Origin of the sequence: Brevibacterium permense, from assembly GCF_013280495.1 — a bacterium.
Taxonomy (GTDB): Bacteria; Actinomycetota; Actinomycetes; order Actinomycetales; family Brevibacteriaceae; genus Brevibacterium; species Brevibacterium permense.
On sequence record NZ_JABSSX010000001.1, the window covers coordinates 228,468 to 459,153 of the forward strand.

209 protein-coding genes, 3 pseudogenes and 1 riboswitch (2 of these 213 only partly in view) are annotated in these 230,686 nt (G+C 64.2%); of the genes and pseudogenes, 129 read left to right on the plus strand and 83 right to left on the minus strand.

Annotated elements, in window-relative coordinates; all coding sequences use genetic code 11:
- The 3 genes from galU to HK353_RS01120 all read left to right on the plus strand — a co-directional run.
- Nucleotides 1–767, plus strand: partial view of a UTP--glucose-1-phosphate uridylyltransferase GalU gene (gene galU / locus HK353_RS01110; RefSeq protein WP_173151440.1) — the 3' portion only. 136 nt of this gene lie to the left of the window's left edge; the window shows 767 of its 903 coding nt (coding positions 137–903); its start codon lies off the left edge, out of view; the stop codon is at nt 765–767.
- Nucleotides 768–850: 83 nt separating this feature from the next.
- The gene (locus HK353_RS01115; protein ID WP_173151442.1) at nt 851–1,447 is read left to right on the plus strand and encodes a GNAT family N-acetyltransferase; all 597 of its coding nucleotides are present in this window, start codon (nt 851–853) and stop codon (nt 1,445–1,447) included.
- A gap of 116 nt (nt 1,448–1,563) precedes the next feature.
- Nucleotides 1,564–3,750 carry a hypothetical protein gene (locus tag HK353_RS01120; protein WP_173151443.1) on the plus strand — a complete coding sequence of 729 codons (2,187 nt, stop codon included), beginning with the start codon at nt 1,564–1,566 and terminating at the stop codon, nt 3,748–3,750.
- Between the two features lie 189 nt (nt 3,751–3,939).
- On the opposite strand, the gene HK353_RS01125 is transcribed toward HK353_RS01120, so the two are convergent.
- Entirely contained in the window at nt 3,940–4,449 is a 510-nt protein-coding gene (locus tag HK353_RS01125; RefSeq protein ID WP_173151444.1) for a putative immunity protein, read from the minus strand.
- A 255-nt stretch (nt 4,450–4,704) separates the two neighbouring features.
- Here HK353_RS01125 and shiA point away from each other — a divergent pair, with 255 nt between their 5' ends.
- Nucleotides 4,705–6,030: a shikimate transporter gene (gene shiA, locus HK353_RS01130; protein WP_173151445.1), complete on the plus strand. Its 1,326-nt coding sequence runs from the start codon at nt 4,705–4,707 to the stop codon at nt 6,028–6,030.
- Nucleotides 6,031–6,165: 135 nt separating this feature from the next.
- On the opposite strand, the gene HK353_RS01135 is transcribed toward shiA, so the two are convergent.
- Entirely contained in the window at nt 6,166–6,492 is a 327-nt protein-coding gene (locus tag HK353_RS01135; protein ID WP_173151446.1) for a GNAT family N-acetyltransferase, read from the minus strand.
- Nucleotides 6,493–6,645: 153 nt separating this feature from the next.
- On the opposite strand from HK353_RS01135, the gene HK353_RS01140 reads away from it, so the two are divergent.
- Entirely contained in the window at nt 6,646–7,233 is a 588-nt protein-coding gene (locus HK353_RS01140; RefSeq protein ID WP_173151447.1) for a GNAT family N-acetyltransferase, read from the plus strand.
- 183 nt (nt 7,234–7,416) lie between these two features.
- On the opposite strand, the gene HK353_RS01145 is transcribed toward HK353_RS01140, so the two are convergent.
- Both HK353_RS01145 and HK353_RS01150 read right to left on the minus strand, forming a co-directional pair.
- On the minus strand, nt 7,417–8,790 hold the full coding sequence (locus tag HK353_RS01145; RefSeq protein WP_173151448.1) for an SLC13 family permease: 1,374 nt from the start codon (nt 8,788–8,790) through the stop codon (nt 7,417–7,419).
- A gap of 209 nt (nt 8,791–8,999) precedes the next feature.
- The gene (locus HK353_RS01150) at nt 9,000–10,118 is read right to left on the minus strand and encodes a YeiH family protein (protein ID WP_173151449.1); all 1,119 of its coding nucleotides are present in this window, start codon (nt 10,116–10,118) and stop codon (nt 9,000–9,002) included.
- Between the two features lie 86 nt (nt 10,119–10,204).
- On the opposite strand from HK353_RS01150, the gene HK353_RS01155 reads away from it, so the two are divergent.
- The 5 genes from HK353_RS01155 to HK353_RS01175 all read left to right on the plus strand — a co-directional run bounded on the left by HK353_RS01155 (nt 10,205) and on the right by HK353_RS01175 (nt 15,622).
- On the plus strand, nt 10,205–11,122 hold the full coding sequence (locus HK353_RS01155) for a LysR family transcriptional regulator (RefSeq protein ID WP_173151450.1): 918 nt from the start codon (nt 10,205–10,207) through the stop codon (nt 11,120–11,122).
- A gap of 176 nt (nt 11,123–11,298) precedes the next feature.
- Nucleotides 11,299–12,558 (plus strand): trans-sulfuration enzyme family protein, encoded by a 1,260-nt coding sequence (locus HK353_RS01160; RefSeq protein WP_173151452.1) that lies wholly within the window; start codon nt 11,299–11,301, stop codon nt 12,556–12,558.
- The gene (locus HK353_RS01165; RefSeq protein WP_173151453.1) at nt 12,558–12,764 is read left to right on the plus strand and encodes a GNAT family N-acetyltransferase; all 207 of its coding nucleotides are present in this window, start codon (nt 12,558–12,560) and stop codon (nt 12,762–12,764) included. The genes HK353_RS01160 and HK353_RS01165 overlap by 1 nt, the downstream gene beginning before the upstream one ends.
- Nucleotides 12,765–13,021: 257 nt before the next feature.
- Nucleotides 13,022–13,783 carry an enoyl-CoA hydratase-related protein gene (locus tag HK353_RS01170; RefSeq protein ID WP_173151455.1) on the plus strand — a complete coding sequence of 254 codons (762 nt, stop codon included), beginning with the start codon at nt 13,022–13,024 and terminating at the stop codon, nt 13,781–13,783.
- Between the two features lie 207 nt (nt 13,784–13,990).
- On the plus strand, nt 13,991–15,622 hold the full coding sequence (locus HK353_RS01175) for a long-chain-fatty-acid--CoA ligase (RefSeq protein ID WP_173151458.1): 1,632 nt from the start codon (nt 13,991–13,993) through the stop codon (nt 15,620–15,622).
- Between the two features lie 49 nt (nt 15,623–15,671).
- Here the strand turns inward: HK353_RS01175 and HK353_RS01180 are convergent, their stop codons facing one another.
- Both HK353_RS01180 and HK353_RS01185 read right to left on the minus strand, forming a co-directional pair.
- A complete protein-coding gene (locus HK353_RS01180) occupies nt 15,672–17,006 on the minus strand; it encodes a chromate transporter (RefSeq protein WP_173151460.1) in 1,335 nt (444 codons plus the stop codon).
- 129 nt (nt 17,007–17,135) lie between these two features.
- Nucleotides 17,136–17,999, minus strand: coding sequence for a hypothetical protein (locus HK353_RS01185; RefSeq protein ID WP_173151462.1), 864 nt, complete (start codon nt 17,997–17,999; stop codon nt 17,136–17,138).
- A gap of 164 nt (nt 18,000–18,163) precedes the next feature.
- On the opposite strand from HK353_RS01185, the gene HK353_RS01190 reads away from it, so the two are divergent.
- Nucleotides 18,164–19,084, plus strand: coding sequence for a 3-hydroxyacyl-CoA dehydrogenase NAD-binding domain-containing protein (locus tag HK353_RS01190; protein ID WP_173151464.1), 921 nt, complete (start codon nt 18,164–18,166; stop codon nt 19,082–19,084).
- Nucleotides 19,085–19,181: 97 nt separating this feature from the next.
- Here HK353_RS01190 and HK353_RS01195 read toward each other — a convergent pair whose 3' ends face one another.
- Nucleotides 19,182–19,535: a nuclear transport factor 2 family protein gene (locus HK353_RS01195; protein ID WP_173151466.1), complete on the minus strand. Its 354-nt coding sequence runs from the start codon at nt 19,533–19,535 to the stop codon at nt 19,182–19,184.
- 172 nt (nt 19,536–19,707) lie between these two features.
- On the opposite strand from HK353_RS01195, the gene aztD reads away from it, so the two are divergent.
- The 4 genes from aztD to betT all read left to right on the plus strand — a co-directional run bounded on the left by aztD (nt 19,708) and on the right by betT (nt 26,440).
- Entirely contained in the window at nt 19,708–20,973 is a 1,266-nt protein-coding gene (aztD, locus tag HK353_RS01200; protein WP_173151467.1) for a zinc metallochaperone AztD, read from the plus strand.
- 243 nt (nt 20,974–21,216) lie between these two features.
- Nucleotides 21,217–22,596 carry an NAD-dependent succinate-semialdehyde dehydrogenase gene (locus HK353_RS01205; RefSeq protein WP_173151470.1) on the plus strand — a complete coding sequence of 460 codons (1,380 nt, stop codon included), beginning with the start codon at nt 21,217–21,219 and terminating at the stop codon, nt 22,594–22,596.
- Nucleotides 22,597–22,747: 151 nt separating this feature from the next.
- Nucleotides 22,748–24,127 (plus strand): short-chain fatty acid transporter, encoded by a 1,380-nt coding sequence (locus HK353_RS01210; protein WP_173151472.1) that lies wholly within the window; start codon nt 22,748–22,750, stop codon nt 24,125–24,127.
- Between the two features lie 231 nt (nt 24,128–24,358).
- A complete protein-coding gene (betT, locus tag HK353_RS01215; protein WP_173151474.1) occupies nt 24,359–26,440 on the plus strand; it encodes a choline BCCT transporter BetT in 2,082 nt (693 codons plus the stop codon).
- Between the two features lie 143 nt (nt 26,441–26,583).
- Here betT and HK353_RS01220 read toward each other — a convergent pair whose 3' ends face one another.
- A complete protein-coding gene (locus tag HK353_RS01220) occupies nt 26,584–27,543 on the minus strand; it encodes an aspartate dehydrogenase domain-containing protein (protein WP_173151476.1) in 960 nt (319 codons plus the stop codon).
- A gap of 115 nt (nt 27,544–27,658) precedes the next feature.
- On the opposite strand from HK353_RS01220, the gene HK353_RS01225 reads away from it, so the two are divergent.
- Together HK353_RS01225 and HK353_RS01230 are read left to right on the plus strand one after the other, a co-directional pair.
- Complete coding sequence (locus HK353_RS01225) at nt 27,659–28,279, plus strand: DNA-3-methyladenine glycosylase I (protein ID WP_173151478.1); 621 nt, start codon at nt 27,659–27,661, stop codon at nt 28,277–28,279.
- Nucleotides 28,276–28,758, plus strand: a complete 483-nt coding sequence (locus HK353_RS01230; RefSeq protein ID WP_173151480.1) for an NUDIX hydrolase — start codon at nt 28,276–28,278, stop codon at nt 28,756–28,758. The genes HK353_RS01225 and HK353_RS01230 overlap by 4 nt, the downstream gene beginning before the upstream one ends.
- On the opposite strand, the gene HK353_RS01235 is transcribed toward HK353_RS01230, so the two are convergent.
- Nucleotides 28,727–29,278, minus strand: a complete 552-nt coding sequence (locus tag HK353_RS01235; RefSeq protein ID WP_173151482.1) for a hypothetical protein — start codon at nt 29,276–29,278, stop codon at nt 28,727–28,729. The genes HK353_RS01230 and HK353_RS01235 overlap by 32 nt on opposite strands.
- A 110-nt stretch (nt 29,279–29,388) precedes the next feature.
- Between HK353_RS01235 and HK353_RS01240 the strand changes: the two genes are divergently transcribed.
- Nucleotides 29,389–30,621: an MFS transporter gene (locus HK353_RS01240; protein ID WP_173151484.1), complete on the plus strand. Its 1,233-nt coding sequence runs from the start codon at nt 29,389–29,391 to the stop codon at nt 30,619–30,621.
- A 67-nt stretch (nt 30,622–30,688) separates the two neighbouring features.
- Here the strand turns inward: HK353_RS01240 and HK353_RS01245 are convergent, their stop codons facing one another.
- The 6 genes from HK353_RS01245 to HK353_RS01270 all read right to left on the minus strand — a co-directional run bounded on the left by HK353_RS01245 (nt 30,689) and on the right by HK353_RS01270 (nt 37,429).
- Nucleotides 30,689–32,140, minus strand: coding sequence for an MDR family MFS transporter (locus HK353_RS01245; protein ID WP_173151486.1), 1,452 nt, complete (start codon nt 32,138–32,140; stop codon nt 30,689–30,691).
- 294 nt (nt 32,141–32,434) lie between these two features.
- On the minus strand, nt 32,435–33,445 hold the full coding sequence (locus HK353_RS01250) for an aldo/keto reductase family protein (RefSeq protein ID WP_173151488.1): 1,011 nt from the start codon (nt 33,443–33,445) through the stop codon (nt 32,435–32,437).
- A 220-nt stretch (nt 33,446–33,665) separates the two neighbouring features.
- Nucleotides 33,666–34,328: a GntR family transcriptional regulator gene (locus HK353_RS01255; protein WP_173151490.1), complete on the minus strand. Its 663-nt coding sequence runs from the start codon at nt 34,326–34,328 to the stop codon at nt 33,666–33,668.
- Complete coding sequence (locus tag HK353_RS01260; RefSeq protein WP_173151492.1) at nt 34,325–35,731, minus strand: MFS transporter; 1,407 nt, start codon at nt 35,729–35,731, stop codon at nt 34,325–34,327. Before HK353_RS01260 ends, HK353_RS01255 begins: the two co-directional genes overlap by 4 nt.
- A 97-nt stretch (nt 35,732–35,828) precedes the next feature.
- Entirely contained in the window at nt 35,829–36,485 is a 657-nt protein-coding gene (locus HK353_RS01265) for an NAD(P)-dependent oxidoreductase (protein ID WP_173151494.1), read from the minus strand.
- Complete coding sequence (locus HK353_RS01270; RefSeq protein WP_173151496.1) at nt 36,482–37,429, minus strand: EamA family transporter; 948 nt, start codon at nt 37,427–37,429, stop codon at nt 36,482–36,484. Before HK353_RS01270 ends, HK353_RS01265 begins: the two co-directional genes overlap by 4 nt.
- Nucleotides 37,430–37,508: 79 nt before the next feature.
- On the opposite strand from HK353_RS01270, the gene HK353_RS01275 reads away from it, so the two are divergent.
- From HK353_RS01275 to HK353_RS01290, 4 genes are read left to right on the plus strand one after another with little or no spacing between them, the layout of a single operon-like run.
- On the plus strand, nt 37,509–38,390 hold the full coding sequence (locus tag HK353_RS01275; RefSeq protein WP_173151498.1) for a LysR substrate-binding domain-containing protein: 882 nt from the start codon (nt 37,509–37,511) through the stop codon (nt 38,388–38,390).
- A gap of 28 nt (nt 38,391–38,418) precedes the next feature.
- Complete coding sequence (locus HK353_RS01280; protein ID WP_342589771.1) at nt 38,419–38,895, plus strand: enoyl-CoA hydratase-related protein; 477 nt, start codon at nt 38,419–38,421, stop codon at nt 38,893–38,895.
- A gap of 28 nt (nt 38,896–38,923) precedes the next feature.
- Nucleotides 38,924–39,730, plus strand: coding sequence for a thioesterase family protein (locus HK353_RS01285; protein ID WP_342589772.1), 807 nt, complete (start codon nt 38,924–38,926; stop codon nt 39,728–39,730).
- Nucleotides 39,731–39,742: 12 nt separating this feature from the next.
- On the plus strand, nt 39,743–40,543 hold the full coding sequence (locus HK353_RS01290; RefSeq protein WP_173151500.1) for a sulfite exporter TauE/SafE family protein: 801 nt from the start codon (nt 39,743–39,745) through the stop codon (nt 40,541–40,543).
- A 216-nt stretch (nt 40,544–40,759) separates the two neighbouring features.
- On the opposite strand, the gene HK353_RS01295 is transcribed toward HK353_RS01290, so the two are convergent.
- The gene (locus HK353_RS01295) at nt 40,760–41,476 is read right to left on the minus strand and encodes a hypothetical protein (protein ID WP_173151502.1); all 717 of its coding nucleotides are present in this window, start codon (nt 41,474–41,476) and stop codon (nt 40,760–40,762) included.
- A gap of 274 nt (nt 41,477–41,750) precedes the next feature.
- Here HK353_RS01295 and HK353_RS01300 point away from each other — a divergent pair, with 274 nt between their 5' ends.
- The 4 genes from HK353_RS01300 to HK353_RS01315 all read left to right on the plus strand — a co-directional run bounded on the left by HK353_RS01300 (nt 41,751) and on the right by HK353_RS01315 (nt 45,267).
- A complete protein-coding gene (locus tag HK353_RS01300; RefSeq protein WP_425350528.1) occupies nt 41,751–42,836 on the plus strand; it encodes a GmrSD restriction endonuclease domain-containing protein in 1,086 nt (361 codons plus the stop codon).
- 185 nt (nt 42,837–43,021) lie between these two features.
- On the plus strand, nt 43,022–44,623 hold the full coding sequence (locus HK353_RS01305; protein ID WP_173151506.1) for an AMP-binding protein: 1,602 nt from the start codon (nt 43,022–43,024) through the stop codon (nt 44,621–44,623).
- Between the two features lie 39 nt (nt 44,624–44,662).
- The gene (locus tag HK353_RS17515) at nt 44,663–44,986 is read left to right on the plus strand and encodes a type II toxin-antitoxin system RelE/ParE family toxin (protein ID WP_173151508.1); all 324 of its coding nucleotides are present in this window, start codon (nt 44,663–44,665) and stop codon (nt 44,984–44,986) included.
- On the plus strand, nt 44,983–45,267 hold the full coding sequence (locus HK353_RS01315) for a helix-turn-helix domain-containing protein (protein WP_173151510.1): 285 nt from the start codon (nt 44,983–44,985) through the stop codon (nt 45,265–45,267). Before HK353_RS17515 ends, HK353_RS01315 begins: the two co-directional genes overlap by 4 nt.
- Before the next feature lie 84 nt (nt 45,268–45,351).
- On the opposite strand, the gene HK353_RS01320 is transcribed toward HK353_RS01315, so the two are convergent.
- Together HK353_RS01320 and HK353_RS01325 are read right to left on the minus strand one after the other, a co-directional pair.
- Entirely contained in the window at nt 45,352–45,891 is a 540-nt protein-coding gene (locus HK353_RS01320; protein WP_173151511.1) for a PaaI family thioesterase, read from the minus strand.
- A gap of 1 nt (nt 45,892) precedes the next feature.
- The gene (locus HK353_RS01325; protein WP_342589773.1) at nt 45,893–46,330 is read right to left on the minus strand and encodes a PaaI family thioesterase; all 438 of its coding nucleotides are present in this window, start codon (nt 46,328–46,330) and stop codon (nt 45,893–45,895) included.
- A 75-nt stretch (nt 46,331–46,405) separates the two neighbouring features.
- Here HK353_RS01325 and HK353_RS01330 point away from each other — a divergent pair, with 75 nt between their 5' ends.
- Nucleotides 46,406–46,873 (plus strand): winged helix-turn-helix transcriptional regulator, encoded by a 468-nt coding sequence (locus tag HK353_RS01330; protein ID WP_173151513.1) that lies wholly within the window; start codon nt 46,406–46,408, stop codon nt 46,871–46,873.
- A gap of 44 nt (nt 46,874–46,917) precedes the next feature.
- On the opposite strand, the gene HK353_RS01335 is transcribed toward HK353_RS01330, so the two are convergent.
- The 5 genes from HK353_RS01335 to HK353_RS01355 all read right to left on the minus strand — a co-directional run bounded on the left by HK353_RS01335 (nt 46,918) and on the right by HK353_RS01355 (nt 51,291).
- Nucleotides 46,918–48,147, minus strand: a complete 1,230-nt coding sequence (locus HK353_RS01335) for a calcium:cation antiporter (protein ID WP_173151515.1) — start codon at nt 48,145–48,147, stop codon at nt 46,918–46,920.
- Between the two features lie 165 nt (nt 48,148–48,312).
- Nucleotides 48,313–48,879, minus strand: coding sequence for an NADPH-dependent FMN reductase (locus HK353_RS01340; protein ID WP_173151517.1), 567 nt, complete (start codon nt 48,877–48,879; stop codon nt 48,313–48,315).
- Nucleotides 48,876–50,123 (minus strand): LLM class flavin-dependent oxidoreductase, encoded by a 1,248-nt coding sequence (locus HK353_RS01345; protein ID WP_245395701.1) that lies wholly within the window; start codon nt 50,121–50,123, stop codon nt 48,876–48,878. The genes HK353_RS01340 and HK353_RS01345 overlap by 4 nt, the downstream gene beginning before the upstream one ends.
- Before the next feature lie 62 nt (nt 50,124–50,185).
- A complete protein-coding gene (locus tag HK353_RS01350) occupies nt 50,186–50,632 on the minus strand; it encodes a MarR family transcriptional regulator (RefSeq protein ID WP_173151519.1) in 447 nt (148 codons plus the stop codon).
- 179 nt (nt 50,633–50,811) lie between these two features.
- Nucleotides 50,812–51,291 carry a DoxX family membrane protein gene (locus HK353_RS01355; protein ID WP_173151521.1) on the minus strand — a complete coding sequence of 160 codons (480 nt, stop codon included), beginning with the start codon at nt 51,289–51,291 and terminating at the stop codon, nt 50,812–50,814.
- A gap of 300 nt (nt 51,292–51,591) precedes the next feature.
- Between HK353_RS01355 and HK353_RS01360 the strand changes: the two genes are divergently transcribed.
- The 9 genes from HK353_RS01360 to HK353_RS01400 all read left to right on the plus strand — a co-directional run bounded on the left by HK353_RS01360 (nt 51,592) and on the right by HK353_RS01400 (nt 60,065).
- Nucleotides 51,592–52,125 (plus strand): molybdopterin-binding protein, encoded by a 534-nt coding sequence (locus HK353_RS01360; RefSeq protein WP_173151523.1) that lies wholly within the window; start codon nt 51,592–51,594, stop codon nt 52,123–52,125.
- A 15-nt stretch (nt 52,126–52,140) separates the two neighbouring features.
- Nucleotides 52,141–53,022: a formate dehydrogenase accessory sulfurtransferase FdhD gene (fdhD, locus tag HK353_RS01365; RefSeq protein WP_173151525.1), complete on the plus strand. Its 882-nt coding sequence runs from the start codon at nt 52,141–52,143 to the stop codon at nt 53,020–53,022.
- 97 nt (nt 53,023–53,119) lie between these two features.
- On the plus strand, nt 53,120–54,415 hold the full coding sequence (locus HK353_RS01370; protein WP_173151527.1) for an MFS transporter: 1,296 nt from the start codon (nt 53,120–53,122) through the stop codon (nt 54,413–54,415).
- Nucleotides 54,416–54,496: 81 nt separating this feature from the next.
- Nucleotides 54,497–54,856, plus strand: coding sequence for a hypothetical protein (locus HK353_RS01375; RefSeq protein ID WP_173151529.1), 360 nt, complete (start codon nt 54,497–54,499; stop codon nt 54,854–54,856).
- Nucleotides 54,857–55,035: 179 nt separating this feature from the next.
- Nucleotides 55,036–55,323, plus strand: coding sequence for a general stress protein (locus HK353_RS01380; protein ID WP_483416330.1), 288 nt, complete (start codon nt 55,036–55,038; stop codon nt 55,321–55,323).
- A gap of 120 nt (nt 55,324–55,443) precedes the next feature.
- Nucleotides 55,444–56,817 carry an aldehyde dehydrogenase family protein gene (locus tag HK353_RS01385; RefSeq protein WP_173151533.1) on the plus strand — a complete coding sequence of 458 codons (1,374 nt, stop codon included), beginning with the start codon at nt 55,444–55,446 and terminating at the stop codon, nt 56,815–56,817.
- A gap of 42 nt (nt 56,818–56,859) precedes the next feature.
- Entirely contained in the window at nt 56,860–57,660 is an 801-nt protein-coding gene (locus HK353_RS01390) for an SDR family NAD(P)-dependent oxidoreductase (RefSeq protein WP_173151535.1), read from the plus strand.
- 60 nt (nt 57,661–57,720) lie between these two features.
- Complete coding sequence (locus tag HK353_RS01395) at nt 57,721–57,882, plus strand: hypothetical protein (RefSeq protein WP_173151537.1); 162 nt, start codon at nt 57,721–57,723, stop codon at nt 57,880–57,882.
- Between the two features lie 341 nt (nt 57,883–58,223).
- Nucleotides 58,224–60,065, plus strand: coding sequence for an MFS transporter (locus HK353_RS01400; protein WP_173151539.1), 1,842 nt, complete (start codon nt 58,224–58,226; stop codon nt 60,063–60,065).
- On the opposite strand, the gene HK353_RS01405 is transcribed toward HK353_RS01400, so the two are convergent.
- The gene (locus HK353_RS01405) at nt 60,060–60,368 is read right to left on the minus strand and encodes a hypothetical protein (protein ID WP_173151541.1); all 309 of its coding nucleotides are present in this window, start codon (nt 60,366–60,368) and stop codon (nt 60,060–60,062) included. The two genes, HK353_RS01400 and HK353_RS01405, sit on opposite strands and share 6 nt — an antisense overlap.
- A gap of 322 nt (nt 60,369–60,690) precedes the next feature.
- On the opposite strand from HK353_RS01405, the gene HK353_RS01410 reads away from it, so the two are divergent.
- Entirely contained in the window at nt 60,691–61,776 is a 1,086-nt protein-coding gene (locus tag HK353_RS01410; RefSeq protein ID WP_173151543.1) for a carboxylate-amine ligase, read from the plus strand.
- Here the strand turns inward: HK353_RS01410 and HK353_RS01415 are convergent.
- Nucleotides 61,713–62,849 carry a hypothetical protein gene (locus HK353_RS01415; protein ID WP_173151545.1) on the minus strand — a complete coding sequence of 379 codons (1,137 nt, stop codon included), beginning with the start codon at nt 62,847–62,849 and terminating at the stop codon, nt 61,713–61,715. The genes HK353_RS01410 and HK353_RS01415 overlap by 64 nt on opposite strands.
- 312 nt (nt 62,850–63,161) lie before the next feature.
- Here HK353_RS01415 and HK353_RS01420 point away from each other — a divergent pair, with 312 nt between their 5' ends.
- Both HK353_RS01420 and crtI read left to right on the plus strand, forming a co-directional pair.
- Nucleotides 63,162–64,097 (plus strand): phytoene/squalene synthase family protein, encoded by a 936-nt coding sequence (locus tag HK353_RS01420; RefSeq protein ID WP_173151547.1) that lies wholly within the window; start codon nt 63,162–63,164, stop codon nt 64,095–64,097.
- Entirely contained in the window at nt 64,094–65,752 is a 1,659-nt protein-coding gene (crtI, locus tag HK353_RS01425; protein ID WP_173151549.1) for a phytoene desaturase family protein, read from the plus strand. Before HK353_RS01420 ends, crtI begins: the two co-directional genes overlap by 4 nt.
- Nucleotides 65,753–65,780: 28 nt before the next feature.
- Here the strand turns inward: crtI and HK353_RS01430 are convergent, their stop codons facing one another.
- From HK353_RS01430 to HK353_RS01450, 5 genes are read right to left on the minus strand one after another with little or no spacing between them, the layout of a single operon-like run.
- Nucleotides 65,781–67,454: an FAD-dependent oxidoreductase gene (locus HK353_RS01430; RefSeq protein ID WP_173151551.1), complete on the minus strand. Its 1,674-nt coding sequence runs from the start codon at nt 67,452–67,454 to the stop codon at nt 65,781–65,783.
- A complete protein-coding gene (locus HK353_RS01435; protein ID WP_173151553.1) occupies nt 67,451–67,795 on the minus strand; it encodes a lycopene cyclase domain-containing protein in 345 nt (114 codons plus the stop codon). The genes HK353_RS01430 and HK353_RS01435 overlap by 4 nt, the downstream gene beginning before the upstream one ends.
- Nucleotides 67,792–68,223, minus strand: a complete 432-nt coding sequence (locus HK353_RS01440) for a lycopene cyclase domain-containing protein (protein WP_173151555.1) — start codon at nt 68,221–68,223, stop codon at nt 67,792–67,794. The genes HK353_RS01435 and HK353_RS01440 overlap by 4 nt, the downstream gene beginning before the upstream one ends.
- Nucleotides 68,220–69,470 carry a cytochrome P450 gene (locus tag HK353_RS01445; protein WP_173151557.1) on the minus strand — a complete coding sequence of 417 codons (1,251 nt, stop codon included), beginning with the start codon at nt 69,468–69,470 and terminating at the stop codon, nt 68,220–68,222. The genes HK353_RS01440 and HK353_RS01445 overlap by 4 nt, the downstream gene beginning before the upstream one ends.
- Complete coding sequence (locus tag HK353_RS01450) at nt 69,467–70,507, minus strand: polyprenyl synthetase family protein (protein ID WP_173151559.1); 1,041 nt, start codon at nt 70,505–70,507, stop codon at nt 69,467–69,469. Before HK353_RS01450 ends, HK353_RS01445 begins: the two co-directional genes overlap by 4 nt.
- Before the next feature lie 53 nt (nt 70,508–70,560).
- Between HK353_RS01450 and HK353_RS01455 the strand changes: the two genes are divergently transcribed.
- Entirely contained in the window at nt 70,561–71,136 is a 576-nt protein-coding gene (locus HK353_RS01455) for a MarR family transcriptional regulator (protein ID WP_173151561.1), read from the plus strand.
- 134 nt (nt 71,137–71,270) lie between these two features.
- On the opposite strand, the gene HK353_RS01460 is transcribed toward HK353_RS01455, so the two are convergent.
- The 3 genes from HK353_RS01460 to ku all read right to left on the minus strand — a co-directional run bounded on the left by HK353_RS01460 (nt 71,271) and on the right by ku (nt 73,735).
- Complete coding sequence (locus HK353_RS01460; protein ID WP_173152081.1) at nt 71,271–72,164, minus strand: SDR family oxidoreductase; 894 nt, start codon at nt 72,162–72,164, stop codon at nt 71,271–71,273.
- A gap of 142 nt (nt 72,165–72,306) precedes the next feature.
- Nucleotides 72,307–72,723: a ChaB family protein gene (locus HK353_RS01465; RefSeq protein ID WP_173151563.1), complete on the minus strand. Its 417-nt coding sequence runs from the start codon at nt 72,721–72,723 to the stop codon at nt 72,307–72,309.
- Nucleotides 72,724–72,844: 121 nt separating this feature from the next.
- Nucleotides 72,845–73,735, minus strand: coding sequence for a non-homologous end joining protein Ku (ku, locus tag HK353_RS01470; RefSeq protein ID WP_173151565.1), 891 nt, complete (start codon nt 73,733–73,735; stop codon nt 72,845–72,847).
- 262 nt (nt 73,736–73,997) lie between these two features.
- Between ku and HK353_RS01475 the strand changes: the two genes are divergently transcribed.
- The 3 genes from HK353_RS01475 to HK353_RS01485 all read left to right on the plus strand — a co-directional run bounded on the left by HK353_RS01475 (nt 73,998) and on the right by HK353_RS01485 (nt 76,682).
- Entirely contained in the window at nt 73,998–74,141 is a 144-nt protein-coding gene (locus HK353_RS01475) for a GPGG-motif small membrane protein (protein ID WP_173151567.1), read from the plus strand.
- A gap of 37 nt (nt 74,142–74,178) precedes the next feature.
- On the plus strand, nt 74,179–75,435 hold the full coding sequence (locus tag HK353_RS01480) for a phospholipase D-like domain-containing protein (RefSeq protein ID WP_173151569.1): 1,257 nt from the start codon (nt 74,179–74,181) through the stop codon (nt 75,433–75,435).
- A gap of 107 nt (nt 75,436–75,542) precedes the next feature.
- Nucleotides 75,543–76,682, plus strand: coding sequence for an XdhC family protein (locus HK353_RS01485; protein WP_173151571.1), 1,140 nt, complete (start codon nt 75,543–75,545; stop codon nt 76,680–76,682).
- A gap of 164 nt (nt 76,683–76,846) precedes the next feature.
- On the opposite strand, the gene HK353_RS01490 is transcribed toward HK353_RS01485, so the two are convergent.
- Nucleotides 76,847–77,125 (minus strand): DUF3263 domain-containing protein, encoded by a 279-nt coding sequence (locus tag HK353_RS01490; protein WP_173151573.1) that lies wholly within the window; start codon nt 77,123–77,125, stop codon nt 76,847–76,849.
- Between the two features lie 178 nt (nt 77,126–77,303).
- Here HK353_RS01490 and HK353_RS01495 point away from each other — a divergent pair, with 178 nt between their 5' ends.
- From HK353_RS01495 to HK353_RS01510, 4 genes are all read left to right on the plus strand, one after another.
- Nucleotides 77,304–78,392: a hypothetical protein gene (locus HK353_RS01495; RefSeq protein ID WP_245395702.1), complete on the plus strand. Its 1,089-nt coding sequence runs from the start codon at nt 77,304–77,306 to the stop codon at nt 78,390–78,392.
- 180 nt (nt 78,393–78,572) lie between these two features.
- Nucleotides 78,573–79,631: a hypothetical protein gene (locus tag HK353_RS01500; protein ID WP_173151575.1), complete on the plus strand. Its 1,059-nt coding sequence runs from the start codon at nt 78,573–78,575 to the stop codon at nt 79,629–79,631.
- A complete protein-coding gene (locus tag HK353_RS01505) occupies nt 79,603–81,033 on the plus strand; it encodes a PIG-L family deacetylase (RefSeq protein ID WP_342589774.1) in 1,431 nt (476 codons plus the stop codon). The genes HK353_RS01500 and HK353_RS01505 overlap by 29 nt, the downstream gene beginning before the upstream one ends.
- Entirely contained in the window at nt 81,030–81,740 is a 711-nt protein-coding gene (locus tag HK353_RS01510; RefSeq protein ID WP_173151577.1) for a glycosyltransferase, read from the plus strand. The genes HK353_RS01505 and HK353_RS01510 overlap by 4 nt, the downstream gene beginning before the upstream one ends.
- 63 nt (nt 81,741–81,803) lie before the next feature.
- Here the strand turns inward: HK353_RS01510 and HK353_RS01515 are convergent, their stop codons facing one another.
- From HK353_RS01515 to HK353_RS01530, 4 genes are read right to left on the minus strand one after another with little or no spacing between them, the layout of a single operon-like run.
- Nucleotides 81,804–82,463: an NTP transferase domain-containing protein gene (locus HK353_RS01515; protein ID WP_173151579.1), complete on the minus strand. Its 660-nt coding sequence runs from the start codon at nt 82,461–82,463 to the stop codon at nt 81,804–81,806.
- The gene (locus HK353_RS01520; RefSeq protein WP_173151581.1) at nt 82,460–84,535 is read right to left on the minus strand and encodes a xanthine dehydrogenase family protein molybdopterin-binding subunit; all 2,076 of its coding nucleotides are present in this window, start codon (nt 84,533–84,535) and stop codon (nt 82,460–82,462) included. The genes HK353_RS01515 and HK353_RS01520 overlap by 4 nt, the downstream gene beginning before the upstream one ends.
- Nucleotides 84,528–85,562 carry an FAD binding domain-containing protein gene (locus tag HK353_RS01525; RefSeq protein WP_173151583.1) on the minus strand — a complete coding sequence of 345 codons (1,035 nt, stop codon included), beginning with the start codon at nt 85,560–85,562 and terminating at the stop codon, nt 84,528–84,530. The genes HK353_RS01520 and HK353_RS01525 overlap by 8 nt, the downstream gene beginning before the upstream one ends.
- Nucleotides 85,559–86,071, minus strand: a complete 513-nt coding sequence (locus HK353_RS01530) for a (2Fe-2S)-binding protein (RefSeq protein WP_173151585.1) — start codon at nt 86,069–86,071, stop codon at nt 85,559–85,561. The genes HK353_RS01525 and HK353_RS01530 overlap by 4 nt, the downstream gene beginning before the upstream one ends.
- Before the next feature lie 181 nt (nt 86,072–86,252).
- Here HK353_RS01530 and HK353_RS01535 point away from each other — a divergent pair, with 181 nt between their 5' ends.
- Nucleotides 86,253–88,811: an ATP-dependent DNA ligase gene (locus HK353_RS01535; RefSeq protein WP_173151587.1), complete on the plus strand. Its 2,559-nt coding sequence runs from the start codon at nt 86,253–86,255 to the stop codon at nt 88,809–88,811.
- Nucleotides 88,812–89,050: 239 nt separating this feature from the next.
- Here HK353_RS01535 and HK353_RS01540 read toward each other — a convergent pair whose 3' ends face one another.
- The 4 genes from HK353_RS01540 to HK353_RS01555 form a co-directional block, all read right to left on the minus strand.
- Complete coding sequence (locus HK353_RS01540; protein ID WP_173151589.1) at nt 89,051–89,560, minus strand: flavin reductase family protein; 510 nt, start codon at nt 89,558–89,560, stop codon at nt 89,051–89,053.
- Nucleotides 89,557–90,318 carry a pyrimidine reductase family protein gene (locus HK353_RS01545; RefSeq protein WP_173151591.1) on the minus strand — a complete coding sequence of 254 codons (762 nt, stop codon included), beginning with the start codon at nt 90,316–90,318 and terminating at the stop codon, nt 89,557–89,559. The genes HK353_RS01540 and HK353_RS01545 overlap by 4 nt, the downstream gene beginning before the upstream one ends.
- 91 nt (nt 90,319–90,409) lie before the next feature.
- Complete coding sequence (locus HK353_RS01550) at nt 90,410–91,285, minus strand: glycerophosphodiester phosphodiesterase family protein (protein ID WP_173151593.1); 876 nt, start codon at nt 91,283–91,285, stop codon at nt 90,410–90,412.
- A gap of 162 nt (nt 91,286–91,447) precedes the next feature.
- Complete coding sequence (locus tag HK353_RS01555; protein WP_173151595.1) at nt 91,448–92,053, minus strand: HdeD family acid-resistance protein; 606 nt, start codon at nt 92,051–92,053, stop codon at nt 91,448–91,450.
- A 148-nt stretch (nt 92,054–92,201) separates the two neighbouring features.
- Between HK353_RS01555 and HK353_RS17365 the strand changes: the two genes are divergently transcribed.
- Entirely contained in the window at nt 92,202–94,064 is a 1,863-nt protein-coding gene (locus HK353_RS17365) for a glycosyltransferase (protein ID WP_173151597.1), read from the plus strand.
- Here the strand turns inward: HK353_RS17365 and HK353_RS01565 are convergent.
- On the minus strand, nt 94,048–95,178 hold the full coding sequence (locus HK353_RS01565; protein WP_173151599.1) for a magnesium and cobalt transport protein CorA: 1,131 nt from the start codon (nt 95,176–95,178) through the stop codon (nt 94,048–94,050). The genes HK353_RS17365 and HK353_RS01565 overlap by 17 nt on opposite strands.
- 233 nt (nt 95,179–95,411) lie before the next feature.
- Here HK353_RS01565 and HK353_RS01570 point away from each other — a divergent pair, with 233 nt between their 5' ends.
- From HK353_RS01570 to HK353_RS01625, 12 genes are all read left to right on the plus strand, one after another.
- The gene (locus HK353_RS01570; RefSeq protein ID WP_173151601.1) at nt 95,412–96,665 is read left to right on the plus strand and encodes a dicarboxylate/amino acid:cation symporter; all 1,254 of its coding nucleotides are present in this window, start codon (nt 95,412–95,414) and stop codon (nt 96,663–96,665) included.
- Nucleotides 96,666–96,739: 74 nt separating this feature from the next.
- A complete protein-coding gene (locus tag HK353_RS01575; RefSeq protein WP_241241461.1) occupies nt 96,740–96,898 on the plus strand; it encodes an aldo/keto reductase in 159 nt (52 codons plus the stop codon).
- 13 nt (nt 96,899–96,911) lie between these two features.
- On the plus strand, nt 96,912–97,136 hold the full coding sequence (locus HK353_RS01580) for a DUF2795 domain-containing protein (protein WP_127364806.1): 225 nt from the start codon (nt 96,912–96,914) through the stop codon (nt 97,134–97,136).
- A gap of 60 nt (nt 97,137–97,196) precedes the next feature.
- A complete protein-coding gene (locus HK353_RS01585) occupies nt 97,197–97,580 on the plus strand; it encodes a DUF2267 domain-containing protein (RefSeq protein WP_173151603.1) in 384 nt (127 codons plus the stop codon).
- Between the two features lie 149 nt (nt 97,581–97,729).
- Entirely contained in the window at nt 97,730–97,933 is a 204-nt protein-coding gene (locus HK353_RS01590) for a hypothetical protein (RefSeq protein ID WP_173151605.1), read from the plus strand.
- Between the two features lie 150 nt (nt 97,934–98,083).
- The gene (locus HK353_RS01595) at nt 98,084–99,352 is read left to right on the plus strand and encodes a CDP-glycerol glycerophosphotransferase family protein (RefSeq protein ID WP_173151607.1); all 1,269 of its coding nucleotides are present in this window, start codon (nt 98,084–98,086) and stop codon (nt 99,350–99,352) included.
- 103 nt (nt 99,353–99,455) lie between these two features.
- Nucleotides 99,456–99,845 (plus strand): glycerol-3-phosphate cytidylyltransferase, encoded by a 390-nt coding sequence (tagD, locus tag HK353_RS01600; RefSeq protein ID WP_173151609.1) that lies wholly within the window; start codon nt 99,456–99,458, stop codon nt 99,843–99,845.
- Between the two features lie 65 nt (nt 99,846–99,910).
- Complete coding sequence (locus tag HK353_RS01605) at nt 99,911–100,741, plus strand: CDP-alcohol phosphatidyltransferase family protein (protein WP_342589775.1); 831 nt, start codon at nt 99,911–99,913, stop codon at nt 100,739–100,741.
- Nucleotides 100,738–101,661 (plus strand): glycosyltransferase family 2 protein, encoded by a 924-nt coding sequence (locus tag HK353_RS01610; protein ID WP_173152089.1) that lies wholly within the window; start codon nt 100,738–100,740, stop codon nt 101,659–101,661. The genes HK353_RS01605 and HK353_RS01610 overlap by 4 nt, the downstream gene beginning before the upstream one ends.
- Nucleotides 101,662–101,766: 105 nt before the next feature.
- Nucleotides 101,767–103,887, plus strand: a complete 2,121-nt coding sequence (locus HK353_RS01615; RefSeq protein WP_173151613.1) for an acyltransferase family protein — start codon at nt 101,767–101,769, stop codon at nt 103,885–103,887.
- Between the two features lie 115 nt (nt 103,888–104,002).
- Nucleotides 104,003–106,654, plus strand: a complete 2,652-nt coding sequence (locus HK353_RS01620) for a glycosyltransferase family protein (protein ID WP_173151615.1) — start codon at nt 104,003–104,005, stop codon at nt 106,652–106,654.
- 43 nt (nt 106,655–106,697) lie between these two features.
- Nucleotides 106,698–108,581, plus strand: coding sequence for a glycosyltransferase (locus HK353_RS01625; protein ID WP_173151617.1), 1,884 nt, complete (start codon nt 106,698–106,700; stop codon nt 108,579–108,581).
- A 76-nt stretch (nt 108,582–108,657) separates the two neighbouring features.
- Here HK353_RS01625 and HK353_RS01630 read toward each other — a convergent pair whose 3' ends face one another.
- The 5 genes from HK353_RS01630 to HK353_RS01650 all read right to left on the minus strand — a co-directional run bounded on the left by HK353_RS01630 (nt 108,658) and on the right by HK353_RS01650 (nt 115,440).
- Entirely contained in the window at nt 108,658–109,935 is a 1,278-nt protein-coding gene (locus HK353_RS01630) for a CDP-glycerol glycerophosphotransferase family protein (RefSeq protein WP_245395703.1), read from the minus strand.
- 661 nt (nt 109,936–110,596) lie between these two features.
- Complete coding sequence (locus HK353_RS01635) at nt 110,597–111,976, minus strand: polysaccharide pyruvyl transferase family protein (RefSeq protein WP_173151619.1); 1,380 nt, start codon at nt 111,974–111,976, stop codon at nt 110,597–110,599.
- A gap of 8 nt (nt 111,977–111,984) precedes the next feature.
- Nucleotides 111,985–113,046: an NAD-dependent epimerase/dehydratase family protein gene (locus tag HK353_RS01640; protein ID WP_342589776.1), complete on the minus strand. Its 1,062-nt coding sequence runs from the start codon at nt 113,044–113,046 to the stop codon at nt 111,985–111,987.
- Nucleotides 113,036–113,758, minus strand: coding sequence for an IspD/TarI family cytidylyltransferase (locus HK353_RS01645; RefSeq protein WP_101595632.1), 723 nt, complete (start codon nt 113,756–113,758; stop codon nt 113,036–113,038). Before HK353_RS01645 ends, HK353_RS01640 begins: the two co-directional genes overlap by 11 nt.
- A complete protein-coding gene (locus tag HK353_RS01650) occupies nt 113,740–115,440 on the minus strand; it encodes a CDP-glycerol glycerophosphotransferase family protein (RefSeq protein WP_173151621.1) in 1,701 nt (566 codons plus the stop codon). Before HK353_RS01650 ends, HK353_RS01645 begins: the two co-directional genes overlap by 19 nt.
- 238 nt (nt 115,441–115,678) lie before the next feature.
- Between HK353_RS01650 and rfbA the strand changes: the two genes are divergently transcribed.
- From rfbA to HK353_RS17520, 5 genes and pseudogenes are all read left to right on the plus strand, one after another.
- Entirely contained in the window at nt 115,679–116,542 is an 864-nt protein-coding gene (gene rfbA / locus HK353_RS01655) for a glucose-1-phosphate thymidylyltransferase RfbA (RefSeq protein WP_173151623.1), read from the plus strand.
- A 97-nt stretch (nt 116,543–116,639) separates the two neighbouring features.
- Nucleotides 116,640–117,641: a dTDP-glucose 4,6-dehydratase gene (rfbB, locus tag HK353_RS01660; RefSeq protein WP_173151625.1), complete on the plus strand. Its 1,002-nt coding sequence runs from the start codon at nt 116,640–116,642 to the stop codon at nt 117,639–117,641.
- Between the two features lie 62 nt (nt 117,642–117,703).
- Nucleotides 117,704–119,059, plus strand: a complete 1,356-nt coding sequence (locus HK353_RS01665; protein WP_245395745.1) for a sugar nucleotide-binding protein — start codon at nt 117,704–117,706, stop codon at nt 119,057–119,059.
- A gap of 29 nt (nt 119,060–119,088) precedes the next feature.
- Nucleotides 119,089–120,975 carry a glycosyltransferase gene (locus tag HK353_RS01670; RefSeq protein ID WP_173151629.1) on the plus strand — a complete coding sequence of 629 codons (1,887 nt, stop codon included), beginning with the start codon at nt 119,089–119,091 and terminating at the stop codon, nt 120,973–120,975.
- Nucleotides 120,976–121,239: 264 nt separating this feature from the next.
- Nucleotides 121,240–121,677, plus strand: a pseudogene (locus HK353_RS17520) (IS1634 family transposase); the annotation flags it as partial.
- Nucleotides 121,678–121,755: 78 nt separating this feature from the next.
- Here HK353_RS17520 and HK353_RS01680 read toward each other — a convergent pair.
- A pseudogene (locus HK353_RS01680) lies at nt 121,756–123,096 on the minus strand (ISL3 family transposase).
- A 708-nt stretch (nt 123,097–123,804) separates the two neighbouring features.
- Here HK353_RS01680 and HK353_RS01685 point away from each other — a divergent pair.
- Genes HK353_RS01685 through HK353_RS01705 form a run of 5 tightly spaced genes read left to right on the plus strand, consistent with a single transcriptional unit; the run spans nt 123,805 to nt 130,060 of the window.
- The gene (locus HK353_RS01685; RefSeq protein WP_342589778.1) at nt 123,805–124,839 is read left to right on the plus strand and encodes a TetR/AcrR family transcriptional regulator; all 1,035 of its coding nucleotides are present in this window, start codon (nt 123,805–123,807) and stop codon (nt 124,837–124,839) included.
- An 11-nt stretch (nt 124,840–124,850) separates the two neighbouring features.
- Nucleotides 124,851–126,398 (plus strand): ABC transporter substrate-binding protein, encoded by a 1,548-nt coding sequence (locus tag HK353_RS01690; protein ID WP_173151633.1) that lies wholly within the window; start codon nt 124,851–124,853, stop codon nt 126,396–126,398.
- Between the two features lies 1 nt (nt 126,399).
- Nucleotides 126,400–127,353: an ABC transporter permease gene (locus HK353_RS01695; protein WP_173151635.1), complete on the plus strand. Its 954-nt coding sequence runs from the start codon at nt 126,400–126,402 to the stop codon at nt 127,351–127,353.
- On the plus strand, nt 127,350–128,267 hold the full coding sequence (locus HK353_RS01700; protein WP_173151636.1) for an ABC transporter permease: 918 nt from the start codon (nt 127,350–127,352) through the stop codon (nt 128,265–128,267). The genes HK353_RS01695 and HK353_RS01700 overlap by 4 nt, the downstream gene beginning before the upstream one ends.
- The gene (locus HK353_RS01705; protein WP_173151638.1) at nt 128,267–130,060 is read left to right on the plus strand and encodes an ABC transporter ATP-binding protein; all 1,794 of its coding nucleotides are present in this window, start codon (nt 128,267–128,269) and stop codon (nt 130,058–130,060) included. Before HK353_RS01700 ends, HK353_RS01705 begins: the two co-directional genes overlap by 1 nt.
- A gap of 114 nt (nt 130,061–130,174) precedes the next feature.
- On the opposite strand, the gene HK353_RS01710 is transcribed toward HK353_RS01705, so the two are convergent.
- Nucleotides 130,175–130,387, minus strand: coding sequence for a hypothetical protein (locus tag HK353_RS01710; protein ID WP_173151640.1), 213 nt, complete (start codon nt 130,385–130,387; stop codon nt 130,175–130,177).
- Nucleotides 130,388–130,554: 167 nt separating this feature from the next.
- Between HK353_RS01710 and HK353_RS01715 the strand changes: the two genes are divergently transcribed.
- Nucleotides 130,555–130,728, plus strand: a complete 174-nt coding sequence (locus tag HK353_RS01715; RefSeq protein ID WP_173151642.1) for a hypothetical protein — start codon at nt 130,555–130,557, stop codon at nt 130,726–130,728.
- A gap of 107 nt (nt 130,729–130,835) precedes the next feature.
- On the opposite strand, the gene HK353_RS01720 is transcribed toward HK353_RS01715, so the two are convergent.
- A complete protein-coding gene (locus HK353_RS01720; RefSeq protein WP_217278163.1) occupies nt 130,836–131,801 on the minus strand; it encodes an NADP-dependent oxidoreductase in 966 nt (321 codons plus the stop codon).
- A 183-nt stretch (nt 131,802–131,984) separates the two neighbouring features.
- Between HK353_RS01720 and HK353_RS01725 the strand changes: the two genes are divergently transcribed.
- Together HK353_RS01725 and HK353_RS01730 are read left to right on the plus strand one after the other, a co-directional pair.
- Nucleotides 131,985–133,025, plus strand: coding sequence for a baeRF2 domain-containing protein (locus tag HK353_RS01725; RefSeq protein ID WP_173151644.1), 1,041 nt, complete (start codon nt 131,985–131,987; stop codon nt 133,023–133,025).
- Between the two features lie 94 nt (nt 133,026–133,119).
- Nucleotides 133,120–134,664, plus strand: a complete 1,545-nt coding sequence (locus tag HK353_RS01730; protein ID WP_173151646.1) for an SDR family oxidoreductase — start codon at nt 133,120–133,122, stop codon at nt 134,662–134,664.
- Between the two features lie 22 nt (nt 134,665–134,686).
- Here the strand turns inward: HK353_RS01730 and HK353_RS01735 are convergent, their stop codons facing one another.
- The 4 genes from HK353_RS01735 to HK353_RS01750 all read right to left on the minus strand — a co-directional run bounded on the left by HK353_RS01735 (nt 134,687) and on the right by HK353_RS01750 (nt 139,984).
- Nucleotides 134,687–135,553, minus strand: coding sequence for a Rossmann-fold NAD(P)-binding domain-containing protein (locus tag HK353_RS01735; protein ID WP_173151648.1), 867 nt, complete (start codon nt 135,551–135,553; stop codon nt 134,687–134,689).
- Nucleotides 135,550–137,016 (minus strand): cryptochrome/photolyase family protein, encoded by a 1,467-nt coding sequence (locus HK353_RS01740; RefSeq protein WP_173151650.1) that lies wholly within the window; start codon nt 137,014–137,016, stop codon nt 135,550–135,552. The genes HK353_RS01735 and HK353_RS01740 overlap by 4 nt, the downstream gene beginning before the upstream one ends.
- A gap of 87 nt (nt 137,017–137,103) precedes the next feature.
- Nucleotides 137,104–138,804: a DEAD/DEAH box helicase gene (locus tag HK353_RS01745; RefSeq protein WP_173151652.1), complete on the minus strand. Its 1,701-nt coding sequence runs from the start codon at nt 138,802–138,804 to the stop codon at nt 137,104–137,106.
- A gap of 130 nt (nt 138,805–138,934) precedes the next feature.
- Nucleotides 138,935–139,984, minus strand: coding sequence for a phosphatase PAP2 family protein (locus HK353_RS01750; protein ID WP_173151654.1), 1,050 nt, complete (start codon nt 139,982–139,984; stop codon nt 138,935–138,937).
- Nucleotides 139,985–140,161: 177 nt separating this feature from the next.
- On the opposite strand from HK353_RS01750, the gene HK353_RS01755 reads away from it, so the two are divergent.
- Both HK353_RS01755 and HK353_RS01760 read left to right on the plus strand, forming a co-directional pair.
- Entirely contained in the window at nt 140,162–141,247 is a 1,086-nt protein-coding gene (locus HK353_RS01755) for an AI-2E family transporter (RefSeq protein ID WP_173151656.1), read from the plus strand.
- 26 nt (nt 141,248–141,273) lie between these two features.
- The gene (locus HK353_RS01760; protein WP_173151658.1) at nt 141,274–142,224 is read left to right on the plus strand and encodes a YihY/virulence factor BrkB family protein; all 951 of its coding nucleotides are present in this window, start codon (nt 141,274–141,276) and stop codon (nt 142,222–142,224) included.
- A gap of 46 nt (nt 142,225–142,270) precedes the next feature.
- Here the strand turns inward: HK353_RS01760 and HK353_RS01765 are convergent, their stop codons facing one another.
- Nucleotides 142,271–143,344: an alpha/beta hydrolase fold domain-containing protein gene (locus tag HK353_RS01765; protein ID WP_245395705.1), complete on the minus strand. Its 1,074-nt coding sequence runs from the start codon at nt 143,342–143,344 to the stop codon at nt 142,271–142,273.
- 205 nt (nt 143,345–143,549) lie between these two features.
- Here HK353_RS01765 and HK353_RS01770 point away from each other — a divergent pair, with 205 nt between their 5' ends.
- The 3 genes from HK353_RS01770 to HK353_RS01780 all read left to right on the plus strand — a co-directional run bounded on the left by HK353_RS01770 (nt 143,550) and on the right by HK353_RS01780 (nt 145,450).
- Nucleotides 143,550–144,020, plus strand: a complete 471-nt coding sequence (locus HK353_RS01770) for a hypothetical protein (RefSeq protein WP_173151660.1) — start codon at nt 143,550–143,552, stop codon at nt 144,018–144,020.
- 55 nt (nt 144,021–144,075) lie between these two features.
- Nucleotides 144,076–144,462, plus strand: coding sequence for a hypothetical protein (locus HK353_RS01775; protein ID WP_173151662.1), 387 nt, complete (start codon nt 144,076–144,078; stop codon nt 144,460–144,462).
- A gap of 208 nt (nt 144,463–144,670) precedes the next feature.
- The gene (locus tag HK353_RS01780; RefSeq protein ID WP_342589779.1) at nt 144,671–145,450 is read left to right on the plus strand and encodes a peptidyl-tRNA hydrolase; all 780 of its coding nucleotides are present in this window, start codon (nt 144,671–144,673) and stop codon (nt 145,448–145,450) included.
- An 89-nt stretch (nt 145,451–145,539) separates the two neighbouring features.
- Here HK353_RS01780 and HK353_RS01785 read toward each other — a convergent pair whose 3' ends face one another.
- Nucleotides 145,540–145,719: a hypothetical protein gene (locus tag HK353_RS01785; protein ID WP_173151664.1), complete on the minus strand. Its 180-nt coding sequence runs from the start codon at nt 145,717–145,719 to the stop codon at nt 145,540–145,542.
- Nucleotides 145,720–145,885: 166 nt separating this feature from the next.
- Here HK353_RS01785 and HK353_RS01790 point away from each other — a divergent pair, with 166 nt between their 5' ends.
- Nucleotides 145,886–147,415 carry a deoxyguanosinetriphosphate triphosphohydrolase family protein gene (locus HK353_RS01790; protein ID WP_173151666.1) on the plus strand — a complete coding sequence of 510 codons (1,530 nt, stop codon included), beginning with the start codon at nt 145,886–145,888 and terminating at the stop codon, nt 147,413–147,415.
- 206 nt (nt 147,416–147,621) lie between these two features.
- Here HK353_RS01790 and HK353_RS01795 read toward each other — a convergent pair whose 3' ends face one another.
- Nucleotides 147,622–148,146 carry a Dps family protein gene (locus HK353_RS01795; RefSeq protein WP_173151668.1) on the minus strand — a complete coding sequence of 175 codons (525 nt, stop codon included), beginning with the start codon at nt 148,144–148,146 and terminating at the stop codon, nt 147,622–147,624.
- A 230-nt stretch (nt 148,147–148,376) separates the two neighbouring features.
- On the opposite strand from HK353_RS01795, the gene galE reads away from it, so the two are divergent.
- Both galE and HK353_RS01805 read left to right on the plus strand, forming a co-directional pair.
- Nucleotides 148,377–149,369: a UDP-glucose 4-epimerase GalE gene (gene galE / locus HK353_RS01800; protein ID WP_173151670.1), complete on the plus strand. Its 993-nt coding sequence runs from the start codon at nt 148,377–148,379 to the stop codon at nt 149,367–149,369.
- Nucleotides 149,369–150,256, plus strand: coding sequence for a DUF3626 domain-containing protein (locus HK353_RS01805; protein WP_217278164.1), 888 nt, complete (start codon nt 149,369–149,371; stop codon nt 150,254–150,256). The genes galE and HK353_RS01805 overlap by 1 nt, the downstream gene beginning before the upstream one ends.
- A 9-nt stretch (nt 150,257–150,265) precedes the next feature.
- Here HK353_RS01805 and HK353_RS01810 read toward each other — a convergent pair whose 3' ends face one another.
- A complete protein-coding gene (locus HK353_RS01810; RefSeq protein WP_173151674.1) occupies nt 150,266–150,910 on the minus strand; it encodes a YdhK family protein in 645 nt (214 codons plus the stop codon).
- A 285-nt stretch (nt 150,911–151,195) separates the two neighbouring features.
- On the opposite strand from HK353_RS01810, the gene HK353_RS01815 reads away from it, so the two are divergent.
- Entirely contained in the window at nt 151,196–151,690 is a 495-nt protein-coding gene (locus tag HK353_RS01815) for a CueP family metal-binding protein (RefSeq protein WP_342589780.1), read from the plus strand.
- 51 nt (nt 151,691–151,741) lie between these two features.
- Nucleotides 151,742–152,887: an FAD-dependent oxidoreductase gene (locus tag HK353_RS01820; protein ID WP_173151678.1), complete on the plus strand. Its 1,146-nt coding sequence runs from the start codon at nt 151,742–151,744 to the stop codon at nt 152,885–152,887.
- A 45-nt stretch (nt 152,888–152,932) separates the two neighbouring features.
- Here HK353_RS01820 and HK353_RS17370 read toward each other — a convergent pair whose 3' ends face one another.
- The 3 genes and pseudogenes from HK353_RS17370 to HK353_RS01830 all read right to left on the minus strand — a co-directional run bounded on the left by HK353_RS17370 (nt 152,933) and on the right by HK353_RS01830 (nt 154,509).
- Nucleotides 152,933–153,112 (minus strand): hypothetical protein, encoded by a 180-nt coding sequence (locus HK353_RS17370; protein WP_342589791.1) that lies wholly within the window; start codon nt 153,110–153,112, stop codon nt 152,933–152,935.
- Between the two features lie 217 nt (nt 153,113–153,329).
- A pseudogene (locus HK353_RS17375) lies at nt 153,330–153,683 on the minus strand (methyltransferase domain-containing protein); the annotation flags it as partial.
- A gap of 25 nt (nt 153,684–153,708) precedes the next feature.
- Complete coding sequence (locus HK353_RS01830) at nt 153,709–154,509, minus strand: alpha/beta fold hydrolase (RefSeq protein WP_173151680.1); 801 nt, start codon at nt 154,507–154,509, stop codon at nt 153,709–153,711.
- Between the two features lie 54 nt (nt 154,510–154,563).
- On the opposite strand from HK353_RS01830, the gene HK353_RS17525 reads away from it, so the two are divergent.
- Both HK353_RS17525 and HK353_RS01840 read left to right on the plus strand, forming a co-directional pair.
- The gene (locus HK353_RS17525; protein ID WP_173151682.1) at nt 154,564–154,926 is read left to right on the plus strand and encodes a MerR family transcriptional regulator; all 363 of its coding nucleotides are present in this window, start codon (nt 154,564–154,566) and stop codon (nt 154,924–154,926) included.
- A gap of 135 nt (nt 154,927–155,061) precedes the next feature.
- On the plus strand, nt 155,062–156,831 hold the full coding sequence (locus tag HK353_RS01840; RefSeq protein WP_173151684.1) for a formate--tetrahydrofolate ligase: 1,770 nt from the start codon (nt 155,062–155,064) through the stop codon (nt 156,829–156,831).
- An 89-nt stretch (nt 156,832–156,920) separates the two neighbouring features.
- On the opposite strand, the gene HK353_RS01845 is transcribed toward HK353_RS01840, so the two are convergent.
- The 5 genes from HK353_RS01845 to HK353_RS01865 all read right to left on the minus strand — a co-directional run bounded on the left by HK353_RS01845 (nt 156,921) and on the right by HK353_RS01865 (nt 161,241).
- Nucleotides 156,921–157,484, minus strand: a complete 564-nt coding sequence (locus HK353_RS01845; protein ID WP_173151686.1) for an antibiotic biosynthesis monooxygenase — start codon at nt 157,482–157,484, stop codon at nt 156,921–156,923.
- 62 nt (nt 157,485–157,546) lie between these two features.
- Nucleotides 157,547–158,347, minus strand: coding sequence for an NAD(P)-binding domain-containing protein (locus HK353_RS01850; protein WP_173151688.1), 801 nt, complete (start codon nt 158,345–158,347; stop codon nt 157,547–157,549).
- A 253-nt stretch (nt 158,348–158,600) separates the two neighbouring features.
- On the minus strand, nt 158,601–159,437 hold the full coding sequence (locus HK353_RS01855) for a MetQ/NlpA family ABC transporter substrate-binding protein (protein ID WP_173151690.1): 837 nt from the start codon (nt 159,435–159,437) through the stop codon (nt 158,601–158,603).
- A 161-nt stretch (nt 159,438–159,598) separates the two neighbouring features.
- Complete coding sequence (locus tag HK353_RS01860; protein ID WP_173151692.1) at nt 159,599–160,273, minus strand: methionine ABC transporter permease; 675 nt, start codon at nt 160,271–160,273, stop codon at nt 159,599–159,601.
- Complete coding sequence (locus tag HK353_RS01865) at nt 160,273–161,241, minus strand: ATP-binding cassette domain-containing protein (protein WP_173151694.1); 969 nt, start codon at nt 161,239–161,241, stop codon at nt 160,273–160,275. Before HK353_RS01865 ends, HK353_RS01860 begins: the two co-directional genes overlap by 1 nt.
- Nucleotides 161,242–161,571: 330 nt before the next feature.
- On the opposite strand from HK353_RS01865, the gene HK353_RS01870 reads away from it, so the two are divergent.
- From HK353_RS01870 to HK353_RS01880, 3 genes are read left to right on the plus strand one after another with little or no spacing between them, the layout of a single operon-like run.
- Entirely contained in the window at nt 161,572–162,642 is a 1,071-nt protein-coding gene (locus HK353_RS01870) for a glycosyltransferase (RefSeq protein WP_173151696.1), read from the plus strand.
- A complete protein-coding gene (locus HK353_RS01875) occupies nt 162,639–164,162 on the plus strand; it encodes a hypothetical protein (protein WP_173151698.1) in 1,524 nt (507 codons plus the stop codon). Before HK353_RS01870 ends, HK353_RS01875 begins: the two co-directional genes overlap by 4 nt.
- Before the next feature lie 13 nt (nt 164,163–164,175).
- Nucleotides 164,176–164,688: a GtrA family protein gene (locus tag HK353_RS01880; RefSeq protein WP_173151700.1), complete on the plus strand. Its 513-nt coding sequence runs from the start codon at nt 164,176–164,178 to the stop codon at nt 164,686–164,688.
- A gap of 277 nt (nt 164,689–164,965) precedes the next feature.
- Here the strand turns inward: HK353_RS01880 and HK353_RS01885 are convergent, their stop codons facing one another.
- The 7 genes from HK353_RS01885 to HK353_RS01915 form a co-directional block, all read right to left on the minus strand.
- Nucleotides 164,966–166,408: a DUF6716 putative glycosyltransferase gene (locus tag HK353_RS01885; protein ID WP_245395706.1), complete on the minus strand. Its 1,443-nt coding sequence runs from the start codon at nt 166,406–166,408 to the stop codon at nt 164,966–164,968.
- Entirely contained in the window at nt 166,395–167,396 is a 1,002-nt protein-coding gene (locus HK353_RS01890) for a polysialyltransferase family glycosyltransferase (protein ID WP_173151702.1), read from the minus strand. The genes HK353_RS01885 and HK353_RS01890 overlap by 14 nt, the downstream gene beginning before the upstream one ends.
- Nucleotides 167,393–168,853: a polysialyltransferase family glycosyltransferase gene (locus HK353_RS01895; protein WP_173151704.1), complete on the minus strand. Its 1,461-nt coding sequence runs from the start codon at nt 168,851–168,853 to the stop codon at nt 167,393–167,395. Before HK353_RS01895 ends, HK353_RS01890 begins: the two co-directional genes overlap by 4 nt.
- Complete coding sequence (locus tag HK353_RS01900; protein WP_173151706.1) at nt 168,850–169,845, minus strand: glycosyltransferase; 996 nt, start codon at nt 169,843–169,845, stop codon at nt 168,850–168,852. The genes HK353_RS01895 and HK353_RS01900 overlap by 4 nt, the downstream gene beginning before the upstream one ends.
- A gap of 114 nt (nt 169,846–169,959) precedes the next feature.
- Entirely contained in the window at nt 169,960–170,847 is an 888-nt protein-coding gene (locus HK353_RS01905; RefSeq protein ID WP_173151708.1) for an N-acetylneuraminate synthase family protein, read from the minus strand.
- Nucleotides 170,844–172,304: an acylneuraminate cytidylyltransferase gene (locus tag HK353_RS01910; RefSeq protein WP_245395707.1), complete on the minus strand. Its 1,461-nt coding sequence runs from the start codon at nt 172,302–172,304 to the stop codon at nt 170,844–170,846. Before HK353_RS01910 ends, HK353_RS01905 begins: the two co-directional genes overlap by 4 nt.
- 516 nt (nt 172,305–172,820) lie before the next feature.
- Entirely contained in the window at nt 172,821–174,854 is a 2,034-nt protein-coding gene (locus HK353_RS01915; protein WP_245395708.1) for a dolichyl-phosphate-mannose--protein mannosyltransferase, read from the minus strand.
- A 211-nt stretch (nt 174,855–175,065) separates the two neighbouring features.
- Here HK353_RS01915 and HK353_RS01925 point away from each other — a divergent pair, with 211 nt between their 5' ends.
- From HK353_RS01925 to HK353_RS01990, 14 genes are all read left to right on the plus strand, one after another.
- On the plus strand, nt 175,066–175,794 hold the full coding sequence (locus tag HK353_RS01925; RefSeq protein ID WP_342589781.1) for a DUF4190 domain-containing protein: 729 nt from the start codon (nt 175,066–175,068) through the stop codon (nt 175,792–175,794).
- 323 nt (nt 175,795–176,117) lie between these two features.
- Nucleotides 176,118–176,573 carry a DUF4190 domain-containing protein gene (locus HK353_RS01930; RefSeq protein ID WP_173151712.1) on the plus strand — a complete coding sequence of 152 codons (456 nt, stop codon included), beginning with the start codon at nt 176,118–176,120 and terminating at the stop codon, nt 176,571–176,573.
- A gap of 142 nt (nt 176,574–176,715) precedes the next feature.
- On the plus strand, nt 176,716–177,147 hold the full coding sequence (locus HK353_RS01935; RefSeq protein WP_173151714.1) for a DUF4190 domain-containing protein: 432 nt from the start codon (nt 176,716–176,718) through the stop codon (nt 177,145–177,147).
- A 164-nt stretch (nt 177,148–177,311) separates the two neighbouring features.
- Entirely contained in the window at nt 177,312–178,184 is an 873-nt protein-coding gene (rsmI, locus tag HK353_RS01940; protein ID WP_173152107.1) for a 16S rRNA (cytidine(1402)-2'-O)-methyltransferase, read from the plus strand.
- A 298-nt stretch (nt 178,185–178,482) separates the two neighbouring features.
- Nucleotides 178,483–179,547 (plus strand): hypothetical protein, encoded by a 1,065-nt coding sequence (locus HK353_RS01945; protein WP_173151716.1) that lies wholly within the window; start codon nt 178,483–178,485, stop codon nt 179,545–179,547.
- A gap of 164 nt (nt 179,548–179,711) precedes the next feature.
- Nucleotides 179,712–181,427 (plus strand): methionine--tRNA ligase, encoded by a 1,716-nt coding sequence (gene metG, locus HK353_RS01950; protein ID WP_173151718.1) that lies wholly within the window; start codon nt 179,712–179,714, stop codon nt 181,425–181,427.
- Nucleotides 181,427–182,437 carry a TatD family hydrolase gene (locus tag HK353_RS01955; RefSeq protein WP_173151720.1) on the plus strand — a complete coding sequence of 337 codons (1,011 nt, stop codon included), beginning with the start codon at nt 181,427–181,429 and terminating at the stop codon, nt 182,435–182,437. Before metG ends, HK353_RS01955 begins: the two co-directional genes overlap by 1 nt.
- A gap of 218 nt (nt 182,438–182,655) precedes the next feature.
- Complete coding sequence (locus HK353_RS01960) at nt 182,656–183,897, plus strand: ubiquitin-like domain-containing protein (RefSeq protein ID WP_173151724.1); 1,242 nt, start codon at nt 182,656–182,658, stop codon at nt 183,895–183,897.
- Nucleotides 183,898–184,287: 390 nt separating this feature from the next.
- The gene (gene groES / locus HK353_RS01965) at nt 184,288–184,581 is read left to right on the plus strand and encodes a co-chaperone GroES (protein ID WP_039209993.1); all 294 of its coding nucleotides are present in this window, start codon (nt 184,288–184,290) and stop codon (nt 184,579–184,581) included.
- Nucleotides 184,582–184,617: 36 nt separating this feature from the next.
- Nucleotides 184,618–186,210 (plus strand): chaperonin GroEL, encoded by a 1,593-nt coding sequence (groL, locus tag HK353_RS01970; protein ID WP_173151726.1) that lies wholly within the window; start codon nt 184,618–184,620, stop codon nt 186,208–186,210.
- A gap of 284 nt (nt 186,211–186,494) precedes the next feature.
- Nucleotides 186,495–188,099, plus strand: a complete 1,605-nt coding sequence (locus HK353_RS01975; RefSeq protein ID WP_173151728.1) for a polysaccharide pyruvyl transferase family protein — start codon at nt 186,495–186,497, stop codon at nt 188,097–188,099.
- 372 nt (nt 188,100–188,471) lie between these two features.
- Nucleotides 188,472–188,663 (plus strand): hypothetical protein, encoded by a 192-nt coding sequence (locus tag HK353_RS16890; protein ID WP_245395709.1) that lies wholly within the window; start codon nt 188,472–188,474, stop codon nt 188,661–188,663.
- Nucleotides 188,664–188,834: 171 nt separating this feature from the next.
- The gene (locus tag HK353_RS01985) at nt 188,835–189,611 is read left to right on the plus strand and encodes an ABC transporter ATP-binding protein (protein ID WP_173151730.1); all 777 of its coding nucleotides are present in this window, start codon (nt 188,835–188,837) and stop codon (nt 189,609–189,611) included.
- Nucleotides 189,608–191,029, plus strand: coding sequence for an FtsX-like permease family protein (locus HK353_RS01990; protein ID WP_173151732.1), 1,422 nt, complete (start codon nt 189,608–189,610; stop codon nt 191,027–191,029). Before HK353_RS01985 ends, HK353_RS01990 begins: the two co-directional genes overlap by 4 nt.
- A 70-nt stretch (nt 191,030–191,099) precedes the next feature.
- Here the strand turns inward: HK353_RS01990 and HK353_RS01995 are convergent, their stop codons facing one another.
- On the minus strand, nt 191,100–192,617 hold the full coding sequence (locus HK353_RS01995; RefSeq protein ID WP_173151734.1) for a class I adenylate-forming enzyme family protein: 1,518 nt from the start codon (nt 192,615–192,617) through the stop codon (nt 191,100–191,102).
- A gap of 92 nt (nt 192,618–192,709) precedes the next feature.
- Here HK353_RS01995 and HK353_RS02000 point away from each other — a divergent pair, with 92 nt between their 5' ends.
- Entirely contained in the window at nt 192,710–193,312 is a 603-nt protein-coding gene (locus HK353_RS02000; RefSeq protein ID WP_173151736.1) for a TetR family transcriptional regulator, read from the plus strand.
- Complete coding sequence (locus tag HK353_RS02005) at nt 193,309–195,030, plus strand: acyl-CoA dehydrogenase family protein (protein ID WP_173151738.1); 1,722 nt, start codon at nt 193,309–193,311, stop codon at nt 195,028–195,030. The genes HK353_RS02000 and HK353_RS02005 overlap by 4 nt, the downstream gene beginning before the upstream one ends.
- A gap of 147 nt (nt 195,031–195,177) precedes the next feature.
- Here the strand turns inward: HK353_RS02005 and HK353_RS02010 are convergent, their stop codons facing one another.
- Nucleotides 195,178–195,630 (minus strand): hypothetical protein, encoded by a 453-nt coding sequence (locus HK353_RS02010; RefSeq protein WP_173151740.1) that lies wholly within the window; start codon nt 195,628–195,630, stop codon nt 195,178–195,180.
- Nucleotides 195,631–195,814: 184 nt separating this feature from the next.
- On the opposite strand from HK353_RS02010, the gene HK353_RS02015 reads away from it, so the two are divergent.
- The 16 genes from HK353_RS02015 (at nt 195,815) to HK353_RS02090 (ending at nt 214,890) form a co-directional block, all read left to right on the plus strand.
- A complete protein-coding gene (locus HK353_RS02015) occupies nt 195,815–196,900 on the plus strand; it encodes a pseudouridine synthase (RefSeq protein WP_173151741.1) in 1,086 nt (361 codons plus the stop codon).
- Nucleotides 196,901–196,909: 9 nt separating this feature from the next.
- Complete coding sequence (locus HK353_RS02020) at nt 196,910–197,572, plus strand: GntR family transcriptional regulator (protein ID WP_025776861.1); 663 nt, start codon at nt 196,910–196,912, stop codon at nt 197,570–197,572.
- Between the two features lie 125 nt (nt 197,573–197,697).
- Nucleotides 197,698–199,224 (plus strand): IMP dehydrogenase, encoded by a 1,527-nt coding sequence (guaB, locus tag HK353_RS02025; RefSeq protein ID WP_173151744.1) that lies wholly within the window; start codon nt 197,698–197,700, stop codon nt 199,222–199,224.
- 500 nt (nt 199,225–199,724) lie between these two features.
- Complete coding sequence (locus HK353_RS02030) at nt 199,725–201,338, plus strand: pyridoxal phosphate-dependent decarboxylase family protein (protein ID WP_342589782.1); 1,614 nt, start codon at nt 199,725–199,727, stop codon at nt 201,336–201,338.
- Entirely contained in the window at nt 201,335–202,822 is a 1,488-nt protein-coding gene (locus HK353_RS02035) for a lysine N(6)-hydroxylase/L-ornithine N(5)-oxygenase family protein (RefSeq protein ID WP_173151746.1), read from the plus strand. Before HK353_RS02030 ends, HK353_RS02035 begins: the two co-directional genes overlap by 4 nt.
- The gene (locus HK353_RS02040) at nt 202,819–205,482 is read left to right on the plus strand and encodes a GNAT family N-acetyltransferase (RefSeq protein ID WP_173151748.1); all 2,664 of its coding nucleotides are present in this window, start codon (nt 202,819–202,821) and stop codon (nt 205,480–205,482) included. Before HK353_RS02035 ends, HK353_RS02040 begins: the two co-directional genes overlap by 4 nt.
- 379 nt (nt 205,483–205,861) lie before the next feature.
- On the plus strand, nt 205,862–206,278 hold the full coding sequence (locus tag HK353_RS02045; protein WP_173151750.1) for a hypothetical protein: 417 nt from the start codon (nt 205,862–205,864) through the stop codon (nt 206,276–206,278).
- A gap of 25 nt (nt 206,279–206,303) precedes the next feature.
- Entirely contained in the window at nt 206,304–206,627 is a 324-nt protein-coding gene (locus HK353_RS02050; protein ID WP_245395710.1) for a TfoX/Sxy family protein, read from the plus strand.
- A gap of 93 nt (nt 206,628–206,720) precedes the next feature.
- A complete protein-coding gene (locus tag HK353_RS02055; RefSeq protein ID WP_173151754.1) occupies nt 206,721–207,818 on the plus strand; it encodes a LacI family DNA-binding transcriptional regulator in 1,098 nt (365 codons plus the stop codon).
- A gap of 93 nt (nt 207,819–207,911) precedes the next feature.
- A complete protein-coding gene (locus HK353_RS02060) occupies nt 207,912–209,006 on the plus strand; it encodes a substrate-binding domain-containing protein (RefSeq protein ID WP_173151756.1) in 1,095 nt (364 codons plus the stop codon).
- Nucleotides 209,007–209,104: 98 nt separating this feature from the next.
- Nucleotides 209,105–209,929, plus strand: coding sequence for an ATP-binding cassette domain-containing protein (locus HK353_RS02065; RefSeq protein WP_173151758.1), 825 nt, complete (start codon nt 209,105–209,107; stop codon nt 209,927–209,929).
- Entirely contained in the window at nt 209,926–211,137 is a 1,212-nt protein-coding gene (locus tag HK353_RS02070) for a sugar ABC transporter permease (protein ID WP_173151760.1), read from the plus strand. The genes HK353_RS02065 and HK353_RS02070 overlap by 4 nt, the downstream gene beginning before the upstream one ends.
- Before the next feature lie 151 nt (nt 211,138–211,288).
- A riboswitch (TPP riboswitch) is annotated at nt 211,289–211,422 on the plus strand.
- Nucleotides 211,410–212,333 carry a hydroxyethylthiazole kinase gene (gene thiM / locus HK353_RS02075; RefSeq protein WP_173151762.1) on the plus strand — a complete coding sequence of 308 codons (924 nt, stop codon included), beginning with the start codon at nt 211,410–211,412 and terminating at the stop codon, nt 212,331–212,333. It overlaps the preceding riboswitch by 13 nt.
- A complete protein-coding gene (gene thiE / locus HK353_RS02080) occupies nt 212,330–213,088 on the plus strand; it encodes a thiamine phosphate synthase (protein WP_173151764.1) in 759 nt (252 codons plus the stop codon). Before thiM ends, thiE begins: the two co-directional genes overlap by 4 nt.
- Nucleotides 213,085–214,014, plus strand: coding sequence for a bifunctional hydroxymethylpyrimidine kinase/phosphomethylpyrimidine kinase (gene thiD / locus HK353_RS02085; protein WP_173151766.1), 930 nt, complete (start codon nt 213,085–213,087; stop codon nt 214,012–214,014). Before thiE ends, thiD begins: the two co-directional genes overlap by 4 nt.
- Nucleotides 214,015–214,149: 135 nt before the next feature.
- Nucleotides 214,150–214,890 carry a TenA family protein gene (locus HK353_RS02090; protein WP_173151768.1) on the plus strand — a complete coding sequence of 247 codons (741 nt, stop codon included), beginning with the start codon at nt 214,150–214,152 and terminating at the stop codon, nt 214,888–214,890.
- Between the two features lie 145 nt (nt 214,891–215,035).
- Here the strand turns inward: HK353_RS02090 and HK353_RS02095 are convergent, their stop codons facing one another.
- From HK353_RS02095 to nadA, 6 genes are all read right to left on the minus strand, one after another.
- Nucleotides 215,036–215,560, minus strand: a complete 525-nt coding sequence (locus HK353_RS02095; RefSeq protein WP_173151770.1) for a DUF1648 domain-containing protein — start codon at nt 215,558–215,560, stop codon at nt 215,036–215,038.
- A gap of 106 nt (nt 215,561–215,666) precedes the next feature.
- Entirely contained in the window at nt 215,667–215,882 is a 216-nt protein-coding gene (locus HK353_RS02100) for a hypothetical protein (protein ID WP_025776844.1), read from the minus strand.
- Nucleotides 215,883–216,033: 151 nt separating this feature from the next.
- On the minus strand, nt 216,034–217,251 hold the full coding sequence (locus HK353_RS02105; RefSeq protein ID WP_173151772.1) for a cysteine desulfurase family protein: 1,218 nt from the start codon (nt 217,249–217,251) through the stop codon (nt 216,034–216,036).
- A 1-nt stretch (nt 217,252) separates the two neighbouring features.
- Nucleotides 217,253–218,104: a carboxylating nicotinate-nucleotide diphosphorylase gene (gene nadC, locus HK353_RS02110; protein WP_173151773.1), complete on the minus strand. Its 852-nt coding sequence runs from the start codon at nt 218,102–218,104 to the stop codon at nt 217,253–217,255.
- Nucleotides 218,098–219,741 carry an L-aspartate oxidase gene (nadB, locus tag HK353_RS02115; RefSeq protein WP_173151775.1) on the minus strand — a complete coding sequence of 548 codons (1,644 nt, stop codon included), beginning with the start codon at nt 219,739–219,741 and terminating at the stop codon, nt 218,098–218,100. Before nadB ends, nadC begins: the two co-directional genes overlap by 7 nt.
- Nucleotides 219,741–221,024, minus strand: a complete 1,284-nt coding sequence (nadA, locus tag HK353_RS02120) for a quinolinate synthase NadA (RefSeq protein ID WP_173151777.1) — start codon at nt 221,022–221,024, stop codon at nt 219,741–219,743. The genes nadB and nadA overlap by 1 nt, the downstream gene beginning before the upstream one ends.
- Before the next feature lie 330 nt (nt 221,025–221,354).
- On the opposite strand from nadA, the gene panB reads away from it, so the two are divergent.
- From panB to HK353_RS02135, 3 genes are all read left to right on the plus strand, one after another.
- Nucleotides 221,355–222,341: a 3-methyl-2-oxobutanoate hydroxymethyltransferase gene (panB, locus tag HK353_RS02125; RefSeq protein WP_245395711.1), complete on the plus strand. Its 987-nt coding sequence runs from the start codon at nt 221,355–221,357 to the stop codon at nt 222,339–222,341.
- Nucleotides 222,341–223,240 (plus strand): pantoate--beta-alanine ligase, encoded by a 900-nt coding sequence (panC, locus tag HK353_RS02130; protein WP_173151779.1) that lies wholly within the window; start codon nt 222,341–222,343, stop codon nt 223,238–223,240. Before panB ends, panC begins: the two co-directional genes overlap by 1 nt.
- A 211-nt stretch (nt 223,241–223,451) precedes the next feature.
- Entirely contained in the window at nt 223,452–224,870 is a 1,419-nt protein-coding gene (locus HK353_RS02135) for a mechanosensitive ion channel (protein ID WP_173151781.1), read from the plus strand.
- A gap of 91 nt (nt 224,871–224,961) precedes the next feature.
- Here the strand turns inward: HK353_RS02135 and HK353_RS02140 are convergent, their stop codons facing one another.
- Nucleotides 224,962–225,735, minus strand: a complete 774-nt coding sequence (locus HK353_RS02140) for a LysE family transporter (RefSeq protein WP_173151783.1) — start codon at nt 225,733–225,735, stop codon at nt 224,962–224,964.
- A gap of 179 nt (nt 225,736–225,914) precedes the next feature.
- Here HK353_RS02140 and HK353_RS02145 point away from each other — a divergent pair, with 179 nt between their 5' ends.
- The 5 genes from HK353_RS02145 to guaA form a co-directional block, all read left to right on the plus strand.
- A complete protein-coding gene (locus HK353_RS02145; RefSeq protein ID WP_173151785.1) occupies nt 225,915–226,820 on the plus strand; it encodes a LysR family transcriptional regulator in 906 nt (301 codons plus the stop codon).
- A gap of 135 nt (nt 226,821–226,955) precedes the next feature.
- Nucleotides 226,956–228,089, plus strand: coding sequence for a GuaB3 family IMP dehydrogenase-related protein (locus tag HK353_RS02150; RefSeq protein WP_173151787.1), 1,134 nt, complete (start codon nt 226,956–226,958; stop codon nt 228,087–228,089).
- 10 nt (nt 228,090–228,099) lie between these two features.
- Nucleotides 228,100–229,122, plus strand: a complete 1,023-nt coding sequence (locus HK353_RS02155; protein WP_236853141.1) for an SURF1 family protein — start codon at nt 228,100–228,102, stop codon at nt 229,120–229,122.
- A 2-nt stretch (nt 229,123–229,124) separates the two neighbouring features.
- A complete protein-coding gene (locus tag HK353_RS02160) occupies nt 229,125–229,562 on the plus strand; it encodes a DUF3817 domain-containing protein (protein WP_062862137.1) in 438 nt (145 codons plus the stop codon).
- Between the two features lie 169 nt (nt 229,563–229,731).
- Nucleotides 229,732–230,686: the 5' portion of a glutamine-hydrolyzing GMP synthase gene (guaA, locus tag HK353_RS02165; RefSeq protein WP_173151789.1), read on the plus strand. 629 nt of this gene lie beyond the right edge of the window; the window shows 955 of its 1,584 coding nt (coding positions 1–955); it begins with the start codon at nt 229,732–229,734; the stop codon falls past the right edge of the window.

A 230,686-nucleotide genomic window follows, 5' to 3' on the forward strand; every position in this document is an offset into this window, starting at 1 on the left:
TCATCGAGGAAGCCGTCGATGCCGGTCTGCAGGACGTTCTCATGATCACCGGTCGGAATAAGCGGCCGCTGGAGGATCATTTCGACCGGGTCGACGGGCTCGAGGCAGCACTTGCTCAGAAGGGCGATGACAAGAAGCTCGCCGCGGTGCGCCATCCCTCGGAACTCGCTGATATCCACTATGTGCGCCAGGGCGACCCCAAGGGACTCGGCCATGCCGTGCTCAAGGGACGTCAGCATGTGGGCAATGAGCCGTTCGCGGTCCTGCTCGGTGATGACCTCATCGATGAGCGCAGCCCGATCCTGCCGAAGATGATCGAGGTCGCGGAGAAGACCGGCGGCAGTGTCGTCGCCCTCATGGAGGTTCCGCCCGAGGCGATTCACCTCTACGGCTGTGCCGCCGTCGAGTCCACTGCTGACGACGAGGTCGTCAAGGTCACCGACCTCGTCGAGAAGCCCGCCACCGAGGATGCTCCGTCGAATCTCGCCATCATCGGCCGCTACGTGCTGGCGCCGGAGATCTTCGATGTCCTCGAGACGACGAAGCCGGGACGCGGCAACGAGATCCAGCTCACCGATGCACTGCAGGAGCTCGCCGGAGACGACGAGGGCCACGGCGTCTACGGAGTCGTGTTCAAGGGCGCCCGCTACGACACGGGAGACAAGCTCGACTACCTCAAGGCCGTTGTGCAGATCGCGTGCGACCGGGAGGACCTCGGCGGCGATCTCAAAGCGTGGCTGCGCGAGTTCGTGCCGACGCTGGACTGAACGCCGACACGGCTCCGAGCCGACCGTCCTGGTCCAGCCCATCCGGGCAGACCGACCTTGATCCCGAGAGCGAGGGCAGCCGCGTGTGGCCTGTCATCCTGACTGATCGACAGTCCGATATCGTGCTGCGACCGCTGCGCCGCCGCGACGAAGAGGCCTGGCGAGAGGTCCGCCGATTCAACCGCGACTGGCTGCGCCCGTGGGACGCGACCCTGCCTGAGTCGGGCCAGGAGCTGCCGGGGTTCCGCACGATGGTGCGGATGCAGGACAAACAGGCCAAACGCGGGCAGACCGTGCCGTTCGCCATCGAGGTCGACGGGAACTTCCGCGGACAGATCACCGTATCGGGACTGAGCTGGAGTTCGATCCTGTCCGGGCAGATCGGTTACTGGATCGACTCGCGCGTGGCCGGGCGCGGAATCACCCCGGTCGCCGTGGCGATGGCCGCCGACCACTGCTTCTTCGCCCTCGGACTCCACCGCATCGAGATCAACATCCGCCCGGAGAACACCGCGAGCCTTCGCGTGGTCGAGAAGCTAGGTCTGCGCGATGAGGGGCTGCGCGAGAAGTACATGCACATCGATGGGCAGTGGTGCGACCACCGCACCTTCGCCCTCCTCGCCGAGGAGGTCCCGCAGGGTCTGCTGGCCGCATACAGGCACGGCACCGGCGGGTGGTAGGCGCGCATCGGGAACGTTCAGCCGCCACCTGGGAATTCGGTGAACTTCGCCCCAGTTTGACCGACACACCTCGCGTCTTCACGACTTCCCTGATGCCTGCAACTTAGGGTGGCACTGTGGACACCAGCATCATCGTCGTCATCGCCATCGTCGTGGTATTCGCCGTTGCTGTGCCCGCAATGATTCGGAAGTCCGCGACGGATCTCTCGCGCGTCGAAATCGACACGGTTCCGGACAATGCGGCCGTCGTCTCCGCCGAGACAGCCATCCCCGGACACGACCATTCGGAGCGCATCCAGGTATTCCACGACAAACCCCGGAAGGTGCCGTCGGTTACGACCCCGGACGTCTCACAGGAAGTCGAGGCCCCGAAGCTGAGTCTCTCGGCCTCCACTCCCGAGTTCGCCGTCATCGACGGTGACGCCGAAGCACACACCATCACCGAGGCTGCCGAGGACGCCCAGCTCAACGTCCTCCCCGTTGCGGTCGGTGAAACTTACTCCTCCCTGTCCGCCGATCATGCGGCCGTCGGTCGCGGTGTTGTCGGTTCCAGCGTAGGCGTCGGCACTGACACAGGTGTTCGTGCAGGCGCTGCCAATGACAATGTGCGACTGCTCCACCCCGCGGTCCATGCCGTCTTCAACGACAGCGGCCGCTCCGTCGGGCAGTCGGACACACAGGGTCGTTCGCCACAGGCCCATCCGCCGCACTCGACCGGCGCGGGGCACAAGGCGTCGACTAGCCGGACGGCTCCGGCCGGCGCTGGTCCGGCACCTCAAGGCGGCGGACCACGTGAAGGCCGGTCGCGGACGGGACGCGGCGGCCACCTCGGCGAGGGGATGGCCGGCACAGATGTACAGAACCGACAGATTTCCAATCCGACCATCGGAACCGATGAGGAACATGCGATGACCGAGCAAGCCACGACCCTGCGGGAGTCACTGAAGTCGCTGAACACCATGGTCAGGGGCTTCTCCCTGGTCTTCCTCGCCTCGGTTCTCGGCATCCTTGTGTCGAGTGTGCTCGCAGCCTTCTCGGTCGTGCACATCGCCCTGGCCGGTGTCTTCCTCGGGCTCGCGGTCGTCACTCTCTTCCTCGTGCGCACGCTCAATCTGCGCAAGCGCGAGACGAAGAAGAAGCTGCGACGTCTGCAGGAGACCGCACGGTCACGGTCAGCGGGCCAGCCGAAGCATGCCACCGAGGCGGAGAGCGTCGCCAAGGTCGAGCGTGCCTCCGGGACGAAGCCGGCCGAACCGTCGACTGCCACGGCACGGCCGACTGACTCCTCACGATCGACTGCCACGGCCAGGACGACGACAAATGCTCAGCCTGCAACTGGATCGCAGACGACAACTCGCACGGGCGCGAAGTCCGCGAAGTCGCAGACCGTTCCGGTCAAGCAGCAGCCTCGCACAGCCCCTGCATCGACATCGAGCGGAACTGCTGCCCGGATCGCCGCGGCCGCCCAGGGTACGAGCGCGGCGGCGAAGGCCGCGCAGGCTCGCGCTGCGATGAACCGCTCCGCCGAGGCGAAGAAGTCCCGCGAAGAGGCCGACACCGGCGAGATCCCGCTCGTGCGCATCCGCAAGGAAGCCGCCGAGGGCCACACCACGCGCCAGGTCCTCCTCACCGGACCGATCCCGGTCGTGAAGGAGAACGCCACCGCAGACGGTGACGCGACTTCCGCCGAGGCGGCTGCCGACTCCGAGACCGCCTCGACGTCGGGCACCGTCGCCACCGCGGAATCGACGTCGACGGCAGAGCCGAAGGCGGAAGCGACGGGTACCACGATCGACCGCGAGAACGATGCCGACGCCGCCTCGGCGACATCTGCAGAGAAGGCTCGGACCGAATCCGCCAAGGCCCCGGTCTCGCTCGGAGCCGACCTCCTCGCTGAGACCGAAACCGTCTCAGATGCGGCCGGTCGAAAGGAAGTCGATGCGGATGTGCACGCTGCACTTGATGCGGCGGCTCGCACGGTCGATGACCCGTTCATGCAGCGTCTGAAATCGCGCGACGGCTGGTCGCCGACCCCGCTGCCGGTGCCCAGCTACGTCGACGCACCCGAAGCCGAGCATCCCGTGCCCTCGGCATCGGCGGCCGATGCCAGCTCGTACGAAACCGAGGCCCGCAGCCGTGAAGATATCGCGGCTCAGTTCGCCGAAGAGCTCGGCTACCGTCCGGAACTCAGCGACTCCGCCCGCGAGGAAGGCCCGCTCGGCCATGGGCGCAAGGCGATCCGGACGACGAAGGCCGCCGACCTCGGCGCCGTCAACGACGTTCTCGCTCGCCGGCGCGCGTGACGTCCCGAAGTCGCTGAAGCGAGGTCCGCACGGATTTCGCGACGCTGACGCAGAAGCCCCGCCAACGTGCGGGGCTTCTGCGTGCCAGGGGCCAGGGTGTCCACGAGGCTGAGTCGCTGGCAACCCGCTTCACGACAGATAGCACCCGTTTGCAAGCGTGCTATCAGTCGTGGAGGGTGCCGCGAGCGATCAGGCGCTGAATACCGACCAGCAGATCGCATCGCGGCGTGCCTGATCTTCCAGCACGAGTTCACCAACTTCATTCGGCAGCCGGTCACGCTGCCAGTCGCGTTCGGCACGACCGGCCGCAAGGTCCTTCCCTGAAGCTCCTCGGGCCGCTTTGATCGCGTAGGCCGCCGCTCCGAGGTTGTGTTCGGCGACGTGTCCGATACAGGCCGCCTGACCCGCCGCATAAGCGGCGAACCGGGCGGGTCCACGCAAGGGTCGTGCCGCACCGATGGCATGACCGCCGAGGGCGCGAGCCTCCATCATCGGCATCTCACCGGCTGCCCACGCCCGGGCGGCGGCAAGGGCGTCGCGAGGTCGATCGTCCTCGGGGCAGACGGATTCGAAGAACGGCAGGACGTGTTCGGCGCAGTCGGCGGCCCACGGCGCGAGAAGGCGGTGGTCGGCATCGGTGAGGGAGCCGCCTCGGCGAATCGTGATCATTCGGGGATCACGAACCCCGGGCAGGATCATGGGAGCCGACCGAGAATCGACAGCGGTCGCGAGCGACGAAGCGAGCAGGCGTTCACAGTGGCCGATTGTAGTGGCCCTTCCGGACGGTGCCTGGCTTGAGCGCATCGGCAACCGTGGACGGAGACTGACTGGCGGCGTGCGGTTTCCCTGGTGGACACGGTCGACTCAGCAGTCATCGGCCGTGCTAGATTGCTCAGCGTCGATCACGCGAGGGCGGCCGGCAGAGAGCCGAAGACGAGTTCAGGGGAGAAACCGATGGCCGATATCGAAGACCAGGTGAGAGCTGAACCTTACGTTGGACGGCGTGCACGCCGTGCGGCGGCCGGGTCGTTTATCGGCGCCGTCGTCGAATGGTATGACTTCCTGCTCTACGGGATCGTCGCAGCTCTGGTCTTCGGCGAGCTCTTCTTCCCCGGCTACAGTGACCGAGCGGGCACGCTCGCGGCGTTCGCAACCTTCGGCGTCGGATTCATCTTCCGCCCGCTCGGCGGAATCATCTTCGGCCACTTCGGCGACCGTCTCGGGCGCAAGTCCATGCTCATCTGGACGATGACGATCATGGGCGTGGCCACCGCGCTCATCGGCTGTCTGCCGACCTACCAGGCGATCGGCTGGCTGGCACCGGCACTGCTCGTCCTGCTGCGCTGCATTCAGGGCGTGGCGGTCGGCGGAGAATGGGGAGGCGCCGCGCTCATGGCCGTCGAAAGCGCACCGCCGAAGCTGCGCGCCTTCTACTCCAGTGGGGTTCAGGTCGGCTACTCGGTCGGCCTGCTGCTGGCCACCGGACTCGTCGCCATCCTCAGCGGCGGACTGAGCTCCGAAGGCTTCCTGGTTTGGGGATGGCGGATCCCGTTCCTTGCCAGTGCCGGCCTCGTTCTGGTCGGGCTGTGGATCCGTGCCGGTGTCGCGGAATCCGAAGAATATGTGGAACGAGTGAAGAACGCGGACGAGGACAAAGTTGCCAAGCTGCCGATCCTCGAGGCCTTCAAACGATTCCCCGCACAGATCGCCCAGATCGTCGGACTGCGGTTCATCGAGCTTCTGACTATGTACATCGTCACCACCTTCGCGCTGTCGTATGCGACGGACGAACTCGGTCTCGACAGGCAGCTCATGCTCAACATCACGCTGCTCGTCGGCGGCCTGGGTATTGTCACGATTCCTGCCTTTGCTTACCTCTCTGATCGGTACGGACGTCTGCGCGTCTACCTCACCGGCGGAGTCGTCGGACTGCTCAGCGCGATCCCGTTCTTCCTCGCTCTGGAATCGGGAAGCACGATCGCCATCGTGATCTTCGCCGTGCTGCTGGTCAACATCGCCCACGACGCGGTCGTCAGCGTCCAGCAGCCGCTGTTCGCCGAGATGTTCAGCCCCGAGTTCCGTTACAGCGGAGCGGGCGTCGGCTACCAGCTGGCCAGCGCGCTGGCCGGCGGCTTCACTCCGTTCATCGCCACGTACCTCGTCGGAGTCGGCGGCGGCAGCTGGTACCTCGTCGGTGCTTACCTCGCAGTGGGTTGCCTGATTTCGATCTCCGTCGCCGCCTACCTCGCGAAGAAGGGACGACGCACCGCCGGTGCCTGATCACCTCGGTGCGCCGAGGCGGTATGCCGCATCGAGGTGGTTGTGGCAGGAACGGTGTGGGGTGCGGCGGCCACTCGGTCATCGCGGCCGCGCGACCTCATCGCCGGGAGCGCACACCGCTCATGGGCCGGCCGCTCAGGCGACGAACTTGTCGAACTCGTCGTTCTTGGCCAGGAAACTCTGCACATAGGAGCACGTGGTCCGGAACTTCAGCCCCGCCTCGGCGCTGGTCTCCAGCGCATAGCGCACCAGCTTGGCCGCCAAGCCGCGACCGCCCCACTCGGGCGACACCTCGGTGTGGGTGAAGATGCGCACCGGACCGTCGGCGGTGTCATCGGCACTCGCCTCACGGTCGATGTAATCGGCGAGACCGATGACCTTGCCCGCGTGGCAGACGGTGAAGCGTTTGGCCGCAGCATCCTCGGCGATGGTGAAGGTCTCTCCCGAGATGTCGATGTCCATGGTGATTCCTCCCGAATGTCCGTGCCGGCGGCACTGCGCGATGGTCGTCGGCGATGTCGCCGTCCTGACAACTGACACTATAGTTCTGTTCCTGAGGAAGCGACTAGCCTGGTCAGACGCAGCCCCACAGAAGATCTTGAAGGAGTCCCACCTATGACCGCACACCCCTCGGCGACCCTGGTCGACGCGCACCGCCGGAAGCTGGGTGCAGCCGGATTCGAGGTCACCGAACTGACGTCCGCCGACATCCCCGACTACGTCGAACTCGTGTCCTCGGCCTACCGCGGTGAAGGATCGAAACAGGGCTGGACCACCGAGGCGGACCTGCTCGGGGGACAGCGGCTCGACGGTTTCATGGCCGAGGACATGCTCGCCGAGGCGGACTCCCAGATCCTGCTCGCCCGCGATCGGCAGGGTCGCGCCGTGGCCAGCGTCTATGTGCGCGAACCCGAAGACGGGGCCGCCTACCTCGGGGTGCTCGCCGTCTCTCCGCTGGGACAGGGCAAGGGGGTGGGGTCCTTGCTCATCGGCCTCGCCGAGGCGTGGGTGGTCGAACACTGGGGTGCAGCGTCGATGCGGATGAGCGTGATCAACAAGCGTGATGAACTCATCGCCTACTACGAGCGCCGCGGCTACGTGCGCACCGGCGAAATCGAGCCCTTCCCCTACGGCGACGAACGCTTCGGACTGCCGAAGGTCGACGACCTCGAATTCGTGCTCCTGGCCAAACCCTTGAGCTGAGGGGCGGCCGAAGCGCGGCTGCAGGCGAAGAGCGGGTGCAGCCGAAGAACGGGGTGCAGCCGGAAAATGGGTCGGCATCGGACACTTCTGTTGGAGAAAAGTGTCCGATGCTGACCTATTCTTGGAGGCCCTGGTGTTCGGGCCCTGGGGCTCGGCCCGGGGTCCAGGCTCGAGAGTCCAGCCTCAGAACAACATGGCGGGCACGACCAGGCCGCCGACGAGCGCGACAGGCCCGATGACGACCATCGACATGCCGAACTTCACGAGGATGCGCGTCAGGCGCGGCTTGTCCTCGACAGGGGCGGTCGCGACGACCGTGGCGCCCAGCGTCGAGAACGGTGAGACGTCGACGACCGCCGAGCACACGCCCAGGGCCGCGATGAGTGCCCAGCCGGGCACCCCGCCCGCGGCGATGAGCGGCAGGGCCAGCGGCACCAGCGCAGCGAGGATGCCCGTCGTCGATGCGAACGCCGACACCAGGCCGCCGACGATGCAGAGGACGAAAGCGGCGATGAGCGGCGAACCGATCGACTCGGCGCCCTCGCCGAGCAGGTCGACGGCTCCCATGTTCTGCAGCACGCCGACGAAAGTGATGATGCCGCCGACGAGCAGTACGGTCGGCCAGTCGATCTTCGGGATCGCGGCCTTGCCCGTCTTCGGATCGACGAGTGCGAGGATCGCTCCGAACATGAAGCACAGCAGACCGATGTCCGGTTCCTGGCCGAGAGCCGCGAGCACGACCACGGTGCCGATGAGGCCGACCATGAAGATCACGGTGAGGATCTGTACGAAGGTGAACGGCTTGGATTCTCCCGCCTCGGCGGTGGTGGAGGAATCGAAGAGCGCTTCGTCCTCATCGTCCTCACCGAAGGCGACGTTTGACGCCGAGGCGGAGCCGCGGGAGACCTTCGACTGGGCACTTCCGGTCGAAGCATGCTCGGCGGCCGCCACAGTCGTCTTCGAGAACAGCGACCGCCCGTACATGAAGTAGGCGACCACAAGCATGACGAGGTAGACGGCCACGGCGATGCCGAAGAGCAGGAACGGAGAGAGGTCGATGCCGGCATCGTGGGCGGTCGAGTACGTGACGATTCCGTAGAGACTGGTCGGGGCGAAGCCGCCGGCGCCGATGGCGAAGCAGATCGCCAGTCCCATGAGCGCGTAGTCGACGCCGTACTTGCGGGCGACCTGCATGCCCACGGGCATCATGACGAGACCCGCCAACGGTGCTCCCATGGCCGCAATGCAGCCGGTGATGACGAAGAACACCGCGGGTAGCAGCACCGCCGAGGATCCGACCCGTTCGAGGGCCCAGTCGATGATCTTGTCGACGGTCCCGTTCTCCTGCGCGATCGCGAAGAAATAGGTGACCCCGGCCAACAGGATCATGATGTCCAGGGGGAACTCGGCGACGATGTCGTCGACGGCCATATCGGTGAAGAGGAGCCCGGTTCCGGCCGCGCCGACGAGCATGAGCACGCCGATCTGCACACCGCGGACCGCGCCGATGGCGAAGAGAGCGACGAATATGAGCAGAGCAATGATCTGAGTGAGCATGATGTCCTTGCGAAGGCTGAAGCGACACTGAGCATCGCTGGCTGATTCGCTGAGAGACTACCAGTGTTACCGGCGGGTACCGATGAGGCGTGTCCGAATCGTCGGAAAGTCCCGATAGACGGAAAATCCTCCCCAATTGCTACCTGACGGCGGCGCAGCAACCTCGCGCAAGGTTGCTGCGCCGCCGTCAGGTAGCAATTGGGGAGGGGTTAGGTGAGGAGGAGGGCTCCGCCGAGGGCGATGAGGGCGACGATGATCGTGACGAGTGCGGCCAGGGCGATCGGTCGGGCGCCGAGGTTCTTCAGCGACCGCCACTGCACTCCGCGGCCGAGGGCGAACATCGCCATCGCCAGGCACACTGTCTGGATCCAGCTGAGTCCGGTGACCGCAAATTCCGGGAGCAGCCCGAAGGTGCGCAGAGCCGCCATGACGAGGAAGCCGACGACGAAGAGCGGAACGATCGGCGGACGCTTGCCCTGCGCCGGAGTCTGCTTCGTTGCGGTCGACACTGCCCCCGCGGCCGATGCGCCCGACCCCTTGCTCTCTCCACCCTGGCCTGCGGCTGCGGAGGTCTCGGTGGAACCGGCGGCCGCCTCGGTGCCGGTGTTCGTCAGTGCCTTGGCCTCGCTGCGGCGCACTGCGTAGCTGAACACGGCGACGGTGGGGGCGAGCATGATGACGCGGGCGAGTTTGACGAGGACGGCGATCTCGAGGGCCGCGGGGCCGATGATCCCGCCGATCGCCACGACCTGGGCGACCTCATGGGTGGCGGCACCGCCCCACATTCCGGCGGTCTCCGGGGACAGACCCAGGGCGGTCGAGAGTCCGGGCACGATCGCGATCATCAGGGTGCCGAAGAGGACAACGAGGCCGATCGCGGCGGCCACATCCTCCTTCTTCGACTTCAGGGTCGACTCGACTCCGGCGACGGCGGCGGCACCGCAGATGCCGAATCCGCTGCCGATGAGCACGGCCAGGGGGCGGTCAACCTTGAGCGGTCCCGCCAGGGCCAGGGCCGAGAGGATTCCGGCGGCGACGATGACGGCGGCGAGGACGAGGACGAGCCAGCCGAGGGCGAGGATGTCACCGAGCACCACCTGCGCGCCGAGGGCGACGATGCCCAGGCGCAGCAGCGGCTTCGCGGCGAAATTGAGTCCGGGCATGAACGCCTCGGGCAGGTTGGGCACGAGATTGCCCAGGAGGATGCCGAGCACGATCGCCACGAGGAGCGGTGAGAGCACGGGGGCGAGCATGGAGATCGGCCACGCGACGGCCGTGGCCACAGCGGCGACGGCGAGTCCGGGTAAGAGGGAGACGAAGCGGTTCATGACTTCAGTCTGTCAACGCCTGCACGGTCGCAGTAGACGGTGATTTCTTCGCAACCCATATGGATCTGATATGTCATGATGAGCATATGCACGATCTCGGGAATATCAAGAACTGGCCCGAGCTCCAGGCTCTGGGGCTGCTGGTGGCCCTCAGCGGCAACGCCAGGTCGATCGGCCAGGCCGCGGCTGAACTCGATCTCGCCCAGCCGAATGCTTCCCGCAGCCTGCGCAACCTCGAACGCGATCTCAAGGTGCCTCTTCTGCGGCGCTCTCCGCGGGGCACCGAACTCACCGTCGAGGGCCGCGCCATCGCCGAATGGGCGTCGAAGGTCATCGAAGCCTACGACACGCTCTACGCCGGGGCCCGCGCGATCCAGGACGCCCGCGCCGGAACCGTCAAGGTCAGCGCTTCGCTGACGGTCGCCGAGTACCTCATGCCCCACCACCTCACGACCTTCCGAGCCGCACACCCGACAATCGACATCGGTCTGTCGGTGGAGAACTCCGCGACAGTCATCGACCGGGTGCGTCGGCAGACCAGCGACCTCGGGCTCATCGAATCCGTGTCCCTGCCGCAGGACCTCAACGCCGAGGTGGTCGGCCGTGACCGGCTCATGATCGCCTGTGCCCCGGACTTCGCCCACGCCTGGACGCAGCCGATCACCGCCGAGGAGCTGGCGCAGGTGCCGCTGCTGGTGCGTGAGATCGGTTCGGGCACCAGAGAAGTCATCGACGCGGCACTGGTCGGAGTGGGGGGAGTGCGCGTGGCGGGGGAGTACGGATCGAACTCCGCCCTGCGCATCGCCGCCGCCACATCCGTGGCCCCGGCCGTTCTGTCCGAACTCGCTCTGCGCGATGACTTCCGGGCGGGACGTCTGGTGCCGCTGCCGGTGGCCGACGGCGTCGACCTCACCCGTGAACTCCACGCTGTATGGGTGCGGACCCGGCGACAGTCACACGGGGCACGTCTGCTGCTCGAGCACATGGTCGACAGCCTCGAGTGACGGGGCTCGAGTGACGGGGCTCGAGTGACGGGATCCGAGTGACGGGACCCGAGCAGGTCGAAGTCTCCGCGCCGTCCGAAGCAGCGGACACCGGGCGAACCCTCCAGAGTTACGGAATACGTGTCCGAAATATCGCTGTCGATTCCGTGTGATGCGGTGAGGCATATATTGGGGACATGACGCAGCCCGAGCCAGCCTCCTCACCCACCCGCAACCCCGGGTTCGCCCCGGACACCGTCGTCGTCGAGATCGGACGGCCTCAGCGCGTCGACGGCGCGTCGGTGAACCCGCCGATCGATCTGTCCTCGACCTTCGTGAGCGCGGGCGACATCTTGAACTCGCCTTATGCCTATGCCCGTTTCGACACTCCCGCATGGACGCCCTTCGAAGAGGCGCTCGGTCAGCTCGAACATGCGAGCCTGCCCGGACTGGTCTTCGGCTCCGGCCTGGCGGCGATCTCGGCCGTGATCAGCCTCGTGCCCGCCGGAGGCACCCTGATCATCCCCACTCACAGCTACCAGGGAGCGCTCGCCTCAGCCGAGCAGATCGCTGGGCGGCAGAACTTCGACCTCGTCACCGTCGATATCGCCGACACCGAGGCGGTCATCGCCGCCCTCGACGAGGCGGGGCACGCGACGGCGGGCCAGGTCCCAGAGGAGGAGACGGTCGCCTCGGCGGGGGACGCTGACGGATGGACCGCCTCGGCGACGGCGGGCGAAGCCGCATCCCCGGGGATGCTGTGGATCGAAACGCCGACGAACCCGATGCTCGAGGTCGCCGACGTTCCCGCGCTGACCGCGGCGGCCAAGGACCGCGGATTCCTCGTCTCCGTCGACAACACCTTCGCCACCCCGCTGCTGCAGACCCCGCTCGACCTGGGCGCCGATATCGTCGTGCACTCAGTGACGAAATACCTCGCCGGGCACTCCGACGTCGTCCTCGGTGCGGTCGTGACCAGCAGCGATTCCCTGCGCGAAGAACTGCACACGGAACGATCCATGCGGGGCGGAATCGCCGGTCCCTTCGAGGTCTGGCTGGCCCTGCGCGGACTGCGCACCCTGGCGGTGCGCCTCGACCGCGCGCAGGCCAACGCCCAGGTCATCGCCGAGCGCCTCGCCGCCCATCCGGCCGTCGTCGAAACCCGCTACCCGGGCCTGCCGAACGACCCCGGCCACGCCCGCGCGTCCGCGCAGATGAACGGATTCGGCGCGATCATCTCCTTCACCGTCGCGACCGCGGACAAGGCCACCGCCATCGCCGAGGCGGTCCGACTGTGGACGCCGGCAACCTCCCTGGGCGGGGTGGAATCCCTCATCGAACGGCGCCGCCGTCACCCCTCGGAACCGGCGACCGTGCCCGAAGGGCTCATCCGGTTGAGCGTCGGCATCGAGAACCTCGACGACCTCTGGGCCGACCTCGAGGCGGCCCTTGCCTGATGAGGCAGACGCCCGACTATGTGCTCGACCGGCCCTGCGCGGACGACCTCGACCAGTTCTTCTCCATCGACTCCGACCCGCGGGTCTGGACGCACCTGCCCAGCGGACGTCTGACCGATAAGGAAGAGGCCGAAGCGATCCTCGTCCGACTGGTCTTCGCCGACCGGGAACTCACCGCCGCCCAGCTCGGCGCGACATTGGCCTGAGACGGGGAGGCTCTCTCCGGCCCAGGCCTCACTTCGGAACGTGTCTCCTGTGGGTGGATCCGCCTCGATAACTCAGTAGATTTCACGGTGGATCCACCCGCAGGACACGGGCAACGCCGACTCCACTTGGACGTGTGACGCAGATCAACTTAACGTACGTTAAAGTGACGGTAGATGCTTCCGTTCTCCTCGACGGCGGATGGAGGCATTAGCCCCGAAAGCTACCAGGATCATCGGATTCGTACGAAGGAGTCGCATTGTCCACCAGCGTTCTCACCGAAGTCAGCGGCGATGTCACGACCGTGACCATCAACCGTCCGGAGAGCCTCAACGCGCTCAACGAGGAGGCATTCCAGGCCATCGGCGCGGCCGTCACCGAGGCGGCTGCGAATTCCCGTGCCATCATCCTCACCGGAAATGAACGGTCCTTCAGCTCTGGTGCGGATCTCCAGGGTGGAGTGGCGAAGCGCGAAGGCATCGACCTCGCCGGGGCGAATAGGATCATCGCCGCGATCCTCGACCTGGCCATCCCCACGATCGCGGCGGTGTCCGGACCAGCTGCGGGCATCGGATGTTCCCTCGCCCTGGCCTGCGATTATCTGGTGATGAGCGAGAAGTCCTATCTCATGCTGCCGTTCACGAAGATCGGGCTCATGCCCGACGGGGGCTCGACCGCCCTGGTTGCCGCCTCGGCCGGACGCCACCGGGCCCTGCGCCTGGCACTGACCGGTGAGAAGCTGCAGGCAGCCGACGCCCTCGACTGGGGATTGGCCAGTGAGGTCGTCCCGGCTGGAAGCCACCTGGAACGCGCCGGAGAAGTCGCCGCGGTCTTCGCGCAGGGCCCGACCCGTGCCCTGGCAGCTTCGAAGCGAGCGATCAACCGAGCCAGCCTGGCCGAACTCGACGCGTCCTTCGCCCGCGAGGTCGAAGGACAGGATGCGCTGCGTGCGAGCAGCGACTTCGCCGAGGGGGTCGCCGCCTTCCTCGACAAGAGGGCACCCGGTTTCACCGGTGAATGATTCTGGGGAGGCGCTCACTGGTCCATAGCGGCCGGACCGCGGACCGGTTGATAACTGTTTGACCACGAATCAATACATCTGCATCCGAGCCGCCTCCGCACCTGATGTGATGGTGACGACCGCCCACCACGAAACCGGCGATCACAATACTTCTCCCGTCGCGGCCACAGCGCCGAGGCGGGACCGGAGCACGAACGAAGGAGTCTCATGCTGACAGGAATTCCGTCCACCATGGGCGACAGCTACCAGCTCAACACCACCAGCCTCATCCGCCATGCAGCCACCGTCTTCGGTGATGCCGAGGTCGTCTACCGCCGTTCGGACGGATCCTGGGGCCGGTCGAACTACGCCGACGAGTTCAAGCGCATGGCGCAGCTCGCCCACGGCCTCGCCGACCTCGGCGTCGGTGCCGGCTCCATGGTCGGAGTCCTCGACTGGAACTCTCGCCGCCACCTCGAGCTCTACTTCGCCGTGCCCGGTGTGGCCGCGACCATGCTCCAGCTCAACCTGCGCCTGGCTCCCGAGGACCTCGCCTACGTCGTCAGCCACTCGAAGTCGGACTGGATCTTCGTCGACGAATCGCTGCTGACCGTCGCCGAATCGCTGGCTCCGAAGCTCGACGTCAAGGGCTGGGTCGTGATGACCGACAAACCCATCGCCGAGATCGAGACGAGCCTGACCAACGTCGTCTCCTACGAAGACCTCATCGGGGAGAAGTCCGAGACCTACGACTGGCCCGTCGTCGATGAGAAGACCGCCGCCTACGCCGGATACACCACCGGCACCACCGGCCGCCCCAAGGGCGTGTACTACTCGCACCGGTCGATCTACCTGCACACGATGGGTGGTCTGGCCGCACTCCACGCGAACTTCGACGACTGCATCATGCCCATCACCCCGATGTTCCATGTGCTGTCGTGGGGCTTCCCGCAGAATGCTGTGGCCGCTGGCGCCAAGCTCGTCCTGCCCGGCAAGTTCGCCGCCGAAGAATTCGGTGCCATCGCGCAGGCCTTCGTCGAGGAGAAGGTCACCCTGGCCAACGGCGCCCCCGCCATCTTCGGGCCGATGCTGCAGATGATGAAGAAGATGCCGCAGGCCCCGGACCTCAGCGGTGTCCGTCTCGTCTCCGGGTCGTCAGAGCCGCCGCTGTCGATGATGCGCGGGTTCAAGGAGGTCACCGGGGCCGACGTCATCCACGGCTACGGTGCCACCGAGACCACCCCGCTGGCGTCGACGAACTGGAAGATCCGTCCCGGTGTCGACCTCGACGAGGAAGAGAAGTGGGACCTCAAGCGTTCGCAGGGCCTGCCGATCATCGGTGTCGAGATGAAGACCGTCGACCCCGAGGGCAATGAGCTGCCACGCGACGGAAAGTCCATGGGCGAGCTCCTCATGCGCGGTCCCTGGATCACCGAGTCCTACTACCAGCTGCCCGACAATGCCGATCGGTTCCTCGACGGTTGGTGGCGCTCGGGCGATGTCGGCACCATCGACCAGTACGGCTATCTGAAGATCACCGACCGACTCAAGGACGTCATCAAGTCCGGAGGCGAGTGGATCTCGTCGATCGACATGGAGAACGCGATCCTCGACAACCCCGACGTCAGCGAGGCCGCCGTCATCGGAGTCCCCGACGAGAAGTGGGATGAGCGTCCCGTCGCCTACGTTGTGGCCAACCCCGGCGCCGAGGTGACCCGGGACTCGATCGTCGAAACGCTGAGTGCTCGTTTCGCCAAGTGGCAGATGCCCGACGAGGTCAGGGTGGTCGAGGAGATGCCGCGCACCTCGGTGGGCAAACTCGACAAGAAGCTGCTGCGCAAGGACTGGGAACAGTCCTGATCGCAAGGCTGATCCGGGCAGCGATCGGTCGAGCCCCGGGCCTGACCGATCACAGCAGCAGCCAGCCGAGCAGCCCGGCGCCGATCACCGTCGCCCACGCCGGGATCTTCCACATGGTCCCGGCAACGAAGGCGGCGACGGCCAGCGCCAGGGTCGCAGGCGAGGTGATCCCCTCGACGAACACGGGATCGTAGAGCGCAGCTCCCAGCAGCCCCACGACGGCGGCATTGACTCCGGTCAGTGCCGCCGTCGCTGGTTCCCAGGCACGCAGCCGTTCCCAGAACGGCAGGATCCCGACGACCAACAGACCCGCCGGAAGGAAGATCGCCAACAGGGCGATACCTGCACCGAGGATGCCGGTCGGTCCCGTCGTCATCGACGCTCCGAGGAATGCCGCGAATGTGAACAGCGGGCCGGGAACTGCCTGAGCGGCACCGTAGCCGGCGAGGAAAGTATCGTGGTCGACCAGCCCGGTGGGCACGAGTTCGGCCTCGAGCAGGGGCAGGACGACATGACCGCCGCCGAAGACCAGGGCCCCTGCCCGATAGAAGATATCGATGAGCCGAATGGTCGCATCCCCGGTCACCGCGGTGAGTGCGGGCAGTCCGAGGAGCAGAGCGGCGAAGGCGATGAGGGAGGCGATCCCCAGCCGTCTGGCGTCGCGGGAGCCGACCTTGCTCTCGGGAGCGTGCGAGCCGACCGCAGCAGCTGCTGATTCGGAGGCGGAAACTGAATCGGGATCGACCGTTGTGTCGGGTGCGGCCGCCTCGGTGGGCGATTCCTTCTCGTTCCTAGCTTTGTCGGGCCGTTTCAGCCAGACGAGGCCGAGAAATCCGCCGAGGACGATCGCGGCGATCTGGACGAGCGCCGTCGGCACCATCGAATCCGGGATGACGAGCATGAGGATGAGGGCGGCAGCGGCGATGCTCGCACGACGGGCATCCGGGGTCAGCGTTTTCGCCATCGACTGAACGGCACCGGCGACGACGGCCACCGCGGCGGCCTTGAGCCCGAGCAGCCACCCGGCATCCCCGAGGTCACCGAAGGCCGAGAGCCCCAACGCGAAGAGGGTGAGCAGAATCGCCGACGGCAGAGTGAAGCTCACCCACGCGGCCGCGAGCCCGGGCAGGCCCGCACGGCGCAGCCCGAGTCCCATGCCGACCTGGCTCGACGCAGGCCCTGGAAGCATCTGGCACAGGGCGACGAGGTCGGCGTATTCACGGTCGTCCAGCCAAGAACGGCGGCCGACGAAGGTCTCGCGGAAGTATCCGAGGTGGGCGACGGGACCGCCGAACGACGTCAGGCCGAGGCGCAGGAACGATCCGGCCACCTCGGCGAGGGGTGCCGGACCAGGCTGATGTGTGGCCGCCGTATCACTGTTCATCGGTCCTCCGCTTCGCACAGGTGAACACCTCAGTGAACACGGATCAGGTGACGCCGAGGTGAACGGGACAGCTGCCGGCAGTGCGAACAGGCCCGCCGCGCCGGGTGAACGGGCGGCGAAGGTGAACGCTCAGGGGTGGTGGAGGAGGTAGGTGCCGCCCTTGAGGCAGGTGTCGACGACCCAGCCGTCGCCGACGAGACCGGTCAGCGCCGTGCGCAGCGCCAGTCGCCAGCGGCTGGCGAGATCGGCATCCTGGCCGCGCAGAGCCTCGATATCGGAAGGGAAATCCAGCGAGACGAACTCGGTCTCCTTCGGTACCTCGCTCAGCAGCGGCTCCCCATCGTCATCGGCGCGCAGGCAGGGGAACGCCGATCCGGGGTCGACGACCGAGGCCCGTGCCGGACGGTCGAGCGGCCAGGACACCATCATCCGGTCGCTGGCCTGGCCGGAGTTCACTCCATCGCGCATCTGCCCGTAGAAATCCTCGAGGTATTCGACCATGCCGACACCCAGACGTTGGAAGTTGAAGTACGCATTGCGGGCGATGAGTGGGTCGAATGTCCAGGTCATCTCGGTGACGCCGAGGTTGAGGCACCACAGACGCTGGTGCAGCTTCATCGCGGAGCCGGCACCGCGGCCGATGACCTGATGGCGGACTCCGGCGATATGCGAATGCATGACCGAGCCCAGAGGCTGACCGAAGAAGCCGATGGTCACACCGATCATCTCGTCGGGCTCGTCGACGCTGTACGCAGCGGAGACATAGTTGCCGGCGTGGGCGAAGGCGATGATGAGGCTGGGTTCGAACACGTTCGTGCCGGTCTCGTCGACGTTCCAGACTTCGTCGAGCAGCATTGAGGCCCTGGCCGCCTCATCGGCGGTGTGGATCTCGCGCACCTCGATGCGCGCGGTCTCGGCCGCGGCGGCGTATTCGTCCTCCGCCAGGGCGATGATCTCCGAGTCCGCTGTTCTCAGTTCTGGGTTCGCGCTCATGGTGACATTGTGCCACCAGGACGCGACCTCGGCGGGAGGCGCACGGCAACGATTCGACTACGGCGAGCGGGCCGACGGCAGCTGGCGCATGCGTGGGTGAATGTCCTGGCACGCCCCAGTGAACTCCGCCGCTCGAGCAGGTGGGGCGGGTATAGCCTGGTCGCATGAGCTCAACAGTCGCCGTCATCGGCGCCGGAACCATCGGCCGATCGTTCGCCTTCCTCTTCGCTCGCAGCGGGTACACGGTGCGGGTCTTCGACCCGCGTTCCGACCTCGACGAGGTGGTCGCCAGCTTACAGGCTGACGTCACCGCCGATGCCTCCGCCGGAGATGAGCTGGCCTGTGAAGTCGGCACCGTGGAACTCGCCGAATCTGTCGAGGCCGCGGTGGCAGGTGTCGTCTTCGTCCAGGAATCCGGTCCCGAGGATCCGGAATCGAAGCCCGTGCTGTTCTCTCAGATCGCCGAGGCGGCTCCGGCAGGAGCCGTGTTCGCCACGTCATCGTCGACGATCCCGGCCTCAACGATCGCGGCCGCACTGCCCGAGTCCGCGGCCTCCCGCGTCATCGTCGGCCACCCGTTCAATCCACCGCACCTCATGCCTCTCGTCGAGGTCGTGCCGTCGCCGCAGACCTCCCAGGAGACCGTCGACGCCGCGGTCGAGTTCTACCGCAGCTGCGGGCGCGAACCGGTGGTGCTGGGGCGTGAGATCCGCGGATTCGTCGGCAACCGGCTGCAGAACGCGCTGATGAAGGAGGCGATCTCGCTCGTGCAGAACGGGGTCGTCTCTGCTGAGGGGCTCGACACGGTGATGAAGAATTCGCTGGGTCTGCGCTGGTCGGCCATCGGCCAGTTCGAAGGCATGCACTTCGGCGGAGGAGAGGCCGGGATCCGCGGTTTCATGGACCACATCGGACCGGCCTTCGCCGCCATCGAGGACCTGCCCGTCGATGTCGATCCCACAGGCATGGAAGACGTCTTCGAACAGGTCGAAGAAGCTTATGGCCCGACCCCGACCCCACAGGCAGCGGCCGTCCGCGATCGGATCCAGAAGGCGGTGCTCGAGGCCCGCGGTCAGGGGCGCTGAAACGCACTCGTCCCAAATAAAGGTCGCTATCGGATATCTTCCGGGCGGGCGGGCTCAGAAGTATCCGATAGTGACCTATTTTCGAGGAGACAGCGGCTCAGACCGCTGCTTGGTAGAAGTACGTGGTGCGTTCGGCGATGAGACCCTCGGTGTTGAAGAGGAAGAAGTCCGCGAAGCCCACCGAGGTCTCCGAGCCGTCCTTGAGGCGACCGCTGAAGACACCGCGGCTGGACGCGCGATCACCGTCGACGAGGATCTCCTGCAGCGAATGCGCACCGGACTCGATGATGCGTTCGCCATGGTAGAAGTCGGTGATCTGCCGGCCGACCATCGTCGGATACCCCGGCCGATCATAGCTGGCGTCCGCGGCGAACAGCGCCGAGGTGGCGTCCGCATCTCCGGCATCGACGGTGGTGTAGTAGCGCTTCACGAGTTCAGTCACACTGGCCATGGCACTACCGTAACAGTGACTCATTTCATATTCGGGGCCGGCCATCGGCTCCGCCGGTCCGCCGGGTCTCTTTTCTTTGCCGACGGCGACCTCATTTCGCATATCTGTCCCGCATCGGGTTAGTATCGACTTGCTAATGATAACGAGTCTCACTAACTAGAGAGTGCGAATAATGAAACGACACCACACGATGCTCGGATCGGCGGTGGTCGCCTCTGCGCTGCTGCTCGCCGGCTGCCAAGCCGGCGAGGACGCCACCGACTACGACGCGGGCAGTGCGGACAAGAAGACCGCAGGCTCCGCAGACGACAAGGACGACGCCGGGCACGCCCAGGAGCTCGCGGCCGCCCAGCCGCGGATCGTGACCACCTACGACGGCGGGATCCTCACCCTCGATGCGACGACTCTCGATGTCATCGACGATACGAAGCTCGAAGGCTTCAACCGCCTCAATCCCGTCGGCGACGGCCGCCACCTCATGGTCTCCGTCGCCGAAGGCTTCCGCCTCTTCGACGTCGGAGTCTGGACCCAGCCCCACGGCGACCACACCCATAGCTACGCCGCCGACCCGCAGCTCACCGACACCGTCTTCGACACCGAACTGCCCGGGCACGTCGTCAACCACGGCGAGACCACCGTGCTCTTCGGCGACGGCGACGGGAAGATCCAGACCTTCGACACCGAGGACTTCTCCGGCGGCGTCCCGAAGCCCCAGATCGCCGAGGTCGACGAACCCCACCACGGTGTCGCCGTGAAACTCGCTGACGGGTCGATGCTGCACACCGTCGGAACCGAGGACGAACGCTCGGGCGCGAAGGTCGTCGACAGCTCCGGCAAAGAGATCGCAAGCAGCGACGAGTGCCCCGGAGTCCACGGCGAAGCCGCTGCGAAGGACGAGGTCATCTCACTCGGCTGCGAGGACGGAATCCTGCTGTACAAGGAGGGGAAGTTCGAGAAGATCGACGCTCCCGACTCCTTCGGCCGCATCGGCAACCAGTCCGGAAGCGACAAATCGGAGTACATCCTCGGCGATTACAAAGTCGACGAAGATGCCGAACTCGAACGTCCCGAACGGGTGAGCGTCACGGATACGAAGACCGGCAAGCTCTCGCTCGTCGACCTCGGCGCCTCCTACAGCTTCCGGTCACTGGGCCGCGGACCCGAAGGGGAGGGCATTGTCCTGACCACGGACGGGAAGCTGAAGATCATCGACCCCGCGACCGCCTCGGTGACGGAGGAGTACCCGGTCTTTGAAGAATGGGAAGAGCCCGTCGAGTGGCAGAAGGCCCGTCCGACCCTCTTCGTCCAGGGCGAGGTCGCCTATGTCAGCGATCCGGCGGAGAAGTCGATCCACATCGTCGATCTCGAATCCGGAGAGGTGATGGCGGAGAAATCGCTGCCGCACGCACCGAACGAACTCACCGGCGTCACCGGCTGAGGGATCGGGACGAACCCGACCGGCGGACCAGGCCCGACCGGCGGAACGGGCTCGATGGCCCCGACCGGCGGTGTCCCTGGACACGTTGCCGGTCGGGTCGGCCACCTCGGTGACGGCTGGGAATACGCTCAGGAAACGAGACCGCCGTTGCCGACGCCGGAGTTCGGCAATAGCGTGGGGGATGGACCTGCGATCGCACCATCAGCGATCGCCTCAACCCCGTCTAAGTGAAAGAGGACAGCCATGACCACCATGTATCGCGTCACCGACCCGGCAACCGGCCAAGTCGCCGAAGAATTCCCCACCGCCACCGATGCCGAGATCCTCGCCGCCCTCGACCGTTCGGCGACGACATTCGACGAGTGGAGCCGGACCACGGTAGCCGAGCGCGCCGCACTGCTGACCCGCGTGTCCGAGATCTACGCCGAACGCGCCGAAGAGCTCGCCGAAGTCATCAAGCTCGAAATGGGCAAATCCGTGCCCGAAGGCAAGGGCGAAGTCCAGCTGTGCTCGATGATCTACAAGTACTTCGCTGACAACGCCGAAGCCTTCATGGCCGACGAACCACTGCGCGGACCCAAGGACGCCACCGCCATGATCCGCCGCAAGCCCGTCGGCTCGCTGCTGGGCATCATGCCGTGGAACTTCCCCTACTACCAGGTCGCCCGCTTCGCCGCCCCGAACCTGGCCCTGGGCAACACCATCCTGCTCAAGCACGCCCCGCAGTGTCCCCGCTCGGCACAGATCATGGAAGAGATCTTCATCGAGGCAGGCCTGCCCGAAGGCGCGTACATCAACATCTACGCCAGCAACGAGCAGGTCGCCGACATCATCCTGCCCGACCCGCGCAACCATGGAGTGTCCCTGACCGGATCCGAACGCGCCGGTGCCGCCGTCGCTGCCGAGGCCGGAAAGAACCTCAAGAAGGTCGTACTCGAACTCGGCGGATCTGACCCCTATATTCTGCTCGACACGGACGACGTCCAGAAGTCCGCAAAGACGTTCTTCGACACCCGCATGGGCAACACCGGCCAGGCCTGCAACTCGCCCAAGCGGATGATCGTCATGGACGACATCTATGACGACTTCGTCTCCTCCATCACCGAGGCGGCCCAGAAGAACACCCCCGCCGTTCCCGGCGAGGACGGCTCCCGACTGTCCCCGCTGTCGTCGGTGGCCGCCGCCGACCGCTTCGTCGAGCAGGTCCAGGACACCGTCAGCGAGGGCGCGACCCTGCTGGCCGGCGGCAAGAAGTACGACGGTGGCGGAGCCTACGTCGAACCCGTTGTCCTCACCGATGTGCAGAAGGGCATGCGCGGATACTACGAAGAGCTCTTCGGGCCCGCTGTGATCGTCTACAAGGTCAGCAGCGAGGAAGAAGCCGTCGAGCTCGCCAACGACACCCCCTTCGGTCTGGGGGCCGCCGTGTTCTCGACCGATATCGCCCGTGCCGAACGCGTCGGCGACCAGATCGATTCCGGCATGGTCTTCCTCAACGCTCCGGAGGGAACACGCGAGTTCCTGCCCTTCGGCGGAGTCAAGCGCTCCGGCGTCGGCCGGGAGCTCGGACCGCTGGCGATGGACGAATTCGTCAATAAGCAGCTCGTGTACAAACAGGACTGATCGGTACGCGCGGAGCCCGAGAATCCGGGTTCCGATCGTGACCGGGCTGTGATCGCCGTCAGGGCGCTGTCTCCTACCGGGAGACAGCGCCCTGATTGTATGCTGAGACCACGCACAGCCAATTCTCATAAACTCAGCGGGAGGTCTTCCCATGTCGGCACCGAAGCCGTCGACCCAGGTCAACGTCGCAGCCTCAAAAGGGATCATGCGACCGGTCAACCGATTCCTCGAACAGTGGATTCCCTCGGCCCTGACCTTCGCCATCGTCCTCACCCTCATCGTCGCCGTCCTCGCGTTCATCTTCACCGACGCCGGACCGACAGACGTCGTCACCGGCTGGGGTGAGGGACTGGCCGGTCTGCTCGAGTTCATGACGCAGATGTGTCTGATCCTCCTGCTCGGGCACATCCTCGCCAACACCGGACCGGTGCGGAAGCTGCTGGCCCGTCTTGCTCGAGTTCCCGGAAACGCCACCTTCGCCTATGTCTTCGTCTTCATCGTCGCCGCGCTCGCCAGCCTCATCACCTGGGGACTCGGCCTCGTCGTCGGCGCTCTGCTCGCCCGTGAGATCGCAGTGCAGTCACGCGAACGCGGAATCAAGGTCCATTTCCCGCTGCTCGTGGCCGCCGGATACTCCGGATTCGTCGTCTGGCATATGGGCTATTCGGGATCGGGCCCGCTGACCGCGGCCACCCCTGACTCCTTCCTCTCCGAATCCCTCGGCGGGAAGACAGTTCCGGTGTCGGAGACGATCTTCGCCGGCTGGAACCTACTGGCGATCGCCGGAGTCATCATCGTCTGCGCGCTCCTCTTCTTCCTCGTCGCACCCAAGGCCGGCGCCGCAGTCTACGAGCTCCCCGCCTCGGTGAGTTCGGAGAACCAGTCGGAGGTCGACGAGGAGGTCGTCACTCCGGCCGACCGGATCGACGCCTCACGAGTGCTCACCCTCATCGTCGGTCTCGCTCTCGTCGCTTACCTCATCATCCACTTCGCCCAGGGCGGGGGACTGACGCTCGACATCGTCAACTGGTCGTTCCTCGCGCTCATCCTCCTGCTCGTGCGCAACCCGTTCGAGCTCATCCACCTGACGAAAGAGGCGGCGTCGAACGTCGGCGAGATCCTCCTGCAGTTCCCGCTCTACGCGGGAATCCTCGGCATCATGTCCTCCACCGGACTCATCGCCGTGTTCTCCGACGCCTTCGTCTCGATCTCGAACACCACGACCTTCGGCGTCCTCGCCCTGCTCTCGGCCGGACTCGTCAACTTCTTCGTCCCCTCCGGCGGCGGACAGTTCGCCGTGCAGGGCCCGATCATGCTCGACGCGGCCAACCAGCTCGGCGTCGACCCGTCGATCGCGATCATGGCCGTGTCGTACGGCGACCAGTGGACGAACATGCTCCAGCCGTTCTGGGCGCTGCCGGTGCTCGCGATCGCCGGACTGAAGATGCGCGACATCCTCGGCTATACCGTCATCACATTCCTCGGCGCAGGGGTGGTGATGGCGGCCGCGCTGCTCTTCGTCTCCCTCTGACCCCGCCTCGGCGAGGGTGAGCCGCTGATCTGCAGAACCGCGTGGCACAACAGGACAAATGACCGGAAGTGTCTATGTGGTAACCTCCGTTGTTGGCCGTCCCCGTGGAACCGTGGATTCGGCGAGGACGGAATTCCATTCAGCAACAGCCGTTGATCATGCCCGGTTGAGCACGCTGTTCGACCGGGTCCGATGCCACGACGCAACAGCGTCCGGATAAGGAGCACAACCATGTCAGCATCAGTCGACACCCCGCCGGGTGAACCGAAGGGAGAGGCGAAGGGCACGGTGAAGCCGTCACTTCCGCCCGTGAACAAGCGAGTGTTCGCGGCCGCGGCCCTGGTGGCGATCGCCATCACCGTATGGGCTCTGATCTCACCGACCAACGCCGAGGCGGTCCTCGGCGCCGTCGTCGGCTGGACCTCCGATTGGTTCGGCTGGTTCTACGTTCTCCTCGTCCTCGCCGTCCTCGTCTTCGTCATCTACCTGGCGGCTTCCCGCTACGGCAACACGAAGCTCGGCCCCGAGCACTCGAAGCCCGAATTCGGCCTCGTCGCCTGGGCGTCGATGCTCTTCGCCGCCGGCATCAGCACCGACCTCATGTTCTTCGCCGTGGCCGAACCGGTCACGATGTACCTCACCCCGCCGAGCACGGAGCCAGAGACGGTCGCCGCCGCCCGCGAATCCACCGTGTGGGCGCTGTTCCACTACGGCCTGAGCGGTTGGGGGCTCTACGCACTCATGGGTATGGCTCTGGCCTACTTCGCCTACCGGATGAACATGCCCTTGGCGATCCGCTCGGCGCTGGCCCCGATCTTCGGCAAGCGTGTCCATGGTGCTTTGGGCGAGACGGTCGACTTCGCTGCTCTGCTGGGAACGATCTTCGGCGTGGCCACCTCATTGGGCATCGGCGTCGTCATGGTCAACGTCGGCCTCAACACGGTTTTCGGGATCCCGATCGGCACCGCCACCCAGGTCGGCATCGTGGTCGTCGGTGTCGGAGTCGCCACGCTCTCGGCGGTCTCGGGTGTGGACAAAGGCATCAAGTTCCTCTCAGTCCTCAACGTCGTGCTCGCCATCGCGCTGAGCTTCTGGGTGCTCGTGGCCGGAAACACGCAGTTCCTGCTCAACGCCTTCGTCCTCAACATCACGGATTTCGTCCGCCTGTTCCCGGACATGGCCGGACAGACCTTCGCCTTCGAAGACACCGGCACATGGATGACCGACTGGACCCTGTTCTTCTGGGCCTGGTGGATCGCCTTCGCTTCGTTCGTCGGGCTCTTCCTCGCCCGCATCTCCCGCGGACGCACGATCCGCCAGTTCGTGCTGGGCACCCTGACGATTCCGTTCATCTACATCTTCATGTGGATCTCGATCTACGGAAACTCGGCCCTGGACATCATCCGCAACGGTGATGTGAAGTTCGGCGAAGCGGTCATGGCCAGCCCCGAAGGCGGCTTCTACGACCTGCTCTCCCGCTACCCGGCGTTCGCCTTCATCGCCGGTCTGGCCACGCTCACCGCACTGCTGTTCTACGTCACAACCGCCGACTCCGCCGCCCTGGTCATGGCGAATCTGTCGTCGAATCTGCGCAATCCCGCCGAAGACGGACGCGCCGGACTGCGCATCTTCTGGGCACTGCTGACCGGTGCCCTGACGGTGGCGATGCTGCTCGTCGGCGGCATCGGCGCCTTGCAGAGCGCGACGGTGATCATGGGACTGCCCTTCGCCTTCGTCGTCATCCTCGTCATGATCGGCCTGTACAAGGCCCTGCGAGTCGAGGCGAACCGCGTCGACAGCGTCGATACGACCCTGCCCGGCTCCTTGGCCCGTCGCTCGCGCGGCCCCGGTCACGAGACGTGGCAGCGTCAGCTCGGTCGGGTGCTGTCCTTCCCGAACCAGGCGCGTGCCGAGGAGTTCGAACAGAAGGTCCTCATCCCCACCCTCCACGAGGTGGCCGAAGAGATGGAGGGCCGTGGGATCTCCTCGCGCTGCGGTCGCGTCGACTCCGAAGGAGTGTTCGTCGACGACGGCGAACTCTTCCAGTTCGAGGTAGACGGAGACGGGGAGTACCCGTTCCGCTATCAGGTTTGGCCGCACAAGGTCAGTGTGCCGTCGTTCGGCGGAATGGTTCCGCGCGGAACCGGCGAGGACTACTACCGGATGGAGGTCTACCTCGATGGCGGCACCGGTCAGGGCTACGACATCATGGGCTTCTCGAAGGAGCAGATCATCGCTGACGTGCTCGACCAGTACCAACGCCACGTCGAATTCCTTCAGCTGCAGGAGAACTTCACCCACCGCGATGACTGAATCGCGATGTCCGGATGACTGAATCCGGCGGGTGAGTGCGGCGCCCGGGATCTCCGACCAACAGGCCGGAGATCCCGGGCGCCGTCATTTCTCGCCCTGAGACGGCGGGAGGCCGCGTAGTGAGCTGCAGGACGGTCTGGCGATCACTCCGTCAACACGTTGCGCAGGGTCCGGGCGACGGACAGGGCCGTCAGCCCGCTGGTGGCAGAGTTCTCCGGGCTGGGCGTCGACCGGATCTCGAACGCGAATTCCCCTGCCGATCCCGACGCCCGGATTCGGTGGGCGGACTGGGTCTGGCCGGCAACCGCCTGGAGTACGACCCGCACCCTCTCCAACGAGGCACCGAGTAAGTCGGCATCGGTGCGTTCAGGCGCGGTCTCGGCCGACGCCGCTCTGGCTCCTGAGTCTGAGGCCGGTGCAGCAGAACGCAGTCCGCGGGTGGCCCAAGCGAGGGCGACGGCGATATTGACATTGGCTGGGAACTTCTCGATCGCCTCGGCGGGATTGCCCTCAAACACCGTCAGAGGGCCGTCCTCGGGGCCGAGGCCGCGCAGACGCTCGGCTTCGGGCTCAGACATACACGGCCGGATGAGTCCGCTCGCCTCCTTCGACGTGGTGATTTCGACGCTGTCGAGGCCATCGGCCTGAGCCGCCGCCTCGAGCACATCGAGTCCGCCGATCGCCCCATTGGTCACATGCAGGCGGCCGGGTCCGGCGAGCAGACCCGCGCGGGCGTCGGGACCGGCCAAGGCGCCGACGCTTGTGAGGACGAGAGGGCGACCGGCCGCGATGGCGGCGGGGCCGAATCGGGCGGCGGCGGGAACTCCCGCGCATTCGACGACGATGTCGAAGCGGTCGAACATCCTCGGCGACGGTGATTGCGTCGACGACGGAGCAGGCAACGATGGTGCCGGTTCGTGAACTGGGGCGGTGAGCGTGGGGAGGTCGACCACCTCGGCGCCGTGATTCGGGCGAACTCTGTGCTTGGCTCGATCCGAGACCAGGGCGGTCAGGTTGAACGCCCCGGACTCGAGCTCGGGAGAGAGCAGCCGGGCGACGTGACGGCCGATGGCACCGAATCCGATGAGGAGCACTGAGGTCATGGCCGCACCCTATCGGAGGACACTGACGTGGGGCTCAGAACGGCGACACCATGTCCTCGGCAACCAGAGGAAGGGGCGTGCAGGCAATGTCAGTGCGACGCGATACGGTTGCAGAATGGACGACGAATCACAGCCGGGCCCCGTCGGGGGAGCCGTCACCGGCGACGACGGACTAGCGCGCACCCCGTGGGCGTATGGTGACCCGATGCTGCTGGACTACTACGACAGCGAATGGGGTCTGCCCATCCACGACGAGGCAGGGCTCTTCGAGCGGATGAGCCTCGAGGGATTCCAAGCCGGACTGTCGTGGCTGACGATTCTGAAGAAGCGGGAACGGTTCCGTGAGGTCTTCGCCGGATTCGACCCCGATGCCGTGGCCCGCTTCGGCGAAAGCGAGATCGAGCAGCTGCTGACCGATTCCAGTATCATCCGCCATCGAGGCAAGATCGAAGCCTGCATCAACAATGCCGTTCGCGTGATCGAACTGCGTGAGGACGGCGGGCTCGATGCCTTCCTGTGGTCGTTCCAGCCTGCGCAGACCCCGCGACCGCGCACCATTGCCGAGATCCCGACGACCGGACCGGAATCCGTGGCGCTGTCGAAGGCGCTGAAGAAGAAGGGGTTCCGCTTCGTGGGACCCACGACGATGTATGCGCTGATGGAGGCCATCGGCATGGTCGATACGCACCTGCTCGAGTCCCACCGCCGAGGCGCGTCCGGAGTGTGGTCGGAATGAAAGACATCCGCGTCTCCGCGCTCGTCCTCTTTCACCCGCAACGCCGGGAACTGCTCATGGTGCGCAAGGCCGGGACCAGTTCCTTCATGCTGCCCGGCGGCAAACCCGAAGTGGGGGAGACCTCTGAGGACACCATCGTCCGTGAGATCGCCGAGGAGCTCGGACTCGATCTGGACGGTCACCGGCTGCACCCTTTGGGCACTTTCGCTGCGCCGGCGGCGAACGAAGCCGACCACCGTGTCATCGGTGACGTGTTCTGCTACGACGGTCTGCCGGCGGCACTCGATGTGGAGAACATCGCGCATCTGGCCGAGATCGCCGAAGCCGGATGGTTTCCCATCGACCCGCTGCCCGCGGACACCGATCTCCGCCAATTCGCGCCGCTGACCCGCAATGAGGTCATCCCGGCGCTGCAGGCCGCGGGGAGACCGGCTTCCGGTGACCGGCTCAGAGCCTCTCCTGCCGCGAATAGGCGATGAGGGCCCGGTACAGATCGATCGGCGCGCAATTGGCGCCCTTGGCCAGGGACTTCATGAGTTTGCGATAGGTCTGGTAGTCCATCTGCGCAGGGTTGTCCGTGGGCACGAGAGCGTACTCGTGCAGCACGGTCAGCGCCCGGGAGTCCATGATGGCGAACTTCTTCGGATTGACGACGGTGAGCAGGGTGCTGGCCATCGGGACTCCCACTCCGGGCAGCATCTGCAGCACCGGCAGCCGGAAGCGGTTGGGTGTGTCGTCGTCGAGGGCGACGCCGGTGACGAAGTCGATGTCATCGGATGCGATCTCCTCAAGACTCGGCAGGACGCCGATGGCCTTCCACTCGGCGACCTTGAGGAAATGCTTGCGTTTGAACGATTCGCGGACTTTCGTCTTCGGGCCGATGCCGCTGAAGATCTCCGACTCAAGATCCGTGAGGACGTAGAGCGGTTCGAACTTGAGGACGAACGCGGTATCGATGGTGCCGCTGGTCGCGCCGCGGTTGAGTTCTGATGAGTTCATGTGCCGATGGTAGGCGATCATTCTGACGCGCAGGTGAACACTTGTCCGCCGAAAGAGAGGCAGACGATGCTGATACGGCAGATGCAGTGCCGATGTCGTAACCTCGGACTATGGACCCCGAACATCCGTCTCAGGCGACGTACACCCCGGCCCTGTTGGGTCTGGTGTGGACGGCGATGTTCGGGTTCTCGGCCTTCTTTTTCAGCTATTCGACGATGGTGACGATTGCGTCAACGGATGGACTGTCGACCGTCACCGGCGGGTCGGTGCTGACGACCATGATGATCGGTGTCATCGTCGCCCAGCCTTTCGCTCCGTGGGCCGGTCGCGTCTTCGGTTTCAAGGTCTCGCTCATGCTGGCTCTTGTGCTGCAGTTCCTCGGCCAGCTCCTCGGACTCTTCGTCACCCCGCCCCTGTTGGCACTCGTCCTCGCCGGACTCTGCGGGGGAGTCGGATTCGGGCTCTTCGTGGTCCTCGCCAATGCCGCGGTCCCAGGAACGACCGCGCCGGGTCGGATCGGCAAGGCGCTGGGCTTCTTCGGTGGGATAACCTCCTTGGCCGCGGCCGTCGGAGCTCCGCTGGGACTGTGGCTGGTCGAGACGATTCCGATCTGGATCTTCCGCCTCATCGTCTGCGCCTGTCTCCTCTTGGCCGTCCCCACTGTGCTCAAATACGTACCCGGTCGACCGCCTCGGCGAGGGAATGACGATTCGGGAGAATCGCCGAGCGGCAACGAGACGGGCGGGGTTCGGCCCGGTCGCAACGAGAAGCGGAGCCTGCGGAAGGTGGGGTGCCGGGCGGGGGAGGCGCTCGGGCTCGTCCTCATGCTGTCTCCGTTCCTCGTCGGCATGATCGTCTTCGGGATCATCGTCGGCTTCGGGCCGGGCGAAGATGTCGCCGTGGCGGCACTGTTCATCGCCGGGATGCAGATATCAGCGGTCATCGGACGCTTCGTCGTCGGGGCTGTTTCGGACAACTTCCCGCCGTTCGCCCTCAACATCTTGGGACTCGTCCTGACGGCGATCGGGCTGGTCTGCGCTGTCGTCTCCTATGGTGGGACGCTGTTCATCTCGATGCTCATCATCGGACTGGGATTGGGCGCCATGCAGTCGGCAAGCCTCGTCATGGCCTTCGCTTCAGTCAGTTCGCCGAGCCGGGCCAGCGTCGCGTGGAATATGAACTTCGACATCGGGCTGGCCGTCGCCGGTGTGGTCGGCGGGCTCGGCTTCACCTATCTCGGATCGTCGTCGACCTTCCTGGTGTGTGCTCTGATTCTGCTGTTCACCGGTGCCCTGTCGTGGATCGCGCGGACTCTGCAGATGCGGAACAACGGGCACGGCTGAAGCAGTCAGCGCTGGGCAGGGTCCGGAGCTGCCGAGGGACCGGATCGGCACCTGAAGTGTCCCGGGATCACTTTCCGGTCGTCTTCTTCTGCCCCGGTTCGAGTCCGTGGGAGTTCTTGATGAAGAACGCACCGAGGATGCCGAGGATACCGACGCAGGCGGCGACGAAGAACGCGACGTTCGCGCCGTGGACCAGGCCCGCCATGCCGTAGGTCTCCGGGTTCCGTGCGGCCGAGACCATGATCGTCACGAGCACTGCTGTGCCGACTGAAGTGGCGATCTGGCGCAGCGTGTTGTTCAGGGCAGTGCCGTGGGGGATGAGGTGCGAGGGCAGCTGGTTGAGCGCGGCGGTGGTCACCGGCATCATCACCAGGGCGATTCCGAACATGCGGACCGTGTTGACCAAGGCGAGGTAGACGAACGAGGTGTCCGGTTCCAGCCGTGCGAAGAGGAACGTGGTTCCAGTGAGCAGGACGAAGCCGGCGATCGCGAGCCATTTGGCGCCCACGGCATCGAACACGCGACCGGTCACCGGCGACATCAGTCCCATCACCGCGGCGCCGGGAAGCAGGACCAGACCCGACTCCATGGCCGAGAAGTCATTCATGTTCTGCATGTACAGCGGCAGGACCATCATGCCGCCGACCATGACGATGAACACGCACATGCCCAGCAGGGTGTTGAGCGTGAACATGCGGTAGCGGAGGATGCGGAACTCGAGGATCGGCTGCTCGAGCTTGAACTGGCGGGTGATGAAGAATGTCAGCGTGATTGCGCCGACGACCAGTGGGATGAGCACCTCGGCGCTGAGCCATCCGGCATCACCGGCGGTGCCGAAGCCGAACAGCAGTCCGCCGAAGCCGAGTGTGGAGAGGATGATCGAGAGGACATCGAGTCGGGGGAAAGTCCGTTCGGTGACGTTCTTGAGCAGGAAATAGGCAACTATGAGATCGATGATCGCGATCGGCAGCATCATGTAGAACAGCGTCTGCCAGGGCAGGTGATCGACGATCCAGCCGGAAAGACTTGGGCCGATGGCCGGGGCGAAGGCGATGACGAGGCCGAAGGTGCCCATGGCCGAGCCGCGCTTCTCGACGGGGAAGATCGCGAACAGGATCGTCTGCATGAGCGGCATGATGATGCCGCCGGCCGAGGCCTGGATGACGCGGCCGATGAGCATCACCGGATAGACCGGGGCGATCGCGCAGACGAGCGTGCCGAGGATGAACAGGCCCATGGCGGTGAAGAACAGGCCGCGCGTCGTGAACTTCTCGATGAGGAAGGCGGTTACCGGGATCATGATGCCGTTGACGAGCATGAAGCTCGTCGTCACCCACTGAGCCGCGCCGGAGGTGATGTCGAAGTAGGACATGAAGTGCGGCAGGGCGGTGTTGAGCAGCGTCTGGTTGAGGATGATGACGAACGCGCCGGAGACGAGGACGGCGAGAACGAGGTTCCGATTGATCGGGGCGCCTTCTGACGGGTCCGTCTGAGTCTCGTCTCCGTTCGCCAATGGCATCCCCTCACCTGTTCGTCGTCTGCGGCTCTTCTCGTCGTCCACCGTCGGCCCGCCCGCTGCGGTGTGCTGAATCAGCCCCTCTTTGCGCCCGGAAATAAAATCCTGGGTTATATAACCGCTTTATGCAGTTTACTGCACGACCCCCGCCGAGGTGGTCCCGGGTCGGTGTGAGATTCGTCGAGTTCATCTCCCGGTTGGGTGACAGACACCCGCCGCTGGTGCGGATGATTCCGACCGCGGCCCCACAAGGGGACCGCAGTCGGAATCACGACGGTCGGCCGCCTCGGTGAGGGGTCAGGTCAGGCGGGTGGCCGGCGACTGGGTCTTGTTGGCGTCGGTCTCCGGCAGGTCGCCGAGGATGTCGTCGATGCGAGTGAGGGCGTCCGCGTCGAGGGCGACCCCGGCGGCCTCGGCGTTCGAGGCGATCTGCTCGGGGCGGGAGGCGCCGACGAGGGCGGTGGCGACGTTGTCGTTGGCCAGCACCCAGGCGATCGCGAGCTGCGCCATCGTGATTCCGAGCTCGTCGGCGATCGGTTCGAGCTTCGCCACGGCCGTCAGTTTGTCGTCGTGAAGATAGCGGCTCCTGATCGACTCCGCGCCGCCGCCGTCCTCGTCGGTTGCCCGGGAGCCGGCGGGGACCGGCTGGCCAGGTTTGTACTTGCCGGTCAGCGCGCCCTGGGCGATCGGGGACCAGACGATCTGCGAGATGCCGAGTTCCTTCGACGTCGGGACGACCCGTTCTTCGATGACGCGCCAGAGCATGTTGTACTGCGGTTGGTTCGACACGAGCTGGATGCCGAGGTCTTTGGCCAGGTGGTGGGCGGCGCGCAGCTGGTCGGCGTTCCATTCGCTCACGCCGATGTAGAGGGCTTTGCCGGAACGGACGATGTCGGCAAAGGCCTGCATCGTCTCTTCCAGTGGGGTTTCGTAGTCGTAGCGATGGGCTTGGTAGAGGTCGACGTAGTCGGTGCCGAGTCGGCGCAGCGAGCCGTTGATCGACTCCATCATGTGCTTGCGCGACAGGCCGGTGTCGTTGTGTCCCTTGGGGCCGGTGGGGAAGTAGACCTTTGTGAAGATCTCGAGCGATTCGCGCCTTTGGCCCTTGAGCGCGTCGCCGAGGACCTGTTCGGCGACGGTGTTCGCGTAGACGTCGGCGGTGTCGAAGGTGGAGATTCCCGCGTCGAGGGCGGCGTGGACGCACTTCGTGGCGGTGTCGTTCTCCACCTGCGAACCGTGCGTGAGCCAGTTGCCGTATGTGATCTCGGAGATCTTGAGTCCGCTGTTTCCCAGATATCTGTGTTCCATGACCTCAGCCTACGACCGGGCGCGGGAGTGCGGAACCCCTCGCCGAGGCGGGGGTCAGTCCACCGGTGAGTGCGCAGCGAGCGCGCGCGGCGGGCCCGTGCGGTCGCGGCCCAGTTCGAGGTGGATAGCCCATGTTCAAACATGGGCTGCTCAACTCAAACTGTGCCGTTACGAGGAGACGTCGAGTCCAATCGCCACAGGGGCCCGGTGCTTCCGTCCGTCAGCGCGCCGGGCCGGCGTTTTCCGCGATGTGTCCTTGCAGGGTGGCCGCGAACGCTGCGGAATCGCCGGAGCGCAGATGCTTCACGAGTGCCTCGTGCTCGGTGATGAGGTCGTCGGATCGATCGAGCAGGTGCCGGCTGTTCATGAACAGAGTGAACCGGTGCCGGTCGGAGAGCAGTGAATACATCTCGAGCATCACCCGGCTGTCCCCGGCCTCGACGAAGCCGCGGTGGAACTCCAAAGTGAGTTCGATGAATCGGGCGACATCTCCCTCGGCGAAAGCGGCCCGATGCTGCGTGATGAGACTATCGAGTTTCTCGGCCAACCGCTGCCGCATGGGCTCGGAGGCCCGCTCGACAGCGGTCGTCTCGAGCACATAGCGGGCATCGGCGAGCTCGGCGACAGTGCGTTCGTCGATGCCTTGGACGATCGCCCCGCGCTTGGGGTAGATGTGGATCCACCCCTCGTCCTGCAGCCTGGCCAGAGCCACGCGCACCGGGGTGCGGCTGACGCCGATCTCGGTGGCCAGTGCCGCCTCGCCGAGCATCGTCCCGGGCGTGTGAGAGCCGCTGAGGATCTGCCCGCGGATGACCGAGTAGGCGCGTTCGGCCGCGCTCATCGAACCCGCCGCAGTCTTCGAAGATTCCGTCTTCCTGCTCATTTCCTCACCCCGTCCTTTCTCGCAGCGGCAGCGGACTGGTCGGCCGCCTCGGCGAGGGAGGATCCGCGGCGTCCGGGCCAGCTCATCAGCGGGATCGCTCGGATCGAGAATCCGACGGCGACGAGCAGGACGAATGTGGCCATGAGGTTGATCCACAGGAATCCGCCGGCGCCGAGCACGGACCCGGCCATCGCCGCCATGAGCGCCCCGCCGAGGTTCATCGCCGAATCCGAAGCGCCCTGCAGCGGCACCTTCGCATGCGCCGGCACCGAGGCGGTGAGCAGGGACGAGCCGCCGATGAGGAACATCGACCACCCGATTCCGAGCAGCGACAGGGCGGTCGACAGCAGCACCATCGACGATTCCGGAGCCACTGCATCGATAACGCCGAGGGCGATCGTGAGAACGAAGATACCGGCCCCACCTGCGATGACGACGCCCGAACCCCACCGGTCGGCCATCCAGCCGAACACAGGTGACAAGGCGTACATGCCGGCGATGTGGATGCTCACGACGATGCCGATCGCGCCGAGGCTGAACTCCTGGTGATCCATGTGCACCGGGGTCATGACCATGACGTTGGTCATCATCATCTGCCCCGTGATGATCGTGATCATCGCGAACAGAGGCACCGGGCGGGCTAGGGCGAAGCGCAGCGCTTCGCCGAGCTTCATCGGGGGAGGGACGGTCGCCTCGGTGTTGGTCGACCTGTTGGTCGCAGCGGTTTCCTTCGCCGAGGCGGCGATGCCGTTGTCCTCGGCCGTGCTCTCACCGTCGTGGCCGGGGTCGTCGACCCCGGGTTCGCCCGGATGGTCGGTGCCGGCGGCCACCGACTTCGTCAGGGTCGAGGCCGACAGTGTCGCCAGGGCGAACGCGACCATCGAGATGAGGTAGGGCCCGGCCAGTCCGTTCATGCCCAGCGTTTCGCCGAGGTGGGCTCCTGGGGCAGTGAAGCTCGGGCCTAGGACGGAGCCGACGGTCGTCGCCCACACGACCAGGGACATCGCGCGACCGGCGGCGGCCGGGTCGGCGAGGTCGACGGCGGCGTAACGGGCCTGCAGGCCCGAGGCGGTCGAGGATCCGCACATCATCATCCCGAGCATGAACAGGGGAAGGAACTGCAGGGCGACGCCGATGAGGACGACCACGGCGCCGAGCGTGCCGATGCCGAAGCCTAAGGTCAGCGCCCTGCGGCGGCCGGAGCGGCCGGCGAGCACGGCGAGAGGGTAGGCGATGAGACCGGCTCCGAGGATGACGCTCATCTGCGCGAATCCGGCCATTGACGTCTGTCCGGTGATCTCTTCGGCGAGCAGTCCGCCGACGGCATACCCGGAGGCGATGCCGGCTCCGGAGAGCAGCTGGGCGGTGATGAGTTTGGCTTGTTCGCGGATGTGGCTGGTCATATCGGTCTCACGTCGTCGTGGTGGTCAGGACCCACTCACATTAATTTGCATCCATCTTGGATACAAGAGTGAATCCGGCCGCGCACCTCACACCGCGTCAGCCTGCAGCGACGGTAAAGTGGCCTTCGCAGCTCGGTACTTCGGCTTCATCGACGACGGCCACCGCCAGATCTTCGGTGCTGATCCAGGAGCGTCCGTCGAGGTCAGTGAGCACGATCGTCGTTCCGCGCTGATAGTCGCTGAGGCGGTCGCCAGGTTCGAGGACGGCCGGAGGGCTGACGTAGGTCCACCGGTCCGCTGCGTGATTCCGGCAGACCTCGAGTTGGGCGAGACTCGCCGCAGCTAGATCTCTCCACTCCTCGGCGACGAACTCAGGATCGTTGAGGACGATGGAGTCGGGATCAACCGGGGACCGCAGCGGACCAGCCCCGCCGACGACGAGCAGCGGCACCTGCGCGTGGGCGGTCGCGGTCAGCACCGCCTCGGTGAGGGAAAGGAACTGTGACGTCTGTCCTGGTGCGGCCTGGACGGTGAGCACGGCCGCATCGGCACCAGCCAGCGCCGCGTTGAGGTCGGAGGCGATGCGGGCGTCGACGGGGAGAGCCTGAACTCCGGGCCGGACTGCGGCAGTGGAAACGGCGGATGTGCTGTTCGGGCGGCGTGAGGCGGCGAGGATGTCATGGCCGCGGTCGGCGGCCTCGGCGACGATGCGGGACCCGACCATGCCGGTGGCTCCGATGACGGTGATCTTCATGCTGTGGGCTCCTTCTCTGTGCGATTCAGGGCGCGTGCACGGGTGAAAACGGTCGGGGAGAGCTGACCGCAGGCGAGCGCGGCCAGGGCGAGGACGAAGCCGGAGACCTGTGCGAGATTGAGGCTCTCACCGGCGAAGACGATACCGAGTCCGGCGGCCACGAGCGGGGAGAGCAGCCCGAGCAGGGCGGTGGCAGTGACCGGCAGGCGTCCGAGGCCGCGAAACCACAGGGTGTACGCGAGCAGTCCGCCGGTCCCGCCCAGCCACAGGTAGCCGGCGATGCCGGGGGCGTCGACCTGTGCGGGGACGCCTTCGATGAGCAGGGTGGGCAGGAGGACAACGAGTCCGCCGGCGCTCAGCTGCCAGCTCGCGAAGCCGACCGGTCCGATGCCGGGCGGCAGTCCCCACTTCTTGACGAGGATGACGCCGGTTCCCATCGAGGCGGCACCGAGGATGCCCGCTGCGATGCCGACCAGATCGAAGTCGGCACCGGGGCCGAGTACGACGAGACCGACTCCGGCAACGCCGACGAACCCCCAGCCCAATCGCCACACCGACAGACGCTCACCGAGGACGATGACCGTGAGTGCGGTGACGAGCATCGGCTGCGCGGCACCCAGAGTCGCAGCGACCCCGCCGGGCAGGCGAGTGGCTGCGACGAACAGAAGCGGAAAGAAGATCCCGATGTTGAGCGTCCCGAGCACCAGTGCTTTCCACCACCAGGACCCGGTGGGCAAGCGGCGGGCGATGAGGAGACCGATGAGGCCGGCCGGCAGGGCCCGCATGAGGGCGGCGAAGAGCGGGTGGCTCGCGGGCAGGAATTCCGTGGTCACAAGATACGTCGTGCCCCAAACTGCAGGGGCCAGGGCCGTGAGGACGGTGGTTCCGACTCGGGAGCCCGTCGAAATCGGAGTGGATGGGGTGGGTGCGGTCGTAGTTGTCATGACTCCAGCATCTGCCTGCGCCGTGTCATGATTCCAACACATAGTTTTCATCTGATCAATGAACTGCCATCATGAATAAATGGAGTTGCAGCAGCTGCGCTATGCCCTCGCCGTCGCCGAGGAGCGGAATTTCACCCGAGCGGCCCAGAAGACCCATGTCGTGCAATCGGCGCTCAGCCATCAGATCAAGGCCCTCGAGCGCGAGCTCGGCGTGCAACTTTTCGCCCGGACCAGCCGAAGAGTCGAACTCACCAAGGCCGGGCACGCCTTCGTCGCCGGCGCCCGAGCGACCCTCGACGCCGCGGATCGGACCGTCACCGACGCGGTCGCCGCAACCGGGCAGATGCGTGGGAGTCTGACGGTCGGTGCGATCCCGACGGTGACCCGACTCGACCTCACCGCGGTACTCGGCCGGTTCCACCGCACGTATCCGCAGGTGAGCATCCGTATGATCGTGGGCGGCAGTCTGGACTTCATCGAACGGATCCGGGCTGGGACTCTCGATGCTGCGATTCTCGGACTGCCGGAGGACGTAGAGCCGAAGGGCGTGGCGAGCACCGTCATCGCGCAGGAGAGGCTTGTGGCCGTGCTCGGGCCGGGCCATCGGTTCGCCGGGCGCCGACGGCTGCGGTTGGCCGATCTCGCCGACGAGGCATTCGTCGACTTCCCTTCCGACAGCCCCGGCCGTTCGCAGTCTGATCGGGCCTTCGCCGAGGCGGGACTGACCCGAACGGTCGCGTTCGAATCGATGCTCGTGGACATGATGCTCGACCTCGTCGCGCACGACCTCGGCATCGCTTTGCTTGCTCCGGCAGTTGTGCCGGAGGGGCGGGGATTGGTCACCGTGCCCGTGGCTGAGGGGCCGAAGCGCGTCGAATACCTCGCTTGGAGCGAATTCAATCTGAGTCCGGCTGCGTCGGTCTTCGTTGAGGAGGCTCTGGCTGGTCTTGATGCGGAATAGGGTTGTAGCAGCGACTAACTCGCAGACAGTGGCGATCGACGGCTACTGCATCGGCGGGGCTGCCGAGATCGCCGCGGCCGCAGATTTCCGCATCGGCGGCAGCGACTCCTGGTATTCGGTGCCCGAGGTGCGCATCGGCATTCCATCGGTGCTCGAATCGGTCAACCTCCACCGCCTCATGGGCTGGACGAAAGTGACCGAATTCGTCCTCACTGGCAACCGATTCACTGCGGAAGACATGCTGCAGTGCGGATTCCTCAACGACATCGTCGCCGAGGCGGCCATCCCGGTACCGTGGTTGCCAGCTCGGGGAGGGGAAGGACCGCGCTCGAAGAGCGCGCTCGCCCTCCTGCGCGACACCACGCAGTGCCAGCCGCGCCGTCATCGCTCAGCAGAAGCGACTGATGCGGACGTGGAAGAACACCTTCGAAGCCGAGGCGATCGCCGACAGTCAGAAGAAATTCGCGCTCGCCTTCGCCGCGAAGGCCGAGAGACAGTAGCCTGAGAACTTAGCGAACGATTGAGGAGGACACGTGACCGACAATGACGTCACACCGCTGCCCGAGGCCTTCTACCTTCCGCGTGGCGACGACGAATTCGACTCGACTCGGGCCACGACGAGCCCGTGGGACGAACGCATGCAGCACGGCGGGCCGCCCGCAGCGTTGCTCGCCCGTGCCGTCGAACGGGTCCGCGAGGACGAAGCGATGAGCATCGGCCGTTTGACGATTGACATGCTCGGCCCCATCCCGCAGGGTCGAATCCGCACCGAGGCGACCATCCTGAGACCCGGAAAGCGCATCGAACTCGTCGAAGCCAAGCTCTGGGCAGACGACCGGCTCGCCGTCACCGCGACAGCGTGGCGGATGCGATCGACACCCGAATCCAGCGCCGAGGTGTCCTCGACGTTCGACACCTCCTCGGTGCCGGAACCGCAGGAGCAAAGGTACTTCCCGGGCATCAGTCGCGACTGGGGCTACGGTCGCGCGATCGAATGGCGCTTCGTCTCCGGCGGCCTCCAGGAGCTCGGCGCGGCCGATGTCTGGGTGCGGCCCCGCATCCCACTCGTCTCGGGGGAAGACACCAGCCCGATTCAGCGCTTCGTCATCGTGGCGGACTCGGCGAACGGAGTCTCTGCGGCTCTGCCGTACGGGGAGTGGACGTTCATCCCACCGTCGTTGTCGCTGACGTTTGCCCGGGAACCGAAGTCCGAATGGCTGAACATGAACGTCCGCACCCACGTCGGTCCCGATGGTCGCGGCGTTGCCAACGGAGACCTGGCTGACGAGATCGGCTACGTCGGAGCTGTGACCCAGCCGCTGCTCATCGCCCGACTCTGAGATCCTGAGAGCATGGAGTTCCTCGGGCTCGTTCTCATCGGCTGCCTCGTCGGCCTGACCACCGTGCTCTTCGGGTTCGGCGGCGGCTTCGTCACGGTCCCGATCATCACCCTGGTCGATGCGGATCTCGGACATGACACGGCGCGGGTGGCGGCGGCCACCTCGGCGTTGGTGATGCTCGTCAACGCGATCATCGCCACGGTGTCGACGAAACGCTCCACGCTCGCCCACCTGCGGGGGAGGTGGTGGCTGCTCGGGCTGCTCGCGCTGGGCGGGGGATTGGGTGCGTTCGCAGGACGATTCGCACCGGACGCGCTGCTGCAGTGGGGGTTCGTCGCGTACATCGCGGCCACGGCCATCGATCTGCTCACCCGGCCCGGATTCTTCCGGCGCAAGGCCGCGGTCGTCGATAACGTTGGCGAAGTCAACGAGGGAGGCCGCGGAATCGCCGCTGTCTGGGGTGTGCCGATCGGTGGGTTGGCCTCGTTCCTCGGTGTCGGAGGGTCGGTGATGACGGTGCCGATGATGCGCCGGTCCGGGGCGACGATGACTGTGGCTACGACCCTGGCCAACCCGCTGACCTTGGTGATCATGACCCCGGCCGTGCTCGTGACGATCCTGACTCCGGCGGCGATCGACGCTCCGGGCATCGTGGGATCACTCGACCTGGTGGCGGCCGCGGCGCTGCTCATCGGCGGACTGCCGATCATCGTGTTCCTGCGTCGCCGGGTGCCGAAGATCCCCGAGATCCTCCACGCTTGGGGCTATTTCGTGCTGCTCGTGGCAGCTGGGGTAGTCGTAGCTGTGGCGTAGTGTCTCGGCCGTTTGGCGAATTGGTCAGCCGGTCCAGCAGCGTGTGCAGGCGCTCAGATACTAGCGCCGGCGCCGACCGCGCACGTCAGCGTCGACCGCTCGCCTCAGCCACATTCGTGCTAACCGACTGCTCACCTTAGCGTCGACCGCTCGCCGTATAGTTTGTGCGCTCGACGCTAAGGTGAGCGGTCGGCGGAGGTGAGTTGGAGAATATGCTCAGCCGTCCCACCGGCGCTGGCGCAGGATAGGTGGGAGACCGAAGTAGATCGGCGGGCGGGCCGAGGCGGTCGGCGGTGAAGTCTCCGGAGTGGCCGAATCTTCGGCAGGCGCGTCGCCAGAGCGAGCGTGGTCCAAGCCGTCCGTTCTGCAGGTACCGTGGCCAGCCTCCGCACTCAGCGCCCAGGCGCTTTCCCAGCTGATGAGTTCGCCGGCGTGGCAGACGGGGTCGCCTCCGCTCGACGGCGGTTCGGCCCACATCCACAGGTTGATCCCGTACTCCATGAGGACCATCTTGCACCCTCCCTCGCGAGACGAATTCTCCTCCACCAATGCGGTCCGCACCTTCGCCGAGGCGTCCTCGAGTTCCGTCCACCCGTCCTGCCGATGCGGCAGAAACACCCACGTCCCCGCAAGGACGCGATCCGGCACGAGCTCGTCGACGGCGGCTACTTCGACCTGGCGGGGCCCACCACGAGCGTCTGCCCTGTCGCCGGCATTGTCGAACGCGCTCAGCATTTCCCCGAAACACGCGTGGGCTATCTCGGGGGAGGGCGCGACGACGAGGTGGTGGGCCGCCTCGGCGCGCACCTCACCCAGTGAAAGATGCGTGAACGGATTCTCGCGCATCGACCCGAGCACCTGCGTCCAGTGCCCCGGCACCGTCCCGTCGGCCAGGAACCCGCTGGTGCGCGGGCGCTCCTCATCGTGTCGCATCGAAAATCCTCCTCGCCGAGGCTGCCCACCGTTCCCTCCATCATGCACCCACCCGCCGGTGGAGTCAGATGGGATGGTCAGCGGGAGGTCCGCTGGCACGTTTTCCGCGTATCTAACGAATGGGAAACGTTTCGGCCGACCGAGTGCCACTGACGCTCTGCCCGTCCTACACTGATCGAAGTGGATCGAGTAGCGGCTTCGCCGGCTCGGTCCACGACCACGTCTGAACCATCTCGCGCCACCAGCGAGCCTGCACGCCCGAAAGTCCATGCCCTTGCTCTCTTCCTCACGTCGCACACTCGCGGCACTCGCAGCAGTCCTGTCCCTCGGCCTTCTGTCCGGATGCGCCGAGGATGCCCAACCGGCCGTGGACACCGCCTCATCCAGCACCGCCGACCCCACACCCACACGTGAGGCCCCGAAGCCGAGCGCCGACCCTTCGACATCGGCGACAAGCGATGACACCGACGAAGCCGGCGAAGAGGACGAAGGCCGCGCGGGCAGCGCGGCGACGGGGACCGCCTCGGCGATGTTGGATGAACTCACGGTCAAGGGCCGGGCACCGAAAACCGGGTATGACGGTGACCTGTTCAAATGGCGTGCGGACACCGACCACAACGGCTGCGACACCCGCAACGACGTGCTCCGCCGCGACCTCACGACCATCACCCTCAAGGCCGGAACCCACGGATGCATCGTGCTGGCCGGAACGCTAGACGACCCCTACGCCGGCGAGACCTACGACTTCGACCGCAGCGCGAACGCCGTCGACATCGACCATGTCGTCGCCCGATCGAACGCCTGGCAGACCGGGGCTTTCAAATTCGACGACGAGACGCTGAAAGAGTTCGGCAACGACCCACTCAATCTGCTCGCCGTCAGCTCGAGCCTCAACCGGCAGAAGGGCGACGGCGACGCCGCGACCTGGCTGCCGCCGAACAAGTCCTACCGCTGCGAATACGTTGCCCGACAGATCGCCGTGAAGCACAAATACGAGCTATGGGTGGTCCCCGCGGAAAAGTCCGCCATGGAACGCGTGCTGGCGAAGTGCGATGACCAGCCCGCCTTCGCCGAGGATGTCGACTGGCCCGGCCCCGGTGACGGTGACAATGTCACCACGAAGGAAGAGACCCGCCCGGCTGGTCAGAAATCCTCGAGCTCGGGATCGTCGTCGAGCGGAACTTCGAGTGGTACATCAGGCCGTTCGTCGAGCGGATCATCAGGTGGCTCATCGAACTCGTCGACGTTCTTCGAGAACTGCACGGCCGCCCGCGAAGCCGGTGCCGCACCCGTTCGCCAAGGCGACCCCGGCTACGGGTCCCACCTCGACCGCGACAGCGACGGAATCGCCTGCGAATAGCGGCGGCTCACGCTCACATTCGCATGGAACCGAAGCGCGGACAGGGATCGGTCGCACTGACGTTCGGCCGCCTCGGCGGGGGCGGTGTGCACGCGATCACATTCGCTCGGTAATCTGAAGTCGAACACCGTCGCAGCTGTGCCTGCCGGCGGCCGACTTGATCATCGACGATGAGGAGATCTGACATGTCCGGACTCGATACCGCCCTGACTCCGCTGCGCTTCCTCGAGCGTTCGCTCGAGGCTCACCCGAACCGGGAGGCGATCGTCGACGGGCCCCGTCGCTTCACCTACCGGCAGATGGCCGAGACCGTGCAGAACCTCGCCGAAGGACTCGTCCGCCGGGGACTGAAACCCGGGGACACGGTCGCGGTGCTCGCGCCCAACAGCGCCGAGGCGCTCATCGCCCACTACGCGGTCCCGCTGGCCGGCGGCGTGCTCGTCATGCTCAATACCCGACTGGCACCGCCCGAGGTCGAATACATCCTCGGCCACAGCGAAGTGAAGTTCCTCTTCGGCGATGCCGGACTCCTCCAACCGATCATCGACGCCGGGGCTGCGAACTCAGTCGAAACGATCGTCGTCCACCCTGACGAGGACGGCACTCCAGGTGAGGTGGCCGCCGCGGATCTCAGTGTGGAAGCGTATGCCGACTGGACCGCCTCGGCGCCGGAATCACCGCGAGCCTACGAGGTCGAAGACGAAACGGCGACGATCACCGTCAATTACACCTCGGGCACGACGGGCCGGCCGAAGGGCGTCATGTACACCCACCGCGGGGCGTACCTGAACTCCCTCGGCGAGGTCATCACGCAGGACTTCCCGGCTCTGACGAAGTACCTGTGGACGCTGCCGATGTTCCACTGCAACGGCTGGTGCACCACCTGGGCGCTGACCGCGGTGTCGGGCACGCACGTGTGCATCCGAGCCGTGCGCGGGCCCGAAGCCTGGCGACTCATCGACGAGGAGAAGGTCACTCGGATGGCCGGGGCTCCCGTCGTGCTCAACACCATCGCCGGGGCCAAGGAAGCCCACGACCTGGGTGGATCGCTGTCGATCACCACGGCCGGCGCCCCGCCGTCGCCGACGACGATCGCCCTGTTGGAGGGCCTCGGCATCGAGGTCATCCACGTCTACGGACTCACCGAATCCTACGGCCCGTACTCCTCCTGCGAACCGCAGCCCGAATGGACCGGCCTGCCGGTGGAGGAGCGCGCGAAGCTGAAGTCCCGACAGGGGATCGGCATGATCAGCGCCGAGCGCATGCGCGTGGTCGAGCTGCGCGACGACGACGTGCTCACCGACGTTCCCCGCGACGGGATGACGATGGGCGAGATCGTCATGCGCGGAAACAACGTCATGAAGGGCTACCTCAACGCTCCCGAAGCCACCGCCGAGGCGTTCCGAGGCGGCTGGTTCCACACCGGCGACCTCGCCGTGATGCACGAGGACGGGTACGTCCAGATCCTCGACCGTGCCAAGGACATCGTCATCTCCGGCGGAGAGAACATCTCCACCATCGAGGTCGAACAGGCCCTCGTCGCCCACGAATCCGTCGCCGAGGCGGCCGTTGTCGGAATGCCCGACGAGAAGTGGGGACAGCGGCCGTTGGCCTACGTCGTTCTGAGGCCCGCCGCCGAGGCGACCGATGCCGACCTCATCGCATTCGTCAAGACCCGAATCGCCTCCTACAAGGCACCGGCCGGAGTCGAATTCGTCGATGAGCTGCCGACGACGTCGACCGGCAAGATCCGCAAGAACGCACTGCGGGAGATGGCCGGGAACTGAGGCCTTCTCATGGATATATCACGAATGATATAATTTTGTATGGTCGAATGGACGATCGAGGTCTCTCGTGAGGTGGAGAAATGGCTGGAATCATTGAGTGACAATGACTTCCGGATTGCGGATCGACACCTGAAGAACCTGGCGGAGCATGGGACGGAGCTCGGAATGCCGCGTTCCAGAAGTCTCGGTGGAGGATTGCACGAACTCAGATTCCAATGCCAGAACGTCGAAAGAAGGATTACGTACACATTCGACCCCGGACGGCGGGTCATCACGTTGACCACGTTCCGCAAACAACGAAGCAGTGAGCAGAAGCAGGTCGCGAGAGCACGACTGGCATTGAGGAGGTGGCGGAGAAAATGAAGACACTTGATCAGATGCGTGAAGAACGTCTGGGCAAAATGTCAGAGAAAGAGCGCGCTGAATACGAGGCGGGCTACGATGACATCGATGCAGGAATCCGGATTGCCCAACTGTTCTACGATGAGCGAATCTCAATGGGATTGACTCAAGCAGAACTTGCAAAGCGCATGAATACCACTCAGGCGGCAATCGCTCGGATCGAAAACGGCGCAGTGATGCCCGGGACAGGGATGTTGGAGCGGCTGGCGCGTGTTGCCCACAAGCGAGTCGCGTTGGTCTGATATCTGGGCCTAGCCCTCTGATGCCCTCAAGCCATCTCCTGCTGCGGGGTGACGATGAAACCGTCGCCCCGCAGCAGCTGAGGTTCAGGCCGATTCGAGAGGGAAGATCAGCAGGCCGCTCGTCGCGGTCGCGACGGTCTTGCCTGCTGCGTCGACGACCTCGCCCTCGGCGAAGGTGACCCGACGTCCCGGTTTGGTGACTCGGCCGGTGGCGACCAGAGGGCCGCTGTCGGCGGTCACGGGGCGCAGGTAGCTGACATTGATGTCGATCGAGGTGTAGCCCATGCCCGCGGGCAACAGCGAATGCGCGGCACATCCGAGGACCGAATCGAGCAGAGTGCAGACCAGTCCACCGTGGACAGTGCCGATCGGGTTGTAATGGGATTCGTCGGGACGGCAGGTGAAGGTGACCTTGCCCCGTTCCACCTCGGTGAGCTCCATTCCGATATGTGCGCCGATAGGCGCACCGGGGATCTCACCGTCGGCGATCTTCTGCAGGAAATCGATGCCGTCGAGGTGAGGCATCTGCTTGAGACCGATGGTCGGATCGCCCCAAGCGATGGTCGTTTCGCGAGGGTCGCGTGTGACCCCGTCGCGCAGCTTCGGCTCCGCCTCGGTGCTCATCTCAGTTCCCTTCGGGCATGGGTACGTTCTGGAGGCGCAGCTGGCCGCGGGAGATCTGCTTGCCGCTGGCCGAGTCCGTGATGATGACCTCCCAGAGCTGCTGAGTGCGTCCCTGATGAAGGGCGTTGCCCTCGACGTTGACGCGGGCTCCCGTGCTCGGGCGCAGGAAGTCGGTGGCGTTGTGGACGCCGACGGCGAACTCGCCGCGCTCAGCCACGGCGTATGAAGCGCCGATGCTGCCTGCACTTTCGACGATGGTCGTGTACACGCCGCCGTGGATGACGCCCCATGGAGGGTGGTGATTCTCGTCGAGTTCCGCATATCCCCGCACCGAGGTGGCCGTCACCTCCTCGACGACGAAACCGGAAGCCGCGACGAATCGACTTGCCTTCTCCAGCGAGACATCGGGGATCTGAGCGGCTTGCGCGTCATCAGTCACGTGTTCTCCGTCGATCTGACTTGTTATTATGAAGTTAGCCTAGCGCGTCGACGACGGTCAACCAAAGGAGGGGACATGGAATGGCTCGAATACGACTCCGCTGCCTGCTCGATCCGACGCAGTCTTGATGTCATCGGACAGAAGTGGACGCTGCTCATCCTGCGGGATGCGTTCAACGGTGTGCGGCGATTCGATCAGCTGCGCGACCACCTCGGGGTCTCCGATCCAGTGCTTGCCGAGCGTCTGCGCACGCTCGTCGCGGGCGGTCTCCTCGAGCCCGCGACCTACAGTGAACCGGGCCGGCGGGCGCGAAAGGAATATAGACTCACCGACAAGGGGCGCGAGCTCTATCCCGCGCTCATCACGTTGCTCCAGTGGGGTGACAAGCACTGCTCAGGGCCGGACGGCCCGCCGGTGAGCGTGACGCATCGCGACTGCGGAGAACCGGTCGAAGCGAAGGTCATGTGTGCGGCCGGCCATGAGCTCACCTCACCGAGCGAGGGCCAGACCGCTCCCGGCCCCGGCGCGCTGGTGAAGCCGTAGGCGCTCCAGAGTAGTGCTGGCGACTCAACCGTTGTGCCGGCAGCTCACGCGAAGAGCGCGAGACTGAAGACGACGAAGATGATGAGGTGAGCGGCCCCCTGGACGGCCGTGACCTTCTTGGCGGCAAACCCGATGACAGAGACCAGGAGCGTGATCGCCAGCAGCGCGAGGTTGATCGGCGACTCGGCGAGCACGATCTGCTGATCGGTGAGCATGCCGATGACCAGCACCGTCGGTATCGTCAGCCCCACCGTCGATACCTGAGCGCCGTGGCAGAGGTTGCTCACCCGCTGGATCTCGCCGTTCCACGCCGCTCGCAGAGAGGTGAGGGTCTCGGGCAGGAACACGACCATCGCAATGACCACCCCGGACAAAGCAACAGGAGCGCCGAGGCGGCCCAGGCCGTCATCGAGGAGCGTGGCCATGTCATGGGAGAGCAGCACAATCGGCAGCACAGTGGCAACGAGGAGGACCAGCCGGAGGATGATCTCCACGCGGTGGGTTGAGAGGATCTCGACGATTCCCTGAGGCGCGTCGTCAGCCTGGTCGGCTGCCTCGGGCCGGCTAGATTCGGACCGGTCGGCCGCCTCGGCGGGGGACGACTGCGTCGTTCCGGCAGTCGATGAGGCGCCGGCCAAAACATCCCCGACGGGTGCCATCTCAGTGAATTCGTGGGCCTGCGGTCCCATCTGTCGGTAGAGGAAGAAGACGTAGGCGCCGACGGTGACCACGATGATCGGGATCTCCTGCCAGATCGCGTAGGCACCGTCGGAGGTGCCGATGAAGGCGGGCACGGCGAAGGCGAGGGCGGCGAAGACGACGATCATGACCAGGTAGTTCGAGACGCCGGTGCGATTGTGGGTGAGTGCGCCGTGGCGCAGTCCGCCGACGAGCAGGCAGAGGCCGATGACGGCGTTGAGGATGATCATCGACACTGCCATCACCGAATCGCGGGCGATCGTCGCGTGGTCGCCGGGGCCCAGCAGCACCGCGGCGATGAGGATGACCTCGATGAGGCAGATCGAGATCGTCAGCACGAGCGAGCCGTACGGATCGCCGAGGCGGTTCGCTAAGTGTTCGGCTTCGGTGACGACGCCGAAGGCGCAGATGAGGGTGACCGCGATGATGACCACGAGTGCGGTCACGAGCAGCGGCAGGGGAACCGGTGGGGCAAGCAGAGAGCCCATGAGTTGCAGGGCGATGAATGCGCCCCAGCCGAGGACGAGTCGCAGGATTGCGGTCGGCGTGATGACTGAGCGGAGGGCGGCGGTCATGAAAGGTATTCCTGTCTCTGAGGCCGTCCCCATCGTGATTCGTTCGCACCCGGGTCGTCCCGGCTGGTTCCTTCCACTTTCAGGTTAACCAGGCCTATCTGGCCCGGCAAATCCGGTGATCTGGGGCACCGGATGGGTTCGTGTCAGTTGGCGCAGGAGCGTTCCTCAGAACCCGTAGGCGGCGTCCCGCTCCTCTCGGATCGAGGCGAAGGTGCGGGTGAGAACGATCGTGTCCTCGACGAGGCGGTCGAGGCGCTGCAGGACGTCGTGGCTGACGATCTCGCCGCGATGGAGGTCGCTCTCGCCGACGAACACATACGGCTGGACGACCTGCGCCTTCATGTAGCTGAGGATCGGCAGCAGGTGCTGGGCCGGAATGAGATAGTGCTTCGACGACCCGGCCGTGGCGATGACGCCGACGACCTTGTCGAGGAAGGCGCTCGTCGGCAGGAGATCGAAGACGTTCTTCAGTGCCGCCGGGATCGACGCCTGGAAGATCGGGGTGCCGATGATGATCGCATCGGCGTCCATGAGCTCCCGGGCCACTCGACCGGTGTCACCGGTGTACTCGGTGAAGTTCCGGCCGTCGGCGAAGACCATGTCCGCCTCGGCGAGGTCGATGACGCTCAGCTCGATGGTGGAGTCGTAGGCGGCGACCGCCTCGGCGAGGTGATCGATCACGGTCCGGGTCTTCGTTCCGACGTTCGACCCGGACAGCAGAATCATCTTCATGCCAGCGCCTCCTCGGCGGAGTCGAATGTGGAACCAGCAGAGCCGGACGCAGAACCAGTGGAGCCGGACGCGGAACCGGCGGATCCGACTCCCGAAACCCCAGGCTCGGTGGCGGTGTACTTCTTGACGGCGGGCAGGATCTCGGTGCCGATGATGTCGATCTGGTTCATCACATCGGCATAGGCCATCCCGCCGAAATCGACCTGCGCGAGGTAGCGCTGGTGACCGAAGACCTCATGCTGGTGGAGGATCTTCTCAATGATCTGCTGCGGGCTGCCGATGTTCGCGATCGACGCCGGATGGACGCTCTGCGCGAAGTGCTGCTTGGGCATGCCCTGTCCGTTCGTGCGCTTCATCCCCTCGTTGATGTGCGGATACATCGCCCGCAGCGCCTCCTGCGAGGTCTCCGCGACGTGGAAGAATCCCGCTGTGGCGATCGGCAGGGTCGCCGGATCGAATCCGGCATGCGCGGCCGCGCGACGGTAGGCGTCGACGGTGCCCTTGAACACCGAGGTGGTCCCGCCGAGGTGGGCCATGACCATGGGAACCCCAGCCAGTCCCGCCTTCACCGCGCTCGCCGGTGCCCCGCCGACGGCGCGCCAGATACGCAGTGCCTTGCCGGTGGGGCGGGGGAGGACCTCGGCGTCGTTGAGCGGTGCCCGGAACTGCCCGGACCAGGTGACCTGCTTCTCGCGGTTGATCTTCAGCAGCAGATCGAGCTTCTCCTCGTACAGTTCTTCGTAGTCGCGCAGATCGTAGCCGAGGAGCTCGAACAGACCGACCCGGGAGGCGCGACCGGCGACGAGTTCGGCACGACCGCCGGAGATGAGATCGATCGTCGCGAAGTTCTCGAACACCCTGACCGGATCCGAGGTCGACAGGATCGTCGACGAGCTGCCGATGCGGATCGTGTCCGTGGCTTGGGCGATGGCGCCGAGGATGACGGCGTGGGCCTGCGAGGCGAAGAACTCCTGGTGGCTCTCGCCGAGGCTGAAGAAGTCGAGTCCGGCTGCTTCGGCGGCTTGGGCGTAGCCGATGAACTCGTGGATGCGCTGCCCCGCATCGACGCGTGATCCGTCGTGCGGATCAGGCAGATGATCGCCGAGGCTGTAGATGCCGAACTGCAGTCCCTGACCTCGGTCGAGACCGAATTCGTGCATATAGTTCGGCTGCTGCGTCGGCTGGGAATCAGTCGTTTCGGAGTGCTGCGGTGGGGTGATGTGCGGCTGCGCGGACTCGCTCAAGGTCTCTCCTCGTGACGGCGACGAAAATGTCATTTGCCATGTCAACTGAGACGGCTGCGGAATTATTCCCGCGGGTTCTCGCCGCGCTTCCGGCTGGTGTCGTAGAGCTTCTTCATCAGTGAGTGCAGCTGCACTTTCTCGTCCTCGCTCAAGGAATCGTCGAACAGAGACGCCTGCTGTTCCAGCTGCGAGGGGAACGCGCGCTCGAGGAGTTCGCGGCCCTTGGGCGTCAGCGAGATATGTTTGGTCTTCCAGTCCTGTTCGCGGGAGATCAGGCCCTCGGACTCGAGCCGCACGAGCATGCGGGAGATGCCGCCGCTGCTGACGGTCAGTCCTTCTGCGAGTTCGGACTGCGTGATCGGCTCGAAATTGCGGATATGGGCAAGGGCTTCGAACTGGGCGACGGTGAGCCCGAATCGGCGCAGGTGCTCATTGGAGAGCTGGTTGCTGTTCTGGACGAAGCGGGCCATGCGCAGCCAGATGAGCGTGCTCAGGCTCAGATCTTCCACCGCTTCTCCTTCTCCTGACTGCGTAGTGGCCGCTGACCTGGTGGTCGACGTGTTTCGCCCTCACATTACCTGGGCTGAGGGAGTGGCGGAGTGTGGGCCGTCGTGGGGGACTAACTGGAGTGGGCGAATTGGTCCCACTGGGTGGGCGAACACGCGAAGTGTGCGCTCCGTCCGCAGGCTCAGGCGTCAGCGGCCACGGCGCGAGATGCGCTCGAGCGCTTGCGTCCCTTGCCTGCTTTGCCGGAGAAGAGGAGGCGGTCGACGCTCAGGCGGCCCGGACCTGAGGCCGCGATCAGCAGTGCGCCGGCGGCCAGCGAGGCGACGAGCTCCCAGCCTCCCTGGTCGACGAACGGCGTGGGGGTGAGGTGGACGATGATCAGGGCACCGATGACATTGGCTGCCAGCAGGAATCCGACGAGGGGAGTGAGCGCGCCGAGGATGAGCAGTGCTCCGCCGATGAGTTCGACGAAAGTTGCAACCGGGGCCGCGATATCGGCCATCGGCACTCCCATCTGCGCAAACGAATCGCTCGTTCCGGCGATGGTCCACTCATTGAACTTCTGCCACCCATGGGCGATGAAGATCGCGCCGAGGCCGATCCGGGCAATGAGAGTGATGATGTCGCGGGCAGAGGTCGGCAGTCCGGTCGTTGCGTACACGGTGATCTCCAATATTGGTTGAAATTGCAATTACACGGTATGTGCCAAACATGGCAAGACGCTGGCAACAGCCGGCAACGAGGTATAGCAGCTAGAGCGGCCCTCACCGATTCGTCCCGTGCATTGTCTTCTCTTCCCGTGGCCCGGGGTCGTGCCGTCTCTGGCCATCCCCGACCGGAGTGGGACAATGGAGGCAGTAACCGTGCCTCGTGGGCGAGCGCAGGGATGGTGAGCAAGTGCACGTACCAGCTGTGCTGTCCACGAGCGCGATTGAAACTGAATGGGGAAGAGGGCAGATAGGTGAGCGAAGAGAACAGCGAACTCCTCGGAGCGGGACGCAAGGCTGCGGTCATCATCGCCTCCACCTCGGCGGCTCGGGGAGAGGCCGCCGACACGACGGGTCCGATCCTCGTCGACTGGCTGCGCGGCCGCGGTTATGAGACTCCCGGTGCCATCGTCGTCCGTGACGGCGAGCCTGTCGGTGAGGCCTTGAGGGCTCTTCTCGTCGACACTCCGGAAGCCGGCCGTCCTCGCATCATCGTCACCAGCGGCGGCACCGGGCTCGCTCCCGATGATCGCACTCCGGAGTTCACTGCCGAACTCCTCGAACGCCAGTCCCCGGGTCTCATCTATGCGATGTGGCGCAAGGGTCTCGAGACAACATCCTCGGCGGTGATGAGCCGCGGGGTCGCGGGAGTGCGCGGACGCAGCTTCGTCATCAACTTCCCCGGTTCGAAGGGAGGGGTCAAGGACGGAATCACCGTCATCGATGACCTCCTCGAGCACATTCAGACCTCCGTCGAGGACACCACCGACCACGGCCCCCGGGTCTGAGAGAGGAACGAGATCATGCAGATGCGCAAGGCCGTGCGAGCCCGGGTCTATAAGTTCGACGCCACTGGTGAGATCTCGGCCGGCCCGGATTCCCTGGCAGGCGAGGAGCCGCTGGAGATCCAGCTCAACGGTGAGCAGTACACCGTGACCATGCGCACCGCCGGACACGACGTCGAACTCATCGCCGGATACCTGCTCTCCGAGGCTGTCGTGACCTCGATGGACGATATCGACGAGGTCAACTTCTCCGCCGGGCTCGCCCCCGATGGCAGCCGGAACTACAACGTAGCCCAAGTGCGTCTGGCTCCTGGGATCTGGAAGCCCGAGACAGCGCCTGCTCGCAACGTCTACACCTCGTCGTCGTGTGGAATCTGCGGAACCGCGGCCGCCGATGCGGTGACGAAGACCTCCGCGTTCCCGCTCATCCCCGCCGCCTTTCATGTCGAGGACCAGGGGGAATACGAGTTTCCGCAGCTGCTCTCTGCCGCCCGGATCGGTGAGCTGCCCGATCGACTGCGGCAGACGCAGGAGATCTTCGACAAGACCGGCGGGGTCCACGCCGCGGCACTCTTCGCCGTCGGAGACGACCCGAACGCAGAACCCGAACTGCTCGTCGGTCGCGAGGACGTCGGCCGGCACAATGCCGTCGACAAGGTCATCGGCTGGGCCATGGCCAACCGTGGCCTGCCGCTGCGATCGACCGTCCTGCAGGTGTCCGCGCGGGCATCGTTCGAACTCGTCCAGAAGTGCGCGATGGCGGGCATCCCGATGATGTCCGCTGTCAGCGCCCCATCGGCGATGGCCGTCGACTACGGCAAGGACGTCGGCGTGAGCGTCATCGGCTTCAACCGCAAAGGCAAGTTCAACGCGTACTCGTACCCCGAACGCGTGGCGTGACTTCGACGCCGCAGCCGCGCCTGAGACATCTCCACACTTGCCGTCGGCCTCCGGCTAGCATGCTGAGTTGAAGCATGCCCTCGACAGGAGGTGAGTGATGGCCGACCACGGCCGGAAACTGGGCCAGAAGCCCCCTGGCATCGGTCTGCTCACCGTTCTCCTCGGTGCCGTCGCCGCCGGGCCTATCCTGCTCTACGGGCTCAGTGCCACGAGCGATTCGATCATCGCCGAGCTCGGCATCTCCGAAGCCCACTTCGGACTGCTGGCCACCACCTGCTTCGGCGCCGCAGCCGTCGGCAGCGCCACCCTGGGCAGGCTCGCCGACAGGCACTCCGACCTCTCGCTCATGGCGTTCATCTTCGTTCTCTCCGCGCTCGCACTGCTTCTGGTGGCCGTGCCGGACGGGTTCGGGATGCTGCTGCTCGCCGCCGGCCTATCCGGCATCGCCCAGTCCTTCCCCAACGGGGTGACCAACCGGATCCTGCTCGAACGCGTCCCCGACATCAAACGCATCGGCTGGGTCGGCATCAAGCAGTCCGGGGTCCAGGTCAGCCAGCTCGTCGCCAGCCTCGCCTTCCCCGTCCTCGCGCTCGGCATCGGCTGGCGCGGCGCAGCCCTGACCGTCGCGATCATCCCGCTCATCCTGCTTGCGATGACCTGGTATTCCCTGCGCACCACCCCGCTGCTGACCGCTCCGAAAACCTCAACCGATACCCCCGCCGAGGCGGCCGACCCCAACCCTGACATCGCCGAGACCGACACCCCCGCCGAGGCGGCCCGACCCGACCCGGGACCGTCACCCACCCGTCCGGCCAGGCACCCCGGCATGGTGTGGGCCCTGGCACTGTTCGGGCTGATCAACGGCATCGGCGTGCAGGCGACGAACGTGTACATGCCTCTCTTCGCCGTTCGCGAGATGAGCTTCAGCCTCGTCCTCGGCGGTGCCACGGCGGCACTGGCCGGCGTCATCGGCGTCATCGCCCGCGTCACCTGGGCCAGACGCATGGCCAAAGGCGCCTCGGGGCCGCACCTGCTGCTGGTCCTCGCCCTCATCGCCCTGGCTGGAGCGGTGCTGTTCCTCATCGCCGACGCGGCTGGATGGGCTCTGCTCGTCTGGGTCGCCGTGGCCTTCCACGGGATCTCGGCTCTCGGCGTCTCGGTGGTGCTCATGGCCGCACTCATGCGGGCTATTCCCGCTGCTTCGATGGCCTCGGCCAGCGGGGTGGTGACGGCCGGAATGTTCTTCGGCTTCGCGCTCGGGCCGCTGCTCATGGGTGTCATCGTCGGCTCGCCCGGCGGGTTCGAACTCGGCTGGATCGCCGTAGGTGCCACCTATCTGCTGTGCGTGATCCTCGCGCTCATCCTCATCCGCTCAAGCTCCCGCCGCAGCTGAGAAGCAGTCGACCACAGTCGACCCACCGTTCAGCCAGAGCGAGGGGTGTCGTCCCGAGCGCCTTCCCCTACAATAGAACACATGTCTGAATATGATCCTCCGGCGTGGATGATCCGCTACCGGAACTTCAAAACGCTGTGCTCCTACGTCTGCGGTGAGTTCATCCGCTTCTATCTCACCACCGGCTGCGATCAGATCAGGTATACGCATTCGCAGATCACCGAGGGACTGCCGAACTATTCATGCCGACTGGACTCCGATGACGGTTCGGTTCTGATGCTGCCACTCGATGACTGGGTCGATCGTCTGGACGAGGTCATGCCGCTGGTGCGGACGTGGCTGGGCGAGCATTCGGATCTCAAAGGGTGCAAGCCGGAGAAGTCGCACTACCAGGGCGACCGTTATTGGTTCACCCGCTGGCAGGAGGTCAACCCGTGGTGACGGGCGACTCTGTGATGACGGAGGCCCGCAGTCGGGCGCCTTGGACATCCGGCGGGTGGGTCGCAGTAGAATTCGGAACATGCGCAAACGTGTGATCGTGATCGTCATCGCGGCCTTGGCGGTACTGGGGCTGGTCGCCACCATGCTGGGCGGCGTGCCTGCCTGAGTCGCCTGCCGGCCTGACATCACCCGCCGTGCCGGAGACGGCTCTGCACGTCTTCGCCCACGATGCGGAGAGCACCGACGAAGTGGTCGGTACCGGCGGAACCCTGAAAGGCCTCGGAGAGCTCGTAGCCGAGCGGTACAACGAACGAGGCGACGAACTCAGGAACCGCTTTCAGCGGTACGGCTTCGACTCCGATGAAATCGAGAAGTTCGAAAGCGATCTCGACAACGGAGCGATTCTGCTTGTGATCGACGACCCCGATCTCCGTGCGAATTATAAAGGCAATCGCCGAACACCGTAAGGGACTGGTCGCGGGCGTCGACGTTTGGGATGGTGGAGTCTCGGTTCGGCAGAGGTCGCGGAGCGGTGACGATTGCTGCTCCGCCGAGCACCTTGACGAACCTCGAGGAAAGGAGAAACCGTGACCGCGAAATTCAACACCACGAACCCGGCGACCGGAGAGGTCCTCAAGGAATTTCCCACAGCCAGCGACGAGGAGATCTCCGCCGTCATCGACGCCTCCGACGCGGCCTTCCAGACATGGCGGACGACCGATGTCCGGGAGCGTTCTGCACCGCTCGCCCGAGCGGCGGATCTCATGGATGAGCGCAGGTGGGACCTCGCTGAGCTCCTCACGCTCGAAATGGGCAAACTGCGCGCCGAGGCCGAAGCAGAGGTCGAACTGGCAGCGAGGATTCTGCGCTACTACGCCGAAGAGGGACCCCTGCTGCTCTCTGACGAGGTGCTCGAACCGTCCAGCGGAGGCAGCGCGGTGATGAAGTACGAGCCCATCGGTCCGATACTCGGTGTCATGCCGTGGAACTTCCCCTACTACCAGGTGGTCCGCCTGGCTGCGCCGAACCTCGTGGCGGGCAACACCATCATCCTCAAGCACGCATCGAACTGTCCGCAGTCGGCTCTGGCCTTCGAACAGGTCATGAATGATGCGCAGCTGCCGTCCGACTGCTATCGCAACGTCTTCGCCGACAGTGATCAGATCCAGACGATCATCGCGGACGAGAGAGTTCGCGGCGCCTCGCTGACCGGTTCCGAAGGCGCCGGAGCGGCAGTGGCAGGGGCCGCCGGAGACAATCTGAAGAAGTTTATCCTCGAACTCGGCGGAAGCGACCCGTTCATCGTCCTCGACTCCGCGGATCTGGACGCGACCGTCACCGCCGCCGTGAAAGGGCGGATGACGAACTCCGGCCAGAGCTGCATCGCCTCCAAGCGCCTCATCGTGGTCGAAGATCTCTACGACGAGTTCGTGGATCTGATGACGGCGAAGATGTCGCAGTTCGTCGCAGGAGACCCTGCAGACTCCGTCACCACGATGGCACCTCTGTCCTCCGAACAGGCCGCCCGTGACCTCATGGAGCAGGTCGAGGACGCTGTCGACCACGGTGCGAAGGTCCACACCGGAGGGCACCGAGTCGACCGACCGGGTGCCTTCGTCGAACCCACGGTGCTGACCGGGGTGACCGAACAAATGCGTGCCTACTCGGAGGAACTGTTCGGGCCCGTCGCGGTCGTCTACTCGGTCGCAGACGAGGATGAAGCCGTCGCACTCGCCAATGACTCGTCGTTCGGCCTCGGCGGCACTGTCGTCAGCGACGACATCGAGAAGGCCCAACGCGTCGCTGACCGCATCGACACCGGAATGGTGTGGATCAACCAGGCCACCTGGACCGAACCCGACCTGCCCTTCGGCGGGACCAAGCGCTCCGGCGTCGGCCGTGAACTCGGCGCAGAGGGCGTTCGCGAGTTCGTCAACAAGAAGCTCATCCGTACGCCCTGACACAGCAGACCGACAGTCGTCCGAGATACCGGGAGGAGACAGATGGATCTCAACATCCGCGACCGCAAGGCACTGGTGACGGGGGCGAGTTCGGGCATCGGGCTGGAGACAGCCCGTCAGCTCCTCGCCGAAGGAGCCGTCGTCGTGATGACCGGGCCTGAGCCCGACGAACTCAAAGCCGCAGTCGACGAGCTCGCCGAGTTCAAAGAGCGGATCTACGTCCACGACGCCGATATCGCCGATGACGAATCAGTCGACGAACTCGCCGCGTCCGTCGCCGCCGACGTCGGCGACCTCGACATCCTCGTCAACGTCGCCGGCATTCACGGGGCCGGCGGGCTGTTCCACGAGATCAGCCAGGAGGGCTGGGACCGAACCATCGACGTCGACCTCATGGGACCGGTCCGTGTCACTCGGGCGTTCCTTCCGGGACTTCGCCGAGGCGGCTGGGGGCGAATCGTGTTCGTGTCCTCCGAAGACGCTGTGCAGCCCTATGACGACGAGCTGCCGTACTGTGCGGCCAAAGCCGGCATGCTCTCCTTGGCCAAGGGACTCTCGCGCACCTACGCCTCCGAAGGACTGCTGGTCAACACCGTCTCTCCGGCGTTCATCGCGACCCAGATGACCGACGAGATGATGAATGAGCGAGCCCAGCAGAAGGGAACGAGCTTCGATGAGGCCATCGCCTCGTTCCTGCGCGAGGAGCGTCCGTTCATGGAACTCGGTCGTCGCGGCCGACCGGAGGAGGTGGCCAAGGTCATCGCATTCCTCTGCTCGGACGCCGCGAGCTTCGTCAACGGTTCGAATTATCGCGTGGACGCCGGATCCGTCGCCACGATCTAGTGCGCCAGAGCGCCCCGAACACCGAATACAGCAGAGACGACAGGAAGAGGAGCATCCGACATGGCTGAGTTCCGATATGTGATCATCGGCGGCGGCATGGCCGCTGACTCCGCGGCCCAGGGGATACGGGAGATCGACGAGGAGGGTTCGATTGCCATCATCAGCGATGACGTCGACGAGCCCTATACCGTCGTCTGCGGGATCTGTCGGGCCGGAACCTGAGCATCGCAGCCACGGACGCGTCCGCGGAGCCCTCATGGTGAGTACGGAGGGCCGACTCGATGACGCACGGGAGATACTGGCCGAAGACTGGGACCACACCCCGGGTGGCCTCGTGACCAGGATCTCGTGAATTGAGTCTCTGGGCAGAACCTCACAGGGGCCCGCGGCGCTGAGCCGTGTTCGCGCCTGCCCTCGATCCTTCGACTCAGCGCCACCGTGCGCTGTGGGCGCAGAGTACTCTCCTTCAGGCGTTCGCACTATGCCTTGTCGGCCCCGCAGAGTGTGCTTAGACTTCCTGGCAATCAGAAGACTCTGTCCAGGAATTGTCCAGGAGGCGTGTGATGAGTGGGAAGATCGAACTCGGGACGGTCAAGACCGACGTGCCGGCACGGTTGGATCGGCTGCCGTGGGCCCGGTTCCACTGGATGGTCGTCGTCGGGCTCGGCAGTGTGTGGATCCTCGATGGTCTCGAGGTCACGATGGTCGGCAACGTCGCGGCTCGGATGACCGAAGAGGGCAGCGGCATCGACATGACTGCGGGGCAGATCGGCACGGCCGGAGCAATCTACGTGCTCGGTGCTTGTGTCGGTGCGATCGTCTTCGGTCAGCTCACCGACCGATTCGGTCGCCGCAAGCTCTTCCTCATCACTCTCGTGCTCTATCTCGTCGCCACCGTCGCCACGGCGTTCTCGTTCTCCGCCTGGTACTTCTTCCTCGTCCGCTTTCTCACCGGTGCCGGCATCGGCGGGGAATACGCGGCCGTCAACTCGGCCATCGACGAACTCATCCCCGCCCGCGTGCGGGGCCGCATCGATCTCATCATCAACGGCTCCTACTGGCTCGGTGCCGCCGGTGGTGCGGCAACGACCCTGCTCTTCCTCAACACCGATATCCTGCCGAAGATGATCGGCTGGCGCCTGGCCTTCGCCGTCGGCATGCTGCTGGCGATCTTCGTCTTCGTCGTGCGCAAGAACGTTCCAGAGAGTCCGAGGTGGCTGTTCATCCACGGTCGGAACGACGAGGCCGAACGCATCGTCGGCGAGATCGAAGACGGCATCGAAGCGGAGACCTCACAGACTCTGCCGGCGCCGAAGAAGACCATCACCGTCCGGCAGCGGAAGACGATCTCGTTCGTCGAGATCATGAAGGTCGCTTTCACGATCTATCCCAAACGCGCAATCCTCTGCCTCGTCCTCTTCGTCGGTCAGGCGTTCCTCTACAACGGCATCACCTTCAACCTCGGCACGATCTTCAGCGGTTTCTACGGAGTCGCCGCAGCCTCGGTGCCGATCTTCATCATTCTGTGGTCGCTGAGCAACTTCGCCGGCCCCGTCGTCCTCGGCAGGCTCTTCGACACGATCGGTCGGAAGCCGATGATCTCGTTCAGCTACCTCGGATCGGCGGTCGTCGCAGTCGTCCTCGCCTTCGTCTTCAATGGTGAAGTCGGCGGCGAATGGCTCTTCCTCCTGATCCTCGTCGTGTGCTTCTTCCTCGCGTCGTCCGGTGCCAGCGCAGCCTATCTCACGGTCAGCGAGATCTTTCCGATGGAGACTCGAGCACTGGCCATCGCGTTCTTCTACGCCGTCGGCACGGCCGCCGGAGGCATCGCCGGTCCGCTGCTCTTCGGCGGCATGATCGAGTCCGGTGACCGCTCCCAAGTGGCCTGGGCGTTCTGCATCGGGGCAGCGGTCATGGCGCTCGGCGGAGTCGCCGAACTGCTCTTCGGAGTCAAGGCGGAAGGTGCCGACCTCGAAGACATCGCCCGCCCCTTGACGGCCGAGGACGCTGAGGGTGCCGAAAGCGCTGCGGAAAGCGGTTCTGAGCGGACCGAGCGCAGTGACCGGGCGGGCTCCGCCGCCGCAGCCGAATCGTCGGCGGGCCCTGAGGCGGGAAGCCGAAGGGAGCGTCTGCGTCCGGGCCCGGGATCGGCCGGCGTCTATGCGCCGTGGCCTTCGGTGTCCTCTCGCGACGTTCCGCCCGAGGTCTCGGCCAACGAGGTCAACGGCATCATCGATTTCGTCCGCGACATGGAACCTGTCGGTGAGGTCGAACTCTACCGTGCGGTCGGGGCTCGGCGATGGGGCCCAGGACGCTTCCGTGCGGCGGTGCGTGAAGCAGTTCGGCAGGGAGCCGTCCATCGCAACCGCCGCGGCAGGCTGGAATACCGAGGCGACCGATCATAGACCGGGTTCGTCGGTCAGCGGGGCTCGCGGAGGCGGAGGAAGCATATCGATGAGTTCATTGACGGCCTCGGCCAGAATGTCGTGCTGATAGGGCTCCAGGAAGTAAGCCTCGTGGAGGTAGGCATCGAGCTCGTATTCGGTGAGTTCACCGCCAAGGCTGACATAGTGCAGCCACGCTCCGGCAACCGATATGTTCCAGAAATCAACGGCCTCCGTGAGCTGCCTCCGCCTGATGATCGCGCGCTCGTCTGAGAACGAGTCACCGGAGTGGGTGTCGATGCGCTTCGGGTTCTGATCGTCCATACGTCTGCTGATTCGCCTCGTGACTTTCGCGGCAGGAGGTTCGTCCTGCCCAGTGTGCCAGCGATCCGGGCCCAGCGCTCCCTGCGCTCCCTGCTCTCGCTGGTCGCTGGTCTCGAATCTTCCCGAAGTGTATATTCTGCTTCTCGAGCAGGGCTAGGGGGTGTCGGCGATCGGTCTGCCGCTTCTAAATCGCCGCGAGCGCATAACGCCTGCACCTGCCGAAGGAGCCTCTACGCAGGTATTTCAGTGAGGTCCCACATCTGGTGTCGCATCCGCGGCCGGTCCAATAGCGTGAGCGGGTCAGAAACGGAATGAGGTGACGATGAGCGAATTCGGCATCAAGGAGGAATTCCTCCTCGTCGATCGACATTCACTTCTGCCTGCTCTATCGAAGAGCAGCTCGCAGGAGGTAGAGGACGCGGTGAGCCCGAGCAGCGGAGAAGCCTGTGCCGAATGGCTGCCCGGGCAGATCGAATTCGCCACTCCCGTCCTGACCACGGCCGACGAGGCGGTCGAATCGCTGCACGCTTTTCGCCGCAGCCTCTCGACAGCGTCTCGGGCGCGCGATCTGTTCGCTGTCGGCCTCGGCACAGCGCCTCAGATCTCGGGCGCCCCCGCAGGCGTCAGTGATGGCAGTCGCTACCGTGAGTTCGCGGACCTGGCGCCCGGGATCGCAGCCGATCAGTACGTCAACGGCATGCATGTCCATGTCGACATCCCCGACCGGGAAGCAGGACTGAGGGCACTCAACGGCCTGCGCAGATGGATTCCCGTGCTCACCGCGTTGAGCGCGAATTCTCCTCTTTGGCGCGGAGCCGACAGCGGCTTCGCCAGCTGGCGTTCCATCCACTACCGGCGGTGGGTCGTCTTCGGCATTCCGCCTCACTTCCACGACCTCGACGACTACGATGCGCAGATCGCTGCTGCGCTGCGATCGGACGTGGTGTTCGACGAGGCGACTCTGGGTTGGCTGGTCCGGCTCTCACCCACGCACAGGACCGGCGAACCGGGGCCAGGGAGTGGGTTCGGTGAGATCCGGGGCCCGGACGATGCGATGCTCGCGGATGGAGTCGAAGCACCCCGCTCGCCGATCTGCGCAGTAAGTCGATGCCGTTCGTCATCGGTAACGGTGGGCGCGGGAGCAGCAGCCGCGTCGCGGGGTATGTCATCGGTCGATACTGCTGAGGTCCCGTCCATCGGAGATGCCGCTCCAATCGTGTCTCAGGTGCCGACCCTGGGCTTGCTGTCTTCAGTCTTCAGTATTCGTCCGCGTCAGGGCCCGCCAATGGCTCCCGACGGTGGTTTTCCGTCGTTGCCCGCCGGGCCCCGCGGTGAACTGTCCCTTCAGTGCAGAGTCGATTTCAGATCTTCGACGCGTGCGGTCAGCCGGGCGATGTCAAGCCTCTGACTCTTCTCACACAGCTCTCGCGTCTGTTCGGGACAGAGGATGCCGGATGCGAGGAGTCGGGAGACCGGTGTGCGCGGCTGGTCGTATTCGCGTCGACGCACGCCTGAGGGAGTGGGGCGCCAACCTACCGGGTTCTTCACGGGCATGAAGTAATTGAGTCGGTCGGCCAAGGCCGCCCACAGCTCGTTGGCTTTGGTGATCGCGGCGTAGGTGGCGTCCGGTGTGCCGAGCGGGAGGGCAAGGCCGCTGAACGCCCGATCGGGCAAACGGCGCCCCTGTCGGAGACCGCTTGTGCAGTGGATCTCGATGAGGTTCTCCTCCGCCCACGTAGTGATGGCGCTGTCCGGAACCGAAGGCGGCAGCAGGACTCCGGTGACGATGAAAGGCACTGCGCGGACCATCTGTGCGAGCATGTCGACGTCCTGAGTGCCGGGGGCGAAGGTCTTCGTGTGCACCCACCCGATCTCGACGTCGGTGAATGTCACTGTGACGCAGTCCTCGCCTGTCGGTGTCGCGATCGTCAGCAGTTCGACAAGGAAGTAGCCGGGTTCGGGTTCGAGCAGCGAACGCATGCGCTGCCGCGGGAGCGAAGCGCGCATCCCCGCCCCGGTGCCGGTCAGCCACGAATCGTCGTGGTCGCCGGCCTTGGCGTCGCGCAGGTACCGATCGATCGTCGCCGCGGAGATGTCGAGGAGTTCCTTTCGCACCGAGGACGAATAGCCGTGCCGTCCCTCACGGAGGTGGCCGTGCCTCTCCAAGGAGTCCAGGCAGTCGGCCATCCCCGCCTCGAGGTACTTACCGCAGGGGCGGCCGGAAGACTTCCACACCAGCTCGAGAGCCCGCTGGGCGTGGGGGGAGAACTTCTTCGGCTTGAGACGACGGCGGTCGACGACGGCGTCGAGGGAGACTCCGGCCCTGATCTGATGGGACTGGCTGCGCAGCTGGTGGCGCGCGTGATCGCGGGTCCACCCGGTCGCCTCGGTGAGTGAGTCGAGGATCGTGCCCTTGCCCTTGCGCGACGACGCCTCATAGGAGCGCGCGTAGGTGCGGGCGAGTTGGATGGGTGAAGTCATGATGTCTTCCTCCGAATCGGTTCGAGGAGCCGCAGGGGTTCCCGTGCTGGCAATCACGCTATTGAGGGCAGAGTTCGTGCGGAAGGGTCTTTACAGATCCGCGGGGTTCGTCTATTGGATTGCGTTGACCTCCGAGGCCCGCCACCTCGCGCGTGCGGAGGGCTTGGTCGCCCCTTCTTGACCGGATAACTCCGTTCCGCTGCAGGCCCACATCGACATCCCCCGGCCCTTCCGTCTCGTCCTCGAGTGACGTCGCCTCGGCCCGCAAGGGAGATTCGCCCCTCGGGCATTTCATTAGCTAAGCTAACGAACATGACGCCGCGAAGCCGCACCGCAACCGATGAGCTCTACACGCGCACCGCCGAGGACGCAGCCAGGGCAGTGATCGCGAGCTATTCGACCTCTTTCGGTCTTGCGGTCAGACTGCTCGGAGCCAGAAACCGGCACCATATCCGCAACATCTACGCCCTGGTCCGCATCGCCGATGAGATCGTCGACGGTCTGGCCTCCGAGGCGGGGCTGACCGAGGCCGAGCAGCGGGAGATGCTGGACCGGTTCGCCTCCGCCACCCACGCGGCGCTGCGCAACGGCATCAGTGACAACCTCGTCATCCATGCCTTCGCCCGGACCGCTCGCGCAGCCGGCATCGACGCCGAGCTCATCGACCCGTTCTTCGCCTCTATGCGGGCAGACCTGGAATCCGCGGACACAGGTTCCGGTCGTAGGACCGAGGCGGCGACCGCGTCGCCGGTCCGCGGCTTCGACGCGAAGGAACATGCCGAGTACGTCTTCGGGTCCGCCGAGGTCGTCGGACTCATGTGCCTCAAGGTCTTCCTCATCGATCTCGACCGCACCCCCGCCGAGGTCGCCCGGCTCGAGTACGGCGCACGGCAGCTGGGAGCGGCGTTCCAGAATGTCAACTTCCTGCGCGACCTGGCCGATGATGATCAGCGCCTCGGCCGCAGCTACCTCACCTCCGGACACCGACTCACCGAGGCTGAGAAAGCCGAATGGGTGAACACGATCCGGCAGCAGCTCGACGCCGCCCAGGATGCCATCACCGGACTGCCGAAGGACGCGCGCACCGCGGTCCGCTGCGCCTGCGCGCTCTTCACCGCGCTCACCGAGAGGATCGCCTCTACTCCCGTCGCCGAGCTCTACCGACAGCGGGTGCGGGTCCCGAGCGCCGTTAAGGCTCGACTGACAGCCCACGCGGTCATGACTTCAGCCCGCGAAGGTCGGAAGTGAACCGGCGGAGCGGCTCCGGTGCCGACAGCAGCCCGCGCACCGGCATCATCGGCGGGGGAGCCGCCGGACTGGCCACAGCGATCCTCCTCGCCCGCGAAGGGCACTCGGTCGACCTGTTCGAGAAGAACACCGAACTCGGCGGACGCATCGGCGTGTTCGAGCGTGAGGGCTTCCGTTTCGACACCGGGCCCTCTTGGTATCTCATGCCCGAGGTCTTCGAACACTTCTTCGCTCTCGCCGGCTCCAGCGCCGAGGCCGAACTCGACCTCCGCACGCTCGATCCCGGCTACACCGTATTCAGCCCACCGGGGCCGGTCGATGAGAGCACGGGAGCCCCGGGGCGCACGCGAGAACTGACGATCCCGCAGGGCAGGTCCCGGGTGCGGGCGACCTTCGAAAGCGTCGAGCGAGGCACGGGAGATGCCCTCGACGACTATCTCGTCTCGGCCGAGCACACGAAGGAGCTCGCGCTCGCCCACTTCCTCTACAACCCCTTCACCTCGCCGCGGTCACTGCTCCATCGGGACATCCTCGGCGGGCTCCCGAAACTGGTCCGGCAGATGGGGACGTCGCTGGCCGGCTTCGCGGAAGCCTCGTTCAACAATCCGGTGCTGCGCCAGATCCTCCAGTACCCCGCGATCTTCCTCGGCACCGACCCGAGACGGGCACCGGCGATCTACCACCTCATGAGCACGCTCGACCTCGCCCAAGGTGTCAGTTACCCTATGGGCGGGTTCCATACGATCATCGACGGCCTGGTCCGATTGGCCGAACGCTCCGGGGTGCGCCTGCACACGGGAGCCGATGTCACGCACATCGACACCGAGGCAGCAGGGCGAGGTCGAGCCGAGCGCGGGCCAGTCGGGCGCGGCCGAACCAGACGTCGAGTCACCGGCCTGAACTGGACCGACAAGGACGGACGCGCACACACGCATTCTGCCGATGTCGTCGTCTCCGCCGCCGACCTCCACCACACGGAGACGAGACTGCTCTCTCCCGAGGACCAGAGCTTCCCCGAACGCTCCTGGACGTCGGTGACGAGCGGTCCCGGCGCGGTGCTCGTCTTCCTCGGCATCGAAGGCGAACTCGATGCGCTGCCCCACCATTCGCTGTTCTTCACCGAGGACTGGGCGGCGAACTTCGACGCGATCTTCGGGTCCAGGCAGAAGATCCCCTCGCCGGCATCGATCTATGTCTGTCGTCCCAGCGCCACCGATCCCACTGTCGCTCCGCCCGGGCACGAGAACCTCTTCCTCCTCATCCCCGTCCCCGCCGATGCGGGACTCGGGGCCGGGGGAGACGACGGCGGAGGCGACCCGCGGATCGAGACGGCCGCCGACCGTGCGATCGACCAGATCGCCCGGTGGGCCGACATCCCCGACCTGCGCCGGCGGATCAGAGTGCGCAGAACCCAGGGCCCGACGGACTTCGCCGAAGGATTCAACTCCTGGCTGGGCGGAATGCTCGGACCTGCGCACACACTGCGACAGAGCGCGATGTTCCGATGGCAGAACTCTTCGAAGACAGTCGACGGGCTGTTCTATGCCGGCGCCACGACGACGCCCGGCGTCGGTGTGCCGATGTGTCTCATCAGCGCCGAGCTCGTCCTCAAACGCCTCCGCGGAGACTCCAGCCCGGGACCGCTGCCGACCTGAGCCGGTGAGGGGGCTTCGAGACCGGCAGTCAGCTCTCGGCCGGTGCTCCACGCCTGTGCCTCGTTGCCCTGCGTCCGCGCAGTGCGCCGAGGAGGCCCCGCCGGAGCAGACCGCGCCGAGGCGGCGACCAGATCTCGGTTCCCTCCACCCGCCAACCGGCGAGCAGTTCGTTCGCGGCCATGAACCCCGTCGTTGCCGCGCGTTCCATGAGCGCCACGGGCGCTTCGCAGGCGACGGCGTCGCCGGCGAGCACCAGTCCGGGAAACGCAGTGGTGACCCCGGGACGGTCGTTGTACGGCCGCGTGTCGGCGAGCGCGCAGTCGTCGGCGATGAGCAGCTCCTGGGCGGTGATGGCGATGTCGGCTGTCTCTGGGTAGACAGCGTGGAGGTCGGCCAGCAGTTGGCGTGTCACGGCTTCCCGGTCGACGTCTTCGGACTCGAGCATCGCTCGCGCGCCGCCGCCCCGATGCGCGGTGCCGAGCGCATAGGCGTGGAGTTCAACGACGGAGCCGCCGTGCGTGTGCCGCCACCTCTCCGCCCCGGCCTCAAAGCGTTCGAGGACCGAGATGTTGTCGAGCAGCGCATAGCCGGTCGTGCCGAGGAAGGCCGGGCGGCTCGGATCCACCTCGTCTTCCAGCCACAGTCTCAGCACCGCGAACGGCGGGGCGTTCCGCTGCGAGGTGACGCTGCCCAGCCACCGCTCGCGAGCTCCCGTGCCCGCGGCCGGTGAGCCGGCTGCGTGTCCGAGAGCGTCGGCGTCGATCGAGTCCTCGAGTCCGGCCAGCAGCGTCCGAGTGCTCCGCGGATCGGCGGCGAGCACGAGCGCATCGCTCTCGAGCGTCCCGCTCGTCGTCTCGACGCACCACCCGGTGCGGCCCGCTCTGTCCGGAGGGCGGAGCGCGGTGACCGCGGTATCGGTCTCGATCCGCACCCCCGCCTCGGCGAGGTATTCGCTCAGGGGCGACCACAGTGCGGTGTCGTAGTCGTCGTCGGGGACGTCGAAGAGCAGCCCTTCGGCGGAGCCAGTGAAGTATGTGTGGAACATCGCGACGAGCTCCCCGGCGGAGAAGTCCGCGGGGTGGGCGAAGAACGAGCGGGCGAAGACCTCGAGCGCGAGATGCCGCGCCCCGACCGGGAACCGCAGCCGGTCGAGGAACTGCTCGGCCGACTCTCCGTCGTAGCGTCGATAGGAGTCCGGGAAGTCGACGTCGATGAGTTCGAACGCCGTCGTCAGGTCGACGTCGGCCAGACCGCGCAGCGGGAAGGACGGGCTGGTGAGCACGAATCCCGCGAGACTGAGCGGGGGAGTCCGCGGAATCCGGGCGAAGGAGTCGCGCAGACCGTCCCGACCCACGAGCGGATAGTCCGTGACCGGGACCAGCCGGTCGAGGCCGGGATCAGTGCGTGCGAGCAGGCTGCGGAGGTTGTAGTACTGGCGGAAGAAGGCATGGAATCCGCGGCTCATAGTCCGGCCCCCGTCGAGGCTCCAGGCCCGGACCCGTCCGCCGAGGCTGGACTCAGCTTCGACCAGGTGCACAGAGGCCCCGTGCTCGGCGAGGACCGTGGCCGCGGCCAGTCCGGCGATGCCGCCGCCGACGACGGTCACCCGCTTGGGCCGCAGCAGTCGCGGACGGCCCGGGTGGGAGGGGGTGAGGATCGCGTGCCGGTCGCGGGGGCGCGGCTGGGAGGCTGGAAGGCTCATCTGCTCTCCTCCGTGGCGGACATTGAAACAGTCTGTCGGTTGAGGCGCCACTGCCAGAGCATGAGGACGGCGGTGATCATGGCGAAGCCGAAGCCGAAGTCCTCGATCGGGATGTCCCACGGGAACCGGATGCCGCTCAGACCCTGCGGATTGTAGATGACGATGGGGTCCGAAAGCTTCGTCAGCCAGCCGTCGACGAAGCACTGGAAGACCAGGCAGATGCTCAGCGCCGCCCAGTACTTCGCCCGGCGGAAGATGCCTGAGTGGAAGACGAACAGCTCGAGGCCGACGACGAGGATCATTCCGACGACGGTCATGATCGTGTATTCGGGGATACTCATCGTTCGTCACCTCCTCCGGACTCGGAGCGCCTGTCAGTGTGCTCCTGTGGCCGGGGCTGGCCTGCGGTCCGGGGCGAACTGTCTGGGCGGAGCGGACTTTCGGGCCTGACGTGCTTGCGTACAGCTGTGAGCACGGTGCCGACCGCCTCATAGCTGAGCAGGGCGCACAGAGGTATGACGATGAAGAACACGAGCTCCTCGAGCGGCAGATTGCCGAGGTGGATGCCGGTGACGAACCGCGGGTTGTACACCCAATGGTCGCGGGCGATGGCCACGACGTCCCAGAGACAGAAGACGACGATGACGGGCACGAGCGCCCACAGCACGGTTCTCCACCGGCGGTACACCCGAGCCCGGAAGAACAGCTCCAGGGGCAGGGTGATGAGGACGCAGGCACCCATGAGGAGCAGATACTCGAAGGCGCTCACGACAGTCTCCTCTCCGGGCAGGAGCCCTCGTCGAAGGCCAGCTGGAGTCCGCGCAGCCGGTAGCCAGAGATGACGCTGTCCCAGCCGATCTCCGGCTCGGCAACCAGTCGCGGGCCGCGGCCGAGCAGGCGGTGGACGAGCGCATCGGTCTCGAACAGCGCCAGCGACTGTCCCGGGCACTTGTGCGCCCCGTCGCTGAAGCTCATGCCGACGGCCGGGACGGCTCCGGCGGTGTGTCGCATGGGGCACAGAGACTGAGGGTCGGGCCCCATCGCCTCTTCATCGGTGTTCGTCGCGCGGACGCAGACGTCGATGAGGTCCCCGGCAGGGATCGTCACGGTGCTATCCGGTGCCGTCACCTCAATGTCGGCCTCCGCGCGTCGGAACAGGTGGCCGACGACCGGCTCGAGGCGGATGATCTCCTCGAGGATCTCCAGCCGCCGCGACTGGTCGGCCGCGAGGTACTCCGCCCCGAGTTCGTCATCTGAGAGCAGATGCCAGCACGCCATGGTGATGAACTCGCGGGTCGTGACCATCCCGGCTGTGCCGTAGGTGACGCACTCGACGAGCATGTCCGACGTGCTGTGTCCGGCCCTGATGAGATGGGACAAGACGTCATCGCGCTGCCTGCGGCGTCGGGCGCGAAGCGCCGGACGAACGTCGGCGAGATAGAACCGGGCGATCGGGACAAGACCGTTGACCGCAGCCTGCAGCCATTGCCGCCGGGACCGCCCCCAACCGGGGGCGGCGAGGTCGACCGGCGGCTGCGTGAAGAATCCTTCGAGCCGCCGCGACATGCCCGTGATGGAGGATTCGGTCAGTCCCACGACTTCGGAAGTCACGGCCACGGAGAAGTGCAGAGCCACCTCGTCGAGACGGCACCGGCCGGCCGCGGCAATCCGGTCGACCGTGTCCTGCGCGAGAGCATCGATGCGCTCGCCGTACCTGTCGGCGATCACAGCGGGGGCGAAGAAGCGGGCGAGCTCTCGGCGCTGCGAGTCATGGGGCTCGCCGTCGGAGATGAGGATCGGGTGGCGGCGGAACACGCCGCGAGGGATCCGCTCTGCGGTGAATCCGGCCTGCGTCGTGAGGTGTCGGGCCCGCAGCACCTGGCGGGCGGCGTCGAAGGAGCGGATGCGCCAGAGGTCGGGACCGTGATCGAGAAGCACCTGCTCGACCGGGGGACCGGCCGGCTCATCGCTGAGCACCGCCCGTCGACTCGGCCGGCACCGATCGGCCCCGCTCATGCGCACCTCAGATTGCAGGCGGAGGTGAGGTCCGCGAGTCTGCCCGCAAGCGCCTGCGGAAGCTCCGCCTCGGCGATGAGCCCGGCGATGGTCTCGCAGTGATCGGCGATCATCGATTCGACGTATGCCCTCGCCCCGGACTCCTCGATGACCTGCCGCAGCCGGAGGCCACCCTCGGCGTCGAGGCCCCGGTCGCCGAAAAGATGGGCGACCTGGGGCCAGGCCGGATGGGCTCGGGCCGTGTTGATGAGCAGGGTCTCCTTGCCTTCTCGGAGGTCGCCGAGTACGGATTTGCCCGTCTCCTGCTCATCGCCGAAGACTCCGAGGACATCGTCTCTGAGCTGGTAGACGATGCCGATGCGGCGGCCGATGGCGCGCAGCCGCTCGACCAGGTTGGCGTCGCTTCCGGCGAGGACAGCGGCGATGGCCAGCGGGGCTTCGAACGAGTAGGAGGCGGTCTTGCGTCCGATCATCGTGAGCACGTCTTCGGAGTCGGCCTCGTCGAGGTGGAGGCTCAGCCACACGTCGGACTGTTCTCCGGCGACGCTCTCGGCGATCGTCTCATCGTAGATGTCGAGCACGGCGAGTCGGCGCGGGGCGTCGAGGTCGAGACGCGCGAGGAGGGACTGGGCCTCGTTGAGCATGAGGTCACCGGCGAGCAGGGACGAGGAGATTCCCCAGGTCTGCGCTGCGGCGCTCGTGGCTCCGAGGAGCATGGCCTCGGAGGAGAACTGACCGGTGATGTTCATCTCCCCTCGACGCACTGTGTCGTTGTCGATGACGTCATCGTGGATGATCAGGCCGATGTGCAGCAGCTGCATCGCGCCGGCGGCGTCGATCGCCGCCGACGTCGCCGTCCCTCCGAGATCCTCATGGGCATCAATGAGCAGGCGGGGCCTGATCATCTTTCCGCCCAGCGCCATCCTCGACAGCGCTTGCCAGAGCTGCTCGTACTGCGGAGTTCGGACTTGAGAGCGTCGCCGAGCAGCGGCGAGGACTTCGACGAGGCGGGATTCGACGGTCAGGACGCTCTCCAATTTCTTTAGCCAGGCGAGAGTTCAATCTAACACGTCAGCGGTATGCTGTCAGCGTGCCGTCCGCAGACTCGAAGGCAGCTGGCCTGACCTACTTCTCGAATGAATCGGAGTTCTCCGATCGCTCGGCCCTGTCCGAATCCGAGAACGCGGAGTGCACCGCGCTGATGGAGGCCCTGCGGCAGTGGCACGAGGCCGAGCGCGATCTCGCCGAGGCGTCGCGGCGGTATATGCAGCTCAACGACAGTGATATGCGCACCATCCGCCTGCTCGTCCGCGCACAGCGGCAGGGGCTCATCGTCACTCCCAAGGACATCGCTGCTGCTGTGGGGATCTCCAGCGCCTCGACGACGAAGCTCGTCGATCGTCTCGTCACCGGTGGGCACCTGATCCGGGTTCCCCACCCCCACGACAGGCGCACCACCAGCATCGAGGTGACAGAGGAGACCGCGCAGGCAGCGCACGAGTCGGTGGGTCGCCAGCATGCCCGTCGCTTCGACGTGATCGCGGCCCTGAACAGCCGGGAACGCGAGACCGTGCTGCGGTTCCTCTCTGCCATGACCGAAGCCGACCGCCCGCAGGGCGTGCTTGCTGATGACGGGAGCGGACGGTCGACGCAGGACCGTGATTAGGACCGGGCTGTTCCCGTTCCTCTCACCGTCCGTGAGTCTTCGCTGCGGTCGGATCAGCCGAAGATGCCGACGATATAGGCAACGAAGAGGAAGGCCATGAACGCCGGCAGGCAGCTGATTCCTGGAGCGGTTGCCTACGGGGTGGGCTGGCCGCCGTTGACGTTGAGGGTCTCACCGACCACGTAGCTCGACTCCGACGAGGTCAGGAAGACGTACGCGGGTGCGAGCTCGGTCGGCTGCCCTGCCCGTCCCAGCGGAGTGTTCTTGCCGAAGTGCGGAAGGGCTTCCTTCGGCTGCCCGTCGGAGACCTGCAGCGGGGTCCAGATCGGTCCCGGTGCCACGGAGTTCACCCGGATCCCCTTCGGGGCTAACTGAGTTGCCAGCCCCTTCGTGAAGTTGTTGATTGCCGCTTTCGTCGACGCATAGTCGATGAGGTGGGCGGACGGCGAATACGCCTGCACGGAGGTGCTGTTGACGATCGTCGATCCGGGCTCGAGATGCTCGAGCGCGGCCTGAGAGACCCGGAACATCGCGTGGATGTTCGTCCGGAACGTGTTCTCCCACTGCTCGTCCGTGAGGTCGGCGATGTCTTCGACGGCGATCTGTCGGCCGGCATTGTTGACCAGAGCGTCGAGTCCGCCCAGTTCTTCTGCCGCCCGGCGGACCACTTCGCGGCAGTACTCGGGATCGGACAGGTCTCCCGGGAGAGGCACGGCCTTGCGACCGGCCTGGCGGATGACTTCGCAGACGTGCTGGGCATCCTCCTCCTCGGCGGGCAGATAGGACAGAGCGACGTCGGCTCCCTCACGGGCAAAGGCGATCGCGACGGCGGATCCGATGCCGGAGTCCGAGCCGGTGATCAGCGCCCTGCGGCCGCGAAGCCTGCCTGTGCCGGTGTAGCTGTCCTCACCGCGATCCGTGCCGGGGATGAGTTCCGCGTCGAGGCCCGGTTCGGGTTGATCCTGCTTCGGCGGTGAGATGTCGGGAAAGCGAGTGGTGGGGTCCTGGAAGATCAGCTGGTCGCTCATCGTCTTCCTCCTTGATCGTTGGCGGTCGTTTCCGCGGGTGTCGAAGACAGACATGGGAATCTCCTTACCGGCGGGTGAGTCATCGGCACCGCTGCCGGAAGATCTCTTCATGCCGCTTCGGTTTCGCCGCATCGGGGCGGTGTCAGGAATTCTGCTTCGTCTTCCGCTTGCTCTCCTTCTCGAGCGCGTCGATGAGTTCGTTCTTCGTCATCGACGAGCGCCCCGAGATGCCGAGCTTCTTCGCCTGTTCGTAAAGGTGGTCCTTCGAGGCGTTCGCGTCGACTCCGCCGGCGGTAGTGCGGTCGGTGTTCTTTCCGCCGGAGCTCTGCGCGTCCGACGGGCCGGAGGAGGCCTTCGCCTCCCATTTGTCCCCGACCTTCTCATAGCTGTGCTTGAGCGCGTCGTAGGCGACCTGGTGAGCGCGCTTCTCGTCACCGTATTGGTCGATGGCCGAGTCGTAAGCTTTGGCGAAGGTCCGCTGCGCCTTCTTGCTCGACTTCTCCAGCGTCGAGGGCAGCTCGCTCACCTTCGGCTTTCCTGTCTTCGTCGTCTTCGGCATAGTGGAACAGCTCCTTCGCGATCGGTTTGTCGTTTCGGTCAGACTGGTGGTGTGTCTCCGTCGGCGGGTCTCTAGACGGATGCATGGGGTCTCCTCCTGCAGACTCCTCGTGCGAGTCTCCTCATCCGGTGCGTTTCTTCGCGGCTGACGACTTCTTCGGTTCCGATTTCTTCGACGAGGTCTTCTTTGTGCTCAACTTCTTGCCTGAGGTTCCCTTCTTCGATGATCGAGAACTGTCCACGGACTTCCGCAGGGCCTCCATAAGGTCGATGACATCGCCTCCGGAGTCCTCCTCGGCGGCGTCCTCGGCGAAGGTCTTCTCGACATCGAAGCTCTCGCCCGATTCGATCTTCGCGTCAATGAGTTTGCGCAGTTCGACCTGGTAGTCGTCGCTGAACTCCTCGGGGGTGAAGTCCTCGGAATACGATTCCACGAGCTTCTTTGACATCTCGAGTTCTTTGTCCGAGATCTTCGCCTTCGAGTTCACGCCCTTGAAGTCGACGTCACGGAGCTCATCGGCCCAGCGCAGGGTCTGGATCATGAGGACTTTTCCGCACACTCGCAGCACGGCCAGACGCGTCCTGGTGCGCAGGGTGAGTTTGACGATCGCGGTCCGCTCCGTGTCCTCAAGCGTCTGACGCAGCAAAAGGTAGGCTTTCGGCGTCTTCGACCTCGGCTCGAGGAAATAGGACTTCTCCAGCATGATGGGGTCGATTTCGTCACTGGGCACGAACTGGAGGACGTCGATGTCGTCGTTGTCCTCTGCGGGAAGGGCCTCGAAGTCTTCGTCGGTGAGGACGACCCGATGCTCGCCGTCGTCATAGGCCTTCTCGATGTCGTCGTATTCGACGGTCTTCCCGCACTTTTCGCACCGATGCTGATTGCGGATCCGCCCGCCGTCCTTCGCGTGGACCTGGTGCATTCTCACGTCGTGGTTCTCCGTGGCCGAGTACAGCTTCACGGGCACATTCACGAGGCCGAAGGCGATGGATCCGGTCCAGATAGCTCTCATTACTCCATTGAAACGCAGGTTTCGAGCACTGGCTAGACCCGTTGGCGATCTGCAGCGGGTCGGTGGCGACTTCCGGCCGCCGGAGACACTCAGTTGCTTCGCGCTGGACTTCACCCATAGTGATCACCTCCGGACCTACTGGTGAGGCACCGCCGTCCGGCTGCCGATTCCGTCCGTGCAGCGCAGGGGTGCTAGATTGGCGGTTCGAACGCGAACGGTTGCCGGAAAGCAGCCTTCGCAATCATCGAGTAAAGGAGTACCCATGGCATTCATTCTCTGGATCCTCGCAGCGATCCTCGTCATCTCAGGAATCTTCGCCATCTTCAGGAAGCAGATTCTGTGGGGTGTTGTGCTCATCGTGGTCGGTTGCCTCGTCGGACCCGGGGGAGTGAGCATCTTCACCTGAGACAGGCGGTCGGGCCCGGAAGGGATAGAGTGAGCGGATGTCTGCTCTGAAAATCCCGTCCCTCCGCCATCTTGGCCGTCTGCGGCGAATCGTGCTCTGGACGGCCGCCGGCCTGGCCGCTGCAGTGCCGACGACCGTCGCCGCCTCGATGGCCATCGACCTCATCCAACAGCGAGGACGGAAATCGCGCACTGCGCCGCGGCCGGGCACGTTCAGCTCGACGGTCGAGCAGTCAGAGCTCGACATCTACACCGACGGCGCCACCCTCTACGACGCCATGGTCGATGCGATCGACACCGCACGTGAGTCGATCCTCATGGAGACGTTCATCTGGAAGAACGACGAGGTGGGGCAGAGATTCATCGACGCTTTCAATGCAGCGTCCGCCCGCGGCGTAGAGATCCACCTGATCTACGACGGCTTCGCCAACCTTTCGGTCCCGGCCTCTTTCTATCGTAGGCTCTCGGCGGACATCCACGTGCTCCGGATGCCGACTCTGAGGCGTAAGTTCTGGAGGGGACCTCTGCGTCATTCGGGATTCAACCATTCGAAGATCCTCGTCATCGATGACGATGTGGCCTTCGTCGGTGGATTCAACATCGGATCGCTCTACGCTCGCCATTGGCGCGACACCCATCTGCGCTCGATCGGGCCCGGAGCGTGGGCGCTGCGACAGTCCGTCGCGGAAGTGTGGAACGCGTTCCACGAGTCGGACGAGCAGATCTCCTGGGTCCCGCCTGCGGCCTGGGAGTCGCAGCTGCGCGTCTCTGCGAACCTTCCTGTCCACCTCGTCTACCCGATCCGCAACACGTACCTCAACGCTTTTGCTCGCGCGCGGGAGCGGATCTGGCTGACGACTCCCTATTTCATTCCCGACCAGCAGCTGCTCCGCTCTCTGATCGAGGCGGCGGAGCGTGGCGTGGACGTGCGTGTCATGGTCCCCCAGCAGTCGAACCACATCCTCGGCGATTGGCTCTCCCGGGGATTCTTCGAGCAGATGATCAATTCGAAGGTCACGGTTCTGCTCTATAACGCGAGCATGATCCATTCGAAGGTCGCCACGGTCGACGGCGAATGGTCGACGGTGGGCACGGCGAACATCGATCGACTGTCACTGTCATACAACTACGAGACGAATGTCGAAGTCATCGACCGTTCGTTCGCGGCCGAGATGGAGAAGGTGTTCGAAAGCGACTCGACGCACTGCGTCGAACTCGGAGCGGGTTGGCTCAACCGCCATCGACTGGCGAAGCTTGCCGAACGTGCCCTCGTGCCGATGCGCCCCTGGCTGTGAATCGGGCCTATCTCACTCTTGGCACCTCTTTTCATGCGCGGCTGCCCGAAGAGTCCGTTTGCGTCAAGGGCCTGTCGGTGACGTCCCTGACGGTATAGTCTCGGCCCATGCTCGATATCCTTCCCGTCGCCGTGTCACGGCTCTTCGACTCGGAGGAGCCGCAGGACGTCGCCGTTGCGACGATCATCGAAACCGAAGGGTCAGTGCCGCGCCCGGCAGGCACCTCGATGCTCGTCGATGCCGCGGGCGGAATCGTCGGCTCCCTCACCGGCGGATGCGTCGAAGGAGCCGTGCTCGAGGCGTGTCAGGACGCACTCGCCACCGGCGACGCCTCGGTGCAGGGCTTCGGCTACAGCGACGAGGATGCCTTTGCCGTCGGGCTCATGTGCGGTGGTCGCATCGACGTGCTCATCCAGCCGTTCCGCGCTGGCTGCTCCGGTCTGCGAGCGGAGAGCGAGCCGGTCGCCGTGGTGCTGCGGCTGCCGTCCGACGACGACGCCCTTGCCCCAGCGGCAGCCGTCTGCGCCGCCGCTGTGGGCGAGGTCTCCGGACCGAGCACCGACGCTCTGGCTGTCAGCCTCGATACTCTGGTGCCCGAAGCTGTGGTCGAGACCGCCGCACAGCGCGTCGGGGCCTTTATCCGCGGCGGCCGCACCGGCAGCATCCGCCTTGCGCCCCCGGCGGGCGGCAGCGAGCCGATCGAGCTCTTCGTCGAGACCCGCATCGAGCCGGCCCATCTGCTGGTCGTCGGAGCCAACGCCTTCAGTCTCGCCCTCGTCGAAGCGGCCAGACCCTTGGGACTGCGCATCACCGTGTGCGACCCCCGTCCGTCCTTCGCCGATCAGATATCGTTTCCCGGCGCCGAGGTGGTCCGGGCCTGGCCGCACCGATTCCTCAATGAAGCGGCCGCCTCCGGCGAGTTCGACACCCGGAGCATGATCTGCGTCCTCAGCCACGACCCGAAGGTCGACATCCCCACCCTGGCCGTCGCACTCGACCTCGACGTGGCCTACGTCGGGGCGATGGGCTCGCGGCGCAGTGACCGCGACCGCCGCGCCGCGCTGCGCGAAGCGGGAGTGGAGAGCCCGGCACTGGCACGGTTGCATTCCCCGATCGGCCTCCATCTGGAGACATTCACCCCCGCCGAGGTGGCTGTGTCGATCCTCGCAGAGATCCTCGCTGTACGCGGTGGCCGCCGACAGGTCGTTCCGCTCAGCGACGAACGGGAAGATTCGCCTCTTCACTGAGTGCAAACGAGTCGCCGATCGCTGGCAGCATCTTCGCAATCGGCTTCGATAGGTGAGTCATAGCATTCGGTAGTGCCTGCCCCTGGCGTGCGCTGCGACCTCACCTTCAGGACTGCAACTCATGAAGAGGCTGAGCCACGCTGATCTGATGGCGGCATTTCGGGCTACAGGGCGAAGTTGCTGTGCCTCTTCCATCGGCCTTGCCGGCGTTCGAATGCGAACCGTTCCGCCCGCAACCGCCTCACCCGCTCCACAACGTCCGGCGCGTAGGCGTATGCGGCGTCCGTGTCCACGATCCCCTCGAGCACGATGGCGTACCTCTCCGCTGGAAGTTCGATTCGCTGGCACAACTCGTGTCGGCCCGCCGCAGTAGGCGCAGTCTTCTCGAGGTCGAGGATCAACCGATCATGCTCGGACAGTTCGTACACAGTGCCGGGGACCATGGGGACCATTGTGACACAGCAGAATTCGACGCCGCGTAGGTGTCAGCGGCTACGCTGGCGATAGAGCTTCAGACAGCGAAGCTGATACGTAGGACTACCCCATAGTGATCATGCTCAGTAGACTTCGGAACCGGAACGATCTTCTACACAACTCGCTGGTCGAGTAGCGGAGGACATTATGCTCAACACCTCATCCCAGGCTCTTCAAGTGCTGGTCGTCGCCGACCCAGGTCTGCCCAGCAGGCGAGCGGCTTCCATCCACTCCTCGTTAGAGCGCTATCTGCGTGAGGCGTATGGGGTGACAACGACGCTGCACACTCACACCGACACGGTCTATCTGACACCCGAGCGCGAGCTGGCTCTAGACGCAGTCGAAGACCTCCGCGCTGATTACCCCGACGTCGACATCATCCTCATCCTCACAGAGATCCCACGGCACACCCAGGGCGACCCTCTGATCGCCGAAGTCTACTCGGACCGCAACCTTGCGGTCATCTCATGCCCCACACTCGGCGCGTGGGCCACCAAGCGCCGCATCATCAAAGTCATGATGAGCTCAGTGAACAAGTTGGTCCCGTGGGACCCCGAAGACACGACGCGCAAATTTCTGCTCGGATGGTCTAACTGGTCGAACAACGAAGACTCCAGCCATCAGTCCTTGCATGCCCACACCATCACCGGAGGCCCACGGCTGATCATGGGGATGACGATTGCCAACGAACCCTGGCGCACGGCTCCGAAACTCTCAGGAGCCCTCGCGGCAGCCTCGGCAACCGGAGCTTTCGGCATCTTCTACAGTTCGATCTGGCAGATGTCGACCTACCTGTCCACCCTCCGGCTGCTCTCAATCGGCGCGCTTGCCATCCTGATGATGGTCGCCTGGCTGATCTTCAGTCACAGACTTTGGGATCGACCGGTCAACGAAAGTCTGGCCACGGTGGTCATGTACTACAACCTCTCCACCGTCCTCACACTGCTGATCACTGTGACCGCTCTCTACGCGACACTGGTCGTCCTCATTCTCCTGGGCGGCCTCGTCGTCATCGATCCGGCATTTATGACCCAACAGATTCAACAAGACGCGTCGTTCACCAACTACCTCGATATCGCATGGCTCAGCGCAGCCATGGGTGTGGTCGCCGGCGGCCTCGGTGCCAGCTTCGACACTGATGCCGACGTGCAGAAACTGACTCATGGTCAGCGGATGCGACAGCGAGTCTATACAGACAACAGCACGGATGCCGACGACACGGTGGAGAGCAGTTGACTGAGATCTGCCGAGCATGCCGTTAGTCTGCACATTGGGGCGATGTGGAAGAGCCGTCTGGAATGGGGTATCTGCACCCACCTGAGATATAAGCGTGTTCAGAGCCATCACCTCCGACTGCCTCCTGCGTGTTCACCACACACCGAGTTCCGATAAGATGTTCTGCCTGAAAGACGTGAAATGGAAACCCTGTTCGACTCAACCTCGTCTCGGATCATCGCCACACCGTTCGAACCGTGGTGGGAAACTCCAGACTTCAGGGATGATCTCGCCGAGGTCGTCACGAGCACTGCGTCGACTGTCGACAAGATCACCGCCCTTGCCCGTCTTCTGCAGCTCACAGGGTGTTCACCTCAGATCGATCAATGGGAAAGGCTGCTTCAACTGGCTGCTATCGACATCGGCGTCGCTCGTATGCTTGAACCCCACGTCGACGCTCTGGGCATCCTCGCCGAGGCCGGACACGAAACACCTGACCCCGATTCGGCCTGGGGCGTGTACGCGGCTGACGTGCCCACACATCGTGTGAACGTGATCGAGGCCGGTGCGGAAAACCTTCTCACCGGCACGAAAGCGTGGTGCTCTTTGGCCGCGGAACTCACCGACGCGATCGTCATCGCCAGCGGCAGCGACGGGAACCGAGCCTACGCGGTGAATCTTCGGCACCCTCGTGTACGACCGCAGACAAGTGCTTGGCCGAGTCTGGGTCTCAGAGAAATCCCGAGCGGCTCAGTTGTCTTCGACCGAGCACCGGCGACGAGTGTCGGCCCCCCGAATTGGTACCTTGACCGCCCCTCTTTCGCTTGGGGTGGGATTCGCGTGGCAGCCTGCTGGTTCGGTGGAGCTTTGGGACTGGCCCGGCGTGCAGCCCAAACCCACCTGAACAGGGCTGGACGCTCGCCGATGGGAGAGATGCAGCTCGGGCAGCTTGATGCTGAGATCTTCGCGGTCCGCACCATGTTGGCACAAACTGCTGCTGCAGCGGATGGGGATGAGATGTTCTCGCGAGAACACGCGTGGAGACTGGCTCTGAGAGTTCGCAACAACATATACCGCAGTGCCCAACGGATCCAGCTTCTGAGCAGGGAGCTGGCCGGTCCCGCGGTTCTGACGAGTGATGCGGCATTTGCCAAAGCTGACGCTGATCTCACCGTCTACCTCAGTCAGCATCACGGGCCTCGGGACGAAGCTGCTTTGGGCGAGAATATCTGTGCAGAGTCAGATGTCGATGAGGTTTAGCCACCAAGACCGCAGCACCAGAGAAGATGCCTGGGTGCAGGCGGGTGCCCTTGACCTTCCGGCGGTTCCGGAGAGCACAATCGCCACAGGCGGAACCATCATCGTCCTTGCCGCACACCCAGACGATGAAGCGCTGGGAGCGGCTGCGCTGCTCGCACGTGCTGATGAGTGGAGCTGCCAGCTGACAGTCCTACTGTTCAGCGCAGGCGAGAAATCGCACCCTGAGTCGCCGACGTATACCGGCGATCAGCTCAAAAGCATCCGTCTGGAGGAGTTCGATCGTGCGCTGAGCACCTTCGACAAGGCGCACTCCAGTCGTTTTCTCGATCTGCCCGACGGGCAGCTGCCCGAATATTCAAGCCAGATCCGAGACGTGATCCGACAGGAGATCGCACGAGCAGACGGGCCGGTGACACTCGTTGCCCCTTACAGCCGGGATGGGCACTGTGATCACGAGGCGGTGGGCGCCGCGGCGCTGGACATCGGGCGATCACATCATGCCGTAGTGCTCGAATATCCGATCTGGTTCTGGCACTGGGCTGCTCCCATAGACCCTCGGTGGCAGTCCTGGGCAGTCTTACCTGACCCTCAAGGTCTTGATCGAAATGCTCTGCTCGCGTGTTACCCGTCGCAGACACAAGCGCTGTCGGATCAGCACGGGGACGAAGCGATCCTCACCAGCGCCCATTTGGAACACTTCATCCGGAGCCACGATACCTTCGTGATCACGGATTTCAGATCCGGTGAGGCATCGGCCGGCTATGGTCAGGAGGGAATAGGCAGAGCGATCAATGATGCGTCCACTGCGTCGGCGGTGTTCGATGATGTGCACAGAGAACGGAGTGACCCGTGGACGGTGTGGGAGTCCGAATACGAAATCGCCAAACGCGAGACCCTTGTGTCCCACCTCCCGTCGACCTCGTTCTCCCACATTCTCGAGATCGGTTGTTCAGTCGGCGCTTTGACTCGAGCGCTTGCCGCTCACAGCGTCAGAGTGACAGCTGTCGATGCCAGCTGCGAGGCGCTGAAAACAGCGAAACGTCTGCAGCCGACCACTGCAACGGAAATAGCCTTCTTGCACGCCACTGTCCCATACGAATGGCCCGAAGGGCATTTCGACTGCGTCGTCCTCTCAGAGACCGGCTTCTATCTGACACGTGCACAGCTGCAACGAACGTTGGAACGCATTGATGTATCAACCCCATCGCGCTTCGTCCTCGTTCTCTGTCATTGGAAGGGTGACATCGAAGGTTGGCCTCTGACCGCCGATGAAGTCCATGACGCGTGCCTGGACTACTGGCCCCGACTGCGGACCGATTTTCACTCCGAGGCCGAGTATCGTCTCGATATCGTGACGGTGGACAAAACTGACGATTTCCTCCCTGCGGAAGCCGTTGAGTGATCACGCACTTGGGCATCGTCATCCCGGCTCACAATGAACAAGACGAGATCCTCGGCTGTCTCGACTCGGTGGCCCAAGCGTGTGCTCAGCTCCCTGACGGGTTCGCGCAATTCTCCACTCGAATCCTCGTCGTGGCCGACGCCTGTACCGACGAAACGGTGAGCCGCGTCGCAGACTTCGCCGAACAGCACCCACAAGTCACGATACTTGAGACGTCGTTCAAGAACGTGGGCAGTGCCCGGAATTTCGCCTGGAACCATTTCAAGCAGACGGCTGAAGCTGAGCGCGATGTCAACTTCGACCTGACATGGATTGCGTTCACCGACGCGGACAGCAGAGTTCCCACCCACTGGCTGACGACGCATCTTGCCTTGGCGGAAGCCGGAAGCGACTGCCTAGTCGGCACAGTGTCGCCTCGACCTGATACCGGGTCGGCAGCGCTGATCGCGAAATGGCACTCTCACCACACGTTACTTGAGGACCACCCCTACGTGTTCGGCGCGAACCTGGGCATTCGAGGCTCGTATCTCAACATCATCGGCGGCATGCCTCCGCTGCCACTCGGCGAAGATGCCGCAACCGTTGCTGCAGTGCTCGCCGCAGGGGGAAACGTGAGACGCACCGATACCTGCCGGGTTCTCACCTCGGCCCGTCTGGAAGGACGCGCGCAGGGAGGCTTCAGCAGCTTTATGCAGAGCCTTCGATGAGACCCGACTCTGCTCACAGCACTTCAGGCCGCCTCCGGCCGAGTTGTTTCCGACAACCCAGAGCTAATCGCGAGAACTGACGACTGTCAGCCTGTGCAGGTCCTTGGGCACATCGACATCGGCCCCGTCGTCGAGGTCGGAGCAGTCGACGAGGTCGACGACAGCTCTGTGCGTCTCGAGCAGGTCGCGGGCACCGACGTCGCCGTGCGCGGCGGCAGCCGCCTGGCTCGTCCAGCTCTCGTCGAAGAGCACAGGGTGACCGCGGTGCAGCGACCCATTCGCATCACAGTGGCCCGCAGCGGTGATCGCACGGGGACGATGGGCGGCGATGAGACGAGCGACTTCCGCCGCACAGATTCCGGGACGGTCCACAGGTGTGACCATGACGTCGGGTCCGGGGCCGATCGCCTGCAGGCCGCGGCGCAGCGAGGAACCCATACCCGAAGACCAGTCAGGGTTGAACGCGACGGACACGCCGTCACACCCGGCCAGCAGGCTCGCGACCTGCTCGCTGCAGGCTCCGGTGACGACTGTGACGTCCCGGCAGCCACCGTCGAGCAGGGCGAGGACCATCGACTCCACTAGAGTGAGCCCATCCTCCCGCAGCAGCAGTGCCTTCGGCCCTCGGCCGAGGCGTCGCCCCGCTCCGGCGGCGAGGACGAGCCCTCTCGGGGGACCGGGGACGGGTCGTTTGGGAGGAGTCGACCCGGTCTCGCCGCTCACGTCGGCAGGAACGCGTCGCCGAAGATCGGCAGATCGCGGACTCGGACTCCGGTGGCGTTGAAGGCGGCGTTCGCGATCGCGGCTGCGGCACCGACGATGCCGATCTCACCGACGCCGCGCGCGCCAAGGGGACCGGCCTGCGGGTCCTTCTCGTCGAGCCAATCTGCCTCGATGTCGGTGATGTCTGCGTTGACGGGCACGTGATACTCCGCGAGGTCGTGGTTGACTACGTGACCGAAGCGCGGGTCGAGCTCGCCCTTCTCGTGCAGAGCCATCCCGACGCCCATGGTCATGCCGCCGATGAGCTGTGAGCGTGCGGTGGTCGGGTTGACGATCCGACCGGCGGAGAACATGCCGAACATGCGCCTCAGTCGGATCTCACCGGTGGTCGGCTGGATGCGGACCTCGGCGAAATGGGCTCCGAAAGAGTGTAGGGCGAACTTCTCCGCCGCGGGATTGGCCTCGGCCTCACCATGGGCCTCGGCGCCGATGGCAGGATCGGCTCCGTGCTCGGAACGGAGCTCCTGGGCTGCGGTGACGATCGCCGTGCTCCAACTCGCCAGTCCCGTGGACCCGCCGGCCACAGTCGCGTTCGGCAGCGCGGTGTCGCCGATTCGCAGATCTACTTGCCCGATGGGAACGCCGAGAGCGTCCGCGGCAGTCTGAGACAGGACGGTCCACGTCCCGGTGCCCAGATCGGCGGCACCGATCGAGACCTCGAAGCCTTCGGGAGTGCGGCGGATCCGCGCGACGGAGCCCGGCTGCCGACTGGCCGGGTAGGTCGCAGAGGCCACCCCCATGCCGACGAACCAGCCGTTCTCCTGCCGGGCGCGCGGCTGCGGATTCCGCTTCTCCCAACCGAAACGGTCTGCTCCTTCTCGCAGACAGTCGATGAGGCGGCGCTGGTTGAATGGCAGCCCGGTGTCCGGGTCCGTGGTCGGGTCATTGCGCACCCGCAGCTCGATGGGGTCGATTCCGGCGGCCACTGCGAGTTCGTCCATGGCGATTTCGAGTCCGACCATGCCCGAAGCCTCGCCGGGAGCACGCATCCAGGAGGGCACCGGCACGTCGAGCGGAACCACTCGCTGGGTGAGGCGGCGGTTGTCGCCTGCGTACATCATGCGGCCCGGCTTCGTCGACTCCTCGGGGAACTCCTTGGTCTGCGAGGACATGGAGATCGCATCATAAGCGAAGGCCGTGAGCGTGCCGTCGGTTCGCGCGCCCAGACGGATGTGCTGCAGGGTCGGAGCTCGATAGCCGGTGATCGAGAACATCTGCTGCCGGGTCACGGCATATTTCACGGGTCGACCCGGCACCGCCTGTGCCGCGAGGGCAGTGAGCATCATATCCGCGTGGGGGAGGCCCTTGGAGCCGAAGCCGCCGCCGACGTGCGGGGAGATGATGCGGATCTTCTCCTGCTCCACCCCGAGGATCGGCGCCAATGTCGCGCGTGCGGGGTGCACGCCCTGCGTCGAGGTCCACAGGGTCAGTTCGTCTCCGTCCCGAAGGGCGACGGTGGTATGCGGTTCCATGGGATTGTTGTGCTCCATGGGGGTGCTGTAGCGCTCATCAATGGATACGGCCGCCTCAGCGAGGGCTGTGTCGACATTGCCTGTGCGCACATCATCCCCGCTGCCGGACTCCGGTTCCCGGGAAGCAGGGTGATCCTCGCGCAGCTCGACGTCGTGATCGTCCTGCGCATAGGTGATCTCGATGAGGCTCGCCGCGTGGCGGGCCTGCTCGGGGGTGGTGGCGATGACGGCACCGAGGTACTGGCCTCGGAATCCGATCTCAGCAGAGCGCAGGATCGCGAGCTCACCGTCATCCGTGTCCGCCAGCTCGGGGGCGTTGTCGTGGGTGAGCACATGCACCACCCCCTCCGCAGCTTCGGCTGCGGAAGGGTCGATGTGCGCTGCCTGCCCACGGGCGATCTTCGCCTGCAACGGGTAGAGGAAGAGCGGATCGTCGAAGGGGTGCTCGTAGGCGTAGGGGGCGAGGCCGCGGACCTTGGCCGGGCCGTCGAGGCGGGCCTGATGGGTACCGACGGCTGTGGTCGTGAGCAGGTCACTCATGGGTGTCCTCCGTGGTCGATTCCGGCAGAGCTTCCGGGACTCCGGTGAGCTCGGCGAGCACGCTGCTGATCGCTCCGCGTGTCATCGGCACCTTGAAGCGGTTGCCGTCGAGGGGTTCCGCCGCCTCGAGCTCGGCGTCGGCTGCTGCCAGGAACGTCTCGGCAGTCGGTTCCGCCCCCCGCAGCACCGCCTCGGCGGCGCGGGCACGCCAGGGTTTGTGGGCGACGCCCCCGAGGGCGATCGCGGCTTCACGGATGACCGGCGCGTGCCCTGCGGTGTCGACGTCGACCCGGGCCGCGACGGAGACGAGAGCAAAGGCGTAGGAGGCGCGGTCGCGGATCTTCCGGTACGTCGAGGCGCCGGGCCGCGGGGGAGGGAGCTCGAGTGCCGTGATGAGTTCGCCATGCTCGAGGACTGTGTCCTGCTCAGGGCGATCCCCGGGCAGCCGGTGAAGCTCGGTGACCGAGATCCGGCGCTCACCGGTCGCACCGAGGACGACGACCGTGGCATCGAGTGCGGTCAGAGCGACGGCCATATCGGAGGGATGCGTGGCCACGCAGTCCGCTGAGGCACCGAGGATCGCGTGGTAGCGGGTGTAGCCGCCGATGGCCGAGCAGCCCGCACCGGGCTCGCGTTTGTTGCAGGGGGTCGAGGTGTCCTGGAAGTACACGCACCGGGTGCGCTGCAGCAGATTCCCGCCCATCGTGGCCGCGTTGCGCAGCTGACCGGAGGCACCGGAGAGCAGGGCACGTGCGAGCAACGGGTAGTCGCGTCGGATGCGCGGGTCGGCGGCGGCGTCGCTGTTGCGCACCATCGCACCGATCCGCAGGCCCCCGTCGTCGAGTGCCTCGACCTCCGTGAGCTCGAGACGATTGATGTCGACGACGAGATCCGGTTCTGCGACGCCCAGTTTGAGGTGATCGACGAGGTTCGTACCTCCGGCCAGGAACACCGCATCGGGACGATCGGTGACAGTCGAGACGGCTCCGGCGGCATCGGCGGCGCGTTCGTAGTCGAAGGGATTCATCGTGACTCCTCTGCGGCTCGGCTCACGGCCGTGACGATGTTGACATAGGCTCCGCAGCGGCAGAGGTTGCCGCTCATTCGCTCACGGATCTCCTCCTCGGACAGCTCCACGGGCCCTTCGAGGTCATCGGTGACCACGCTCGGAGCGCCGTCGGCGGCCTCGGCCAGCATGCCTGCGGCCGAACAGACTTGGCCCGGGGTGCAGTACCCGCACTGGAACGCGTCGTGGGCGAGGAACGCCCGTTGCAGAGTGGAGAATTCACCCTCGGGGGCCAGACCGTCGGCGGTCGTGACCTCGGCGCCGTCGTGGGTGAGCGCGAGCGCCAGGCAGGAGTTGAGTCGACGACCGTCGACGAGGACGGTGCAGGCCCCGCATTGGCCGTGGTCGCAGCCCTTCTTCGCGGACATCACCCCCAACCGGTCCCGCAGCGCATCGAGAAGAGTGGTTCTGGAATCCACGACCAGAGTGTGCTCCTGGCCGTCGACGGTGAGGTGCAACGAATGTCCCATGTGAGAGCCTCCAGACAGCATGGTCGACGTCTGTCAAACCTAACCCCGTTCGGAAGCCGCGACAAGGGGGTTCACCGGCGCCGAGGGCGTTCGGGGCCCCGCACCCCCTGTTGCGCATGATCGGCGCGAAGTACGGTGAAAGGACTATTCCGCACGTACGGTGCACGCGAGGAGGTGCTCAGTGGCAGGTCACGAGCAGAAGGTCACGGTCGAGGGCCATCGACTGACATTGAGCAATCTGGACAAAGTCCTCTACCCGGAGACCGGCACGACGAAGGGCGAGATCCTCGACTACTGCGCCAGGATCGCCCCGCACCTCATCCGCCATGCCCGCGACCGAATCGCCACGCGCAAACGATGGGTCGACGGCGTCGGCACTCCCGATGACCCCGGAGATGTGTTCTTCGAGAAGAACCTCCCGGACTCCGCACCGTCGTGGATCCGAACACGGGCGATCCGGCACTCCACCGGCACCAAACGCTATCCCCTGGTCAACGATCTCGCGACCCTGACCTATCTCACGCAGATGGCCGCGCTCGAGATCCATGTGCCCCAGTGGAGGGTGAGCGCCGGAGCGAAGGACCCCGGCACAATCGACGCGGAGACCCGCTGCCCCGACCGCATGGTCTTCGACCTGGACCCGGGCCCCGGACGCGGCCTCGCCGACTGCATCGAGGTGGCCCAGCTCGTGCGCGAACTGCTCGAGGGCATGGACCTGGAGGTCTACCCGGTGACCAGCGGATCGAAAGGCGTCCACCTGTATGCGCCGCTGGACGGGTCGGTGAGCTCGCAGCAGGTCTCCGACGTCGCCCATGAGCTCGCCCGCAGCCTGGAGGCCGACCACACGAAGCTCATCGTCTCTGCGATGAAGAAGACGCTGCGGGAGAACAAGGTCCTCATCGACTGGTCGCAGAACTCGGCGTCGAAGACCACGGTGGCTCCGTATTCTCTGCGCGGACGCTTCACCCCCTTGGTCGCCGCACCGCGCGGGTGGGACGAATTCGACGACCCGGCCGCCGTCGAGCAGGTGCGCTTCGAGGAGGTTCTCGACCGGATTGACGATGCCGGGGACCCCCTCGAACCCCTCGCCGAGGCGGCCGGAGGAACCGCTTCTGCCCCGGAGTCCGGGGCCGATTCGGAGTCCGGGGCCGACCCGAAGTCGGACGATGCCCCGAAAGCCGAGCGCGACCGACTGGTGGCCTACCGGTCCAAACGGGATCCGAAACGCACGAGCGAACCCGTGCCAGCGAAACAGGGGACGAGCGGGGACGAGCTGACCTTCGTCATCCAGGAACACCATGCGAGGAGCCTCCACTGGGACTTCCGACTCGAACACGATGGGGTATTGGTGTCCTGGGCGTTGCCGAAGGGACCGCCGACGAAGCCGAAGGAGAACCACCTGGCGGTCCAGACCGAGGATCACCCCCTCGAATACGGCAGTTTCGAAGGCACGATCCCGAAAGGGGAGTACGGGGCCGGCGACGTCGAGATCTGGGACGCAGGCACCATCGAGGTCGAGAAGTGGCAAGAAGGCAAGGAGATCATCGCGGTCCTCCACGGGCGCGAGGACGGCGGTCTCGGGGGAGTGCGGCGGTTCGCCCTGTTCAACACCGGGGACCACGGACCGAACAAGGAGCCCGAGAAGAACTGGATGATCCACCTCATGGAGGACGAGCCAAAGAAGCAGTCGGCGGCAGCGGACGACTCATCGAAGAAGGGTACGCCGACCGGGCGTACCTCCAAGAAGCGAGCCGCGAAGAAGGAGGCTCTGCCGGCGGATCTGGCTCCGATGCTCGCGAGCATCGGCGACATCGGCTCCCTCCGGCGGGAGGCCGAGGACTGGGCCTTCGAGATGAAATGGGACGGCATCCGTGCCCTGGCGAAGGTGGCGCCCGGTGACGGGGAGCGCACCGGCAGCATCGAGCTGACCAGTCGCAACGGTCATGACATGACGAACACGTACCCCGAGCTTCACGAACTGGTCGAGTGCATCGATGTCGACTGCATCCTCGACGGTGAGATCGTCGCCCTCGGGCAGGGCAGCAGACCGGACTTCGGACGCCTCCAGCGCAGAATGGGGCTGAGCCGGGACAGCGATATCGAGCGGGAACAGCGACGCACCCCTGTCTACCTCATGCTCTTCGACGTCCTCCACGCGGACGGATCGTCGTTGCTGCGCACCCCCTATACGGAACGGCGCGCACGTCTGTTCGAACTCGTGACCGAGAGCGAGCACATCCATGTGCCCGAGGCCTTCGAAGGAAGCGTCGACGCCGCCTTCGAATCCAGCCGGAAGCTTCGACTCGAAGGAGTGCTGGCGAAGCGGACCGACAGCGTCTACATCCCCGGAAAGCGCACCCGCACCTGGGCCAAGCTCAAGCACGCCTCGACCCGCGATGTCATCATCGTCGGCTGGCGGACCGGAGAAGGAGAACGCTCATCCAGCTTCGCCTCGCTATTGGTCGCCGCCCATGACGACGAAGGGCTCCACTACCTCGGTCGCGTGGGCACCGGGTTCGACGAGGCGGCCCTGCGGAGTCTGCGCTCCAGCCTCGATCGCCGGTCGCGGAAGACGCCGGCGCTCACCGTGCCGGCCGACGAGTCGCGAGATGCCCACTGGGTGCGACCCGACCTCGTCGGGGAGGTCCGGTTCTCTGGCCTGACCGAGGCCGGACGCCTGCGGCACCCGGTCTGGCGCGGCCTGCGCTCCGACATCGACGCAGAGGACGTCCGAGTCTGAACCAGTCGACGCTGATTCTGCTCCGATCCTCATGGACCTTTCGTCACGCACGTGCCGAGGAGCAGAGCCACGAGGAAGGCCACGACCACCCGGTCGATGGCATTTCGATGCGGGTTACGCACTTCGGGCATGCCATTGACTCCGAATGAGCTCTGCCGTTGTCGTCCTATGCTCAACAGTAGAGGTGTGTCTGACCATCTGCTCCGTCATCGCTGACAGCAGATCGGCACGCGGCTGGCTCAAGGGCGGATTGCCCGTTCCTCGGCGCTGTGTCCGGGGGTGAGGTCTCCCAGTTGCGAAGGGCGCAGCGATGCGAAGCCGCCCGTCGTCTCGGTCGCGATCACACGTGCAGTGAGGCAGACGTGATCGCTCCCGTCGTCGAGCATCGCGATGCGTTCGACGATGAGACGGTTGGGCAGGTCCTCGAGCAGCGGCACCCCGTCCTCGGTGACGGTGAAGTCAAAACCGGCGAATTTGTCCGTCTCCATTCCGGAAAGTGATCCGAAGTGCCGTGCCGACTCGCGGTCGACGTCGGTGAGGAAGTGCACCGCGAAGCGCTCGGAACGCAGCGCCACCCGGTAGGTGTGGTTGGCCTTCGACAGCCAGAAGCAGTAGTGCTCCGGATCGATGCTCGCCTGGGAATGGAATCCGACTAGGCATCCGGCACGTTCGCCCTCCGCCGAGGTGGTGACGACGATGAGCGGGGAATCGACCGAACCCATGAGGTCGTCGAGCCCGGAGGTGCTCATTTTCGTCCCTCCGCCGCCGGCTTCGCTTCGTATCGGAGGAAGAGAGTGTCATCGGCGACCATCGTCGACTTCAGCGAGAACTGTGCGATGCCGGCTCCCGGCGGCGCGACGCTGACGGGCAGCGCATCGCCGCCCATCATCGGTGAGATCGACAGGCACAGCTCGTCGAGGCGGTCTGCGGCGACGAGCTCCCCGAGCCACCGGGGTCCGCCTTCGCACAGGACGACTTGGTAGCCGAGACCGGCAAGGGCCTGCAGAGCGGCGGCTGGTTCGACCCGCTCCTCGCCGGCGATGATGACCGTGGCCGCCTGTTCGGCGGCCGCCAGCCGCTCCGGATCGGCCTTTGCGCACGTGATGACGATGGTGCGCGCGTGCTCCGGTGCTGCGGTGAAGACCTGTGACGACCAGTCGAGGTCGAGGCTGCGACTGACTACCGCCACGGGTGGCATCTCGGACTGTCCCCGTGTTTGACGCTGCGCTCGGGCGGACTCGCTCAGCCGCATCGGCGCGTAGCCTTCGCTGCGCACTGTCTGCGCGCCGACCATGACGACATCGGCGATCTGTCGCATCCGTCGGAACAGGTCCTGATCGGGTTCTGTCGACAGAGCACCGACGCGTCCGTGAATGGCAGCGGTTCCGTCGAGACCGGCGACCATATGACCGGTCACCCAGCATTCGTGCCGCGGCTGGGTGCGGTCGACCTCGAGATAGGGTGTCAGCGGGTCCGGGATCGGGGTGCCGCGTTCGAGAGGCTCCATTCGTGCAGTCTACTCAACGTCGCGGGCACTCGCGGCGGTGATTTTGCGACCCTCTCCCGGATCCCGCTGTTTGATCATCGGTGCGAGGAACTCAGTCCGTCCAGGCGTCGTCGGTGAAGTAGCCGTCGATGAACCCGGGCAGGCGCTGCCCGTCCTTCGAAGTCTCGAGCGTGTACGGGGCGACGTGGAAGCCGGCCTTGTCGAGTTCGCGCATCTTGTTCGTCGGCAGGTTCTTGCTCGGTCCCACCCATTCGATTCCGGCGTCCTTGATCTCGGCCGGTGATTCCTTCGGCATGGTCGAGCCCATGAGGTAGAGCGAGGTGTATCCGCGGTCGGCGATCGTCTTCGCCGCTTCGAAGTCGAAGGACTGGACGACGAGGGAGTCGTTGAGTCCGCGTTCGTCGAATTCGTCGAGGACGCGGTCGACCTCCTCGGGGGTGGCCCCGGGCTTGATCTCGGGCACGAGGACGACCTCGCCGCCCATCTCGTCGAGGAGTTCGTCGAGGGTGACGGTGGCGGCTTCTTCTCCGCCGGCCGGGTGCTTGATCGTGGCTGCGTCCCATTCCTGCCGGCTGAGGTCCCGGATAGGGCCGGTCGCGCCGTTGAGGGTGCGGTCGGCGGTGTCGTCGTGGATGAGGACGGGGGTGCCGTCTTCGAGGAACTGGATGTCCATTTCGGGGAGGAATCCGTCCTTCGCCGAGGCGGTGAATCCTTCCATGGATTCTTCCGGATAGACGTCGGCGCCGCCTCGGTGGGAGATCGTGGTCGGGAATTCGATGTCGGCGACCTTGTCGGGTGCGGTGTAATCGTTGGCCGAGCCGAGTCCCGGGGCGTCTCCGGCTGAGCCGAGGCCCGTGGCTGCGGCGGGTGCGAGGCCGGCGCCGAAGGTCGCCGAGGCCGCGAGGACCGCGGTGGCGAGGATAGTGAACGGACGGGTGCGCTTGGATGCTGTTCTCTGTGTAATCACGTGCGCGACGCTACGAAGCGCAGGTGATCTTGTGGCGAAGCCGCCGTGAACGTTCTTCGCAGAGTGGGCGAACGGCTGGGAAATGATTGACCTCGCCGAGGCGGCCGACCGGGCCCGTACGTCCGGCCGTTCACCGAACGGCCGGCACGAACCGTGGGTTAGTCAGTTTCCGAAAGCCTGCTTCGTGTGCGAGCGGCCGACGAAGGCCATGACGATGAGGAAGATGCCGAAGACGATCGTGTAGATCGCGATGATCCACACCAGCGCGAGCAATGCGGCTCCCGGGTTGGAGAAGACGACGATGAACGTGATGACGCCGAAGATGATGTCGAGGACTCCGAGGGCCTTCGACCATCCTTTGAATGATTTCGACGCGACGCTGAGGATGCCGCGGATGAGCATTCCCGACGCCATCATCAGCAGGATGACGGTGCCGCCCATGACGGCGAACGACAGCGGTACGATCATGATGATGACGCCGCCGATGACGTAGGCGATGCCTGCGGCCAGCTCCCAACCCCATGACAGGTTCTGTTTGCGGGCCTGCAGGGCGTGGGTGATCTCGAAGACGCCGTCGACGATGAGCCAGGCGCCGACCCAGATTCCGAGTGCTACTGCCATTGCGGCGGGTGCGACGAGGAGGAGGATGCCGAAGAGGACGGCGAGGATGCCGCGGATCAGCACCGCCCAAAAGGCGCCTTTGCCGAGCTCGGTCATCAGCGAACGAACGGCACCTGCGGGGTTTGTCGGGTTCTGTGGTGTAGCCATGATTCCTCCTGCTGACAAGACGTTTGGCTACTTGCAGTCTATACCTGATAGGTGAGGAAGGGAGGAGGGGCGCAGTTCTCGCTAAGATCACAGCATTGAGGTGGAGTGTTCTCTGGATTTCGGGGGATCGATCATTAGTCTTTCTGTAGTGAACAATAGCCCCGAAGCATCCCCAAAGCAGTTCCATCCCCACCGATTTCCTCATCGTGGTCTCCTGCCCGAAGGCAGATACTTCACACTGACCTGGACGATCGGCTACGACTTCGGTGGGATGACCACAGTCGCCCTGGAACGCAGCTCGGCCTTCGCCCGGCTCGACAACCGCCGGGTTGAGATTCTGACGCTGAGTCCGGAAATGAAGGGTCGGGACCGTGAGCGCGAACTCCACGAGGCGGGAACCCTCGATCGCAAGGTGAAGATCCGCAGTCTGTGGCAGGACCTCACCTCGTGGTCCGACCGGAAACTGCGGCGAATGGTCGGCACGGTCGATCCCGATCCGTCAGCAGTCGATGACGTCTTGAATCGGAGCGGACGGGATTGGACTGAGCTGAGGGAAGATTCCGAGGGCCACCTGCTCCAGGCCGACAGGTATCACGATCGTGGGCATCTGCTTGTCATCGATCGCCAGGACATGAAGAAGCGAGGCCGCCGAGGCGGACGCCGGATCACCCTGTTTGACCGTGACCAGAAGGTGATTGCCCAATGGGGCTCTGCTCGTGAGTTCTACCAGGCCTGGCTCGATGTCGTCATCGGGGACAAGCCTTCGTACCTCATCTGCGACTCGGCCTTCGTCGGCAATTTCATCCACGAATTTCGGCGCGACAATGTGATTCTTTGTATGGTCAACCACAATCATTTTCTTGCTGATGCGGATGATGAGCCCACTGGAGCACTGGCTGAAGACAAATTCGGCTACCTCCGTCATCTGGACAATTTCGACTTGGCGACCACACTCACCGATTCGCAGCGAGTCGCAATGGAGAGGCTGGACCTGTCGGCGGGAAAACTCACAACGGTGTCGAACCTGACCGATGACCTGCATGGAGACCCGTACCGACCGCGGGCCCGCCACAAGGGCTCCATGATCGCTCGTCTGGCTCCTCAGAAACGCGTGGAAGACGCGATCGTCGCTGTTGCGGACGTCGCGGCCCGTGGCCGGCAAATAACGCTCGACATATACGGCGACGGCGAGGACAGGCCGATGCTCAGCGAGCTAATCCAGAGCAAGAACGCCGTTGACCGAATCACACTGCGCGGCCACGTTGAAGGTGCGAAATCAAACTTTCTCGCCAGCTCGTTCAGCCTCTTGACCAGTCGATACGAGGGGCAAGGGCTGGTGGTGCTGGAGAGTATGTCGGCAGGCTGCATCCCTATCTGTTACGAGGTGGACTTTGGCCCGGCAGACATCATCGAGCACGGTGTCAATGGCTTTCTCGTCGACCCGGGCGACGTCGACGGACTGGCTGACGCGATCTCGACATTCCTTTCTCTGTCTGAAGACGAGGTTTCGGCGATGCGCCGAAATGCCGTATCCCGGGCAGCAGACTTCTTCGAACGTCCCATTATTCGACGGTGGGGAGAGGTACTGGCCTCACAGTCGTTTGCTCCGATCATCCGCGCCGAGGGCGCGCACGCCGAGGCCCAATCTGCCGAAGTGACTGCAAACGGAATTGCCATCACTCTGAGAGTCTCTGACCTGAAGGAGAGCACCCTCACCCAGACGTTCGTCTCCTGGAAGTCGCGGGCTGGCACCTTCTATGGGCGAGTCGAAGCTCGCCGGAGTGGAGAGCTGATCACGGCCGAGATTCCGTATTCTCGGATCGAGCATATGACGGGAGAATACGTTGACTTCTCCCTTGACCTCGTCTTTGACAGAGGGTTTGAACGAGTGCGGATCGCCTGTGGCGAAGACTCCGTTATCAGAACTTCAGATCAGGTGCATCTCTATTCGACCAAGCACGGGAACTTCAGTGGCCGCCTTGTCCGAACGGATCTCACATCCACTTCTTGACTCGGAAGACGACGTAGAGAACGACTCCCAACCCAAGCATGAGCCCCAACGCCATCGGATAGCCGAAAGTCCAGTGGAGTTCGGGCATATCGTCGAAGTTCATGCCGTAGATCGCTCCGACGACGGTGGGGGCGAAGAGGATCGCTGCCCAGCCGGAGATCTTCTTCATGTCCTCGTTCTGCCGCTGCGCGACGAGGGAGGAATTGACGTTGAGGATCTGCGACAGGGCTTCTCGCAGCTCGCCCGCCTCGGCGAGGACTCGCGTGAGGTGGTCGGTGACATCATCGAGGTAGGCGCGAAGGTCGTCGGGAATCGCGTACTTGGCTTCCCCGTTCCCGAGCGCCTGCGTCAGTCGGTTGAGGTGGGTGGAGTTGTGGAGGACATCGATCACTTCCTGGCTGAGGAGATAGATGCGCTCGGCAGCGGCAGTGTCCCCGCTGAAGACCTGCCGCTCGATCCCGTCCTTGTCATCCTGCAGTCCGTCGAGGACGGGGAAGTATCCATCGACCACGGTGTCGAGCAGGCGGAACATGAGCGCCTTTGGTCCGAGTGCGAGAAGTTCGCGGTCTTTCGCCCAGCTGCGCTTCTCGTTCGTGAAGTACTCCTGGACTCCGCTGGTGTCCGCCGGAATCGGTGTGCCGTCGATGAATCGGTCTCCCTGACAGATGATGACGAGCACATCATCTTTCATCAGCAAGTGGAACTCGTTGAACTCGACTTCCTCTTTCGCGTCGATGTAGACCGCTGATTTGAGGACGACGAAGAGCACATCACCGTAACGTTCGACCTTGGCCCGCTGGTTCGCATGGAAGAGGTCATCGACGAGAACCGGATGCAGGTCCCACGTCGAGGCGACCTCCGCGAACAGCCCGGGAGCGGGCCTGGGGATGACGATCTGCGTGATCGAGCCGGGAACCGACGAGCCGGAGCCGTCCGGGTCATGTGCAGACAGCGCGTCGGCAAAGGACCGGACGACGTTCATCTCCTGCGGTTCGCTGTCGATGATGCGGCGGCTGAACAGCGTCGGTGCCTCGGTGGACTTCGCTTCTGACCCCACCGCCGGTCGCTTGCGCAGTGACGGTCGTTCGGGCTTGTCTCTGCGGACTCTTGACATTGTGCTCCCTTTCCTCTGACAGCTCTTCAACGGTACTGCACACATAGGTCGGCCTCAGGACGCAGCAAGTGGGAGGCGAAATACTTTATCGTCGAATCCTCAGACCGGGTGCGGTGCCTGCGCCAAATCTCTGACTGCGCCCGTGCGCAGATGGGGTTAGAGTGGCAACCGGTCGGCATCGTCGCGGACCGGTTGCCCACCACGAGGAGCATGAGAGGACGGAGCCGTAGACCATGCCACGCATATTCCTCCGCCTTTGGCGCCGCTACCGGGATACAGCACTCTTCCTGAAGATGACGGCCGGGTTCGTCCTCGGACTCATCGTTGCCTTCGTCTTCGGAGAGAAGGCGCAGGTGCTGTCACCGATCGGTGACATCCTGCTCAACCTCCTCCAGCTGATCGTCATCCCGATCATCATGGTGACGCTGATCGACGCGGTCAACAGCACGCGCCCCGGAAACCTCGTCAGGGTCGCCTTCAAGACCTTCGCCTTCTACATCCTCACGACGATCGCCGCCGTCATCATCAGTCTGTCCCTGGCCCTTCTGGTCAAACCGGGGACCGGTCTCCAGCGCCCTGAGAAGGGCGCAGAGACACCCGAGGCCCCCTCATTCGTCGACCAGCTCGTCGGCATATTCCCCGAGAACGTCTTCAAGGCTCTGGTCGACGGCAACATCCTCGCTCTGATCTTCGTGGCCTTGATCGTCGGCCTCACGATGGCAGGTATGCGCCGCTCGTCCGATTCGACGATCTCCGGCTTCGGGAAGCTCGTGTACGACCTCGTACTCGCGGCCAAGGAGATGACGTTCCGCATCCTTGGAGGGATACTCCAATTTGCACCGTTCGGTATCGCAGCCCTGGTGGCGAGCGATATCGGCAGCCAAGGAATCGATGCCCTGGCGGCACTGGGCAAACTGACCGGCGTCGTCTATGCCGGTCTGGCAGCGCAGATCCTCCTTGTCTATATTCCGCTGCTGCTGCTCAACCGGATTCCGGTCGGCGGATTCTTCCGCGTCGCCGGTGCGCCGATGGCCACGGCGTTCACGACTCAGAGCAGCTCAGGGACGATCCCTGTGTCGCTGGAGGCGACGAGGAAAGCAAACATCCGCCAAGAGGTCGCTGGCTTCGTCATCCCATTGGGTGCGACCATCAACATGGACGGAGCGGTCATCCGTCTGGGGGCGTCCGTGGTGCTGGCTGCCAATATCGTCGGCCATGACATGTCCGTGCTCGAACTCGGCGCGATCGTCCTCACGGCCACGTTCGTCTCGATCGGCACCGCAGGAGTCCCCGGCGCCGGACTCATCGGCTTGACGATCCTGCTGCAGCAAGCCGGTCTCCCGCTTGAGACCGTCGCTCTGGTCGCCGGTGTCGACGTTCTGCTCGGAATGGGGGCGACGATGCTCAATATCACCGGCGACCTCGTCGGAGTCCACCTCATCGACAAGAGTGAGAAGCGGATCAGCGAGGGCAGCCGAGAATTGTAGCCCGTTCACTCGAATCACGGGAGGGGTGGCGAAGGCTTCGTCATTCTGAAAACCTGAGGGCACGGTCCGCACACGTGCTCACCCGACGATACGGCGAGGCCCTGGACCGTGGAGTGAACTGCATCGATACAGCCAACCTCTGCTCGGCCGGGGACGCGGAAAGAGTCCTCGGCGAGATCATGGGCGACAAACGCGATGAAGTCATCCTCACCTCAGATACGAATCACAGATGAAGGAGAAACACCGATGACCACACGTGACGAACTCCGTGCAGAGAAGGCCCTGCAGGGGATGGAATTCCCCGCTTCGAAGACCGAGCTCATCGACTATGCAACCGAACGCTCGGCCACGGCGAAGACACTTCAGGCCTTGCAAGCTCTGCCGGATCGGCAGTTCGAGAACAAGGACGATGTCGTCGAGGCAGTGCCGCAGGAGCCCGAAGGCGACGCTCCCGGAGGCGTGCACCGATGAGATCGGCCGGTGCACTGACGACGTGACAGAAGACAGTGAATCGGAAGAAGGTGTTCGAACATGCGCAGTGATGAGTTCCTCAAAAACGTCACCGAAACCGGCGGGCCCGGCGATCCTGAAAGCGCTGCCGTCGTGACCCGGACGGTATTGGATAACCTGGGGAAACGGCTCAAAGGCGGAGAGGCGGCGGATCTGGCCGCCCAGCTTCCTGCCGAACTGCAGGAGCCGCTCCAACGGCACGGTTCGGAGGCCCCACTGACCGACGACGTCGATGAGTTCCTCCGTCGTCTGGCTGACCAGCTGGGCCAGGGGATCGATCCTGTTACCGCCCGTGCCTACGCGCGTGCCGTGATCTCGACGCTTGACGCCGCGGTCTCAGAGGGCGAGGTCGATGATCTCCGCTCACAGCTGCCGGCAGGCTTCGCACCGCTGTTCGAAGGCTGATCTGTGCTTCGCCCCTCACCCTGGTGAAGGCACGGTCTTCGCCGGAGTGAGGGGCGATCTGTCTCCGGCGTCATGGCCGCACCTGAACCCGGCGGCGCGAACACCGTCGAGATGAATGAATCCCGGGGCCCACTGGCAGCGCACAGCGCGTGAACCCCATCCGACTTTCGAGGGCTGCGAATTCGCGAATATGGACAGTCTTCGAACTCTCCGGCCACCAGCACGACATCATCGCGCAGGCCGTCAATGAACTCATCGACATGCTGCCGGATCCGCCTCGGGCATCCTTCAGCAGCGAACCCGACCTCGACGAGGTTGAGCCCCTCGCTCCGGGTGACGACTTCGGGGCGTAGCCCTCATGCGAGAAGAGCGCGAGGTGCGTGGTGCGTGGTGTGAGGATGCTCTTGGCGAAGCCGACCACACCGCGTGAGAGCTGACCACGATCAAGCAGGAACGGAGGTCGAGTTCAGGTCGGACACAGATGGGCATGCACAATAGTCTCCATGACCTTCCTACCGGCAGATCTGCCGCACACCGCTGTTCGCGGTGCCAATTTCGCGCAGTCGGTCGCCAAACTCGTGGCTCAGAGGCTGCGGGAACGCTTCCGTGAATCGCGACTGCCAGACGAATTCTCTCCGCAGGACGATGACGTTTTCGTTGCAGCCGGCTACTTCGCTGGTGACCTCACCTCGGTTTACCAGCTCGAGCAGTGGCTCTGGCCCTTCAAGCAGCTCGAAGCGCGGCTCAAGGAAGCCGGTCATGGGGATCAGCCTTTCGGGATCATTGTCCGCAATGCCCCGGTTGCTGAGTACCTTAAGAGCATCACCTCGTTCCCGGTGCGGTTCTCACGCCTGACCAGCGGCCTCGACAAGTTCATGCAGTCCCCGAGTCTCCGTGCCGTCTTCTATGTCAACCAGGGAACCAGCAATTTCCAAGCGCTGCGCTACCCCGAACCCGCTCACGTGCACCTCAGCCACGGCGAGAGCGAGAAGATCTCGATGATTTCCAACCAGCTCAAGGGGTACGACTATGTCTTCACAGCCGGCCGGGCTGCAAGGGAACGAGTCCAGCAGGCTCTTTACGGAATGAGCGACGATCGCATGTTCGACGTCGGACGACCGCAGCTCGACCGCCCCCGTTCGGTTCCGCACGAGTGGAAGAGATTCAAAGAGGCGTCCCCGGACGGGCAAGCCGTATTCTATGCGCCCACGTGGGAGGGTGACTCTCCGTCGATGGCGTACGGCACCATCGCCTACAACGGAACGCAGCTCGTCACTTCGCTGCTGGAAGCCGGATACCGAGTGATCTTCCGCCCGCACCCGCGCACCGGGGTGATGTGCCACGAATTTGAGAAGGCTGTGGAAGACGTGGCGGAGATCGTCGAGTCCGATCCGCGTGGGTTCCTCGACGAGAGTCCAGACGTGTCTTGGCAGTTGGACGAGGCCGATCTCGCAGTGGTCGAGATGACCTCCGTCGCTTTCGACTGGCTCTCCTCCGGGAAACCCCTCGTGATGGTCCAGCCTCACGAAACCGAGGCAGAGGTGCTCGAAGGCGGCCTGCTGGATCTGTGTCCGACAGTCGGATCCACCGGTGAAGCCGATGTCGTCGACGTCATCGCCGAGGCAGTCGCGCAAGCCGGGTCTGTTGAGGCGATCGCCCAGCTCTATCTCGGTGACACGAGCCCAGGGGCGCAGATGGCCCGTTTCATCCGGTCAAGCGAGCAGGTGATCGCCCAGCGGGTCGAGGAGCATCGGTTGAAGCACCTCGTGTGAAGCAATTGATAGTTTCTTAACTTGAAATTACAGAATGGTAAAATAACGCCGGACCAATTCTGCGGCCCACCACCTGGGCTCCGATCACTGGACGGAAACAGCAATGCGACGAGTCATTACGTATGGAACCTTCGACCTGCTCCACTACGGGCATATTCGCCTGCTCCAGCGGTGCAAGGAACAGGGCGATTACTTGGTGGTGGCCCTGTCGAGCGACGAGTTCAATGCCGGCAAGGGCAAGAAGTCGTACTTCAGCTACGAAGAACGCAAGCACATGCTCGAAGCGATTCGCTACGTCGACCTCGTCATTCCCGAGGACAACTGGGAACAGAAGTCGACCGACGTCGACAAGTACCATATCGACACGTTCGTCATGGGTGATGACTGGGAAGGCGAGTTCGACTTCCTCAAGAACAAGTGCGACGTCGTTTACCTGCCCCGCACGCCGGAGATCTCGACTACTCGAATCAAAAGCGAGCTGGGTAAGTCCTGACCGAAGGGGCGCGGACTTCGCGCTATCGTGGCTGGAGACCAACCATGGACCAGAGAGGAACGGACGTGCCCGAAAAGTCTCCGGCGAAACATCCGTCGCTGGCGGAGCTTCGGGCCAAGGCCCAGCCGATAGAAGTCCGCAGCCGAAAGAACGCGGAGCACTGGACGGCACAGCTCTATCTTCGGCACATCTCGATCTATTTCACCATGTTGCTCGTTCGGACCCGGATCAGCGCCAACGGCGTCACCGGGCTGATGATCCTGTCAGGTTGGTGCATCGCCGTAAGCCTGCTGATCCCCGGCATCTGGGGTGCAGTCCTTGCCGTGTTCTTCTCCCAAGTGCAGATGTACATCGACTGCTGTGACGGTGAGGTCGCCCGCTGGCGCGGAACGAGCGGTGCCAAAGGCGTCTTTCTCGACAAGGTCGGCCACTATACGACCGAAGGTCTTGTCGCGGTTGCCCTCGGAATACGAGCGGTGGGGGAGTGGAGCAACCTCGTAGACGACCCGGCCGGTTCGTACCCGCTTCTCCTCGCCGGGACCGTCTTAGCCGCATTGGTCCTGTTGAACAAGGCACTCAACGACATGGTCCATGTCTCCCGCGCGTTCAACGGACTCGACAAACTTGCGGATTCGAAGGAAGCCACCGCCGTCAACCCGGGCCTCGTCGCCACTCTCAAGCGCATCGCCCGATTCGTGCCCTTCCACCGCATCTTCCACTCGGTGGAGATGTCTCTGATGGCTCTGCTCTCGAGCATTGTGTCTGCGATTGCTGTGGCAGGTGGGGCCGAACCGCTGTTAGGAGAACGGTGGCTCGTTCTCATTATGGTGCCGCTGTGCCTGCTGTCGGTCATCGGACATTTCCTGTCGATCATGGCATCGAAGCGGTTGTCATGAGCGAGTCATCCAGGATCCTCTCCCAGCGGTTCGAAGGCAATCGTCGCTACACGTTCGGCGTCGTCGTGCTCAGCCAGGGAAAACGACTCGACGACCTCAACCGCGGTTTCGAATCACTGCTGGCGCAGAAAGGCGTCGATCTCGACATCGTCTGTGTTGGAAATGGATGGGAGCCAGAAGGCATACCGGACCAAGTCAAGAAGTTGGGGCTGCCGGAGAACCTGGGCATCCCTGCCGGGCGCAACGCCGGAGTCCCTCACGTCGACGGTGAGTTCCTGTTCTTCCTTGACGATGACGCATGGCTGCCGGACGACACGTCGCTGATGCGCATGGCGCAACTGATGCGTACGAAGCCGCAGATCGGTCTGATTCAGCCGAGGGTCGAAGAACCTGGCGGGCCGGACGCGCCGAAACGGTGGATTCCCAGACTCAAGAAGGGGAGCGCCGACCACTCATCGAACGTGTTCTCGGTGTGGGAAGGCGCAGTCTGCATGCAACGTCGAGCGTTCGACGAGTGCGGGGGATGGCCGGCACCATTCTGGTACGCGCATGAGGGAATCGAGCTCGCGTGGAGGGTCTGGGACGCCGGCTACATCGTCTGGTACATGGGCGATCTCGCCGTCGCCCACCCGGTGATCGACCCGAGGCGCCACGACGAATACTTCTACATGAATGCGAGAAACCGAGTTTGGCTGGCGCGGCGTAATCTGCCGTGGCCGTTCAGCTGGGCCTATGTGGGTTCATGGACATTGATGCAGTTCATCAAGTGGGCCAATAAGCCTCACCAACTCAAAGCGTGGATGGAAGGATGGCGCGCTGGATGGCGTCTCGACCCATGGGGGCAAGACGAAGACCGGCAGAAGCTGTCAAGAAGAGGTGTACTTCGAATGTCCCGGCACGGACGCCCCCCGATCGTGTGAACGCCAGGATTATCTGCCCGGCGCGCGATAGATCGCACCGACAACAAAGAGGGGACCGCGGTCGGGTCCGACCTCACCGACTGAGAAACCGAGTGGAGCCGCTTCATGTCGTCATCAGCGTACGTTGCTGAAAGCTCTCCCCACGCGAACAGCGCACCTCAGCCCTCCGGCTTCCGCTCCGATATCCAGGGGCTGCGTGCACTGGCTGTGGGCATCGTGCTCTTCTACCACCTGTGGCCCGACCGCTTCGTCGGCGGATTCGTCGGAGTGGACGTCTTCTTCGTCATCTCCGGCTTCCTCATCACCAGCCACCTCATCAAGTCCCCTCCGCGCAGCTGGGGCGATGTGGCAAAGTTCTGGGCGCGACGAGTCCGGCGACTGCTGCCGGCGTCACTGCTCGTCCTCTTCCTCGTCGGAATCGCAACCTTCCTCGTTGCTCCACAATCTGTCTGGGCCGATACCGGACGCCAGATCCTCTCCGCAGGGCTCTACCTCGTCAACTGGGACTTCGCCGTATCCAGCGTCGATTACCTGTCTGCGGACAATGCTCCGTCGCCGGTGCAGCATTTCTGGTCACTGTCCGTCGAGGAACAGTTCTACTTCGTCTGGCCGATGATCATCGGTCTGGCGTTCCTCGTCGGGGCGAAGCTCGGCCGATCCAAGAAGATCGTCGGTTTCACCGTTCTCGGAATCTTCCTCGCCTCCCTCATCTTCTCCATCGTCTACACGGCCGACGAACCTGCAATGGCCTACTTCATCACCCCGACCCGGATGTGGGAACTGACCACCGGCGGCCTCGTCGCCGTCTTCGTTCTCTATGTTCGACCAGAGCGGCTTCCATTCAGTTCAGTGCTCGGGTGGGTCGGTCTCGCCGGAATTGTGGCTGCCACCTTTCTCATCCGCGCAGACATGCCGTTCCCCGGCTACATCGCGCTGGTCCCGGTGGTGTCGACTGCCCTCGTCATCCTCGCCGACTCCCGGGGCCGGGCGTCTGTGCTCCCACTGTTGTCACTGCGTCCGGTGCGCTTCCTCGGTGACATCTCGTATTCCGTCTACCTGTGGCATTGGCCCCTCATCGTCCTCGTGCCGTACCTGTCGGCCAAGCTTGGACGCTCGGAGAGTCTCGGCGTCCTGGACAATATCGCCATCATCTTGGTCTCGATCATCGCGGCCTGGGCTTCGACAACCTGGGTCGAGAACCGATTCCGCAAGTCGTCGTTCTTCAGCAATTCGAAGAAGACCTTCGCGTTTGCAGCCTTGGCGATGGCGCTCGTCGCCGCACTGGGACTCAGCCAGATGGTCATCGCCAACACCATCGTCGAGCAGAACGAAGACAAACTGCAGGCCCAGTTGGACGATCCCGACTCCTGCCTCGGCGCCGGGATTCTCCTCCCCAGTGCCAAGGACAATCCCAACTGCGAAGACAAGGACTCGTTGCAGATGGAGCCCGCTGCGGCGAAGAAGGACAGGTCAAAAGCCTACGCGGATGGTTGCTGGGCCAGTGCACCATACGCAAGCAAACCGGAATGCACCTATGGAGACGGGTCGAAACATGTCGCGCTGGTTGGAAATTCACATGCCGGTCATTGGCTGCCGACGCTCGAGCGCTTGGCCGATGAACAAGATCTGACGATCACCACTTTCCTCGCCTCGAACTGCAGCATTTCTACCCTGCCGCAGGACCTTTCGACGCCGGCCGAAACCAAGGGGTGTCAGGATTACGCCGATTGGGTATCGAAGAGAACGACCGAAGGAGGATTCGACGCAGTCATCACCTCCGAGCGGCAGTCCACGCCGCTGGAAGGTATGGACTGGGAAGAAACAGAGAAGGAAGCGCCTGAAGGACATCGTGAGATCCTGCAGCGCTGGGTCGATGCTGATTTGGATGTTGTGGTCATTCGGGATACCCCATACCCAGGCGGGGCAGGTGTCACCGTGCCGGATTGCGTTGCCAAGCACGAAGACGACCTCGAAGAGTGCTCCGGAACTCCGGAATCATGGCACTGGATGGATCCGCTCGCAGCCTCCGCGAAGACCATAGATTCGAAGAAGATGTCGGTCATCTACCCCCAAGACTGGTTCTGCCCCGAGGGGCGCTGCGAGCCTGTCATCGGCGGCGTCATCACCTATTTCGACACCGCCCATATCACCGCGACCTATGCGCAGACCCTTGCCCCGCAATTCGACGCTAGCCTCCGCAAGACGGGCCTCGGCACCTTCGATTGAGACCGCTGCGGTTCAACGAACTGACAGTCAAGTCGTATACCGTGTGCCTGATTGCTCTTGACCACCGACTGCTACGAACGACCGATCACCGAAACCTCTGAAAAGGACTGAACGAGTGACCACTGGACGAAACGCTGCCGACCGATACTTCAGCAAGGGACGCGAACTGGTGAAGCCAGTCGTCCACGGAATCGCCCGTCGTGCACTGCCCGTGGTCGAGCGGGCCTCCGGGACGAAGTACGTGCGCGAGCGCGCAACCGGCGGCACCGGCAAGTCGTCCGGCAAACCGAAGAAGATCGCGACCGAGACCGCTCGTGCCTACCGGAAACTGGCAACAGGATTGCGCGGAGCGACAGCAGAGGACACCGACGGATGGACCGTTGCGCCGTCGACCCGAGAGGTCGACACCAAGGCACGGCAGCTGGCGCGCCTCAAGGCGCACGCGGCATTGTCCGAAGCACTGACTCAGGGATCGTCGTTCGGCCCCGCAGCTGTGCAGGTCGGCCGGTCACTCGTCGCTGCCGGGCACCTGGCTGACACCGTGTCGATCGGGCTCAACCTCCGCAGCAATCCCTCCACCGAGGAAGCCGGTAGGGTTCTCCTAGGCATGGCCTACCAGCGGTCATCGGACTCCGAGGTCGCCTGGGCGCAGTTTGAGAAAATCGACGACCGGGACATCATCGTCTCTGCCGCCGAGGAGTACTACCCGACTGCGATCGACACGCTGGGTGACGACGGTCTGCCGCTCCTGGACCGGGCGAACGAGACAGGCGAAACCGACCGCTGGAGTGCGAAAGCCGTGCTACGCACCGCTGAATCGGCCTTCTGCATCGGAGCCTTTGACCACGTCCGTTCGCTCGTCGAATCACGTCTGAACCAGATGGAAGACGCGACGGATTCGGCGGTGCGTTACGAGCTCAATCGCATGCGCGACTGGCTACCGGGAGGAAAGCACCTCGAGGCTCTGCCGACGACAGCCGGAAAGCGCAACTTCGGTGTCCTCAGTTACGATCAGCCGGGGATCCGGTCACGCAACATCGGCGACTACATCCAGACGATTGCCTCGATTGGTCACCTCCTCCGGTATGAGAACCTCACGTTCTCCGGCGACGAAGGATTGACAGCACTCTTCAAGAAGTTCCGCAAGTCAGTCAAAGAGGAACGAAAGTACGCGGGGCCGGAGGGCGAACTCAATCTGGTCGAGGTCTATCGAGACGGCAACGTCTACCAGGACATCCCGGAGGACACCTGGTACATCGCCTTCGGATGGTACATGCACGACATCTTCGGTAAGTCGTTCAATATTCCGTTCCACCCGAATCTGCGCCCGATCCTATTGTCCGTGTTCGTGCGCTACCCCGAGATGCTCACCCCCGAAGCCATCGCCTATCTCAAGAAGTACGGACCGGTCGGTTGCCGTGACTGGCAGTCCGTCGCCGTGTTGCGCGCAGTCGGTGTGCCCGCATTCTTCTCTGGCTGCCTGACGACGACAGTCGATACTCTCTTCCCTGCAGCCTCACCTGATCGTCGCTCGGGGACGCTGCGCGTCGACTGGACGAAGGACAACAAGGGGCCGAAGAAGAAGCAGACCGTCACCGCGATCCGCGACAAGTCGTTCCCGGAGAACCTCGAACTCGCACGCAACTGGGTCGCTGATTACGCCTATAAGTACAAGCACGTCCTCACTTCCCGCCTGCACGCGAATCTGCCCGCACGATCGGTCGGGGCCGACGTCGACTTCGAACCCAAGAACAAGTCCGATTCGCGGTTCGGTGGACTCATCGGCATCGACTCAGCCGAGTTCGATGCCATTCGCAATGGAATCCTCGACAAGCTCGCTGAATTGCTGCCCCTCATCGCAACGGGCGCATCCGAAGACGAGATCTACGCAAAGTGGGTCGAGATCACAGCAGACGAGATGGCATTCGCTGACGAATATCTGGCATCGGCCCAACTGCCCGTCGCGGACAGAGAGACCGTTGCCTCGGCACTGAGCGGGATCGAACGCCCCGCACCTGACGCGCAGGTCACCGACATCGTCATTACCGTTGAGAAAGGCGAAGGGACTTTGGTCGGGGAGGCACTCCGCACTCTCGAGACCCACGCGGGATCCGCCTACCGGGTGTGGCTGCCGAACGGTGCGTTGACGTCAGCCGAGGTCGACGAGATCCGAAACGAGCTCACTCGGGGGAGCATTGACATCCTCCCGTCTGTGGCACTAGGGGACGAGAAGAACACGTCTGAAGTGCTGTTAGCTGTTCTGCCTGAGCTGTTTGCGGACCACGAGCGTCTCATCGTCGTGCCCGCAACCGCCGAGGTGTCCGCAGACATCACCGAGCTCTCGACCGTCGACTTCAAGGACACGCTGCTGGCTGCGAAACATGACGTCAGGAAGAGCCGATCCAGCGGTCTCACACTGATGCGGCGGATCGCGAGCTCGTTCGGTGACGATCACACGGGCGCCCTCGATTTCGTCTTCGCCAGCCACGCAGGGATGAACGAAGACTTCGTGCCGTTCGACCCGCAGATCGCCGTGCTCAATCTGGCCGGCCTGCGCAGCGAAGGCATCGTGGAACGAGTCCTCGGTCTCGTGCAGCAGAACGGCCTCAGCTATATCGACGCGATGCAGATGACCGTGAAAGGCCGGTACGCCGACCTCGACGGTGACTGGAACATCCACGCTCAGTGGGAGGCATCGGATGTTCCCAAGATCGTCAATTGGCGTCGTCAGGCTCGCCACTTCGGCCACATGGCGCTGACGCGCTGATTGCCCGTTCGCCGTCGATGAGCGCTGAGGAAAGGTACCACTTGTGAGGTTGCGACCCCGAACGAACCCAAACGGCAACGGCCGGGACGCTGAACCAGACGGTCCCGCATTTGGGACCGACGCAGTCCACGTATACAACGTGCTGTGGGGCATTCCGGAGTCCATGGGCGGCATGACGACGGCTGCGCTGCGTCGGATTCGGAGCTTCCAGGACTTCGGCAACCCGCTGTCACAGACCATTCTCACGTTCAGTCCGCGCATGGACACAGATGAGATCAGGGATCGTCTGATCGCACAGGGGAAGATGCGAGAGAACGTTGAACTGGTCAATATCTGGCAGGATCTGCGAGGACGAAACGAAGCCGAACTGGCCCGCCTTGAGGGTGAGCCCCCGAGGATGCCGATCCCCGACGAAGACGGCGAACTCGAGAACATCACCGCCTTCTACGACGTGTTCCGAAACTCGCGGACCGGTCGGGTCATCCGGCGCAAATACCTGCGGGGCGACGGAAGTCTGCTGCTTGCTGACATCGAGGATCCGAAACTGGGCAGACGGTTCATCCTGCATTCCCCGGCCGGGGAGCCGATGGCTGAGTGGCGACGCCCGCGGGACTTCTACAATGCGTGGATCACGGCGACCGTGACGAAGTCGCCGGCGGTCGTCATCGTCGATGACAAGAAGGTCAGCGAATTCATCCACGAGATCCCTAACCGCGACTTCGCACTCATCCTCTTTCTCCACGGGAGTCATCTCCGCCACCCGTGGAACGGCGATCATGGGCAGCCTCTGAAGGCCCGTACAGATACGATGCGCAACTTCGACCGATTCGACATCGTCGGAGTGCAGACACAGCAGCAGGCCGAAGCAATTCGAGCTCTGGGCTTCTCAGGCGAGAACATCAGACTGCTGACAGGGGAACTGCCGCAAGGGTCGGTCGTGTCTGATCCGCCTATGCTTCGAGACACGGGGAACGCCATAATGGTCGCGAACCTCATCGACCTCAAACGCATCGATCACCCGATTCGCGCTGTCGCGAAGCTGCGCGACCGCGGTATAGCAGTCTCCCTGACCGTGCTCGGAGAGGGACCCGCGAGGCCGAAGCTTGAAACCCTCATCGATGAACTCGACCTCGGCGATCGCGTCGCACTGCCTGGGTACGTCAATGATGTGCATGAACGATTGACGTCGGCGTCGTTCTCCACGCTCACCAGCACAAGCGAGGGTCTGCCGCTGTCGATGCTGGAGGCGATGGGCGCCGGCTGTGTTCCCATCGTCTATGACATCACCTACGGGCCACAGGATCTCATCGATCAGGGCGACAACGGCTTCATTACGCCGTGGAGCGACATCGACGCACTGGCCGATCAGATAGAGGAATTCCTCTCCCTGGAGCCCAGCGAAGTCGAGTCCATGCGTCGAGCAGCGGTGAGCTCCGTCGAACGCTACCTCCCCGAAGCCGGATACCGGCGTTGGCAGGAGGCGCTCGGTGAGATGCGGTTGACGAACTTGCCGGACAGCGTTGACACGAAGTCGGCTCCGTCGATCGAAGTCAAGAAGCTCACCTGCACCCCGATTGCGGGCGGCAGCAGAATTGAGATCGAAATCGACGGTATTCTTCAGTCGACTGCAGAGACGCTGCAGCTGGTCGTGGCCGGCAGGAAACTCAGCACGTTCTTCATCAGTGAGCTGTCCGAGATCTCATTCCGCAGGTTCGGGCACCGAACGGTGCTTACGTTCGACGTGGACGATGAGAGCTTTTCCGAGTCCGCTGGTGAGACATTCGACGTCTTTCTTCGCCGACCCCATGATCTGTGGTCATCGAAGCGGAGAATCAGCACTCCGAAGCGATTCCGCGTCACGACTGCGACAGCCAGCGAATGGTATGCGACGAAGCACGGGAACCTCTCGGTCAGACCTCGGAAGTAATTCGAGCTTCAGGCGTCCGCATGTTCCGGTGACGCGCTGACCGCGGCGATGACCCGCTGGCGGAGTCCGATCGCGGCTATTCGTCGTCGGCCTCGGCGTTGACGCTCTCGGTGTGGTAGCTCTGCAGCGCAGCCGTACGATCAGCGATCAGCCTGGACACCGCCTCGGTGAACAGAACGGTCGATGATCCGGGTTCGCCGTCGCCGAAATAGTGGCGGCGGAGCTCATGCCTGATCTCTGCTGAAGAATCGCGCACGAGCATCTCTTTGAGCAGCGATTCGACACTTCCGATCGACTCATCGTTGATGAGGGGCGCGGCGCGGCTGATCGGCGCCTCGGCATTGAGTGATTCAGTGTCACCGCGACGGTCGGTGAGAACGAGCGGCTTATCCGGGTGGAGATAGAGGAAGTCGAGTCCGACGCTGGAGATATCGGTGATGAGCAGGTCGACCGTGTCGAACATGCCGAGGATGTCTCCCTGCATGAGCACCTGGTGCTGCTGGGTCTCGTTGGCGATCGACACATTTGCCGCCTCGATGAGGTCGAGGATTCGAGCATTCGCCTCGACCACGTCCGGGTCTTTGGACGTTTCGACCCGAGGATGGGGTTTGTAGATCAGACGCGCACCGGGAATCTGGAGGGCGGCTTCGACGATCTGCGGACCAAAGCGATCGACCGAGGTGTAGTTGTTCGCATCATTCTCGCCCTCCCACGTGGGCGCATACATGATCGTCCTGGCAGACGAAGGTGCGAGCTCGAGCGGCCTTTCGATATCCAATTGGGGCCGGCCGACTCGGACTAGCTGGGATTCATCAAAGTCGATGAGAGCCCTGCGGTGTCGTTCCACAGCGGCCTCGCCGGCAATGAAGACCTTGTCATAGGCCTTGGCCTGATTGGACACCATGCTCAGCTTGTCGGACTCACCATGATTGATATGGACATGGACCATCGGAGCAAAACTGAGCGACTGGAAATTCGTCATTCCGTTGTTGACGTACAGAGCGAGCTTGAAGTCATTGGCGTGGTAGAAGGTCTGCAGGGGATCGAACCTTCGTTTGAACACCACGGGGAGGCGAGTGGTTTCCAGCACGCTGGTCAAGGCTGAACCTTTTCGCACGACGATGACGACCCTGTGCTCCTTATGGAGCTCCTCGAGGACCGGGATCCACTGTTCGAGTTGGTAGAATTTCGAGCTGCGGTCGCCGAAGTAGACGACGACTTCGGCTTTGACATAGCTGCCGTCATATTCGTCTTCGAGGCGGTTCCATCGTTCTGTGCCTCTGATCCACTTGCTTGTATTCTTCCAAGCGGATGATTTCAGAGCCCAGAGAGCAGTCTTTCGGATCAGGCTCATTTCGATGTCCCTTTCGAGGCTGACGCAAACCATTGAGCAAGCTTTAGTGTGACTCTCGAGTCAATACTAGGGGCATGTAGCGTGGAGAAGAGAACGGTGACATATGTGAAATTCAATACTGAAGGGTTCTCGATCTGAACGAGCACTTGGTCCCGCGTTCTCCCATTCGACAGACTCTCTTGTCACCTCAGCATGTTTTGGGTTCATATTGAGAAGGCCCTGCTGAACCACAGATCAGATGGGCTCTGCGCAGTCGACGGGGTTGGTCGCAAAATTCGAGGAATAGGCGAGCTCGACATCAGGCTATCGCCGACGAAGCACTGCCGAGATTGTCTTATAGAAATTGTCATTCTAGATCTGAAACGTCGAAGTGTCTGGCAGCCAGTAGCTGTCATGATGCGTACGAGCGTACACCCAGATGACGGCAAACGTGTGACCTCCTCAAGAGAACGATCGCGGATCGGCCCGAGCAGATCGTCGTGAGAAGTTGATCGTCCACATAGCCGGATATCGCGGATATTGTTGGCCATCTCGTCAATAACCCCAATGAATACCAGAAATGCTCATACCGTTCCCTAGCAATCACAGACTGGTTCAGTAACCGAGGCACTGCCTATGCCCTGACACCTCGCGGTATAGCAACGCCGCCCGAATCGAAGTTCTACGCGAATAGCTTGCGGAAAAGCCTTCGAACCCGCCTGTAACTCAGTCCGATGACGGATTGTGAGAGCCGGCGCCGGAGCGACACCTGCTCGAGCTTTCGCCGCTCCGCAGCCAAGTAGTACCTGTAGTAGCGCTGGTAGTTCTCGTAGGTCCGGCGGAATTTGATCTGACTGCGGAGTTTGTACTGAGCGGCGGTCGTGGCCGGCTGAGGCGGGAGCTTTGTCTTCAGCTGCTCATAGCTGTACGGTTCGAAAGAACTGTCCGGTGCGATGACGCTCTTGATCCCCTCAAACAACGTGTTGTACACGGACGTGAGGAATTCCTCGTCCCGATCGATCCCGGATACCATAGCTCGTTCGAGAGCAGGGATGACTGCTCCGGCGTTCCATTGCTCCGGCGGAACAGCACGTTCGGAATATCCGATTGAATCGTAAAAGTAAGGGACTTTGAAGTTCCAAGATAGCCCGATGGAGGGTACCGAGTAGGCGAAAGAAGTGATAGAGGCGTGCAGACGGAACGCAATGACCCCATCACATTCGTTTAGCTCCTGGACCAATTCGTCAGGAGTATTGACGGTGAAGACTACGTTGCGAGCGGGAATCTTCTTTTTGCGGAACAGCGCGTCAAGAAATACTTCATCTGAAAAATGGCCTGTAGTGAAAAGGCGGTAGTCGTATCCGCGCTCAGTAAGTTGTGCGATTATGTCGAGCCAGAAGCGGCGCTGTTTGCTCTCGTTCCAGGAGATGCCGTTGTCTGCGAATATCCCAGCACGGGTCACAACCAATCCAATGGTCTTGGCACGGCCCACGGCCGGTAGCGTGCGAGGAGTTGCGACATCCCGATACACAATATCCGCGAGAACAGCTGGATCAGCTACTCGTGCGACTGGAATATTTGTGCTTTCAGTGTACTTCCGTAGTGACTCCAGATCATCGCGCGTGGTGATCTGACGAACGCAGGGCAATTCCAGAGCGGCCTTGAGCGCTTGAGATTTGGGATTGTCAGGATCGTAAGACTCTACTCCGATGCTCGAGAAGATAACTGGAACATTGTACTCATTTGCCAACTCGAGTGTCGTGATAGTGCGTCGGTAAAAGCTCTGGTACTTGTAATTGAACAGCGGAGCTCCACCGAAAATGATGAGATCCGCATTGGAAATGGCTTTTTTAGCGTCTTCAAGCAGTTTCGGATCGCCAGTCTTCAAGAATTTCTTGCTGACTATGCCCGCGGCTCGACTGTTGATCGAATACTCGTCAGGGGTCAGGCCAAGGTTGGACATGATTCCCTTGATGATCGAGAGAACGCTGCCCTCGATGATCTGATCGCCGACATTGTCTGAGTCGCGATTGGTCAGTAACAGGATTCGGAACTTTGCCATTGACCAGCTCAACTTTCCTCGTAGGAGGCGATCGTCCGATTGATGCCTTCCGCTAGTGAATGTTGCGGGGTCCAGCCGAGGGCGCTCAAACGCTGAGATGATAGACCGAGCGATGTTACGGGAGAATATGCACGATCGTCATCGGGATTGGCGAATTCCAAGTGTAGACTTTTCTCAGGACGGGCTGCAGCGAAGGCTTCTGCAAGCTGTCGAATCGTGATATTTCCGGCGGGATTGGCAACGTTGTATACGTGATCGTCACCGATTAGATGCGCGAAGAAGAGGCCGAGTACAGCATCAGCCACGTATGTATATGTACGCATGGCGGCGCCGGAACTCATCATGCGAACGTTTCTACCGTGGACTACGTCGGCTAAGAAGTCCGCCTGGACTCTGCCGTCATCCAATGCGAGGCCCGGACCGAATATATGGCCGAACCTGAGGGTTAGCGCCCGAATTCCGTACTCTTCTTGGTAGGCCGCAAGCGCAGTCTCTGCGATGCGCTTGCCTTCAGAATAGCTAGCTCGTGGGTTGAAGTGCTGTAGAGTCCCCAATGAGTCTTCGCTGATGAGCCCTTCCTCAGCTACTGAGCCGTACACTTCCGACGAGGACAACAAGACGAACGAACCGCCGCCCTTTGCGGCTTGGGCGTCTAGAAGGTTAATCGTGCCCAACGTATTTGCCTTGAGCGTTGTAACGGGTGAACCTTTGTGCAGAGCAGGTCGCGCGGGTGAGGCGCCGTGGAAAACGGTGTGGAACTGTTTGTCGAACTGAATCCGATCGATGACATCGACTGTTTGCAACTCGAAGTCCGGACGATCGAGCGCAGTGCCCAATCTAAGCCTGGCTTTATCAGGTCTCCTTACCATACCGGTGACATTTAAATCTAGCCCATGTAGATCGTTGGCGGCGAGAAGTGTGCCCACAATATAGATTGGGAGCATCCCTGCAGCTCCTGTGACGAGGATGTTCTGCCCTCGGTACTGTTCCCACTCCAGCGGTGAGGATGCGATCGTTCTCACATCGTTCTGAAACACGTCCAGGTCGAAGACGGTCACATCATTCGCCACCGAAGGCCTCCCTGTCCTCGATAAGGGTGAGGAAAGTTCTGCAGATGTAGTAGTCAGACGCCGTGGTGATCTTGATGTTCGTGCGGGGTCCCTCGACACGATGAAGAAAGTGGCCGTAGCCGTGCATCAGGGTGCAACTGTCAATCGAATCGTTCTGACCATCCGCAACCGCGCGATCATAGGCTGCGAGAACCTCGCCCAGCTTGAACGTTTGTGGGGCCTGAGCGCTCCACAACGGATCTCTCGGGATAACGTCTCCGACGCCGTCTCCCTTGGCCACCGTCACGGTTTCCGTCATCTTCGTACAGGTGATAGCGGATCCGAACTGGCGACCGGCGGCGATGTTTTGAGTGATGAGATCCTCATCGATAAGTGGCCGGACGCCGTCGTGGATAAGGACGAGGTCGTCGGAGTCAAAGTTTTCGGCGACAACCTGAAGTGCCCTGTGCCGAGACTCCTGTCCTGTTGCGCCGCCGTCGACGATCCAACGCACCTTGTCCAGGTCGTATCTGTCGATAATGTGTTGCATATACTCGCCGTACTCCGGCAAGATCGCCACGGCAATCGCATCAATATCCGGATGGTCCTGAAACTTCTCCAGGGTGTGTGCGATGACTGGTCGACCGTGGATCTCGAGGAACTGCTTGGGACGGGTGGTTCGTTGCATGCGCGAACCGACACCTCCGGCGAAGATTACTGCGATGTTTGCCATGTTTGTTCGATGGATCCTTCCGGTGTCGGGGTGCCAAGAATTAGATTATCGATTACTCGGTCCGAATTGTGTGTGTCAGCGAAATCAAAATTTTCGTGCATGTACTCTTCTGTCGCACCGGCGTCCAAGTGACGATCATTAATGAGTGCTAGGAACTGATCGAAGTTCTCAGCAACTGGGCCCGGAGCCGCCACACGGTAGTCCTTGTGCATTCCCCGTGTTGCGGAATAGAGCTCCAGGTCGTATGCGAACAATACGATCGGCCGCTCCAAGAGTGAGTACTCGTACACGATCGACGAGTAGTCCGTGACCAGCAGGTCCGATATCAACAGTAAGTCGTTGGAATCCGGGAAAGCGGAGACGTCGATGAGCCTATCGGTGTATTCGTCCGGTATAGGCGCCGGGTCCACGATAAAGTGGTGCTGCCGGAAAAGAACTACAGAATCGTTCCCCATCGCTTCGTAGAGTTTGTCGAAGTCGAACTGCGAGTAGTCATAGTGTGCGTCACCAGCGCCGCGACCTCGGAAGGTCGGCGCGAACAGAATCTTGCGTTTGCCGACAGCTGCAGGGTAATCGCTGGCGAACACTTTGCTTACGTTGTCGGCGCGACCCTCTTCGAGGAAGTAGTCGATTCTTGGCAACCCCGTAGAGATGATCGATTCGCGTTCCATGCCGAAGACTTCGCTGTATACGTCGCGAAGGTGCTGTGAGCCACAGATCGCATAGGTGTATTTTCGGTGTGCGTTGTTGAACTTTGGAGAGCCATAATTACCGAACCGGGAGAATCCCACTGACTTGAACCCGCTGCCGGCATGCCACAACTGAATGATGCGCTGACTCTTCCGATCGCCGATGTCCATGAGGATTGCAAAGTAGTCGTCAATGAGGACGGTGTTTGCTCGACCGACCTTCCATGCCAGCGCAAGCGCATTTTGGCGAGTGGCAGAGTGCTGGGTCCTGAACGAATAGTCGAACTCAAACTGTTCTTTAAGGCCACGCTCAACCATTCTGTCATGTACTGCTTTGAGGTTGCCCTGCATATTGGGACGGGCCTCAGAAGCGAACAGAATCCGATTGCCATCGTCCTTACGGAATGACTGGCCCGCCTTGTATACGCGTTTGAGCGTCTTCCGTTTGAGCTTTGTCCAACGCTTCTTCAACTTGGATGAGGTCCGTGCTCGGAACCCGGACGGCTTCGCGCCTCCACGGGCAAACGCATAGGTTCGTATGATGAAACCCGGAGCGTCTTCGTTGTCTGAGACTGCGAAGTTGACTGCGTAGGACGATCGATTGTTGTTGTACAGAAACGAACGCGAGGCGTCATCGAGCTCGAGAATTCGTTCCAAAGGATAATAAGCTATGTCGCCCGCGACGTCGTACTCGGGTTCAAGTTCCGATTCGAACTCTGATTCACGGCCGATATATTCGTTGGGAACCGGACCATTGACGACGTAATAGGTGCCGTTGGGCACTTGGCGTCGCCCGTTGAACTGCGTGATATTGATAGTCAGTCGATACTGATCGTCCCCCGTCTTTTCGGCCGAAACCGGATAGAGCACCTTGAATGGGCGATTGTTCGGGGTGAGGTAGAACTCGTTTGGGTCGGCTCCAACTGCTTCGATATCGATGTGCAGGAGAACCCGTTCCCACGACAGGTGCGTCACGAGCAACGGTTGGGCCACGTAAACTCCTAGCGTTAGATCTATCAGGCGGACAGCTGGTTAACGGTGAGCGAACAACCCTTGAAATAATACATGCCCGTAATCTCCCGATCGATGCCCGGTCGTCGCGCTTGCCTCCAGTCGCCGCTTGGGCCGACATCGGCGATGTGTCGACTAGTTCAAATCTTCGTGAACTCTTGAGTACGATACCGTGAGGTAAAGACAGAGTGGTACTGACTACCCGATGAACGGGAGAGCCATGCGTGGAATCATCCTTGCTGGAGGCTCGGGCACGCGCCTGTGGCCGATTACTAAAGGCATCTCGAAGCAACTCATGCCGATTTACGACAAGCCCATGATCTATTATCCACTGGCGACTCTCATGGCAGCTGGAATCCGCGACGTCCTCATCATCACGACACCCGAGCACAATGCACAGTTCAGAGCGCTCTTAGGCGACGGCTCTTCGTGGGGGATGTCAATTGACTATGCGGAGCAGCCTTCGCCGGACGGTCTTGCTCAGGCGTTCATCATCGGCGAGAAGTTTATCCGTGGAGAGTCCGTGGCTCTAGTTCTGGGCGATAACTTGTTCCACGGGACTGGGCTTGGCACCGCTTTGAAAAAGAACCACGACATCATTGGCGCTCAAGTGTTCGCCTATCCCGTAGCAGATCCAACTGCTTATGGTGTTGTCGAATTCGACTCTGGCGGCAAGGTTTTGTCGATCGAGGAAAAGCCCCCGTACCCTAAGAGTAAGTATGCGGTACCGGGCCTGTATTTCTATGATCAAGACGTAGTGGAGATAGCGAAGACTGTCGAACCGTCGGCTCGTGGAGAACTCGAGATTTCGTCTGTCAACGATGCGTATCTGCATCGTGGAACTTTGCAGGTCAAGGTGCTGGACCGAGGCACAGCTTGGCTGGACACCGGTACATTCATCTCAATGATGGAGGCGGCGGAATATGTGCGCATCATCGAGGCACGACAAGGATTCAAGGTTGGCTGCGTCGAGGAATTGGCTTGGCGCAACGGCTGGATCTCCAGCGAGCAATTGGCGCAATTGGCGCAGCCTCTCGTTAAAAGCGGGTATGGCACTTATCTCAATCAGTTGTTGGAAGTATAGCTACCCACGCTCGGTAGACTCGGGATCACGGAACAGTCTGCGTTCATGAACTTTCGGCGCACAGCCAAGTCGCAATTAATGTACTAGGAGGCATAGTTTGGCCCGTAGGATTCTCGTTACTGGAGGAGCCGGATTCATCGGTTCGAACTTCGTGCACTATCTAGTTCGCGAGACCGACTGCATTGTGACTGTGCTCGACAAGTTCACGTATGCAGGGAATGCCGCATCGTTGGACGGACTTCCGGCTGACCGGGTGAGCGTGGTGCATGGTGATGTCTGTGATGCCGATCTTGTCGATCAGCTAGTGGGTCGGAACGATGCGGTTGTGCACTATGCCGCCGAATCGCATAACGACAATTCCTTGCACGACCCGAGGCCGTTTCTCGACACAAATATTGTCGGTACGTACACGCTGCTTGAAGCGGTGCGCCGCCACGAGACGCGCTACCACCACATCTCCACGGACGAGGTATACGGCGACCTGGAACTCGACGATCCGACTCGGTTCACAGAGACGACTCCGTATGCGCCATCGTCTCCATATTCGTCGTCCAAGGCGAGTAGCGACATGCTGGTTCGCGCGTGGGTGAGGTCATTTGATGTGCGTGCCACGATTTCGAATTGCTCCAACAATTACGGGCCTCGACAGCATGTGGAAAAGTTCATTCCCAGGCAGATCACGAATATCCTCGTGGGTGATCGTCCCAAACTATATGGAGCAGGTCTCAATGTCCGCGACTGGATTCACGCGGATGACCATTCATCCGCGGTTCTGCGGATTCTGGAAGCTGGCCGTATCGGCGAGACTTACCTGATCGGTGCCGACGGCGAGGAGAATAACAAAGAGGTCCTCGAGCTGATCCTGACGACGATGGGCAAACCCTCTGACGAATACGACCACGTGGTGGATCGGCCGGGCCACGATCTTCGCTACGCCATCGATTGGACCAAGTTGCGAACGGAATTGGGATGGCAGCCTTCATTCCAGGACTTTGAGCATGGGATTTCAGCGACGATCGAATGGTACCGGGCAAACGTCGCTTGGTGGGAGCCCCAAAAGAGGGCGACTGAGGCTAGGTACAGGGAACAGGGGCAATGAGCGACACAGTGGAGAGGCCCGTGCCTAAACAGCTGGCCGTTCGTGAGACGACCATCCCGGGTATGGTCCTGATCGACCTACCGCTCCACGGCGATAATCGTGGCTGGTTCAAGGAGAACTGGCAACGAGAGAAGATGATGTCGCTGGGGCTTCCGGACTTCGGACCGGTGCAGAACAACATCTCGTTCAATGATAAGCGTGGCGCTACTCGCGGCATCCATGCGGAACCCTGGGACAAGTACGTTTCGGTCGCTACCGGTAGCATTTTTGGTGCATGGGTGGATCTGCGTGAAGGGCCGTCGTTTGGCACCGTGTTCACCGCTGAAATCGGACCTGACACTGCAATCTTCGTCCCGCGCGGCGTAGGCAACTCCTACCAGACTCTAGAAGATGATACGGCGTACGTTTATCTAGTGAACGACCACTGGAGTCCGAACGCGGCCTACACGTTCTTGAATCTTGAGGACGAGACCGTTGCCATTGAGTGGCCGATCCCACTTGCAGAGTCGGAACGATCGGCAAAAGATTTGACTCACCCGCGTCTCGCAGACGTCTCCCCATTCAAACCACTTCGTACTCTGGTGATTGGGGCGAATGGACAGCTGGGGCGTGCGATTCGTGAAGCACTGCCCGACGCCGACTTTGCCGATCGTTCACGTATTGACCTGACGAAACCGGAAACTCTTGATGCTGTTAGCTGGAGTGAATACGATACCGTGATCAACGCTGCTGCGTACACAGCTGTGGATAAGGCCGAGACTTCCGGGGGGCGGGCGGCTTGTTGGGACTCAAACGTCACGGGTTTGTCGCACCTCGCGAGCGTGGCTCGCGAACATCGCATAACCTTGGTGCACGTCTCAAGCGACTACGTGTTCGATGGTTCCGGAAGTTTGCCTTGGACTGAGACCGATGCGCCGGCGCCGTTGGGAGTGTATGGACACACAAAGGCTGCGGGCGAGGCTGTGGTTGGCCAGGTTCCGCGTCACTTCATTCTGCGCACGAGCTGGGTGATTGGCGACGGCGATAATTTCGTGCGCACGATGTCGTCGCTCGCCGGCCGCGGTGTTGATCCGTCGGTTGTACAGGACCAGATCGGAAGACTCACATTTACTGCCGACATCGCAGCTGGCATCATGCATCTACTATCTGTTCGGCCTGAATACGGAATCTACAATCTGACGAGTGGGGGCCCTCATGTCTCTTGGGCTGAAATCGCGAGGCGTGTGTTCGAAATCACCGGGCACGATCCTGGGCGCGTAACGGGCGTTTCCACCGCAGAGTATTTTGCTGGCAAGCATGCAGCACCCCGCCCGCTGAACAGCCGGCTATCTCTTGAGAAGATTGCGGCGACCGGGTTCGTTCCGCGAGATGCCGACGATGCGTTGCGGGATTATCTTCAAGACGCGACTCAAGATTAAAGGGAGCCACGGCCTCTATGCTTTCAAATGTGTATAAAGTCTCCATTATTATTCCAACGTATAAGACCGATCCCCAAGGTCTGAGTCGACTGTTGCAGTCGTTGGATGCGCAAACGCTCTCGGCCGACGAATTCGAGATCATCTTTGTGGATGACGGGTCACCCGACAATACGTTTGAGCGACTGCAGTCTGAAAAGGCCAAAAGATCGAATGTCTCGGTGACAAGGATCGAAAACAGCGGCTGGCCATCCAAGCCACGTAATATCGGGATCAAAATGGCTAAGGGCGAGTACGTGCTCTTTATGGACCATGACGATGAGCTTTACCCGGATGCGCTGCGAGCAGGTTACGAATTTGCGGTGCGCAACAATTCGGATGTGCTGTCTGGCAAGGAGTCCCGCACGGATGATCCGACCTGGGGCGTCGATGTCTACCGCGAGGACCAGCCGCAGGTGCTGGGCGGAAATGGCCCACACGCTTTGATTCCGATGAATCCTCATAAACTTTATAGGCGACAGCTTCTCCGTAAGCACAAGATTGGATTTCCTGAAGGCCGAATGGTGTTTTGGGAAGACGTACTGTTCAACATCGAAGTCGCCAAACATGCCAAAGTAATGTCGCGCATGGCCAGTGTTCCCTTCTACCACTGGGTAACCGTTGAAGGAAGTGGCACGAGTCAGTTCGACAAAGACACCAAGCATTACTGGGAGATGCTCCGCGAGGTATGTGAGTCAGCAGTCCGACATCTCAGCAGTCCGGGATTGAAGGACCAGCGCGAGCAGATCCTGCGAACGCAGTACAGTGCACGTGTCCTAGGGGCTTTCAACGTAGGATTCCTCAACCGGTCCAAAGACAGTCGCCGGATGATCTTTGCCGAATCACGCCAGATTCGTGAAGACTTTGGGCTTGAGCGATTCGACGAATCTTTGAGTGTTTCCGTGGCGTTGCGTGCTGCACTGCTAGGCCTCGGCCGATTGGATCTGCTCGAGCGATTGTGTGAAGAAGACGTGACCATTGCGGGGTGGGGGACCACCGAGACTGTCTCTTGGGAAAATGGCGTATTAAACGTTGAGGCGAGTGTTGAGTGGACTAGTGCGCATGGTCGCCGATTGTCACTGGGGCATAGAGGCGGTCAGATCGACAAAGTCTTGTCGCCAGAGCTCGAATCAGTGTTTTCTGTCGAGCAGCTATCGATGACCAACGAAATCGCTGGTGCGACAGGCGACGTTGCGGTTAGATCGCGGTCGAGCAAACTGACTTACCTGGCCGACACAACATTGTCGACGTCGGTATCTGATCACATTGACGGGTCGCCGGTGCTTAGCGGTCGTGTGCGAGCTTCGATTGATCCCGCAGGCATCGCATTCGGGTCGCGGCTGGATGATGGATATTGGGACGTGCAAGTCCGAATTGCGTTGGGCAGTGCGGTAACGCACAGGAACGTTCGGTCCAGCGTAGCCGCCTCGCTAACAGTCGCAGACGGTCAACTTCACGTGGTGTATCCAAATGACGGTGGCACGGCCACACTTGTTCCCAGAGGCCAACAAGAGGCAATACGACGGCTCACACCAGTTCGAGCGAGCTACGATGCTGACGGGCTCATTAAGGTGGATTTGGCTGGAGTCCACGACGGCGAAGGCGAGGTCACCTGCACTCTCGGGCTGGACACATCAACCAGTGCGAAGAAGAACACTTTCACCGGTCACCCGGCTCTCTTGCGCGTATCGGGTGGGAAGGCGTCTCTGCATTTCCGCAAAACCGGGTCCGTCATGCGTGTGCGAATTGGCGACCATGCGGGCCTGCGGCCGCCGTTCTGGACGTTGTTCATCTCCGAGGACCGTGTTGCCATGAACGTGGGGCAACTCCCTAAGATCAGGACGGCTGCGGAATACGAGCATGCGGAGCAGTCGGGGTGAGCTCGGGTGCTCCGGCTATTTCGAACTGCGAGCCTCTTGAGCTGAGGGCAAGACTGAGAACGAACACCGTGCATTTGTGGATTGTTTCTGCACTCCCAATCTTCACTTGCAGTCAACCAAGCCTGATTGCAGAGGCTGAGAGTGCCTAACGGGAGCTCCTGACTTAGGTGAGGGTTGTTTTCAGGGTCAGGACTGATTTTAAAGTTGGTCAGTTAGTTGAAGTCCTCAGGATTGCGCAAATATATAGCGCCGTTTCATGGAGAAATGAGCCCATTCGTCCCCAAGGTACTTACCGCGTCTGGTGAGCCTGTCAAATTGTTTGTGCTCGGGCATGATTTACAAGTAGGGATTCGTCCGGTTCGGATAGACCGCGGTCAGTCGAGCCAGGGCCTGTTTCCAGTTCGTCGTGATCCGGCCTTCGTCGAAGCTGGCAAGACCAAACTCCGAGACGCTGGGCAGGGCACACTCGACTTCGGCACAGCAGACACGCCCCGTCTGGCATCAGCAGTCGTGAAGTCCAGCCGGTCTGGGATCCTCATCGACACGATCCGTCGTGTTTACACTCGCCTCGGATTCGACATCGTCGATGACGAAGTCTTCTTCCAACTCGTCGCTGCCCGACTGGTCGAACCCGCTTCGAAATCCGATAGCGTGCGAGAACTCGACGAGCTCGGAGTCGACGTCGTCCACCCCAATACGTTCCTCCGGGCGAGTGGGTGGACAGGCCATCAACTTCGACCCCGAGATTTCCGGGCAGGGAGAGAACGCGCGGCTTAGCGACTACCGGCTCGGCTTCCGGGACTCTAAAGTGGTCCATCGTGATTGAGAGTGTAGAACCGGCCTGAATCCGCCGGGCTCGAGCAGACTTCTCGCGATGTAGTGCGTGATGTTACGGAACCCCAAAGCAGACCCGCGGAGATGTTCGAGTCTGCCGTTGATCGCTTCAGTCGGGCCATTGGACGTACCCGGTCGGGTGAAGAGCGCGACCACATCAGTAGCTCGACGCTTCAAGGTCCGTCCCAACCGTTTGAGCTCAACCAGCCCTGTCGGCAGACTCGTCGTCAGTGCGTCGATGACCGTTTGCAAGAGTCTCTTGCCCTCTTTGCGGTCGGCGGTTCGGTAGCCGCTGACAATGTCTTGGTAGAGGGCCCAGGTGGCTTCGACTTTGGTGAAGTTCGGGTCAGCGAAGAGGTTCGCGATTCTTTCCTGTTGCTTGGTCGTGAGTAAGCTGCTGCCCGTGTGCAGAGTTCTTCTTGCCCGGTACAACGGGTCCTTTGCTCGTCCGCGATGGCCGGTTGTCTCTTGCTGAACTCGGCGACGTACCTCGTCGAGGGCATCACCGGCGAGTTTGACGACGTGGAAGGGGTCCATGACTTCGACCGCGTCGGGCAGTTGCTCAGCTGAGGCTGTTTTGAAGCCGGAGAATCCGTCCATCGCGACGACGTCGATGCCCTCACGCCAGTCTTTCGGTCGGTCTTTCAACCATTGTTTGAACACCTGCTTCGAACGGCCAGCCACCATGTCGAGCAGACGTGCCGAGCCGGTTCCCTCGCTGATCGGGGTGAGGTCGATGATGACGGTCACGTACTTGTCACCACGCCGAGTATGCCGCCAGACATGCTCGTCGACACCAATGACGCTGACCCCGTCGAAACGAGTCGGGTCGTTGATCAAGAGCCGCTGACCTTCAGCGAGGACGGCGGAGTTCGCGGTGTGCCAGGACACGGCGAGTTTCGCTGCGATGACGGACGCGTTGTCGTGGTCGATGACGAGGGCACGCAACGCCCAGTCGAGGCCGGTTCGCGAGATCTTCGCTCGTGGTGGCGCCGCAGCTGTGGTGTCTTGCCGCCAGACGCGGTCGCACTCGACGCATTTGTAGAGGCGGCGAAGATGAAGTGTGGTTGGTCGGTGGCCGAAAGGTTCGTGTGCCAGACGGCGGACGGCGGTATCGCGTACGATCCCGTGGCCACCGCACCGTCGGCACCAGTCATCGGCGGTGTAGGGCCGTCATTCAAGGATGGCTTTGTGTCCGGTGATGTTTTGGCCGGTGCAGGTCAGGTCGAGGGTGTCGAGTCGGCAGAATGTCGTGAGGTCAGGGGTCGAGAAAGTAGGGTTGGCCACGTCGAGGTCTTTCGGATGGATTGTGTGAGAACTTCCATCATCGGACCTCGACGTCTATCCGCGCAGCGACGCGCCGTGTCCTGGAATCACCGATCTACACCCTCAATTGCGAAGAGCCACAAATTCTGAGCACGTCTCACGGTGAGGCGTCAGCAAAGTCGAGGGGTCGGGAGAAAGTGCGTATTCATGCGGCTTCTTCCCAACTTTCCGGCTAAGCCTGTGCGATTTAAGACGAAATTCGCACCTCGTCTCGACCTTTTCCGGTGAGCTCATGTCTATCTGGTCTTCTATAGATTGCCCTCGCTGGGCAGCTCCGAGGGGCAGGATTGTGGCATCTGTCAGTGAGCAAGACGGACGTCGACACGCTATTGCGAACATCTCTCGTGCCTAGGCTTTCTTCGGCACGAGAACTGAGCGTTACTGGAATTGAGGTGTTGGCTTGAGTCGGTCGGTGGCGACGCGGCTGCACTACTCGGAGGTGTGGTCTCTCATTGAATCGTCCTTGGCTGAGATTGAGGAGAGGTCGTGCGGAAGCCTGCTTCCACAAAGTGTTCGTCATTGTGTCTATAGGTCCTCCTGTGGTCACTTGATTGCACCGTAATGAGTTCGAAACCTGCTGGCGTAGCAAGAAGACGTAGCCGCGACCCAAAACTATCAAATTTGCCAGTGTCTATTGCCAAAATCGCAACTTCTGTGCAGACTGTAGTGGTGGTCACGACAAGCAATAGTGCTGAAAGCACAGAGACGTCGCTGGTCGCCCGTGTCCGCATCGCCATCAAAGACGCGGGGATCAACCACAGCGAAGTCGCCCGGCGCGTCGGCCTCGACGCGAGCAAACTGTCGAAATCCCTCGCTGGAACACGAAAATTCCGGGTAGAGGAGATTTCTCACATCGCCGAACTCACCGGGGTCACCACGGATTGGCTGACGACGGGGCGAACGGCACGGCCGCCTCGGCGAACAATGGTCGCCGACGTTCCTCCTGCTCTCAGCGAATCACCCGCCGACGATTTCGCAGGTGATGCGCGCATGGCGCAAGCCGATGGGGAAGCTGCCCTCGGTCCTGCCTCCGAACAGGACTGGATGTCAAAGGGCACCCGCAACCGGGTGACGATCATCGCCGCGGCCTGGGAGCTCTACGCCGACCTCGGCATCGCCAAAGTGCGCACCGAAGACGTCGCCCGCGCATCCGGCATGACCGCCTCGGCGGTGAATTATCACTTCCGGACGAAGGACCAGCTGCTGCAGGCGGCCCTGCGACACTCATTGGACATCATCGCCCAGACCCGCCACCTCAACGACCCCGCCGACCCCGCTGCCGTCCTCCGCCATTTTGCTCGACTCCACGCCGGAGTCGACCGGAAGATCCGCCGCGTGTGGTCGATCTGGCTCCAATGCTGGGCACGTGCAGCCACAGACGAAGGCGCCCGCGCGAACCTGACTGCTGTCTACGGCGAATGGCTCGACATGATCACGGCGGTCGTCGAGTCCGGGCAGCGATCGGGCGCGATCCGCACCGGTGACACCTCCCTCATGGTCAAGGCGCTGGCGATCTTCATCGACGGCCTCGGCGTCGCCCGTACCACCGAGCACATGCCCATCACCGATGACGAGGCGCTGGCCATGCTCGAGAACTACCTCGTCGCCCACGTCCTCGCCGACGGTGACACCTCCACGCCAGACCCCCGAATCCCGAAGCCAGAGCGAGTCGCCGCAGCAGGCGGACCCGATTCGACGTCCTAGGAAGAAGGCACATGAACACACCGAACCGAAGACAAGCGCTGGGGGCCGGACTCGCGGTATCCGCGGTCGCCGGACTCAGCGCGTGCGGGGAAGGAACCGTCGGTGCTGCCGACGCCGGTGACCCGGTCAAGGGCGGCACCCTGCGAGTGGGAGTGACCGGCGGAAACTCCGCTGACACCGTCGACGCCCACATCCCCGTCAACAGCGGCGACATCGCCCGCACCGTCAACCTCTACAACTGCCTGCTGTCGCGGACCGATGACTACAAGATCCAGCCCGAGCTCGCCGAATCCTTCGAACGCAACCACGACGCCACCGTCTGGACGGCCACCCTGCGCGAAGGCGTGAAGTTCTCCGACGGACGCGACATCACCCCCGAAGACGTGGTCTTCAGCTTCGACCGGATCAACGACCCGGACGATCCGAAGACCGCCTCGGCGAGCTTCACCATGCTCGACGAGGTCGTCGCTACCGGCGACCGCACGGTCGAGTTCCGGCTTAGCGAACCCAACGGCATCCTCGACGACTCGGTCTCCGAATACACGACCGGCATCGTCCCAGCCGACTACGACCCCAAGAACCCGGTGTGCTCCGGCCCGTTCGCTCTCGTCTCGCATGCACCCGGCCAGTCGACAGTGATCAAACGCAACGACTACTACTGGCGGACCGACGGCAACTTCCTCGACAAGGTCGAGATCCTCAACTTCAACGACACCGACGCGCTCATCAATGCCCTCCTGTCGACCCAGGTCGACGCGATCGCGCAGATCCCGCTGGCCCTTGTCGAAGTCATCGACGCCGACGAGCGGATGAGCATCCTCAACTCCGAGACGGGCATGTGGTTGCCGTTCACGATGCGCGTGGACAAGAAACCCTTCGACGACGTGCGGGTCCGACAGGCCTTCCGCCTCGTCGTCGACCGCGAGCAGATGATCGAACAGGTCCTCTCGGGCTTCGGCACACCGGGCAACGACATGTTCGCACCGTTCGACCCGAACTATCCCGACTTCCCCCAGCGCACCCGCGACATCGACAAAGCCAAGAAGCTCCTCGCCGAGGCGGGCTACCCGGATGGTCTCGACGTCGAGTTGGTCACCGCGCCCATCCAGTCCGGTGTGGTCGAATCCGCCCAGGTCTTCGCCCAGCAGGCCGCCGACGCCGGCATCCGGGTGAAGATCCGCAAGGTGGACGCGACGACCTTCTTCGGCGACGGATACCTCAAGTGGGACTTCGCTCAGGACTTCTGGAACACCCGCGACTTCCTCGCCCAGTGCGTGTCCTGCGTGATGGACGAATCGCCTTTCAACGAAACCCATTGGAACAACGAGAAGTTCACCAAGATCGTGAAGAAGGCCCGGACGATGTCTGACGCCGAAGCCCGGCGCAACCTCGAACACGAAGCGCAGAAGATGCTCTACGACGAGGGCGGCTACATCATCTGGGGCTTCGCCAACCAGGTCGACGCCTTCCAGAAGTACGTCGGCGGTCTGAAAGAGAACGCCACCGGCAGACCGCTGGGTGGCTGGAGACTTGACCGCGTATGGATCGGAGAGGTGTGACATGTTCGGAAAAGTCATCGGTAAGCGGCTGATCTTCTCCGCATTCATCCTCCTCGCAGTGTCTCTACTCGTCTTCGGCGCAACCCTGCTGCTGCCCGGCGATGCCGCCCGGGCGATTCTCGGGCAGCAGGCCACCCCGGAACGGATTGCGGCTCTGAACGAACAGCTGGGGCTCAACGATCCCGCCTGGCTGCGCTACCTCCACTGGCTGGGCGGACTCTTCGTCGGTGACTTCGGGACCTCCTCGGCGTCGGGAGGGCCCGTCTCCGAACTGCTCGGGGACCGCCTCGCGGCCTCCTTCATCCTCATGGCACTTGCCGCGATCATCTCCGTGCCCTTGGGCATCGGCCTCGGCGTCTATCAGGCTCTGCACCGCGGGAAGCGCCGTGATCAGACGATGACTGGCATCTCCCTGGTGCTGGCCTCCATGCCGGAGTTCGTCATCGGCATCGGCCTTGTCGCGCTCTTCGCGACCTCGGTGTTCCAGATCCTGCCGGCCGTGACCCTGGCTCCGCCGGGAGAACCCGTGTGGAACCGGCCGGAGCAGCTCATCCTGCCGACGTTGACCCTCGTCCTCGTCGTCACTCCCTACATTGTGCGAATGATGCGAGCGACGATGATCGAAGTGCTCGACTCGGGATTCGTCGAGATGGCGAGACTCAAAGGCGTCCCGGAGAAGCGTGTGATCATGCGCCATGCCGTGCCTCACGCCCTCGGCCCGGTCGCTCAGGTCGTCGCTATCCAGCTGGCCTGGCTGGCCGGTGGTGTGGTCGTCGTCGAGTTCCTTTTCCGCTATCCGGGACTCGGCCAAGCACTCATCGACGCGGTGACCTACCGTGACGTGCAGGTCGTCCAGGCGATCTCCATGCTCGTCGCCGCCGTCTACGTCGCGGTGAACCTGGCGGCCGATGTCGTCGGCATCCTCACCAACCCGAAACTCAGGAGCGCAGCATGAGCACCGACGCCAACAGCCTTGATGACCTCAAGTCCGCGGCCACCGATGCCGCTGAGGTCCCCAAGGAATCCGCCACCACCTATGTTCCCTTCTACAAGCGAGTGCTCGCCCAGAAACAGGGCAAGATCGGTCTGATCATCACTATGGTCGTCGTGGCGCTCGCCCTGTGTGGTCCGCTGCTGCTGCCCTGGGCCACCGGCAACACCGCCACCGAATTCGTCACAAAACCGTTCAGTCCCTACGGCCTGTTCGGTTCGGACAATCTCGGCCGCGATGTGCTCTCTCGATTCCTGGCCGGAGGACTGACCCTCATCGTCTACGCGGTGCTCGCCACGGCGCTCGGCATGATCGTCGGTGCCCTCGTCGGCATGCTCGCCGCGTATATCGGCGGGACGTTCGACGCTGTGATCATGCGCATCAACGACGTCTTCCTCGCCATCCCGCAGCTGGTGTTCGCCCTCCTGGCGATCACAGTGCTCGGACCCCAGGGATGGGTGCTGGTGACCGTCATCGGCCTCACCCACGCTCCGCGCATCGCCCGCGTCGCGAGGTCTGCGACCCTGGGCGTCATCACTGAGGACTACATCAAGGCAGCGGAGATGTACGCGATGCCGCGCTGGAAAGTGCTTATCCGTGAGCTGCTGCCCAACATCACCGGACCGCTGAGCGTGGAGGCCGGCCTGCGCCTGACCTACTCGATCGGCTATATCGCGTCGCTGTCGTTCCTCGGACTCGGTCTGCAGCCGCCCGCGGCCGACTGGGGTCTGATGATCAACGAGAACCGCATCGCCCTGTCCATCCAACCCTGGGGTGTGCTGCTGCCGGTCATCGCGATCGCGCTGCTGACCATCGGCACCAACCTGCTCGCGGACTCCTTCGCCCGAGCCACCGCATCGACATCAGTGGAGGCCTGATGAGCACGAAGACAGAGACCGTTCGCCATGATGATGCAAACGAACCGAACGAGAAGATCGTCCTGCGCGTGTCCGACCTGCGTGTGCTCACGAACGCCGGCGACGAGATCCTTCACGGCGTCGACTTCGCCCTGGCCAGGGGAGAGATCCTCGGACTCGTCGGCGAGTCCGGTTCCGGTAAGACCACGGCTGGTCTGGCCTGCATGGGACACTTTCGGGAGGGCCTGAAGTTCGGATCCGGGTCCGTAAGCATCTGGCCGCGCGGGGACGCCACCCACCTTGAGGTCGGCGAGCTCGACGAGGTGGCACTGCGCGATCTGCGCGGATCCCGGATCGCGTACATCCCCCAGGATCCCGCGCTCTCGCTCAACCCGGCAATGCGTGTGGGCGAGCAGATCCGGGAGGTCCTCGACATCCACGACTTCGGAGCCTCGGATCGTGAGCGAGCTGATCGCGTTGCAGAGGTGCTCGTTGACGTCGGCTTGCCCGGGGATCGTGCCTATCAGCGACGCTGGCCCCATCAGCTCTCCGGCGGTCAGCAGCAGCGCATCGGCATCGCCATGGCCTTCGCCATGTACCCCGATGTGCTCATCCTCGACGAACCGACGACCGGCCTGGACGTGTCCACGCAGTCGGTCGTGCTCGACACGATCCGGCAGATGACGGTGGCGAACAATGTCGCCGGTCTCTACATCACCCACGATCTGGCGGTGATCAAGGACATCTCCGACCGAGTGGCTGTGATGCTGCGCGGCGACCTCGTCGAAGAGGGCCCGGTGTCGGCAGTGCTCGAACGTCCGCAGCACGACTACACAAAGATGCTCATGGCGGCTGTGCCCGATCTTGCAGGACGCAAGACCATCGGCGACGGGGCCGCGGAAGCGAAAGCCGTCGCCGAGGCCGACGAGAAGACACATATCCTCGTGTCGACGGGGGAGCCCGGCGGATCCGCTGATTCGGGCGAGCACAGATCCGACGGTGACGCACGGGACGGGGAAGCCGCCTCGGCGGGGGAGCGGGACGGAGGTGCCGCCTCGGCGACTGCACCTCTGCTCGAGGCCAAGGATGTGGCGCTCGCCTACGGGAAGGCGCAGATCCTCGACGGGATCAACCTGACGCTGGAGCCGGGGGAGTGCACGATGCTTCTCGGCGAATCCGGATCGGGTAAGACGACCCTTTCGCAGTGCGTGGCCGGGCTCAATGACGACTACAAGGGATCTGTTCGACTGCGCGGCACGGAACTGGCACGGTCGACGCGCAAACGCACGAACGAGCAGCGCGTGGGCATCCAGTACGTGTTCCAGTCGCCGTTCTCATCGCTCAATCCGCGGCGGTCCATCGGCCAGTCGCTGACGGTGCCCTTGGAGATGAGCGGTCAGGGGACGGCCGCGAGCCGGAAAGCCACCGTCGAGGAAGCACTCGATTCCGTGCGGCTGGGACGGACGTTCTACCACCGACGTCCCGGTGACCTCTCCGGCGGTGAACGACAGAGGGCTGCGATCGCCCGAGCGCTGGTCAACGCACCGTCGGTGATGGTCTGTGATGAGATCACCTCGGCCCTCGACGTCAGCGTCCAGGCTTCGATCGTCGCACTGCTGCGGACCTTGCGGGAGGAGCGGCAGTTGGCGATGCTCTTCGTCACCCACAACATCGCACTTTCCCGGCACATCGCCGATAACCTCGCCGTGCTCAACAAGGGCAAGATCGTCGACTACGGGCCGACCGCGCAGGTGCTCGAGGATCCATCGCACGAGTACACGCGGGCGCTGATCGCCGACGTGCCGAAGTTCTGAAGGCTTGTGGCACAGTTTGGGGCGGATAGCACCTGTTCAAACAGGTGCTATCCGCCCCAAACTGTGTTGTGAGCCGAAGAGGCTCTGCCGGTCGTCAGCGATCCGTTGAGGCGGTCAGCGGTCCTTGGATGCCTCATCGTCAGAGGTCGTATCCTCGTCGCGGCTCTGATCCTCGCCGGTCTCGTCTTTCCGCCCGAAGTCGTCGGGGTCGACCTTGTCGAGATACTCGGATGACGGTGCACCTCCGGCCTCGTGATCGAGGTTCTCCGCAGCTTTGCGCATGCTGTCTGATGTGTTGCTTTCGGTGCTGTTGTCGTCGGTTGACATTCTGGTCACCTTTCGCTGGAGAGCGCGGATAGGTGATCAGTCTACGTGGGGCCTCTGCCGAGCGGCACCCCCGTAATGCCTCATGCCAATATGCCCGCACCCCTACCCAGTTGGACCAAAGAGTGTCAGCATAGGTTCGTACACTCGATAGAGAAGGGATGATCGTGATGAGCGATTTCAGCGAAGACGAGAAGGATCCGAAAGTGGCCCCCGAGGGAGCCAAGGATGACGTTGCGGAAAAGCCCGGCACGGATTCCGCGTCGAAGGAGAAAGAGGACGAATTGGTCGATGAGTGGGAGGAAGAGTCCTTCCCCGCGAGCGATCCGCCAGCACACTACTGACTTCCGTGATCGCAGGGCCCGGCACCGATGCACAGGTGCCGGGCCCTGCGTCGCGGCAGTGAGCATAGTGCCGCTTCGACTGAGGAACTGACCAGATTGCGCTTGGCCTACTCGTCCATTGTGAGTACGAGTTTGCCGGTGGTGCGGTTGGTCTCGCCCTCTCGATGGGCTTCTGCTGCCTTCGAGAGCGGGAAAGTGCCGGCGATTGTGGCACGCAGTGCACCGTCGTCGACGAGCCCGGAGATGGTTTCCAGTGTGCTGCGCGAGGAGTCCACGAGCATCCGAAGTGCTCGCACTCCGAGCTGATCTGCTTCGCGAAGGAGATCAGCGGAGCCGACAGGGATGAGCGACACGAGAGAGCCGCCCTTTCGAAGCGTGTGCAGGGAGCGCATTGCCGTGTCACCGCCGATCGTGTCGAGCACCGCGTCGACGTCTTGCACTCGCTCGGTTAGGTCCTCTGTACGGTAGTCGACGACCTCATCGACGCCGAGCTCGCGCAGGAAGCCGTGCTTCGCCGAACTCGCGGTTCCGATCACGTATGCGCCCAGCGATTTCGCGATCTGTACGGCTATGTGCCCGACGCCGCCTGCGGCCGCGTGAATCAGCACACGCTGTCCGGGCTGTAAGCCGGCGTTTTCGACGAGCGCCTGCCAAGCGGTCAGAGAGGCGAGGGGGAGTGCTCCCGCCTGCACATGGTCGACCGATCGGGGTTTCGACGCGAAGAATCTGGCCGGGGCGGCGACGTATTCGGCGTGGGAGCCGAGCCAAAACGGATACGACAGCATGCCGAACACCTCGTCTCCGGGCGCGAACGTCGCGACGCCGATGCCGACGGCTTCGACCACTCCGGAGACGTCCCAGCCGAGCACCAATGGCAGATCGTCGACGAAGCCGTGGCCGGAACGGTGCTTCCAATCGGTCGGGTTGAGACCCGCAGCGTGGACTTTCACAAGGATTTCGTTGGTGCGGGGCTTCGGTCGTGGGATCTCGGTGATTTCGAGGACGTCGGCGCTTCCAAAAGTCTGCTGACTGACGGCGCGCATCATCGTTTCGGTGTTTGTATCGGTGTTCATGTTCCCATTGTGTCACTTCAGAAGCCGAAGCTGGCCTGACTTTTTCTGTAAATGCCCGACCCTGGTTTGTCAAGACTGTTTACAGCGGTCTCCCCACAATGTCACGCTGAGAACACCGCGCGCAGCGCGGTGAGCCCCGCGGGGGCAGGTCAGACAGCCACAGACGCTGAGGAGGAACAGGGGATGAACCACAATCACTTGCGCACGGTCGTCGAGAGCGGCGGGCCATATGCCACCGTCTACCTTGAAGGACGAACCCCATCAGCCGATGCCGATACGCAGCTGCGCCTGCGGTGGTCGGAGCTGCGAGACCAGCTGTCCGAAAGCGGGGCAGAGGAGTCTCTCCTCGAGTCCATCGATGCGATCATCCTCGCCGACGAACCCACCGAGGTGCACACAGACGGTCGGACCATCGTCGCGAACTCACAGGGAGTTCTGCTGGACGAACACTGGGACGCGGCGCTGGGAGAAGGAGATTCGGCCCACTACGGCGAGGCGCCGGAGCTTGGAGCCTTCCTCCGACAGGATTGCAGACAGTTCGATGTCGTCCTCGTCATCGCCGGCCAGGACGGAGCGGCCATTCGTGAGCTGAGCGTAACCCCGGATCGCGAACGCATCGAGAAAGAGTCGGTCCACGTCACCGGCGACAACGACGAAGACATCAACAAGCCGCGGCGAGGAGCATACTCGCACAACCAGATCCGGCGCCGTGTCGACGAGATCATCAAGGACAATGCACGCAGTGTCGCCGACTTCGTCGACCGTCTCATCACAGACCACGCGTCGGACGCACTCGTTCTGGCCGGAGAGGTGCAGGGCAGAACCGCCGTCAAGGCTGAGCTGTCGGCACGAGCCGAGGAGATGCTTCATGAGATCTCCGAGGGCGGCGATGAAGACGAAGGTGCCGAAGAGGCGATTGACGTGGCCATCAGGACGCTGGTGACGAGGCTCGCCGAAGAACGTGAGGCTGAGAACTCGGAGCGTCTGGGCGAAAGCAAAGCACACGGCCGTGCGGTCGAAGGGCGAGCAGAAGTCGAAAAGGCAGTGGAACGCGGAGCGGCGGCGGTCCTTCTGCTCGATGATGCCGAGGCCTCAGCAGGAGAAGCGGAGATCGTCTCCGCGGCTATCCTGTCCTCAGCTGAGATCGGTCTCAGCCACGATCCGATGAGCGACGGCATTGCTGCGATCCTCCGCTACGACGTCGGCGCTGCGCTGGCGGACTGAGCAGCAGCTATACGATGGCCAACAGTATCCGGTGGGGTACATGTGTATGGTTGGTCCGTGACAGCCGATCTCGGCAGGCCGGAAGGATTCCCTGATGAACCGCCCGACGGAACGCTCGACCCCGCCCGACCCGAAGTCGCTCGGCGACGAAGTCATCCGCCAAACCCGCACCCCGCGACGCGTGCTCGTGCTCGGGGCGACCGGTTACATCGGCGGTCGCCTTGTGCCGCGACTGCTGCAGGCCGGGCACCAGGTTCGGGTCGGGGTGCGGCGACCGGAGAAGCTCAAGCAGGTTCCATGGGCAGCCGACGTCGACGTGAGAACCGTCGACCTCGACACCGGTGGCGGTCTCGATGACAGCCTCGGCGGCATCGATACCGTCTATTACCTGGTGCATTCCATGGGCTCCGGCGGGGACTTCGAGGCAGCCGAAGCCGAGGCGGCCAGGCGCTTCGCCAGCGCGGCCGCATCTGCCGGCGTACGCCGCATAGTCTACCTCGGAGGGCTCCATCCGGAGGGACGTGAGCTCTCTAAGCACATGCGTTCACGAGCGAACGTCGGACGGATTCTGCTCGACTCCGAGGTCGACGCGATCGTCTTCAACGCCGGCATCATCATCGGCTCCGGATCGGCTTCGTTCGAGATGATCCGCCACCTCGCCACGACCCTGCGCTGGATGCCGGCACCGGACTGGGTGTCCAACCGCGTCGAACCCCTGTCAGTTCGTGACGCTCTCTACTATCTTCTCTCCGCGGCCGATGTGCAGGAGGCGGTCAACCGGTCCTTCGATATCGGTTCACGTCAGATCCTCACTTATGCGAACGTGATGCGCACATTTGCTGCCGTCGCAGGGCTCAAGCCCCGCCACGTCATCGCTTTGCCTCTTCCCGCACCGACGCTGTCAGGCATCTGGGTCGGGTTGGTCACCCCGCTGCCGTTCAGCCTCACCTTGCCGCTCGTCCAATCCCTGCAGGAGGATGCTGTGGCCTCGGACCAGGACGTCGACGCGGTCATCCCGCCGCCCGAGTCCGGACTCATCGGGTTCGCCGACGCCGTCCGACTCGCCCTGCGCCGTGAAATCGAAGGGGCCGTGGACACGAACTGGGACGCCGACGCCGGAGAGCTCGACGAGGCGGCCCAGCCGTCGCCCAGTGATCCGAAGTGGTCCGGCCGGCGCATCTTCACCGATGAACGGTCGGCGACGATCAGCGGTGTCAGCGCCGCCGAGGTGTGGCCTGTGATCGAGGGGATCGGCGGGACCAACGGCTGGTACTCGTGGCCGCTGGCATGGAAGATTCGTGGGATCTGGGACAAAGCAGTCGGAGGCGCTGGTCTCAACCGCGGTCGACGCCTGGCCGACAGCCTGCGCATCGGCGATCCCGTCGACTGGTGGCGAGTCGAGGAGCTGGAGCCGAACTCTCGTCTTCTGCTGCGCGCCGAGATGAAGGTCTCCGGGCACGCGTGGCTCGAATTCGCTCTGACAGACTCAGTCGAAGGCTGTGAGTATCACCAGACGGCGACCTTCATCCCCACTGGAGTGCGAGGCCGCATCTACTGGGCCCTCGTCGCCCCGTTTCATCGCTTCATCTTCCCCGCCATGGCGAAGAACATCGCAGCCGAGGCGCGGCGCCGAGCCTGAACGCCCCGAGTTTTGTTCACGTTCAGGGGGCTGTCGTCAGCATAGAAGCGAAGCCGTGCCGGTACGTGGGGTAGCCGAGTTCGCCCATGAGCGAGCCGAAGCGAGTTCCGTCGATCCGTTTGCCGCTCGGCTTCTCGTCGTCGGCATGGCCGGGGACGGGCACGCCGAGGCGGCCGGCGATGAAGGCGGCGACGTCGCCCATCTGGGCAGGAAGCGAATCGACAGCGTGGACCAGGTCCGGCGGTTCCGAGCCGAGTGCCAAGCGCTCGAGGCCGAGAACGAGGTCGTCTCGGTGGATGCGATTCGTCCACCGCTGATGGTTGAACCGCTGGCCGCGTCGCACGGAGTCGATGAGGCGGGTGCGGCCAGGTCCGTAGATACCAGCCGGGCGGACGATCGTGAGGTGGTCGAAGAGCTCGGCCGCCTCGGACTCGGCCGCAGCGAGGACCTCACCAGGCCCGGACCCTGGGGCGAGTGGAGCGTCTTCGGTGATCACACGCGTCGGGTCCTCTGCAAGGACACGCGTGGAGGAAACCAGGACGACTCGGCCCGGCTGTGACCCGAGCACGCGGGTGAGACCTCTCAGCCCGTGGAGGTAGGCCCGTTCGTATCCGGTCCGAGTCGGTTCGTCCGAAGTCAGAGTGATCACGACCGCATCGAGGGCGTCCAGTCGCGGATCGCTGCGGTCCGCGGCATCGACCCTATCGCGGCCGGGAGCTCCGAATCCGGAGAGGTCCATACTGATCGTCTCAAAGGCGTCGGGCAGTTCGGCGACGCGTCGGCGCAGTCCGATCACCCGGTGCCCCTGGTCGACCAGTCGCAGGCCCAGCCGTGTGCCCAGGTCTCCGCACCCGGCCATGAGAATCCTGCGTCCGTTCGTCGTGCTCATTTCGCCTCACTCTTCATCCGGTCATAGGCGGCCAATGCCGCCTGGCGCGATGCCTTGAGATCGACGATCGGCTCGCGATCACCCTGCGAGCGTTCCGCCCGAGTGAGACCGCCCGGACCGCGGCCCAACCACCTGCCCACGTACTCGTAGTCGGGATCGAAACGCTCACGTTGGCGTTCGGGATTGAAGATCCGAAAATATGGAGCCGCATCGGCTCCGCACCCGGCCACCCATTGCCACGAGACCGGGTTGTTGGCTTCATCGGCGTCGACCAGCGTGTCCCAGAACCACTGCTCGCCGTGCCACCAGTGGATCAGCAGATTCTTCGTGAGAAAGCTCGCCGTGGCCATCCGCACTCGATTGTGCATCCATCCGGTCTGCCACAGCTGAGCCATGCCGGCGTCGACGAGGTCGATCCCGGTCGTGCCGCTGCACCAGTGGTCGAGTGCCTCGAGGTCGTCCTCATAGGGGAAGGACGCGAATTCAGGTCGCATCGGTTCGGATTCGACGGCCGGCAGGTGATAGGTCAGGTGCCAGGAGAACTCCCGCCAGTAGAGCTGCCGGATCCATGCCTGCCGATCATCGTCCCTCACCTCCGGTATGTCCAGGGCCGCTGCCAGCAGCTGGCGGGGGGAGAGTTCGCCGAAGCGCAGTCGCGGCGACAGGCCTGACGTGCTGTCAGGGTCTGCGGGGACATCGTGAGAATCTGCGTAGCCGTCGAGCCCGTCGCTCAAGCAGTCGAGCTCACGGGCCGCTTCCCTGCACCCGGGGTTCCAGTGCCCGGCCACGGTCGTCCGCCACCACTGTGGAGTCCTCGCCGAGGCGAAGCTGCCCGAGCCCGTGTCGGTCCCGTCGAGAAGACCGAGATCGTCGAGGTCGCGCACCCAGGAGTGATTGTCCAGATGCTTACGGTCTGCCTGCGTCAGGGGGCTCTGTTCGTCGGGCAGCGGCAGGACCTCTCCGACCTCGCGATCGCGCACAGCGTTGAAGAACGGCGTGAAGACCTTGTAGAAGTCACCGCCCTGCGGGCTGACCGTCCAAGGCTCGACGAGCAGCGCGCCGGTATGGGAGTGCACGGCACGACCGGCATCAGCCAGGTCCGTCTTGATCTGCGCGTCGAGGCGACGTGCAGCCGGCGCATAACGGCGCGACCAGCGCACAGCATCGACTTTCAGGTCCGCAGCCGCCTGCGGGACGATGTCGGCGGCCGAGCCGGCTGCGAAGAGCAGCGGGATGCCGAGCTGTGCGAGTTCGGTCTCCAGGACGCGCAGCGATTCGTGCGCCCACCACCGGGCCGCCCCGCCTAACGGGCGTGGGCCCAGGCCATCGTCGCCGCGGCACTCCCTGATCCAGAGGCCGATCACCTGCCCGTCGCCGCAGGCCGCTGACAGGGCCTCGTGGTCCTCGACGCGCAGGTCGTCGCGAAACCAGACGAGGGTGAGGGACTCGCGGTCGTGGCTCATCGGCAGACTCCTCTCACTGCTGGTTCGCCCAGCCGGCATTTACACCAAAGTGTAGTATCCGAGCAGGGTTACTGGATTGTGAGGACGTCAGCTGCTGGTCGAGTAGACCTGCTGCGAGCCCCCGGCGCGGGTGCGGTTGCGGCGACGAGTCTCGGGGCTGGTGCCGCGGGATTCGGACGCGCGGTGGCTGCTCGGCTGACGACTCGAAGATTCCGCGCGCTGACCGCCCGAGCGGCCATTGCCGGAGCGGCCGCCGCGGGAGTTCTCGCGGCTGCGGTCGCTGCCGCCGTTGCCGGCCTCACCGCGACCCGAGCTTCCGCCGCGGCCGCCACGGCCGCCTCGGCGACGGCGGGATGAACGACCATTCGACGTGGAAGGTTCGGTCTTCTTGCGCGGCTGGACGGGTTCCTTCGGCTGCGGGGCGACGAACTCGGCGATCTCACCGACGAGCTCGGTCACCTCGGGGGACTCTGCGTTGACCTTCTGCGGGGTCGCCTTGATGGCGGCCTTGCGCAGGAGGATCTGGGTGTCCTTGCGCTCTTCGGCGGTCATCACCGTGACGACGTCACCGGCGCTGCCGGCACGCGCGGTGCGACCGGAGCGGTGCAGGTACGCCTTGTGCTCGGTCGGGGGATCGACGTGGACGACGAGCTCGACGGAGTCGACGTGGACGCCGCGGGCGGCGATGTCTGTGGCCACGAGGACCTTCGCGTCACCATTCGTGAAGGCGGCGAGGTTGCGGTCGCGCGCACCCTGGGACAAGTTGCCGTGGAGGTCAACAGCGGGGATTCCGGCTGCCGTGAGCTGGCGGGCGAAGCGCTTGGCCCGGTGCTTCGTGCGGGTGAAGAGGATGCGGCGGCCCGTGCCGGAGGCGAGCTTGTGTACGAGTTCGTTCTTGTCGTCGACCGACACCTCGAACACGTGGTGGGTCATGGCCGAAACGTGGGAGGTCGCCTCATCCACGGAGTGGAGGACCTCGTTGTGGAGGAAACGACGGACGAGCTTGTCGACGTCGTTGTCCAAGGTGGCGGAGAAGAACATCCGCTGGCCCTCAGCCGGGGTCTGGTTGAGGATTCGGGTGACTCCGGGCAGGAACCCGAGGTCAGCCATGTGGTCGGCCTCGTCGAGGATGGTGACCTCGATGTTCTCGAGCGTGAGGATGTCCTGCTGGAGCAGGTCCTCGAGGCGGCCGGGGCAGGCCACGACGATGTCGACTCCGGCCTTGAGTGCGACCTCCTGGCGACGCTGCTTGACGCCGCCGAAGATCGTCGTCGTCCGCAAGCCCACGGCCTTGGCCAACGGGTCGATGACCTCGGTGATCTGCGTGGCGAGCTCACGGGTGGGAGCGAGCACGAGTCCGCGCGGATGGCGGAACTTCTGCGACCCCTTGCCGGATTCGGCCAGTCGGGCGACGAGCGGAATGGAGAACGCCAGGGTCTTGCCGGACCCGGTCTTTCCGCGGCCGAGCACATCGCGGCCGGCCAGCGTGTCGGGCAGAGTGTCCTGCTGGATCGGGAAGGCCTGGGTCTTGCCCTCCTTGCTCAGCGTGTCGACCAGTTTCTGGGGGACACCGAGCTCGGCGAAAGTGGTCGGGGCTGGGGAGGCCTTCTTCGTGCGATTGCCCGAGGCGTCGGCCGCGGTTGTGGCGGTGTTTCTATTGCTGCCTCCGCGGGTGCGGGTGCTGCGGGGATTTGTGTGAGTCTGTGACGTAGTGATGGGGTGGCCCTTCGACGTGCCGGAGGGCGTGCCGGTGCCGTGAATAGGTGGCAGGCAGCCGCTTCCGGTCATGGAATGAGCGCTGTCGGCGCTCTCGATCGCCGAGAGAAAACGGCTTCGGAAATGCGCGGGTTCTTTCACCCAGCTGCAGAGACGAGGCGTCCTGACGACGCAGGGAACCCGAAAACGGGTTCGCAGGTGATTACAGTATAGCCCCGGCGGTGCGTGAGACAGAATCCGCGGGTTTCGCGGCGGGCACGGAAACAGGCTCGGAGACTGCGGCGACCGGCCGTCGGCGTGCTCTGCGGTGCCCGGTCACCCATGCGGAGAGCGCCACCGACGCCCCGCCGATGCCGATGCCCGCGATGTCGTCGAGGATGTAATGCCATCCGAAGTAGAGGGTGGCCACGACCGTCACACCGAAGAAGATCCAGGTGAACGCTCGAACGGCGCGATGCTGTTTCGTCAGCGTCATGAACAGAGCAGCGGCGAAGGTGACGGAGACGTGAAGCGATGCGAACGCGGCGACACCCTGGATGGAGTCACTGCCGATCGGGTTGCTCAGGTAGTCGAGGCGAGTGTCGATGAGTGACTCCTGGAGCTCACTGACTCCGGTGGCCGGCAGCGCCCGGAAGACCTCGGGGTGGCTGAACACGGGACCGACCGACGGCAGGAGGTAGTAGCTGACGGTGCCGAGCACCCAATTGAGACTCAACATCGTCGTATACCAAGCGCCGACGGCGAGTCTGCGATTGAGCACGAGGACCGCGCCGAGGCTGATCGGAATGAGCGGCAGGTAGGCGAGGTAGGCGATCGACAGGAGGTTCGCCGCGATGCCGGTGCCGAGGAGTTCGTGCAGGAGTACGGCCGGAGTGTTCCCGCCCATGAGCCACTGGTCGAGGCGGAACAGCTGCTGATCGAAGAGGGTACCCTCGCGGTACACCGGCAGCACGCTCTTGAGATTGCGGTAGGCCACGTAGCAGACGTAGAAACTCAGCAGCCCGGCGCCGATGCACAGCAGCCGGTGGGTGTTCCACTCCTTCTTAGCGATGTCGACGACAGACGTCGGCAGATTTCGCCACCCGCTTCGCCTCACCGTTTCCACGATCAGCCCGGCGCCGATGAATCCGAGAACCAGCAGAGGCAGACGGATGTATGAGGGGCCGAGGAATCCGTCGGGGTCCCGCAACGGGAGATCGAGGAAGAGGGAGGAGAACACGGCGGCCGCTCCGACGAGGAGAGCGAGCACCATGGCAAAAGTGTAGGGCCAACGTCGCAATCTGGTCATCGGAACATCGTAGTGATTCACTTTTAGTACATCTTCGGATTTTCCTCGGAAGCCGCTGACCGGAGCCCCGTCTCGCCCGCGCCGGAGGGGCAGAACAGAATGGTCCACCCACTGTGCGGCTCGCGGCATTAGTGTTGGTCCATGACAGAAGGTCCATTGAACGCGCCCCCGAATCGCGATGACCCGATACCCGAGGGACTCAGACTCGGTGCCCGCTTCACCGGATACCTGCTGGTGATCATCGCGGGAATCACAGTCGCGATCTTCGTGGCACTGCAGGTCGCACAGATCGTCGTTCCATTCCTGGCCGGCCTCGTCCTCTCTGCCCTCCTGGTCCCCATGTCGACGTTCCTGCAGCGGCATCGGTGGCCGAAATGGTTGGCGGTGGTCACCGTCTGGGTGGTCGTCCTCGGCCTGTTGGCCGGGCTCGTCCTCCTCATCACCTTTCAGATCAGAAGTGAGATACCTGAGATCCAGAATCAGGTGGCGACGACCCTGGACGCGGCGAAGCAGCTCTTGGCCACGCAGCCGTTCGGAATCACCGAAGCCAAGCTCAATGATCTCGTCGATTCCTCGGGGAAGTGGCTGCAGGACAACGCCGCCGGTCTCGGCTCCGGTGCCGCCGAGGTGGGCACGACGGCGGCTCATGTCATCGAAGGCGTCATCATCATCCTGTTCGTCACCCTCTTCGCGCTCATCGACGGGCGCGGCATCTGGACCTGGGTCGTCAACATCTGGCCGAAGAAGGCGCATGCGCGGATCTTCGCGGCCGGTGAGGCCGGTTGGAAGACGCTGACGAACTTCATTCGGATCCAGCTCGTCGTCGCGGCCAGCGATGCGATCGGAATCGGAGTGGGTGCTCTGATCCTCGGCGTCCCCTTGGCGGTGCCGATCGCCATGGTGGTCTTCCTCGGTGCCTTCGTGCCGTTCGTCGGAGCGATCGTGGGCGGAGCGGTCGCGGTGGGCTTGGCGCTGCTCTTCAACGGGTGGGTGCACGGCCTGATCATGCTCGGGATCGTCGTCGTCGTCCAACAGCTCGAAAGCCACGTTCTGCAGCCGTGGCTGACAGGGCCCACGGTGAAGATCCACCCCCTGGCTGTGATCCTCGGGGTGACAGGGGGAGCAGCGGTGGCGGGCATCGCCGGGGCCTTCTTCTCCGTGCCGGTCATCGCGACTCTCAATGCGATGATCCACGCGGCCAAAGACTACAGAGTGGGACAGCGTTGAGACGGGCCGGGCCACGGTTGAACCGATTGCAGATCGTCAGGGGTGCGCTTCGGCGTCTGCGCGACGACGAGTGCCTCGACAGAGCTGCCGGGCTGAGCTTCTATGCTCTGCTCTCTGCTGCCCCGGCGATCCTCGCCATGGTGTCGCTGCTCGGCGTGGTCGGGGAAGCCGAGTCGACCACGAAGGCGGTGCTCTCCCTGGTTCACCGACTCTCTGTTGAAGCGGCCACGGTGATCCGCCCGTTCATCGTCGAACTCACCGAGTCGTCCTCGGCCGGAGTCACCCTCATCGGCAGCCTGCTGCTGGCGATCTGGTCGTCGTCGAAATACATCGGCGCGCTCGGTCGTGCGCTGAACGCTGTCTACCGGGTCGAGGAGACTCGGCCGTACTGGAAGTTCAAGCCGCTCATGCTCCTGATGACCGTGGTCACGCTTATCGTCCTGGCCGCTCTGGGGCTGCTGCTCGTGCTGTCCGGGCCCATCGCCGAAACGCTCGGCGAGCTCATCGGAATGGGCGCGACTGCCTTGTTGATCTGGAACGTGGTCAGATGGCCGGTCTTCGTCTTCTTCGTCATGCTGCTCATCGCCCTGCTCTACTACGTGACCCCGAACGTCAGGCGGTCGAAGTTCCGGTGGGCCAGCCTCGGTGCGTTCGTCGCGCTGTTCGTGCTGCTTGCCGTGTCGGCCTGCTTCGTGCTCTACATCAACAACTTCAGCAGCTACAACGTCACCTATGGGTCGATCGGGGGAGTGATCGTCGGGCTCGCCTGGGTGTGGATGGTCAACCTCTCGCTGCTCCTCGGCGCCGAGTTCGACTCTGAGATCGAACGCGAGCGGCAACGGCAGTCCGACGGTGACGCAGACGTGCTGTTCCGACGGCCGACGCGAGGCGTTCATTCGGATCGCGGCAGCCAGGAGCGTTTTGCTGACGGCAGTCACGGCAGCCCTGGGCGAAGGAACCAGGTCACGGGCCGCTGACTGGAAACCCGTCTCGTCCGCGCCCGCTGGGCGCCGTCCGCACGAATCAGTTCAGATGGTGTGCAGCGAAAGCCGCAGCGTTGTGGAGCACCGTGGTTGTGTCGTCGAGGATCCGACCGAAGTGGAGGAACGAGTGGAGCACATGCGGATACTCCTCGAAGCGGACGTCGTTGCCTGCCCGCTGCAGGGTCCTGGCCAATGCCCGGCTGTCATCGCGCAGCGGATCGAGCCCGGCGGCCGCGACGAACACCGGCGGCAGACCGGACAGATCGGCGGTGAGGTGTGCGATGAACGGTGAATGTTCGTCCTTCGGGGTCGGCAGGTAGTCGTCGAGGAGGTTGCTGAGGTCGTGGATGCCCATTCCGTCCCAGTCGCCGCCGTAGAGCCTGCGACTGGCCGAGTCGTTGAGACCGTGGCTGCCGTAGATGGGCAGAAGGGCGCGCAGAGCCGAGAAGCTCGCGGGACTCGCCCCGACGGTCTCCGGTTCGTCGCGCAGAAGCAGACCTGCGCCGAGGGTGAGCACCGCCCCAGCCGAATCTCCGGAGATGGCCAGACGTGCGCCGTCGATGCCGAAATCCTCACCGTGGCCGGCGAGGTGGTCAACGACCCCGGCACACTCGTGCAGTGCCTGCGGGAACTTCACCTCCGGCGACAGCGAATAGTCGACTCCGATCACGGCGAAGCCGCCGGCCGCGGCGAGCACGCGCATGATCCGGTCATGTGTATCGAGGTCACCGAGGCTGAACCCACCGCCGTGGAGGAACAGGAGACCGGGCAGGACCGCCTCGGCGGTGGGGCGATGGATGCGGATCGGAACGTCGATCCCGGCTGTGCGGATGTGGTGGTCATCCGTGCGGCTCATGGTCGGGCCACCTTCGTTCCACAGCGTGCGTTCGGTCCGGTACTCGGCGCGTTTCGCGGCCCAGGATCGAGCGGCGGGGGAGAGGTCACTTTGAGCAGCGGCAAAATCTTCGCCGGCTCGGCGGCACGCGTCGGCCCGAGTGGCCTGGACAGCCATCACCTCGCGCATCTGCGGCGACATCGATGCCACGATGTCGGCAGGAATGGTGGCCAGAAGCGCATCTGTGAGCGCGGGGTCGACGGTCACGCCGGGAATCATCAGCCTCATCCTTGGTCGGGGGCAATGATTCCCAGCTTAGCGAGGCGGCACCTGCCGCTGCGGGGAGGGGTGGTGTCGGTCGGCGGGGTTCAACTCGCGGCGGTTGATACAGCACGCGGCTGATTTCATCCTTTTAGAGGATGTGCTCGACCGGTTGAGGTGCATAAGCTCGCTATGGTGGGGAAGAACCCCTCCTGGAATCACTGTGGAGATTTTCTTGAAGAGTGCCTTCCGACGCCTCGTGGCTGTGTCGGCAGTATCCGGCGTGGGCGCGGTCGCATATTTCGTCGGTTCTGGACGATTCGACTACGCGGCGCACTACCTCGCAGGTGCAGGAGGCACACTGGCACTCATCGCCGCGGTGAACGTCGCATGGCGCCTATTGGAAAGCCAATGGCCGTCAGCATTCTCAGACTCAGCACCGGGCATCATGGTGGCTACGCTCGCCTCTATCGGATTCGGCCTGGTTGCTGAGTTCACAGTATTTGCAGCGCCAGTCGCTGACATCGTCGACATCGTGCACCAGTCTCTGGGTGCAATTGTCGTCGGCATAGCCTGCATCGCCTTTCAGTCGAGCCACCGGTCGTGGGCTGCTGTCCTCGTCACCGAACTGGTTGCAGCAGGGGTGGGCGCCGTGATGATTGCTGTAGGAGCGGTCCTTGTCGGAGTCATCTGATCTCATGAGCAAGAACACACGTGCGCGGATAGTGAGCGTCATTGGGCTCGGGGTCGTGGGCATCGCGTTGATCATCCTCGGGTCGGTGACTTCATGGCAGCGCACGCTGATCCCTGGTTCATTCGACGGCGAAGTGCAGAACATCGTCACCTACGAAGTCGATCAACCCGGGGTCGACGACTGGGTGAGTCTGAGCATCGGCGGTCATGAGACCACCACAGGAAACGATGCACTCGTATGCATGGAAGAAGGCTCGATTATCACGAAGGCCGCATTTTCACGCCACGTCTTCGTCGATGGGCAGCAGTGCGAGCTTCCTTTCCCACGTCAGGCACTGACGGATTCTGTCGTGCCACTTCTGCTTGTCGGGGTTCTTGTACTCTTTGGGGTGCCTCTGCGTACTCGCCGAAACTCCGAGCCTCAGCTGGACGACGAATCATGAAGCCCGCTGCTGCGGATATTCTTTCACCCAGACGTCACAGACGGTTTCACTGTCGCAAGTGTGACGACATCAATGGGCTGTTCGACCGAGTAGGTGCTGTTTCGGAATAACCGTAGGTCTTGGATGTTATGAAGATGGGATTGCTTGACCGGGTGCTCGACTACCCGGAGCGACCCTTTCTGACCACAGACTCTGCAGGAGCGAAACCGTGACCGACAGCGATGAGACCGGAGGCACGCAGCCGAACGAGACATCGACCGGCGAAGTGCCGAACAATGTCGCCTCTCCCGAGAAGCTGCGCACCGATCACATGCGCCGGCACGAAACCGACCACGATATTCCGTGGTCCCTGCCGATCGTCGTGCGTCGGTCCAAGACCGCCATCGCCCGCCATATCGACGTCCTCGAGGCCACCGCTCGTGCCGTCGTGACTTTCCTTGACGATCCGCGCTCGCGGCCGGGCGGGGAATGGAACGGGGCCGTCGAATACTGGCGTGACGGAGCCATCCGCAAGGTGGTGCGCCGCGGTGACGGGAAGAAGCTCGAGGACGCACGGGCACTCGGGTGCGTGAGCGTGACCTTCGGCGGCACCGACGATTTCGCTCCCGCCGAGGCGCTCGTGTTTGAGCCGGGTCCGGTCGAGCCCCTGCCACCGGAGCTGAAGAAGCTGCAGGTCGGCGGCACCGAATTCCCGGATGAGGGCGAATCCTCGATCCCCGCCGCTGAGGCGGTCGTGACGATCGAGCTCTCGCCCGAGCTGACGCTGACGACTGGGAAGGCCGCCGCACAATGCGGTCATGCTGCGCAGCTGGCGTTCGAGCAGATGCCCGATGAGGTGCGCGACCGCTGGCGTGAGTCGGGCTTCAGTCTGCGCGTGCAGACTGCGACGAAGGACGCGTGGGCGGCGAACGACCAGCAGATCAGCGTCGTCGACGCGGGTTTCACCGAAGTCGACGGCCCCACGGAAACCGTCCGCGCCCGTTGGTGAGTTCGTGACCCACCCTCATGGTCCGCGGTGAAACGGGAAGTGGGGAAGCCGCCTCGGTGAGGGGTGGCCGGGATCAGTTTCGGGAAAGCTCAGGCTTCGTTGAGATCTTCGACCTCGTCTTCGGTCAGCGGCCGCGTCTTCGTGCCGTTGCCGAATTCGTCCAGGTAGATGACGTGTTTGACCATCTCGCCGGTCTCTTCGTCCTCGACTTCGATGATGTCACCGGGTTGGGTCGCTGGCTGGTAGAAATCCTCATTGACTCCGGTCATCGTGACCACCTCCTATAGGTATGTTCACCATACGATGCTGTGATCTGAGTCTCAAGGGATCCCCCTTACTACCTGACGGGGGCCCAGCAACCTGGCGCCAGGTTGCTGGGCCCCCGTCAGGTAGCAATAGAGGGTCTTCAGGGTGCGGAATCGGTAGTCTGAGTTCATGGAACGACAGAGATTTCACTTGTCCGGAGGTCGCGATCGCAATGTCGCCGAGGAGGCCCGTCCCGGAGAGGACGAGTTCCGCATCGATATCGAACGGATCCGGTTCTCCCCGTTCTTCTCCCGCCTGGCTTCAGTCACCCAGGTCATTCCGCAGGCCGGTTCCGGCACCGTCATCCACAACCGGCTGACGCATTCGCTCAAGGTCTCCGCGGTGGCCCGGTCGATCGCGATCACGTTGAACAACGCTGACGAAGGGACTCGGGAAACGGTCAACCGCCTCGGCGGGTGTGATCCGGTTGTCGTCCAGGCGGCCGCGGCCGCCCACGATCTGGGGCACCCGCCGTTCGGCCACCTCGGCGAGAAGGAACTCGACCGGGTGTCGCGGCAGGTGCTGCGCCTCGAGGACGGGTTCGAGGGGAATGCGCAGACGTTTCGGATCCTCACCGCCCTTGACAGCTGCGAGGCCACGGCGCGCGGTCTCAACCTCACACGCGCGATTCGGGCCGCGGTGCTCAAATATCCGTGGGAGCGCGCGGAATGGACCGGCGACCGGGCGTCGTCGGCGGCGCGGATGCCACGCGGGGTCGGCGACGATGTCAGTGAGGGCGCCATGAAATTCTCCGCCTACGCCACTGAGGTCGAAGAGATGGCGGACGTGCTCTCGGCGTTCCCGGCGATCGGGAAGTATCAGCAGACGCTCGAGTGCGCGGTCATGGACGTCGCTGACGACATTGCCTACGCGGTGCACGACCTGGACGACTTCTACCGGTCGAACGTACTGCAGTACACGGCTGTGTCCGCTGAGCTCGGGCGGTGGCTGCGCGATCATCGCGAGTTGGCGGCCCTGGACGCTGCGGAGTTGGATCGACGCCGTCCCGGCCATGCCCTCGAAGCAATCCGGCGACACATCGGGGAGAAGGACCCGTGGGTCGCCTCGGAGGAGGCGTTCCGGGAGTCGGTGGAGCGGGTCAACCGGGATCTCGTCGAGGGACTCCTCGGCGTCCCCTACGACGGGGGATTTGAAGCGGATCGGGCGGTCACCGGGTTCACCCGGCGGTGGATCAACCGGTTGCAGGCCTCGATCGTCGTCGATCCGGACCCGCATATCCGCAGCGGTCACGTGCGGCTGAGCCAGGAGGCTTGGCACGATGTCGTGGTGCTGAAATTCGTGCATTCGCGGTTCGTGCTCGAACGGTCTGACCTGGCCGTGTATCAGCGTGGGCAGACGCGGATCATCGCGTCCCTGGTCGAGGGATTCCACGAGTGGCTGCTCGACCCGGATGAAGCCACGCGGATTCCCCGGCGCCTGGTCGATTCCGTCGAGGCGGCCACGCAGGAGTATTCGGATCTGTACGCGCGCAACCCTCAAGCGCTGGGGGAGGAAGGCGCGGCCGGGATCGTCAGGCGTGGTCGGGCACGGGCGGTCGTGGACTATATCGCCTCGTTCACCGATGCGCAGGCGATGTCGGTCAACGCCCTGATCACCGGTGCCTCGGAAGAGCCGTGGGAGGCCGGGCGCGGGTTGTAGTCTTTGGGCCGCCCGGGTTGGGGCTTGCTACGATCTCTTGTCCGGGGTCGTGGCCCACCTCGGCGCTGGCCATTGCCGAACACCTCGTCGGCATCATCGACGGGTGATGATGCCGGTGCCGGGCCTCGACGACGAAGGGCCGCCTGCCCGACCGTGAGGACGGGGAGGCGGCCCGAAGACCAGAGAGGCTGCTCAGCCGCACCGACTCACTTGGGAGTGCGGGTCTCTGCGCTGATGAACCAGGCCTGCTGCTCGAGTTGGGCGATGTAGCTGTGGAAGATGTCGGCGGTGGTCGGATCCGCCGAGTCGACCTCGTCATGGCAGTCACGCATGGACGCCACGGTTGCCTCGATCGACGCGACCATGTGGTCGATCGCGTCGTGGGTGCTGATCTCTCCGTTCGGGAACTCCGGCAGCCCTGTCTGTTCGGCGATCACCGCGGGGCGACCGTCCGGAGAGGCGTGGAGGGCACGCATGCGTTCAGCGATCTCATCGCTGCCTGCACGGGCGATGTCCGTGAGTTCGTCGAGGTTGAGGTGGAGGTCTCGGAAGTTCGTGCCCACGATATTCCAATGCGCCTGCTTGGCGGTCAGGCTCAGAGCGATGAAGTCGACCAGAACCGTTTGGAGGTTCTTGGTCAGGGCGTCGGAGGCGATGAAGCCGCGTTCGGCGTTCTCGCGGGTTGTCTTCTCTGCGCCATGGGGGTCGGGAACTGTCACTGACTGTGTCATGATTTTTGCTCCTGTTCTCTCCGGTTTCGCGTTGCCGGAGTCTATGACCACCATAACGCTGCCGCAGATGACGCGTAACCCCCGTCAGTTCCTACCAGTCTCATCGTCCTGAGGAAGGTGACCGGTGGAGCTCGACGCAGACGGGCGATCGCCCAAGTCGAATCTGAACTACACGGCCGAACGCGTATTCTGATACCGACGTGTTGAAGAGACGAAGGAGGACGCGGTCAATGGCAGTTATGGTGACCGGCGGAGCAGGCTACATCGGTTCGCACGTGGTGCGGTTGCTCACCCAACGCGGTGACGACGTCCTCGTCGTCGACGATTTCTCCACCGGGATCGGCGCTCGCGTCGAGGGGCTGCCCGTGGTCCATCTCGACCTGGCCGCAGCGGATGCTGCCGACCGACTCGTCGAGGCGATCAGGGAACACGGCGTCGACTCGATCATCCACTTCGCCGCAAAGAAGCAGGTCGGCGAATCCGTCGCGGAACCGGTCATGTACTACCGGCAGAACATCGGCGGCCTGACGAACATCCTCGCCGCCGTGGAACGCACCGGGATCACCTCGCTCGTCTTCTCCTCCTCGGCCGCCACCTACGGCATGCCCGACGTCGACATGGTCGGCGAAGACCTCGACTGCCGCCCGATCAACCCCTACGGCCAGACCAAGCTCATCGGCGAATGGATGATCGACAACCAGATCACCGCCTCGCAGATGCGCGGAACGTCCTTCAACGCCGTCAAGCTGCGCTACTTCAATGTCGCCGGCGCCGGCTGGAACGAACTCGCCGACACGGCCGTCATGAACCTCATCCCGATCGTGCTCGGACGGTTGAAGGACGGCAAGGCGCCGATCATCTTCGGCGACGACTACGACACCCCCGACGGCACCTGCATCCGCGACTACGTCCACGTCAAGGACCTCGCGGAGGCCCACATCGCCGCCCTCGACTACATGAAGGCCGGTGGCACCACGGAGACCGTGTTCAACGTCGGAACCGGCACCGGAGCCTCGGTGAAGGAAGTCATCGACACCATCGCCGAGGCGACCGGCCGAGACATCGTCCCCGAAATGGGCGAGCGTCGCGCGGGAGACCCGCCGGCACTCGTCGCCGACGTCTCCCGGATCGGGGCACTGCTGAGTTGGAAGGCCGAATTCGGTCTCGAGGAGATCGTCCGCAGCGCCGTCGAGGCCGCAGGAATGCTGCCCGAACAGGAATGATGAACCAGCCGGACCCATCCGCTGCAGCGATCGACTGGGTCCGAGCTCGCTCCGCAGCGGGACAGGGCCTGCCGGCCGAGGCGCGTGTGGCACTGCATTTCCATCCCGGGGCCGATGCTTCGGGGACCGAAGTCCTGGCATCGATCCTTGATCGTGGGCAGTACGTGTCCCAATTCGTCACTGGCACGAGCAATGGGGGCCTGACCGCCTTTCCCGGTGGTGACCGATGGCATTGGGAGCGGCGGATGTTCGGCGGAGCCTATGACCAAGTGGACGTGCAGCAACGACCGGTCTATGGGGCCCTTGACCTCGACGGCGACCCCTATGGGCCGGCACCGCGGTTCGGGCCAGCCTACCTGCGTCTTCGCCCGGAGGTTCTTACGCGAGCGTCGTTCGCCTACCCGGACAGCACCTTCGGACCGGAGCTCTTCGGGGTTGCTGACCGCATGGGGCTCGTTGCCGACTTTCGTCGCGACGAGTCGGCAGACGACGCGGCCGTTGCGCCCGGAGGTGGTCTGTGTCGCGACCGTCTCGATCACTACATCGAGGCTCATGTCCACGGTGGGGTGACGGTGCCCGGAGACGTTGAGGCACTAGTCGTCGACCCCAGCTTCGACGATCATGCGGTGCTGGAGACGGCGGACCGCTGCGGTCTCGCCGTCGAGACTCATCCGGGCTATATAGCCGAGGTTGCAGAAATCGCCGTGCATCCCGAGTATCGGGGTCAGGACGTGGTCGAGCTCGCACAGCGGATCGCCGAGGTTCTGGGGAACTCAGCGCAGCTGAGACCCATCCATATCGCACACGCCCGCCGCGAGTGGAACCTCGACTGGCAGCAGCTGAAGAAGGTCTGGCACTGCCTCGCTCGGTTTGGTCGAGCCTGGTGAGACCACGCCTCACTCCACGGGTTTCATCTCGCTTTCGACAACCCATTTGTGGTTCGTCATCTCCATCTCATCTGTCTTTACGTCGACCATGTAGACGGTCTCGTCGGTCGCTGAGTCGATCGTCGCCTCGGCGCCCTTCATTCCGGGCATATGGTCGGCGGTGACGGTGGCTTTCGCGCCCTTCTCCAGCGGCGCTTCGCTCGGATCCTCAAGCTCTTCGTGGACGACCCACTTGTGATCCTCGACTGGGTCTCCGCCATCGGTCGGCGTGTAGCTGATCGAATACGTTGTCGTGTCGAACGCGCCGGAGACTTCTGCCTCGGCGCCCTTCATGCCCGGCATGTGATCGGCGGAGAGGACGACTGTGTCACCGACGTCGAACTTCGGGTCGGCGGCCTTCGTGATTCCTGCCGGTGGGTCGCCGCCGTCGGCAGCGTGTCCTTCATGTCCGCCCGATTCATGTCCGGATTCGCTGCTGTCCGTATCTTCGTGATCGGCCCCGCCTGCTTCATTCGAGGCGGATTCGTGATTGCCGTGGGAGTCCTCGCCGCCGGATTCTCGGGTGTCGTCATTCGCGGTTGAGCAACCCGCCAATGCCAGTCCGAGTGCTGCGGCGACTGCAGTGAATCGAATGGTCGGAGTGAGCTTCTTCATGAGTGGTCTCCTGATCCTGTGAGACGGTCGCGTCGGATTCGCTCGGCGGAAGATGAGAGTATCTGAGGGCATCCCATTCCTTGGGCCCGCCACGATCACCCTATACCCCTTGAGGGTATGATTGCCAAGACGACAGAGGTGCTCTGCACCCGTAATGACATGGGGAGATATATGAGAACGACGCAATTCGTGTTGGGTGCGACGGCCCTGGCTCTAGCACTGACTGGGTGTTCGGCTCCAGGGCAGGGAAGCGGGTCGTCCGCTGCATCAGGAGAGTCCGCGGCGGTGCAGCCGGGTTCGGCCGAAGCGCTGCTTGCGGATCTCGATCTGGCCGACGAAGACGTCACCGGAGTCATCGATCATCTCGATCGCCTGCCTGTCGACGAGAGGCCCACCGACCTCATGGCCTCGGTGCAGCCGGACGAGCTCGTCCTCACCGACGGGCAGGACGAGGCGACGATGGCACTGCCGGAGGGGAGGCGCTATGTGTCCATCGCTCCCTTCGTCGATGAGACACACGACTGCTTCTACCACAGCCTCACGACCTGTCTCGGTGAGTTGAGCGGGAAGGACGTCGATGTGGTGATCACCGACTCGGCGACAGGCAAAACAGTGGTGGATGACTCGACGACGACCTTCGACAACGGTTTCGTGGGCTTCTGGGTGCCATCCGACATCACCGGTACCATCGAAATCACCGCCGAGGGCAAGACCGGAACGACCGAGTTCTCGACGAGAAGCGATGGGCCCACCTGCGTGACCGACCTCGAATTGCAGTAGACACGATCAGGCGCGGCCGACCGATCACGCCCATCCAACAGGAGCGCAGCTATGACCCACCACATCGTCATCGGAGCGGGCTTGGCCGGTGCCGCAGCCGCATATTCCCTGACCGCGCGCGGCGAGGACGTCACCGTCCTCGAACGGCACACTCCGGCCAACGACCGAGGCAGCTCCCACGGTTCGGCCCGCATCTTCCGCTATGCCTACCCGGATCGTCTCTACACCGAGCTCGTTGTACGCGCCCGGGAACTGTGGGATGACCTCGAGACGAAGTCGGAGACCGAGCTCATCACTCGAACGGGAGCGCTCGACTTCGGCGATGCCCGGCACACGGATCTGCTCGCCGAGATCTTCGAGGCAGTCGGAGTCGAGTACGAGGTCCTCGACCCGGCACGAGCCGCCGAACGGTGGCCGCAGTTCGTCTTCGACACCGACGTCCTGTGGCACCCCGATGCCGGCGTCATCGACGCCGAGACCACGGTGACGACCATGCTCGACCGTGCGATGGACACCGGGTGGGCCCGGGTCCTCATCGATTGGACGGTCACCGAGGTGGCCCGACGGTCCGCGGGCGGCTTCCGTGTCACCTCGGCGACAGGCGAAGTCGTCGAGGGCGACCGTGTCATCGTCGCGGCGGGCGGGTGGCTGCCCGACCTCCTCGGCGATCTTGGTCTTCCGCAGGCGTTCCTCGATGCGCTGCCGCGATTCGAAGTGCGGCAGGAGCAGGCTTTCCACATGCCCTACCGCGATGCCGGCGCGGACGGGCGGCCGAGCACACCCTGGCCGACGTTCATCCACAAATCCGGTGAGATGTTCACCTATGGACTTCCCGGCGGTCGGGATGCCGATTTCGCGGGGCAGAAATTCGCCCAGTTCAACGGTGGGAAGGTGATCGGATCGCCGCTTGACCAGGACGGACAGATCACCGAGGAGATGCGGACCCGGATGATCGACTATGCGAAGCGGAATCTGCCGGGACTCTTTCCGGAACCGTACGCGGAGACCACATGCCTGTTCACGAACACACCGAACGAGGACTTCGTCATCGACGCAGTCGACGGTCTCGTTCTCGTTTCGGCCTGTTCGGGGCACGGGGCGAAGTTCGCGCCGCTGCTCGGAGAGTTCGCAGCCGACCTCGCCACTGGTGCCGGTGAAGTGCCGGACCGGTTCCGGGTGGGCGTTTCTGCTCGGTGAGCTGCCGGCGACGGGCGGCTCGGCGCTTCGACGTGAGGAGGTGCCTCAGCGCGTTGACGCGATGATGAGGTGCCTTGTCGAATGCGCGACGAAGGGCTCGCCCCTGCGCATCCGCGAGTTGAGTTCGCGCAGCTGTGGCAGGTAGTCGGCGACTGTGAAATCGGGTACCCACCACGGGCACTTGCGCAGGATCCAGACGATCGCGCCGACGTCGAAGAACTCCATGCGGCAGCGTGCTGTGCGCAGCGTTTCGACCGTGAGTCCGGCCGCCTCGGCGGCGTCGGATTTCGGTCTGCGGGTGCCGTGAGCGACGATTTTCCGGCAACGGCCCGAGAAAGAACTCGATGAGCTCGAACGCCGAGGCCGGGCCGACGTGCGGGGCGAGGTAGGTGCCGCCGGGGACGAATACGCGGGCGATCTCCGACCACGCGGGGCTCACGGGGTGGCGGGAGGTGACGAGGTCGAAGCTGCCGTTGGCGAACGGCAGTCGGCGCGGATCGGCCTCGACGACATCGACGCCACGCGGACCGAGCCGATGGCGGGCCACGGCGATGTTGGGGCGGTGCGATTCGGTCGCGGCCATGCGCGGCGGCAGCACGGGTGCCTCGTCGATGACCTCACCGCCGCCGGTGTCGATGTCGAGGGCCGCGGTCGCCGTCGACAGCCGTCTGGCCAGCAGCGTCGAGTAGGTCCACGGTGGTCGCTCCTCGGTGGCGCGTCCGTCGAGCCAGTCGAATCCCCAGCCGGTGACATCGGCCGATTGTGCTTCGGTAACGAGCTCGTCGAATGCGCGCATACCGTCATCTTCGCGCACACGTCTCTCACCCGTGAAGCCATGCGGTCACATCGGCGTGGAGGTCGTGCGGCGCCTCCAGCGGGACGAGGTGCCCGGTGCGCGGGAACCGGGTCACGTACGGACGGTGGGGAAGCGCCTCGGCGAGTCGGTCGGCCTGGTTGGCGGGAATCCACGGATCGTCCGCACCCCACCCGATGCGGACCGGGCAGCGGGCCTCGCCGAGGCGGTCGACGATGGGTGCCGTGTGCTCGGGACGCAGCGCGGCGAAGACCTTTTCGTTCTCGGCGACGAGGCGGAAGAACGGTGAGCCCCATGGGTCGAGGGTCACGACATCGAGCAGATACAGCGACGCGAAATCACTGCCTTCGAGCAGGTGCGCGCCGAGTGCGACGGCGCCGCCGATGTCATGGGCGATGACGTGGGGATCCGAGATGGTCCAGCAGTCGATGAGCTCGGCCAGACGACGACGTTGGGTGATGAGATCAACGGCGGGGGTCGCCTCGGCGAGGGGATCGTCCGTCGGCTGTGCCGACGTTCCGGCCGGGGCGGGGATCGACTCGCCGGATGTGGCGGGAATCGATTCGCCGTAGCCGGGCATGTCCCAGAGTCGGACTCGTTTCGTCTGCGCGAGTTCGCGGGCGAGCGGCAGCCACATGTGCGATGACCAGGGGGTTCCGTGGCAGATGATGACCTCGCCGAGGCGCACCTGATCGTTGTCGCGGTCGCTCGGTTCGAGTGTCGTGGTGGCGACCTCGCTGCCGTCGCTGAGGGTGAGGCGGTCAGTGATGGTGCGGATGGCGGGACTGCGGTCGGTTGGCGTCGTCATGAAGCGACGGTAGAACTTCAGGTCAACCTGAAGTCAAGGTGTCATCATGGTCTCATGAGGATCGGAGATGCGGCCGCCGAGTTGGAAACGGCTGCGCATGTGCTCAGGCATTGGGAGGACGAAGGCGTCGTCGTGCCGGGCCGGACCGCGAGCGGGCACCGGGAGTATTCGGCTGAGCATCTGAGCCGGTGCCGGATCGTGTTGTCGTGTCAGGGAGTGGGCATGAGTCTTGCCGAGATCCGAGCGATCCTGCATCGCGGCGAGGCGGGACGTGCCTCGGTGATCGCGGCTCGCTTGGTGGCGATTCGGGCGCAGCGAATCTCGCTGGACTCAGCGGAGCAGTTCCTACTCCACGTCCGCGAATGTCGACACGACTTCATGACCCGGTGTCCGGAATGCTCGGAATATGCGGGGTGAGTGGGCCGCATTAGGACGGGACGGTCGGCCGCCTCGGCGAGGGGAATGTTGCGGTGGGCGGAACTCAGTGCACATTGCGCGAATTCTCGGGGCGGTGATGGTCACAAAATCTCGCAGAACGGGCATGATGGCCTTATGACCACTGATATGGACATTGCGCTCAGCGCTGAGCTCGATCCCATCGTCGACATCGCCGCTGGGTTGGGTCTCGACGCGCAGGACATCATTCCACACGGATGGACGAAGGCGAAGGTGCCGATCGACGTCCTCGACGAGGCGGCCGCGGATGCCACCGAGGGCCGGCTCATCCTTGTCACGGCCATGAGCCCGACCCCGGCCGGGGAGGGCAAGACGACGACGAGCATCGGCCTGGCCGACGGACTCAATGAACTCGCCCGCTCAAAGCCCGAGGTCGGGCGGGCTGTGCTCGCGTTGCGGGAGCCGAGCATGGGCCCGGTCTTCGGGATGAAGGGCGGCGCGGCCGGCGGCGGATACGCCCAGGTCGTGCCGATGGAGGACATCAACCTCCACTTCACCGGGGACTTCGCGGCCATCGCCGCAGCGAACAACCTCGCCGTGACGATGCTGGATAACCACATCCACTTCGGCAACGACCTCGACGTCGACCCGCGGCGCATCCACATCCGCCGCGTCGTCGACCTCAATGATCGCGCGCTGCGCGGGGTCGTCGTCGGACTCGGAGGCCTCAACGGGGGTGTGCCCCGCGAGGACGCCTTCGACATCGTCGTCGCCAGCGAGGTCATGGCCGTGTTCTGCTTGTCTACCTCGTTGGTCGATCTCAAGGAAAGGCTGGGTCGGATCGTCCTTGCGCACAGCAGGGGCCGGGAACCCATCACCGTGGCTGACATCGGGGCGGCCGGGGCGATGACCGCGCTGCTGCGCAATGCTCTGGCGCCGAACCTCGTGCAGACTCTCGAGCATTCGCCGGCGTTCATCCACGGTGGACCGTTCGCCAACATCGCTCACGGCTGCAACAGTCTGCTGGCGACGAAGGCCGGGCTGGCGCTGGGGGACTGGGTCGTCACCGAAGCCGGGTTCGGTGCGGACCTCGGGGCCGAGAAGTTCCTCGACATCAAGTGCCGGATCGCGGGCATCTGGCCCTCGGCCGTAGTGGTCGTCGCGACGCTGCGTGCATTGAAGTACCACGGGGGCGTTGACGTGGCCGAGGTCAACTCTCCTGATGTGTCGGCGGTGCTGGAGGGGATGGGCAACCTCGAGCTGCACTGTCGGAACCTGCGTGAGATCTACGGACTGACTCCCGTGGTGTGCTTCAATCGATTCCCCACGGACACCGACGAGGAGATGGCCGCGGCGATCGCCCATTTGGATGGGCTCGGGGTTGCGGCCGTCGAATCGACGCATTGGGCCGATGGCGGCAAGGGTGCGCTGGCGCTCGCCGAGGCAGTGGTTGATGCCGCCGCCGGTGTTGACGGCGAGTTCCGGACGATTCGTGATGAGAATCGAGCCGAAGAACCGCACGATTCGTCCGGAACTCGCCCTCAGCGGGCGGTGCCGCGTTACTCGTACGAGCTCAATGAACCCTTGGAGGACAAGATCCGCACGATCACCCAGCGGATCTACCAGGCGAAAGACGTCGACCTGCCGACCGCGGTGAAACGAAAGCTCAAGCAGTTCACCGACGAGGGCTACGGGGACGCGCCGATCTGCATTGCGAAGACCCAGTACTCTCTGTCGACGGATGCGAGCCTGCGCGGGGCGCCGAAGGACCACATCATCGCGGTCAAGGACGTGCGGCTCTCAGCAGGCGCCGGCTTCGTCGTCGTCATCGCCGGGGACATCATGACGATGCCCGGCCTGCCGAAGGAACCCTCTGCACTGAAGATCGACGTCAACGAGGACGGCAACATCACCGGCCTCTTCTGAGTGCCAATTGCTACCTGACGGCGGCCCAGCAACCTCGCGCGAGGTTGCTGGGCCGCCGTCAGGTAGCAGATGGGGCGGGTCTGTCGTGCCTAGCGTCGTGGTTTCTGCAGCCATGGACGGAGGAGACGGGTGCTCATCGGCAAGAAGATGTAGGTCATCAGCGGTGTGAGGATGCAGATGTTCAGCAGCACAGCGAGCACCGTCGGCCAACTGTGCAAATGGGGCATGAGGAGAAACGTCGAGAGCAGGCTGAGGGGGAAGAACGGCAAGAAGATGCTCACGGCCTGTTTCCACCGAGGCGGGACGACGGATTCGGGAATCGTCAGGGTCTCCTCACCCTGCGGTTCGAACCAGCCCTCGATACCGGTGCGGTGTTCGACGCGGGTGGTCTCGACGAGTCCGGCGGCGCTTTCGATCCACCAACGGCGGTCCTCGGAATCATCCCAGGCCCGCAGGGTCTTCTCATCGGCGAAACGATAGAGCAGATGCCACTCATCGGAGTCCGGGCTCGTCCGCACCCAACCCGATCCGAGGTAGCCCTCGCGTTCGCGAGCCAGTTCCTGCCCGGCCTGGGCCCAGGCGGTGAACCGGCGGTGCTGACCGGGCTGAACGGTGCGGGTGATAGAGACGGTGATCGGCGACGTTTGCAGCATAAGGGAGAGTATAGAGACCCGCTCGCGAGCACCAGCAGCCGCCTGGAACTGCCGCGCCGAATTCAGGCGTCCCCGGTCACCCGAATGAAGACTCGGTCGAGTGCGGCTGCTAGGTTCGCGCGGTTAGTGTCGTCCATCCAGTCCCGGTTGACCTGCTCGTTGAGTCCGCCCGGAGTCTCATGCGCGGCGACGAGATCGGCGATCGGAGCCTCGGACTGGTCGAGCGTGGTGCCGAGACCGATGAACTGGCCTCGGATGAAGTGGTCGGCATCGGCCTGATCCCACCCCCGGTCGACCAGCCATGCGGTGATCGTCTGCAGAAACGCGAAGTGTGCCGACATCGTTGCCGTCACAGCTGACAGCGTGCTGAACTTCGTCTCGTCGGCGGCCGTGACCGATCCGCCGAGGAGGTCGAGGAGGGCCTCGACATCGCCGTCGGCGGGGAACATCGCCGTTACTCCCTTGCGTTCACGGACGGCCGGGAGCGGGATGATCCGCACAATGTCCGGATCGTGGGGGAGGAGCGCTGAGAGCTCGTCCGTCGGAATCCCGGCAACTGCGCTGACCAACGTCTTCTCTGCCGGAATGTCGAGGGCGCCGAGGGCGCCTGCAGCCTGCTGAGGGAGGACGGCAAGGACGATGAGGTCGCTGCGATCGACGACCTCCTGGTTGCTCTCGGCCACCTCGGCGGTCTCAATCGTGTCGGCAAGATGCCGTGCCCGCTCGGCATTGCGCGGGGAGAGCACGAACCGCAGTCCGGTTTCGGGCGCACCGCCGTTCTCTGTTGTCGCAGTGCCCCCGCTCAACCCTTCGACCATCGCCGAGGCGATCTCGCCGACACCGATGACTCCGATCGTGCTCATGTTCTCCTCCTTGAGTGACGAGGTGAGTTCTTCCGTCTGTTCGCATTGTGTCATCGTCTGTTGGACGACGCGTCAGCGGTCTGGCTCGTGACTGTGGAGAAGCTCTTCGCCGAGTTGCAAGAAGTGTCGTCGGTCTCGGGATCGGACGATGTTGATCGCTGGCGCACACCCACCAACTCCGCCCCAAAACACCTGACGGCGGCCCACCAACCAGGCGCGAGGTTGCTGGGCCGCCGTCAGGTAGCAATTGGGGTCAGAAGCTGGGGAGGACGGAGCCGTCGGCCCACTTCTTCTCGATGAACTTCTTCACCTCGGGGGAGTGGAGCAGCTCGTCGAGCTTCTTGATGTTCTCGTCGTCCTTGTTCTCCGTACGCACGGCGAGGAAGTTGCCGTACGGGTTGTCCTCGGCCTTCTCCAGCAGGATGCCGTCCTTGGCCGGGCTCAGACCGGCTTCCAGAGCGTTGTTGCCGTTGATGACCGAAGCATCGACGTCTTCGAGGGTGCGTGCCAGCTGCGCGGCGTCGGCCTCGACGAACTTCACGTTCTTCGGGTTGTCCTCGACGTCGGAGAGCTTCGCATCGACCGCGTCCACGCCGTCCTTGAGGGTGATGAGCTTCGCGTCTTCGAGCATCTTCAGCGCGCGACCCTGGTTCGACGGATCGTTGTTGATGCCGATCTTGGCATTCTTCGGGATGTCACCCACGTCCTTGATGTCCTTCGAGAACAGCGCGAAGGGCTCGAGGTTGATCGGCTCGAAGCCGGTGATCTCGTAGCCCTGGCCTTCGACTTCGGAATCGAGGTACGGCTTGTGCTGGAAGTAGTTCGCGTCGATGTCGCCGTCGTTGAGCGCCTTGTTCGGCAGCGTGTAGTCCGTGTACTCGGTGACCTCGATGTCGAGGCCGGCATCCTCGGCGAGGTTTTCATCCACGTAGCGCAGGATGTCGCCCTGCGGCACCGGGGTCGCACCCACGGTGAGCTTCGTGATGTCGCCGTCCTTCTCACCGACGGAGTCGGTACCGCCGCCGACGAGTCCGCAGCCCGAGAGCAGCAGAGTCGCGCTGGCCGCGATCGCAATGAGTTTCGTCTTCATGGTTCTCCTTGATGTGTGATGTGTGTTGTGCAAAGGGGTGAGCAGTGGTGGCCGTTAAGTGTGCGCAGATTGCCGGTTTCGTCGCCGATTCGGACAATCTGAGCACACTTAACTCGGAGTTCCGTCGCCGCGCCGGACGCGATCGACGCCGCCGAGGCGGCTCACCGGTGGTCGACCGTGCGGGCCAGCCGATCGCCGATGATCTGGATCAGCGTGACGATGAGGACGAGGACGATGATGCACGCGATCATCGTGTCGCCCTGATAACGGTTGTATCCGTAGGAGATCGCCAACGCTCCCAGGCCGCCGCCGCCCACTGCACCGGCCATCGCGGTGTAGGACACCAACGTCACCGAGGTGACCGTGGCGGCTCCGATGAGACCGGGCATCGCTTCGGGCACGTAGACCTGACGGACGACCTGCCCATTCGAGGCACCCATCATCAGCGCGGCTTCGATCTTGCCTTCGGAGACCTCGCGCAGCGAGTTCTCGACCAGGCGGGCATAGAAGGGGATCGCGCCGATCGTCAGCGACACCACGGTCGCCTGCCAGCCCAGCGCCGAGCCGACGACGAATCGGGCGAAGGGGATGAGCGCGATGATGAGGATGATGAAAGGGATCGAACGAGTGATGTCGACGATGAAGGACAGCACCCGATAGACGACCGGGTTCGAGTTCAGTCCGCCCTTCGAGGCGGTGAACAGCCAGATGCCCAAGGGCAGTCCGAAGAGGACGGCGAGTCCGGTCGACCAGGCCGTCATGAGCAGAGTCTCGATGGTGGCCGGCCACATCTGATCGGCGATCGCCGGGTTGTCGAACCACGTGGGATCGTTCATCAGGCAGCCTCCTCCGCATAGATTCCATCGGCTTTCAGGGCGCTGATCAGCTCTTTCGCCTGTTCGGCGGAGCCGACGAAGAAGCGCAGTCGACCGACTTGACGGCCTTCGATCGTCTCCACGGCTCCGGCGAGGATCGCCTCGGCGCTCGCACCGGCATTCCGTGCGGTGGTGAGCACGGTGGGCAGATCGGTTCCGGCCAGTGACACCTCGACGAGGTGGCCCGCCCCGTCATCGATGCTGACCGGAGGCAGGGGGACGAGATCCTTGGCCAGGACCGATCCGGGCTCGGCGATGACCTCGGCGAGTTTCCCGGTCTTGGCCACGCGCCCGTCGGCGAGCAGCGTCACGGAGTCGCAGATCTCACGGATGACGGACATCTCGTGGGTGATGATGAGGACGGTGATGCCCAAGCGGTCGCGCAGGGAGCGGATGAGGCTGAGAATCTGATCCGTCGTCGTCGAATCCAGCGCCGAGGTGGGCTCATCGCACAGCAGCACCTTCGGCTCTGCGGCCAGGGCTCGGGCGATGCCGACGCGCTGCTTCTGTCCGCCCGAGAGCTGGGACGGATAGTTGTCGACTCGGTCGCCGAGGCCGACGAATTCGAGGAGTTCACGGGCCTTGCCCAGGCGTTCGGCCTTCGGCACTCCGGCGATCTTGAGCGGGTGGGCGACGTTTTTCAGCGCCGTGCTCGAGTCGAGGAGGTTGACGTGCTGGAAGACCATGCCGATGCTGCGACGGGCTTCGCGCAATCCGGCACCGGACTGGTTCGTGAGGTCGACGCCGTTGATCGACACCGTCCCGGAGGTGGGGGACTCGAGCCCCGTCAGGCAGCGGATGAGCGTGGACTTGCCGGCGCCGGAGCGGCCGACGATGCCGTGGATCTCTCCGGCGGGGACCGAGAGGTCGATCTCCTCCAGGGCGACGGTCTCTCCGAACACCTTCCGCAGTGCGCGCAGTTCGATCACAGGCGCCTCCTCGTGTGGTTGACGAATGCCGCGCACGGTGGTGAACGGCAGAGATTTGGGGATGGGCCGGTCTACGGTCCAGTAGGGCCGACGATTCAGGATGACAAGGAATCGCATGATCCTCACAGGCAGATGTCATAAAAGGACGCATAACGGAGTGATCGTGACGGAGAACTCACTCTCAGAGGACCCGGTCCAAGGTGACGACGAGATGAACTCGAATGAAAGCCGACGACAACACAAACCGCAGTTGTCCTTGTCGTAACCCTGCGGCCACCTCGGCGGCGTATGCCTGAAAAATCGGATTGGACCGGCCACGATGGGACGCACATGCACGAGCAGACGACGAGGATCGCAGCGATCGTTCCCTGCCACAACGAGGAGATCACCGTCGCCAAGGTCGTCGGCGACCTCAAGGCCGCGGTCCCGGGCATCACGGTCTACGTCTACGACAATTGCTCGAGCGATCGCACCTCGCAGCGCGCCGCTGACGCCGGTGCCATCGTGCGCAAGGAGAACGTCCCCGGCAAGGGCAATGTCGTCCGCCGCGCCTTCGCCGACATCGACGCCGATATCTACGTGATGATCGACGGCGACGATACCTACGAGGCGGCCCACCTGCCCGAGATGATCGACACCCTGATCTCCGGCCCTTACGACCACGTGCTCGGCGTTCGCCAGGACAATCAGGAGACCACGTCCTACCGTCCCGGCCACGAAGCCGGGAACAAGATGTTCAACCGGCTGACCGGGTGGCTCTTCGGTTCGCAGGTGTCCGACATGCTCTCGGGCTACCGCGTGTTCTCTCGCCGTTTCGTCAAGTCGTTCCCCGCGATCAGCCGCCGGTTCGAGATCGAGACCGAGCTGACCGTGCACACGATGTCCCTGCGCCTTCCCACCACCGAGGTGGCCGTGGACTTCCGTGACCGACCCGACGGAAGCGAGTCGAAGCTTTCGACCTTCAAGGACGGGTTCCGCATCCTCGGGCTCATCTCCGCTCTCGTCCGTCACGAACGACCCCGCCTGTTCTACGGCACGCTGACGGCCGTGCTCGCCGCGGTGTCGCTGGTCTTCGGCCTGCCCGTGGTGTGGGAGTTCTGGCAGACCGGGCTGGTGCCGAGGTTCCCGACGGCGATCCTCGCCACCGCGCTTATGGGCCTGGCCTTCCTCCTCGGCAGCGTCGGCCTGACCTTGGACGGTCTCCGCAGGGCTCGTCGAGAGACTTCCCGCCTGGTCTATCTCAGCCTGCCCGCTGTGACCGGACGACCCGTCACGCAGCGGCAGGCTCCGCGACAGACCGGTCCCCCGGACCGAGAGTTTTCAGCTCCGGAGGCAGAGATCTTCGCCGACGCAGCACGGATGAAGCCGAGCCGGCAGGTGCGGGCACGCTTCGCTTCATGAGTCGTTCTGCTATTCGCAGGTGGCTGACGTCCCCGCTGGCATGGGACCTGCTGCTTGCTCTCTTCACCCTCGCATGGTCGTTTATCTTCCTGCGTCTGTTCTGGCCCGGTCGGGTCAATGTCGATATCGCCAATCAGTACCTGCAGGCCACCGAGAAGATTCCCGTCACCGACTGGCATCCGCCGGTGATGAGCGCGGTGTGGCGAATCCTCATCGACATCACCGGAGACCCGGGCAGTCTGCTCCTGCTGCAGGTCGGACTGCTGGCCGCGGCCGCGTGGGGGATCGGGGTGCTCGTCCACCGATCTGGGGCGCCGAGGTGGGTGTCGCTCTTGGGGCCGACAATCATGGTCACGCCTTGGGTCGTCTCCCAGATGACGACGCTGTGGAAGGATACGCAGATGGCCGTGGCCATCCTGCTCGCCGTCGTCCTCATCATGATCACCCGCTTCCTCCCGAAGACGTGGCTGCTGTGGCTTCCGGCGCTGACCCTCCTCGTCTATGCGGTGGGGGTGCGGAAGAATGCGGTGTTCGCGGTCGTGCCGATCGCCGTGTACGGCGGGTGGTGCCTGGTGCATCTGTGGCGCCATCGTCGAGGACGATCTGGAGACTCAGCCACCCCTCCAGGCTCCGCGTCACCGGAGACTTCAGAGCCGACAGCAGACTCCGTGAAGAAGGGACGCCCGCTTCTGCTGACGGCGGTCTCGTCGCTGATCGTGCTCGGACTCATCGGCGGAGGAGTCAAAGTCACCGACGCGGTCATCGCCTCGCAGTTGGGAGTGACGAAGACCGGTCAGATCTCACAGATCTTCCTCGACGACGTGATGTTCTCCGTGCCGGAATCTCGACTGCAGTCGTCTGACGCACCCAGAGCGCTCAAAGATCACATCAGTTCTGCGCGCGACAAATGCCTGAAGAGGGGCGAGATCTGGGACGCCTACTGGAACTGCTACGGCAGAGGCACGACTGGGAAGGCATTCAGTCCCATTGCCTACCAGGATGAGCTGAAGTCGCTGTGGTTGAACGAAGTCGTGACTCATCCGGTCAGCTACATCGAATATCGGACATCGGTCTACTCCTCCTACTTCTTCACCTCGAAGCTCGAATACTGGGAGGCCGACTGGGACGGCGATGCGCAGAGGGCACGTTTGCCTGCAGGGAGCCCAAAGGCTGACTACATCTTCCGACCGTATGTCGAGGACTTCGCGCTGGGAACTTTCCCGATGCTCTTCAAGCCCTGGTTCTGGACCCTCGTCGCCGTTCTGCTGCTCGGTCTCGGGTACCGATCGCGCAGCCGCACCCGTCGGGAACTGAACGCGTCTGCCCACCGGCCGCGGTCTTTCTGGCCCGAGATCACGGTCCTGGCCGCCTCGGCGCTGTGCTACATCTTCGGGTACTTCCCGATCGTGCCGGCGAACCATTTCCGGTACACGTTCTGGCCGGCGCTCGCCGTCACCTTCGCGATCGTCCTCTGGCTCGCTCAGCGCCTGATCCAGCAAGTCCGAATCCTAGGGCCATAGACTGAGTTCAGTTATGAAAGAGTCATTCTCGGACCGTCTCCGGCGCCTGGCGGTGGAAGCCTTCAAGTTCCTCACCGTCGGCGGGCTCGGCTATATCGTCGACGTCGGCCTGTCGAACCTTCTGGCCTACGGGTTCGGTCCGATTCCCGCCCTCCTCGAGGGCAGCCCGATCAAGTCGAAGATCATCTCGACGATCCTGTCGATGATCGTCGTATGGATGGGCAACAAGCTCTGGACCTACGGCGACCGGACCACGAACTCGAACTTGCGCGGCATCGTCCTGTTCGTCGCGGTCAACCTCGTCGGCATGATCATCACGGTCATCCCCCTCGGTGTGACCTGGTACCTGCTCGATATGCGCGACCAGCTCACCTACAACATCTCGACGAATGTCATCGGCATCGGACTGGCGATGATCTTCCGCTTCTACGCCTACCGCACCTGGGTGTTCAAGGACCAGGCCCCCGACACCGAGGTGGTCGTTCCCATGGAGGAATCGAGCCGGGTCCCCGACGACCGGGGCTGAGGTCTGCGGCCGCTCGCGCTGCTGGCTCCGCCTCTCTTCCGGCGGCTTGGATGCTTGCCCGCTTCCTCCCACCTCCGCTTGGGTGGGACAAATGGTCGCGCCCATCCGAGTTTTCTGTGACCATTTTGACCACTTAGGGGCCCCGATGCGCAACTGCTCGCCGCTGGTCAAGAATTTAGGTCAGCATCGGATAGTCTCCGGCGCTGAAATTATCCGATGCTGACCTATGTTTCGGCGCGAAAGTCCGAAAGCGACCTAAGTTCAGGCTGTCGCGCTGTCAGCGGGTGCGGCGCAGCTTGCGGTAGGCGCTGACGACGGGGGCCGGGGTGACGGTGCGCAGTTCGGCTCGAATGAGCATCCGCTTCTGCTTGAGCAATGCCGACCGGCGGTTCGGCAGTTGACCGGCCCGTGCTCGGGTGGCCAACAGCCCCAGGTCTCGGCGCAGCTGCCCGTCTTGCGCGTGAAAGTAGTTCTCTGCCAACCACTCCGGGTCAGGGAATCCGATTGACCCGGCAGCCACATCGGTCAATGTTCCGGTGGCGCCCGAACCTTCGAAGACCTCGTTGAGCAGCTCGGCATTGAAGCCGAAGTCAGAGACGAGCAGGGTCGGAATGCCCCGATCGATGGATTCGAGGGCGGCAGTCGAGGACACAGTGACCAGTGCCGAGCCGTCGGTGAGGAAGTCGCTGAGGGGACCATATCCGAGCTCGATGCGGTCCGTTCCAGGTACTCGGCGGGTGCGGAAGTCGTCGAGGATCTCGAAGTAGGAATGCTGTTCGTGATGGGTTTCGAACTCACCGGGACGCGACCGCATCTTGATGACCGCCGTCGAATCCGGGTGCCTGTCGGCGAACTCGGCCAGGGCCGCAATGATCGCCTCACGGTCGGCACGCTCGGCCGGAACCTTCGCCTGCGGGGCGAAAAGCAGAGTCCTTGGGGCCGCAGGGGCACCGGTTCGTGCGGCACCCGCCGAGGACGGCGCGGCGGCGACGGATGGTGGGGTCGCCTCGGCGAGGGATTCCGCTGGTGCCGCGAGCTGCGGGATGCCCTCCGAACGCAGCATCGGCAGGCGCGCCAACAGAACTTCGCAGGGCACCTGCGATCGGGCACTCGCCTCGGTGTAAGCGGCCACCTCGGCGGAGGAATGGGCGATGAACGCATCCATCAGCCGGCGATAATTCATCCCCTTGCCGCTGGCAGGAAGACCCATTCCGGGCAGCCCCGAGATCAGGGCTGGACGGTCAGTGCTGGTGTGCGCGGTGAGGAAGACCTGGGCGACGATCGGGCCGGTGGCGGCACCGAGAACGATATCGGGGGAGTGATCGGCGATGACCTGCGCGAGGTCGGCCCGCGCGATGACGGGGACTTCTCGGTGTTCCCAGTCGGTGCCGGCGACGGCGCTGGCGATCTGCTCATCTGTCGGCAGAATCGGATTGTCGACGAGGAACACGCGTCCCTCCACGTCGGGCAGGGACGACAGCAGCTGGGTCGCCCACTTGAGATACGACTCACTGTCGGAAATCGAGAGGATGCGGATAGGGGCAAGCCCGGCCGATCGCCGAGGCGGCAGCACCGGCCCGTCCGGGAAGTTCGACTGCGACGAGTGACCGTCCGCGCGAGTGCGCTCGGTCAGATGTGAGGGCCGAGGCGGGGAGTCGGAGAGCGACGGCGGCATGATCGGCCCGCTGTAGTGGGGATCGCCTGGTTCAGGAATCGTCATCTGCCTTGACCGACTGGGCGTTGAGGGACTTTCGCAGACTATCGGGTGAAGCGCCGGTCCACCACTTCGCGGGGATCTCTGTGACATCGATGGTCACATCCGGATTGAGCACCGCCAGAGACACCGCTGCCGTCGACGGCAGGCTGCGGATCGTCGAGTCCGGCGGCAGGTTGATCAGCCGCAGCTCGATCGGCAGGCCGAGATGTTTGATCCTCACGCGCTCATCCTGGGCGAGATCGGCGAGGAACTCCTCGGTCTCACGTCGATGCGGGTAATAGGTGATCGACCCGTGAGTGTCGATGATGTCATCGACCCACGCCCGGTAGGCGAAGGCATCGATGAGGCCATCGGCGGCCAGGGACGAACCGATGACCGGATTGTCCCGCGGGTGACTGCCGCCGGTGGGCAGAGTCTGCAGGTGTTCGAATTGGTGGCGGGTGATCTCGCCGCCGGATTTGAGGAAAGCCTTGCGCAGCGGTTTCGCCACCGGCAGCGCCGTGTGCCAGCGCAGCTTGCCCACAGTGGCGAGGTGGCGAAGCCGATCGGCGACGTGAGCGGCCATGACCGTGCGCGAGGCCTTGAGCTTCTGCCGGGGACGGACGAGGGGACCGCGCTTGGCGGTGAGGATCTCGATTGCAGAGTATGTGGCCAGACCGTCATCGAGGATGACCACCTCCGGCATCCGCCGCTCGAGATACGCCAGCGCCAGGGCCTTGTGCACCTGACCGGAGCAGGCATCGCCGAGATAGATCCGGTCGAAGTTCGTCTTCCGCAACACTCCCGGTTTCGCCCCATCTCGCTCGAGGCGGACATTCTTCGGCAGCCAAGCCGGATCGAAGGCATCGAGGAAGGACGTCATGCCCTTTGCGTTCGCCCGCGCCCGGATGAGCAGGTCTTCGGTCGGCTCGTGGGATTCGAGAGCTGAGAGGAACTGCAGAGGGGATTCGACGAAAGCGACGGCGCTCCGGCGCTTCTTCTTCGGTGTCACCGCTGTTGGATCCGTTTCATGATGCGTTGTTGTTTTCTTGCCACGGCTTTGATCACGAGCGTTCCTGATCGTTTGATCATGCGCTTAGGAGCAAACGCCTTCGACGTGCTGCCCGGCAGAGCGAGCGCGGTCAGTCGTCGGCGCTTGAAATAGCGACTGAATCGGTCGGCTGACTCGCCGTGGCCTGTGCTGACGTCGAAGACCTCTGTGAGGAAGTCTGTTGCCGCGTCACGCAGATCGTGCGACAGCGTCGGTGCCATGCAGTAGGTGACGGCGGCGAGCAGACGGCTCAGCTGCGGATATGCGTCGGCCTTTTCCGGGGTGCTGCCGTCGCAGATCTCGGAGATGATCGTCAATGGGATGCGATTGCTGTTCTGATAAGGAGCGATGGCTTCGAGCAGCAGATCCGTACCCACAGCCAGGGCAGGTACCTGATAGATCTGGCGAGCAGTCATCAGCGCCGTCGAGAAGCCGCCGACGATCAGGTCGGGAGCCAGACGATCGATGATGACCTCGGCCATGACGGGCGGGTCGAAAAGTTGCAGAGTGATCCCGAGTTTCTGTGCTGCCTCGAACAGTGGTCCTGTCTGCGAGGGAGGAGCGGCCGGGTGCGGTTTGAACACCACGACTTCCATTCCGCGCGCAGCAGCGGCCTCGATCATGTCGATGTGCAGCTGCGTCTCTTCCTCAGCAGTGATGAGTCCGAGCGCCGACAGATACTGGCCGACCACCAGTGCCCACGGACGATTGCTCGACGGCGCGGCGCTGAGAACCCCTCCCAGCTCGTCCTCCAGTGCTTCGGCCGAATGCTCGCCGAGCTCGCGCACCACACCGGTGAACGACTCAACACCCAGTGGGCGGTGGACGATTCCGAACTCGCGGAGCAGTTTCGGCGAGATTCCAGGCACCAGCGGCAAGTAATGCAGCACGGACATTCGCTGACCGTTCGTCAGCGGAATCTGATTGCGGGTCGGGCCGAAGCTCATCAGTCCGTCGGCATGCACCCTGATCGTCGCGCGGGAGAACACTCGGCCAAGCGCAAGGGCCGGATTGACCTGGGGCGATTCGATTACGAGCTCGATCTCGTCGGTTTCGTCCAACCCCCACCGGCTACGCAGATATGATTCCACGACCGGCAGATCCGTATGATCGGGCCGCCATGACGAAGGATGGACGTGCAGAGGCGCGAGCGCCTCATTGAGGTTGACGACCCGATCGAACCGGGCGATCAACGAGGCGGCTCCCGGCGAATCGACGAAGGATTCCGCGAGCTCCATGACCACGGCGTTGTTGCTGACCAGAAGGATCCGTTCGGTCGGAGGCGGGGTGTCCTCGGGCGCGAGACCCTCGGTGCCCATCAGCGCCGGAGCCGCCGGCCGGTCGTAGTCACCGCCATCGATTCCTGCCGCCAAGCAGACGAGTTCGAACAGAGTCGAGGCCAGAAAGATCTGTTTCACTTCACCATCTCCAGCATCAACGAAGGTGCGTCATTGAGGTAGCTGCTGACGTTGAGCTGCCGTCCCTGTTTCTGCAGAACGAATTCCTCACGCAGATACTCTGGCGGAATCTTCGCCGAAATCGTTCGTGCACCCCTTCGCAACTGGTTTCGCAGGGACGCCGGGGACGCTGCGAAACGATTGATCTGATGGTCGAGGATGGCCAGCCAGTTGCGGATCGCCTTCGGCCACAGTCGGTCGGCGTCCGGTTCGGCGGCGACCAGGTCGAAGATCTGTCCGAAAGCGCGGATGAAATCCAGCTGTCGGATGTCGACGATGCGCGACAGAGACCCTGCCAGCCCGCGTCGATAGAGGATCCCCGGAGCATCGACGACTGCGAAGGACTCGGCCTGCAGATGCAGCCGCCAGATCCAGGACCGGTCTTCGGCGGTCATGAAGTTCTCCGGGAAATGGAGGATCCCCTGTTCGAGCACCCTGCGGTGGAAGATGCCTGCCCACGCGAACGGATAGTCGACCATCGTCGATTCGTAGACGGGCAGGATCCCCACCTTGGGATCCAATGGCACATCACGGACCGACATCGGTGCGAGTTTGCGCACCCGTTTGGTCCCCTCCACCGTCGTATGGTCGCAGCGGATGAAATCGACTCCGAGCCTGTGGGCCGCCGCCAGCATCGAGGACAGATGCCCCGGAGCCAGCCAATCGTCCCCATCGAGGAAGATGATGTGCTCGCCCCGAGCAGATGCCAGACCCTTGTTGCGGGCATTGGCGAGTCCCGTTGCCTCGGGGTTGGTGAGCACCTCGAAATGAGGGAACCACGTGCTGAATTCCTCCAGCAGCTCTGGTGTCTCATCGCTCGATCCGTCGTTGACGAAGATCAGCTGAGTGAGGTCCCACACGGGGCCCTGCTGCCGCAGTGAGCGGAACAGTGTGCTCAGGTAGGGGGCACCATCTTTCGCGGGGATGATGATGCTCAAGTCGAAATCGGTCACGGTGCTTCTCCGGAAGGTGCGGTCAAGGTCGGGTCACCCGACCGTCGGTGGGGCGGACAGGGAAGAGCCACCTCGGCGGGGGAAGAACCTCGCCGAGGTGGCTTCGCCGATTGCTCAGGCCGTGACCTTGCGCAGCGAATCGATCTTCGACTCCTCGCCCGGCATGACGCGCTTGACCCCGTCGCCGAACGCGGTTTCGAGGACGCGGACGCCCTTGACGAGGGAGGCGAACTCGCGCGGTTCCATCGATGCGGACTGGTCGGATCCCCACATCGAGGAGTCCAGCGTGATGTGACGTTCGATGGTCGCAGCGCCCAGAGCGGCGGCAGCGAACGAGATCTCGAGGCCGAGCTCGTGACCGGAGTAGCCGACGGGAACTCCGTAGCGTTCGCGCATGGCCGGGATCGCCGTGAGGTTGACCTCTTCGGGAGGCAGCGGGTACGTGGAGGTGGCGTGCATGAGCACGAGCTTGTCCCGGTCGAAGACCTCGACGGCCTTGTCCAGAGTCTCCCAGTCGGACATGCCCGAAGAGCACAGGACGGGCTTGCCGGTGGCGGCGATCGCGCGCAGCAGTTCGAAGTCCGTCAGCGAGGCCGAGGCGACCTTGTAGGTCAGCGCATCGAATTCGGTCTCGAGGAAGTCGACGGAGTCGGTGTCCCACGGGGAGGCGAACCACTGGAGTCCGACTTCCTTGGCGTATCGGTCGATCTCGGTGTACTCGTCGATGCCGAACTCGACGCGGTGCTTGTAATCGATGTAGGTCATCTCGCCCCACGGGGTCGAGCGCATCTTCGACTTCTGGTGTTCGGGAACGGCCACCTCGGGGTTGCGCTTCTGGAACTTCACTGCCTGCGCACCGGCGGTGACGGCGACATCCATGAGCTGCTTGGCGATGTCGACGTCGCCGTTGTGGTTGATGCCGATCTCACCGATCATGTACACGGGCTGGTTCGGGCCGACGAGGTGCTCTCCGATGGCCACGGGGGCGAGTTGATCAGTCATGAAACCTGCTTTCGGTTGGCACGCGAAATCTCCGCGCGGTTGGTGAACTGCGGCTGGTGCCGCGGGACGGATGGTTGCTGGTCGGGGAAGGCGGACGCATGGCCGGACATGGCCGCCGACTGATGGCCGGCCAGGTGTCCTGACTGGTGGCCTGCCAAGGTCGATGGGTGACCGGTGGGCGACCGCAGTGAGGTCAGGGTCGGATTCGGCAGGGGTTCGGCCGCCTCGGCGGGGATGGGAATGAGGTCGCAGACCTCACGCACCGCACCCCGTCCGCCTGGCCTGTCGAGGATGACGCGGGCGGCGGCGAGGACGCGCGGGTGGGCGTCGGCGACGGCGATGGGCCAGCCGACGACGTCGAAGGCCTCGAGGTCGTTGATGTCGTTGCCGACGTAGGCGACTCGGGCCGGGTCGAGGTCGTTGGCGGTGATCCACGCGTCGAGGATGCTGGCCTTGTTGTCGATGCCCTGGGCGACGTCGACGTTGAGTTTCTCTGCGCGGCGGGTGACGACGGGGTTGCGTTCCTTCGACAGGATCATCACGGGCACGCCGGACTTCACGAGTCGGGAGACGCCCATGCCGTCGCCGCGATGGACGCGCACCTGTTCATTTCCGTCCTCGTCGACATAGGCGCCGTCGTCGGTGTGGACGCCGTCGAAATCGGTGACGAGGGCGTCGACGTCGATGACCTGAGTGGTTTCCTGGGTCTGCGATGCTGCGATGGCGCGGACGAGAGTGAGGTCGGACATGTCGTCGATCTCGCGGGCGTGCTCGGGCGGGACCTCCTCGATGCCGATGCGGCCGAAGAAGCGGTGTTCGTGCTCGATGAGGCCGGAGGTGCGCATGACGTAGAACGCGCCGGTTTCGTTGAAGTGCTTGGCGCGGTCCTGGCGGCGCGGGCGGAAGCTGGCTTCGTGTCCGACGGCCACTGCCTGGGTGTCGTCGTCGAGGCGCCACAGGAAGGAATGGTCTTCGACGGCGGAGAAGACGACATCGGCGTCGTCGTCACGGACCGTGCGCACCGCGTTCTCGATCGAGGCGGAGTCGATGAACGGGGAGGTGCACTGCATGAACACGGTGATGTCGAAGTCTTCATCGAGGGTCGACAGAGTGTGGATGAGCGCGGATTCGCTGGTGGCGGCATCGCCGGCGATCTCGGCGGGGCGGTGGGCCACCTCGGCGCCGGCACGCAGGGCTTCGGCTGCGATTCCGTCGTGGTCGGTCGAGACGATGACACGGTCGATGCTGGGGCTGGCCTGGGCGGCGTTGATGGCGCGGGCGAGCAGAGAGACTCCGGCGACCTTCTGCAGGTTCTTCAGCGGGATGCCCTTGGATCCTCCGCGCGCGGGGATGATCGCGACGGTGCGGTGTGGAGTGGGGGAGGTGGTGCTGGTTGGTGCGGTGGTGCTTTCTGCCGTCTGGTTCGCGGCCACGGTGGTGCGCGCATCCGGCTTCATTTCCGACTGAAACTCGGTTGCGTTGGGCTCGTAGGTCGTCGATTGGTCATTCACAATGATTCGACGCTAACGACGGGGTGTTACCTCAAGGTGAACACGTCATGTCACCGAGGCGACCCTTCGATGGCGAACCCGTGACGGACCAAGCCCGCTGGTCGGCGGCGGACGGGGCAGTGCGGCGAAGTTCTAGCCATCCGCTGTGCCCGCGACCGGTAGCCGTGGCACAGAAAGTGCACGGGAGACACCTCGGTGTCAGTATGCTCAGGCGGTGGTCACCTCTGAGTGCACGCTGCCTATGCCGGCCTCATCGCCTTTTGGGTAGGCCTGTGAATCGCTCCATCGCCTTTTGGACGGATCATCGGGTTCGAAGGCGAGTATCTGATCAAAAGGTGATGACGAGTGGAACAGAACTAGATGACAGGTCGAATGGAAGTCGATGACGCGCGGTCCGAAGCTGCCGGCGGCGTGATTCGACGGAGCCAGTGCGGCGCGTGGGTGTACGCCAACGTCAGCCGGTCAGCGCCACGTGACGTTCCACATGCGGTTGTTCCAGGCCGAGAACGGGATGACCTCACCGGTGTAGACGGGCCAGAAATAGGCGAAGGCGAGGATCGCTGCGACGAGGAACAGGCCGACGCTCAGCCGCCTGGCAAACAGCGCCGCGGAGATCCGAGCGAAACGCTGCTTCGTCGACCGGATAGGTGCAGCGGCGCCGGAGTGGCTTGAAGAATCCGATGGGACGGTTTCGGCAGAAGCCGCACCATTGCCCGCGAGTCTGACCCTGGTCGGGCTACCGGCCGCACCACCGTCGGCGCCCCCGGGCGCTCGACCACCCAAAGGCACCCGACCCCAGACGAGGGTCAGGCAGTACGTCACGGCCAGTACGACGAAGGGCACCATGACGATGGTGTAGAAGGTGAAGATCGTCCGCTCCTGGTAGGCGAACCATGGCAGCCAGGTCGCTGCCAGGCCGGCGAGGATGACGGCGGGGCGGACGTCACGGCGGATGATCCACACGATGAGGCAGACGAGCACAGCCAAGCCGGCCAAACCCCAGATCACAGGGTTGCCCACAGAGGTGATCGCCGAGGAGCACTTCGCGACCGTGCACCCCATATCGCCCCGGTCGTAGGACTCGTAGTAGAAAGACGTCGGCCGCCACTGCACGATCCAACCCCACGGGTTCGACATGTACGGATGCTCCGAGTCCAGCCCGACATGGAACGAGTACGCCGTGTAGTGATAGTGCGCCAGCGACGGCAGCCAGTCCAACCAGTCCGGCAGCGCACGCCACCAGCCGAAATTCTCCGCAGCCCACTGCCGGTCCCAGGCATCATCCGACCGGATCCACCCGGTCCAGCACGCCACATAAGTCACGAGCGCGATAGGCACGAGCTTGAAGAACGAGGGAATGCTGTCGCGGATGAGCATGCCCAGCCACGGATGTACGACCCCGGCCCGATACCGCGAATGCACATCCCACAGGACGAGCAGCATCCCGAACGCCGCCAGCGCATACAGACCCGACCACTTCACTCCGGTAGCCAAGCCGAGGCTGATCCCCGCGGCGAAGATCCACGGACGCGCGCCGAGGCGGGGCCCGAAGTTGATCACGTCCCTGGACTTCGTCCGACGCCGACGTCGGGCTTCCGCGGTGGGCGGGGCCGCCTCGGTGATGGGAGCAGCGGAGGTGATCGACTCGGTCAGCGTGGTCGGGAAGGTTCGGGGGACTGCACTCGGGTCGGCGGGGGAGGTAACGGCCGCCTCGGAGGTGGTCGACGTGGACGTGGTGGCCGCCTCGGTGAGGCGTTCTGGATTCTGCTGGGTGCGGGACGGTGCGAAGCTGTCGATCTCCGCGGTGCGCTTGGTCCATGCGGCCAGGCGCTTCGTCACCTGCTCGCGGTCGAGGAGGATGAAGAAGAAGGCGAGGAGGACGAAGGCCATGAGCACGATGTCGAGCAGGCTCGTGCGGGAGTGGACGAAGTGCTCGCCGTCGATGGCGAGCAGGCCGGCGGCGACGCAGGCGAAGAATGCCGAGCGGAAGAGCTTCCAGGCGATGACGCCGAGGAGGAAGATCGTCAGCGTGCCGATGATCGCCACGGTGAAGCGCCAGCCGAACGAATCGTCGGCGCCGAAGAGGTCGATGCCCCACCCGATGAGCCATTTGCCCAGCGGCGGGTGGACGACGTATTCGGGGGTGGGTTCGATGACGCTGGGATCGCCGGCGTTGAAGGAGTCGTCGGCGTTCTCGGGCCAGGAGCGTTCGTAGCCGAAGTTGAAGACCGAATAGCCGTCCTTGACGTAGTAGGTCTCGTCGAAGATCAGGCGGTGTGGGAAATCGAGGCGGAAGAATCTCAGGGCCGCACCGATTCCGGTGATGACGAGCAGGGCCGGCCACATCCACAGCGGCGCGCGGGTGGCCCACATGCCGGCGTGGAAGGTTTCGCGGCGCATCGCAGCGGCGCCGGCACGCACCTTTTCGCGTTTCCTCGCCAGGCGCTCGCGGGCGATGCGCCTGGTGGGGGCCGGGGAGTCTGCGGTGTGTGTCATCGGAGTCCAGTTTAGAGATCTCGGCGGGCGGGGCTCACATGCGACCCGCAGGGAAGGGCTGCGGTTGTTGGTGCGGGGTGGGGAGCGAGGGTGCGCCGGGCAGGCGGGCCGGCATGAGGTTCGGCACCTTGAGCAGGATTCTTGGGCATTCGACTGCAGGGATCACTAGAGTAGTGGGAGACAGCCGGAGTCAGAGCGAATGGTGCACAAAGTGTCGAACAATCCTAACTACCGCCCGAGCGATCCTCCCCAGGTCGGCTCGCAGCAGTTCAACAACAACTACGGATCCCAGCCGCAGTACGGTCAGGGACAGTCCGGACAGTACGGATCGGGTGCTGGCCAGTATGGTTCGGGCGCAGGTCAGTACGGTTCCGGCGCGGGACAGTACTCGCAGGGACAGCCATATGGGCAGCAGAACTCCTATGGGCAATCCGACCCATACGGACAGCAGAACGCGTACGGACAGCAGAATGCATACGGACAGTCAGGCGGCTACAGCCAGCCGGGCGCGTACGACAGCTACAGCCAGCCGAACGCCTACGACAGCTACAGCCAGTCGGGCGCGTACAGCCAGCCGATGACCTACGGCGCGCAGCCGGTCTTCGTCCGGCCCGCACCCAACAAGATGGCCGTATGGTCGATGTGGATGGGCATCGCCGGAATCGGCGGCGGATTCGTCTGCGGTCTGCTCTCGATGATTCCGGTCATCGGCATCATCTTCAGCATCATCGCGATGTTCCTGTGGATCGCACCGGTGCTCGCCGTCATCTTCGGCCACATCGGCCTCGGCCAGATCAAGCGCACCGGCGAGGAAGGCCGCGGACAGGCGATCGCCGGTCTCATCATCGGCTACGTGACCATCGCTCTGGGGCTCATCATGGCAATCGTCATGATCGGGATCCTCGGCATCGGCTTCCTGGGCATGATGAGCAGCTACTGAGCTGCCCCCTGGTGAACTCGGCGCAGTCCCGTGTGACCTCGGCGGACGGCCGAGGTCACGCGGGTACGGGACGGTCGGGTCGCTCGGCACGACCCGGGACTCGTCTGCCCGTGGTGCTGCGTGCACCTTGAGGTCACGCGGGTACGGGGCGGTCGGGTCGCCTCGGCGAGGGGATTCTGCAACCTGTGGTGCAGGACTGCAACACGATTCGGCCGCCGTGCTCGCCGCAGGTGGGTAGCGTTGATCTCAGACATCGGGACGACCGTCGAGGACGGCCCGGAACAGCCCTGACGATCAACGACAGCCAGCGGAACGGAACGGACATGAACACTCGCGTACTGCCCCTCGGGAACACCTACACCGGATCGAACGGTCCGGTCCACGCCCCCGTCGCAGCCCACACGCCCGCGCCGGTTCATACTCCGGCCCACTCTCCGGCCCTGGTCCAGGCTCCCGTGACGTACGGAAACCGAGCATCGGTCGTCGTCTACCAGCAGGTGGCGCCGACGAATTCCTCGTCGATCGTCGCGCTGGTGCTCGGCCTCATCTCGTTCATCTCATCGTTCTTCTTCCTCGGCTTCGTCGGCATCATCTTCGGCCACATCGCCCGTTCGCAGATCAAGGCCCGCGGAGAACGCGGCAACGGAATGGCCGTCGCCGGGCTGTGGTTGAGCTATCTGAGCGTGCTCTTCTGGGTCGCGTTCTGGCTGCTCTACTTCGGCGTCATCGCCCTCATGATCGGCGCGGCGATCACCGCTGGAGGAGGCACCGTCAGCTGATGCCGCGTTGCCGCGGCTAGGCAGACCCGGCATCCCACCCCACGGTCCCGCATCTTCAACTGTGATTGACCTGTAACCGCCCCGCCTTTTGCCGCCACCGACGACTCTGTACCGTTGAAGGCAACCACAAGGAGACTTCGCTATGAGCAGCCAGAACAACTGGGACAACCCGGACATGTACTACCAGCAGCCCCAGTCGAACGCGGGCGGCTCGTACGGTGCCCAGTCGTACAGTCAGAACAGCGCCTACGCTGCCAATGCGCAGTACGCGGGCGGACCCGGCTACGTGTACCAGCAGCTGCCACCGACCAACGTGCTGGCCATTGTCGGCATGTGCGCCTCGATCTTCGGCGTCATCTCGTCCGTCTTCATCGGCGGCATCGCCGGCATCATCATGGGCCACATTGCCCGCAAGCAGATCCGCGAACGCGGTGAGCGCGGCGACGGCATGGCGATCGCTGCCCTCTGGGTCGGCTACATCGGAACCATCCTCTGGATCCTCTTCTGGGTCTTCATGATCCTTCTCTACGTCGGGATGTTCGCCGTGCTCTTCGCGGCTGAAAGCGCTTCGTGATCGAGGATTGCTTGAATCCGAACTCTGAGTTCACCACGGACGTGGATCCAGGCTCAGACGAGGGCCTCGCCGAGGCGGCCGGCCACGGAGCCGACGACAACCCCACCGAGGCGGCCGGCCACGGAGCCGACGACCACCCCACCGAGGCGGCCCCCTCCGGCGACATCGACCGGGCCGATGACGCGGGACTGAGTTCGGGTCCGAACCTCACCGGCGGTCGACTGATCCTGGTCGGAACTCCGATCGGCAACCTCGGCGATGCGAGCCCGCGGATGCGGGAGGCCATCGAAACTGCCGATGTCATCGCCGCCGAGGACACGCGCCGGTTCCTGTCGCTGGCGCAGCGGCTCGACCTCACACATACGAAGCGGGTCATCAGCGTCTTCGACCACAACGAGGGCCACCGTGCCCCCGAACTCGTCGACATCATCGACGCCGGTGAGACCGTTGTTCTGCTCTCGGACGCCGGAATGCCCGCCGTCTCCGACCCCGGCTACCGCGTGGTCAAGGCCTGCGCCGAGGCGGGACTTCCGATCACCTCGACACCGGGGCCGTCCGCGGTGCTCATGGCACTTGCGGTCTCCGGGCTGCCGAGCGATCGGTTCAGCTTCGAGGGGTTCCTGCCGCGCAAGTCCGGGCAGCGCAAGACCCTGCTGACCGAACTCAAAGCGGAGAAGCGGACGATGGTCTTCTTCGAAAGCCCGCACCGCATCGCCGATGCGATGGACGACTTCGCCGAGATCATCGGCGTCGACCGTCCGATGGCCATCAGCCGCGAGCTGACGAAGACCTACGAGGAGACCCTGCGCGGAACCGTCGGTTCACTGCGCGATCGGGCCGCCGAAGGACTGCGCGGGGAGCTGACCCTCGTGCTCGCCGGCGCCACCGAGGTCGAAACGGCTCCGGAGGACCACCTCGGCGAGGTCAGCGCACTGGTCGACTCCGGCGTACGTGCCAAGGATGCGGCCGGGCAGGTGGCGAAGAAGTTCGGCCTGTCGAAGCGCGACGTCTACGAGGCCTGGCTCCACCGCGAGTGACACGACTCGTGCGCAACTGGCTGTGGATAGCCGGCAGCCCAGTTTCGGGTGGATAGCCCAAGGCAGAAAGTGGGCTACTCACCTCAACCTGGGCCATCAGCGCGGTTGAGCTACTCCTCAAACGAGCCTGGTGCGAAAGGCACGATCTGCCGAAGCCGGTCGACGACTCGACTCGAGCGCTGAGGCCTGTTGATTGACTCCTTACTGAGGCGCTGTCGCCGTGTGGACCCCGGAGTTGATTCCACAGCCACAGGATCGAGCATTGCTGAATCAAAGTAGATTTCGGCAGTGTGCCGGCATGAAGAACAACGTCGTGTATTTCACGGACCTTCGCAATGCTGGAGCCTCAACGGCAGACATCCGCAACACTTTAGGCTGCTGTCTGCGGAAGCTCTCTCGTGGAGTCTATATGGTCGTCAGACGTTGTGAAGTCCGTGCTCACCGATACCTCGCTCCCTTCGCCACGGACTCGGCTTGGATGACGTATCACGAGGAAGGACGCGACAAGGAGCGGTCCCAGCAACGCAGATACGAGGCGAATCTGAAGCGTCTGCAGGTCCTCCACTATCCCCACTACCGCGCAGGAGACATCGTGTTCGGGATTTCGGCGGCCCGGCTGCACAGAATCGGTATGTTCGATGAGCCGGACGAACCAGTATCGGTGTTCCACCCCGTATCAAGCACCAAATCACCCGAGCTGATCAGGCGACGCAGAACAATCGCAGTTGAAGACGTCTCCGAGGTGGAAGGTCTTCGCGTCACTACTCCGGCTCGAACTGCCTTGGATCTGCGGGCCGAACTCGGCTGCGCTGCGGCGTTTGCCGCGATGGAGCAGGTGGTCAGATGGCATCTTCTCGGCGACGACGAGGATCTGATCTTCAGGCTCGGGTATCCGGCACATCTGCTGGACGAGGTTCCGGGTGCAGTCGCAGCTCTGTTCGCAGCGCCCATTGATCGCCTGGCGCGGGGCGCAAAGGTGGCCGCGAGACTGGTCTCACTCGCATCACCGTTGTCCGAAAGCTATGCGGAGAGCAGAGCCGCCTTCAATCTGCATCTTCTGGGTCTGCACGACTTCGTGCAGCAGGTGAATATTGCCGATGGCAGCCGACTTCTCACGAGACTCGACTTCCTGTTCCGTGACGATAGAGTCGCACTCTACGTCGATGGGACTCAGAAGTACGTTGATGGCGGCTTCGACGTCATGAACAAGGAGAGCCGACAGCACAATCGTCTGCTGGCGATGGGCTATAAGATCGTGCGCTTCAAATTCAATGAAGTTCTGGACCCGAAGACCTTCGGACAGAAGCTCTTCTTTCAGGCACCTGAACTACGTCGTCGATGTGGGAAACCGCTGGTTCTGTGAGCTGGTGTCCAGGTGCGAACTGTTTCAGCCCAGTCCGAGGTGAGCAGCCCATCTTCAAACGTGGGCTACTCACCGCAAATTGGGCTATTCACGAATCCTCGGCAAGTCCACCCTCACCAGCCCATGCGCGCCTGCCGCGCCGCGTCCCTTAGACTGAGTTCCCTATGGGTTACTACTTGACGACAGCGATTGCCTACCCCAACGGGGCCATTCACATCGGGCATGCCTATGAGTACATTGCGGCCGACACGATCGCCCGGTTCAAGCGACTGGACAATCACGAGGTCTTCTTCTGCACCGGCACGGACGAGCACGGACTGAAGATGCTGCAGGCGGCGAACAAGCTCGGCATCACCCCCAAAGAACTCGCTGACGACAACGCGAAGAACTTCCGCGACACCCAACTCGCCCTCGGCTCGACCTTCGACCGGTTCATCCGCACCACCGACGAAGACCACTACGCAGCCTCGCAGGCCATCTGGCGCAAGCTCGAAGAGGCCGGCGACATCTACCTCGACACGTACTCCGGCTGGTACTCCGTGCGCGATGAGGCCTTCTACACCGACGACGAGACCGAGGTCGTCGACGGCGTGCGCCTGTCCAAGGAGACCCGCACCGAGGTGACTTGGACGGAAGAGGAGTCCTACTTCTTCCGCCTCTCGAAGTACCAGGACAAGCTGCTCGAGCTGTACAAGAACCACCCCGAGTTCATCGGCCCTGACTCCCGCCGCAACGAGATCGCCTCGTTCGTCGCCTCCGGGCTCAAGGACCTCTCGGTCTCCCGCACGACCTTCGACTGGGGTGTGCCGGTGCCCGGCAACGACAAGCACGTGATGTACGTGTGGATCGACGCTCTGACGAACTACATCACCGCCGCCGGTTACCCCGACGACGAGGAGAAGTTCGCGAAGTGGTGGCCCGCGGACGTCCATATCATCGGCAAGGACATCATCCGCTTCCACTCGGTCTACTGGCCCGCATTCCTCATGAGTGCCGGTATCGAACTGCCCAAGCGCGTTCACGCCCACGGCTTCCTCTTCAACTCCGGAGAGAAGATGTCGAAGTCCGTCGGCAACGTCGTCGACCCACTCGACCTCGTCGACGCCTTCGGCCTGGACACTCTGCGCTTCTTCCTCTTCCGTGAGTTCTCCTACGGCCACGACGGCTCGTACACGAAGGACTCGATCATCACTCGGAAGAACTCCGACCTCGCCAACGAATACGGCAACCTCGCCCAGCGCTCGCTGTCGATGATCCAGAAGAACTGCGACGCCCAGGTCCCGCAGCCGGGCGAGCTCACCGAGGCGGACGAGAAACTCCTCGCCCTCGCCCGCGCCGTGCCCGACACCGCCCGGCGCCACGTCGACACCCAGGCCCTCCACCTCTACGTCGAAGCCTGCTGGAAGGTGCTGTCCGAGGCCAACCGCTACTTCTCCGCGCAGGAGCCGTGGAAGCTGAAGAAGACCGATCCCGATCGCATGGCCACCGTGCTGTGGGTGACGATCGAGGTCGTGCGCATCATCTCCATCCTCATCCAGCCGGTCATGCCCGAATCTGCGGGCAAGATCCTCGACCTCCTCGGTGTGCCCGCCGGCGCCGGTGAGGCCGGTGCGAAGGTCCTGCCGACCGCCGTCGATTCCGGGTCCGGCGCCGAGGCGATGGGAGCTGTATCCGCGAGTGCGGCCATCGGCGTCGCCGCTGGTGCCGCCTACGCGTCGGCCGCCTTGGCGCCGAATGTCGTCGAGGCCGCTGCCGATGGCATCGCCGCCGCCGAGGCGGATCCCCGGTCGTTCGCGGCCGTCGGGTTCCCGCTCGAACCGGGCACGCCCCTGCCGAAGCCCGAACCCGTGTTCCCGAAGTTCGTGGAGGAGACCGAATAATGGCCTCACGCGCCGCCGGAACCTATCCACCGGTGCCCGAACCGCTGCCTCACCCCATCGTCGACACCCACACCCACCTCGACATCTGCACGGGTGTGCGGCTGCCGCTGGGGTCTGGTGAACCCGAACCCGAGGTGACCCCGGACGCGGACGAAGAGTTCCCGTCGCTGGATTTCTTCCATGACACCGCCGCCGAGGCGGGGGTCCGTCGCATCGTCCAGATCGGCTGCGACCTTCCGGCCGCCCGGTGGACGACCGCGCTCGTCGCATCCCAGTACTCAGGTATTTCCGGGATCGATCCGATCAGCGATGCGGCATCATCGCTCGTAGCCGGCGAAGCAGCTGCACGCACCGTGCCGCCTCCTCCTTCCGGAGGGCGGACATGGATGATCGGCGGGGCCGCCCTCCACCCGAACGAAGCTCCGAGGCTGGCCGAGCGCGGCCTGCTCGGCGATGCTCTCACCGAGATCGAATCGCTCGTGAGCTCGCATGAGCGCATGCGCGTGGTGGGGGAGACCGGCCTCGACTACTTCCGCACGGCAGAAGAGGGAGTTGCCGAACAGCAGCGCTCCTTCCGAGCTCATATCGAGATCGCCAAGCGCACCGGACGTGCACTGCAGATACACGATCGGGAGGCACACGCCGATGTGCTGCGCATCCTCAAGGAGGAAGGCGCTCCCGAGGTCACGATCTTCCACTGCTACTCCGGCGACGAGGCGATGGCCCGCGAATGTGCGGCCGAAGGCTATTACATGTCCTTCGCCGGCAACCTCACGTTCAAAAACGCCGACGAGCTGCGGCGGGCCGCGGCTGCCGCTCCACTGGAGCTCCTGCTGACGGAGACCGACGCACCCTTCCTCACCCCTCACCCGCATCGCGGGAAGCCGGGAGGTCCTTACCTCACGGCGATCACGGCGCGGAAACTCGCCGAGGTGCGTGGGATGAGCGAAGAGGATCTGTGCGCGGCCGTGTGGAACAACGCGGAGCGGGCCCTCGGCAGCTGGGACTGAGCCGGGCCCAGCCCTTCGTTCTGTGAGCGAGATAACGGGACGCAGCGCCGCCTCGGCGGGGAGATATCACGAGCGGGAATGCCCTGGAAACACGGGGAACTCCAGGTCAGACACGCCCTCAGGAAACTCACACCGTTACATTTCCGTGATATTTTGCGAACCGTGTAACGAATCGGTTACAGTGAACAGGTCGATAAACTCTGCTCAGGGATATTTTTGTGATTGATTTTCTGAAGAACCGCAAGGTTCAGATCGCTGCACAGGCGGTCGTGATCACCGGACTCGTCGGTGGCACGGGCGCGGTTGTGACCATGAACAAGCCCGTGACCTTAGAGGTCAACGGACAGGCCGAAGAGATCCGAACCTTCGGTGGAACGGTCGGGGACATCCTCGACAGCCATGAAATCGATGTCGATAAGCGCGACCAGGTCAAGCCGGGTGTGGGCACCAAGGTCGACCGTGACATGACGATCACCGTCAACACGGCGAAGAAGGTTGCGCTGTCCGTCGATGGCAAAGAGACGAACGAATGGACCAACGCGAACACCGTGGGTCAGGCTCTGGCCGACCTGGGTGTCGACGCGAAGGGCGCCGACCTCAACGCGAAGGCCAGCCAGCGTTTGAAGGACAAGGGCAATGACATCGACGTGACCACGTCGAAGGATCTCACCGTGGTCGCCGACGGCAAGGACCATAAGGTCTCGGCCGCTGTGGGCACCGCCAAGGAAGCTCTCAAGGACACGGGCGTCAAGCTCGACAAAGACGACTTCCTGTCCGTACCGATGTCCGCCGAGGTCTCCGACGGCCAGGTGCTGACCGTCAACCGCGTGAAGAACGACACCGTCAAGGACAAGCAGGCCATCAAGGCCGAGGTCGAGACCAAGAAGTCCGACTCCCTCTACGAGGGTGAGACCAAGGTCGAGACCGAAGGCAAGGACGGCGAGAAGCAGGTCACCTACAAGGTCAAGACGATCAACGGCGAAGAGGTCAAGAAGGAGAAGAAGGACGAGAAAATCGTCTCCGAACCCAAGGCCAAGGTCGTCATTCAGGGCACCAAGAAGAAGGAAGAACCGGCGGACACCGGAGGCTCCGACTCGGGTGATTCCGGCGATTCCGGTTCGGGTGATTCCGGCGATTCCGGTTCGGGTGACTCCGGTGACTCGAGCACCGGCGGCGGATCCGGTTCCGGCGGCGGCGACATGAGCACCGCTGAGATCAAGGCGATGCTCGGTGGCCCCGGGTCCAAGTGGTACCAGGTCGCCAAGTGCGAGTCGGAATTCAACCCCCGTGCGGTCAACAAGTCGAACAACGCACACTTCGGTCTGTTCCAGTTCAAGCTCCAGACCTGGCAGTCCATGGGCGGCAGCGGCAACCCGGTTGACGCCAGCCCGCGGGAGCAGTTCGAGCGTGCCAAGAAGCTCCAGGCCGCAGCCGGCTGGGGACAGTGGGCCTGCGCCTGATCTGAGATCAGGTTCGCGGCAACCGACTGAGCGTCTGCAAAGGCAAAGAACTCTGGCCGCCATTGACAACAGATATCGACAACTGAGCTGAGGCGGTCAGCAAGGAGCGTGGGCCCCGAGGAGAGATCCTCGGGGCCCACGCTTTTCGGCACCGGCTCCACCTCCGCGCGGGGCCCAATCTGAACTTTCGCCCAGAGCATGACGAATTGCTGGCACTCAAGTTGACCGAGTGCTAAGAGCGTTCTAGAGTCAGAATTAGCACTAGCACTCATTGAGTGCCAGTTTCATGAGACGGTCGAATCGCTCGGCACCCGCGACGACGAGAGGTTCATGGCAGCAGCCGCCGTCTGACTCGATGAAATAGAACCCAGCGAAGGGAGAGGGCCCGATATGTCGGTCTCCATCAAGCCACTCGAAGATCGGATTGTCATCCGTCAGGTCGAAGCAGAACAGACTACCGCCAGTGGTCTGGTCATTCCCGAAACCGCCAAGGAAAAGCCTCAGGAAGGCGAAGTTGTCGCAGTGGGCCCGGGCCGCGTTGCTGACAACGGAAACCGCGTGCCGGTCGACGTCGCCGTCGGCGACAAGGTCATCTACTCCAAGTACGGAGGCACTGAAGTCAAGTACGCAGGCGAAGAGTTCCTCGTGCTCTCGGCTCGCGACGTGCTCGCCGTCATCGGCTGAATCCCCTGAACAACTACTTCACTGACAGGAGGACGAATGCCTAAATCATTGGAATTCAACGACGAAGCCCGTCGTGCGCTCGAAAAGGGCGTCAACACCCTGGCCGACACCGTCAAGGTGACGCTGGGACCTAAGGGCCGCAACGTCGTGCTCGACAAGAAGTGGGGCGCTCCCACGATCACGAACGACGGTGTGACCATCGCCCGTGAGGTCGAGGTCGACGACCCGTACGAGAACCTCGGCGCACAGCTGGCCAAGGAAGTCGCCACCAAGACCAACGACATCGCCGGTGACGGAACCACCACCGCGACCGTTCTCGCTCAGGCCTTCGTCAACGAAGGACTGCGCAACGTTGCCGCAGGTGCCGCACCCGGACAGCTCAAGCGCGGCATCGAGACCGCCGTCGAGGCCGTCTCGCAGCAGCTGGGCACGATCGCCCGCGACGTCGCCGACTCCTCGGAGATCGCACACGTCGCCGGTCTGTCGGCTCAGTCGCCTGAGATCGGCAAGCTCATCGCCGATGCGTTCGACAAGGTGGGCAAGGACGGCGTCATCACGATCGACGAGTCGCAGGCCGCGTCCGTCGAACTCGAGGTCACCGAAGGAATGCAGTTCGACAAGGGCTTCCTGTCGCCGCACTTCGTGACCGATGCCGATCGCCAGGAGGCTGTGCTCTCCGACGCTCTCATCCTCATCAACCAGGGCAAGATCTCCAACATCCAGGAGCTCCTGCCCGTCCTCGAGAAGGTGCAGCAGGCAGGCAAGCCGCTGTTCATCATCGCCGAGGACATCGAGGGTGAAGCTCTGTCGACCCTGGTCGTCAACAAGCTGCGCGGAATCATCAACGTCGCCGCTGTCAAGGCTCCCGGCTTCGGTGACCGTCGCAAGGCCATCCTCGAGGATCTCGCCGTCCTCACCGGTGGCCAGGTCGTGACCCCGGACATGGGCATGAAGCTCGACCAGGTCACGCTGGAAGAGCTCGGCAACGCCCGCACCATCACCGTCACCAAGGACAACACCACCATCATCGATGGTGCCGGTGCCGACGATGCTGTTGCCGGTCGTGTCGCTCAGATCCGCGCCGAGGTCGAGAACACCGATTCCGAATGGGACCGCGAGAAGCTGCAGGAGCGCTTGGCCAAGCTCTCCGGCGGAGTCGCCGTCATCAAGGTCGGCGCCGCCACCGAGGTGGAGCTCAAGGAGCGCAAGCACCGCGTCGAAGACGCCGTGTCCGCTACTCGAGCCGCCATCGAAGAGGGCGTCGTCGCCGGCGGTGGATCGGCTCTGATCCACGCTGCGAAGGTCCTCGACGGCAACGACCTCGGACTGTCCGGTGACGCGCTCACCGGTGCCGAGATCGTCAAGCGCGGAGTCGTCCAGCCGCTGCGCTGGATCGCCGCCAACGCGGGCCAGGACGGCTACGTCGTCGTCGCCAAGGTCCAGGACCTCGAGTCCGGCCAGGGCTACAACGCCGCCATCGACGAATACGGCGACCTCATCGGCGCCGGAATCATCGACCCCGTCAAGGTCACACGCTCGGCGCTGCGCAACGCCGCTTCGATCGCCGCCCTGGTTCTCACCACCGAGACCCTGGTCGTCGAGAAGAAGGAAGACGAGGACGAGGACTGAGCCATCCGCTCGGACTGACTCATCTCTGACCACGACAGTGGCCCGGAACATCACGTTCCGGGCCACTGTCGCATTCACCGTCACCGAGGCGGCCGTGCCCTGTTCTCCTACCTGCACGGTTCTTGGCTGTCCGTGCTCACCGAGGCAGTCTTCCGACCAGATGTGTGTTCACCCGCCCGTCTTGCCACATTCACGTTCCGGAAGCTCGTCGAGACTAGTGTGTCGCGAAGGTTTCCGGCACGGGACCTGTCATCAGATCCAAGGGAGACATGAAACGCATAACGATGATCGGCGACGTCGGTTGGAGTCGGTTCTACCACCTCGGCGATGAAGCCATGACCGAACTGGCTATCGATGCGCTCCGTGCCCGTACGGACATCTCCATCACTCTCATTGCTGGTGAACCTCAACACGCCGCCGAGATGTACGGAGTCGATGCTGTTTCCCGGATCGGATTCAAGCGGGACCGTGAGCCGAATGTCGTCCGCATGGAGAAGATCCTTGAACATGTAGAGAGCAACGGGACTCAAAGCGCTCTCAGAGCAAACGACCCGGCCTTGAAAGTGATCGACACTGTCCGTGCTTCTGATGCTGTTCTCATCGCAGGAGGCGGAAACCTCAATTCGATGTTCGCTCACCATATCTATGAACGTGTGACCCTTGGGCGGATCGCAAAAGCGCTGGGGAAGCCCTACGCTCTGACAAGCCAGACTCTGGGCCCACTGATCTATGACGAGGACCGTAAGCTCGTCTATGAGTTCCTGGCTGATGCCGAATTCGTCGGCAGCAGGGAAAGCTATACGACAACGTTCGCGAAACAAGTCGGCGGCAAACGCGCAGTTGTGCGCCGACAGGTCGACGACGCGTTTTCGCTCGAAGCACACGATGTCAACCGTGACGCTGTCGAGGATCTGACGAGGGAACGGTTCATCCTGGCCAGCTTCGCTGAGAAGGCATCGTCTCCAGTGCTCTCCGACGGGGCCTATCACGCCCATCTCGTCGAGATCACCCGCCGCCTCGCCGACGAAACCGGATTGAACATCCTCTTGGTTCCTCACGGCGGCGGGCTGCCTCCGGCGACACCGACCAGAGACCAGCTGACCAACGAGCAGATCGCAGCCGAGGTCGGACGGGAGACCGTCACATCCACGAGGATGCTCACCGCCCGCGAACTCATCGCATTGACTGAAAGTGCAGAGTTCGTCATCGGCACTCGCTATCACGCTGGGATTTTCGCCGGCGCAGCCGCGGTGCCTTTCATTTCTCTCGTGCCCAATCTCTACTCATCTATCCGGATGCGCGGGGCCGCCGAGAATGTCGGGATGGAGCAATTCGTCCTCCCCGTCGAGTCGGTCGACGATATTGTGGCGACCGGAATCGGTGTGGCTCAGAACCGGGACACCCTCGTTTCAGCGCTGCGGGACAGTGCGACTCACCGTCGCGCGGAGCACAAGGAATGGTGGGACTTCGTTGTCGCGCACACCGTCGGTGATGGTTCCGGTGAGAAACCGAACGTTTCATCAGTGCCGGCGCCGGGATTCTTCCATGCCGACGAGGTGGACAACCCGTTTGACTCCGCTCCCGCCGGTAATCGTGCGCGGCTTTCAGCAATTGAAGAATTCGGTTTGCTGCTGGCCAAACGCGACCGCCAGTTGGCTATGGCGCGAAAGCAGGCAAAAGACGCAGCTGCGGCCCTGGAAATCAGCAACGCCAGGCACGAGCGGCAGGACAGCATGCTCGCGGTGAAGGCGGCCAGAAAGATACGCGGCTGGCAGCGGAAGCTCAAGCGACAGGTCCGACGCGGCACGAAAACTGTCGGCAAGCACTTCATCGAGTCGGCGCAGCGCCGCAACGAGGTGGCGCCGGCGCAGCTCCGCCGGCAGGGCTGAGCGCGCCTTGGGCGTTCAGAACTCCAAGTTCGGCACACCCTGCTCTGGAATGCACACCGAAGAACCTGGTCATTTCAGAGACGGGTGTAGAAAAAACCTGATGCCACTGACCTAGTCGAGGTTGCGCACTTTTTGTCGTCTAGGACGCGCTCGGACGTGGGGCTATGCGTAGCCGGTCTGTTCAGGCGCGGTCGCTCACGAGCTGGGTGCGCAGTCGGGCGAGGTCGGCACGAATCATGTCGGCGTCCCGGTTGAACTCGGCGTCGGTGACACCGGGCAGACGGAGCAGAGTGAAGACCACCTCGGTGCCGGCATCATTGGCCAGCGCCCGCAGGGGGTGTGCACGATCGTGCCGTCGGGGAAGATCACGTCGTGATCGAGGATGCCCAGATCCGTGTGCGGGCCGAAGCGGACTTCGACCTCACCCGTCAGAGAGTCGGTAATCCAGCGGCCGCCCGCCTCGCGGATTCCATTGCTCAGTCCCGCGGCCCAGGCCGGAAGGTTCGCGGGATCGCCGGCGAAGGCGGCCACTTCGGCGGGGGAGGCGTCGGTGGACCTCGATAGGTGGAGAGCTGGATTCGTCATCTCCCAAGTGGACCACAAGAGAAGCCGTGCGGCCAGAGCACCCGCTGTACACAGCTCGCTCACACCTACTGGCCAGTCGCTTTTCATGTTTCCGAGCGCTGATCCTCGTTAGTCTGGAAATGACAGCTTGCACCGACGCATGAGGAATCTATGACCACCGGCCCGACGATGCCCATCGCCCGACTCTGCGACGTTTCGAAGGTCTTCGATCCGAAAGGGGCCGCGGTCACGGCTCTCAGCGGGGTCAGCCTCGACATCGCACCGGCCGAACTGACCGCGGTGATGGGGCCTTCGGGCTCGGGGAAGTCAACACTCATGCACGTCCTCGCCGGACTCGATCGTCCCACCTCGGGCTCAGTCCACCTCGGCGAACAGGAGATCACGAAGCTGCGCGACGACGACCTCACCGCCCTGCGCCGCCGCCGGATCGGTTTCGTCTTCCAAGCGTTCAACCTCGTGCCCACGCTCACCGTCAAAGAGAACATCCGCCTGCCCTTCGAACTCGACGACCGTCGGCCCAATGCCGACGAACGCGCCTGGATCTCCACGGTCGTCCACCGCCTGGGGCTGGAAGACCGCCTCAAACACCGACCCAACGAGCTCTCCGGCGGCCAGCAGCAGCGCACCGCCATCGCCCGGGCGCTCGCAACTCGCCCCGATATCCTTTTCGCCGACGAACCGACCGGCAACCTCGATGCGAAGTCCGGTCGCGAAGTCATGGCGATCATGGTCGAGGCCGTCCGCGACTTCGGCCAATCCATCGTGCTCGTCACCCACGACCCGACCGTCGCCGCCCACGCCGACCGCGTGATCTTCATCGCCGACGGCATCCCCGTGACGGAACTGAACGACACCATCACCGCCGAAGCGATCGCCTCGACCATGCTCGACATCGACGAACGCGCCGAATCCGCGGTGAGCCGATGAACCCGCTGCGCGAAATCCGAACCAACCCGCGGCAGTTCTTCCCCAGCGTCCTCGTCGTCTTCATCGCCGCCCTCTTCGGCACCGCGATCATGCAGGGCATCGCGATACTGACCGCGTGGCTGTCGTCTGAGAAGATCATCGCCGAGTCCGAGACCGCGCAGAACTTCCTGTCGATGATCGGTGTCACCTTCTTCCTCATCGCTCTCTTCGTCTCCACGATCGTCATTGCGAACACGTTCTCGATCATCATCGCCGGTCGGAGCCGCCAGTTGGCTCTGCTGCGCCTCATCGGGGCGTCGTCGAAACGACTGCGCAGGGCCGCCTCGGTGGAGGGCCTGATCATCTCCGTCCCTGCGGCGGTGCTCGCCTTCGCGGCGTCGACCGGGCTGGCGAAAGCGGCCCAGAATTATCTGGGCAGCGCCATCACCGAGGAGGTCGCCCTCCTCACCCCGACCATGGCCGTTCCCGCGCTCGCCACAATCATCGTGACTTGGGCTTCGGCGTACCTGGGTGCGCGCCGCATCACCGGGATCTCACCGATCGAGGCGACCTCGCAGGCGGTGGAGCTCCGGCCCGAGGATGCCCGGGCCTCACTCGGCGGACTCACCGCCTCGCTGATTCTGCTGTCCATGGGGCTGACGTTCCTCGTCAATTCCGTGATCGGGGCCGCCGATCATCGGATCAGCGTGATCAGCGTGGTGCTCACCGCATTCGGCTCGAGCCTGACATTCATCGGCGTCATCATCGGCCACCCGTGGATACTGCCGCCCCTGCAGGCGGCGATGGGCTGGCTGTGCGGGCGCACCGCGGTGTCCCGATTGGCCGCATCGACGATCGCCCGCCATCCCACCCGGAACGCACGCACGGTCATCGGACTCGTCATCGGCATCACGCTCATCGTCATGTTCGCCACCGCCATGACGACCTTCCGCGATCAGCTGCTGCGGTATGCCAGGTCGCTCGGCGAGGAAGGGTGGGGCGGCCTCGAGGACGCGCTGGCCACCGTCATCGACAAGTCGATGCTGTTCGCGTTGGCCCTCATCCTCTTCTCCGTGATCATCGCCGTCATCGGCGTCGCGAACACCCTCATGCTCTCCGTGCGTCAGCGCACTCAGGAGATCGGGCTGCTCATGGCGCTCGGCCAGACCCCGAAGCGCGTGCGTCGCATGATCACGGCCGAAGGCCTGCAGCTGAGCCTGACCGCCTGCGCGGTCGCCGTCCCGCTGGGCATCGGCTTCGGCTGGGTCGGCGCACTGACCCTGCTCTCGCCCCTGCTCGGCCTCTTCGGGCCGAGCGTGCCGTGGACGGTCGTCATCGCAGTCATCGTCGGCACCCTCATCGCCGTGTTCATCGCCAGCCGCGAACCCGCCCGCGCGGCCACCTCGATCAGCCCCGTCGAGGCGCTCGAAGCTGTGTGAGGGGCGGGTCGCGGGATGGCTCCGTAACCTGGCGGATCGCCTCGCCGAGGCGGGGCCGGAGGGGTGCCGCTCAGCCGGCAGCCACCTCGCTGCGCAGCTTGTGCTTGAGCAGCTTGCCTGAGGGGTTGCGCGGCAGTTCATCGACGGTCAGTACTTCGCGCGGCAGCTTGTAGCGGGCGAGCTTGTCGGCCAGGTGGTCGCGCAGCTCTTCGACACCGAAGTCCTCACCATCGGTGGTCGTGATGAAGGCGACGACCTGCTCGCCCCACTGCGGATCCGGCTTCGCCACCACCGCGACGTCGGCGACCCGTTCGTGGGTGATGATAGCCTCCTCGACCTCAAGGGAGAATACATTCTCGCCGCCGACGATGATGACGTCCTTCGAGCGGTCGACGATATAGAGATACCCGTCCTCGTCGAGCCGGGCGAGATCACCGGTCTTGTACCACTCGCCCTCGAAGGCCGCCTCGGTGGCTTGGGGATTGCCGAGGTATTCGCGCATCCGGGTGTCACCGGCAAACCAGATCTCGCCGGTCTCCCCGGGACCTGCCTCGGCACCGTCGGCCGTGACCACGCGCATGGCGTTGCCGACCATGGCATGCCTGCCGACGGACCCGGCCTTGCGGAGCTGGTCCTCAGGTCCGAGAAGACATCCGGTCGGCCCCATCTCGGACATGCCGAAGAGGTTGTAGAACTGGTTCGTCCCGTAGGCCTCGACGAGCATGGCCGCCGTCGAACGGTCGATCGGAGCGCCGCCGTAGTTCCACCGGCGAATGGACGAGAAGTCATAGTCGGAGAAATCGAAGCCGAGCTTCTTCGCGGTCATGATCGGCGCCACATAGGCGACAGTGGGTCCGAAGAACGTCGTGATCTGTTCCGCCGCGATGACCTGCATCGACTCCACCGGGTGATAAGCCCGCTGGAGGACGACCGTTCCACCCATCTGGATCGTCGGGATGAGAGCGATATTCAGCGGCGCCGAATGCCAGATCGGCATGCAGATGAGGTACCGGTCGTCGTCGCGGTAATCCATGTTGAGGTTGATGAGAGTGCCGACTTGGAAGATATTGCGGTGCGAATGCACGCATCCCTTCGGTGAGCTCGTCGTGCCGGAGGTGTAGAGGATCTGCGCGACCTGTTCATCGGTGAAGTCCCCGGGGTCGGCCTCGGTCGCGGCATCGAGCTGGACATCGAAGCTGCCCGGGGCGCTGGGTTCTGTCTCCAGCCAGGTGATGTCCGGTGCCCCGGCCCGCGCGACTTCGGCGAGCTCGGTGCTGACGATGCCGAGCTTCGCTCCCGAATGCTCGATCGTGTACTTGACCTCTGGGGGCTGGAACTTGTGATTGACCGGTACGACGGTCGCACCGAGGTACCACGCGCCGAAAGCTGCGAAGACGAACCCCGGGACATTCACCGTCATGATGCCCACGGCGTCGCCGGGCCGGATTCCGTTGTCGCTGAGCACCTGCGCCGCCTTGAGCGCCCGGTGGCGCAGCTCGACGTAGGTGAAGCGCTGATCCTCATAGGCCAGGGCCTCCTTGTCGGGGTTCCGCAGGACGGTGGTGTCGAGCATGGTTCCGAGCTTCATTGCTTCTCCTTGTGACGAGTGTCATACTGAAAACAATTGAACCACGATTCATTTCTTTGTGGAAGCGAGCCCTTCGACGATCCGAGGTGAGGATGGCGTATCGCGCAACCCAGCGCACTCGGGCCAATGCCGAGGCGCGTCGGGCCGGCATCGAACGCGCCACTCGCCATGTCATTGCCCGCGGAGGATTCGCCTCGGCGAGTGTGGCCGCGGTTGCCGTCGAGGCCGATTGCAGTGCCGGGTCGATCTACACGTACTTCAGCAGCCGAGACGAGCTGCTGCGGCTGGTCTTCGCGCAGGCGGCAGGCCACGAGCTGGAGGTCATCGCCGGTACCGTCGCCGAGGCGGCCACGGCCTCGCAGATCGCCGAATCGACTGTCGAAGTCTTCGTCCGCCGTGCTGTGGCCGGTCGCCGGCTCGCCCACGCGCTGCTGCTCGAAGAGGTTCCCGAACCGGTTCAGAGTGAGCGACTGCGGCTGCGCCGCGGATATGCCGCCGCCATCGGGGCAGCCCTGGACCGGGTGGGCGGCACGCAGATCCCCGCCGAGGTGGTCGCCCGTTCGATCGTCGGAAGCGTCGGAGAGAACCTCGTCGACATCCTCGACCCGGCGGCCCCGAATCCGAGCCCGACGGAGATCGAGACTCTCATCAGGGCACTGACCACGTTCACCCGATCCGCTCTAGGAGAAACATGACCACCACGCCCGACACCACCGCGAACACTGCAGTCACACGTTCCGCAGAACCCACGTCGGAACCCTCCACCCCACGGACGACGCATACCGTGTTCAACCAAGCGCCGCCTCGGCGAGATATCAACGAGTTCTCGCTGAATACGGCCCTGAAAGACGCGCTCGCCCACTATTCGCCGGGTGCCTCGCACGATGAGCTCGAGCGCATCGGGGCGCTCGTCGGCAGCGCCGATTTCATCAACGACGCACGCTTGGTCAACGTTCACGGGCCGGTGCTGCGGACCCACGACGACTGGGGCAATCGCGTCGACGAGATCGAATTCCACCCGGCTTACCACCGGATCATCGGCGATGCACTCGACGCGGAGGCGCACTCGTATGCCTGGACTCATCCCGGGCCGGGAGCCAACGTCGAGCGTGCCGCGCGGTTCATGCTCTTCTCCCAGATCGAACCCGGCCATGCCTGCCCCGTGTCGATGACGCACGCGGTCGTGCCGTCCCTGCGCGTCGACTCCGCTCTCGCCGATTTCTGGGTGCCGCGTGCCACCGCAGCCGGGTACGATCCGCGGAGGGTCGACCCGGCGACGAAGTCCGCAGCGACGTTCGGTATGGCCATGACGGAGAAACAGGGCGGATCGGACATCCGGGCGAACACCACCACTGCGGTCCCGTCCGGCGACCACTACCTCATCACCGGCCACAAGTGGTTCTGTTCGGCTCCGCAGTCGGACGCATTCCTCGTCATCGCCCAACTCGATGAGGGGCCGAGCTGCTTCGTCGTGCCCCGTGTGCTGCCCGGCGGTGGCCTCAACTCGGTGCGCATCCAGCGGCTCAAGGACAAGCTGGGGAACAGATCCAACGCCTCGTCTGAAGTCGAGTTCGACGCCACCCAGGGGTGGCTGCTCGGGCAGGCCGGCAAGGGGGTGCGCACGATCATCGAAATGGTGGCCCAGACTCGACTCGACTGCGTCCTCGGTTCGACGGCGGGGATGCGCCAGTGCGTCGCCGAGGCGGTCTGGCACGCCCGTGGGCGCGCGGCCTTCGGCGCCAAGCTCATCGACCAGCCGCTCATGCGCGCCGTCATCGCCGACCTCCAACTGGAGGCGGAGGCAGCCACCTTCACCGCGCTGCACCTAGCCGCGGCCTATGATGACGACAGCGCCGAGGCGGCCGACTTCCGCCGCCTGGCGACGGCCGTCGGCAAGTATTGGATCTGTAAACGCGGCCCCGAGCATGCCTACGAGTCGCTCGAATGCCTCGGCGGCAACGGCTACACAGAGTCCTTCCCGTTGGCCCGCCGCTACCGGGAGCAGCCGGTGATGGCGGTGTGGGAAGGCTCAGGCAACGTCATTGTCCTCGACGTGCTGCGCGCCTTGGCTCGCGAGCCGCGCAGTGCGAAGACGTTCCTCGGCTTCCTCGAGACCGGTTTGGGCAAACACGCTGATTTCGACGCGGCTTACGAGTCGCTGGCCCGGTCATTGCAGGACGCGGCGCAGGATCTGGGCTCCGGGGATGCGGCAGCACAGGCGTCGCTGCAGGCCGGAGGCCGAGCTCTCGTGGAGAAGATGGCGCTGCTCATGCAGGCGGCGATCCTGTTCGAATCCGCCCCGGACGAGGTGGCGGCCAGTTTTGCCGCGGCCCGACTCGGTGCCGACCGGGGCCGCGAATACGGCGCCCTGCCGGACGGAGTCGACGTCGACTTCCTCGTCGCCCGGGCGTGAGAGTCGGCGGTAACATCGGCGAACAGCCCAGTTTGAGTTGAATAGCACAGTTTCTAACATGGGCTATTCAACGCGAACTGGGCTGCAGAGGGTGCGGGACTCAAGCGCGGGTGAAACTGAAACGCCCGCAGGCGTCGAGGCAGGAGCTCAGTCGCGGCGGTGAGCGGAGACGCACCGGCGGCGGTCGACGCGCATGACCCGGCCGCGGTTGCGCAGGCGACGCTGAACGCAGTCCGGCGGTCCGTCGAAATCCGGTCGCGGAGTGCGAGAGACGACAGCAGGTTTGTGCTCGAGGGCGAATGGATCGGTTTCCCATTCCGGGGCGCGTCGCGCACCGAACTCAGAAGTTTCGATGAACGACCGGAACTCCGCGACCAGGCGCTCCTGCATGTCGTAGAGGCTCTCATCGTTGCCGGGGTAGTCGAGGAGGACTTCAATGGCCTCCCCGGCGACGACGATCCGCGCGAAGAGTCGACGCTCGTCTTCGGTATCGCGGAGCATCGCGATGCTGTCCCACTCGTGATCGGCGAACATCGCGAGAACGATCGGAGTGACGACCTTCTCGCAGAGGACATCCTGCGTGAGTTCGATGCGGTCCATGTGTCCCACCATATGTGCTCAGTCGTCGGGAGCTCGAAGGTGTCTCGGAGTTTTGCGGAAACCGCGGCCGATCTGCGGTATGCGGCAGACTTCGTGCGGTTCCGTGCCAATGCTTCCGCGCCCCGGACGAGAAGACGGCACCGCAAAGACTGGGACGACGACGGCACCGCATAGACTTGGCCCCATGCCCCGCAGTCCGCTCCCGCCCCGAGAAGGAATCTCGGCGACCGCGCTGCGCGCCCCCGGCGGCAAGGCCACCCATGCGAAGAATAACCTGCCCGTTCCCGACTCGATCGGGGCCTGGCTCGAATCCGAATTCCCCGAGGCGGCCCCCGATTCCCGACAGGCGCTGCTGACAGATGGGGACATGCGCGACGAGGCGGGGCTCCCGGTGACCTGGGACGACCCGGTCATTCCCGGTGGGTTCTACTTCTTCCACCGTCCGGTCCCACCAGAAGAGCGAATCCCGTTTGAGGTCGGGATCGTCTTCGAGGACGAGGACCTCCTCGTCGTCGACAAACCTCATTTCCTCGCCAGTACCCCGAACGGACAGTTCGTCCGCGAATGCGTCGTCACGCGTCTGCGCGTCGACCTCGGCCAGCCCGACCTCGTCGCCATCCACCGCCTCGACCGGATCACCGCCGGACTGCTGGTCCTGTCGAAACGGCCCGAGACACGCGGCCGTTACCAGCGCCTGTTCCAAGACCGACGAGTCAGCAAAACCTACCGCGCCCTGGCGCCGGCCCCGCCGCCGGAGCTCGAATTCCCACTCGTCCGCGAATCGCGCCTGGTCAAACCCGTCGGCGGACGCCAGGTGCACGAAGTCGCAGGGGAGCCGAATGCGGTCAGTCGGATCCGACTGCTTCGAACCATCACCCCACCGGACGGCGAGCCATCGCGAGGTGACACGGATACCTCGCCGCCACCTCGGCGACGGGGAACTGCCAGTGCCCCGCCCGAACGGGCGGGGGACGGAAACGGAGCACCGCCTCGGCGACTGGATGCGATTGCCGAATACGAGTTGAGCCCGGTCACGGGCAAGACGCACCAGCTGCGGGTGCACATGAACGCGCTCGGGCTGCCCATCCTCGGCGATCCGGTCTATCCGGTCGACCTCGCCCCGGACCCCTACGACTTCACGTCACCGCTGCAGCTGTTGGCCGCTGAGATCGCATTCGATGATCCGCTGACGGGGTTGAGCCGGCGATTCGAAAGCGCACTCGAGCTCGATCCCGCCGCGGTCAGCTCCGATTCAGGCGAAACCCGGTAGCCTGGTGTTATGAGTCCACACGCCCCCGGATGCACATCAGAGGCCATCGTCGCCCTTGTCCGCACCCGCATCACCGACGGCGAATACCCGGCAGGAAGCCCGGTCCGCGATGGTGCCCTGGCCAAAGAATTCAACGTTTCGCGCAACACCGCCCGCGAATCGCTGAGCCTGCTGCGCCACGCCGGGCTGCTCACTCAGGAGCCCAACCGGGGCTTCTTCGTCTCCACCTTCGGCATCGACGAACTCAAGGACCTCTACCGCGCGCGCCGGGTCTTCGAGATCCGCGCCGTCCAGGAATCGCAGGACGCCACCGACGAGGCGATGGCCGCCGTCGAAGCCTCCGTGGTCCGGGCCGAAACCGCACCGAAGAACGAAACCTGGGCCGACGCGCAGGAACACTCGGCGTCGTTCCACCGTGCGATCGTCGGCCTCCTCGGTTCACCGCTTCTCGACGAGTTCTACCTCAATCTCATGGCCCGGCTGTCGACGACGTTCTCGCGCTCGCCCGAACCCGGGAAGTACCACTCGCACTGGGCGAACCCGCATCGGGACATCCTCGAGAAGATGAAATCCGGGGACCGGCAGGGAGCCGAAGGACTGCTGCGAATCCACCTCGACGACTCCGAAGCTTCGACCCTCGACCTCGCACGGTCAGTGGGGGAGGGGCGCTAGGGCGAATCCGACAGCATTTCCTGTGTAGCCAGTCTCACAGTGCTCGGTGCTTGAACCCATAGCGGTCGACTCTCTCGCTCCGATAGCATTGAGCCACCGTATCTTCGCGTCGAAAGGCTGTCTTCATGGGTAACCCTGAGCAGGAATCACAGGCCGCAAACGATCCGTTCTCGCTGACGGGACTCACGTATGACGATGTCCTCCTCCTGCCAGGCGACACCGATGTCATCCCTTCTGAAGCCTCCACCGCCTCCCGGCTGACCAAGGAGATCGAGCTCAACATCCCGCTCGTCTCCGCGGCGATGGACACCGTGACCGAATCGCGGATGGCGATCGCCATGGCCCGCATCGGCGGCCTCGGCATCATCCACCGCAATCTCTCCGCCGAGGATCAGGCGAAGCAGGTCGACTACGTCAAACGCTCCGAATCGGGCATGATCAACGACCCGCTGACGATCACCCCGGACAAGACTCTGGAAGAACTCGATGAGATCTGCGGCAAGTACCGCATCTCCGGACTGCCCGTCGTCGATGAGAACAATGTGCTCGTCGGCATCGTGACCAACCGCGACCTGCGCTTCGTCACCCGCAGCGAATTCCCCACACGCACCGTCGCCGAGACGATGACGAGGATGCCGCTGGTCACCGCGCCCGTCGGTGTGGCCGCTGAGAAGGCCTTCGAGCTGCTCGCCGAACACAAGGTCGAGAAGCTGCCCCTCGTCGACGACAACAACGTCATCCAGGGCCTCATCACCGTCAAGGACTTCGTCAAGACCGAGGAATACCCGCTGGCCACCAAGGACGACGAAGGTCGCCTGCGAGTCGGTGCCGCCGTCGGATTCTACGGCGACGCCTATGAGCGCGCAGGAATGCTCGCCGAGGCGGGCGCCGACGTTCTCGTCGTCGACACCGCCAACGGCCACGCTCGCGGAGTCACCGACATGATCAAGAAGATCAAGTCGGACCCCGCGTTCTCCGCCGTGCAGATCATCGGCGGAAACGTCGCCACGAAGGAAGGCGCGCAGGCGCTCGTCGAGGCCGGAGTCGACGCCGTCAAGGTCGGCGTTGGACCCGGATCGATCTGCACCACCCGCGTCGTCGCCGGTGTCGGCGTCCCGCAGGTCACTGCCGTCCACCTTGCTGCACAGGCCGCTCAGGCCGCCGGGGTGCCGGTCATCGCCGACGGCGGTCTCCAGTACTCCGGTGACATCGGCAAGGCCCTCGTCGCCGGCGCCGATACCGTCATGCTCGGCTCGCTGCTGGCCGGATGCAACGAGTCGCCGGGCGACCTCATCTTCGTCAACGGCAAGCAGTACAAGGCCTACCGCGGCATGGGTTCGCTCGGCGCGATGGCTCCGCGCAAGGGCAAGTCGTATTCGAAGGACCGCTACTTCCAAGCCGATATCGCCACCGATACCGACCTCATCCCCGAGGGCATCGAAGGCCGAGTCGCTTACCGCGGTCACCTCAAGCAGGTCGCCCACCAGCTCACCGGAGGCCTGCGCCAGACGATGTTCTACGTCGGCGCACGCACCGTCGGCGAGCTCAAGGCCAAGGGCAAATTCGTCCGCCTGACCACGGCAGGGCTGAAGGAAAGCCACCCACACGATATCCAGATGACCGTCGAGGCCCCGAACTACGTCGTGAAGTGACGTAGGCAGGCACCTCTGGCTGCGATGCCTCTGGTCAGTGAGAAGCCGCAGCTTCCGCGTTTGCGCGGAGGCTGCGGCTTCTTGCGTGTGCGGTCGGCTGAAGGCGCGGGGCGAATTCCTGGCTGTTCGACGGGAAGCTGTGACTGTGCAGTGCCTGAGCAAATTGTTGGGTCGATCCACGGTGTTCTGCGGTCTGAAACCACCGTGGATCGACCCAACAATCCGCGGTCACCGGGGCGCCCTTGGTCTCACGATGCTGGATGACGGACCCCGATGTGACGAATGCCACTCGATCATTTTCCGGCCGATGCACCCGTAGTGCGAACGGTCGCCTTGCCGTGTGAACGCTGGGAAGCGGCGGCATCGTCCTTGGTGAGGAGTCTACTTCCGTAGTCAACAAATCCACCCGGAGGCTCTTCGGAAACAAAAGAACTTAGGGTAGGTTTCCCTAATGCGAGCCGCGCTTCGCGGTGCGCATCATCGAAGGAGGAAACCTCACAGTGACGACTTCTCTGCTCTACGACACCGAAGCGACACCCACCGCAGCACCCCTTCAAACCCCCGAAATCCCCCACACCGATGCCCTCCTCGGCGCTCACAGCGCAGACGCGTACACATCGCTCATGCACGACGTCGTCGACATCCTCGGCGATCGGTTCCGCACAACTGAGCGGGCCGCCTCGGCAAAGGATCGCTCCGGACTGCAGGCCGCCGTCGACGCTGTCGACCTCGACACCGCAGGCGTCGGCAACTCCGAGGCCCTGCGCGAAGTCGACGCCCTCTACGCCGACAATGCCGTGTGGTTCCACCACCCCAGCTACGTCGCCCACCTCAACTGCCCCGTCGCCGTGCCCGCCGTCGCCGCCGAAGCGATGCTCGCCGCCATCAACACCTCGGTCGACACCTACGACCAGTCCGAGGTCGCCACCCTCATGGAACGCCGACTCATCGACTGGACCTGCGGGCACCTCGGCTTCGCCGGCGGCGGTGGAATCTTCACCTCCGGAGGCACCCAGTCGAATCTCCAGGCACTGTTCCTCGCCCGCGAAAACGTCCTCGCCGAGGCGGCGGGACACGTTGAGACCGTTGACGCCGAATCCCGCCGAGGCGGCCCTGGCCTGGGCGCGCCCAACCGCCGCGACCTGCTGTCGCGGCTGCGGATCCTCGCCACCGACCAGGCCCACTTCTCCGTGTCCCGCGCTGCGTTCCTCCTCGGCCTCGACGCCGAGGCGGTCGCGGCCGTCCCGACCGACCAGTCCGGCCGCATGGATGTCGAAGCACTCAATGCCAGCCTCCTCGCGATCAAGGCGAACGACCAGATCCCCATGGCCGTCGTCGCCACCGCCGGAACCACCGACCTCGGTGTCATCGACCCGCTCGAGACCATCGCCGATGTCTGCGAATCGGCGAACGTGTGGCTGCACGTCGACGCCGCATACGGCGGCGGGCTGCTCTGGGCCCCACAACGAGCCCACCTGCTCGACGGGATCTCCAGGGCCACCTCGGTGACCATCGACTTCCATAAGACGTTCTTCCAGCCCGTGTCCTCATCGGCCCTGCTCATCAGGGACGCGAGCCTGTTCGCGCCGACGATCCACCACCACGACTACCTCAATCCCGAAGCCGAAGCGCAAGAAGCCGACGCCGAACCGAACCAGGTCGACAAGTCCCTGCAGACCACCCGCCGCTTCGACGCGCTCAAGCTCTGGACGACGCTGCGCGCCCGCGGGGCAGGCGAGATCGGATCGATGCTCGACACCGTCTGCGACCTCGCGACCGACGTCCGGGCGCTGCTCGAGGACCAGGCGGACTTCGAAGTGCTCGGCGCCTCGGACCTGTCCACGGTGCTCTTCCGATTCACCCCGGCGACCGCGGACCAGGCCACCTGCGACGAACTCGTCCCGCTCATCCGTCGAGTCCTCTTCCGCTCCGGCCGCGCCGCCATCGCCCGCACCGTCATCGACGGCACGCCGTGGCTCAAACTCACCCTGCTCAACCCCGACACCCGCATCGACGACGTCACCGCCGTGCTCGACCTCGTCCGAGCCACCGGACACGGCATCCTCGCCGGCCGGGACCTCGAGGACGCAGCGACAGAAGGAGGCGCAGCATGAGCGCAGATTCCACGCCCATCCACGACATCCTCGGCGTCGGCATCGGACCCTTCGGACTCGGACTGGCCGCGCTGTCGGAACCGCTCGACGACGTCGACGCGATCTTCCTCGACCAGCGCCCCGAATTCCGCTGGCACCCGGGCATGATGATCGAAGGCTCGACCATCCAGGTGCCGTTCCTGGCCGACCTCGTCACCATGGCCGACCCCACTTCGCCGTACTCGTTCCTCAACTTCCTCAAGGAGCGCAAGCGGCTCTACCCGTTCTACATCCGCGAATCGTTCTACCCCCTGCGCGCTGAATTCGACGAATACTGCCGGTGGGTCGCCGCTCAGCTGGAGACGCTGCGATGGAACCGTCGCGTCGTGTCCGTGACCAGGGACGACGGTGTGTACACCGCTCTCGCCGAGGTGGCCGATGACTCCGGTTCGATCCTGACGACCGAGACCTACCGCGCTCGGCATCTCGTCCTCGGGGTGGGAACGCAGCCGGTGCTGCCACCTGCGCTGCAGGGGCTCGGAGGAGGAGCCGCCGGCCCGGACGGTGCCGCCGACTCGCCCGCTGCCGGCCCACTCATCCACGCCGCCGACTCGCCCTCCGCCGGCCCGGACGGAGCCGCCGACTCGCCCGCCGCCGGCCCACTCATCCACGCCGCCGACTATCTCGAGAACCGGGAAGCGCTGCTCGACTCGGGGGCGATCACGATCATCGGCAGCGGCCAGTCCGCCGCCGAGATCTACCGTGACCTCGTCGACGACGCCGAAGACCGCGGAGTGCGCCTGGACTGGGTGACCCGCTCGCCGCGGTTCTTCCCGATGGAGTACACGAAGCTCACCCTTGAGATGACCTCCCCGGAGTACACCGACCACTTCCGAGCGTTGCCCGATGAGCTGCGCGAACGCGTCGGCCGGGAACAGCGCACGCTGTACAAGGGCATCTCCGCCGACCTTGTCGACGACATCCACGATACTCTCTACCGACTCAGCCGCGGCGGGCGGCAGCTGCTGACGAACCTCGTCTCCGAAGCCGAACTCGAGAGCGCCGACATTGATCCGATCAGCGGCGAATACCTGCTCGGCTTCCGCAACACGGCACTGGACAAGACATTTACTCGGCGATCCGGGTCCGTGGTCGCCGCCACCGGATACAAATCGCAGGTCCCGGATTTCCTGGCGCCCCTCGGCGACGACATGCGCCTGGATTCTCGAGGCCGCCTCGACGTCAGTCGCCACTACACGATCAACGACGAGGGGACCATCCACGTCCTCAACGGCGAAGAGCACACCCACGGCGTGACCGCCCCCGACCTCGGCTTCGGCCCGTGGCGGGCCTCGGTGGTGCTGGCCGCAGTGACCGGCCGGGAACCCTATCCGATCGAACGGACCATCGCCTTCCAGACCTTCGGGGTGCAGGCCGACGAATCCGATGCCGTGCCCGATGCCGCCTTCGCACTCGACGACTCCAAGGAGATGTCACACGCATGACCACCGAACTCATCACCAGCCTCACCACCACCGAGGCGGACGAAACCGACCCGACCGATTCTGCGGTTGGTGCGAACGCCACCTGTACGCGCACGGACCGCAGTTCGGACGTGAAGCTCACGGCCGCCTCGGCGACGGTGACCATCCGTCCGCTCGACGTCGACCGGGACACCGCCCGGATCCACGAGTGGCTGACCCACCCGCGTGCTCACTATTGGATGATGACCGACCTCGACCAGAACGAGGTCCGGGCCTACTTCGAAGGCATTCGCGACTCCGCGGACGACGCCGGTTGGGTCGGCTCCGTCGACGACAACGACTGCTTCTACGTCGAGACCTACACTCCGGGCAGCCTCATCCCGCAGAACGTCCTGGCCACCGGGTCTGCGGACATCGGGATGCACCTGTTGGTCGCACCGCCGGCAGGACCGGCCGTGCACGGCCTCACCGACCGCATCATGGCGGAGGTCATCGACTTCTGCCTGAAGCCTGTTGACCAGGGAGGACGCGGTGCCGAGCGTGTCATCGTCGAACCCGATGCCAGGAACGACGCGATCATCGAGAAGAACCGAGCTGCCGGTTTCACCCCCATCACCGAGGCGACCATCATGATGGGCGAGATCGAGAAACGCGCGCTCGTGAGCGTATGCACCCGCGCGGATTTCGAGTCCAGCGCACTGGCCCCGTTCGTCGGCGCCGGAGGCCTGGGACCGACGCCCATCAACTCGGATCACGCGCGACCGACTCTCGTCGCTGAGACCGAGGAATCGGCTGGCGACCAGAAGCTGACGGAATCACGAATGAGCCGGAGAGCAGCAACGCCGCCGGCGCCATACGCCCATCTCAACTCCGATGCGTTCGCCGTCGCGCAGCGCCACCTCGTCGCCAAAGCCCTGTCCGAATTCGCCCACGAACGACTCATTGCACCGGTGAGCCTCGGTGAGGGTGAAGCAGCTGCAGCGAACGGCAGTGCACATCCGTTCGGGGGAGCCGCCTCGGCGAATGGCGAGGGCCGGACCTGGGAACTGAGCATCGACGGCTCCAGCCGGTACACATTCGCCGCGTGTGTGCTGCCGCTCGAACACTGGGTGATCGATGAAGCGAGCATCACTCGGTGGCGCGACGGTACCGAGGTGCCGCTCGACGCACAGGAACTCGTCGTCGAACTCCAAGACGAACTCTCCATCCCGGAGGACCTGATCTCCACATACCTCGAGGAACTCGCGTCGACCCTGGCCGGGGCCGCGTACAAGCTCGAAGACGCCCGCGCCGGACGCAGGCCGGATTCACGTACCCTCGCCGATGCGGACTTCCAGACCACCGAGGCGGCCATGACCGAAGGTCACCCCGGGTTCCTCGCGAACAACGGCCGCATCGGCTTCGGCCTCAGCGACTTCCGCACGTGGGCACCGGAGAACGGGAAACTCAATCGCATCGAATGGGTGGCGGTGAGGCGCGATCTCAGCCATCTCTCCTTGGGCGTTGGACTCGACGAGGAGAGCCACCTCGGTGAGGCGCTCAGCGAAGCCGAACGGGACCGCTTCGGCTCCCGGATCCGGGCGGCGGGACAGGACCCGGCGGACTTCCATCTCATGCCGATCCATCCCTGGCAGGCCGACCACCGTCTGGCGATCACCTTTGCCGCGGACATCGCCCGAGGTGATCTGCTGCCGCTCGGGGAGGGACTCGATAAGCACCAGGCGCAGCAGTCCCTGCGCACGTTCTTCAACCATTCGCGGGCCGGAGCTCCGTATGTGAAAGTCGCGCTCGCCGTGCAGAACATGGGATTCCTGCGCGGGCTGTCGCCGAAGTACATGCGTGACACCCCGGCCATCAACGACTGGGTCGCAAACCTCATCTCTTCCGATGACACCTTCGCCGAGGCGGGATTCCGAGTGCTGCGGGAGCGTGCGACGCTCGGCTACACGGGGGACGTCTACCACCAGACGAAGGAGACGAACCCACACCGGAAGATGCTGGCTGCCCTGTGGCGGGAGAACCCTGTCGAGCAGATCGAACCAGGTCAGAAGCTCATCACCATGGCCGCCCTGCTGCACCGGGATCACCAGGGGGTGTCGCTGGCCGGCGAGCTCATCAGCGCATCGGGTCTGAGTGCCGCGGCATGGCTGCGCAGCTACCTGCGGGCGTACCTGAAACCACTCGTCCATGCACTGCTGGCCCACGACCTCGTGTTCATGCCGCACGGAGAGAACCTCGTCCTCGTCCTCGATGAGCACACGGTGACAGGGGCGTTCATGAAGGACATCGGTGAGGAGGTCGCCGTGCTCGGCCACCGCGAACTGCCCGCCGACGTCGAACGCATTCGCGCCGTGGTGTCGGGAGAGGAGAAGGCCCTGTCTGTGTTCACCGATATGTTCGACGGGGTCCTGCGGCACCTGTCCGGCATCCTCGACGCCGATGGACTGCTGCCGGCCGAGAGGTTCTGGGCGATCGTCGCCGAGACCCTCGACGACTACGAAGCGGAGCACCCGGATGCTGCGCGGGGTGTCAGTGGCGACGTCGATCTGCGTGCCGACCACTTCGCTCATTCGTGCCTCAACCGGCTGCAGCTGAAGAACACGAAGCAGATGGTCGACATTGGAAACCAAGCCGAATCACTGCTCTACGCGGGCACCATGCCCAACCCGGTGGCGCGCTGAGCCATAGGGGGCCACGCCGACCGCTCGCCTCAGCGGCGACCGCTCGCCGCATACCGCATAACGTGATACAGCGACGGTAACTCGAGCGCTCAGTGAAGGAGGACTGAGCCAGTGCGTGCGCTCGCCGCTGCGCTGTGCTGTCGGTGAATCGACGCAGCGGAACACGCCACTCGCCGAGGCGGGACTCCGGAAAGGGGTCCCGCCTCGGCGATGAGTATTGAGACCTGATCGTTGCAGTTCGCATCTCTGGAAACAGGGAGAACGCGCTTAGAGTAACCAGAGGAACAGCCCGATTCTGACGGTCAACTGCGGAGTCGGTCAGTCCATTTAGACAGTCCTTTCGTACGGTACTTCATGCGCATTCAAGAAGGTGACGATGATGCTCAGACTGAGTGCGGCCCTCGCCTCGTGCGGTGCCGTCTATGCTGCCTATGTTCTGTTCGACAGCTCCGATTTCGAGGCCGGAACCGTCCGACCATACGATTCGATGTGCGCGGCTTTCGTGCTGATCGCCAGCACGCTCATCATCGCGGCACTGCCCCGAACTCAGACAGCAAACATTGCTGTGAAGACATTCGGCGGCCTTGCCGTCATCGTTGGACTGGCAACAGCTGTGGCGTCCTGGTCGGTTCCGAGCTCCGGGGCCGCGGAGTACCTTGGGATCATTACTGTGATGTTCGGACTTCCGCTGCTGGGACTGCTGTCGACGGCCTCCGTCCTGGTTGCTTTGGGGATGATCATCGCTAAACTCATCGCATCAAGAACTGCTGCTGCAGAGCCGACCGGAGACCACTGATATGACTCCCGAGCAGACTTCACTCATGGAACGAATCCGTGCGCTCATTGCCGAAGAGCCCGTGGTTCGAGAGGTCTCGATGTTCGGAGGCCTCGCGATCATGGTCAACGAGAAGATGATCGTCAGTGCTGGTAAAACGGGCGATTTGCTCGCGCACATCGATCCCGACCGTCACGATGAGCTCCTCAGACGACCCGAAGCTGCCCAGGCTGAGATGGGAACCGGTCGGGACATGGGGCCCGGATGGATCAACGTGAGCGCAGCCGCCCTCCGTGATGATGAACCGTTGGCATTCTGGGTCGAGACCGCCCTGGACTTCAACCGGACGGTAACAGGCCAGCACAACTGAGTCCGCCGCGCGAGCGGTTAGGATCATTCCAACGGTTGCCTGTGCGTCGATGCGCAGATTCACGAACCGGTTCTCAGACTCAAAGGTGTGCGCATGGCGAAGCAGAACGATCGGCCGACCCTGGCCACGGTCGCTGCGCGTGCCGGCGTGAGCATCAAAACCGCCTCCCGCGTCCTCAACGGCGAAAAGCACGTTGCCGCCTCGACGGCGGAGAAGGTCGAAGCTGCCGCCGAAGAACTCGGATTCCGCCTCAACCCCACGGCCCGACGCTTGCGCGCCGGAGGCCGCTCACCCTATATCGGCGTCGTCCTCTCCGACGCCGGTGATGCCCTCCAAGCCCGTGCTTTCGCCGCAGTGGAAGTCGAGCTCGCAACCCTCGACCTGCGCCCGGTGGTGACCGTGGTCGGTGACGACCCGGACCGGGAGGAAGCCTTCCTCGACGAATGCCTCGCCAACGATCTGACCGGGATCATCGTCATCCGCGCACACCCCGAGGCGGCCGAGACCTACGCACGGGCCGCCTCGGCGCCGGGCACTCGAATCGTGTCCCTCGACCCGGCCGTCGAAGGCCCAGGAATCAGCATCGTCGCAGGTGATGACCGCGAAGCGGGACGCCTCGCGGCCGAACAGCTGCTCGCTCACGGGCACATGGCGCTCGGCGTCATCGGCGATCATTCACCCAGCCTCATCACCACCCGCCGACTGCAGGGAATCCAAGACGCCATCGCCGGTCGCACCGGCGTCGGCTGGCGCGCCTATATGCGCGAGGACGCCCACGACGAAGCCAGCGCGAAGAACGTCGTCGCCGCCTGGCTCGGCTCGCGCAGCGCACCCGGAGCCCTGATCACCCTGTCCGCCACGGTGACCCAAGGTGCCATCGACGCCTGCCGCCGCCTCGGCGAATGGCCGGCCCTGGTCGGCATCGACGATTTCCCCACGGCCGAACTCCTCGACGTCACCGTCGTCGATCGCAACGTCGAATCCCTCGCCGCCGAGGCGGTCCGACGACTCCGGGTCGGTGTCGAACCCAGCGATGCTGGGGAAGGCGGGGACCGCCTCGGCGAGGGGGATGGCTCGATCGCGGGGGAGGCGAACCGGCGCGATCGAGTCGACGACGGCGTGCCCGATTTCGACAATGCACTGTGCGTCATCGCTCGTGGCAGCGGCGAAGAGCCGCCGGACACCCGCTGAAGATTTTTTGACGAAACAGTTGACAGCAGGCGACGTTCGGCGAATCATATTCAACAGCCTGACAACGTTGTCAGAAAGATTGAAAGGTTCACAATGAGGCACAACCTTAAGTCCCACAAGAAGCTGGCGCTCCTCGGTGCCTCCGTCGCGATCGGTGCTCTTGCACTCAGCGGCTGCGGCAATCAGAAGGGCCAGGGAAACGACGAGGCCGACAGCGGATCCGGCGGCGACGGGGACGTCACCATCGCGCTGCTGCTGCCCGAGTCGAAGACCACCCGGTACGAGTCACTCGACAAACCGAACTTCGAGAAGTACCTCAAAGAAGCCAACCCAGACGCGAAGGTCGAATACCGCAACGCCAATCAGGACGCGACTCAGCAGCAGCAACAGGTTGAAGCGGCCGTGACCGAAGGCGTCGACGCCATCGTCCTCGACCCCGTCGACGCTTCCGCAGTCTCATCCGCGCTGTCGAAGGCCGAAGCCAAGAAGATCCCGGTCATCGCCTACGACCGCTTCTTCGAAGGCGCTGACTACTACACCTCGTTCGACAACAAGAAGATCGGCAACCTGCAGGGCCAGGCCGTCCTCGACGGACTCAAGGAAGCCGGAGTCGACCCGAAGTCGGGACCTGTCTGGATGGTCAATGGTGATCCGAAGGACCCGAACGCCGCGGACTTCAAGGCCGGCGCGGAAGAGACCCTCAAGGGCGCAGGCGTGGACATCGCCGCCAGCCACGACACCCTCGACTGGAACCCCGACGACGCCCGCCAGTGGGTCGAAGGTCAGCTGCAGGGGAAGGGTGAGAAGCCGATCGCGATCTACTCTGCCAACGACGGCACCGCCGGCGGCGTCATCGCCGCAACGAAGAAAGCCAAGGTCGAACCCGTCGTGACCGGTCAGGACGCCGAAGTGGATGGACTGCAGAACATTCTCAAGGGTGACCAGTACGCCACGATCTACAAGTCGATCCCACCACAGGCCGAGTTCGCAGCCAAGGCCGCCGTGGCTCTGGCCGCAGGCGAGGACGTCGATGCAGGGACGACCTACAAGGACACCCCCACGGACTTCGTCGAAGCCAAGGTCGTCACCACCGACACCATCAAAGACATCGTCGGTGACCAGATCAAGGCCGAGGACATCTGCACCGGCAAGGTGGAGAAGCTCTGTGCCGATGCCGGCGTCAAGTGAGCGCGTGCGCGTTCACAATCTGACGTGACCGACCTGGAGCCGGCGACCGCCACCGGTCGCCGGCTGCCGGGGTCAACGACTGCGACAAGTAGGAACAGATGACACCAGAGACACCCGACCCGGCAACTGAGGCGACGCGGACGCCGGGCAGCGACAGCGAGCCGGTGCTCGAACTGCGCGGAATCAACAAACGGTTCGGCGCAGTCCAAGCCTTGACCGATATCCATCTCAGCGTCGGTCGCGGCGAAGTCGTCGGCCTCGTCGGCGACAACGGCGCCGGAAAATCGACCCTGATCAAGGTCATCGCCGGAGTCCACGCCGCCGATGACGGCGACCTTATCATGAACGGGACGGCGCAGAGATTCTCCTCCCCGAAGGATGCACAGAAAGCCGGAGTGGCCACAGTGTTCCAGGATCTGTCCCTGTGCGAGAACCTCGACGTGGTGGCCAACCTGTTCCTTGGACATGAGAAGACCCGCGGCGGCGTCCTCGACGAAGTGACGATGGAAGCCAAATCCTGGGAGCTGCTGCGCAGCCTCTCGGCAAAGATCCCGAGCGTGCGCGTACCGATCGCTGCCCTGTCCGGCGGTCAACGTCAGACGGTCGCGATCGCCCGGTCCCTCCTCGGCGAACCATCTCTGGTCATGCTCGATGAACCGACGGCGGCACTCGGCGTCGCCCAGACGGCCGAGGTGCTCAACCTCATCGAACGGCTCAAGGAACGCGATCTCGGCGTGCTGCTCGTCAGCCACAATATGGCCGATGTGCAGGCCGTATGCGACCGGGTGCACGTGCTGCGGCTGGGCAAGGATGCCGGTGATTTCCCTGGTGACGAGCGCACCGATGTGCTGGTCGCCGCGATCACCGGCGCCAGCGACAATGTCGTGACCAAACGCGCCGCACGGAGGGGTGAGCGTCGATGACCCGCAATTCCTTCATCACCGATGAGCGGATCTCGTCCGAAGGTGTGATCGGCACCTTCCTCCGCCGGGTCAAAGAGGGGCAGCTGGGGTCGTTCCCGGTCATTCTCGCTCTCATCGTCATCGTCATCGTGTTCCAGTCGGCCGACTCGAACTTCATTTCTCCGGCCAACCTCGTCAACCTCTCTACTCAGGTCGCGTTCCTCGCGATCCTGGCTCTCGGCATCAACCTCATCCTGCTCCTCGGCGAGATCGATCTGTCTCTGGCGCAATTGGGCGGTTTGGCCGCCTCGCTGCTCGGAGTTCTGGTGGTGAGGCAAGGTGTGCCGCCGGCCTTGGCACTGATCATCATGCTGCTGCTCGGCCTGGTCGTCGGTGCGATTCAGGGCTGGTTCTTCGCCGTCGTCGGCATCCCGGCGTTCGTCGTCACCTTGGCCGGTCTGCTCGCATTCACCGGTCTGACTCTGACGACTCTTGGCACGCAGAAGAACCTGTCGATGTCGGACACCTTCGCCTTCGACTTCGCGAGCTTCTACTTCCCGGCGATCTGGGCCTATATCTTCGGAGCCGTCGCGATCATCGGCTTCGGCGGCGGCATCATCTATTCGAAGATGCGTCGCCACCGCGAAGGCCTCAGCGCTCCGAGCTGGACCTCCGTGATCGTGCGGATCGTGCTGCTGGCCGCGATCGTGTTCGGATTCCTCATCCTCGTCAATCAGGACTTCGGTCTGGCGATGCCGTTCTTCCTCATGATCGTCATTGCGATCATCATCGACCTCGTGCTGCGCAAGACCCGCTACGGTCGTTCCATCTACGCCGTCGGCGGCAAGGTCGAAGCCGCCCGGCGCGCCGGCATCCGCGTGACCTGGGTCCGCATCAGCGTGTTCATGGCCGCCGGAGTGTTGGCCGCACTGTTCGGCTTCATCAAGACCGGAGTGACGACGAATGCGGGATCGACGCTGGTGAGCACGCAGGACCTGCTCAATGCGATCGCTGCAGCCGTCATCGGCGGCACCTCGCTGTTCGGCGGTCGCGGAACCGCCTGGGCAGCCGTGCTCGGTGCTCTGGTCGTCGGCGCGATCAACAACGGTCTCTACCTCATCGGCTTCAATTCCGATGCGCAGCAGATCATCACCGCACTCGTGCTGCTCACCGCAGTCGTCATCGATGCGCTCAGCCGCCGCGGCCAGAGGTACGTCGGGCGCGGGTAGTGAGGCGTGAAGCTTCCTCTGCCGACCGCTCGCCTTAGCATCGAGCGCGCAATGCATAGCTTGATACAGCGACGTTAAGTCGAGCGGTCGGTGCTGAGCATCCAAGCAGAGTATGGAGTCGCCCGTGTCCGACGGGGCTGATACAGTCGGAGCCAATGACATGGGGTGCCTCATGAGGATCCGTTCGCACCAAGACGCTGCGCACGGAGGACACCGAGGCTGAGAGAACACCCATCGAACCTGATCTGGGCCATACTAGCGAAGGGATCGTCATGGTTGACTTCGACCTGCGTTCTGCGAATGCGCGTCTGCGCGCAAGCAATCCACTAATCCAGTGCATCACGAACACCGTTGTGCAGCAGTTCAGCGCCAACGTGCTCCTGGCCATCGGCGCCTCTCCGGCGATGCTCGACCATGAGGCCGATGCCGGACAGTTCGCCGGGATCGCCAGCGGAGTCCTCGTCAACTTCGGAACCGCCTCGAACCATCAGCTGCTCGCCGCCGATGCCGCCATCGACGTCGCCAACGCCGCCGGCAAGCCCTGGGTCCTCGACCCCGTGAGCGTCGGCGCCGTCGATTTCCGCACCTCCCGCATCCGCCGCGCCGCCGCCGATCACCCGACCGCTATCCGCGGCAATGCCTCCGAGATCGCCGCACTCGCCGGAGTCGGACTCGGTGGTCGTGGAGTCGAATCCACCGACGAAGTCGACGCCGTCCTTCCCGCCGCCGCGAAACTGGCCCGAGAAACCGGCGCGATCGTCGCGGTCTCCGGACCCGCCGACGCCGTCGTCGCCCACATCGACGGCACCGACCACGTCGCCCGCATCTCCGGCGGCCATGAGTTCATGCCGCTCGTCATCGGCACCGGGTGCTCACTCGGCGCCGTCACCGTTGCCTACCTGGCCGCCGCCCGTGCCGGACTGGCCGACCCCGACGCCTCGGCCGTCAGCGCTACCGAGCAGTCCGCGAACGGTGGGGCCGCCTCGGCGAAGTTCGAAGCCGTCGTCGCCGCCCACGCCCACTTCGCGGTCGCCGGGGAACTTGCCGCCGATGGCGCGAAGGGGCCCGGCAGCTACTCGGTGAACTTCCTCGACGCACTCCACGCCGTCGACGGTGACCGACTCGCACAGGCGAGAATCGGCCTCGACACGCTCACTTCTGCGAATGAAACCGCCGGCGAAGGCATCCAGGCATGACTGCCGGTTCCGCCCACGTCGCTGACAACCCGGCTGATGACAGCGCGACCGTGAACGACCGAGCAGACGCGACCGACCGCTTCGCCGGAATCGACACGCGCCTCTACCTCGTCACCGACTCCGCGCAATGCGAGGCCGCCGGTCGCAGCGTCGCCGAGACCGTGCAGGCCGCCGTCGCCGGGGGAGTGGGCATCGTCCAGGTCCGCGACAAAGACATCGACGACGCAGGGTTCTACTCGCTCACCCGCCAGGTCATCGCCGCCGTCGACGCCGCCACCCGCGGCACCGACCGCACGGTTCCCGTCGTCCTCAACGACCGCGTCGAGGTGGCCCGCCGCCTCATCGGCGAAGGCGAGACCGTGCACATCCACGTCGGCCAAACCGATGCCACCGTCGCCGAGGTGCGCGCCGCCCTGGGTGCGGCACCGCTCATCGGTCTTTCGGCCGCGAACAGCGACGAATTCGCCGCCGCCCGCAACTCCGGAGTCGTCGATCTCGTCGGCATCGGACCGGTCTATGACACCTCCACGAAAGCCGACGCCCCCGACGGCATCGGACCGGAGCGCCTCGGGGAGCTGGCGGCAGAAGCCGGCCTCCCTGCCGTCGCCATCGGCGGCATCACCGCCGACCGTGCCCCCGACCTGCACGGACGTGGACTGATCGGAATCTGTGTGGTCTCGGCGATCTGCCTGGCCGACGATCCGAAGTCGGCGGCCGAAGAGCTGCTGGCCGCTTTCACCGGGAGCGACCAGTGACGACCCGCCCGCCGATCACTTTGTCCATCGCCGGCACCGACCCCTCCGGCGGCGCCGGAATCCACGCCGACCTCAAGACCTTCACCGCGCGGAAGACCATGGGCACGACCGTCATCACCGCCCTCGTCGCGCAGAACACGCACGGGGTGTCGCGCGTCTATCCGGTCGACGTCGATTTCGTCGCCGATCAGTTCGATTCCGTGCTCGGCGACCTGCCCGTCGATGCGACGAAATCGGGGATGCTCGGCAGCCGTGACCTCGTCGAACTCGTTGTCGCCCGCGCCGCCGAAGGCCGGCTCGGCTTCTTCACCGTCGACCCGGTGATGATCGCGACCTCCGGCCACCGCCTCCTCGAGACCGATGCCGTCGACGCCGTTCGCACCCACCTGCTGCCCGTCGCCGACCTCATCACCCCCAACCTCCCCGAGGCGGCCCTGCTCATCAGCGATGACGAACCCGAAGCGCAGACGACCGAAGCCATGCGTGACCAGGCCGGACGCCTGCTCGAGCGGGGGCCCGGAGCGGTCCTGCTCAAGGGCGGACACGGCAGCGATGACGAGGTCATCGACATCCTCGCCACGAGCGACGGTCAGGTCCGGGAGTTCACCCACCCCCGCGTGACGACGATGAACACGCACGGAACAGGGTGCACTCTCTCGGCTGCGATCACCGCCGAGGTGGCCGTCCTCGGCCGTGAACGCGCAGCTGCCGCCGGGGGACCTGCCGATCCGGCGGCCCCGACCGGGAAAGATCGGTCACGCGCGGCGATCGGGTCCGACCTCCTCGGCGAGGCTGTCGGCAATGCCCTCGATTTTCTCGCTCGCGCCCTGAACTCGGCTGCGGACTGGCAGCTGAGTCTGGATCCGGAGGGCGCCCACGGACCCGTCGACCACCAGGTCGACATCGTCCGCGATCGACCCGCCTGACCGGCCCCGACCCGCCGAATCGCCACGTCTGACGAACACCCCGACACACGCACCGCCCTGTCAACCGAAACACCCCGGCACACGCACTACCACGCCATCCGAACCATTACGTCACACGAGCACAAAGGAGTTCCCATGACCGTCACCTTTACCGCCGGCCCACTGACCACCCAGCTGTGGGACCGCGTTCGCCCCATCGTCGAGCAGATCGAAGCCCTGCCGTTCCTCGCCCAGCTCGCCGACGGCAGCCTCGGTGCGAAGGCGTTCGCCAATTACATCTCGCAGGACAGTCTCTATCTCAACGGGTATGCGAAGGCCATGTCGTTCCTGGCCGCGAAGACCGTCGACCGTGACGAATCCCGATTCTGGGCCGGATCTGCCGCCGAGGCGATCACCGTCGAAGAGGAGATGCACGCAGAGCTGCTCGCCGACGCCCGACTCGCCTCGGCGTTAGAGGAACTCACCGCGGAAGGCTCCCGATTCAAGGCCTCCCCGACGACGCTGGGCTATGTGTCCTTCCTCGTGGCCACGGCCGCCAGCCGATCCTACGGCGAAGGCGTCGCCTCAGTGCTGCCCTGCTTCTGGGTGTACGCCCACATGGGCAAGGTGCTGGTCGACCAGGCCGGCCAGATGTCCGATGACCACCCCTACCGCACCTGGGTGCAGACCTACGACTCACCGGAATTCGACGAATCGACCCGGCACGCCGTGCACATCCTCGAACAGGAACTCGCGAAGGCCCCGAGCGAGGAATCCGCCCGCATGCGAGCCGCCTTCGAACAGGCCTGCGTATACGAACTCCACTTCTGGGCGTCGGCCCACGCGATGCAGAACTGGGACGTCTCCGTGTTCCTGCCCCAAGAAGTCACCGTCTGATCCCGGGGAGCATCGGATCTCCTTCGCCGAGGCGGCCCTGACCTCTGGTCGGTCACCTCGGCGGGAGGGCGGGAGCGTTCCCACCCCTGCGGTCGGGATGGATTGCAGGGTCACCTCGGCGGGGTGGCCGTCGCCGACGACGTGGTCACCTCGGCGGGGTGAGTCTGTGATAGAAGCGCCAGACGGCGAGTCCCGTGGCGGCGAGGAAGACGGCCGTCGGCACGACGGTCAGCCATTCCGGCATCGTCGCCGAGCGAGCTCCCTCGGTGATGATGACGAGGATGGCTGCGATGAGCAGTGCGGTGAGTCCGGCGGTGATGCGCAGGAGTTCCATGAGGCAGTCGACGAGGTAGGTCTTGTCGCCTCGCTCGATCCAATACTCCTTGTGTGGGGCATTGATGAGCGAGATCGGCAGTTTGGCAATCAACGGCCGGATCGACATGAGGGTGGGCAGGCCGAGCCCCACGGGCACGAAGATCCCCAGAAGTCCGGCCTTCGACGTCCAGTCGTCGGGCTGACCGCCGGAATCGAAATGGGTGGCCACGGTGTCCGGGGCCTGCACCCAGAACCAGACGCAGAACGCGAGGAAGACGAGGATCGAGAGACACGCAAAGATGAGCGCGGCGGTTCCACTCGGTGGGTTCCGATGCGGTTGAGAAGGGGAAGGCATGTTGTCACTCTAACAACAGCTGTGCGCAACTGGCCTGCGGCGATCGTCCGGCAGGTTCGCTCCGACTGAGGCAACGGAGGTTCGTCCCGGCCGAGGCAGCAGAGCCTCAGGCTCGGGATGCGCCCGAGGGATCTTCCGGGTAGTGAGTGAGCGGTCCGAAGGATCCGAGCACATGCCAACCGCGGCGCAGGGCGGTCCAGAGGAGCACGTGATCGACCTCGATGAGGGGCACTCGGTCATGCTTCGGGCAGGCGTATCGTCCGATGACGAAGACGATCGTCGCGAACATCACTGCGATCATGAATAGAATCAGAAGATCCATGGCGGCCCCCTCACACCCTGAGACGAATGCTTCTCTTTCAGTCTCGCCCCAAAGTACCGAGAAAGATAGGGGTATCCCACCTGGTGAGCGCGAAGGTGATCAAAAGCACGCCGGAGTGAGACGAAGCTCGCTTCAGCGGCCTCAGAAGGCCTCAGACGAAGCTCGTGGCCAGGCTCTCGGCGGCGGCGATGACGGACTGCGCGGCAGCGCGTCCCTGCTCGTCGGTGATCGAGGACGGGAAGGTGAAGCGCACACTCGTCTGCGCAACCTCGGCGGCGATCCCCAATGCCGTGAGCACATGCGAGGGCTCGTCGGAGCCGACCGCGCAGGCCGAACCACTCGACGCCGTCACCCCGCGGCGTTCGAGCTCGAGCAGCACTGCCTCTCCGGAGGTGTGCGAGAAGCAGAACGACGCATGGTTCGGAGTCCGAGTCTCCCGACCGTCAGACCCGGCCGTGCCCGCCGCGCCTGTGAGGAACGCCCCGGGCACGCTGTCGACAACAGCGGCGATGAACTCATCGCGGACGGCCCGGACTCGATCGGCGGCCTCACGCCGCTCCGCCTCGGCGAGTTCGAGGGCCGTGGCGAACGCGACGGCCAGGGCCACGTTCTCCGTGCCCGATCGTCGGCCCGACTCCTGCCCGCCGCCGTGGATGAGCGGTTCGACGGGGACGCGGGCGCGGATCGCGGCGACCCCGATGCCCTTCGGCGCTCCGACCTTGTGCCCGGCCAGGCTGAGCGCGTCGACGCCCAACCCGGTCAGCGGCAGCCACCCGGCCGCCTGCACAGCGTCCGTGTGGAAGAGAGCACCGGCCTCATGGGCGATTCCGGCCAGGGTCGGAATGTCCGCGACGGTGCCGATCTCATTGTTCGCATAACCCACGGTCACGAGCACGGTGTCGGGGCGCACGGCCGCGGCCAGCGCCTGTTCGGTCACGGTCCCGTCGGAGGTCGGGGCCACCTCGGTGACGGTGAATCCGTGGACGCGGGCCAGGAACTCGACCGAGGCGAGCACCGCTTCGTGTTCGATGGGGGAGGTGACGATATGTCGCCGAGGCGGCACCGCGGTCCCGGCCCGACGCTGGGTCTGAGCCCGACCCTGGGTTTGGTGCCCGAGGGCCATGCCGATGATCGCGAGATTGTCCGCCTCGGTGCCGCCGCTGGTGAATGTGATGTCCGTGGCGCGCATTCCGAGCACCTTCGCCACCCGAGCCCGGGCGTCGGTGAGAGCGTCGGCGGGGCCGCGACCGAACTCGTGATGGCTCGACGGATTGCCGAACGCGCCGGCCAGATACGGCCACGCGGCTTCGAGGGCCTCCCGGCGTACGGGGGCCGCGGCCGCGGTGTCGAGGTAGAGGCGCCCGGTCATCTCAGGCCTCGAGGGTCAGGTCGAGACCGAGATCGATCGCACGGACACTGTGGGTCAGCGCGCCCGATGAGATGACGTCGACGCCGGTGGCGGCGATCTCCGGGATCGTCTCCAGGGTGACATTGCCGCTGGCCTCGACGACGGCACGACCATCGATGAGTGCGACGCCGTCGCGCAGCTGAGCCGGGGTGAAGTTGTCGAGCATGATGACATCGGCGCCGCCGTCGAGCACCGCGGGCACCTGGTCGAGCCGGTCGACCTCGACCTCGATCCTCGTCGTATGCGGCAGACGGGCACGGGCGGTGCGGATCGCCTCGGCGACGGACAGCCCGGCACCGGTGAGCACGGCGAGATGATTGTCCTTGGCCATGACCGCATCGGAGAGCCCGAAACGGTGATTGTGCCCGCCGCCGCAGACCACGGCGTGCTTCTCGAAGGCACGCAGGCCCGGGGTGGTCTTGCGGGTGTCGACGATGCGTGCGCGCCCGGCAGCGGCATCGACAAAGGCGTAAGTCTGGGTGGCGATTCCGCTCATCCGCTGGCAGAAGTTCAATGCGATCCGCTCGGCCTGCAACACCGCTCGTGCAGGGCCCGCGACCGTGGCAAGCACCTGACCTGCGGTGAAAGAGTCTCCGTCGGCAGCGGCGAGGTCGACCGTGACGTTCGGGTCGACGAGGGCGAAGGCGCGGGCGAAGACCTCGATTCCGGCGAGCACCCCGTCGTCGCGGGCACGCAGTTCGGCCCTCGCCGAGGCGGTGGCGGGGATGAAGACCTCGCCGGTGATATCGCCCCAGGGCGCGTCTTCGTTGAGGGCTGTGCGCAGTGCGGAATCGATGGTTGATGCGGTCAGCATGCGGTGGCCTCCTGAAGCAGAGCGGTGGGCGAAGTGGCGGTGGACGGCGCGGTCGTCGACGACGTGAGTGTCGTGTCGGTGCGGGTATGCGCGCCGAGGCTGTGCTCGCGGGCCAGGGCATGCCGAGCCATATGTCCGGCGATGAGGGCGAGATTCGCGGTCTCGAGTGCCTCGATTCGGGCCGCAGCCGGGGCGGTTGGGTGATCATCGGCGTTGCGGGCGCCGTTGGTGGTGCTGCCGGCATTGCGGGCACCGTTGGTGGTGCTACCGGCATTGCGGGCACCGTCACCGAGGCGGTCGAGCAGGGTCCGCAGCCCCGCGGCCGTGCGCTCCACACCCAGATGAGCCCAGGTCAGGGCCTGCAGCTCGGTTCGTGTCAGTGCCGTCTGGTGGAATGAACGGAACTGGAGGAGTGGGAGTTCATGGTCTCTGTTGACCGGCAGTGCGTCGATCGCCGCGGCGGCGCGGTCGGCGAAGACCGCGCCCTCGAGCAGAGAGTTCGAGGCCAGCCGATTGGCGCCGTGGACTCCGGTGCACGCGACCTCGCCGACGGCGAAGAGTCCCTCGATGCTCGTGCGACCGTCGCGGTCCGTGGCCACCCCGCCCATGAAGTAGTGGGCGGCGGGAGTGACGGGAATGAGATCCCGGGACAGATCAAGTCCTTGAGAGGCCAGACCGGCGGTGATGCTCGGGAACTTGGCCTTCACATCCGGGACGGCCCGCGCATCGAGGAAGCACGGACGTCCGTCCTGCTCCGCCTGGCGCCGGTGCAGGGCGAGAGCGACGACATCACGGGAGGCGAGCTCGGCACGATCGTCGACATCAGCCATGAAGCGGCGGCCCCGCTCATCGAGGAGGAGAGCGCCGGCACCGCGGACGGCCTCGGAGATGAGGAAGCCGGGGCCGACAAGGGCAGTGGGATGGAACTGGAAGAACTCGAGATCGGCGACCTCGGCACCGGCACGGATGGCAGCGGCCAAACCGTCTCCGGTAGCAGCTGCAGGGTTCGTCGTGTGTGCGAAGAGCTGTCCAGCACCGCCGGTGGCCAGCACGATCGCATCGGCAGCCCGGGTCTCGACGCTGCCGTCGCGGAGCACGGTGATCCCGGTGGCTGTGGCGACTTCGGTGGCTCGACCCGGGCGGCGATCGTCGTCGCTGGTGAGGATGTCGACGAGCATCGTGTCCTCGAGCAGGGTGACTCGCCCTGCGGCGACCTCGGTGCGCAGCTTCTGCGCCAGGGCGGTGCTGATCGTCTGTCCGGTCGCATCGCCTCCGGAATGGAAGATGCGCGGGTATGAATGCGCCCCCTCCATTCCCCTGGCCCAGACTCCGGCCGGGTCGGTGTCGAAGTCCACCCCAGCCTCGGCGAGGGAGACGATCGCGTCCGAACCGGCTTCGCAGAGGGTGTGCACGGCTTCCGGATCACAGTGTCCGGCACCTGCGGTGAGCGTATCGGCGACATGAGCGTCGACCGTGTCATCGGGGCCGATGACACCGGCGATGCCGCCCTGCGCCCACTCGGTGTTCGACTCGCCGAGGCGATCCTTCGTCACGAGCGTGACCGTGTGACGGCCCGACAGGCGCAGTGCCGCGGTCAGCCCCGCGATTCCGGAGCCTGCGACGATGACGCGGCTCATCAGATCCGCGGCTTCGCGGCGAGCATCCGCTCCAGGGACACGCGGGCGGGATCGGCCACCTCGGCGTCGACGGAGATCTGGTTGACGACCTGTCCGTCGATGAGGGATTCGAGGACCCAAGCGATGTAGCCGGGGTGGATGCGGTACATCGTCGAGCACGGGCAGATGACGGGATCGAGGCAGAAGATCTCATGCTGCGGATGCTCGGCTGCCAGCCGCTGGACGAGGTTGATCTCTGTTCCGATGGCGAACGTGGTCGGTTCGGTCGCCTCGGCGATGGCCTTCGTGATGTACGCGGTCGACCCGGCTTCATCGGCGGCCTCGACGGTCTCACGCGGGCATTCGGGGTGGACGATCACGCGCACGTCCGGATGGTCGGTGCGGGCCTTGGCGATCTGGGCCGGGGTGAAGCGCTTGTGCACGGAGCAGAAGCCCTGCCACAGGATGACGCGGGCCTCACTCAGGGTCTGTTCGTCGTTGTTGCCCAGCGGCCGGGCCGGGTTCCACAGCGGCATCTCGTCCAGACCGATGCCCATGTTCACCGCGGTGTTGCGGCCCAGGTGCTGGTCGGGGAAGAACAGGACGCGCTGTCCGCGTTCGAAGGCCCATTCCAGGACCACCTCGGCGTTCGAGGAGGTGCACACGATTCCGCCGTTGCGGCCGCAGAAGCCCTTGATCGCGGCCGAGGAATTCATGTAGGTGACGGGGATGACCGGGACGCGACCGTCGGCATCGGGTTCGGTGCCGAAGAGTTCGGTCAGCTGCTCCCAGCAGTCCTCTACCTGATCGATGCTGGCCATATCGGCCATCGAACAGCCGGCGGCGAGGTTGGGCAGGATGACCGACTGCTCCGGTTTCGACAGCAGATCGGCGGTCTCGGCCATGAAGTGGACACCGCAGAAGACGATGGCTTCGGCCTCCGGATGATTCTGGGCAGCCCGGGCCAGCATGAACGAGTCGCCGATGTAATCGGCGTGTTCGACGACCTCGACCCGCTGGTAGTGGTGGCCGAGCATGACGACGCGATCACCGAGGGTGGCCTTGGCGGCGCGGATGCGGGCGTCGAGCTCCTCCGGCGAGGCCTGCTTAAATTCGTCGGGAATATCGCCCTGACGTGGAGCGGCGACCGGGATCGGGTCGGCCATCGAGGAACCGGGACCGTAGCCGGGGCGTTCGTCGACGTCCCACGGCGCATCGAGCAGCTCCGTCGAGCACATGTCGTCGTTCGCGCCCGAAGCAGAGATGTCCTTGAGGGTGAGTTCGATCGAAGCTGTCGTGGTCATCATCGTCCTTCGCTCGGTGGGCGGAACCCGCGCCTCGCACGAGGTGAAACCGCCCGAAATGTTTTGCGCACTTGTGCGTTTATTTCTTTGCGCAGATTTGAGCTTAATCCTGGGGGCGGGCAATATACAACTCGGAGGTCGATGGCTCTGCGCTTCGGCGGTCGATGGCTCTGCGCCAGGTGATGCAATAGGCTGTGGTCTGGCTCGCAATCCGAGTCGATGCGCACTGCGGTGGGCGCCCCCGTGAGAGTCACCGAGGCTTCGGACCGAAGCGTCGGCCTCGCCCCGCCCGCGCCGGCACCGACGACATCGCTTATCCGAAGGATTCTCATGCCCGAAGCGGCACATTCGAACCAGTTCACGTCTTCCTCCACCGCCGACGCTGCGGGCAACGCTGCTGCCGGTGGCAATGCCCCGGCCGGCCCCGGCGCGACGGCGGGCCCCGGCACGACGGCGGGCGCCGCCTCGGCGGAGCAGCCGGCCCCGTACGGTGGTCCGGTGTCCGCACCGGCAGCGCCGCCTCGGCGAATCCGGACCCTCGATCTCATCAAGGCCAAGGCCGAGGGCCGGCGGTGGGCGATGCTGACCAGTTACGACCAGTACACGGCGGCCCTGTTCGAACAGGCCGGGGTCGAGGCCTTGCTCATCGGCGACTCCGCGGCGAACAACGTCTACGGCCATGCGACCACCCTGCCGGTCACCGTCGACGAACTCATCCCGCTGGCCCGGGCCGTCGCCTCGGCGACGAGCCGGGCACTCATCGTCGCCGACCTTCCATTCGGCAGCTACGAGGTCTCCGATGAACAGGCCGTGGCCACGGCCGTGCGATTCATGAAGGAAGCCGGAGTCCACGCGGTCAAACTCGAAGGCGGGGCGCGGATGGCCTCGCGGATCAAGGCGATCACGACGGCGGGCATCCCGGTCATGGCGCACATCGGCTTCACCCCGCAGGCCGAGCACAACCTCGGCGGCTACAAGGTCCAGGGCCGCGGCGAAGCCGGCACGGCGCTGCTCGACGACGCCCGCGCCGTCGCCGAGGCGGGCGCTTTCTCCGTGGTCATGGAGATGGTGCCCTCCGGGCTGGCCGGCCAGGTCACTGCCGAACTGACGATCCCCACCGTCGGCATCGGCGCCGGTGCCGACTGCGATGCCCAGGTCCTCGTGTGGCAGGACATGGCTGGCCTGCGCACGGGGAAGGCTCCGCGCTTCGTCAAGCGCTACGCCGACCTGCATTCCGTGCTCACCGAGGCGGTCGGCACCTATGTCGACGAAGTGAAGTCCGGGGTCTTCCCCGAACCCGAGAGGAGCTTCGACTGATGGAGGTCGGCGGCATCCAAGCACTGCGCCGGTGGCGGGCCGAGCAGTTAGGCCGCGTCGGACTCGTCCCGACGATGGGCGCCCTGCACTCCGGGCATCAGGCGCTCATGACACGTGCCCGCACCGAATCGGATCTCGTCGTGGCCTCGATCTTCGTCAACCCCCTCCAGTTCGGCGCCGACGAGGACTTCGTCCAGTACCCGAGGCCGATCGAAGAGGATCTGAAGAAGTGCGAAGAGGCCGGAGTCGACTTCGTCTTCGCTCCGGCGCTGGCCGAGATGTACCCGTCCGCACCCGAAGTGCGTGTTGTCGCCGGGCGTATGGGAGCCGTGTTCGAAGGCGCGGCCAGGCCCGGGCACTTCGACGGCGTGCTCACCGTCGTGGCGAAGCTCTTCACTCTCATCGCCCCCGATGTCACGGTCTTCGGTCTCAAGGACATTCAGCAGTTCGTCCTGGTCAAACGCATGATCGCCGATCTCAACTTCGATATCGAGCTCATCGGTCTGCCCGTCGTCCGGGACGCCGACGGGTTGGCCATGTCGAGCCGCAACTCCTACCTTGCCGCCGACGATCGAGCCCGTGCCCTGGCGATTCCGCGGGCCCTCGATGCCGCCGCCGAGGTGGCCGAACGGGGCCGTGGAACGGCCGAGCCCAGCGCCGGTGGCGGCAGCAGCGGCGGTAGCACAGGTGCAGGCCTGCCGGCCGCCGTCGAAGCGGCCGCACTCGCCGAACTCGAATCGGCGGCCGAGCGCGGCGATCTCGAGATCATCTACTGCAGCCTCGTCGAGGCCGCAACCCTGCAGCCGTGCCCACCGGACTTCACAGGGTCCGCACTCCTGCTCGTCTCGGCGACGGTCGGCGGGGCTCATCTCATCGACAATCTGCCGCTGGAATTCTGATGTGAGAGGCGATTGTGATCGGTTTATGACGATTCTATTGAGTGATCGACATATGCCTATGTAACTGACCGAGATGTGGCGACATCTGTGGTTTCAAATGTCGGCTATCCGTCGCCGGACCCTTGTTCTCAGTGTTCTCTGAGAATAGACTCAAAATCAGCAAGAGGAAATAGAACTTGTCGATTTGCTGAGTTCGAAGGAGATAAGCGACATGCAAGGTATGGATATCTGGTCGGTCCTGGCGAAAGTCGGACTGGCAATCGTCATTCTCATCGTCACCTGGATTCTCGCCGCCATCGTCAAATGGGCGATCGGCAAACTCGTCACCAAGGTCCCCGCTCTGCAGCGGGACGGAAGCAATGGTCAGCAGATCGGCAAATCGGTCGGGCAGATCGCCGGACTCGTCATCTGGCTGCTCGGACTCATCGCCGTTCTCCAGCTGTTCAACCTCGATCAGGTGCTCTCTCCGCTGCAGGGTCTGCTCGATGGAATCTTCGGGTTCCTGCCGAACATCATCGGCGCAGGATTCATCTTCTTCATCGGCTACGTCTTCGCGAAGATCGCCAAACAGCTCGTCCAGACCGCGCTCAATGCTGTGGATCTGACGAAGCTGACGTCGAAGTTCCGCTCACTCGGCGACAAGGCCACCGGGGTGGCCGAAGGTGCCGGACATGCTCAACCGCAACCCGGTGCCACCCAGCAGTATCCCGCACAGGGTCAGCCGGGCGGTCAGCCAGGCATGCCGCCGCAGGGTCAGCAGGGCATGCCGCCGCAGGGCGGCCACCCCGGCCATGCGCCGAACCCGGACGCGGAGGCGAACGCGAAGATCTCGAACCTCATCGGCAACCTGGTCTTCGGGATCATCATCATCGTCGTTGCGATCTCGGCGCTGCAGGTTCTCGGCATCAGGGCGATCTCGGAGCCGGCCCAGCAGATGCTCCAGATCTTCCTCAACGCGATCCCGCTCATCATCGCCGCCGGCATCCTGCTGGTCATCGGCTTCGTCATCGCCAAGTTCCTCGGCAATCTGCTCGAGCAGATCCTCCAGGGCATCGGCACCGACAAAGCCATCAATGAGATCGGGATCGTGCCCGAAGGCACCAGTGCTTCCAATGTGATCACCCGTCTCGTGCAGGTGGCCATCATGATCTTCTTCGCGATCATGGCCGCTCGGATGCTCGGATTCCCCGAGATCACGAACATCCTCAATGAGATCCTCGACCTCGGCGGCAGCGTGCTCTTCGGCGCTGCGATCATCGCCGCAGGATTCCTCATCGCCGCGATCATCGGCAAGTTCATCACGAACAACCTCGCGTCCAAGGTGCTGCGCTACTCGGCGATCGCCCTGTTCATCGCGATGGGCCTGCGTTACATGGGCCTGGCCGATTCGATCATCAACCTCGCCTTCGGAGCCGTCGTCATCGGCGGTGCCGCGGCAGCCGCTCTGGCCTTCGGCCTCGGCGGACGTGACGCGGCCGCGAAGGTGCTCGACAAGGTCGACCTCGCCGAGGCGGCCGAGAAGCACAATCCCGACGCCGCGGACAGCTCCACCCCGGGGACCGCAACGCCGACCACCGGAAACGGCGGTGGCAGCGGAAGTGGGGGAGCCTCCTCGGCGAATGAGAGCTGAGTGAGCGTCTGCGCACCGAACCGAAGGGGCGGGACAGCCGAGGATCGACCTCGGTGCCCCGCCCCTTTTGTGTGCTCGGGGAGTCCGCGCTTCAGAGGGGGATCGCGATGACCGCGATGCCGATGATGAGCAGGATGACGGTGGAGGCGGCTTCGATGACGAAGTCGGCACTGCGGTGAGCCATCGCCGATGCGGCGAGGCTGGCCAGGCATGCGAGGACGAGCTGGTAGGACAGGAGCACGCCGAGGATCAGAGCGACGAGCACCGTGTAGTCGACGCCGGTCGGGGAGGCGGGCACGAGGGTCGGCAGGATCGCGAGGAAGAACAGGCCGACCTTCGGGTTGGACAGCGAGGAGATGATGCCGCGGCGATAGGACACGAGCGAGCGCAGGTGGCCCCATGAGGTCGTCTCCATGGCGTGGGCGATCTCCGTGACGGGGCCGTCGGGAGTGCCGGAATCGGCGGACGCTGCGGGCCCGGACGATCCGGCCCTGGCCGATGCGGGCCCGGTCGACGACGCGGGGGAGACATCCGCGGTGGGGTCACCAGCCGCCTCGGCGGCCTTCAGCTCACGGCGCAGGCGAAGGGCCTGCCGACCGGCGAGGACGCCGAGGAGGCAGAGATAGAGGCCGCCGCCGATCTTGAGCACTTGGACTGCGGCAGGGTAGACGGTCAGCAGGGCGGAGACGCCGGTGAGCGCGAGGATCATCCAGATCACGGTCCCCGTGGCCGTGCCGAGCGCATAGACGAGCCCGGCCTTGCGGCGCAGCGAGGACAGGCGGATCGTCAGGATCGTCTCGGGGCCGGGCGTGACGGCAAGCGCGGCCGCGGCTCCGGTGATGGTGAGGATCTCGGGTCCGGTCACGGCACTCCTTCGGGGGTGAGGACGGTCAGCGGGGATGAAGTATCACGGTGGTCTGCGATGTCGGCGGAGCCGAGCACCATTCTGCCGGAAACGATCAATCGGGAAAAGCAATTGATCGTGAACGATCATCAGGTCATGCCTAATGATATTTCGGGTGGTCGGCGACTACTCTTGAGGGCATGTGGGATCTCAATCGTCTGCGGGTCTGGCGGGCCGTCGCGGCCACCGGCTCCGTGGTCGCCGCGGCGAAGAACCTCAACTACACCCCGGCGACCGTCAGCCAGCACATCACCACCCTGCAGAAGGCCGTCGGGGCACCGCTCTACCGGCGGTCGGGCCGCGGCATCGAGATCACCGAACTCGGCCGACGCCTGGCCGATGACTCCGCGGAGGTCTTCACCGCTGTGAGCCGCCTCGATGATCTGGTCGAGGGATTCCGCAACGTCAGCAGGCCCCGGCTGCGGATCGCGGCGTTCACCTCGTTCAACGCGCGTCTGCTGCCGGGCATAATCGATGCTGTGGCCCGGGATCATCCGAATCTGCGATTCGACATCCAGCTCAACGAGCCGGCGAAGAATCGGCGCGGGCACTGCCTCATCGAGATCCGCGCCGAAGCCCCGCAGGACGGGGAGAACCACCTGCCGGAGATGACGCGGATTCCGCTCTTCGACGATGACTATCGGGTCGTGGTTCCCGAGGGGCACCGGTTCGCGAGTCGTCAGTCCGTGCCGTTCATCGATCTCGAGGACGAGCACTGGGTCGACTACGACATGTGGGCCGGGCCCTCGAGCAAGGTCGTCGACCATGCGTGCGCCGCGGCCGGATTCGAACGCAAGAGCTTCGCCGCTTGCGAGGACGACTTCGCGGCATTGGCTCTCATCGCCTCAAACATGGGCATCACGGTTCTCCCGCGTCTCTCGACTCTGCAGCTGCCGCCCGGCCTCGTCGCCGTCGACCTCACCGACCCCATCCCGCAGCGCCGAGTCGTCATGCACATCCGGGAGAAGGACGCCCACCTCCCGCACGTCCGCGCCTTCGCCACCGCGACGGAGGAGGCAGCAGCAACCCACCTCACCACCCCCTAATTGCTACCTGACGGCGGCCCAGCAACCTGGCGCGAGGTTGCTGGGCCGCCGTCGGGTAGTCCTGGGAGGGGAGATGCGCTGTTCCTCATAGTGGGCTGAGACCTTGTGCCAAGGGCGGTGGGATAGGCTGTTGGGGTGAGTTCTGAAATCGAAATCGGCAGAGGCAAGCGCGGCCGTCGCGCCTATTCGCTCGACGACATCGCCATCGTCCCCGCTCGGCGCACCCGTGACCCCGAAGACGTGTCCCTGACCTGGCAGATCGACGCCTACCAGTTCGAGCTGCCCTTCATCGGCGCTCCCATGGATTCGGCCATGTCGCCGGAGACCGTCATCGCCCTCGGCCGATTCGGCGGGCTCGGCGTCCTCGACCTCGAAGGACTGTGGACTCGGTACGAGGACCCCACCCCGCAGTTGGCCGAAATCGCCCAGCTGCCGGCAGAGATGGCGACCTCCCGGATGCAGGAGCTCTACTCCGCACCAATCCAGGCCGAACTCATCACCGCTCGCCTCGAGCAGATCCGCGAAGCCGGAGTCACCGTGGCAGGTGCACTGACTCCGCAGCGGACCCAGGAGTTCTACAAGACCGTCATCGACGCCGGAGTCGACATCTTCGTCATCCGCGGCACTACGGTCTCGGCCGAGCACGTCTCGACCCACACCGAACCGCTCAACCTCAAGCAGTTCATCTACGAACTCGATGTGCCCGTCATCGTCGGCGGAGCCGCCACCTACACCGCGGCCCTGCACCTCATGCGCACCGGTGCCGCCGGCGTCCTCGTCGGCTTCGGCGGGGGAGCGGCGGCCACGACTCGCAAGACCTTGGGCATCCACGCCCCGATGGCCACAGCCGTCGCCGACGTGCACGCCGCCAGGCGCGACTATATGGACGAATCCGGCGGCCGCTACGTCCATGTCATCGCCGACGGCGGACTCGGCACCAGCGGTGAGATCGTCAAGGCCTTCGGAGTTGGTGCCGATGCCGTCATGCTCGGCACAGCTCTGGCCCGGTCGACCGAAGCCCCCGGCCGTGGAATGTACTGGGGCGCCGAAGCCCACCACCCGGACCTGCCGCGCGGCCACCGCGTGGAACTGGGCACCGTGGGCAGCCTCGAACAGGTGCTCTTCGGCCCCGGACGCACCGCGATCGGGGAACTCAACCTCGCCGGTGCCCTGCGTCGTGCGCTCGCCACCACCGGCTATCTGGACCTCAAGGAGTTCCAGCGCGTCGACGTCACCGTCTCGCCGTACCAGACTGGTTCGGTGGTCTGAGTTGTTCCGCTTGGCACTGACCCCCAAATGGTTGGGGTCTCTGCTCCTCGTCCTGGTGCTCGTCACCTGCTTCGTCGGACTCTCCGCGTGGCAGGTCGATCGAGCCCGGTACAAGAACGATGTCACAGCTTCTGCCGGAGTCGATGAAGTCAAGGACTTCAACGATGTCATGAATGCGCAAGCTCCGATGCCCGGCATCCTCGCTGACCAGCGCGTCAGACTGTCCGGGCAGTGGATTCCCGATGCGCAGGTCGTCGTCCCCGGTCGTATGCAGAACGATGAGTCCGGCTATTGGGTGGTCACGATGTTCGCCCCGGACGGAGCTCGCCTCGGAGATGGTGTCACGGTCGCTGATGCCGACGAGAAGACGATCGCGATACCCGTCGTCCGTGGTTTCACCACCGACGAACACACGGCGATGACCTCGGAAGCCCGCGGCGGCCAGGTCGAACTGACCGCGCGGATCGGACCGATCGAGGGGCCCGTCGAGGGCAATGATCTGCCCGATGGGCAGGTGCGCACCGTCTCGACCTCGCAGATCATCAACATGTTCCCCGACCTGCTCACATACTCCGGCTTCCTCATTCCCGAAACTGCAGGTGGGGCGGCCGCCTCGGTGGGCACCGACGGCCTCGAACAGGTCCCGACCACAACTACGCGGGACGAGGGAGGGTTCGATCTGCAGTCGGCGGTCTACGCCCTCGAATGGATCATCTTCGCGGCCATGGCCCTCTACATGTGGTTCCAGCTGCTGCGCGATGACTACGTCCGGCGCCGACTCGGTGAGGACTCCCAGGATACGGAGAAGAGCGTCGAGTATGTTGTCGTCAAGCCTGCAGGCGACGCGACCATCGCCCCCGAGGTGATGTCCGGACTCACCGGATTGCCGGCCCATCGTCACGGCGGGCAGAAACCCGGAAAGAAGTCCGGGAAGAGATCTGCAAAGACGGGCGGCAAGACAGACGGGTCGACCTCGACCACCGATCCCGCCGACGCCGACCCGACCGACACTTCCACGACCGGAGGAAACTGAGCGTGAGCGAAGAACACGAGTCCTTGGACTCCCGCCCCGACTTCGACGAGAACAACGTGTGGAGCGTCAAGCGCTTCACCTCGGCCCGCAATGCGCTGAAGTTCTACCGGGTGATGGCGCTCATCACCGGCACGATGCTGCTTATCCTCACGGTCGAGATGATCTACAAATACCTCATCGCCGCCGACCCGGCCTCCGCATTGAACTTCAACGGCTTCAACCTCGCCGCGGCTATCGCGATCTGCCACGGCTGGTGCTACGTCGTCTACCTCATCGGCTGCTTCTGGCTCAACCAGCAGATGCGCTGGAGCCTCGGCCGGTACCTCATCCTCGCACTGGCCGGCGTCGTGCCCGTGATGTCGTTCATCTTGGAGCGCCGCATCCACCGCCAGGTCGACGCCGAGCTCGAAGCCGCCGTCGTCGTCGCCCCCAAGTCCTGAGACGGACCCCACCTTCGCCGAGGCGGCCCACCGACCCGTGGTCATCCGCGGTGGCGGAACCGGCCCGGCCCTTCCTCGCCGAGGCGGCCCGCCGACCCGTGTCCGTCCGCCCTGCGAGGGGGCCTGACCCGAATTCGGGCGTCCGGTCACCGACGCTTAGAATTGGATCATGACGCAATCCCAGAGCACGCAGGTGCCCCCCGTCCTCGTCGTCGATTTCGGCGCCCAGTACGCCCAGCTCATCGCGCGCCGCATCCGCGAAGCCGGCCTGTACTCGGAGATCATCGCCCACGACGCCCCGGCGTCCGAGTTCGCCGCGAAGAACCCCATGGCCATCGTGCTCTCCGGGGGACCCTCGAGCGTCAACGACGCCGGCGCCCCGAGCTTCGACACGTCCGTGTTCGACCTCGGAGTGCCCACGATGGGCATCTGCTACGGCTTCCAGCTCATGTCGACCGCGCTCGGCGGACGCGTGGCCAAGACCGACAAGCGCGAATACGGATCGACCCCGGTGTCCGTGTCCCAGACCGGCTCGCTGCTCGCCGAGACCCCTGAGAACTACAAGGTCTGGATGTCCCACGGGGACTCCGTCGCCGAGGCGCCCGACGGCTTCGACGTCCTCGCCTCCACCCCGGACACTCCCGTCGCGGCCTTCGAATGCGCGGCGAAGAGGTTCGCCGGCGTGCAGTGGCACCCCGAGGTCCTCCACTCGGAGAACGGGCAGAAGATCCTCGAGAACTTCCTGTTCAACGTCGCCGGCCTCGAAGCCGACTGGACGAACGAATCCGTCATCGACGAGCAGGTCGAACTCATCCGCGCCCGCGTCGGCAACAAAAAGGTCATCTGCGGCCTGTCCGGCGGAGTCGACTCCTCCGTGGCAGCAGCGCTCGTCCACAAGGCCATCGGCGACCAGCTCACCTGCGTGTTCGTCGATCATGGGCTGCTGCGTCAGGACGAACGCGTCCAGGTCGAGAAGGACTACGTCGATTCGATCGGCGTCCGCCTGGTCACCGTCGATGCGCGTGAGCAGTTCCTGTCCCAGCTCGCCGGGGTCACCGACCCGGAGGAGAAGCGCAAGATCATCGGCCGCGAGTTCATCCGCACCTTCGAGACCGCTGCCGCCG

Excerpts from the sequence above, each read along its gene's own strand:
- HK353_RS01125 (WP_173151444.1), bottom strand. The coding sequence starts at position 4,449 with ATGATCCTGCCCGGGGTTCGTGATCCCCGAATGATCACGATTCGCCGA.
- HK353_RS01975 (WP_173151728.1), top strand. The coding sequence starts at position 186,495 with ATGATCGGCGACGTCGGTTGGAGTCGGTTCTACCACCTCGGCGATGAA.
- HK353_RS01795 (WP_173151668.1), bottom strand. The coding sequence starts at position 148,146 with ATGACACAGTCAGTGACAGTTCCCGACCCCCATGGCGCAGAGAAGACA.
- HK353_RS02005 (WP_173151738.1), top strand. The coding sequence starts at position 193,309 with ATGACCACCACGCCCGACACCACCGCGAACACTGCAGTCACACGTTCC.
- HK353_RS01485 (WP_173151571.1), top strand. The coding sequence starts at position 75,543 with ATGCTCGATATCCTTCCCGTCGCCGTGTCACGGCTCTTCGACTCGGAG.
- HK353_RS01430 (WP_173151551.1), bottom strand. The coding sequence starts at position 67,454 with ATGAGCCTTCCAGCCTCCCAGCCGCGCCCCCGCGACCGGCACGCGATC.
- HK353_RS02040 (WP_173151748.1), top strand. The coding sequence starts at position 202,819 with ATGACCACCGAACTCATCACCAGCCTCACCACCACCGAGGCGGACGAA.
- HK353_RS01530 (WP_173151585.1), bottom strand. The coding sequence starts at position 86,071 with ATGGGACATTCGTTGCACCTCACCGTCGACGGCCAGGAGCACACTCTG.
- HK353_RS17515 (WP_173151508.1), top strand. The coding sequence starts at position 44,663 with ATGGTCGAATGGACGATCGAGGTCTCTCGTGAGGTGGAGAAATGGCTG.
- HK353_RS01705 (WP_173151638.1), top strand. The coding sequence starts at position 128,267 with ATGAGCACGAAGACAGAGACCGTTCGCCATGATGATGCAAACGAACCG.
- HK353_RS01490 (WP_173151573.1), bottom strand. The coding sequence starts at position 77,125 with ATGGTCCCCGGCACTGTGTACGAACTGTCCGAGCATGATCGGTTGATC.
- HK353_RS01520 (WP_173151581.1), bottom strand. The coding sequence starts at position 84,535 with ATGAGTGACCTGCTCACGACCACAGCCGTCGGTACCCATCAGGCCCGC.
- ku (WP_173151565.1), bottom strand. The coding sequence starts at position 73,735 with ATGAGAGCTATCTGGACCGGATCCATCGCCTTCGGCCTCGTGAATGTG.
- HK353_RS01270 (WP_173151496.1), bottom strand. The coding sequence starts at position 37,429 with ATGACAACTACGACCGCACCCACCCCATCCACTCCGATTTCGACGGGC.
- HK353_RS01155 (WP_173151450.1), top strand. The coding sequence starts at position 10,205 with ATGCACGATCTCGGGAATATCAAGAACTGGCCCGAGCTCCAGGCTCTG.
- HK353_RS01400 (WP_173151539.1), top strand. The coding sequence starts at position 58,224 with ATGAGTGGGAAGATCGAACTCGGGACGGTCAAGACCGACGTGCCGGCA.
- HK353_RS02015 (WP_173151741.1), top strand. The coding sequence starts at position 195,815 with ATGCCCCGCAGTCCGCTCCCGCCCCGAGAAGGAATCTCGGCGACCGCG.
- HK353_RS01565 (WP_173151599.1), bottom strand. The coding sequence starts at position 95,178 with ATGTCAAGAGTCCGCAGAGACAAGCCCGAACGACCGTCACTGCGCAAG.
- HK353_RS01875 (WP_173151698.1), top strand. The coding sequence starts at position 162,639 with ATGAGTCGTTCTGCTATTCGCAGGTGGCTGACGTCCCCGCTGGCATGG.
- HK353_RS01390 (WP_173151535.1), top strand. The coding sequence starts at position 56,860 with ATGGATCTCAACATCCGCGACCGCAAGGCACTGGTGACGGGGGCGAGT.
- HK353_RS01740 (WP_173151650.1), bottom strand. The coding sequence starts at position 137,016 with ATGAGCCACGACCGCGAGTCCCTCACCCTCGTCTGGTTTCGCGACGAC.
- HK353_RS01445 (WP_173151557.1), bottom strand. The coding sequence starts at position 69,470 with ATGAGCGGGGCCGATCGGTGCCGGCCGAGTCGACGGGCGGTGCTCAGC.
- HK353_RS01205 (WP_173151470.1), top strand. The coding sequence starts at position 21,217 with ATGACCACCATGTATCGCGTCACCGACCCGGCAACCGGCCAAGTCGCC.
- HK353_RS01320 (WP_173151511.1), bottom strand. The coding sequence starts at position 45,891 with ATGAGCACCGAGGCGGAGCCGAAGCTGCGCGACGGGGTCACACGCGAC.
- HK353_RS01955 (WP_173151720.1), top strand. The coding sequence starts at position 181,427 with ATGGCCTCACGCGCCGCCGGAACCTATCCACCGGTGCCCGAACCGCTG.
- HK353_RS01175 (WP_173151458.1), top strand. The coding sequence starts at position 13,991 with ATGCTGACAGGAATTCCGTCCACCATGGGCGACAGCTACCAGCTCAAC.
- HK353_RS01370 (WP_173151527.1), top strand. The coding sequence starts at position 53,120 with ATGGCCGACCACGGCCGGAAACTGGGCCAGAAGCCCCCTGGCATCGGT.
- HK353_RS02065 (WP_173151758.1), top strand. The coding sequence starts at position 209,105 with ATGACACCAGAGACACCCGACCCGGCAACTGAGGCGACGCGGACGCCG.
- HK353_RS01645 (WP_101595632.1), bottom strand. The coding sequence starts at position 113,758 with ATGGCAAACATCGCAGTAATCTTCGCCGGAGGTGTCGGTTCGCGCATG.
- HK353_RS01230 (WP_173151480.1), top strand. The coding sequence starts at position 28,276 with ATGAAAGACATCCGCGTCTCCGCGCTCGTCCTCTTTCACCCGCAACGC.
- HK353_RS17370 (WP_342589791.1), bottom strand. The coding sequence starts at position 153,112 with ATGGAGTTCTTCGACGTCGGCGCGATCGTCTGGATCCTGCGCAAGTGC.
- HK353_RS01465 (WP_173151563.1), bottom strand. The coding sequence starts at position 72,723 with ATGCCGAAGACGACGAAGACAGGAAAGCCGAAGGTGAGCGAGCTGCCC.
- HK353_RS02000 (WP_173151736.1), top strand. The coding sequence starts at position 192,710 with ATGGCGTATCGCGCAACCCAGCGCACTCGGGCCAATGCCGAGGCGCGT.
- HK353_RS01555 (WP_173151595.1), bottom strand. The coding sequence starts at position 92,053 with ATGGCTACACCACAGAACCCGACAAACCCCGCAGGTGCCGTTCGTTCG.
- HK353_RS01880 (WP_173151700.1), top strand. The coding sequence starts at position 164,176 with ATGAAAGAGTCATTCTCGGACCGTCTCCGGCGCCTGGCGGTGGAAGCC.
- HK353_RS01475 (WP_173151567.1), top strand. The coding sequence starts at position 73,998 with ATGGCATTCATTCTCTGGATCCTCGCAGCGATCCTCGTCATCTCAGGA.
- HK353_RS01415 (WP_173151545.1), bottom strand. The coding sequence starts at position 62,849 with ATGACTTCACCCATCCAACTCGCCCGCACCTACGCGCGCTCCTATGAG.
- HK353_RS01710 (WP_173151640.1), bottom strand. The coding sequence starts at position 130,387 with ATGTCAACCGACGACAACAGCACCGAAAGCAACACATCAGACAGCATG.
- HK353_RS01610 (WP_173152089.1), top strand. The coding sequence starts at position 100,738 with ATGAGCGAGTCATCCAGGATCCTCTCCCAGCGGTTCGAAGGCAATCGT.
- HK353_RS01330 (WP_173151513.1), top strand. The coding sequence starts at position 46,406 with ATGGAATGGCTCGAATACGACTCCGCTGCCTGCTCGATCCGACGCAGT.
- HK353_RS01250 (WP_173151488.1), bottom strand. The coding sequence starts at position 33,445 with ATGGAACACAGATATCTGGGAAACAGCGGACTCAAGATCTCCGAGATC.
- HK353_RS01870 (WP_173151696.1), top strand. The coding sequence starts at position 161,572 with ATGCACGAGCAGACGACGAGGATCGCAGCGATCGTTCCCTGCCACAAC.
- HK353_RS01240 (WP_173151484.1), top strand. The coding sequence starts at position 29,389 with ATGGACCCCGAACATCCGTCTCAGGCGACGTACACCCCGGCCCTGTTG.
- HK353_RS02100 (WP_025776844.1), bottom strand. The coding sequence starts at position 215,882 with ATGGATCTTCTGATTCTATTCATGATCGCAGTGATGTTCGCGACGATC.
- HK353_RS02060 (WP_173151756.1), top strand. The coding sequence starts at position 207,912 with ATGAGGCACAACCTTAAGTCCCACAAGAAGCTGGCGCTCCTCGGTGCC.
- panC (WP_173151779.1), top strand. The coding sequence starts at position 222,341 with ATGGAGGTCGGCGGCATCCAAGCACTGCGCCGGTGGCGGGCCGAGCAG.
- HK353_RS01160 (WP_173151452.1), top strand. The coding sequence starts at position 11,299 with ATGACGCAGCCCGAGCCAGCCTCCTCACCCACCCGCAACCCCGGGTTC.
- HK353_RS01395 (WP_173151537.1), top strand. The coding sequence starts at position 57,721 with ATGGCTGAGTTCCGATATGTGATCATCGGCGGCGGCATGGCCGCTGAC.
- HK353_RS01410 (WP_173151543.1), top strand. The coding sequence starts at position 60,691 with ATGAGCGAATTCGGCATCAAGGAGGAATTCCTCCTCGTCGATCGACAT.
- HK353_RS01630 (WP_245395703.1), bottom strand. The coding sequence starts at position 109,935 with ATGAGCCTGATCCGAAAGACTGCTCTCTGGGCTCTGAAATCATCCGCT.
- HK353_RS02135 (WP_173151781.1), top strand. The coding sequence starts at position 223,452 with ATGCAAGGTATGGATATCTGGTCGGTCCTGGCGAAAGTCGGACTGGCA.
- betT (WP_173151474.1), top strand. The coding sequence starts at position 24,359 with ATGTCAGCATCAGTCGACACCCCGCCGGGTGAACCGAAGGGAGAGGCG.
- HK353_RS01145 (WP_173151448.1), bottom strand. The coding sequence starts at position 8,790 with ATGCTCACTCAGATCATTGCTCTGCTCATATTCGTCGCTCTCTTCGCC.
- fdhD (WP_173151525.1), top strand. The coding sequence starts at position 52,141 with ATGCAGATGCGCAAGGCCGTGCGAGCCCGGGTCTATAAGTTCGACGCC.
- HK353_RS01665 (WP_245395745.1), top strand. The coding sequence starts at position 117,704 with ATGGTCCTGATCGACCTACCGCTCCACGGCGATAATCGTGGCTGGTTC.
- HK353_RS01210 (WP_173151472.1), top strand. The coding sequence starts at position 22,748 with ATGTCGGCACCGAAGCCGTCGACCCAGGTCAACGTCGCAGCCTCAAAA.
- groL (WP_173151726.1), top strand. The coding sequence starts at position 184,618 with ATGCCTAAATCATTGGAATTCAACGACGAAGCCCGTCGTGCGCTCGAA.
- HK353_RS01500 (WP_173151575.1), top strand. The coding sequence starts at position 78,573 with ATGGAAACCCTGTTCGACTCAACCTCGTCTCGGATCATCGCCACACCG.
- HK353_RS01845 (WP_173151686.1), bottom strand. The coding sequence starts at position 157,484 with ATGCTGCAAACGTCGCCGATCACCGTCTCTATCACCCGCACCGTTCAG.
- HK353_RS01195 (WP_173151466.1), bottom strand. The coding sequence starts at position 19,535 with ATGGCCAGTGTGACTGAACTCGTGAAGCGCTACTACACCACCGTCGAT.
- HK353_RS01720 (WP_217278163.1), bottom strand. The coding sequence starts at position 131,801 with ATGAACACCGATACAAACACCGAAACGATGATGCGCGCCGTCAGTCAG.
- HK353_RS01135 (WP_173151446.1), bottom strand. The coding sequence starts at position 6,492 with ATGGACATCGACATCTCGGGAGAGACCTTCACCATCGCCGAGGATGCT.
- HK353_RS01140 (WP_173151447.1), top strand. The coding sequence starts at position 6,646 with ATGACCGCACACCCCTCGGCGACCCTGGTCGACGCGCACCGCCGGAAG.
- metG (WP_173151718.1), top strand. The coding sequence starts at position 179,712 with ATGGGTTACTACTTGACGACAGCGATTGCCTACCCCAACGGGGCCATT.
- thiM (WP_173151762.1), top strand. The coding sequence starts at position 211,410 with ATGGTTGACTTCGACCTGCGTTCTGCGAATGCGCGTCTGCGCGCAAGC.
- HK353_RS01435 (WP_173151553.1), bottom strand. The coding sequence starts at position 67,795 with ATGAGTATCCCCGAATACACGATCATGACCGTCGTCGGAATGATCCTC.
- HK353_RS01935 (WP_173151714.1), top strand. The coding sequence starts at position 176,716 with ATGAGCAGCCAGAACAACTGGGACAACCCGGACATGTACTACCAGCAG.
- HK353_RS02050 (WP_245395710.1), top strand. The coding sequence starts at position 206,304 with ATGGAACGAATCCGTGCGCTCATTGCCGAAGAGCCCGTGGTTCGAGAG.
- HK353_RS02020 (WP_025776861.1), top strand. The coding sequence starts at position 196,910 with ATGAGTCCACACGCCCCCGGATGCACATCAGAGGCCATCGTCGCCCTT.
- HK353_RS01745 (WP_173151652.1), bottom strand. The coding sequence starts at position 138,804 with ATGACCGGAAGCGGCTGCCTGCCACCTATTCACGGCACCGGCACGCCC.
- HK353_RS01850 (WP_173151688.1), bottom strand. The coding sequence starts at position 158,347 with ATGAGCACGATCGGAGTCATCGGTGTCGGCGAGATCGCCTCGGCGATG.
- HK353_RS01255 (WP_173151490.1), bottom strand. The coding sequence starts at position 34,328 with ATGAGCAGGAAGACGGAATCTTCGAAGACTGCGGCGGGTTCGATGAGC.
- thiE (WP_173151764.1), top strand. The coding sequence starts at position 212,330 with ATGACTGCCGGTTCCGCCCACGTCGCTGACAACCCGGCTGATGACAGC.
- HK353_RS02090 (WP_173151768.1), top strand. The coding sequence starts at position 214,150 with ATGACCGTCACCTTTACCGCCGGCCCACTGACCACCCAGCTGTGGGAC.
- groES (WP_039209993.1), top strand. The coding sequence starts at position 184,288 with ATGTCGGTCTCCATCAAGCCACTCGAAGATCGGATTGTCATCCGTCAG.
- HK353_RS01805 (WP_217278164.1), top strand. The coding sequence starts at position 149,369 with ATGAACCAGCCGGACCCATCCGCTGCAGCGATCGACTGGGTCCGAGCT.
- HK353_RS01790 (WP_173151666.1), top strand. The coding sequence starts at position 145,886 with ATGGAACGACAGAGATTTCACTTGTCCGGAGGTCGCGATCGCAATGTC.
- HK353_RS02105 (WP_173151772.1), bottom strand. The coding sequence starts at position 217,251 with ATGACCGGGCGCCTCTACCTCGACACCGCGGCCGCGGCCCCCGTACGC.
- HK353_RS01855 (WP_173151690.1), bottom strand. The coding sequence starts at position 159,437 with ATGAAGACGAAACTCATTGCGATCGCGGCCAGCGCGACTCTGCTGCTC.
- HK353_RS01810 (WP_173151674.1), bottom strand. The coding sequence starts at position 150,910 with ATGAAGAAGCTCACTCCGACCATTCGATTCACTGCAGTCGCCGCAGCA.
- HK353_RS01420 (WP_173151547.1), top strand. The coding sequence starts at position 63,162 with ATGACGCCGCGAAGCCGCACCGCAACCGATGAGCTCTACACGCGCACC.
- HK353_RS02045 (WP_173151750.1), top strand. The coding sequence starts at position 205,862 with ATGCTCAGACTGAGTGCGGCCCTCGCCTCGTGCGGTGCCGTCTATGCT.
- HK353_RS01225 (WP_173151478.1), top strand. The coding sequence starts at position 27,659 with ATGGACGACGAATCACAGCCGGGCCCCGTCGGGGGAGCCGTCACCGGC.
- HK353_RS01295 (WP_173151502.1), bottom strand. The coding sequence starts at position 41,476 with ATGCGACACGATGAGGAGCGCCCGCGCACCAGCGGGTTCCTGGCCGAC.
- HK353_RS01290 (WP_173151500.1), top strand. The coding sequence starts at position 39,743 with ATGGAGTTCCTCGGGCTCGTTCTCATCGGCTGCCTCGTCGGCCTGACC.
- HK353_RS01375 (WP_173151529.1), top strand. The coding sequence starts at position 54,497 with ATGTCTGAATATGATCCTCCGGCGTGGATGATCCGCTACCGGAACTTC.
- HK353_RS01695 (WP_173151635.1), top strand. The coding sequence starts at position 126,400 with ATGTTCGGAAAAGTCATCGGTAAGCGGCTGATCTTCTCCGCATTCATC.
- tagD (WP_173151609.1), top strand. The coding sequence starts at position 99,456 with ATGCGACGAGTCATTACGTATGGAACCTTCGACCTGCTCCACTACGGG.
- HK353_RS02035 (WP_173151746.1), top strand. The coding sequence starts at position 201,335 with ATGAGCGCAGATTCCACGCCCATCCACGACATCCTCGGCGTCGGCATC.
- aztD (WP_173151467.1), top strand. The coding sequence starts at position 19,708 with ATGAAACGACACCACACGATGCTCGGATCGGCGGTGGTCGCCTCTGCG.
- HK353_RS01525 (WP_173151583.1), bottom strand. The coding sequence starts at position 85,562 with ATGAATCCCTTCGACTACGAACGCGCCGCCGATGCCGCCGGAGCCGTC.
- HK353_RS01750 (WP_173151654.1), bottom strand. The coding sequence starts at position 139,984 with ATGGTGCTCGCTCTCCTCGTCGGAGCGGCCGCCGTGTTCTCCTCCCTC.
- HK353_RS01480 (WP_173151569.1), top strand. The coding sequence starts at position 74,179 with ATGTCTGCTCTGAAAATCCCGTCCCTCCGCCATCTTGGCCGTCTGCGG.
- HK353_RS01540 (WP_173151589.1), bottom strand. The coding sequence starts at position 89,560 with ATGAGCACCTCCGGGCTCGACGACCTCATGGGTTCGGTCGATTCCCCG.
- HK353_RS01820 (WP_173151678.1), top strand. The coding sequence starts at position 151,742 with ATGACCCACCACATCGTCATCGGAGCGGGCTTGGCCGGTGCCGCAGCC.
- HK353_RS01245 (WP_173151486.1), bottom strand. The coding sequence starts at position 32,140 with ATGCCATTGGCGAACGGAGACGAGACTCAGACGGACCCGTCAGAAGGC.
- HK353_RS01735 (WP_173151648.1), bottom strand. The coding sequence starts at position 135,553 with ATGAGCACGACGAACGGACGCAGGATTCTCATGGCCGGGTGCGGAGAC.
- HK353_RS02010 (WP_173151740.1), bottom strand. The coding sequence starts at position 195,630 with ATGGACCGCATCGAACTCACGCAGGATGTCCTCTGCGAGAAGGTCGTC.
- HK353_RS17525 (WP_173151682.1), top strand. The coding sequence starts at position 154,564 with ATGAGGATCGGAGATGCGGCCGCCGAGTTGGAAACGGCTGCGCATGTG.
- HK353_RS01265 (WP_173151494.1), bottom strand. The coding sequence starts at position 36,485 with ATGAAGATCACCGTCATCGGAGCCACCGGCATGGTCGGGTCCCGCATC.
- HK353_RS01930 (WP_173151712.1), top strand. The coding sequence starts at position 176,118 with ATGAACACTCGCGTACTGCCCCTCGGGAACACCTACACCGGATCGAAC.
- panB (WP_245395711.1), top strand. The coding sequence starts at position 221,355 with ATGCCCGAAGCGGCACATTCGAACCAGTTCACGTCTTCCTCCACCGCC.
- HK353_RS01755 (WP_173151656.1), top strand. The coding sequence starts at position 140,162 with ATGACAGAAGGTCCATTGAACGCGCCCCCGAATCGCGATGACCCGATA.
- HK353_RS01495 (WP_245395702.1), top strand. The coding sequence starts at position 77,304 with ATGCTCAACACCTCATCCCAGGCTCTTCAAGTGCTGGTCGTCGCCGAC.
- nadC (WP_173151773.1), bottom strand. The coding sequence starts at position 218,104 with ATGCTGACCGCATCAACCATCGATTCCGCACTGCGCACAGCCCTCAAC.
- HK353_RS01405 (WP_173151541.1), bottom strand. The coding sequence starts at position 60,368 with ATGGACGATCAGAACCCGAAGCGCATCGACACCCACTCCGGTGACTCG.
- HK353_RS01315 (WP_173151510.1), top strand. The coding sequence starts at position 44,983 with ATGAAGACACTTGATCAGATGCGTGAAGAACGTCTGGGCAAAATGTCA.
- HK353_RS01990 (WP_173151732.1), top strand. The coding sequence starts at position 189,608 with ATGAACCCGCTGCGCGAAATCCGAACCAACCCGCGGCAGTTCTTCCCC.
- HK353_RS01235 (WP_173151482.1), bottom strand. The coding sequence starts at position 29,278 with ATGAACTCATCAGAACTCAACCGCGGCGCGACCAGCGGCACCATCGAT.
- shiA (WP_173151445.1), top strand. The coding sequence starts at position 4,705 with ATGGCCGATATCGAAGACCAGGTGAGAGCTGAACCTTACGTTGGACGG.
- rfbA (WP_173151623.1), top strand. The coding sequence starts at position 115,679 with ATGCGTGGAATCATCCTTGCTGGAGGCTCGGGCACGCGCCTGTGGCCG.
- HK353_RS01725 (WP_173151644.1), top strand. The coding sequence starts at position 131,985 with ATGAACCACAATCACTTGCGCACGGTCGTCGAGAGCGGCGGGCCATAT.
- nadA (WP_173151777.1), bottom strand. The coding sequence starts at position 221,024 with ATGACCACGACAGCTTCGATCGAACTCACCCTCAAGGACATCTCTGCT.
- HK353_RS01715 (WP_173151642.1), top strand. The coding sequence starts at position 130,555 with ATGAGCGATTTCAGCGAAGACGAGAAGGATCCGAAAGTGGCCCCCGAG.
- HK353_RS01915 (WP_245395708.1), bottom strand. The coding sequence starts at position 174,854 with ATGACACACACCGCAGACTCCCCGGCCCCCACCAGGCGCATCGCCCGC.
- HK353_RS01785 (WP_173151664.1), bottom strand. The coding sequence starts at position 145,719 with ATGACCGGAGTCAATGAGGATTTCTACCAGCCAGCGACCCAACCCGGT.
- HK353_RS01830 (WP_173151680.1), bottom strand. The coding sequence starts at position 154,509 with ATGACGACGCCAACCGACCGCAGTCCCGCCATCCGCACCATCACTGAC.
- HK353_RS01700 (WP_173151636.1), top strand. The coding sequence starts at position 127,350 with ATGAGCACCGACGCCAACAGCCTTGATGACCTCAAGTCCGCGGCCACC.
- HK353_RS01165 (WP_173151453.1), top strand. The coding sequence starts at position 12,558 with ATGAGGCAGACGCCCGACTATGTGCTCGACCGGCCCTGCGCGGACGAC.
- HK353_RS01985 (WP_173151730.1), top strand. The coding sequence starts at position 188,835 with ATGACCACCGGCCCGACGATGCCCATCGCCCGACTCTGCGACGTTTCG.
- HK353_RS02055 (WP_173151754.1), top strand. The coding sequence starts at position 206,721 with ATGGCGAAGCAGAACGATCGGCCGACCCTGGCCACGGTCGCTGCGCGT.
- HK353_RS01180 (WP_173151460.1), bottom strand. The coding sequence starts at position 17,006 with ATGAACAGTGATACGGCGGCCACACATCAGCCTGGTCCGGCACCCCTC.
- HK353_RS01995 (WP_173151734.1), bottom strand. The coding sequence starts at position 192,617 with ATGAAGCTCGGAACCATGCTCGACACCACCGTCCTGCGGAACCCCGAC.
- HK353_RS01945 (WP_173151716.1), top strand. The coding sequence starts at position 178,483 with ATGAAGAACAACGTCGTGTATTTCACGGACCTTCGCAATGCTGGAGCC.
- HK353_RS02095 (WP_173151770.1), bottom strand. The coding sequence starts at position 215,560 with ATGCCTTCCCCTTCTCAACCGCATCGGAACCCACCGAGTGGAACCGCC.
- HK353_RS01275 (WP_173151498.1), top strand. The coding sequence starts at position 37,509 with ATGGAGTTGCAGCAGCTGCGCTATGCCCTCGCCGTCGCCGAGGAGCGG.
- HK353_RS01885 (WP_245395706.1), bottom strand. The coding sequence starts at position 166,408 with ATGACGATTCCTGAACCAGGCGATCCCCACTACAGCGGGCCGATCATG.
- HK353_RS01730 (WP_173151646.1), top strand. The coding sequence starts at position 133,120 with ATGAACCGCCCGACGGAACGCTCGACCCCGCCCGACCCGAAGTCGCTC.
- HK353_RS01545 (WP_173151591.1), bottom strand. The coding sequence starts at position 90,318 with ATGGAGCCTCTCGAACGCGGCACCCCGATCCCGGACCCGCTGACACCC.
- nadB (WP_173151775.1), bottom strand. The coding sequence starts at position 219,741 with ATGAGCCGCGTCATCGTCGCAGGCTCCGGAATCGCGGGGCTGACCGCG.
- HK353_RS01570 (WP_173151601.1), top strand. The coding sequence starts at position 95,412 with ATGCCACGCATATTCCTCCGCCTTTGGCGCCGCTACCGGGATACAGCA.
- HK353_RS02070 (WP_173151760.1), top strand. The coding sequence starts at position 209,926 with ATGACCCGCAATTCCTTCATCACCGATGAGCGGATCTCGTCCGAAGGT.
- HK353_RS01690 (WP_173151633.1), top strand. The coding sequence starts at position 124,851 with ATGAACACACCGAACCGAAGACAAGCGCTGGGGGCCGGACTCGCGGTA.
- guaB (WP_173151744.1), top strand. The coding sequence starts at position 197,698 with ATGGGTAACCCTGAGCAGGAATCACAGGCCGCAAACGATCCGTTCTCG.
- HK353_RS01840 (WP_173151684.1), top strand. The coding sequence starts at position 155,062 with ATGACCACTGATATGGACATTGCGCTCAGCGCTGAGCTCGATCCCATC.
- HK353_RS01905 (WP_173151708.1), bottom strand. The coding sequence starts at position 170,847 with ATGACTGATCAACTCGCCCCCGTGGCCATCGGAGAGCACCTCGTCGGC.
- HK353_RS01765 (WP_245395705.1), bottom strand. The coding sequence starts at position 143,344 with ATGATTCCCGGCGTGACCGTCGACCCCGCGCTCACAGATGCGCTTCTG.
- galE (WP_173151670.1), top strand. The coding sequence starts at position 148,377 with ATGGCAGTTATGGTGACCGGCGGAGCAGGCTACATCGGTTCGCACGTG.
- HK353_RS01335 (WP_173151515.1), bottom strand. The coding sequence starts at position 48,147 with ATGACCGCCGCCCTCCGCTCAGTCATCACGCCGACCGCAATCCTGCGA.
- HK353_RS01260 (WP_173151492.1), bottom strand. The coding sequence starts at position 35,731 with ATGACCAGCCACATCCGCGAACAAGCCAAACTCATCACCGCCCAGCTG.
- HK353_RS01305 (WP_173151506.1), top strand. The coding sequence starts at position 43,022 with ATGTCCGGACTCGATACCGCCCTGACTCCGCTGCGCTTCCTCGAGCGT.
- HK353_RS02145 (WP_173151785.1), top strand. The coding sequence starts at position 225,915 with ATGTGGGATCTCAATCGTCTGCGGGTCTGGCGGGCCGTCGCGGCCACC.
- HK353_RS01185 (WP_173151462.1), bottom strand. The coding sequence starts at position 17,999 with ATGAGCGCGAACCCAGAACTGAGAACAGCGGACTCGGAGATCATCGCC.
- HK353_RS01150 (WP_173151449.1), bottom strand. The coding sequence starts at position 10,118 with ATGAACCGCTTCGTCTCCCTCTTACCCGGACTCGCCGTCGCCGCTGTG.
- HK353_RS01340 (WP_173151517.1), bottom strand. The coding sequence starts at position 48,879 with ATGAAGATGATTCTGCTGTCCGGGTCGAACGTCGGAACGAAGACCCGG.
- HK353_RS01615 (WP_173151613.1), top strand. The coding sequence starts at position 101,767 with ATGTCGTCATCAGCGTACGTTGCTGAAAGCTCTCCCCACGCGAACAGC.
- HK353_RS01635 (WP_173151619.1), bottom strand. The coding sequence starts at position 111,976 with ATGGCAAAGTTCCGAATCCTGTTACTGACCAATCGCGACTCAGACAAT.
- HK353_RS01220 (WP_173151476.1), bottom strand. The coding sequence starts at position 27,543 with ATGACCTCAGTGCTCCTCATCGGATTCGGTGCCATCGGCCGTCACGTC.
- HK353_RS01585 (WP_173151603.1), top strand. The coding sequence starts at position 97,197 with ATGCGCAGTGATGAGTTCCTCAAAAACGTCACCGAAACCGGCGGGCCC.
- HK353_RS01580 (WP_127364806.1), top strand. The coding sequence starts at position 96,912 with ATGACCACACGTGACGAACTCCGTGCAGAGAAGGCCCTGCAGGGGATG.
- HK353_RS01595 (WP_173151607.1), top strand. The coding sequence starts at position 98,084 with ATGACCTTCCTACCGGCAGATCTGCCGCACACCGCTGTTCGCGGTGCC.
- HK353_RS01860 (WP_173151692.1), bottom strand. The coding sequence starts at position 160,273 with ATGAACGATCCCACGTGGTTCGACAACCCGGCGATCGCCGATCAGATG.
- HK353_RS01910 (WP_245395707.1), bottom strand. The coding sequence starts at position 172,304 with ATGAAGCCGGATGCGCGCACCACCGTGGCCGCGAACCAGACGGCAGAA.
- HK353_RS01190 (WP_173151464.1), top strand. The coding sequence starts at position 18,164 with ATGAGCTCAACAGTCGCCGTCATCGGCGCCGGAACCATCGGCCGATCG.
- HK353_RS01460 (WP_173152081.1), bottom strand. The coding sequence starts at position 72,164 with ATGAGCGACCAGCTGATCTTCCAGGACCCCACCACTCGCTTTCCCGAC.